We start from the raw sequence: 230,686 nt of genomic DNA on the forward strand, positions 1-230,686 counted from the left end.
CGCTTGAAAATATTGATCATCAGAGCTACTATATAAATACCAAAAGCTCTAGTAGCACAGCGGATAGTGCAGCAGTTTCCTAAACTGCAGGTCGGGAGTTCGAATCTCTCCTAGAGCGTTATATTCACAAAAAGACAACAGGCGAAAAGTGCCTGTTGTCTTTCTTTATGCAAACCAAATAAAAAACGCCCGCTTATGGGACTGACCCCCGTTTTTGAGACAGGGATCAAAACACCTTTTAAACAGCCAATTGCCGATAATTTATCGGTGATTGGTTGTTTAGTTTCGTTTGAATACGAATATTGTTATAATAATGAATGTATTCTATGACAGTGCGTTCTACGATGGCGGTCGTGGTTCGATCAATGCTGTTAAGATAGAACGTTTCAGACTTTAGTGAGGAATGAAACGATTCGATGGAGGCATTATCAGCGGGTGTCCCTTTGCGGGACATGCTCATGGTAATGCCTTTTGTTTTAACAGCTTTCTGATACTCGTAAGATGTATACACAGATCCTTGGTCACTATGTAACACGCAGTTCTCAGGCAGTGTTGGCAGTTGATCAAGTGTGTGTAAGACAAAGTCTGTGTCCTGCTTATCTCCAATCGTAAAAGCAATCACTTCTCCATTATATACATCCAATATACTGGAAAGGTACAATTGTTTCTGTCCATAAGGCAAATACGTGATGTCTGTTACTAGTTTTTCAAGAGGATGATCAGACTGAAAGTTCCTATCTAATATATTGTCGACCACGGCATATGGCTGCCCATTCTTCTTGCGCTTTTTCACCTTAACCCGGCACTGCCACTGATTTTTCTGCATAATACGCTGAACCGTTTTATGGTTAATACACATTCTCTTTTTTAATATAGCTGTGATTTTTCGATATCCATATCGATACTGGTGCTCTCGGCACAACGTGCCGATTTGTTTTTCTAAATGGCGCTTGGGATGATCTTTCTTCAGATTCTTCTTCCAACGATAATAAGACGAGCGAGAGATACCTAAATGAATACAGATATCCTGCACGGTCATTGTGCTGTGCAATTCTTCTACAAGTTCGACTGACGTTTGGCTATCAACTTCCTTTCCAATTCGTTGTACTTTTTTAACACTTCATTCTGTTGTCTCAGATATCGATTCTCTGCCTGCAGTTTCTCTAATTCGGAAGAATACTCCGGACCTTTTCCATAAGTGTATTGCTTACCAACAGGCTGTTCAAATCGATGTGTATCACCAGCCTTATACCATCTGACCCATGTCTTAATCTGCGTATTATTTTTGATATTCAACTCCTGCATGATCTCTTTCATAGGTACGCCTGCCAATCTCATTTCTACAGCCTTCTGTTTCACTTCAACCGGATAACTCACTCTTGTCCCCATAGAAAAAACACCTCCAAGTCTAATTTCGGATAACAATCATCCGTATTCAAACTTGAAGGTGTTTTTATTTGTCTCATCTTATGGGGTCAGTCCCTATACCGGGCGTTTTTCTTATATAACTGCGTCAAATTGATTGACTTTCCATTTTTTATTTTCTTTCACGAATGTCACTTTCCGTTTTGCAGAAGGGGATCCGTCTAATGTAGGGACGGTAAATTCGTATGTGATTGTGCCGCCTTTTTTAGAGACCAGTTTAGCAGTTGATTTTTTCCAATTCAAAAGATTGTCTCCGTCACCGATTGGAACAGCAAGCTTTCCTTTTGAAACAGTGAAATGATAATCTTTAAAGCCTTTTTCGATTGCTGTTTTTGTAAAAATAGGAGTTAAATAATTCACCGCTTTTGCTTTAGTGCCTAGATCACTGCACATGTATACATATTGAAGATTTTGATACTCGAATGTGCCTGATGGGCAAACTGCTTTTTTCACCTTCGGATTGTGGCCGCTCATGGTGTTCCAAAAATGTTCTCTAGCGGATAATGCCAACTGTAATGCTTGTTTTTGTGATAAATCGCCTGATGTATTTTTCGCAAATGCATTTGTGCTTAATGACAGAATAAGTGCAATGGTTGTTAGAAATAGAAGACATTTTTTCATTATCGCTCTCTCCTTCAAAATCTCTTTCTCTTATGTTACAAATGTTACAATAATTACGTATAGATTACAATACTTTTGCATAAATTATTTTTTTATTCTTTTACTCACAAAAAATACGCCATTACTTGCTAGTTTATTCTTCATAAGCTAAAAAGATGTGTAAAATTAGAAGAATCGGGAAGGGTTTCATATGTGCAGTGATGAATAATAACATGTTGCATATCCTGTTTTTGTCAAAAAATGAGGGCATGTTTAAAAACGATTTCAAATAAAGGAGTCCTTTAATATGGAAACATCACAAGAACCTCTTGTAACTCAAAAGAAAAGCAAACCATCAGTTTGGCGGTCGATGTCACTCTTTTTAGTGCCGCTTCTGCTGAGCAATGTGCTGCAATCAGTCGGCCAGCTAGTCGGGATGATGGCTGTAGGCAGATGGCTTGGTGTTGATGCAGTGGCAGCTGTATCATCCTTTTTCCCGTTATTTTTTCTTTTAATCTCATTTACGATTGGGATCGGTTCAGGTAGTTCGATTCTGATCGGACAAGCTTACGGAGCGAAAAATGAGGAACGGCTAAAGGCTGTTGTCGGGACGACACTCACGTTTACATTTTTATTAGGCGTTGTGTTAGCCGTTATCGGCAGTATTTTCACCTTGGATATCCTTCGTTTAATGGGAACACCTGAAAATGTCATTCATGTCAGCGCTAACTATGCACGTATTTTATTTTATGCTATGCCGTTTATGTTTTTATATTTTGCATATACTACCTTTTTGCGCGGAACAGGAGATTCCAAGACACCGTTTTATACGCTGATTGTGAGCACGGTCATCAACATCGCGCTTTTGCCTGTTTTAATCCTTGGCATGTTTGGTTTTCCGAAACTGGGCATATACGGCTCGGCATATGCAACTGTCATTTCCACGATTGCGACTTTTCTCGTGTTAATGGTGTATTTACGAAAGCGAAAACACCCGCTGCAATTTGATAAAACAGTGCGTCGTTATTTGAAAATGGATAAGGAACTGCTGGTTCTCCTGCTGCGTCTTGGGGTCCCAGCAAGCATCAATATGATTCTTGTCTCATTATCAGAGATAGCGGTTATTTCATTCGTCAATCATTACGGCTCTAATGCAACAGCTGCATACGGAGTGGTCAACCAGGTGGCCAGCTATGTACAGATGCCGGCCGTCAGCCTTGGTATTGCGGTTTCTATTTTCGCTGCGCAATCGATCGGGGCAAACGAGTTTGACCGCTTAAAGCAGGTCATTCGCGTGGGGATTTGGCTGAATTATATCATTGGCGGCGTACTGATCATACTGATCTATGTTTTTTCACATCAGATTTTGTCGTTATTTTTAACCGAGCAAGAGACGCTTTACATTGCACACCGTCTTTTGATGATTACATTGTGGAGTTATTTGCTGTTTGGAAATGCCCAAATTATTTCTGCAACGATGCGGGCAAGCGGAACAGTTTTATGGCCGACCGTCATCAGTATTTTTGCAATCTGGGGAGTAGAGGTGCCTGTCGCTTTCGTCCTTTCTCACTATACAAAGCTTGAAATACTCGGCGTCTGGGTTGGTTATCCAGCTGCGTTTGCCGTCAGCTTGCTGTTGATTTATGGGTATTATCAATTCGTCTGGAAAAAGAAACAAATCACACGTCTCATCCAATAGCCTCCGAATCACACCGTTCATAAGTTTGAACGGTGTTTTTTTATTTGATAGGGGAAAATATAAAATGGAGGAAATATGGTACAGTACATTGAATTTTTATACTAGCAATGAATCAAGGAGAGGTTGAGTAAACATGGCAAACTTTATTGAAAAAATGACTTATTTGGGAACACCGGCCATCAAAGCGGGCAACGAACATCTAGAAATGATTGTTGTCCCTGAGTGGGGGAGCAACGTCATTTCTCTCGTGGACAAAACAACAAATGTCCAGCTTTTGCGTGAACCGGAAACAGCAGAAAGTTTTCACGACACACCAACATTGTATGGCATTCCAATCCTGTTCCCGCCTAACCGCATAAGTGACGGTACATTCAGTTTCCGGGGCAGAACGTATCATTTTGATATCAACGAGAAGGATAAACACAACCATCTTCACGGGTTTCTTTACCATGAAAAGTGGAATGTCGTGACCACGAAGCAAACTGATGAAGAAGTGATTGTTGAAACAGAAATTGATCTTTCTGAGCTTCCCCATGTGCAGAAGCAATTTCCTCATCATGCCGTCGTTCGGATGACATACACAATCAAGGAGAATACCCTATTTAAACATGCGACGGTCATGAACAAAGGAAAGGAAGCGTTTCCTTGGGGAATTGGTTATCATACTACATTTATATTTCCGGCAGAAAGCTCGTTATTCTCCCTGACAGCAGATCAGCAATGGGAGTTGGATGAACGCCTGCTGCCGACCGGGAAACTGATGGGTGTACCGAATAAAGAAGCTTTGCATGAAGGAATGGATTTGCGCCACAAGCAGCTGGATGATGTCTTTTTATCTTCTTATCAGAAGAGGGGCGGAGAAAACCAGGCAGTCATTTATCATCAGCATGCACATATCAGCATTATTTATAAGGCAGATGAACAGTTTAAACATTGGGTTGTATACAATGCGGACGGAAAACAAGGGTATTTATGCCCTGAACCTTACACATGGGTGACAAACGCAGTGAATCTTGATTTACCTTCGTCACTCACTGGTTTTCAAGTGCTGGAGCCGGGAGAAGAAACGACAGCTAAAAGCAGTATCACCATTGAACTGAATCATCAATAGCCAATGATGAAGCGCAGAGAGGCGGGGAAATTAATGAAAAAAAGCATAAAGCTTTATGTTGCTGTTTTACTGCTTTTCGTCATTGCTTCGGTGCCTTATATGCATCAGGCTGCGCTTGCCGCTGAAAAACAAGATGCACTTTCCGGGCAGATCGATAAGATTTTAGCTGATCATCCTGCCCTCGAAGGCGCAATGGCCGGCATCACCGTTCGCTCTGCGGAAACAGGTGCTGTTCTATATGAACATTCAGGAGACACCCGAATGAGGCCTGCCTCTTCTCTAAAGCTTTTGACAGCGGCCGCGGCACTTTCTGTCCTTGGCGAGAACTATTCTTTTACAACCGAGGTCCGGACGGATGGAACACTGAAAGGGAAAAAGCTGAATGGTAACCTTTATTTGAAAGGGAAAGGCGATCCGACACTTTTACCATCTGATTTTGACAAAATGGCTGAGAAATTGAAAAATTCCGGCGTAAAAGTAATTAAAGGCAATCTGATCGGTGATGATACGTGGCATGATGACATGCGATTATCACCTGATATGCCTTGGAGCGATGAATACACATATTATGGCGCGCCAATCTCCGCTCTAACAGCGTCTCCGAATGAAGACTATGATGCAGGCACTGTGATTGTTGAGGTCACCCCAAATCAAAAAGAAGGGGAAGAGCCTGCCGTGTCTGTCTCTCCGAAAACCGATTATATAACGATAAAGAACGATGCTGAAACGACTGCTGCCGGTTCAGAGAAAGACCTCACAATCGAAAGAGAGCATGGAACAAACACGATTACAATTGAAGGGAGCGTACCGGTTGACTCAAACAAGACAAAGGAATGGATTTCTGTCTGGGAGCCTGCCGGATATGCCTTAGATTTATTTAAGCAGTCACTAAAAAAACAAGGTATTACTGTGAAAGGGGACATCAAGACGGGTGAAGCACCTAGTTCTTCAGATGTGCTGCTCTCTCATCGCTCAATGCCTTTATCGAAACTTTTTGTGCCGTTCATGAAATTAAGTAATAACGGACATGCCGAAGTGCTCGTAAAAGAGATGGGGAAAGTGAAAAAAGGAGAAGGGAGCTGGGAAAAGGGGCTCGAAGTGTTAAACAGTACACTTCCAAAATTTGGTGTTGATTCTAAATCACTCGTCTTAAGGGACGGATCAGGAATCTCACATATTGATGCTGTATCCTCAGATCAACTTTCACAGCTGTTATATGACATTCAGGATCAGAGTTGGTTCTCGGCTTATCTAAATTCATTACCTGTTGCGGGCAACCCTGACAGAATGGTGGGCGGAACGCTGAGAAACCGCATGAAAGACACTCCTGCACAAGGAAAAGTAAGAGCAAAAACCGGATCGCTCAGTACGGTAAGCTCTCTATCGGGGTACGCAGAAACAAAGAGCGGAAAAAAACTTGTTTTCTCTATTCTTCTAAATGGATTGATTGATGAAGAGGATGGAAAAGATATTGAGGATCAAATCGCTGTCATTTTGGCAAATCAATAATAGCGGCAGACCTGTTTTCCAAGAGAAAACAGGTTTTTTTATGTCTGTCTTTGTCGAACCTTCCAATAATTAGAATAATGATGCACAAAAGCAAATTAGTTCGATTAAAAAGTAGTGTATAAGACCTTATGTAAAACAATACTTTTATCACTTTATATCCGGAAATTTGATAAAAAAAGAAACGAAAAATAAAGAAATAATACTATATTCAAAAAAATGTTATAAAAATTTAATGTTTTTTATTGTACTTTAAAAAATATCCGTTAATATAGTGCATATATGGATTATATAGTCATATAATTTCTTTTATTGTCATTTTTCTGCTTTTTTCTACTTTTTCTTATCCTCTTATTATGAGAACTGGAGGGAATCCGTTGAGCGAACATACTTATTCTTTAACCCATGCCCAAAGGAGAGTGTGGTTTACCGAACTGCTGGAGCCAGATACCAGCATTTGCAATCTCACAGCCTGTGTGAAATTCAAAGGCAATATTGAGCTTGATACTCTGGAGGGAGCGCTGAATCATTCCATCTCCCGCAACGACGCCATTAGATTTCAGCTGTTAGAAGGAGAAGAGCTTGAGCCGCGATTGCACCTTACTGAATATAAATATTATCCACTTAGAATAATTGATTTTTCAAATGTTGAAATGATAGAAATAGAGCAATGGATTCAGGATCAAGCGAGCATTCCATTTAAACTGTTCAACTCGCCTCTTTATCAATTTTACCTCCTTAGAATTGACTCTCATGAAGTTTGGCTATTTGCGAAATTCCATCATATCATAATGGATGGAATCTCTTTAAATGTGATGGGAAATCAAATTATAGATCTTTATCAAAAAATGAAAAAGAAAGATCCTTTACCTGATCAGCCGGAACCTTCTTACTTGAGCTACATCGAAAAAGAGAGTCAATATCTACAATCTCCGCGGTTTGCAAAGGACCGTTTATTTTGGACGCAAACCTTTGAGCACCCGTTGGAATACCACTCGTTAGCCGACCAGACGTCCTTACAAAAACAGAGCACATCTGCATCCAGAGACACCATCATTCTTTCACCTGATCTAGAGCAAACGATTCGAATCTTTTGCGAAGCACACAAGATCAATATCATTTCCTTATTTATGGCTTCATTTTACATATGCATCAGCCGAATCACTTCTAAAAAAGATCTTGCCATTGGCACCTACTATGGCAACAGAGGGTCAAAGGCTGAAAAAGAAATGCTCGGCATGTTCGTTAGTTCTCTTCCAATCAGAATAACGGTTGATCCTGTCACAGATTTTCTTTCCTTTGTCCGCACAATAGGCAGGGAACAGCTTTCTGTTATGCGTCATCAACGGTTTCCTTATAATTTGCTTGTAAATGAATTAAGAAATGAACAGAAGGATTTACACAACCTTATCGGTATATCTATGCAGTATCAGCCACTTCAGTGGCACAATGCAGATGATTTTGACTATGAAACAGCGCTTTATTTCAGCGGATACACCGCGAACGAGCTTTCAGTTCAAATACAAGAACGGATAGACAATGGAACCATTCAATTAAATTTCGACTATCAAAATACCTTGTTTTCTCTTGAGGATATTAAACGAATACAATCTCATCTGCTTACCATACTGGAAAACGCCCTTAAACATCCGCACAGCTTTATAAGAGAATTAGATATGACGAATACAAGAGAAAAGCAAAAATTGTTGTATGAGTTTAACAAGACGGAAGCTGTTTCGCCTAAAGCTTTCACCCTGCATGGGCTGTTTGAGCGACAGGCAGCTTTCACACCGGAGCGGCTGGCCGTTCGCTTTTCAGGCGGTTCGCTGACATACGCTGAGCTTGATATGTACGCCAGCCGGCTGGCTGCGCACCTTGCGGCACGCGGTGTCACAAACGAAAGTATCGTCGGAATCCTGTCTGAACGCTCACCTGACATGCTGATCGCTGTCCTTGCTGTCTTGAAGGCCGGAGGGGCGTATTTGCCGCTTGATCCTGCGTATCCAAAGGAGCGGCTGAGCTACATGCTGAAAGACAGCGGGGCATCGCTCTTGCTGACACAGCCGGGATGCTCCGCACCAAACTTTTCTGGCGAAATGCTTGAAGTGGACATGACATCTCTTGCGAGCGAAAAAGCAGAAAACCATGAGTTTACTCCAGCTGACGGCGGTTCACTCGCCTATGTCATCTATACATCGGGCTCTACCGGGCAGCCGAAAGGAGTGGCCGTTGAGCACCGTCAGGCTGTTTCCTTTCTGACCGGCATGCAGCACCAGTTTCCGCTTTTGGAAGATGACATTGTCATGGTGAAAACCTCTTTTTCCTTTGATGCGTCTGTGTGGCAGCTGTTTTGGTGGGCTCTTTCCGGTGCTTCGGCGTATCTGCTTCCGCCCGGCTGGGAAAAAGACCCCGGATTGATTGTACAAGCCATTCATCAGGAACGTATTACAACGGCTCATTTTATTCCGGCTATGCTGAACAGCTTTCTGGATCAAGCGGAAATGTTAGCGCTCGGTGACGGGACAAACCTAAAGCGTGTATTCGCCGGAGGTGAACCGCTTGCGCCGCGTACGGCAGCCCGTTTTGCTTCTATCTTGCCGCAAGTATCATTAATCCATGGTTACGGGCCGACAGAAGCAACGGTAGACGCGGCATTTTACGTGTTGGATCCAGAAAGGGACAGGGACCGTTTGCGGATTCCGATCGGGAAGCCCGTACCCGGTGCGCGTTTGTATGTTTTAGATCCGCATTTAGCCGTACAGCCTTCTGGTGTCGCCGGCGAACTGTACATTGCCGGAGCGGGTGTTGCCAGAGGTTATTTGAATCGGCCGGCATTAACGGAGGAGCGTTTTCTTAAGGACCCGTTTTACCCGGGTGAACGCATGTACAAAACCGGGGATGTGGCGCGCTGGCTCCCTGACGGGAATGTTGAATTCCTCGGGCGCACGGATGATCAGGTAAAAATCCGCGGCTACCGGATTGAGCCGGGAGAAATTGAAGCGGCACTAAGAAGTATAGAAGGTGTAAGGGAGGCGGCCGTTACCGTACGTACAGACAGCGGGGAGCCGGAATTATGCGCTTATATAGAAGGGCTCGAAAGAAACGAAGTGCGGGCACAGCTTGAGAGACTGTTGCCAGGCTACATGGTCCCAGCCTATATGATAGAGATGGAACAGTGGCCGGTTACGCCAAGCGGAAAGCTCGACCGAAAAGCCCTGCCAGCTCCTGGCGGAGCGGCAGATGCGAAGACCTACACGGCGCCGGGAAACGTGACTGAGATGAAACTTTCTCAGCTATGGGAGGACGTGCTGAAAAATGGCCCTGTCGGGATTCACGACAACTTTTTTGACCGCGGGGGACATTCCTTAAAAGCAACGGCGCTTGTCTCACGGATCGCCAAAGAATTCGATGTACAGGTGCCGCTAAAAGATGTGTTTGCCCATCCTACGGTAGAAGGACTGGCTACGGTTATCCGTGAAGGAACGGACAGTCCATATGAAGCAATTAAGCTCGCTGAAAAACAGGAAACCTATCCGGTTTCCTCTGCCCAAAAGCGGATTTATGTCCTTCAGCAGCTGGAGGACGGAGGGACAGGCTACAATATGCCGGCTGTGTTAGAGCTCGAAGGAAAGCTCAACCCTGAAAGGATGGACAGGGCTTTCAAAGAGCTGATCAAGCGCCACGAGTCGCTTCGGACCTCCTTCGAACAGGACGAAAGCGGCGATCCGGTGCAGCGCATCCATGACGAGGTGCCGTTTACATTACAGACTACAGTTCTCGGCGCACGAACCGAACAGGAGGCCGCAGCCTCATTTATCAAACCGTTTGATCTCAGCCAAGCGCCGCTGTTCCGTGCCCAAATCGTAAAGGGGTCAGATGAGCGGCACCTGTTGCTGGTTGATATGCATCACATCATTTCAGACGGTGTTTCCGTCAACATTCTGATTCGGGAATTCGGCGAGCTGTACAATAATCGGAAGCTTCCGGCACTGCGCATTCAATATAAAGACTATGCCGTATGGCAAGAAGGATTCAAAACAGGAGACGCGTACAAAACGCAGGAGGCGTACTGGCTGAAGCAGCTCGAGGGCGAGCTGCCTGTGCTGGATCTTCCGGCTGATCATGTCCGCCCGCCGGTGCGAAGCTTCGCGGGTGACAAGGTCTCATTTACGCTGGAACAAGAGGTTGCATCAGGCCTTCACAAGCTGGCACGAGAAAACGGAAGCACACTGTACATGGTGCTTCTTGCGGCTTACACCGCGTTCTTGTCACGCTTAAGCGGACAGGAAGATATCATCGTCGGCTCGCCAATTGCCGGCCGGCCGCACAAGGATCTTGAGCCGATACTCGGCATGTTTGTGAACACGCTGGCGCTTCGGACACGCCCGGAGGGCGGGAAGCCATTCGCACAGTATTTGCAGGAAGTGCGTGAGACAGCATTGGAAGCCTTTGAGCACCAGGATTATCCGTTCGAAGAACTTGTCGATAAGCTTGAATTGACACGGGATATGAGCCGGAATCCAGTGTTTGATGCGATGTTAGTTGTTCAAAATAATGATTACGAGCCATTGTATCTTCATGATTTGCAAATGAAGCCGGCACAAGTTTCTCATCTCGTTTCTAAATTCGATTTGACACTACAGGCATCTGAGGGCGACGGAAACATTCATTTCCTTTTTGAATATTCAACCGCATTGTTCGAGAAAACCACCATTGAACGCTGGGCATCGCATTTAACAAATGTATTTAGCATCATCGGCAAAAACCCGGAGGTGACACTCAACCATATCGACATCCTGACCCAAGAAGAGCGGCACCAGCTGCTTAATGAGTTTAACACCGGGCAAGCGAATCAATACGGAGTTCAAACAATCAGTCAATTGTTTGAGCAGCAAGCTGCTCGAACACCAAAAGCTTCTGCACTTGTCAGCGGAGACAAAACACTGACGTATCAAGAGTTGGACGAGTGGTCCAATGGAATCGCACGTGCATTGCGCAGCTTAGGTGTTAAGCCGGACACACCAGTAGGCATCATGATGCATCGTTCGTTCAGTATGATAGCATCCATACTTGGTGTGTGGAAAGCAGGCGGCTGTTACGTTCCCATTGATCCTGAATACCCGACAGAACGCAAACGCTATATCCTTAGCGACAGCGGAACGAAACTGCTGATGACAATAAATGAAGCGGATCGGGGAGTACTTGCTGACTTTGAAGGAGAGATCTTAACGATAGAAAGTGTAGAGGCAGACGACAAATCGCCGCTGCCGCAAATGTCGTCTGCCCATCATTTGGCTTATATCATTTATACCTCTGGAACGACGGGCCGTCCAAAAGGGGTAATGGTCGAGCATAAAGGTATTGCCAACACTCTTCAGTGGCGGCGAAACGCTTATGCATTCAACGAGACAGATACCATTCTGCAGCTCTTTTCTTTCTCATTTGACGGCTTTATAACTAGTATGTTTACACCGCTTTTGTCAGGTGCAAAAGCCGTTTTGCTTCATGAAGAGGAAGCGAAGGATATTCTGGCCATTAAGCATCAGCTGTCTCGTCAGCGGATTACACATATGATTATTGTGCCTGTTTTATATCGAGCGCTTTTGGACGTAGTGCAGCCGGAAGATGTAAAGACGCTTAGAGTCGTCACACTGGCGGGAGAAGCGGCTGACCGCGAATTGATCGACCGCAGCTTAGCTATATGTCCGCATACCGAACTCGCCAACGAATATGGACCGACAGAAAACAGCGTGGCGACTACCGTCATGAGACATATGGAAAAGCAGGCATACGTAAGCATCGGCCAGCCGATTGACGGGACTCAAGTGCTGATTTTAAATAGCAATCATCAGCTTCAGCCAATCGGTGTTGCGGGAGAGCTTTGTATAGCAGGAACAGGGCTTGCAAGAGGGTACGTCAATCTTCCAGAACTGACAGAGAGAGCATTCACGCAGAATCCATTTAAACCCGAAACACGAATGTACCGAACAGGAGACGCCGCCAGATGGATGGCCGACGGTACACTCGAATATCTCGGAAGAATCGATGATCAAGTCAAAATCAGAGGATACCGTGTAGAAACGAAAGAAATTGAATCGGTCATCCGGTGTATAAATGGTGTAAAAGACGCCGCAGTAGTTGCTCATGTAACAGCGTCAGGACAAACCGAATTAAGTGCTTATGTGGTGACAAAACCAGAGTTGAGCACAAATGCTGTACGCTCAGAATTACAAAACAAGCTGCCGGTGTTTATGCACCCTGCGTTTATTGAAAAACTGGACTCACTTCCATTGTCACCAAACGGCAAGCTGGATCGCGGAGCACTTCCAAAACCTGTATACAACCACGAAGGTGAACGTCCATTCCTCCCGCCAGCCAGCAAAATGGAACAAATACTGGCAGATATTTGGAAAGAAGTACTGGGGGCAGAAAAGATCGGAACAGCTGATTCGTTCTTTGAGCTTGGCGGAGATTCGATCAAAGCGTTACAGGTATCTGCGCGGCTTCACCGGATAGGCAAGCAAATGGCAGTGAAAGATTTGTTTAGCCATCCGACCATTCAAGAATTGGCAGCTTATATCCGTGATTCAGATACAAGTTCCAGCCAAGCTGCGGTTGAGGGAGACGTACAGTGGTCGCCTGTTCAAAAATGGTTCCTTTCTCAAGATATAAAAGAAAAACACCATTTTAATCAGTCCGTAATGCTGCATCGAAGCACCTCTGTACAAGAAGACGCACTGCGCAAAACGTTAAAAGCAATAACGTGTCATCATGATGCGCTGCGAATGGTGTTTACACAGAATGAACAAGGAAAGTGGGATCAATATAATCGGCCTCTCAGTCATTCGGACGACGCGTTGTACGGCCTTCAGATGATTGATTTATCAGCTCCGGACGGCACTGATGGAAATAGAGCGTATGAGCCTATTATCAAACGTCATGTACTTGATATTCAGCAGAAAATGGATTTGAAGAATGGTCCGCTGCTGCAAGCCGGTCTTTTCCACACAATTGACGGTGATTTCTTATTTTTATCTGCTCATCACCTCGTCGTTGACGGCATTTCATGGCGGGTTCTGCTTGAAGATTTGGCTTTAGGGTATCGCCAAGCTGCAGGCGGGGAGGATATCAAACTGCCGCCTAAAACAAGCTCGTTTAAAGCGTATGCGAAAAAGCTCTCTGACTACGCTGAAAGCCAGCAGCTAATGAAACAGCTCAAGTATTGGCGCGAAGCCGAAGAGTATCAAACAGAGGCATTGCCTTTTGATCAAATCGATGGAACTAGAGCACACGAGGGACAACGGTCCACGATTTCATTTACCTTAAACGAGAAAGAGACAGCAGCACTCTTAAAAGACGCCAACAGCGCATATAACACTGATACGCAGGACATGCTGCTCGCTTCTGTCATTCTTGCGCTGCGCCATTGGACCAATCAATCCGCCTTCAAACTATCATTAGAGGGCCACGGGCGAGAGGATGTATTAGAAGGAATAGATGTGAGCCGGACGATTGGATGGTTTACCGCCATTTATCCGTTATTGATTAAACTGAACGCAGACTTGCCAGATTCGGAAGAAGGCATGGTTCATGTGCTAAAAACAACAAAAGATACACTGAGACGTGTACCTGACAAAGGATTCGGCTACGGTGTCATCAAATATTTGACTCCGCCTGGCAAAAAAGACATCGATTTCACAGGTGCACCAGAAATCAGCTTTAATTATCTTGGTCAATTTGAAAGCGGCCGCACAGCTGAAGTACCTGAGGAGGACGCCTTCTCATTCTCTCCGCTGGGTGCCGGAGGTGATATCAGCACAACATGGAACCGTGAACAGTCGCTGGATATCAGCGCAATCGCTGCAGAAGGAAAATTGACTGTCAATATGACTTATGACAATGCCCGCTTTCAGCGCAAAACCATCGAACAGCTTAGCGAAACATGCCGTCAATTTTTATTACAGCTGATCGAACACTGCCAGAACAAAAGCGAAACAGAAAAGACGATCAGCGATTATGATGATCAAGAACTGACCGAGGACGCGCTGCAAGAGATTGCTGATATGCTCAGTTTTCACTAATGAAACCGTGAAGAAAGGTGCAGACACTATGGATAACATCAAAAAAATCAAGAACATTTATCCTCTGAGTCATATGCAGGAGGGAATGCTGTTTCATTCCTTCCTCCGTAAAGAGGAGGGGGCATACGTTGAGCAGTCGCTCTTCGCCATTAAAGGAAGCCTCAGCTATGAATGGTTTCAGCGCAGCATTCAAGCCATTATCGACCGCCATGATATTTTCAGAACCGTGTTTTTGCCGAGGTCCCGCATTTGTCGGGACCTCGGCAAGTCGTGATGACAGAACGTGAATTCCATTTGTACAGCGAAGACATTTCTCATCTGCCAACAAACGACCAGAATGAGTATATTGAACGCTTTAAAGAGAAGGACAAGCAAAAAGGCTTTGATCTGCAAAAAGACATGCTGATGCGGATTTCTCTATTCAAAACAGTTAAAGATGAACATGTCTGTATCTGGAGTCACCATCATATTTTAATGGACGGATGGTGCCTAGGTATTGTTATGCAGGAATTTATGCAAATTTATCAATCGATTCATGCAGGAAAACCGCTTTCATTAGACCCTGTCCGTCCGTACAGCACCTATATTTCCTGGCTGACAAACCGAGACAAAGAAAAAGCAGCAGCCTACTGGGATACCTATTTAAAAAACTACAGCACTCCATCACCTCTGCCTCGTGTGTCTGATAAAGAAACAAAAGAAGGTTATCACCGTGAAGATTTGATATTTTCATTAAATAAACCACTGACAGACAAGCTGAAAGAGACTGCCAAACAACACGGCGTCACGCTCGCTATCCTAATTCAGGCGGTCTGGGGTGTGATGCTGCAGCAATATAATCGCACAGACGACGTTGTGTTTGGCGCAGTTGTATCAGGAAGACCGTCAGAAATCCCGGGCGTGGAGCAAATGATAGGGTTGTTTATCAATACCATACCGATTCGAATTAAAACACATCAAGACGAAACGTTTCAAGAACTGCTCATACGATGCCAGAAAAAAATGCTGGAAGCTGAGCCGTTTACCTGCCAGCCTTTATTTGATATTCAGGCAAACACCGCATTAAAACAGGAACTGATTGATCACATTATCGTCTTTGAAAACTATCCGTTACAGCAGAAAATCGCCGATTCCGCTGATCAAACCGATTCACCGCTGCAAATCGATCAAGTTCAAGTATCCGAGCAATCAGGATATAACTTTAATCTTGTCGTTGCTCCCGGCGAAGAGCTTGTCGTCAAGTTCAGCTATAATGCATTCGTTTACGATGCTGCCTGGATCAGCTGTATCAAGAGGCAATTTACGCAAGCGCTTAGCACAGCTGCACAGCACCCTCATATGCCAATTGCTGATTTTTCTTTTCTTGATGCAACAGAAAAAGAGCAGATTGTCACACAGTTCAACAATACAAAAACGGAGTATCCAAAGAATCATACAATTATCGATTTATTTCGCGAACAAGCAGAAAAGACGCCAGACCATACCGCACTTGTGTATGGCAATATGTCTATTTCGTATAAAGAGCTTGATAAACGCTCTAATGCGCTCGCCAGAGAGTTAATTCAAAAGGGATTTCGGAAAAACGAGACAGCCGGAATATTGGCTGCACATTCTCCCGAATTCATGATCAGTGTGCTTGCCGTATTAAAAGCAGGGGGAGCATACCTCCCGCTTGATGAGGAGCTTCCGCCTGAACGAGTCAGCTTTATGCTTGAGGAAACGCAGGCAAAAATGCTGATTGTTCAAAAGGGGCTGGAGCAAAATGCTGCGTTCTCAGGAACATGTATGATTGCAGATGCGCAGGCATTGATGGGAGAGAACCATTTTCCTATCAACACCATCTCCAGTCCAGACGATCTTGCATATATCATGTATACCTCAGGATCAACAGGCCGGCCGAAAGGGGTCATGATCACGAATCGCAATGTCGTGTCCCTTGTCAGAAACAGCAATTACACGTCTGCGTCCGGTGATGACCGGTTTATTCTGACTGGATCTATCAGCTTTGACGCCGTCACCTTTGAAATGTTCGGGTCACTTTTACATGGCGCAAGCCTTCATATCATTGATAAATCGACAATGCTGACACCTGATCGGTTTGGAGCGTATTTGCTTGAAAATGACATCACAGTGCTATTTTTAACGACAGCTCTTTTTAATCAGCTGGCACAGGTACGATCTGATATGTTTCGCGGACTCCATACGTTATATGTCGGAGGAGAAGCACTTTCGCCTGCTCTGATGAATGCTGTCAGGCACGCCTGCCCAGATCTCGCGCTTCATAATATTTACGGGCCTACGGAAAACACGACTTTTTCAACCTTTTTTGAAATAAAGAGAGACTATGCGGGGCCGATTCCGATTGGAAAACCAATCAGCAATAGCACCGCTTACATCTTAGATACAAAAGGACGTCTTTTGCCAATAGGCGTTCCCGGCGAGCTTTGTGTTGGCGGTGATGGGGTCGCTAAAGGCTATTTGAACAGAGATGACCTGACAAATACTGTTTTTTCTCCTCATATTGCCAAGAAACTTGGTTGAAGAAGAATTGGCGAACATTTGGAAGCAAGTCCTCGGTGTTAACACAATCAGTATTGATGATGACTTCTTTGCTATTGGCGGACATTCACTAAAAGCACTGCAAGTCATACATACACTCAAACATCAGCAGAACATTGACATACCGATTGATTTCTTGTTCGAACATCCGACAATCGCTCAGCTTGCCGAAAAACTTTATTCTAAACAGCTGACAGCGGCAGATGAACAGCATGTGATCAAACTGAACCAGCACGGCGCGCAAAATCTTTTCTGCTTCCCGCCGATATCGGGATTTGGCATTTATTTCAAAGACCTTGCTTTATTACTGAATGAGAAGGCAGCCGTATACGGGTTTCACTTTATTGAACAAGACACCCGCATTGAACAATATGTTAATTGCATGACGGACATACAGCCTGAGGGCCCATACGTTTTATTAGGCTACTCTGCAGGCGGAAACCTGGCTTTTGAAGTGGCACAGGCTATGGAGCGCAAAGGATTAGAAGTCAGCGACTTCATTATCGTGGACGCTTATCTAAAAGAACAGCCTTTGCCTATTGATACCGGGAATGACGAATCTGCAGCATATCTGCCTGAAGCAGTCAGAGAAAAAGTGATGAAGAAAAAAAGAAACTATCAAGAATATTGGGCACAATTGCTGAATGAAGGGCACATCAAAGCAAGCATTCATTTCATCGAAGCTGGAATTCAAATCGAAACCAGCGAGAATACAGGCTTAACGAAATGGGAAGGCGCCTGCGGAAACTACAGCGAGTACACGGGTTTTGGCGCTCATAAAGACATGCTGGAAGGAACATATGCTGAAAAGAATGCTGACATCATCCTCGACATTTTAGAAAAGATCACTTCAAATAAAGCAATCCCGCACAAACAATAGAGCGGATTCGCGGACAGAGGCATTCTCTGTCCGCTTCTTTTTTGTATCAAAGAATGGATCGATGACACTAGGGAATGATAACATCATCCTTTTTCTTGGAGGCTTGTCATGGATCATTTATCTTTTCTTACGTTTATCATGCTGATTCTAGCCAGTTACAGGCTGACACATTTGATTGTATTCGACAAAATCACAGAATTTATCCGAAAACCTTTTATGAAAAAGAAAAGGATTGTTGATCAAAACGGGCATGTAGATGAAAAAAGCGTGCCGGCTTCTAACTTTGGATACATGCTCAATTGCTACTGGTGTGCCGGTGTTTGGTGTGCCATTTTGATCGGACTTGGCTATCTTTTTTTGCCTCGTATTGCAATACCGCTGATCTTTATTTTAGCTATTGCCGGAGCACAAGCGATCCTTGAAACGGCTGTCGGTGTCGGCGTAAAACTTATTGACGTGTTAAAAAGTCTGCAAACCATGATTAATGATAAAAAGTCCTAAAAGCGGTTCACAACATGCTTTAGGACTTTTTTCGTTTATTTAGTGAGATAGACATTCTGTTAATCACCCTTTTATAGCCCGGGAATACCGTAATAGCGAATAGTGAAAGTGATGTAATGGGGGAGAAGAAACAGAATGAAGGTTTGCCAAAAGTCGATTGTCCGTTTCCTTGTCAGCTTGATCATCGGAACGTTTGTCATTTCCGTTCCGTTTATGGCCAATGCGCAGTCTGACAGGGAGCTGAGAGCCGTATGGATTGCTTCCGTATTAAATATTGATTGGCCGTCGAAAAAAGGGTTATCTGTGAAAGAGCAAAAACAGGAGTATATCAAACTGCTGGACGATGTGCAAAAAATGGGAATGAATGCCGTTATCGTTCAGATTAAACCGACGGCTGATGCCTTTTATCCGTCAGCTTACGGGCCTTGGTCGGAATACTTAACCGGTGTCCAAGGGAAGGACCCGGGCTATGATCCTCTTGCATTTATGATTGAAGAAACCCATAAACGAAATTTGGAATTTCATGCGTGGTTTAACCCTTACCGTATTACAATGAATCATACAGATCTTAATAAATTGTCTGAGAGTCACCCGGCAAGAAAACATCCAGATTGGGTTGCCGCCTATGGAAACCAGCTGTATTATCATCCAGGCATTCCAGAAACGAGAGATTTTATCGTCAAAGGCATTGAAGAAGTCGTAAAACATTATGATATCGATGCTGTTCATATGGATGATTATTTTTACCCTTATAAAATAGCAGGACAGGAATTTCCTGATCAAGCACAGTATGAACAATACGGAAAAGGCGCTTTTTCTAATATCGATGACTGGCGGCGGGACAATGTGAACCAGCTTGTCAAACAAATCAACCAAACAATTAAAGCTGAAAAACCGTATGTCAAATTCGGCATCAGTCCCTTTGGAGTATGGAGAAACGCCGCAGATGACCCGACCGGATCGAATACAAAAGCAGGCGTCAGAAATTATGATGATCTATATGCAGACACAAGACATTGGATCCAAGAAGGCGACATCGATTATATTGCTCCGCAAATTTATTGGAGTATCGGCTTTAACGCAGCGGCTTACGACGTGCTGGCTGATTGGTGGAGCAATGAAGTCAAAAATAGGCCTGTTCACTTATATATTGGCCAGGCAGCATATAAAATCAATAACAATTTTGATCCGCCTTGGTCCGACCCTGAGGAATATGTGCGGCAAATCACTTTGAACCGCCAGCTTGAACTGGTGAAAGGAAGCATGCATTTCAGCCTCAAGGACCTCAACAAAAATCCGCTTGGCATCAAAGACAGGCTTATCGCCGATCTTTACAGCAAGCCGGCACTGGTTCCGCAAATGCCTTGGCTTGACAATACCGCCCCAAAAAAACCGAAGCTTACGAAAGTCACCGAAGACAAAAACGGCAATCTTCTGCAGATTAAAGATCACCCATCAAATCAAAAAACGAAAGAAACAGCCTATTATGCGATATACAGAGCCGAAGGGAAAAAGCAGAACACATTGCTGGCAACGCAAAGAAAAACACATGAGCAGCAAACCTTCTTAGATAACACGGCAGATCCTAACAAGAAATATACGTATTATGTCACTTCAGCAGACCGGCTTCATAACGAAAGCAAGGCTTCCAAACGAACAACAAAATAAGAAATGAGAAGGACGACTTTCTAAGTCGTCTTTTTTTAAAAGTGATTTTGGAGACAGGAAACGATGGTGAACCGCTGTAGGCGGTGTTTGGACATTTTCCATTATTGGAATCTGAGAAGCTAGTACTAAGTAAATTCGAAGAGAAACACGTACAGGACGTGTTTTACGTTTTCATTGTTGACTGATCCGGCTGAAGAAGCCTTTTTGCCGAACTTTCTTCTCTTGGGAGCGGACACCGCTCTTGTTTTATGCCTTGTGTTCTTTCTCTATCAAAAACTCGATCAATCACAGTTCGCGGTGATAAAGCTAGGTATATGGGGATCAGCGGTCGGTTTATTGATTGATACGATTTCCCTTTGGAATCATCCCCTCATCCTCCCGGCTTTATCAAAGGGCCAAGTTATTGCGTTTGCGATATGGATGGTATGCGCCTACTGCATGTATTTGCTCATTCCGCTGAAATTATCACATAAAAAATGATTCAGTTTTAATTTTCAGACTTTTCTTGTCAGGGAATGATTATAGAACTCGCCTAATAGGATGTTACAAAGATGTGAAGGAGGAAACGATGTGAATTTTGAGCTGACAAAAGAACAACAAATGGTGCGTGAAATGGTAAAAGATTTTGCGAAAAAAGAAATTGCTCCTCACGCTGAACATGTAGATCAAACAGGCGAGTTCCCGATGCAAACATTTGAAAAAATGGGTGAACTCGGTCTGATGGGTATTCCATTTCCAGAAGAATATGGCGGATCTGGCGGTGATACGATTTCATATGCCTTAGCGGTTGAAGAAGTCGGCAAAGCCTGCGGCAGTACTGGATTAAGCTATGCTGCAGCGGTCTCGCTAGGCGCAAGCCCTCTTTACTACTTCGGAACAGAAGAGCAAAAACAGACGCATTTGACGCCGCTGGCTTCAGGCACAGCACTCGGATCATTCGGCCTGACGGAGCCAAATGCCGGCTCAGATGCAGGAGGCACTCAAACAAAAGCGATTTCAAATGGTGACGAGTATGTAATCAACGGCGAAAAGTGCTGGATCACTAATGCAAGCTACGCACGCACAGTTATTGTAACCGCCGTAACAGGCAAAAACAAAGACGGAAAAAACATCATCTCCGCATTAATCGTGCCAACTGACACACCAGGACTTACGATTACGAGCCCGTACGATAAAATGGGCGTCCGCGGTTCGAATACAGCGGAAATTTTGCTTGAGGATGTAAGAGTGCCTGCGGCCAACTTACTTGGCGATCCAACAAAAGGGTTTAAACAGTTTCTATATACGCTGGACGGAGGGCGAATCTCCATCGCTGCTCTTGCAGTCGGCATTGCCCAAGCGGCCCTTGACGCATCATTGGCATATGCGAAAGAACGAAAGCAGTTTGGACAGCCGATTTCTTCCTTTCAAGCGATTCAATTTAAGCTTGCTGACATGGCGATGGAAATTGATCTGGCACGGCAAATGGTGTTAAAAGCCGCCTGGCTGAAAGACCATAACCACCCGTTCACCAAAGAAGCGGCGTACGCCAAGCTATTCGCATCTGAAATGGCGACAAGAGCTTGCAATCAAGCCATTCAAATCCATGGAGGTTCAGGCTATATGAAAGAGTATGGGGTGGAACGGATGCTGCGGGATGCAAAATTAATGGAAATCGGTGAAGGCACATCTGAAATTCAGCGTCTCGTGATCGCCAGACAGCTTTTAAAATAAAAATGTAAACGCTTTCCTATCATTAAGAAAGGAGGAACAATGAATGGCTGAACTCATCCATTCCACAATCGGCAGGCTGCTGGAACAAACAGCTGATGCGTATCCCGATCGAGATGCTGTTGTGTATCCAGACCGAAATATCCGCTATACGTACGCTCAATTTGACAGCCTGTGCCGTCAAACCGCTAAAGGTCTTATGCGGATGGGGATTGGAAAAGGAGACCACGTCGCCATATGGGCTTCTAATATCCCTGAATGGCTTGCCGTCCAGTTCGCAACTGCGAAGATCGGAGCCGTGCTCGTAACCGTCAATACCAATTATCAAGCACACGAGCTGGACTACTTGTTAAAGCAATCGGATGCCGCCGCGCTTATTATCATGGATTCATACAGGGGCACTTCTTATCCAGACATCGTAAACAGTTTAATTCCAGAACTGCAAGAAGCAAAGCCCGGCCAACTGAAATCTGAACGCTATCCCTTTTTAAAAACGCTGATCTATATTGGCAATAAACGGTTGGCTGGCATGTATCATTGGGACGAGACAGAGATATTGGCGAAAACAGTGACAGATGCTGAGCTTGAAGAGAGAATGAACAGCCTGGATAAAGACAATGTGATTAATATGCAATACACATCAGGAACGACAGGGTTTCCAAAAGGCGTGATGCTGACCCATTTCAATGTCATCAATAACGCTGCTAATATCGCTGAATGTATGGCTTTAACCTCTCAAGACCGCATGTGCATCCCGGTTCCGTTTTTTCACTGCTTTGGATGCGTCCTTGGGGTTTTGGCATGTGTATCCGTCGGGGCAGCCATGATACCCGTGCAAGAATTTGATCCCGTTACCGTCCTTAAAACGGTAGAAAAAGAGAAATGCACAGCGCTCCATGGTGTGCCTACCATGTTTATCGCTGAGCTGCATCATCCGGATTTTGATGCATATGATCTATCGACGCTCCGAACAGGAATCATGGCCGGCTCTCCCTGTCCAAGTGAAGTGATGAAAGCTGTGATTGAAAGGATGGGCATGAAAGACATTACGATCGCCTATGGACAAACCGAAGCCTCGCCAGTCATTACGCAAACGAGAGCAAATGATTCCTTCATAAGAAGAGTCGAAACAACCGGCCGCGCCCTGCCACATACTGAGGTGAAAATTGTAGAACCTGGGACATGTCAAGAAGTTCAAAGAGGCATGCAGGGAGAGCTGTGCACCCGTGGCTATCACGTCATGAAAGGCTATTATAAAGACAAAGAAGCGACCAGAAAAGCAATCAATCATGACGGATGGCTGTTTACCGGAGATCTTGCTGTCATGGATGAAGACGGATACTGCCGCATCACCGGAAGATTAAAAGATATGCTCATCAGAGGCGGCGAGAACATTTATCCGCGGGAAATTGAAGAATTTTTATACCGGCATCCCGCTGTTTTAGATGTACAGGTCGTTGGTGTGCCTGACGCCAAATTCGGGGAGGAAGCTGCAGCCTGGATTAAACTGAAAGACGGTAAAAGCGTTTCACCTGATGAGCTTAAAGCCTATTGCAAAGGGAAAATCGCCCGCCACAAAATTCCGCGTTATGTTATTTTTACGGATGACTATCCGATGACGGCCTCAGGCAAAATTCAAAAATATAAACTGCGAGAAAAAACGATTGAAATGTTCAACCTATCATCAAGTCAATGAGGTGAAATCATGTTTACAAAAGTACTGATCGCCAACCGCGGAGAAATTGCAATGAGAATTATCCGAACATGCAGCCGTCTCGGCATTAAAACGGTTGCGGTTTATTCAGAAGCCGACAAGGACGCGCTCCATACAAAAGCCGCTACAGAGGCTTATTTGATCGGAGAATCGAGAGTCAGTGAAAGTTATTTAAATATAGAGAGAATCATAAAGACGGCGAAAAAAGCAAATGCCGACGCGATCCACCCGGGATATGGATTGTTATCAGAAAACAGTCGGTTCGCTGAACGCTGCAAGCAAGAAAACATCGTGTTTATCGGACCTTCCCCTGATATCATCGCAAAGATGGGCAGCAAAATTGAAGCGCGAAAAGCAATGGAGGCTGCAGGTGTCCCTGTGGTACCGGGCGTTTCTGAATCCCTCGGAGATATAGAGGCAGCCTGCCGCACCGCATGTCAAATCGGCTATCCTGTCATGCTGAAAGCTTCAGCGGGCGGAGGGGGCATCGGAATGCAGCGTGTTGAAAATGAAGAAGCATTAAAAAAAGCGTACGAGGGAAACAAAAAGCGCGCAGCAGATTTTTTCGGTGACGGGTCGATGTATATAGAAAAAGTTATTGAACATGCGCGTCACATCGAGGTTCAGCTTTTGGCTGATCAACACGGCCATACAGTACATCTGTTTGAACGTGATTGCTCTGTTCAGAGGCGCCACCAAAAAGTCATTGAAGAAGCACCGTCTCCATTTGTAGACGATGAACTAAGAATGAAGATTGGGCAAACAGCGGTAAAAGCAGCAAAGGCAATCGGCTATACGAACGCAGGCACCATCGAATTCATAGTTGACCAGAAGCAAAATTTTTATTTCCTCGAAATGAATACGAGACTGCAAGTTGAACACCCCGTGACTGAAGAAATAACAGGCCTGGACTTAGTTGAGCAGCAGCTGCGGATTGCTGCGGGCCATACACTCACATTCTCCCAAAAAGACATCCAACGGAACGGGCATGCGATAGAGGTTCGAATATACGCGGAAGATCCCAAGACCTTCTTCCCGTCACCAGGTACGATCACTGCGTTTTCACTTCCTGACCAAAAAGGAGTCAGACACGAATGTGCGGTAGCAAAAGACAGCACCGTTACCCCTTTTTATGACCCGATGATCGCTAAGATGATTGTCAAAGGCCAAACCAGAACAGAAGCAATTGAAAAACTAGAGACATCGCTTCGCGACTATCGTGTAGAGGGAATCAAAACAAATCTTCCGCTTCTCATACAGGCTGCGGCAACAAAGGCATTTAAAGAAGGGGATGTCACGACTGACTTTTTGAAACAACACCTATAAAGGAGGCAGTTGTCATGACGGTTAGCATACAAATGGCAGGAAACCTGTGGAAAGTCCACGTCAAAGCCGGCGACCAAATCGAAAAGGGCCAGGAGGTAGCCATTTTGGAATCGATGAAAATGGAAATCCCGATCGTTGCAGATAGAAGCGGAATCGTAAAAGAAGTCAAAAAAAATGAAGGAGACTTTGTAAATGAAGGAGACGTACTGCTCGAACTGAGCAATTCCACTCAATAATTTGGAGGAAGACCATGTCATATCCTAAAAAAGTGAAAATCAAAGAAGTCGGCCCGCGTGACGGCTTACAAAACGAGCCCGTATGGATCGCAACAGAGGATAAAATAACCTGGATCAACCAGCTTTCCCGGACAGGGCTTTCGTATATTGAAATCACATCCTTCGTTCACCCGAAATGGATTCCGGCGCTTCGAGATGCTATCGACGTAGCAAAAGGCATCGACCGTTTAAAAGGGGTAACGTACGCGGCACTTGTCCCGAATCAAAGAGGATTGGAGAATGCGCTTGAAGGAGGCATTAACGAGGCTTGCGTTTTTATGTCCGCCAGCGAGACGCACAACAGAAAAAACATCAATAAATCCACTTCTGAATCCCTTCATATACTCAAACAAGTAAACAACGACGCACAAAAAGCAAACCTCACAACAAGAGCCTACCTCTCGACTGTTTTCGGCTGTCCGTACGAAAAAGATGTCCCCATTGAACAAGTCATTCGCCTTTCAGAAGCTCTATTTGAATTTGGGATTTCTGAACTTTCGCTTGGAGATACGATTGGAGCGGCTAATCCCGCCCAAGTGGAAACTGTACTTGAAGCTCTTTTGGCACGATTCCCGGCTAATCAAATTGCCTTGCATTTTCATGATACGAGAGGAACCGCTCTGGCCAACATGGTCACAGCACTCCAAATGGGCATCACGGTGTTTGACGGCTCGGCAGGCGGGCTTGGGGGATGCCCATATGCGCCAGGTTCATCAGGAAACGCCGCAACTGAGGATATCGTGTACATGCTTGAACAGATGGATATCAAAACAAATGTAAAGCTAGAAAAACTGCTATCTGCGGCCAAATGGATAGAAGAAAAAATGGGCAAACCGCTGCCGAGCAGAAATTTACAGGTGTTTAAATCATCTTGATAAAAGGGAGGACGCATACAATGGGAGACTCTATTCTTTTTACTGTTAAAAATGAACATATGGCGTTGATCACCTTTAACAGGCCTCAGGCAGCAAATGCTCTTTCAGCGGAAATGCTTAGAAACCTGCAAATGATTCTTCAGGAAATTGAATTCAACTCAAACATCCGCTGCGTCATCCTCACAGGCACCGGTGAAAAAGCGTTTTGTGCAGGGGCAGACCTAAAGGAACGGATAAAACTGAAAGAAGATCAGGTTCTGGAAAGTGTATCTCTCATTCAAAGAACGGCGGCTTTACTTGATGCCTTGCCGCAGCCGGTCATAGCTGCGATAAATGGAAGCGCATTAGGCGGCGGACTAGAATTGGCATTGGCATGCGACCTTCGAATCGCAGCTGAATCAGCTGTGCTGGGACTTCCGGAAACAGGGTTAGCTATTATCCCGGGCGCTGGAGGGACCCAAAGGCTGCCCCGGCTGATTGGCAGAGGAAAAGCAAAAGAATTCATTTATACAGGCAGACGCGTGACCGCACACGAAGCAAAAGAAATCGGCCTTGTAGAGCATGTCACGGCTCCTTGTGACCTTATGCCAAAAGCAGAGGAACTGGCCGCAGCCATTTCTGCCAACGGGCCGATCGCTGTCCGTCAGGCTAAATTTGCAATCAATAAAGGATTGGAGACAGATCTCGCTACAGGCCTTGCGATTGAACAAAAAGCGTATGAACAAACCATCCCGACAAAAGACAGGAGAGAAGGGCTTCAGGCCTTTCAAGAAAAAAGACGGGCCGTATACAAGGGAATATAAAAGGGAGGCAATGCTCATGGATTATGAAAAGGAACGAACAGAACGGGCTGAACGGATTCGAAAAGGCGGAGCGGAAAAGTATCATCAAGGCAATCGGGAAAAAGGCAAGCTCTTTGTCAGAGAGCGGCTTTCCCTTCTCTTTGACGATGACATTGAGCTAGAAGACGCTTTTTTTGCGGAATGTATGTCAGACGGGCTTCCCGCTGACGGAGTTGTAACCGGTATCGGCAAAATCGGCGGCCAAACTGTTTGCGTCATGGCGAATGATTCAACAGTGAAAGCGGGGTCATGGGGAGCTAAAACAGTTGAAAAAATCATCAGAATTCAAGAAACCGCGGAAAAATTAAACTGTCCGCTCATTTATTTAGTCGATTCGGCAGGCGCCCGAATTACCGACCAAATCAATGTCTTTCCAGGGAGACGCGGTGCAGGAAGAATTTTTTACAATCAAGTCAAATTATCGGGACGCATTCCGCAAATCTGTCTGCTTTTCGGACCATCTGCGGCAGGTGGCGCTTATATTCCGGCCTTCTGTGATATCGTCGTTATGGTAGACGGTAACGCCTCCATGTATTTAGGCTCGCCAAGGATGGCGGAAATGGTTATTGGAGAAAAAGTGTCTCTTGAAGAAATGGGTGGCGCCCGTATGCATTGCTCAATCTCCGGCTGCGGAGATATTCTTGCAGAAACTGAAGAAGAAGCCATACAGCTGGCGCGGGCTTATTTGTCTTACTTTCCGGCAAATTTTCAAGAAAAAGCGCCCATTCATGAGAAACGCCCGCCAAAACACTTCAAAACTCCGCTTGCCGACGTCATTCCGCAAAATCAAAACGCACCTTTTGATATGCATGAGCTGATTGAGCGGGTCATAGATGAAGACTCATTTTTTGAGATCAAAGCCTTATTTGCACCGGAATTATTGACGGGCCTCGCACGAATCCACGGACAGCCTGTCGGCATTGTTGCAAACCAGCCGAAGGTAAAAGGAGGCGTCTTATTCCACGATTCAGCAGACAAAGCGGCTAAGTTTATTACCTTATGTGACGCTTTTCATATCCCATTGCTGTTCTTAGCCGATATCCCCGGTTTTATGATTGGCACAAAAGTAGAACAGGCTGGGATTATCAGACACGGAGCGAAAATGATTTCTGCGATGTCAGAGGCAACTGTTCCAAAACTCTCTGTCATTGTCCGAAAAGCTTACGGGGCGGGGTTGTATGCAATGGCAGGGCCGGCATTTGAACCGGATTGCTGTCTAGCGCTCCCAACCGCCCAAATCGCCGTCATGGGCCCTGAGGCAGCTGTAAACGCTGTCTACGCTAAAAAAATCGCCGAGCTGCCAGAAGAAGAGAGAGCCGCATTTATCAGCAGCAAACGGGAGGAATACAAAGAGGACATCAATATCTACCGTCTGGCTTCAGAAATGATCATTGATGCTGTTATCCCAGCCAATTCGCTGCGTGATGAGCTGGCCAAACGGCTCAAGGCATACATGACAAAGGAAATGACATTTACCAATCGAAAGCATCCGGTTTATCCGGTGTAAAAGCAAGAACTTAGGAGCGCAAAAAAAGCGCTCCTTTATATATTTACAATAACAACATTATGTCAACTAATTACCATTGCATAAAACGCTTGGTTTTTTAGAATAGTAAATAAAGGCTGCCGCACCTCTAGCGGCAATTGTCAGTTTATCATAAAAAGGGGCCTACATTATGTATCATTTATATTCACATAACGACTTGGACGGAGTAGGATGCGGAATCGTAGCAAAATTGGCGTTCGGAAAAGACGTAGAGATCCGGTATAACTCTGTCAACGGCTTAAACGCACAGGTGCAGTACTTTTTAGAAAAAGCGAAGGAGAGCAACAGACAGGACGCGTTATTCATCACCGATCTCGCCGTCAATGAAGAAAACGAAGAGAGATTGAATGAGTATGTTCATGCAGGGGGCAAAGTGAAGCTCATTGACCATCATAAAACAGCCCTTCATTTGAATGAGCATGAATGGGGATTTGTCCAGGTGGAATACGATGATGGAAGGCTCACATCCGCGACATCGCTTTTATATGGCTATCTCGTTGAAAATGGCTTCATGAAACCGACAAACGCCTTAGATCAATTCACAGAGCTCGTCCGCCAATACGATACATGGGAGTGGGAGCGGTACGATCAAAAACAGGCAAAGCGGCTTAATGATCTTTTCTTTTTGCTGTCAATCGATGAATTTGAAGCAAAAATGATCCAGCGCCTTTCCGCGCATGACGAATTTTTCTTCGATGATTTTGAAGAAAAACTGCTTGATTTAGAAGACGAAAAAATCGAGCGCTACCTCCGCAGAAAGAAAAGGGAAATGGTACAAACCTTTGTTCACGAACACTGTGTAGGCATCGTTCACGCTGAATCGTACCATTCAGAGCTGGGGAACAGGCTAGGTAAAGATAACCCGCACCTCGATTACATTGCGATTTTGAGTATGGGGTCAAAACGAGTCAGTCTCCGCACCATTCATGATCACATCGATGTGTCAGAAATCGCCGGCCGATATGGCGGCGGAGGGCATGCAAAAGCGTCCGGCTGTTCAATAACCGATGAAGTATTCGAGTTGTTTGTAGCTGAAGCTTTCCGCATTGATCCTGTACGGCCGGATGCTTTCCGTAACATCTATAATCTAAAGGGATCTGCGAATGGATCATTATATGAAAATCGAGCACAAATGAGATTTTTTCTTTTCCCTTTAGACAACGAATGGAATATTCAAATTAACGGAGAAACCCAAGACGAAACATTCGCAGCGTTTGAAGAGGCAGAATGGTTTATTAAGAGAAATTATGCCGCATCGCTCGTGCGGGATGAAGTGTTTGTCGCATTTTTAGCGGAGAATCTGAAGCTGGCAAATCAACATCGGAAGTAAAAAAATATGCATAGGGGAGCGTCAGTCACCCCTATGCATATCTGCTAGCTATCGTTTAAATATGGCTGTACGTTTCTTAATCACAAAATAAAGGGCTATCACGACAACAGCCAATATCATAATCGGTGTTGTATAAGTGCCTGCTATATTCTCAACATCATCCCACTGGCTTCCTAGCTGTATGCCTAAATAAACAAACAGAATAGACCATGGAATGATAGCAAGCACAGTCAGTACCACAAATTTGAGAAAAGGCATTCTGGCAATACCTGCCGGAATGGATATGGCATGTCTGACAACCGGTATAAAACGAGCCGAGAAGACAACTCCGGCGCCGTATTTCTGAAACCAGTTTTCCGACATGTCGATATGATGCTTTTTAATCAATAAATACTTCCCGTATTTGTCCAGAAATGGCCTGCCGCCATAGCGGCCGATCCAGTAAATAAAGATCTGGGCAATGGTGCCCCCGATAACACCCGCAATAATTGCGCCAATAAAACCAATCGTGCCTTCCGATACCATATAGCCTCCATAAGCTAATACAATCTCACTCGGAATAATTTCAATCATTAACCCAATCGCAATACCCGCATATCCCATGTTCGTCAGCCATGTTAAAATTTCGCTTATCAAACTGCCCACATTCTTCACAACCTGTCCTAATCTTTTTCACTATTATATGACTGATTGACGAGCAAGATGTTACAATTTTTTTACCGCAGCATTTCTTTCGTTTCCCGTTTGATCACATCTTCTAAATAGGCCAAAAGCTGAGATCTCATTTCGGAACGCATTAAGCCGATTTCGGTGCTCGCTTTAAAACAGCCTAGTTTATCGCCAATGTCATATCGATTTCCTTCCAGCAGCCGGGCGTGGATCGGCTCCTTACGGCAAACCTCACGAAGCGCATCTGTCAGCTGAATTTCGTTGCCCGCGCCTCTGCCAATTGTCTTCAAAACGGAGAAGATCGAAGAATTCAGCACATAACGTCCCATTACTGCGATTTCCGAAGGTGCTTCTTCAGGAGAAGGCTTTTCCACTAAATCGTTCACTTCGTATACATGCCCTTGAGACCCTGATGTATTTATAATACCATATTTGCTGACATCCTCAGGGAGAACTGACTGTACACCGACAACCTCTGTGCCATAAACGTCATATACATCCATTAATTGCCGAAGAGCCGGTGTTTCAGACACCATAATATCATCACCTAAGAGAACAGCAAAAGGCTCATCTCCGATAAAATGCTCCGCACACAGCACCGCATGGCCTAATCCGAGCGGTTCTTTCTGGCGGATGTAATGAATGTTGGCCAAATCGGCAATCTGCTGCATTTCCTTAAGTGTCTCCGTCTTGCCTTTTTCCCGGAGATTGAATTCCAATTCCGCCGACCGATCAAAATGATCTTCAATCGAGCGTTTGTTTCTCCCTGTAATAATCAGTATATCTTCAATTCCTGACTCTGCGGCCTCTTCTACAATATATTGGATTGCTGGTTTGTCGACGATTGGGAGCATTTCTTTAGGCTGCGCCTTTGTCGCCGGCAGAAATCTCGTTCCTAAACCCGCTGCGGGAATAACTGCTTTTCTCACTTTTTTTCTCATTCATCCTCACTCCTGATCCTGTATGTTTTTCAGTGAATCCCCAAATACCCAGATTCGGTTTCCGATAAAATTCATCATCATTCCGCCGATAGTGGCGGCGAGCTTACTCACCAAAAGCGAGCAGCCGCAATTTTGAAACAAATAAAGCAGCAAAAAGGTGATCCCCGACGCGGCAATATTAATCATGAGAAAACGCACGATCTCTTTCCCGTCAGCCTTACGTTTCACACAAAACGTCCAATTCCGGTTCCACACATAGCTGTTGACGATACCTGCAGTATAGGAGCAGATCTGCGCCGGCAGATAAGAGACATGACAAGCGGTAAGAAGAAAGAAGACACCAAAATCTATCAGCGTATTGCCGACGCCTACGGTGCAAAAACGGCCTAAGGTCTTTATTTTTTCTTTCAGCGTAACGGACCTCCCTTCATAAAAGATGCGAGTGGCAGTCATATTTGTTGATATGGATTACTATAGCGGACAGTGTTGAATAAACAATTAATAAAATATGAACAAAACATGAAAAAAGCGGGTATACCGCTCAATAGTTTTTATACTCTTTAAAAAGCAGCGGCATGAACGGCTGATTTTTCGAAAACGCTCATTACAAAAAGATGAAAAAATATGACATATTTCGCAGGGGAAGAGGGCGAAATGATAACGAAAGGTCTTGCAAAGAAGAGAACAATACTTCAATAGATTGAGTGGTCTTAAGCCTTGATTCCCTATCAGCAGAGATGATGTCTATTATGTCAATAATCGAGGGAACAGTCTAAGCGAAGAAGAGTCGGTAACAGCCGTATATGTAGCCCCATCTTATCAATGAATAAATGTATCCAGTTCCTTTGTAGAATCGAACACGAATTCCTCCAAAAGTATTCTATACACTATTTTTTTAATAATGCATGATGTTAGATAAAGGGATTTTTTGAATAAATATACATACCTGCTCAAGCGTTATAGGGGACTTGAACAATTCGCCATTTTATTTTCTGGACAATGACCGCTAGGAATGGGGGAACTTTTCTAGATTGATCTTGAAGAAACAAGTGGTGCAGTCTTCATGACCTGTTGTTAACAAATTTCAAAAGAACCCTTCATTTTAAGGAAAAAGGAGGCTGTGAAGTGATGAGGAAAAAGTGTAGCGTATGTTTATTTGTTTTTGCTTTACTATTGAGCTGTTTATCTGGGAAGTCTGCGTATGCTGCCACCAGTAGTACAATTGCAAAACATGTAGGGAATTCAAACCCGCTTATCGACCATCATTTGGGCGCAGATCCGGTTGCGCTGACCTATAACGGAAGAGTCTACATCTATATGTCAAGTGATGACTAAGAATATAATAGCAACGGAACAATTAAAGATAATTCATTTGCCAATTTGAATAGAGTATTCGTCATATCTACAGCGGATATGGTGAACTGGACAGACCACGGAGCCATTCCAGTAGCAGGTGCCAATGGAGCTAATGGAGGCCGTGGAATTGCAAAATGGGCAGGTGCGTCATGGGCACCGTCAATCGCAGTTAAAAAAATTAATGGCAAGGATAAATTCTTCCTTTATTTCGCAAACAGCGGCGGAGGTATCGGGGTTCTCACCGCAGACAGCCCGATTGGTCCATGGACCGACCCAATCGGAAAACCGCTCGTAACGCCAAGTACGCCAGGAATGTCTGGTGTTGTATGGCTTTTTGATCCGGCAGTATTTGTAAATGACGACGGCACCGGTTACCTGTATGCTGGCGGAGGCGTTCCTGGCGGTTCAAATCCAACGCAGGGACAATGGGCCAATCCTAAAACGGCTAGAGTCATAAAATTGGGGCCTGATATGACGAGTGTTGTTGGAAGTGCATCTACAATTGATGCGCCTTTCATGTTTGAAGATTCGGGATTGCACAAGTATAACGGAACATATTATTACTCCTATTGCATTAATTTCGGCGGCACGCACCCGGCCGATAAACCCCCGGGTGAGATCGGCTACATGACCAGTTCAAATCCCATGGGTCCCTTTACATATAGAGGGCATTTCCTGAAAAATCCGGGTGCATTTTTCGGAGGTGGCGGAAACAATCATCATGCTGTTTTCAATTTTAAAAACGAGTGGTATGTGGTGTACCACGCGCAAACTGTCAGTTCCGCTCTGTTCGGGGCCGGCAAAGGATACCGTTCTCCCCATATTAATAAGCTGGTGCATAACCCAGATGGATCCATCCAAGAGGTAGCAGCAAATTATGCAGGTGTAACACAGCTTTCCAATTTGAATCCTTATAACCGGGTAGAAGCTGAAACGTTTGCTTGGAATGGACGCATTTTGACAGAGAAGTCCACAGCACCCGGCGGGCCAGTAAATAATCAGCATGTAACAAGCATTCAAAATGGAGACTGGATTGCTGTAGGAAATGCAGACTTCGGAGCGGGCGGTGCCAGGTCATTTAAAGCAAATGTAGCATCCACTTCAGGTTCAGGCGGGAAAATAGAAGTGCGCCTCGACAGTGCTGATGGTAAGCTTGTTGGAACTCTGAATGTGCCTTCAACAGGCGGAGCGCAAACGTGGAGAGAAATAGAAACTGCAGTAAGCGGGGCAACAGGTGTGCACAAAGTATTCTTTGTATTTACCGGAACAGGTACAGGAAACTTGTTTCATTTTGATTACTGGCAGTTTACGCAAAGATAGGACTCGTAATGGGACCGCTTAAAAACGAGGCGGGTGAAGTACGAGCCATCACCGGAACAGCCCGCCATTATGGATATGCCATACAGATTTTTTAATACCGTAAAAGACACATGACGAAGGAGAGGAATAAATGATTCCACGCATAAAAAAAACAATTTGTGTACTATTAGTATGTTTCACTATGCTGTCAGTCATGTTAGGGCCAGGCGCTACTGAAGTTTTGGCAGCCAGTGATGTAACAGTTAATGTATCTGCAGAGAAACAAGTGATTCGCGGTTTTGGAGGGATGAACCATCCGGCTTGGGCTGGGGATCTTACAGCAGCTCAAAGAGAAACTGCTTTTGGCAATGAACAGAACCAGTTAGGATTTTCAATCTTAAGAATTCATGTAGATGAAAATCGAAATAATTGGTATAAAGAGGTGGAGACTGCCAAGAGTGCGGTCAAACATGGGGCAATCGTTTTTGCATCTCCCTGGAATCCTCCAAGTGATATGGTTGAGACCTTCAATCGGAATGGTGACACATCAGCTAAGCGGCTGAAATACGATAAGTACGCCGCATACGCGCAGCATCTTAACGATTTTGTTACCTTCATGAAAAATAATGGTGTGAATCTTTATGCGATTTCGGTCCAAAACGAGCCTGATTACGCTCACGAGTGGACGTGGTGGACGCCGCAAGAAATACTTCGCTTTATGAGAGAAAACGCCGGCTCGATCAATGCCCGCGTCATTGCACCTGAGTCTTTTCAATACTTAAAGAATTTGTCGGACCCGATCTTGAACGATCCGCAGGCTCTTGCCAATATGGATATTCTCGGAACTCACCTGTACGGCACCCAGGTCAGCCAATTCCCTTATCCTCTTTTCAAACAAAAAGGAGCGGGGAAGGACCTTTGGATGACGGAAGTATACTATCCAAACAGTGATAACAACTCGGCGGATCGATGGCCTGAGGCATTGGATGTTTCACAGCATATTCACAATGCGATGGTAGAGGGGGACTTTCAAGCTTATGTATGGTGGTACATCCGAAGATCATATGGACCTATGAAAGAAGATGGTACGATCAGCAAACGCGGCTACAATATGGCTCATTTCTCAAAGTTTGTGCGTCCCGGCTATGTAAGGATTGATGCAACGAAAAACCCTAATGCGAACGTTTACGTGTCAGCCTATAAAGGTGACAACAAGGTCGTTATTGTTGCCATCAATAAAAGCAACACAGGAGTCAACCAAAACTTTGTTTTGCAGAATGGATCTGCTTCAAACGTATCTAGATGGATCACGAGCAGCAGCAGCAATCTACAACCTGGAACGAATCTCACTGTATCAGGCAATCATTTTTGGGCCCATCTTCCAGCTCAAAGCGTAACAACATTTGTTGTAAATCGTTAAGAGCACAAAGACACACATAAATAATAGAGTGTCTGAATTGGCGATTTTCCGATTGGGAAATCGCTTTTTTATTTTGTTGCTGAATTACAGGAAGAAGAAAGGATGTACATAAAAACAGCAAAGCTTTAATCTTCATCTTTTCTAGTTTACATAATATATATTCTAGGAAGTAAAGAAAATAAATAAATTCCTGTCTCAATATAAAAGTATACTTAAGTTAGTGAGACAGGAATTAAAATTTTTCTGCTGAATGACAAATCAAAAAAATGGCGTTGTCAATCCATAATAAACGGCTTCTAAATCCTCCAGCGTCATATCGCCATATGCGCATTTGATAACAGAATCAGCAAACACATCATAGTCATAATCTGTAGAAAATCCTTGCTGCAACTGTTTTTCGTAAACTTCGATCTGATCTTTTTGATGCTGGATGTCTTTTTCCTTACCTGGATAGTCCGGACCATTTATCATATTACTCATTTTTTTGTACAGCACCATATACTGTTTCAGTATTTCATCCACAACGCAAACCTCCTATTAGATGATAAAAACGGACATCGTTACTGATGTCCGCCAAAAAAAGCTTAACTAATTTGGTTCTGTTCCCCAAATCAGTTTTCCTTGATCATATAATGTGATTTTTTTCGTTGTTTTAAACGTATTTGATTTGAAAAAGGAATAATCGCCGCTTTGTGCATAATTGCTCCAGTCATCATTGTGAAGACGAAGCTGAATATTCCCTGTGCTTGCTCCCGGTCCCAGCGTTCCGTTTTTAAACCCAAGTTCCAGATAGGTATCTGCACCTTGCTTTGGTTTATGCAACGTCACAAACTTGTGTGTCACATTGCCGCATCCAATCTGCGCGTAGTCACAGTCAACGTTTTGGCCTTTGTTTTTCGCTTTATACCAGTAACGGGCAGTGACATCTTTTAAATCAACCGTGGTATTGCCGTTATTTTTTATTTGAAGCTGCGGACGGATTTGGTTGCTGTTCATACTCCCATCCCCTGCTCTGTATTGTACAGAAATACCGTTTTCCTGTGTGGGTTTATCTTTTGCTGGCGTTTCAGGAATGTCCTTCGTCGCATCTTTGGTGCCGAGAATGTTTTCTCTAACGAATGTTCCTGAAGCAGATAAATCTGACAACCGCCAGCCGCCTGTTTTAGATGCCCCCGGCTTTAAAGCTGAGGATGATTCCTGCTTATCAGAAAGATTCCAGTTCACCCAGCTGATGGTCTTGCTGTCGAGATATTTCAGCCATTCCCTCGATTGATCAAGGAATACACCGCCATTGCCAGACGCGTCGCTTGTTCCCCACTCTGTCACAAAAATAGGTGCTCCTTTGCTGAGTGCATAGTTTGCTTTATCCCGTAAAAATTGGCCGTGTGTGCCGGCATAAAAATGAAGTGCGTACATAACGTTTGCATCTTTTAGCTGGTCATCGGCAGCATCATTCACATCCTGGCTCCATGTACCGGTTCCGACAATGATGATGTTGTCTGGATCATTTTTGCGGATAACTGAAATCACTTCTTCCGCATATGGTTTAATATCACGCTTCCAGTTCACATCACCGTTTGGTTCGTTTGCAATTTCATAAATGACGTTTGGCGTGTTTCCGTAAAGGCTTGACATTTCCTTGAAGAATTCTTTTGCCTTCTCTTTATTTTGGTTTGGATTACCGTCATTTAAGATATGCCAGTCAATGATGACATATATCCCAAGCTCTTTTGCCGCTTCAACCGCTTCTTTTACTTTATTTTTCACGGACGGGTTGTCAATATAACCGCCATCTGCCGTATACATCGCTGCACGGAAAACGGTGATACCCCAATCATCTCTCAGCCATTTTAAGCTGTCTTTATTGACATATTCTCCATACCATTGCAATCCGTGTGAACTGATCCCCTTCAGCTGTACCGCTTTACCGTCTCGGTTAACGAGCTGTGTACCTTTTATGCTAAGCTGGCCATTCTTGGCTACTGGCGTTTTTGTCCCTGCTGCTGATGCCGGCGAAGCTATCATGCCGCCCATTGTCAATAACGTAATCAATAAACACGTAATAAAAATAGAGATTGACCGTTTCATATCTGATCTTTTCCTCCTTCGCATCATTTTGGCTCTACACTTCTTATGAGCACGAACTCATTGTAAAAATCTTTCTCATGATTGTCTATCAACCTAATTTCTTGTTTTTTGGAGGTTTAAAAGCCTGTCAATTTGCTCTACCTCCAATGAATAAGACACACATGACACATATAGAACAAAGAAAACTGGACTGAATTGGGACTTTACACGTCATTTTTCATTCGAGTCGAAAAATTAAATTTATTTCAAATAATGAAAAAGCTGCATTCAACTATTGAATGCAGCTTTGTTTTATATTTATATTATACTTCTTGTTTCTCATCTTCCCATGTTTCAGCGTTTTTCAGCCCTGGGATGTTTTTCGCTTTGAATACAGGATCAAGTCCTTGTTTACGCTGTTTCGCGTAATCTTTATACACTTTGTAGGCAACGTTTGACAGCAGCGTAATCACAATTAAGTTGATCAGCGCCATGATACCCATAAAGAGGTCCGCCATATCCCAAACGATTTGGAAGCCTGATAAAGATCCATACACAACCATAGCAATTACAGCGATACGGTAAATGTTCAGCCATGTTTTGCTTGTTTTAATAAATTCAATGTTTGTCTCGCCATAATAATAGTTGCCGACAACTGAACTGAATGCAAACAAGAACATTGCGACTGCGATGAAAGTCGGCGCCCAGCCTCCAATATGATGGTTAAGAGCAGCCTGTGTGACTTGGATGCCGTCGCCTTTTGGCGTTACACTGTACAGCAAAATAATAAATGCTGTGGACGTACATATGATAAATGTATCGAAAAATACGCCTAATGTTTGAATAAAGCCTTGCTTTGCCGGATGGGATACATGAGCCGTCGCAGCCGCGTTTGGTGCGCTCCCCATTCCTGCTTCGTTTGAAAAAAGTCCGCGTTGCGCACCGATAACGATGATGCCGCCTATTCCGCCGCCGACGACTTGTTCAAAACCTAAAGCATTTTTAACAATTGTAGCGATAACGCCAGGGAAAGCCGTAATATTCGTGATGACAACAAATAAAGCGATAAGAATATAAATGCCTGCCATAACCGGCACAATTAACTGTGAAACAGCGACAACACGTTTTAAACCGCCGAAAATGATAAACGCAGTTAAAACCGCCAGAACTATGGCTACAACTATTTTATTCACATGGAATGCGCCATCCAATGCTCCAGCAATTGTATTTGTTTGAACAGCGTTAAAAATCAAGCCGAATGAGACAGTAATTAAGATTGCAAAAACGATGCCAAGCCATCTGGCACCAAGACCCTTTTGAATATAGTAAGCCGGGCCTCCGCGGAAATCCTCCCCGTCTCTCACCTTATAAAGCTGCGCTAACGTACTCTCAACAAAGCTTGAAGCCATGCCTACTGCAGCTACTACCCACATCCAAAATACAGCGCCTGGTCCGCCTGTCGCAATTGCTAAGGCTACACCAGTCAAATTCCCTGTGCCGACTCGGGATGCGGCCGAAATAAAGAATGCCTGCATAGATGAAACACCTTTATTTCCTTCCGGCTTCTCCCCTACTATTCTGAACATTTCAATAAAATAACGGAATTGGATAAAACCAAAACGTATGGTAAAAAATAATCCAAGCCCTATTAAAATATAAAATAGGTATTTCCAGATGAAATCACTTGGAATATTAATCAAACTATTGAAAAAAGACTCCATATTTACCTCCCGTTTTCATCAATTCAATACGAATTCGATTTTGATGTTAGATTTTTTAACATAACGAGTTTTATTATATCACAATATGACGAATTAGGAAGTTTTTTCGAGAAGAATATTGTCGTAGCCAGATGTTACTCTGTCGACCCCTTCTCTATTATTTTCCTACGAATAAAAACATTCCTTGCAAACTGGCTTTAAAAAAAGAGTACCCTATTAACAATGTAATCATTTCTTCCCATTCTCTTGCCTTTCTCTTTGATTTACACATAAATAAAGTAATAAATCCTAAACAACAAACATATCATTTAAAATATGTTTTTATTCACACCATAAACCGGGTATACATACGCTAATAAAAGAAGTTTTCTCTTTCAAAAATAAGCAAAAAGATATATACTTAACAAAGTTAAATTTATTTTTAAATTTAATAAATCAGGTTTACTTTTAGGATGGATTGGGGTATTATTATAAAAATATTCAGTAATATTAAAGGAGGGGGAGATCATTTGAAAAAAGTAACGATATTGAAAGCATCCATCTTATTCTTGGCGATTGCCAGTTTTCATTTGCTCTCAATTCCCCACGCCTTTGATATCGGTCATCATTATAAAGCCGTAGCCGACCAGCAGGAAATGCATGAAATGAAAGCCGGCCAAAATGCTGATGATGAGAAGAAATCCATCACAGGGGCATTTACACTGACCGCTTTATGGGCAATGGCTGTTCTGCTGCTGACCGCTGAAAGCAAAAGTACGGGATACTCCCGCAGACGTCAGCGGAAAAAAAGCTTTATACTGGCCAAATTTTATCAATCGTCTTATTTCGGCAAACTTCATGTTCAACATCACCCGATTATGTAACGAAAATATGAGGAGGCTGTTTAACATGTTGTTTATCTTAAGAATGGTGATTTTAGGCTTATTCTCTTTCACAGCGCTAAATTTATTTGTATGGCAGGGAATTGAAGTCATTCATGCGGTAACAGATCTATTCACCAACCATGAAAGCTGATAAAAAACAAACGAAACCCGCTCATATAGTATGAGCGGGTTTTTTATTATTGTTCTGTATGAAGGCGCCAAACAGCTGTAACCTTGCCTGATTCCTCTTCATCAAAAAAGAAAGAGCCATTGCTGTATCTGTCGTTTGTCCGCAACTCTTTTGCCTGCAGTTCTTTTCTGTCGCCTTTTTCTGTTTCTGCCATTAGTCGCTGTTCAAGACCGCAAGCGAACAGTGCTACAACTCGGTGAGGATTCTTTTTCAGTTCCCTTAGCATTACGACACCGCGTTTTGCGCGGGATGTCTTCTCGAACTCAGAAAGACTCATGCGTTTTACCGCTCCCCGCTGTGTGAACAAGACAATTGAATCAGATTGCTGAAGGATCTCACCGGAGACAACAAAGTCATCCTCTTTTAAGTTAATCCCTTTGACACCTGCCGCACGTGCGCCAACTACATTCACTTCGTCTTCTCCAAACCATAGACCGTACCCTAAGTGAGTGGCCATAAAGATCTGGCTTTCCCCATTTGTTACATGTACATCAATCAGTTCATCTTCACCCTTCAGATTTAAGGCCACAAGCGCCTTAGAATAACGCTGTGCTTTATAATGGGTGAGCTCTGTCTTTTTCACCATCCCGTTTTTCGTAAAGAATAGAAGATATGCCGACGGATCAAATTCTTTTATCGGTATGGCCTTTACAATCGTTTCATCACGGTCAATAGTGATCAGATTTGAAAAATGCTGGCCCATGTCCTTCCATCTGATATCAGGCAGCTGGTGAACAGGACAATAGATGTAGCTTCCTTTGTTCGTAAAGAGCAGCAGCACGTCTGTCGTATTCATTTCAAACTGATGCAGCATCCTGTCCGTATCTTTCATTCCGAAGTCCTGTCCGTTGGAAGCGGCAAATGAGCGCTGGCTCGTCCGTTTTAGGTAACCATCCTTCGTAACGGTTACATATACATCCTCAGATGCAACCATGACTTCGAGATTGATTTTAATTTCTTCAATTTTTTCTTCAATCACGGAGCGTCTCGTATCTGCATATTTCTTTTTCAGTGCTTTTAAGCTGTTTGTAATCACTTTTAGCAGTTTTTTATCATTGCTCAGAATAGATTCGAGCTCTTCAATTTTTTTACCGAGCTCTTCTGCCTCTTCCTTAAGCGCTGTAATATCTGTATTGGTTAAACGATATAGCTGCAATGACACGATGGCTTCAGCCTGAGGCTCCGTAAATTCATATTTCGCGATCAAATTGTTTTTAGCGTCACGTTTATCGCTAGAAGAACGGATTGTTGCAATCACTTCATCTAAAATAGACAAAGCTTTCATGAGCCCTTCTACGATATGATGTCTGTCTTTTGCTTTTTGAAGCTCATAAACGGACCGATTTGTGACAACTTCCTTTTGGTGTCCGATATATGCATCCAAAATAGACGGCAAGCTCATCAGCATCGGACGGCGGTTATGGATAGCTACCATATTGAAGTTATATGTGATCTGCAAATCAGTATTTTTGTATAAGAAATTCAAAATACCTTTGGCATCAGCTTCTTTTTTCAGTTCAATGACCACTCTCAGCCCTGTTCGATCCGTTTCATCACGAACCTCTGAGATGCCTTCAACCTTTTTATCAATACGGAACTCGTCCATTTTTTTTACAAGGTTTGCTTTATTTACTTCAAATGGAATTTCAGTAATGACAATTTGTTCTCGTCCGCCTCTGATTGTTTCAATTTCAGCCTTTCCGCGGATAATGATTTTTCCTTTTCCGGTTTCGTAAGCTTTTCTTATCCCGTCAACGCCCTGAATAATACCGCCTGTCGGAAAATCAGGCCCTTTAATAACTTCCATGAGTTCGTCAACAGAGCAAGAAGGCATTTGAATACGCTTAATGACAGCATCAATGACTTCTCCCAGATGATGAGGGGGAATGTCGGTCGCGTATCCTGCTGAAATCCCGGTAGATCCGTTGACCAATAGGTTAGGAAACATCGCCGGGAGTACGACAGGCTCCTTGCTTGTATCATCGAAGTTCGGCACAAATTCAACCGTGTTTTTGTCAATATCCCGAAGAAGCTCAGATGCAATCGGAGATAATCGTGCCTCTGTATAACGCATGGCTGCCGGGGGATCTCCGTCGATGCTTCCATTGTTTCCATGCATTTCGATTAACACATTACGAACTTTCCAATCCTGGCTCATCCGCACCATTGCTTCATAAACCGAGCTGTCACCGTGCGGATGATAGTTACCGATGACGTTACCGACCGTTTTGGCCGCTTTTCTGAAGTTTTTATCAAACGTGTTTCCATCTGTATGCATCGCATACAGAATTCTGCGCTGTACCGGCTTTAATCCGTCTCTTGCATCGGGCAGCGCCCTGTCTTGAATAATATATTTACTGTAGCGTCCAAAACGGTCGCCGATCACCTCTTCTAATGGTAAATCATGAAATAATTCTGGCTGTGACAATCATTAAACCTCCTCAGCGACCGATAAGTTTTCATTTTCTAAGATATTGCTTTCTTCATCTAAGCCAAAAGCGACGTTTTTCTCAATCCACTTTCTGCGCGGCTCTACTTTGTCTCCCATTAACGTCGTCACACGTCTTTCTACACGTGCCGCATCGTCAATTTTGACCCTAACAAGTGTGCGGGACTCCGGATTCATCGTCGTTTCCCACAACTGGTCTGCGTTCATCTCTCCAAGACCCTTATATCGTTGAATGGTATAGCCTTTGCCGACTTTTTTCAGGACATCACCCATCTCTTCATCAGACCATGCATATTCAATGATTTCCTTCTTCCCGCTTCCTTTACTGACCTTATATAAAGGTGGCAGCGCAATGAACACCTTGCCATGCTCAATGAGCGGTTTCATATAGCGATAGAAAAAGGTAAGAAGCAGCACTTGAATATGGGCGCCGTCAGTATCGGCATCGGTCATAATGATGATTTTGTCGTAGTTGATGTCATCGATTGAGAAATCTGCCCCGACTCCCCCGCCGATCGCATGAATGATCGTATTGATCTCTTCATTTTTAAAGATATCAGCAAGCTTAGCTTTTTCTGTATTAATGACTTTACCGCGTAAAGGCAGAACCGCCTGGAATCTGCGGTCTCGTCCCTGCTTGGCTGACCCGCCTGCTGAATCTCCCTCAACGAGATACAATTCATTTTTTGCCGGGTTTCTTGAACCCGCAGGCGTCAGCTTTCCGCTTAAAGTCGCTTCTGATTTTTTTCGTTTTTTGCCGCTTCTTGCTTCTTCACGGGCTTTGCGTGCCGCTTCGCGCGCCTGGCTCGCCTTGATTGCTTTTTTGACAAGAAGCGTTGCGGTGTCCCGATTTTCCTCTAAAAAGTAAGCAAGCTGCTCTGAAACAATCGCATCCACCGCTGATCTTGCTTCACTGGTACCGAGCTTTCCTTTTGTTTGTCCCTCAAATTGAAGAAGCTCCTCAGGTATGCGGACAGAAATAATGGCTGAAAGCCCTTCCCTTATATCGGTGCCTTCAAGGTTCTTATCCTTTTCTTTCAGCAAAGCCACTTTTCGCGCATATTCATTAAAAGCACGCGTCATCGCAGTTTTTGCACCTGACTCATGTGTCCCGCCGTCTTTTGTTCTGACATTGTTGACAAACGACAAAATATTTTCAGAATAACCATCGTTAAACTGGAACGCAAAGTCCACTTCTATAGAATGATGCTCACCCTCAAACGAGACCACTTCAGACAAGACGTCTTTTTCTTCATTTAAATAAGCAACAAACGCTTCTATGCCGTTTTCATAATAAAAGACCTCATGCTGGTCATTGCGTTCATCAATCAGCTCAATTTTCAATCCTTTTAACAAAAACGCAGACTCTCTTAAGCGCTCAGAGAGCGTTTCAAAATTATAAGTGGTTGTGCTGAACATCGTTGGATCTGGCTTAAAGTGTGTAAGAGTTCCCGTCTTTTTTGTTTTGCCAATCTTTTCGAGAGATGTAACCGGTTTTCCTCCATTTTCAAATCGCTGCTGATAGACAAAACCGTCCCGCTCAATGGTAACCGTCAGCCATTCAGATAAAGCATTCACGACTGATGCACCAACTCCGTGGAGCCCGCCGCTTGTCTTATAGCCGCCTTGGCCGAATTTTCCTCCGGCATGAAGCACCGTTAAAATCACTTCAGGGGTTGGTTTGCCGAGCTTATGCATTCCGGTCGGCATGCCGCGGCCTCTATCCTGTACAGAAATACTATTGTCTTTATGTATTTTGACGATTATGTGATCTCCATGGCCGGCAAGCACCTCGTCGACAGAGTTATCTACAATTTCATAAACCAAGTGGTGCAAACCCCGCGCGTCAGTAGAGCCAATATACATACCCGGCCTTTTCCTGACAGCCTCAAGGCCTTCGAGCACCTGTATGGCATCTTCGTTGTAATCAAATTGCTGTTTTCTAGCCAAACGTACAAACCCCTTTCAAAAACTAACATTGTCTTTCTCTTTTCAGTGTTACACATCATTTGTATATAAGATATTTTTTATAAACCTCGCCTCGAGCCAGTACTGCCTTGGACTCCTCATTATAACCAATATGTTTGCAATCGCAACATAGAGCTAACGAATCAGTTCTTCTCAAAACATCGGCTAGTGCTGTTTTTACACTATGAGAACGTATGTTTGTTTATTATATATAAAGCAGCAGACCTTCGCAAATCGAACGGCCGAAACCCAGCTGGACAAGGTATTCAAAAAAAGCTGTTCAAGCTTTATTGTATCTGTTTCACCGTAATACGCAAACAATATCTTAAAATTAAAAAGCAAAAATCCTTGAATTTACAAGGATTTTTGCAGTTCTGCACCTATTTTGTTACAGCGTGTGCCACTTTTATGCACAGATCCATGATAACCGTTCTGCCTTTTTCTTTTAGCATCTGGTATGCTTCCTCATTAACTAGCCCTTGCTGTGCCCAAAATACTGGCGCATCTGTCTCTAAAAACTCTTCCGCCACTCCAGGAAGCTGTTCTGATCGCCGGAATACATTTACGATGTCAATCGGACCGTCTATCTCTTTTAAAGATGAAACGGCTTTGATACCTAGCGCCTCATCAATTGTAGGGTTCACAGGGATAATTTCATAACCCGCGTCCTGCATTGCTTTTGAAACCATATGTGACGTTCTATCCGGACGGTCTGAAAGCCCTACTACCGCTATACGTTTGCTTCTTTGAAGAATCTCTTTAATTTCCGCTTTAGAAGGATTTTGCATCGTGTGTCACTCCTTTTCCACTTATTTTACACGATCAAAACAGGAGAAATCAAAATATGATGCATGTTTGATTGGATTTGTAAGCAAACTTTACAAAAAAACTTATCATCAGATCATGACATCTCATGTTAAAATAAAAAGAAGGGAATTTGAAAAAGGAGAAATGTAGATGTTAATTGCTTTATTGATTATTTTGGCCTACTTGATAGGCAGCATTCCGTCTGGCTTAATTGTGGGCAAGCTTGCCAAGGGAATTGATATTCGGGAGCACGGAAGCGGCAACTTAGGCGCTACCAATGCATTCCGTACATTGGGTGTAAAAGCTGGTTCGGTCGTCATAGCCGGAGATATTTTGAAAGGGACACTGGCAACTGCATTGCCTTTTCTCATGCATGTTGATATTCACCCGCTTCTTGCAGGAGTCTTTGCGGTTTTAGGCCACGTGTTTCCCATCTTCGCCAAATTTAAAGGCGGTAAAGCCGTGGCGACATCAGGAGGCGTTTTGCTATTTTACGCACCCCTGTTATTTATCACGATGGTTGCGGTATTCTTCATCTTTTTATACTTGACTAAATTTGTTTCTCTCTCATCGATGTTAACAGGGATCTATACTGTTATATATAGTTTCTTTGTCCATGATACGTATTTATTGATTGTCGTTACCCTGCTCACTATTTTTGTGATATACAGACACCGAGCGAACATTAAACGAATTATCAATAAAACAGAACCTAAAGTAAAATGGTTATAAGCTTAAAAAACTTCTCTTTTGACACAGAATAGCCTAATACGTTTATAATAGAGAAAATTCAAATGAAGAACAAAGGGGTGTTCTGTTATGAATATGACAATTAACGAAGACGCATTGAACTGGTATAAAGAAGAACTCGATTTGGAAAGCGGAGACCAGGTTCGCTTTTTCGTCCGCTATGGAGGCTGCAGCAACGTTCAAAAGGGTTTTTCTCTCGGTGTAGCGAAAGATGCCCCACAAGAGGCTGGAGTCACTGCAGAAGCTGACGGCATTACCTTCTTTATTGAAGAAAGTGATTTATGGTACTTCGATAACCACGACCTTCTCGTCAGCTATTCAGAAGACGCTGATGAACCGGTTTTTGAATACCAATAAAAAAGAACGCACTTCATGTGCGTTCTTTTTTTACAAATGAAATCGTATAAGATGATCGGTTAGGTTTTCTTGTTCCAAAACATATTTTTGTGTTTCACCCAGCAGATCAAAGTGAGGAAATTCACTTTTCTTATGGATCCATTCTTTTTTTAACCCGTACGCCGCTCCCCACTGAACCAGCTTATCAATGTCTGCACATCCGGCTTTTGTCACAGTCTTTGCTTCTGGAAATCGGTCATCCAGCCAGTAATGTGTTAAAAATGCGATTTCTCCTCTTTTCACTGCTTGTTTCCACCGGTTAAGTTCCTCCCGTTTCACACCAAACGCCATATCCCATTCACTTCCCTATTTTTTGGCCTTTTCATATGATGTGTGCCAATCAGGAAAAGCTTTGCGGAATTGAATTGGCTTAAAGCTTTCTTTATCCACACAAATATGAGATGAGGTGGCTTTGATGGAAAGCTCACCGGCCGGATTATAAATGTGATAACCATAGACGGTTTTAAAGCCGTTATATTCCTCTATCCATGTATGTACAACCGCGGTTTCTCCGTAATGAAGCGGCTTTTTATAGGAAATATTGATATCAACGACTGGGGACAGAATGCCTTTTTTTTCCATATCACTATATAAAAAGCCTAAGTCCTTAATCAAGGCCGTTCTGCCGACCTCCATCCACACAAGATAATTTGCGTGATAGACAATCCCCATTTGATCTGTTTCTGCATAACGCACTTCTATTTCTTTTTTTGATACATGCAAGATTACTCTGCTCCCTTAACGTCAATTTAGCCCCATTTTACCATAATCAAATCAGAAAGAAAAAAACCAGGTTTCCCTGGTTTTTTAAGAACGGTATCCGTTTTGTCTCGCTGCAGATTCGTCCTGTATTTCATTACGAAACGCTTCAATGCTCTGTTCGCGCCTTGCATTTTTTTCTTTGATACGCTGTTTATCTTCTCCTGAAGCAAACTCCATTGATGCTTCTGCTTCTTCTATATTTTCAATTGTATTTTGAACCATATCCTGCAATTTTTCCACATTGTCAGAACGATCATCAGGATTAGGCTGCTGATATTGATTTTGGTTCTTTGTCATTCGGATGTACCTCCTAGAAATAAACTCGAATTTTCGCTACTCGCCTTTTGTCTGCATGATAATCGGCCGCTGTCCTGAAGTATCATGCATTTTTTCCCCTTTATTGGCTTTATATTTTACAGGCTTTGTACCCAAGTGGCTTGGAGCATATTGAGGCTGACCGTTTTTCTTGTTGTTTCCCATGTTTATCCCTCCTCAACAGATAGGTTTCTCAAAAGGAGGGGTAAACATGAATACAAATTAAAGGTTATTTTTGCTTAAATCGCTGTTCAAGCTTTTCCTCAAGCTGATTTAAATACTCTGTATTGGTCATCAGCTCTTTTTTGTTTTCCATGACGAGCTCATGAAAAGAACGTTTTCTCATCTTCTTCACGCTTCTCACCTCCGCATATTCTTTTATTTTTTCCAATTCTGAAAACTTGTAAGCATATCTGAGCATAAAAAAAAACTGAATCTAATCAAGATCCAGTTTTTGTTCCATTTCTTTTTTTGTCATGGTGCCAACATGTATGTCTTGGATAACACCTTTTTCATCTAAGATATATGTCGTTGGATATGACATCACGTTATAGTCAGCATTGATCCCTTTTTTATCAATCAGAATGGGGAACGTTAAATCATACGTATCAGCAAACGCACGGACCTGTTTCTCACTTTTCTCAGCTGAAGTGAAATTTACCGCAACAACCGCAAGTTTGTCGGCGTACTCTTTTTGCAGCTTTTCCATCGCAGGCATTTCCTGACGGCACGGCTTACACCAAGTTGCCCAAAAATTGAGCAGCACTTTTTTGCCTTTTGCATCCTGTAAAGAGCTTTTCTCTCCTGACAGCGTTTTCAAAGAAAAATCAGGTGCTTGTTTCCCCTCTTGAATTCCGACTTCTTTTTTGCTGTATGTTTGATATAAATTCCATCCCGTATAACCAGCAAGCATGATAAGCAGGATCCCTGCGAGCCATTTTTTCAGCATATGCCACCTCCGCAGCACATTGTGTCATAAAAAGAAGAGAAAGCGAAATGCCTTCTCTTCCTATTGATTCATCAGGACTGCTTCATTTTTTCACGAAGCACCATTTGAAGGATGCCGCCATGGCGGTAGTAATCAATTTCAACTTCACTATCAAAGCGGACGACTGCTTCAAAAGTTGTTACATTGCCGTCTTCATTGATTGCTCTTACAGTCACAAGGTCACGAGGACGAACTGTTTCATCAACATCTACCTCAATGACTTCTTTACCCGTTAAGCCGAGTGTATCCGCATTTTCACCTTGTTTAAACTGAAGCGGCAGCACACCCATGAATACAAGATTGCTTCTGTGAATTCTTTCGAAGCTCTCTGCAATGACCGTTCTGATGCCGAGAAGGTTTGTTCCTTTTGCAGCCCAGTCACGTGAAGATCCCATACCATAGTCTTTTCCTGCTAATACGACAAGACCAGTTTTATCTTCTTTGTATTTCATGCACGCATCATAGATGGATGTTACTTCACCAGTCGGCCAGTACGTTGTAAATCCGCCTTCTGTACCCGGTGCAATTTGGTTTTTGATGCGAATGTTTGCAAATGTTCCTCTCATCATGACTTCATGGTTTCCGCGGCGGGAACCGTAGGAGTTAAAGTCACGAGGAGAAACACCTTTTTCTTGCAAATACTTTCCGGCAGGCGTATCTTTTCCGATTGCCCCCGCAGGAGAAATATGGTCAGTTGTGACTGAATCGCCGAATTTACCGACAACACGCAAACCTTTTAATGGTTCAACCTTGCCTGGCTCAACAGACATTTCTTCGAAGAATGGCGGATTTTGAATGTAAGTTGACTCGCTATCCCATTTATATAATGCTTCATCTGTTGTTTCAATTTCGTTCCAGCGCTTGTTGTCATCAAATACTGTTTCATACTCTTTGCGGAATAGCTCTGGCGTAACAGTTTGCTTAACAAGTGCATTGATTTCGTCCATTGACGGCCAAATATCATTAAAGTATACGTTTTGACCATCCTTGCCCACACCGATTGGATCGGTTTTCAAGTTAATGTTTACCGTTCCAGCCAGCGCATATGCCACAACAAGCGGCGGTGAAGCAAGATAGTTGCCTTTAACAAGCGGGTGAATACGTCCTTCAAAGTTACGGTTTCCGGAAAGGACAGACGTAATCAGAAGATCATTTTTCGCAACCGCTTCTTCGATTTCCGGTGAAAGCGGACCTGAGTTCCCGATACATGTTGTACAACCGTAGCCAACGAGGTTAAAGCCAAGCTCTTTCATGTATGGAAGAAGGCCTGAATTCACAAGATATCCTGTAACAACTTTAGAACCCGGTGCAAGTGACGTTTTCACGTAATTAGGCACCTTAAGCCCTAACTCAACCGCTTTTTTCGCTACCAGTCCGGCGCCGATCAGAACGTATGGGTTTGATGTATTTGTACAGCTTGTAATCGCAGCAATGGCGATCGCACCCGTTTTCATAACTGTTTCTTCGCCGTTAAGGAGTTTAAACTTAATTTCTTTATTTTCTTCCTCAGCATTTAAACCGAATCCTTGGTTACCTGCAGGGCTGACTAATTGCTTTTTAAACGTTTCCTGCATAGCAGATAGCGGGATCAAATCCTGAGGACGCTTTGGACCCGATAAGTTTGCTTCAATTTGAGACAGGTCAATTTCAACCACATCAGTAAATTGAGGGTCTTCCGCATCTGGAGTGTAGAACAAGCCATTGCTTCTGCAGTATGCTTCAACAACATCAATATGTTCAGGATCACGGCCAGTCAGGCGCAGGTAGTTAAGCGCTTCTTCATCTACTGGGAAGAATCCGCATGTAGCACCGTATTCCGGAGCCATATTCGCAATTGTTGCGCGATCTGCAAGCGGCAGTTCAGCAATTCCCGGTCCGAAGAATTCAACAAATTTACCGACAACGCCTTTTTCACGCAGCACTTGTGTTACTTTTAACGCCAAGTCAGTAGCTGTTGTTCCGTTTGGAAGCTTGCCGACAAGTTTCGCGCCGATTACCTCTGGAACTGGGAAGTAAGAAGGCTGTCCAAGCATTCCCGCTTCAGCTTCAATTCCACCGACACCCCAGCCGAGAACACCGATACCGTTAATCATTGTTGTGTGTGAGTCTGTTCCGACAAGCGTATCAGGATACGTTACAAGCTCGCCGTCTTCTTCAATGGCATGGACAACACTTGCCAAGAACTCAAGGTTGACCTGGTGCACAATACCTGTTGCAGGCGGCACTGCCTGATAATTATTAAACGCTTTCTTTGCCCAGCTTAAAAATTTGTAGCGCTCTGCATTTCTTTCGAATTCCAAGTCCATATTTACTGCTAATGCATCTTCTGTACCCGCTTTATCTACCTGTACAGAGTGGTCGATAACGAGATCAACAGGAATTTCAGGGTTGATTTTATCAGGATCTCCGCCGACAGCTGCCATTGCTTTACGCAGTGAAGCCAGATCTACTACTGCCGGAACCCCTGTGAAGTCTTGTAAAATAACTCGAGACGGTTTGAACGGAACGTCGATATCCTTTAATTCGGCAGTTCCCCATTTTGCCAAATTTTCCACGTGTTCTTTTTTGATAACGAAGCCGTCAACTTGACGCAATACTGATTCTAAAAGAACTTTGATGGAATAAGGAAGCTTCGAAACCTTTCCTATACCTGAATCTTCTAACGCTTTTAAAGAGTAGTAATGATATGTTTTCCCATTTGTAGTAAACGTTTTTCTCGCTTGGAAAACGTCTTTTGCTGCAGTTTTTTGCTCGTTTGCCATTCTCCAAAATCCCCCTTCAGATCAGATCATTCTCAGATGAACATTACATTCCATCACAATTTTCTCACAATTTCATATTAAAACAAAATCATACATAAGTAAATATCAATGTTTTTATTAAATACAATAAGTTCGACTTATAAGAAAAATGTACCGGTAATTTTTACTGTTTACGCTCTCTCATATAACACAATAAAAGAAGCCATATTATGATTGAGGTGATAATGATGGTCAAAAGAAAAGCGAATCACGTCATTAACGGAATGAATGACGCAAAAAGCCAAGGCAAAGGCGCCGGCTATATTGAAAACGACCAGCTTGTACTGACTGAAGCAGAACGCCAAAATAACAAAAAAAGAAAAACCAATCAATAACACCGAACTCTTTTAAGGAGGTTCTCATTTTATGACCAATAAGAATACAAGTAAAGATATGCATAAAAACGCCCCTAAAGGACACAATCCCGGCCAACCTGAGCCTCTAAGCGGAAGCAAAAAAGTAAAGAACCGAAACCATACAAGACAAAAGCACAACTCAAGCCATGATATGTAAGAAAAGCAGACCTTAGTGTCTGTTTTTTTATGCGTTCACCCATTTATAATCCACCGCATATGATGTAAAGCAAGGTTGATATGTGGAGGAATGCTTCCATGAACCATTCAAAACGCAACGATGCGAATGATTTCGATAGTATGGATGAATGGCTTCGGCAATTTTTTGAAGACCCCTTCGCCTGGTACGACGAAACATTGCCTATTGATTTATATGAAACAAGTCAGCAGTATATTATAGAAGCGGATCTGACTTTTTTACAGCCTACACAAGTAACAGTTACCCTTTCTGGATGCGAGTTCATCTTAACTGTCAAATCGTCAGGACAGACTTTTGAAAAACAAATGATGCTTCCTTTTTATTTTAATGACAAAAACATTCAAGCCGAATGCGAAAATCAAATACTCACAGTCGCCGTCAATAAAGAAACAGAAGATGGCTCTTCTTTTTCTCTTCAATTTCCTCTCAGCTAAACATAAAAAGTCACTTTCATCCCCTATTATGAAAGTGACTTTTTTTCCGTCCATTTATCGTCAAATACCCTCTAGTGACTCTCCCATGGCCAAATAGCAGATTCACTATACAATAGAATATGATCTACTATCTCTTTTGACTAGACGTCTATCACTTTTTTCTATTCTTTTTTTACTGTGTTCTTCTAATCTCTCTTCGTATACAATATGGTTAGAATAAGGGGGAATGATTGATGCTGGAAGGATGGTTTTTATGGTTTATTCTGTTTTGGGTGATCATGATGGTAGTCTTATTATCAATCGGCGGTTTTTTCATGTTTCGAAAGTTTTTAAAGCGTTTACCAAAAGAGGACGGCAGATCAGAGCTTGATTGGCAGGATTACTATATTGAAAACAGCAGACATTTATGGAACGATGAAAACAAACAGTTTCTAGATGAATTGACTGCGCCCGTGCCAGAGCTGTTCAGAGATGCAGCAAAAGCTAAAATCGCAGGCAAAATCGGTGAGCTTGCATTAAAAGAAAAGGTAGCAAAGATTGATCAGCAACTTATGATCAAAGGCTATATTCTCGCAACTCCTAAAAGAGACCATACCTTCTTAAAAAGGCATCTGCGGGACAAAAAAATCGATTTGGAACCTTATCAGACCCTTCTCAAATAAAAAACCTTTCCTGACAAGAGGAAAGGTTTTTTAATTCATTTGAATATTAGATGACTGCAGCTCGTTATGAAGTTTTCGATATGATAAATACATGGCGATTCTCCAAGGCACAATCATACCGAAAGCCAGAATCCAAAACATTCCGCTCAGTGCACCATAATCAATTGATGTGCTCAAGATCGATTTCATCACGATTCTGATCACCAAAAGACCGACTAATATAAAAACAAATGCTTTAGAGCGTTTCATGTAAATTTCATTATTTTTAATTTCGAACTTAGAAGTTTTGATTAGAAAAATAGAGAAAATCACACCTAAAGTGAATGCTTCCAAAAACTCTGCTCCAGTTACCCAAAATACCGGAAATAAAAACATTAACGCTCCCGTACTCATAAAAATCGGCGGAAGAATGATTTTTTTTGGTGAAACAGGCTTGTCAGAGGACTTTATTCTGACCACCATCACAGCTACAGCCATTAACACAGCAATAATCGATGAAACTATAATCATCATACTTATCATTCCTTTGTTTCTCGGAGTGTTGATACTATATACTATACTCCAAAACAATAAAAAAAACCATTTTGAAAAGAAATGACTTTAATGTCCCATAACGCGGCTTACAGCTTCCAGCACTTTTGTTTCCTCAAACGGCTTAACAATAAAATCCTTTGCCCCCAGCTCAATTGCTTCCGTTACAATTCTTTGCTGGCGCATGGCGGTGCACATGATGACCTTCGCTTTAGGATCAAAGGTTAAGATATCACGAAGCGCTTTTATGCCGTTTTTCACCGGCATTGTAATATCCATTGTCACAAGGTCCGGGCGCAGTTTTTTATACAGGTCAGCTGCTTGTTCACCGTCCGCCGCTTCGCCTGCGATTATGTAATTTGCCTCTTCCAAGATCTCTCTGATTTTCACTCTCATGAACTTGGCGTCGTCTACAACTAAAACTCTTGTCATATTCCCCTCCAACAATCGATTTCCACAGATAATAGTCTTATTGTACCAAAAACAAAAGGATTAGTAGTAGTACGAAAGTAATTTACCGTCAAAAACCAGTAAAGCCTCCAAAAAGATCTGACAGCAAAATAATGATCAGGCTCATCCAATTAAAGAATAACAGCACACCAATCACAATCATCAAAACGCCACCAGCTTTCATAATGAAAAGCTGGTTCTTCCTTATCCACTTCAGCTTTGTGATAAAAAAAGACAATAAAAGAAACGGTACCGCAAAACCGAGTACATATAACATCATGTATGGCACCGCTGAGCCCGGATTGGTGCCTGCAAGTGTGATAACAGCAGCTAATATCGGACCGGTACATGGTGTCCATCCAGCTGCAAATGCCATTCCGATTAAGACCGACCCTAAAAACCCGCTTGGTTTATGCTTAAAATGGATTCTCCGCTCTTTCATCATAGCCTCAGGCCGGAACACACCGAGTGTAATGAAACCGAACAAAATAATAAGCAACGCGCCAATTTGCCGAATCGCATCGTGATAATCCCTAAACAGGCTGCCAATAAAAGATGTTCCATAGCCTAAAGCAATAAAAATGACTGAAAAGCCAAGCAAAAAACACAAAGTATGAAACAAGCTTCTTTTCTGCAGCAGCAGCTTTTCAGTTTTTACATCGTCCATGCTGACCCCTGTAATATATGACAAAAAAGCTGGGTAAAGCGGCAGGCAGCAAGGCGAAATAAAGGATAAAAACCCCGCTCCGAATGTCAAAAAATAATTCACGTCTCCCATGTCATCATCCCTTCATGATTTGACATTCCTTCAAGTTATGACAAAATCATTTCATTTTTTTAACACTTTCACTTGAAGGATTTCTATTTTCAGAAAAAACTTATATAATTTAATTTGACATTGAGACATTATACTCCTTCTCATTTGAAAATTAGTATAAATATGGATATAATATAAACATTCACTTTGAAGATCTAATGTATGAAAGGATACATCCCTGTGATTAGAGAGCATCTATTAAAAGAAATTGAAAAAAAAAGAGCAGAGCTGCTGCAAATTGTCATGGCGAACGGAATGACATCTCATATTACGATAGAGCTCAGTCAGGAGCTTGACCATCTTCTCATACAATATCAAAAGCAGCGCCTTCGAGCAGTAGCGGGTGATGAATGATTGCAAAATAAAAAACCCGTATAAGGGTTTTTTATTTTATAACCATGTTTCTCTATATCATAATCTTTACGTATTATTTCGTTTGATTATTCATGGCTTTCATCATTTGATTGATTTTCTTTTGAGAAGGTTTCATTCCCATTTGCATCATCATCATGCGTAACATTTGTTCATTAATAGGCGGATTCTTTTTCAGGTAGCTCATCATATATTTACGAGCAATAAAAAACCCGAGTGCAACACCTATGAGCAATGCAACAACGCCCACTAGGATGCCAACCCATAAAGTCATTTTATTTCCTCCTTCATGTTGTCTAGTTTAAAGTGTACTAAACCAAAAGCTATTATACAACATTTACATCTCTTTTTCTTCGGTTTTAGACAAAATTTCTTTCTTTCACCGGATTTAGCCATCCGTAACGCTTCGAATTGAAATCCATTGCTAAAAAGCAAGGGCTTACTTTTCTTAACACTTCAAAGAATATCGTTTCTGCCTCGTAATCTCCCGAAGCCACAATTTCTATCATGTGCTCCTTCATCATAAACGTCGCGTGGCCTTTTGCTTTCGGCAAAGCTATTCTATAAATATAATCCAGCTGCCTGTAATCCGTCTTGTTTAAATTCATTTTTAACCGCTGATGCATATGTAAAATCGGGATTGGTTGTGTAATATATTGAATCTGTTTCTCTGTCATTTCATACTGCTGCTTTTCAAGGCTTGTCCAATGATAGTCTTGAAACAGCTCAAACATAACCGATTCCCGGCCGAAATAGTGATTGGCAAATTCCTCTTTGATCAGGTACGTATAGTAGTGACGTTCCATCTTTTCATCCCCTTTTCCAGCAGCATTTCATTTGCTCTCTATTATACAAAAGAAGAAAAGAAAGAATTGTCTATTACTGTTAAACAGCCAATACTATTTTTGTCGGATAAACAAGAAAAAGAGGATGATTTGACTCATCCTCTTTCAAAAGCTTACTTATTGATTAATGCCTTAACTCGATTCACTACGTTCGGAACTGAGAAGCCGTATTCGTTAATGATGGTTTCACCTGGAGCAGATGCACCGAATCGGTCTATGCCGAGAACGTCACCTTCAAGCCCCGTGTATTTGCCCCATCCAAATGATGAGCCCATTTCAATTGCAAGACGTTTTTTCACATCTGCAGGAAGGACTTCGTTTTTGTATTCATCAGATTGTTTCTCAAAACGGTCCATTGAAGGCATGCTGACAACAGAAACATCGATATTTTCTTTTGCCAATTCAGCCTGCGCTTCAATTGCAAGACCTACCTCTGATCCGGAAGCGATGAGAAGAGCGTCAGGTGTTTCGTTTTTAGATTTAGAAACGACATATGCACCTTTTTCTACTCCTGCCAATGCTTCTTCAGCTGTTTGATCGATGGTAGGAAGGTTTTGACGTGTAAGCACTAGCGCTGTTGGGTGGTCAGTGCTTTGCACTGCAAGCTTCCATGCTGCTGCTGTCTCATTGCCGTCTGCTGGACGGATCAAAGAAAGGTTAGGCATCGCACGGAGTGAAGCAAGCTGTTCAACAGGCTCGTGCGTCGGACCGTCTTCACCAACCGCAATACTGTCATGTGTGAAGACATATGTCACAGGAAGGCCCATTAACGCTGCAAGGCGAATCGCAGGACGCAGGTAATCAGAGAAGACAAAGAAAGTTCCGCCGAATACACGAAGACCGCCATGAAGCGCCATACCGTTTAAGGCTGCACCCATCGCAAATTCACGTACACCAAACCAGAAGTTTTTGCCTGAGTAATCAACCGCTGTAAAATCACCGGCATTTTTAATAGTCGTTTTGTTCGATCCCGCTAGGTCAGCAGAACCTCCGACAAAGAAAGGAATTTTTTTCGCAAGTCCGTTGAGAACTTCACCGGAAGATGCACGGGATGCCAGGCTGCTTCCTTTTTCATACACAGGAACCTCTTGATCCCAGTCCTTCGGAAGCTCTCCTTTGATTGCCAGTTCAAGCTGTTCAGCAAGTTCAGGATAAACTTCTTTATATTTAGCGAATTGAGCATTCCATTCTTGTTCTTTTTTCTCACCTGATTCTTTAACAGCTGCAGCGAAATGCTCATAAACTTCTGACGGAACGTAGAAGTCTTCTTCATATGTCCACGCGTAAGCTTCTTTTGTTAATTTGCTTTCCTCTTTACCAAGCGGCGCACCGTGAACACCGGATGTACCGGCACGGTTAGGTGAACCGAATCCGATTGTCGTTTTCACTTCAATTAATGTAGGTTTCTTTTCATTTTGGCGTGCTTTTTCGATAGCCGCTGTTAATTCTTCAATATTGTTTCCATCCTCAACATAAAGAACTTCCCAATTCATTGCTTCAAAACGCTGTTTCACGTTTTCAGAGAATGAACGGTCGAGGTCTCCATCAAGAGAGATGTCATTAGAATCGTATAGTACGATCAGACGGCCAAGCTGAAGATGGCCTGCGAGTGAAGCGGCTTCAGAAGAAATACCTTCCATTAAATCACCATCACCGCAAATACTGTATGTATAATGATCGACTACGTTAAATGAATCGCGGTTGTATGTTTCCGCTAAATGGCGTTCAGCAATTGCCATACCGACTGCCATGGCAATTCCTTGGCCAAGCGGACCTGTTGTAGCATCAACACCGGCAGTATGTCCGAATTCCGGATGTCCTGGTGTTTTGCTGCCCCACTGGCGGAATCCCTTAAGATCTTCAATACTAAGATCAAACCCGCTTAAATGAAGCATGCTGTATAATAGTGCTGACCCGTGTCCAGCAGATAAAACAAAACGGTCACGGTTAAACCAGCCAGGGTTTGCCGGACTTACGTTCATAAATTTTGTCCACAGCGTGTATGCCATTGGAGCGGCTCCCATCGGCATCCCTGGGTGACCAGAATTTGCTTTTTCAATAGCGTCTATTGACAGTGTGCGAATGGTAGCAACTGATTTCTTTTCAATTGTATCCATAAAAATCCCCTTCCTTATGTGTTGTACCCTTACATCATAAATGTCTGACGACTTTTTCTCAACTGTTTCAGCTTAAATTTGAGAGAAACTTGTTGAATTTTGTCACATAAGAGTTTTGATTATAGTATATGCAAAAGAGGAATACGATATTGCCGTATTCCTCTTATATTAGTGAAGTTTGTTATTTCTTTGTTCTCTTTTTAGCTTTTCTGGTGTAACATCATTGCCTTCTGGGTCAATGATTTTCACACTTTTTAACGTGTTCTTCATAGAAGAACGAAAACCTTTCAAGTACTCTTGACGGAGCTTTTGCTGTTCGGCTTTTTCTTCTTCTGTAATAACGCCAGCTTTAGCTTTGGCAGCAAGTTCATTAATTCTGGCAATTTTCGCGTTTGAAATCATGTTAAACTCCTTTATTGCATTTTGTCTATATAGTACTAGATCAAAAAAAGTTTTACAACTGATTCACTCTGCTGTCTCTTCATTCTCTATGTATTCCTGAAAACGCCGGTGAACGGTTGCTTTAGAGACATCATAGCCAAACCCTCTTAGGGTAGCCGCGATTTCAGCAAACGTCAGTTTATTCGCTCTTAGGCGGACGATCTCAGAGATTGGCACCTCTATTTTTTCTTTTCCACTGTTCCCATGTTGGTTTTTTAAGTTTTTTTGCGGTTTAAAACCGTTTTTTACTGCACGTTTCATTCCCCGTCTGATTTTCATGTTGTGAATCTTTCGCTGATACTCTTCCACAATGCTGACGATTTCCAAGACCATTGAGTCAGCCTCCGATAACTCCAGTTCACCTCTATGAGCCGTTGTATAGACTTTCACACCTTCTCTATAAATGCAATGAAGCAGTGCGATTTTTGCGTTTCCCCGTCCGAGCCTTGTCTCATCCTGAACCAAAATGACATCAATTCCAGCGTTCTTAATCTCATCAAGCAGCTCAAATACACCATCCCGATCCATTTCATATCCGCTGGCTTTTTCTGAAATCACTTTGACCACTTCCATGTCGTTCTCCGCTGCAATGGCCGTAAGCTCCTCCTCCTGCCGCTTTAATGACGTTTCCTGCTGTTCTTTATTTGTGCTTACACGGGCATAAATGAGTGCTTTCATTTTATCTCTCTTTCCTCTCTATCTTACAGTTGCCAATTCATATGCATCCTGATGCTTCTTTTTCAATGGGATCACTAACTCATCACCCGGCTGGATATCAGAGGTTTGAAGTTGATTTTTATCAGCTACCCATTCAATAAAATCATTTTTGTTTATCTTTTTTGTATCTGCTACCTGATCAGCAATTGACCAAAGTGTGTCGCCTTGCTGGACTTCTATTTTAACATACTGATTAAGCTCTTGGCCGCTGCTTGTATATGACAGCATAAGGATAACCGCGCTCAAAATCACTGTGAACAGACCGACAAAAATAATAGATTCTTTACTCATGATCATAACCTCCAACAGGAATGTTTGTTCGCATTTTTATAATTTCAGTATATACGAACAAACGTTTCTGTCAATTGTTTTTTCGAACCTATGTTTGTACTGTAAGGAAAATCATGCTATAATCTTCTTAAAATCGACGTTTTGAGGTGCGAAAAATGACGAAGCTATCAAAAAGGCAACTTGATATCCTCCGTTTTATTAAAGCAGAGGTTAAATCAAAAGGATATCCGCCTTCCGTGAGAGAGATCGGAGAGGCTGTCGGGCTTGCGTCCAGCTCTACTGTCCACGGCCATTTGGCCCGCTTGGAAACAAAAGGGCTGATCAGACGAGATCCGACAAAACCAAGAGCAATAGAAATTCTTGATGAAGAAGTAGACATTCCGCAAAGCCAGGTCGTTAATGTACCGGTCATCGGGAAAGTCACGGCGGGATCTCCTATTACAGCAGTAGAAAATATTGAAGAATATTTTCCGCTCCCAGACCGCATGGTTCCTCCAGACGAGCATGTATTTATGCTGGAGATTATGGGAGACAGTATGATAGATGCTGGTATTCTCGATAAGGACTATGTCATCGTTAAACAGCAAAACACAGCGAACAATGGGGAAATTGTAGTTGCAATGACAGAAGATGATGAAGCAACTGTAAAACGATTCTATAAAGAGGATACCCACATTCGCTTGCAGCCTGAGAACCCAACGATGGAACCTATCATTTTGCAGAATGTCAGCATTCTAGGGAAAGTGATTGGCGTGTTCAGAACCGTCCATTAATCTATTGATCTATCAGATGCATAAAATAACCCCCTCTTCCTTTACGGAGAGGGGGTTTGTTGTTCAAAAAAAGCAGGCTCGCCCTGACTTTTGGGTGCGAGCCTGAATAGGAGGAAAAAGAACATCATGTTTACACCATAATTATCCACCAAAAGATTGTTGAAGTCAAGAAATTTTCTTTCCTTTAGGAAACTTTTATCAAAATATGAACATTTAAAATATTAGACGCCATCTTCTTAAAAACGTTTCATTTTTTAGGTCGTGGAAGGATACGGTTTCATATTTATTAAGGGGCGAAGCAATTGAAATATACTGAAAATTTAGTACATAGTTTAATTAGTTCAACATTCTGATAAAACAGCTCGCTTTCTTCATATAAAATGTAATATGTATTTCAATTTCACCTTCACCCAATCACTTGTCCAGTTCAAAAGATATGGCATCGTTGAACAAGTCGGGTAGAAACCTTCCCCAAACATAAAGTCTCCACCAACACCCTTCTTTAAATTTAACCTTATATGAAATATGGTTGTGATATCAAAAGTTTCATCATAAAAAGTGCATATGCGTTTTTTCTTGTTTGTAATATCGAAGCCTGTCTTGAAGGGTTCCGGTATGAAATTCAAATTTGTGGCCGTCAGGGTCGGTAAAATAAATTGATTTTCGATCGCGTTCATCTCGTTCTCTGCCAGGCAGAATATTGACATGAAGTCTTTTTAATTTAGCTGATACCTCCTCAAATTCATGATCTTCAATTGTAAAAGCAATATGGGTATAAGAAAGCTTAATGTCATTTCTCGGGATGTCTGGTTCTTCATTAAGCGCTAGCCAGATGCCGTTCATGTCAAAATATGCAGTTGTTCTTCCCTTTACCAAAAGCTTTGCATCAAACACTTTTTGATAAAAATCAATCGATGTATCCAAATGCGAAACTGAAAATAGCAAGTGATTGATTCCTTTTATCTCCACAAATCATTCCCCCCTTGAAAGCTGATCATCCACATATACGTCTTTTTTCATAAGAAAGTTTCATACTGCTGAAAAAAAATACCAGTGTAAACAAAAACGGACTGTTTAAAATAGTAACATGACCATTATGAATGGTTTTGAATTGCATTATTTATCATTTGTTTACGCCCAAGAATTTTCTTCAAAAAATAACAATTTAGGTGGTCAAATGAAACATATCATTGCGCTTGCTTCAAAGATTGCTTTCACTCTCGCCCTTTTATATGTGATTTTGGACAGAGTCTATCACGCATCCTTCTTAAGTGTGATGTTTATTGCACTTTTCTTAGGTTTTGTTTCCTATCTTTCTGGTGACATGCTCGTCTTACCCAGAACAAACAATATTACAGCTTCATTGGCTGACTTTGGCCTTTCATTCGTTATTCTTTGGGTATTTGTTTTAACCCAAACAAGAAACGATTTCTCACCATTTGGAGCAGCTCTCCTTTCCGCTGCCTGTCTTACTGTTTTTGAATTCTTTTTTCATCGGTATTTATTGAAAAATGTACTTGATGAAAATTTCCGAAATGAACTGTCAGCGAGAGATAACACGTTGCAGTATCAAACGGAAGCCGCGGACGAGCTGTTTCCCGAAACGAATGAGAAGCATAAAGAATAGGAGGCTGTCTTATCGCCTCCTATTTTTCAGTAGCTATATTTGAGAAAACGGAACATCACTTCTGTAAACTTATAAAACCTCTCATTTTGAGTAACAGCTCTGCTTTTTAAAGAAAAGATGCCGAACAAAGACTTTCGAAAGCCTGTGCTCATTTCTATCTGGATACTTAAACCTGTTTTTGATTTATTTGCAATGTTATTCGGACTAACGCCCGCATGTGGATGGTCCGTATTGAGCAATACAGCAGGAAAACCGGCATGCTGCAATTTCTCAACTAAATCTGCCGCTCTTACGCGATCTGTACCGCCGACTTCGATCTGCTGATCTTCTTCTGCGTACCCGTGTAATGAAATGACATATTCATGATTTCCCGTCATTTTAAGGGCCCGAGGTTCATCAAAGTGCGTGCTCGTAATGTGCAGGACTGAGTTTCCTGCAGATTTTAAGCCTTCAAATAAATACATCGAGTACTCTTTGCTGAGCTCTCTGGCTACTTCACTTGTCCCACCTTCAATACCTCCTCCGTGAATAGCTAAAACAAGAACAGGGCTTCCGGTTTCTTTCGTAACAACACCGTAATCAGAAGGATCTTCATTGTTTTTTAATTCCTCAAAATTCTGATATATATCTTCAGCATAAATTGAAGAAATCGGAGTAAATACCATAAAAATAAACAATAATTTTACAATTTTAATAGTTGATGGAAAACGTTTGGCTATGTTACAATCAACATGCTTCAAGGAATGGAGCAAACGGCGGAGCAGGGATACTTTGGCCGGTTTCATCTACTCCGCCTCTAAGTCCAAATCAACAGGATGTAGGTCTCTTTGAGGCTTTAGCACGAATTCTCTCGTCCTCCTTGTTAAATTTTTGTTAAATTCACAATATTATATACCATTAGCCCGGGCGCTGTTCTTCTCATTTTTGAATTTATGAAAAGTAAGCTGGCACCACCTCCCCCATTTCCATACAAAACAAAAATGCACCTGCCCTTTGGCCTGTGCATTTTTTATTTTCTCTTCATTCTTCGTTTTTTTGCTTGATTTAATTTCATGATGTTTTTTTCAATTTTTCTTATGTTTCGCCTTTGCGGGATTGTTTTCATTTCATAATAAACAGAAATAAACCCGCTTAATGTCACTGCTGCAATATAAAGGACGCGCTGTTTGATCATTCGGTCAGCGTGTCCATGATCATTCGCTTCTTTTTACAGCCTTTCGATCACAGCTTTATCAAACAGCTGATCGACATACACTTGTTTCATTCCCACTGCAAACCCCGCAGCCAGCCAAAGAATCAGAAATAAACTGATATAAAACACCATAAACCCTTCCTTTCCTGTCTTGATGCGGAGCAGAATTTTTTAAAAACAGTTCATCTATTACAACTGGCAGACGAAGCTTCTTCTTTGTGTTAGGTTCTTTCAATAGGCTGGTTAATATGTGTAATGCTGTAATGAACAGTTAGAAATTTTATTCCAAACAGCCACATATGATGAACAGCCGTTAATTTGTTGTCATGTGCAGCTTCTATCAGAAAGGTTTCAGATAAAGGAAGCGGACAAGTTCCCGCTCTTGTTTGCAGATAAATCCCCTCATCACCCGCTCTGCTTTTTCTCCGCCTGCTTGTTAAAACCAGCTTCTCCTGATGATGATATGGTTTTAAAATACCTGTCATGCTGCTGAATGGAAGCGGTAAAGAAATATTCATATACCCCTCTCCATTTGAACGATACACTGAATAAAGAGCGGTAAAAATGGTTTCGTTTTTTTCATTTGTTCTAATCCAGGCACGTACTCTTTCCCTTCCGTCTTTTTTCGAATGAACACCTTTTATCTTGCTGTACATCCTATACCAGTCAGGGTTCGTCGAAAGATGTATTTGGCCGATTCTTCTGCTGAACCATTCGTAAATAATTGCAAGCGGCCGAAACCACATGCTCCATGTTACTTTTGCTTTAATATTGTATTCGATGGTTTGTTCATAAAACGAAAGAATGAGCGGCGCCAGTTTTTCTGGTGAAAAATCTTTTGAACGCAGGCTGCCCATATCATCCACAAGCCCGCTGTACCGAGCGTTATTTTCAGCTTGAATGTTAGCTAAAAATTCTTCTCCAATCTTTCTTTTTCCGTAGATACGGCTGAATGTCTTTACACTGTCTGCATCAAAAGGCTTCGCATCCTCTATTCTCCACCCTATGAGAGCGGGCAAGATAACACCAAACGCATTGACAAAACCGTGAATCCAAATCATCTGATTGATGGTCAATGTAACTTCTTGCCGAAATACACCAAATGAATAAATCATCGAGAAAGCAATCGTTATCATTAAAACAGCGGAAGAAAGCCGAATAAGAAATGTCCCCGTCTTGGTGCGAAAAGCTGCCGTGAACACCAAAAATGCATGAAGATAAATCGCCGCCATATAAATGCTAACCGCAATGACATCAAGTGTTTTTGAATATGTGATGCCCAGTGCGATAAGAAGGGGCGAAAGCAAAATCACCCATGTTATCCAACTGTACAACATCCGATGTTTTCTAATGGTTCTGCCGAGTAATCCGTTGAAGATCGGGATCAGAAAAGCAGAATAGTGAAAGTGGACAGCAGTAAGCAAAATGATGAGAGGGCCAAATTGCATGATCTGCAAATGGGCAGCATAAGCAAAAAACCAAAATCCTCCTCCCGCCAAATAAATAAGGCCGAACAAAACTGATGTCTCTTCGATTCTATGTATCTTTGTTTCCCAAAGGCGGAGGATCGCATACAATGCAATAAAAACTGTGTACATCCACCAGATAAGTGCGAAAACTCCAACCTCTGTCACAAGAGCCAACACCGCAAAGAATGCGGCTGCCGGATAGCACTGGATTAGCCCATATTCCATAAACTGAGCAGCACGAACCGGCGATTGACGAAAAACAAAAGGGAAAATTCCCGGCACGAAAAATAGAATGGATAACAAAACGAGTGCCTCTGCCACTGAAATATCCGGTGCTTCCGCTGCAAGAAATCCTATAAAACAAAGCGCACTGACTATGCCATTTCGTTGCATGATTCTCTCTCTTCCTCCTGAAACGTTCCTTTATAAAAGAAAAGAGTGCCAAGAATTGTATTTTGCACATGCACTTCAATGGTGAAACAATTCTTTTTTTCATCAAACGTTTCGCAAACTACGGATGTACCGGTCAGCCATTTCGGCAACGGGATTCTTTTTCCGCATATCAATAGCCATTGCTTTCCCGATGTGATCGTAAGAGAGCCGTCATGAGATGCCTCGAACGTCAAAACAGACAGCAGCAGATGAGGTTTGCCGAAGAAATCAAGTATTCTATTTTCTTTCTCGTCATATATCATTATCGCGTCAAAGAAACGTTTTTTGCCTTTAAAGATAAATGTACGATTCCATTCTATTCCTGTATGTTGTGATTTCAAAAGACAAGTTCTATTTTGTATTGTAAATGGAATGTCTTTGCCTCTTTCTGAAAAGAAGCATCTGAAAAAAACACCCAGCTTTAACAGCATTCTAACCAGAAAAGAGCCTCCGCTTATTTCTGACATCGTTCCCGTCCCGCTGAATGTTTGAGACCCGTCTAATTGGTACCGTTTCCGCAGCTTGGGATGCAGCAAATGATAGTTAATAATTGATTTTTCATAAATCGAACTCACAATGTCACTTCTTTCTCTTTCGTTTTGTGCGCCTGGCACTGGGGAGCTGCAGGCTAAGAGCGCCGCTTGCAGCGGAAAACACACTCAACAGAATCCACATGAATATTTCGGAACCTAGACAAGCAAACCCAGCAAAAATACAAGCCTGGACACCATGAATGATCCATTTTCTTTTTAAAGGAAGCAGCCACAAAATAGCTAAGCCTATCTCCGCTGTTCCTGCCAAAATGCTTGTTTCAACACCTGCAAAGCCTTGATAGAACCAAAACAGGCTGAAAAACAGACACATGAACACATAGATGATAGCAGATCGAATGAAGCGCTTCGGATGTTTATTTTGCTCTACCCAAAGCCTTAATGCATCAAAGCTCCAGGCAGTCGCCCAGCCAAGCAGCGGCCGAAATAATAAACGATCAATCCATCTTCCCAGCAGTCCGTAGGCTGTTTTGTATTGGTACTGTGTTAAAAACGTCATTTTCCCATTTTCTCTCTGTATATACTTCCAGTAGCCGCTTCCATGCCGAATCAGAGATAATGGATGATCAGAGCCAAAAGCCAGTGAAGAAGACCTTTCAGATGAACATTTGTTGAAAACACGGACGGTTTCTCCTGTACCTGACACCTTTAATCCAAAGCCTACCCTTGTTTCGTAAAGAAACTTCTGTTTTTCGCATGGCTGACTATTCAAATACGTAATATTTGAAAACCGGAGATCCCATTCCTTATGCAGTGATGGGTTTTGTGTATATTCCCAGAGTGTATCCAGATCAGATTTCATTTCGATTTCTACATAAATCGGTTTCTGCCTCACAGCCCCTTCTCCCTTCTATTTCAAGCAATTCCTATATTAGCATATTGGTCGATTTGAAAAGTGTATATCTCTCCAAAAAAAGTATCTTTATCCTAATAAATGCATAAAAAAGAGAAGAGAGGTTTCCTTCTCTTCCTTGGGATTCATTACTGAGTTTTAACCGTGCCGAAATGAGTAATTGTGACGTTCACACTGTATGTGATGTCGGCTTTACTGAAGGTGTCATCCCAGTTATTTTTCACCCTTTTCCATAAGTGAGGATATGTAAGTCTAAAAGATTCATCAAAACCCGCAACATCTGCTTTATAATCATGCTGAATTTTTTTTAATACCTGACCAACTATTTTCTTTACCTCGTTTTCAATAGTCGTTTCGAGACGATCTATAAACTGGGTGTCCAACGCCTCTTTTGTGTTCCAGTTTTCAACCAAATCGCCTTCTGATTCAATATCGACATGGAATGAAATATCTTTCCCTTTTACGATTGGCTGAATTCTGCTTTTGATTTTATTGATATCGTACGCTAACGTCTGTTGGCTCTTTTTATCATGACTTTTGACAACTCCGCCTTTCCCTTCTCCTCTAATCCATGTAATCCCCTCAGTTTCATATTCATTTAAGGTGCCTATCATTTTTTTCGATTTTCCGTTGATTACAGCTGCTCCGGAATACTTGACCGCTCCATTCGCCGCAACCACATTTTGCAGTAAAAAGCTGCTGCCAGAATAATGATGATAATCGTTGCCTGAGCGGTTGTGATTTTACTGGTTGGGCTGAACATGAGACTTTATCACCATCCTGTCGAGTTCATCACTTCACCCGTTTTGTATTATCTGTATTCATCATTTTAGGCCGGCGCTTCATGACTAAAAGAGGCATTCTGATAACAAAGTCTTTCCAATCTTTTAAGTGATAGGGCACTGCCGGACTTGCGTATGGCACACCAAAGCTCTTTAACTTTACGACATGGCTGCTTAGCAGCAGATAATACATAATGACTCCAAACAATCCAAACACCGCCGCACAAAACATCGCGCCAAACCGAAGCATCCGAAGTGCTATACCTGTGCTATAATGCGGGATGGCAAATGAAGAAATTGCTGTGAGCGCAACAACAATGACCATGATTGGACTGACAATCCCCGCCTGCACAGCTGCTTCCCGATGATTAATCCGCCAACTATGCCAATTGCGGGTCCAATCGGTTTTGGCAGACGAAGCCCCGCTTCTCTTAAAATTTCGATCGCGACTTCCATAAATAAGGCTTCAATGAGGGATGGGAACGGAACACCTTGGCGCGTCCCGGAAATTGAAATTGCCAGCTTGGTCGGAATTAACCCCGGATGAAAAGAAATAAATGATATATATAAAGCGGGTGCGAATAATGTTATCATTGCTGCGATGAACCTCAGCAATCTGATGAGCGAGCTCGGGAACCACCGTTCATAATAATCTTCAGGCGATTGAAGCATCATGCTGAAAGTGACTGGAACAATCAAAGCAAACGGAGTGCCGTCTAGCAGAATAGCTACTCTTCCTTCCATTAATTCGCTTATGACGCGATCAGGACGTTCTGTACTCTGTACTTGCGGGAACGGGCTCAAATAATTATCCTCAATTAACTGTTCAACGTAGCCTGACTCCGGCAAATGATCGATCTCAATCCCTCTCACTCTTTTTCTTACTTCCTCGACTACTTTTGGGTCTGCAATGTCATTCATATAAGCGATAATTAAATCCTTTTTTAATCGTGTTCCTACTTCAAATCTCTGCAATGTTAATTGATCATTTTTTCCTTGCTGTCTCAAAAGAGCTGTATTCGTACTCAACTCTTCTGTAAAGCCTGTGCGCGGTCCTCTGACAAGCGCTTCTGAAAGCGGCTCCTTGATACTTCGATTTTGTTTTTTTACAGTTCCCAGAAGAAACGCCTGCGGTATTCCATCGATGAGAAGCGCTGTCGAACCCATGAACACATTCAACACGATATCACTGATTTTCTCTGATTCTATGACATCACCGATTGATTTGATTTTTTATCTGTTTCGAAGTTAAAGTACCTTTGCCGGATTGAGAAATTTCATCGCTTACCTGATTAGGTTGATTCATAACTAACACTGATAGACCTTTATTAATCAATTCCTGATCAGACAGTCCTTCAACAAAGATCAATGCCGCTTTTACATGTAAATGAGTGATTTCAAACTCACTGAAGTGAACGTCCCCGTTATGTCCTATTTTTCTTTTTACATTTTCTAAATCGTATCCGATGTTACCGGTTAACACATCCTGATCCTGCTTTTCAGCTGTCAAATAATCTGATTTATGCTGCTTCTGTGTTTTGTATTGATTGTTCCGCCACCTCATCATTGCACCTTCTTATACATGAATCCAAGTAAACACTTTATAGATTACATATGGAACGAGAAATACTACTAACGCTTGAAACCACACATTCCAGTCAGTAAGTGTTGATATCATGTTATCCATCTGTCATTTCCCCTCTCTCTAATAGGATTATTTTTCCCGTATACCTATTTTTTATGTTCGTCTTTTTTCTCAATAAAAAAAGCATGATGAACATTTCATCATGCTTTTAAAGAAATCAACCTGACCATTTTGCATAATTAACACAAAATGAGCCTTTTAGCAGTCTGGGAAAACTAAAATTCCAGCTTGAAGCTTTCTGCCTGATCTGAAACTTCCACAGGAATCCCCATTATCGTTTTCGGTTTGGAAACGTAAACAAAGCGCATTTCCTCCTCTAATTGCTGAAACGCTTTTTCACTAACTAAAATTCTGGCCGGCTTCCCTGGACTGTTATCAATGGCTGCTTTGATTTTTCCAAGCATAAAAAACCTCCTGTTTTAGAAAATGGATCATTTACTATTAAAACAAAAATCGCAAAATAAATTGCCTGAACAGGAATTCCGGTTCAAACATAGCAGTTGCGGCTGCAAACAAGAATGAACGAAATGACAACATACACCTCTCTCTCTTTTTCGCGCATGCAGAATTCTCCCATTCACAGATCAGACTGGCGACTGACACGCTGTTCAACAGCAGCTCTAGCATAAATAATGCACGCTATGGACATGATCTTATTAGTTATTATATGATTGAATTGAAAAAACATCATATGTCAAGAGGTAAACGAAATGGCTCAAAACAACGAAAATGCATTACCGGATATTACAAAAAGCATTACTCTGGAGGCTCCCATTCAGAAAGTCTGGGAGACAGTCTCTACTTCAGAAGGCATTGCCAAGTGGTTTATGCCCAATGACTTTCAGCTCAAAGAAGGACAAGAATTTCACTTACAATCGCCGTTTGGGCCGTCCCCTTGTAAAGTTTTGGCTGTTCAAGCTCCAACTGAACTTTCTTTTGAATGGGATACAGAAGGATGGGTCGTTACCTTTCAATTAGAAGACTTGGGGGAAAAGACAGGGTTTACCCTTATTCACAGCGGCTGGAAAGAGCCGAATGAAGTGATCGGCAAAGCAAACGAGAAAAGCTCCGTCGTTCGCGGTAAGATGGATGGCGGCTGGACTGGCATTGTAAATGAACGGCTTCGTAAGGCTGTCGAAGAATAAAAAAAGAGAGAGGTATCTCTCTCAGCTTGTAGAGAAAACGACGTTTTTTCTACAAGCTTTTTTGTTTTATACAGTTTCTTTAGATATTCATCAGGTTTCAGATGCAGAAAAAGCGCTCCCACATGCCTAGCCCTGCTTGGCTAGGTATGTGGCAATCTTCTTCATGTTCTGGCATGCGGCTGTGAGGAGAACTTGTTCACTCACATTTCGTTTTCCCCTCAACCTGCAATAGCGAAGCCCATGCAGCTGTTTTGAATCTGCAAAGCTTCGCTCTATTTTTTCTTTTCTTTTTTTGTAGAGGTTTTTTCCTGAAACAGACAAGCGATTTTGTCTGACCTTTTCTTTATGATCTTCCCATACATGTCGAGTAATCACTTTCTGCCGATTCTTTGATTTTGTACAGTTTTCAAGCAGTGGGCATGAGGAACATATTTCAGGATTTGATTTATATGACCGGTAGCCTTTTCGGTCAGTTGTTGAGTATGTAAGTGTTTGGTGATTTGGACAAATGTATCTGTCTTGTTCACTGTCATAATGAAATTTCCATTTTGGAAACAAGCCTCGGATAGGGTGATAACGTCTATGTGCGATGACACCAAAGATTTGGCGGTCAGATAATCCTTTACAGATCGGAGTCGTTAAATATCCGGAATCAAGGGCGACGGCTTCTACTTGAAAACCAAATCGTGCGATTTGGTGGTCTAATCGGTCAAGATAAGGCACAGAATCATGGACATTTCCAGGTGTGACGTAGGCATCGGTGATAATGTTGTATTTCATATCTGTTGTGCGGTGATCTAAATAGAAAAAACCTTCTGGTTTGTTTTCACGATACAGATAGCCACTTTCCGGATCGGTTGTACTGTGGCGGATCTCTTTTTCAGCTTTCACCTCCTCTTTGGCTGTTAATGGTTTTTTTCCGTGTTCCTCCCGATCCTCTTGAATGGCTTCATTTAAATCCTTGATATAGTTTTGGGTATCCTGCGCAATTGTTTTTCTTGTGTATTTATGCTTGTTGGCATTGGCTTTAAGGTGTGTGGAGTCGGTGAATAGGACTCGTCCGCCCACCATGTCATGATTGATGGCCTGAAGAACGATCTCATCAAAAATGTCTTGGAAGATGGTTGTATCTTTAAAGCGTGTGCGTCTGTTCCAGCTGATGGTGGAGTGGTGTGGAACCGGGTCGTTTATGTTCAATCCGAGAAACCATCTGTACGCCATATTGTAGTAAATTTCTTTTTCAAGCTGTCTTTCTGAACGGATACCATAGAGGTATCCGATAAACATCATTTTAAATAAAATAAGCGGATCAAGTGAGGGGCGGCCTTTGTTTTCACTGTAGTAAGGTTTCACCTTTTCAATGATGAAAGAGAAGTCTATGTGTTTATCAATTTTCCGAAGCAGGTGATCCTCTTCAACGAGTTGGTCAAGCAGAACAAATTCGGCTGTGTTTTGAGAAGAGTTTCTTGTGTGGAACATGAGAAAGACACCGTCCTTTTAAGTCTTTCTTTTATTTTATTACAGAAGAATGGATATTTTAAAGAAAAATAAAGGCTGTCGAGATTTTCTCGACAGCCTGAGAGAGAGGTATCTCTCTTTTTTGTTCTTTCCCAAGGGTTATACTTCACAATTTGAGTCCATCAATCATAAAACGTAACAGTTTTAGATTTACCAGAGTAATCGGTAACAAAGAACTCGGCCTTGTTATTGCTCCCATCTACAAATTTTCCAATACTGCCAAATGTGTGGCATTCTCCGGGTGAAAAATAGTTTGCCCCTACATAATCATCAGGATTGTCACCGGGATCATCCTCATATAAGTGCAGTGAAACAGAAAAAGGAGTGCTTCCTGAAAGGCAAACTCTAAAATCTCCTCCGGTCGAGTATACCGTCGGACTTGAGTAAGTATATGTGTAAGTCCCCAACTTATCCCACTCTCCAGCCCCCGCAGTTCCGGCTTTTTCTGCTTGTGCCGTTAATGGAAAAACCGCAGCCAACCCTAAAACAGACAAAAATCCAACTACCTTAGTGAATCTCATCAACTACACCACTCCTCTATTTCAATGATAGCCGCAGATACGTTTGTATCATTTCCGGCAGAGCTACATAATTGATCCAGCCTGCCTCCCTGCTTCTTAGGCAGGTGGCATTGGACATTATATTCAGCAGCAGCCGTTTTATGAATCCGTCTTTGTCTGGTTTTAAAATGTTCAAAATAAATGCATTCCCATTTGTACTGCTATCTCTTATAATTTGTTTAAAAGGTTGTACTTCAATCAGGGGGAAAAGGATATGGAATTAAGCTTCACAAAAATACTCGTTATTTTGTTTGTAGGTTTTTTAGTATTTGGGCCTGATAAACTGCCGGCGCTTGGCCGTGCAGCAGGAAAAGCCTTATCAGAATTTAAACAAGCAACAAGCGGACTGACTCAGGATATCAGAAAAAATGACTCAGAAAACAAAGAAGACAAACAAATGTAGGATAAATCGTTTGGGCCGATGAAAAATCGGCTCTTTATTTTGATTTGTTTTTGTGTCATCTGTCTTTTTCTATCATTTGGACAGCCCTTTTTTCCTTCTATGATTTTAACTGTCCAAGCCGCAAAATCTACTCGCCGTATAATAAAGCGTAGTAAAAATAAAGGAGGAGTATATATGGGTTATTACAAAAAATACAAAGAAGAGTATTATACGGTCAAAAAAACGTATTATAAGAAGTATTACGAATATGATAAAAAATATGATGACTGTGATTACGACAAAAAATACGATGACTATGATAAAAAATATTATGATCACGATAAAAAAGACTATGATTATGTTGTAGAGTATAAAAAGCATAAAAAACACTACTAAACGCCATTAACATCTCCTCGTTTTTACTTTCCCCCGGCTATTGCCGGGTCTTTTTTGTTTGTGCACTATATGTATATTTCTGAAGCTTCCCTTTATATGAAAACCTTGGTGACTGAATCTGAAAAAGAATAGTGAATATTTAGTACATAGTTTAGTTAGTTCATAAGTGAGCGCATTCAGTTTATTGCAGTTACAAAGAAACTTTTATAAACTCTTTGAGGATCATACATAAAAGGAGAGGTTTTTTGTATAGAAACATCGTATTTTATCTCATTTTACTTTGTCTATTTATATCAGTTGTCATGAAAAGCTTTGAGGTGATAAGCACAATAGCCAATGTTATCTGCTTTGTTTTCGTATTGCTGTATTTTAAAGATGAAATGAAAACATACTCACGTAAAGCGTTAGCAATCCTAAGTATTTGTTTTCTTTTCTTAGTCGGTATCTGTGCTTTTATCATTTTACAAGGACAGACATTGATGAAACGTCACCTCTTTTTTACAGGCAGGGAAACGATAGCGGGCATTCTTTTAATAATCGTTTCTTTAAGCATTTGTACTTTTATTTTGAGGAGAATTTCAAATCGGTTAAAACGATTGTGATCTCATTCTTTCCTCTGATAAAGGTATATAGCTTTCAGATTGGCGAAGCGTTTCGTCCCTTACTTCACTCAAAATGAAATATTTTGTCGATTATATACATCAATACAGTTCCAAAATAAGGTATAATAAATGGCCAAACCACTATCAAAAGGGGGAATTTTGGTGAAAAAAGTATTGATTGCAGGTGCAGTAGGAACAGCGGTTCTTTTCGGAACCCTTTCATCAGGTATACCAGGCTTACCCGCGGCAGATGCTCAAGTCGCAAAAGCAGCATCACAGCTGCCTAAGGGAATCGGCGGCCGCGCCTATCTGAATAGTACAGGCGCCGTTTTTACAGCTAAAATCAATCTTCCTGACACTGTAAAATATGATACGGTCTCTACTCCTTATATTTATTCAGGATTTAGGGCAACAAGCGGAACTGAGGCCGATATCGGGCTTCAGTACAGCAAACAATACAACGTCTGGAAGCCCCTCATGAAGGTTGGGTCCAAAAATGAAGAAACGTACATCGAAGGAAAAGACAAATTCACATACAATAAAGGCTTCCGCCCTGGAAGCACAGTCCAAATGACAATCCATAAAAATTTAAGCGGCAATACGCGCATGACCCTTTGGGGAACGAACAATGACGGCTACACCGGACGGATTATCACAGAAATTCAAGGAACCAACATCGGCACGATTTCAAAATGGAAAACCCTTGCTACCGCGGCTGTTTCGTATGAAAGCCAGCGTGATGCGATCAAAGCAACCTTTTCGACATCTTTTAACAACATCACAATCGACAATAAAGCCGTCACTCCTGTGGTAGATACACAGGATTTCGCAAAGGTTTCTGTTGCAGGAAATAACGTTACGATCTCTGTTAATAAATAAACGAAGCAGCAAAAATCCGCCAGCATTGTCTGGCGGTTTTCATTGGAGCATACTGGTCATAGTTCGTTTCTTCAGCTCTTTTGTTTAAACCTAACTTTAATAAGGGTGGAAATTGGTATGAAATATGAAAAAACAAGTCTTTTTGGAATGATTTTAGTTATTGTAGCACTTCTAATATCTATATATTTTATGTGTAATACAAATGCGTTAGTACCTGCTGGATATGATCTAGCTATTCATGGAATTGTAATATCTAGAACTATAATGATTGCTTTTACTTTGTATTTAGTTTCAAAGTTAGGATATTTTCTTCTGAATAAAAAAGATTAACTGTAGAGTTAATCTTTTTTATGTATTATACGTGTTTGTCCTTCGATTTTTATTCATCTTCCAGATTGCTTAATGAAATTAGGATACCTGCTATCCATTCACTGCACAATAAAAAGGCAGCATTAAACCGCTACCTCAAATAAAAGCTTGTCCCCATGTTTATAGTTGATTAACTTGAAATCATCAATGGTAAAGTTATAAAAATCTTTCACTTCAGGATTGATCCATAGTTCAGGTGCTTCAAACTGTTCTCTTTCCATTTGAATTTTCAAATTGTCTATATGACGTGTGTACACATGGCAATCCCCAATGTTAAAGATATATTCACCAAGCTCATAACCAGTCACTTGAGCAATCATGCGCTGCAACACATTGTACTGGAATACATTGAAGGGATTTCCTAATGCCATATCATTGCTCCGTGCTCTTACCTCAAGGTGGAGTTTCCCATGTTTAACGTACCATTGTGTCTCGTATACACATGGCGTTAAGGACATTGCGTCTAAATCATCAGGATTCCACAGCATTGTAATATGTCTGCGTGAAGACGGGTTGTTCTTCAATTGATGAAGAAGATAGTCTACCTGATCCACTTTTTCTCCGTTTAGACTTCTGTTTTTCTTCCCCAGCTGAAATCCATATGCATGTCCGATGGTGCCGTCTTCTTGTTTCCACTGATCCCAAATATGTACGCCCATCTTGTTTAAATCATTAACATCATTAGATTTCAGCTGCCAAATCCAGAGCAACTCTTTAATGGCTGTTTTCCAGGCAACCTTTTTTGTCGTTAAAATCGGAACCTCTGAGTTGTCGAATCTCATTTGCTTACTCATTACACTTAGAGTATGTGCCGGTGTTCCATCTGAGTCCCACTTGGTTCTTACATCAAACTCTTCGTCTGAGATTCCATTATTGATAATATCCTTTATAATTGAATTGTATTGTTTATCGAATTGCGTCATGACTATTCATATCCTTCTTTCATTTTCAGTTGCTAAGCATAATTTATTACGAATGCAATATTATCGCAAATACTAAGCACTTGCAGATAAAGTGAGGATCTTATTCCACTCACTGTGTGTTTAAAGAGGAGTTAATCCCCCCTCTTTTACACCTGTATTTCTCCATAACATAGTCTGTCACATAGCTCATAGTTACCGCCAGTTTGGTACATACACCGTTGATAACATTGTTGAGGATTATAAGAAATGGTTTGATATTGCGGCACATAAAAATTCAAATAGTTAGGTGTTTGTGTATACCAAATTGGAAATTGTCTAAACACATTAAATCCTCCAATAGCTTTTTCTGATTTAATGCATTGTATTTTACCTCAATATCAATTGTCATTTGTCCATGTGCAATTGGGCTTTCTTTAAAATAAATTCTCTCTAATTTCATTCATTTGATCATTAACAACTTTTTTATGATATTTGGCAGCGGTTCATTCCTTATATGATCTGTTTCTGACCGGTTTTGCTGTTTGTTTTTGATGTCTAACTTTAAATCCTTCAAAAGCAGTGTTAAAAAATCACATCATAGAGCTCTGAATCTTAACCATAACGTTCAAATATTCTTCAATTAGAGAAAGTCCCTCTTTACGTATATTAATCTTCTCTATACACTTTACTATTATTTTACAGTGGTTGAGTGCTTTCTCTCGCTTTTGTTTTAATAAACAGCTATCCGTTTTGTTTTTCAGAAAGTGTTTTAAACAGCCTCTTTTTACTATTCTTATTTCATTTGACCATACCATATCATTTAAACTTCATAAATTAAATTCGAATAACATAAAGGAGGAATTTAATTGGGTTATTATAAAAAATATAAAGAAGAGTATTACACTTGGAAAAAAACATATTACAAAAAGTATTACGACAATGATAAGAAGCATTATGATTGCGACAAGTATTATGATCATGATAAAAAACATTATGATTACGACAAAAAGTATGATGACCATGATAAAAAGTATTACGATGATCACGATTATCATTACGAAAAAAAGTATTATGATGACGATGATCATTATTATTATGATTTTGTCGAATCATATAAAAAACATCACTAAATCTCTTAAACGTCTATTTATTCCCCGGCGACATACCGGGGGCTTTTTTATGATATTTATCGACGATACTCAGATTTTTTTGTGCTCATGGCTGCTGTAAATTCAATTATTAATGAACACAAGTCATTTAACTTGGCTTATTATTAGTGGCATTACTAGTTTTTAGTTGCCTTCCCCTACTTATAAAAATTTAGATAAAAGTATTTCTTTATAGAGATGCTTGTTTCATCGACAACTCAATCCTAAAGTGGTAAAATCAATAAAATGTAAAAACTGTAAATATAATAAAAGGAGCATCTATATGTATATAAGTATTATAATTTTAGCATCCATGCTTTTATGGGGCGCAGTTATCCACGAGCTAAGTAAACCTTCAAAAAAGCAAAGCACCAGAAAAATTGTTTCTTTGACATCTTTAGGTTCTTTATCGACTTTAGTTATTACTATTTCACTTTTTCAAAACTTCCCTTTTTAAAATTTGTTTTTAATTAAATCCTTCGTATTAAAATATTCATTTTATACATAATATTTATATGTACCTTGGCTGAAACCTCCATTGATCAATCACACAGCATGAAGACAGCCAAGGATTTATTTTGTTTACTTCGTACCTGTTGAACCGAGTCCTCCTCTATCCTCGTTTCCCAAATGCTCGACTTCAACCAATTCAACCGCCGGCATTTTCTTCATGATTCTAAACTGGCAGATACGATCACCCTTCTTAATTTCAGTATCACGCAATGCATAAGCAGGAAAGAACCAGAAATCGTTGTCTCCCTTATATGACTCATCGATAACACCCATTGAATTTGTTTGAATAACGCCAAAGTTCTTATATGTACTTGAACGAGGGACGACATGTGCTTCGTAACCTTCAGGCAGTTCCATTGCAACACCTAATGGGACAAGCTTAAATTCATCTTTTTTGATTGTTACATCTTCAGCTGCCCGAAGATCAATCCAGTCTCCCTGCTCAATTTTGCTGATTCTTGTTTGTGTTTCATCTAGATACTTGATTTTAATTTTCATTGTCATGTACTAGCTCCTTTAATTTTTATTGACTATCATACAGTAAGGCTTGTTCTTGTGTCATTTTCATCAGTGATAAATTGAACGTCTTCAAAATCATTCTGTAAAGCATTGAAGTAAAGTTTTTCAATGAATTTTTTGTTTTTACAGTAAATCGAAACGTAGCTATTATCTGCTATCAACAGGACAAGTTCGCAATCACTGTCAGCAAACTCTTCATATGTATTGACTTGATTAACCATTTTTCCATATGGAAATGCTTTCAGTTCAACGAAAATGGTATAGTACTGATTCGTTTTTAATTGTTGCTCAAAAACTGCCCCTTCAACAATTGCGTAGTCATGAAAAAGCTCCTCATCATCGAGCTCTCCTTCTACAACAAAATAAGATTCCCCACTCGTTTGCCACCTATAATTAGCTATTTCTACCGGCCGCAGTATTCTCCATAGAAAATTTCCATATTCATTCGGTATTTAAAACTAACTCCCCTATTCATGTATACCCCTTACTTAAACGATTTTTGTGAATACGAGTTTAATTATATACTCTGATGTTAGGTTTATGGAACAAGGAATCGACTGCCTTTTCAACCGATTATCTTTTACAGAATTTCCTCAGCCCTCCTCATTTAAAAGGTTCTTCAATGTTCATAACAATAGACGCCCTCTTGTTCTCTTGTCTTTGTCGAGAAAAGTTAGCCAGTCAGTGCCTTCATATGTAGTGTCCTGCTTGTCTCAGACCGTACTTGATTACGCTTTAATCATCCTGATGTTATGACATGTTTACTCCGTCATAAATATTCACCAGAAATAAACATACCCTTTTTGTATTTCTTGTGAATTATAGGATTTCCCAAAGGTCTTTCCAACTCTTTACCGAATGTATAAATTTGTAATTTATTTCTTATATAGGAGATGAAGAAAAGTGTTTAAGAAAATTGTGGTAGGTTCGATTTTAGTTAGTTCAATTACAGGATTAAGCTCTACTTATGCTTCAGCTGCATCAATTGACCACACACCTAAAAAAGTCACTGCGTTTGCCGCACAATCCGATATTATACTAGAAGAGGAAGAAACGTTTAGAGGTGACGGAAAATTTTATTTTGATTATTATGGAAGTGAAGATGGCGAAATCAGAGTTTTTGTTGAGAATACAGGAAGCAATCCATTTGAATTCAAAATTGTAAAACCAGGTGGTGGAACAATCGCTTCCGGCTATACAGTTAAACCTGGCAAAAGTGTAACTCTAACTCTTGACGTATCACACTATAAAACCGGAACATATTATATTCGCTGTCAAAATGATGATGGAGCTAAGATAAAAGCTTTTGCAAAAGTGCGTGCTCTCTAATAGGAATACAATGGAGCAAGGAAGCTTGTTGTTACTTCCTTGATTTTTTCTGTGCTTCTATACTGCAAACATCACTAATTCTAACCTGTATCCTTTGTATTGATGAACGGTAAGTTTTTCCTGATTAGATTTCTCGTTATCATCTACCCTTAGAAAAAAATGTCCCGAAACAAATAATCATTTTTGTAATCCTCGGTCGCCGTACCCATTAACACCCCACTTACAAGCCTCATGTATCCCGTACTTGCTTTTATTCGAACATTGATAGGCACCTTCTCGTATCACATGGATTTGCTGTTGAATGATTTCAAATAAAGTTGAATAAAATAAGATCGAATCATCCAACAATTAACATTTATTCTTGCGGCAATAGGTGGTATTTATAATCCATAAGAAGGAAGGAAGCGTTGATGATAAAGCTTTGCCGAGAAGTTTGGATCGAAGTCAATCTTGATGCCGTTAAAAAGAATTTGCGAGCGATCCGCCGTCATATTCCACATAAGAGCAAAATTATGGCTGTCGTAAAAGCGAACGGTTATGGTCACGGGTCTATAGAAGTGGCACGCCATGCACTGGAACACGGGGCGAGTGAGCTTGCTGTTGCCAGTGTGGAGGAAGGAATCGTTTTACGTAAAGCTGGGATTACAGCACCTATCCTTGTGCTTGGTTTTACATCCCTTAGTTGTGTAAAGAAGTCAGCAGCTTGGAATATAACATTATCAGCATTCCAGGTTGATTGGATGAAAGAAGCAAACGAGATATTGGAAAAAGAAGCGAGTGCTAACCGGCTGGCCATTCATATTAACGTGGATACCGGCATGGGACGATTAGGTGTACGCACAAAGGAAGAACTTTTAGAAGTAGTGAAAGCCTTAAAGGCAAGTAAATTCCTCAGATGGACAGGGATTTTCACACATTTTTCGACAGCTGATGAACCGGACACAACACTCACAAAGCTGCAGCACGAAAAATTCATCAGTTTTCTCAGCTTTTTAAAAAAACAGGGGATTGAGCTGCCCACCGTGCATATGTGCAACACGGCTGCAGCTATCGCTTTTCCGGAATTTAGCGCTGATATGATCCGTTTAGGTATCGGCTTATATGGTTTATATCCTTCAGCCTATATTAAACAACTAAATCTCGTTAAGCTTGAACCTGCGTTAAGTTTAAAGGCGCGCATCGCTTATGTGAAAACCATGCGGACAGAACCCCGAACCGTTAGCTATGGTGCTACATACGTCGCAGAGCCTAATGAAGTAATTGCTACACTCCCGATTGGCTATGCTGACGGCTATTCTCGTGCCCTTTCCAATCGCGGGTTTGTTCTTCATCGCGGAAAACGAGTGCCAGTGGCAGGAAGAGTAACAATGGATATGATCATGGTCAGTTTAGGAGAAAACGGTGAAGGTAAACAAGGAGATGAAGTCGTGATTTACGGTAAGCAAAAAGGAGCCGAGATTTCCGTTGATGAAGTGGCTGAAATGCTCAATACGATTAACTATGAAGTCGTGTCTACATTAAGCCGCCGCATCCCTCGTTTTTATATAAGAGATGGCGAGATTTTTAAAGTATCAACTCCAGTATTATACGTATAGAACATCTTAAAATGCTGAATCAAGATCCCTCTACCAGGGGGATTTTGTTTTTTCTGAAACTAAAAAAATCCCTCCTATAAGAAGAGAGATTTTCAACATATTTATACCTCAATAACTGATTGTTCAGGAGTATTATGATCGTGTCGAGAACGAAAATGCTCTTCTAATTCTTCAAGTGTACGCCCTTTTGTTTCCGGCATGAATTTGTATACAAAACCGATTGCCAATACACCTAAAGCCACAAATATAAAGAATGTAAAAGACAAACCTACAGAGCTAAGCAAGATCGGGAAAGCAAAACCGATCACAAAGTTTAATATCCAAAGGAAAAAAACACTTATCCCAGAACCAAGTCCTCTTAACCTTTGAGGGAATATTTCCGCTATGACAAGCCAAGTCACAGGTCCTACACACCCTTGCATAAAGGCAAGAAATAAAACGGTCAAAGAAAGCACTACATAAGGAAGTGCCATAGATCCATCAAGCACAATTGAGAAAATCGCAATCAATAGGAGAGCTGTAGTCGTCCCCGCCAAACCAATCAATAATATTGGACGCCGTCTCACTTTTCCGACCAGCCAAATCCCAAATATAACTGCAATAACTGATATCAGCCCATTTCCAATATTAGCGATTAAAGCCGCTTTTGTACCAAAACCAGATTCTTTAAGGATTTGTGTGCCATAATACATAATCGAGTTCACACCTGTAATTTGATTCACTATGGCAACACCGATTCCAATCCATAAAAGACGGCGCAGCCATGGTGTAGAAAAGTCCTTGAGTGATGCCTTTTCTAGTGCTGTATCTTTTTCTACCGCTTCTTGAATTTCTCTACATTCAGCTTCTGCACGTTTATCTTCTCGAATTTGTTTAAGAACTCGCAGCGCCTCACTGTTTTTGCCTTTGGAGATTAGCCATCGGGGGCTTTCTGGTACCTTAAGCATACTGGCAAATAACATGATAGCCGGTACAGCACAAATGACAAGCATGTATCTCCAAACATGTCCCGTATTTGCCATTGTTACACCGAGGATCGCATTAAAAACATATGCTAAAAATTGCCCGCCAACAATCATTAGTTCATTTTGGCTTACCATACGCCCTCTCTTCTCATGCGGTGCCATTTCTGCTAAAAAGGCCGGCACCATCGCCGAGGCTCCTCCAACAGCCAGCCCCAGTAAAAAACGAAAGGCCACCATGATGAAAACATTAGGTGCTAACGCTGTTCCCAGTGATGCCAGGAAAAATAAAAAGGAAAGATTAAGGATCATTTTACGGCGGCCATAACGATCAGCCAATCTTCCGCATAACAACGCTCCAAACGCGGCTCCTAATAAAAGAATACTCGTAACAAGCCCTTCTGTAACCGGTGTTAAATCAAGCTGATCTGGCCTTGCCATAAAAGGTAAAGCTCCATTTATAACTCCGGTGTCATATCCAAAGAGAAGCCCTCCAAAAGTTGCTGAAATCATTATTAATTTCAACCTTCGATTTCGATGTTCATTCATATCCATTTCCCCTGCCTTTATTAAGAATACTTAATAAGCTCTTTCAGTGTGGATATTGAGTCAAAACTAAAGTCATCTCTATCTTAGATTTTCGCCTCTGGATTTGTAACCGTTTACATTTTAGCCAATAGAATAAACCTAAGCTATTAGTTGTTATGTTGTAGTAATGTTTTTGTCACATTATTGTCATTTCTCATATTATCATAATTCTAAAAGCATTTTCAGTCAATATTATTTTCAGGATTATTTATTTCCGCTATGTGATGGTGATGTTTTGATCATCTCGTTGTGAAGTTAACTATTGGCAATTTGGAGTGTTATAAGTTCCCTTGAAGTTTTCCATTCACAAAAAATGTCCATATCGTTATAATGATAATGTTTAATCGCAAAAAGAGAAAATGATAAAGAGGGAATCAATATGAAGAAGATTTTGATCAGTATGATCGCAATCGTTTTAAGTATTACTTTGGCAGCTTGCGGATCAAATCACGCAGCCAAAAACCATTCAGATTCTAATGGGACGGAGCAAGTCTCTCAAGATACTCAATCTAATGAATATAGTCAGACAGAACAAAAGGCTGGCACGCCTCATTCAAAAAATCATAAGAAATTGATCGATGTTACATTAGATAGAGCAATAGATGGAGATACGATTAAGGTTATTTACAACGGAAAGAAAGACACAGTTCGCTACTTGCTCGTTGATACACCTGAGACGAAGAAACCAAATTCTTGTGTTCAACCATACGGTGAGGATGCGTCGAAACGAAATAAAGAATTGGTCAACAGCGGTAAGCTACAGCTGGAATTTGATAAAGGCGATCGCAGAGATAAGTATGGAAGACTGTTAGCATACGTTTATGTTGACGGCAAATCTGTTCAAGAGACATTATTGAAAGAGGGATTGGCCAGAGTAGCATATGTATATGAGCCTAACACAAAATACATAGACCAATTCAGACTAGATGAGCAAGAAGCAAAGTCAGATAAACTGTCAATTTGGAGTAAGAGCGGTTATGTGACGAACAGAGGATTTAATGGCTGTGTGAAATAGAAAAACACTGTTTGTTAAAAAAAGCAGCAAACCTAGCAGAATGCAGTTTCCAAAGAATTAGAAAGAGATGATGGCGTGTCTAGTTTCCATTCTGCTTATCAAGCGGGCTTGTCAAGAAAAGTGTGTAAGTTATTCTAGATATTTCTTCACACGTTCCTTTAGGTGGTCATGAACTAATAGTTGATTCATGACCATAGCCCATTGCTGGATGCGTCCACCATCCCATTTCTTTTCTAATTCTTTTGTTCGTAAAAACAATATTTTTAATAGGGCATTCTCATGGGGGAATGCTCCTTTTTTCGTGACTTTTCGAAAGCTAGAGTGGATACTTTCAACGGCATTTGTAGTGTACATGATTTTACGAATATTACCACCATAATCGAAAAGTTGTTCCACATGAGAAAAGTTTCGTTTCCATACGTCTACAGCTCCAGGGTACGTAGACCACTGCTTTTCAAAAGATTCAAATGCACTGTGACAAGCCTTAAGGCTTGGAGCTCCATACACTTTCTTTAAGGCAGCAGTAAAAGGCTTGTAGTCTTTACTTGGTATATACTTAATCGAATTTCGAATTAAATGAACAATACATCTCTGTACGGTCACATCAGGAAAAATCGCACGTGCTCCTTCTTCCAGACCACTAACGCCATCCATTGAGAGAAAGAAGATATCTTCTACACCACGAGATTTGATTTCATCAAAAATTTGCATCCATTTATGTTTACTTTCCGTTTCATTCAACCACAAACCTAGAATGTCCTTTTTACCTTCTATGGTATATCCTAGTATTGTGTAAACGGCATACTTCTTCGTTTCATAGTCATTACGAATGGTTGTGTAAAGACAATCGACAAACACAAAAGGGTAACAGTTACTTAAGGGACGATTTTGCCACTCTTCTAAATTAGGAAGTACAGTATCCGTAATGTCGGATACCATTTCATGAGATACAGAAAAGCCATAGATGTCTTCTATCGTGGAAGAAATGTCTCGTTGTGACATTCCTCTGGCATACATCGAAATGACCTTATCCTCTATAGAGGATACATCTCTTTTACGCTTTGGAATCAACTGCGGTTCAAATGAACCATCACGATCACGGGGGACTGCAATTTCAACTTCTCCTGCCGTTGTTTTCACGATCTTTTTGCCATATCCATTTCTTCTATTTCTTGTTTCTTTTTCTCCCTTGTCATTGGATTCATAGCCCAAATGGTGATTCATTTCACCTTTTAGCATTGACTCAAACATGGGACCAAATATGTCTTTTAATGCTTCTTGCATATCTTCTACTGATTTAGGCTGATACTGTTCGATAATCTTGTTAGCTAATTCTACGGAGTTCGGATCTCTTTTCAATTTCCCCACTGAAACCACTCCTTTAGCTTTATACTTATTATTCTATCAAATAAAAAACTGTGTGAGTAAGGAACCGTACGCATTCCTTACTTACACAGTTAATATTACACTCCCTATCAAGCTAAAATCATGCAACTAGCCTGTAAAATTTCCACTGTATAGTAACAATAAAAAACACCCCTTCACGTCAATGTGAGGGGGTTATTTGTGTGTAAACATCCTTCCTATTTCATCATAAATCAAGAGATCCCTCTACCGTCGTTAGCACAGTTTCATATATCTTACCCATTGGCATTCCTAAGCTTTCTCACTTCTTGAAGTGTTCGCTGACAGAATACGGTTCCGCTCGTTCGTTTTGTCTGCTGGACACTCCAATACTGTTTAAAGGTTGCGATACCTTATTCTCACCATCTTTTCAAAAGAAGGCAGCCATGTCATCAAAGGCCTTTGATGATGATTGATCATTAATTGTTCTTCGGTTGATCTCCAGACAATAACATCATTAGTTTTTTCGAAAGCTCTTCAAAGCTTGATTGAGATCCTTTGTGTGAGTATAAATGTTCTTATACAAATCAAATAGTGTTTTATATTTTTGAACATTTTGCGCCTTTGGATAAAATGCAGCAGCCTCACGAATGAACTGCTCTGCACATTCTTCAAGGGATTCAAACCATCCGCTTCCAAAGGCAGCCAGCATTGCAGCCCCCATAGCTGGCCCTTGTTCATTTTCTAACTTAATTACCCTCGTATTGAAAATATCAGCTTGCATTTGCAGCCACGTATCATTTTTAGCTCCCCCACCAATAGAAACAACAGTATGAACTGATTTTCCCGCTTCGCGGAATAGCTCAATTGATTCATGTAAAGAGAATGTGATACCTTCCATTATTGCCCTCAAAAAGTGCTTTCTATTGTGGGCTCCATCCATTCCGATCAAGCTTCCCCGAATAGAAGAATCAGCATGCGGCGTTCTTTCACCAACCAAATAAGGAGTGTATAGCAGTCCATTGGCTCCTATCGGAATAGCTTCCACCCCCTGCAATAATTGCTCAAACGATTCGTTTGGTGCAAACGTTCTTTTAAACCAGTCCAAGCTGTATCCTGCAGCGAGCGTGACGCCCATCGTATAAAAAGAATCCTTTTTTCCATGATTAAAAAAGTGGACTTTGCCTTTAAAGTCTCTTTCTTTTTCTTCTTCGTAGGAAAGTATGACCCCTGAGGTCCCAATACTGCATAAAGTTTTTCCGGAAGAAAGGATACCTGCTCCAATAGCGCCGCAAGCATTATCTGCTCCCCCAGCGTACACTTTTGTTTTTTCTAATAGTCCGGTCTTGGCGGCAACGTGCGGAAGCAGCGACCCTACACAATCATGAGATTCAACAAGCGGAGGACAAATATCTGCAGAAATACCAATTTGATTGCAAATATCATTGCTCCACTCCTTGCGAGTAATATGTAAAAGTAAAGTTCCTGCTGCATCGGAGTATTCCGTGTGAATGGCACCGGTCATACGGAATCTCACATAGTCTTTCGGAAGCAAAAACACAGCAGTTTTTTTAAAAAGTTCAGGTTCATGTTCCTTCACCCATAACATTTTAGGTAATGTAAACCCTTCTAAAACACGGTTTTTTGTGATGTCAAGAAGATGATCGCCAAATTTCTCGGTCATCCTTATACATTGAGGCGTTGTTCTGGTATCATTCCAAAGAATTGCATTACGTAACACCTGACAATCTTTATCAAGCAGTACTAATCCATGCATTTGTCCCGAATAGCTTATCCCGTCAATATCCTTGGCTTGAACATTGGATATAGAAACCAATTCAGCCAATGCTTCAATTGTTTGCTGCACCCAGTCTTCAGGATTTTGCTCACTATATCCCGCCTTCTCTTGGATAAGCGGATACCTTTTGGACGTTTCTGCACAAACCTTGCCGTTTTGGTTAACTAAAATGGTTTTAACAGCACTCGTTCCAAGATCTATTCCAATGACATACTTCATTTTTTCACTCCTTGCCCTTTTAAAAAACCATTCACTCTAAATAAATCCTAATTATAGAAGTTACCCGTCATAACAACAAGCAATAGGAAAGGAATCATGACGGGTAATTCAGTGACTTGGTATTGATAGCAGGATCTGGAGCTTATCCTGTTATACTTCTAAAATGTATTGGTTCAATATCGCTTTTAATTTCTCCTGTCTTCCAGATTCGTTTTTAATTAATTTATGATTTAGCGCATATTGCTCAAGTGTGTGAAAATTAGCTCTTCCTTCTATAATTTCAAGACCAATCCCTTCAGTAAAGCTGCGGTAACGATGTTGAATCACATCTTCAAACACACGATCTTCGATTAATTTGTGGGCAACTTTCAATCCTCTTGCAAATGCATCCATCCCTGCAATATGGGCATATATTAGATCATCAGGCTCAAAAGAAGATCTTCTGACCTTCGCATCAAAGTTTAATCCGCCGCTTCCTAGGCCGCCATTTTGCAGGATTTCGTACATTGCTAATGTCGTAGAATATAAATCCGTCGGAAATTCATCCGTGTCCCAGCCTAAAAGAGGATGACCCTGGTTTGCGTCAACAGAGCCAAGCAGACCATGTACTCTTGCCATGCGTAATTCATGTTCGAATGTATGCCCGGCTAATGTGGCATGATTGGCTTCAAGATTTAATTTAAAATGATTGTCTAAGCCATATTGCTTCAAAAAGGCAATGGTTGTTGCTGCATCTGTATCGTATTGATGGGTGGTCGGCTCTTTTGGTTTTGGCTCAATCAAAAACTGCCCTGTGTACCCGATTTCCTTCGCATAATCCACTGCCATATGCATAAATCTAGCCAAATTATCAAGCTCAAATTTTAAATCGGTATTTAACAATGTTTCATATCCTTCACGGCCGCCCCAAAATACATAGTTCTCAGCGCCAAGCTCTTTTGCTGTTTCTAACCCTTTTTTCACTTGTGCTGCAGCATACGCAAACACATCTGCATTGCAAGAAGTCGCGGCACCATGGACGAAACGGGGATTCGTAAACATGTTTGCGGTATTCCATAATAGCTTAACGCCGCTATTTCTCATGTAATCTTTAATCATGCCCACGATCATATCTAAATTTTGGTTTGTCTCTTTTAGCGTACTGCCTTCTGGTGCAATATCCCGGTCATGAAAAGCAAAGAATGGTGCATCTAGTATTTCAAACATCTCAAATGCTGCTTCTACTCTCATCTTCGCTAGATCCATGCCTTTATAGTGATCCCATGGTCTTTGCATCGTAGCTGATCCAAAAACGTCCGTACCATCAGCAGTAAATGTATGCCAATAGGCAATAGAAAATCGCAAATGCTCTTTCATCGTTTTTCCGCCGATTACTTCTTGAGGATTATAATATTTAAATGCTAAAGGATTAGTCGAATCTTTCCCTTCGTAAACCACTTTGTTTGCGCTTCCAAAATAGTTAATTGAACTGGAATGAGATTGAGCCATGTGATTTCCCCCTTAAAAATAAATTCATTCAAATACAAATTCATTTTATTTCATCTTGTAAGTTACCTATTAGTTTGTTGTTTAAACAAACTAACTTATTTTCATCTTATATAACCTCATCAGTATTTTCAATATTTTTTTTAGTTTTTTATGAACACATTAGATATAATAAAGGGAAGATTCGCTATGTACTATGTTCATACTTAATTTAAAGATTAAACAAATGGAGTGGATGAAGTGGATATCGCTGATCAAACCTTTGTCAAAAAAGTAAATCAAAAGTTATTATTAAAAGAAATCCTTAAAAATTCACCTATTTCAAGAGCAAAATTATCTGAAATGACTGGATTAAATAAATCAACTGTTTCATCACAGGTAAACACGTTAATGAAAGAAAATCTGGTATTTGAAATAGGTCAAGGAAAATCAAGTGGCGGAAGAAGACCTGTCATGCTTGTTTTTAATAAAAAGGCAGGATACTCCGTAGGAATAGATGTTGGTGTGGATTATATCAATGGCATTTTAACAGACCTTGAAGGAACGATCGTTCTTGATCAATACTGCCATTTGGAATCCAATTCTCCAGAAATAACGAAAGACATTTTGATTGATATGATTCATCACTTTATTACGCATATGCCCCAATCTCCGTACGGGCTTATTGGTATAGGTATTTGCGTGCCTGGACTCATTGATAAAGATCAAAAAATTGTTTTCACTCCGAACTCCAACTGGAGAGATATTGACTTAAAATCTTCGATACAAGAGAAGTACAATGTGCCTGTTTTTATTGAAAATGAGGCAAATGCTGGCGCATATGGAGAGAAAGTATTTGGAGCTGCAAAAAATCACGATAACATTATTTACGTAAGTATCAGCACAGGGATAGGGATCGGTGTTATTATCAACAATCATTTATATAGAGGAGTAAGCGGCTTCTCTGGAGAAATGGGACATATGACAATAGACTTTAATGGTCCTAAATGCAGTTGCGGAAACCGAGGCTGCTGGGAATTGTATGCTTCAGAGAAGGCTTTATTAACATCTCTTCAGACTAAAGCGAAAAAACTGTCCTATCAAGATATCATAGACCTCGCCCATCTGAATGATATCGGAACCTTAAACGCATTACAGAATTTTGGATTCTATTTAGGAATAGGCCTTACCAATATTTTGAATACTTTCAACCCACAGGCCGTAATTTTAAGAAATAGCATAATTGAATCGCATCCTATGGTTTTAAATTCAATGAGAAGTGAAGTGTCGTCAAGGGTTTATTCCCAATTAGGCAATAGCTATGAATTATTGCCATCTTCCTTAGGACAGAATGCACCGGCATTAGGAATGTCCTCCATTGTGATTGATCATTTTCTGGACATGATTACAATGTAATTTTTTATGGAATGTACAGCTCATCTTTAAAGATGAGCTTTTTTATTCTAGGGGTATTTCTGAAGCAATAGTGACATAGGCACCTTCTCATATGAAAAAAGAGTTCTAAAATAGAAATCTCCTTTTTCATGTGCAAATTATTTTTCTTTATAACGAAAATATCTAAAGTCGGCCGGAATATGATTACCACTGGTATCTTGGCATTGCATCCCTACAAAGGCCCCTGTGAAGAATCCTCCCCCACGGATGTAATCATCTGATAATTTTTTCGATTCCAGTGCTATGTCAATTTTGTGCCAATCTTCTTTGTTAAAAGAATAAAAATAATAATATTTGTCTTTTTCAATATTTACTCTTAAATATACATACTTTACTTCACGAGGAATAACAATTTTATTATTTAATGGCTGTGAAAAAGAAAAGTTGTCACATATTGTTAATTCAAGAATGCGGCCAAGTTCTTCATCATGCGTGACTTGAAGAGCCGTCCAGTTCTCTGTATTGTAGTAATTCACCAATCCAGCGGCTTGTTGAAAATTTTCCGGATAAAACTCAACAGCAGTTTCGGCTTCAAAATGGAGACTTTGCCAGCGTCTGGCTACAAATGCCTGAGTAAATGTCGAGGTCAATGATTCATGACCGAATAATCGTAAATGATTTGGCGCTTGAGTCAATGAACCTAATTCATTCGTGAATGGAATCCTTAAAGTTTGAAAATTTATATTTAATGTTGAATCCTCAAATTCATCAACTTCCGGGTACGTTGCTTCAAATATTGTTTCGGGTATAGAAGGTGCATCTACCTCCAAGCTTCCTTCTTTTCCACCTACTACATAGGGCCATTCATCTTTCCAGTAAAGTTTTTGAATAGCTGTTTCTCTGCCCAAAGGACAGTATCCTCTCTGCTGAAAAATTGAATCATCGTCAGGATGAATAGGACGTCCCGTTAAATGAGCTAAATACCACTCATCTGTATGTGTTTGAACAATGGATGCATGACCACATTTTTGCAATGGATTTCCTGGGTCATGCCATGACGTTAAGATTGGATTATCGGGATGAACTTCATATGGCCCCTCAATATTTGCAGAACGGGCAATTGTAGCAGCATGTTCGTACCGTGTTCCTCCTTCTGCAGTTAATAAATAATAATAGTTCCCGATATGATAAAGATGCGGAGCTTCTGTCAGTTTTCTATCCGTTCCTTCAAATATAACTTTTGGTTTACCGATTAATTTTTGCTCTTTATCAGAATATTCCTGTATAACAATTCCTCCAAATGAGTGCCGATCAATACGGTGATCCCATAACATATTTAATAAATACTTTTTTCCATCCTTATCATGGAACAAAGAAGCATCAAATCCCGAGCTATTTAATGTAATCGGCTCACTCCAATCACCATTAATCGTTTCACAAGTAACTAAATAATTGTGACAATCTTTCCATGCGCCATCTACTACCTTAACATCCGTATAGATAAGCCAAAACTTCCCATCACTATAGCTTAAACATGGTGCCCAAACCCCACCTGAATTTGGATTTCCTTTCATGTCTAATTGTGAAACTCTCTGTAATGGATGTGCAACTAAGTGCCAATTTACTAAATCTTTTGAGTGGTGTATCTGGACTCCCGGAAACCACTCAAATGTAGATACAGCGATATAATAATCCTCTCCTGCCCTACAAATACTTGGATCGGGATTGAATCCTTTAAGTACGGGATTGGTAATCTTCATTTGGGACTCCTCCTCAGTTAATTTTCTTTTTTAAGCTTTGAACGGGTTAACCCCCTAATTTTGGACACATACTACTCTTAGCTCATTATTTCATAGAATTGCTCTTTATTTTAGGTGAGGCAAGAAAATCATCCTGCCTCATACTCTCACTTCTTTAATCGTTAGCTCTTCTGTTTGGTTTCGTTGATAAAATTCATTTGGTGCTAAATCTAAAATACTCGAATGGATTCTTCGATTATTGTAGAAATCCATGTATTCAGCCACCTCATGATACGCATCTGCGTAGGAATGAAAAGCGAACCGCCTCAAACATTCATACTCTAGTAATCGGTGAAACGACTCGATATGGGCATTCATATTCGGTGTTCTCGGCGGAATGCGTTCATGTTCGATGTGGAACGTTTCACATGCTTTCTGAAACGCTAGAGAAATAAATTGTGGACCATTATCCGTTCGAATGACTGGCTTTGTTTCTCTTTCAAATTGCTGACGCTTAAACAAGGCACGCTGCACGAGTTGGCCAGCGTCGTGTCCGGTACAATGTAAACCAATATGATAATCAATGATGGAACGGTCATATACATCAATGAGCGATAGAATAAAGAAGAAACGCTCTTCACCTTCGATGTAGCCGTATTTAATATCTGCTTCCCACAGCTGATTCGATTCAGTGATGATCCGGTTCCTCGCTAATTTTCTTGGATAGTGGAACTTCACTTCTCGCTGTGGCTGTAGGATATCGAGTTCCTTACATAATCGGTACACTTTCTTTTTGTTAATCTGTAGCGCATACTCGCTTCGAAGGCGGAGGCACAACTTTCGATAGCCATAGACACCGGCTTCACCTGAGATGAGTTCCATCAGCCATTCCTGTATTTGTTCATCCGGTATTTTTTTGCCGTTCTTAGTGAGTGAATAGCCCGGAATGGGTCTGCCCTCACTTACTGACTTTTCTTCTTTCTTGTATTGATAATAGTACGTAGAAGGAGAAATCTCTAAAATCTTCAGGACTTTACGGACGGCATAACCTTTCGCAATCCACTCATTCGCTATTTCAAGCGTTTCAGTAAGTGAGGGTTCTTCTTTTTTAGTACGTCACGGAGAATGGAAATTTCTAAATCTTTTTCGCCTAACAGCTTTTTAAGCTGGTCATTCTCCTCCTCCAACTGTTTGATCCCTGAGGGAGAAACAATATCTTGAATGCCGGAATGATCTAGATTGCCTTTTTCCTGAAAAGCTTTTACCCATTTGCTTACGAGATTTGGACTGAGCTCGTGACGTCTCGCCACCAAAGCTTTATTGCCTGTTTCAATTGCTTCTTGTACCACCTGTTGTTTAAATTCAGCAGAATGTTTTCGTCTTTGCATCACAAAAGCCCCCTTATTTGGCAACCTTAAGTATAAAACCACTCTTAGTAGGTGTCCAAATTCATTAGGGGGCTAAATAGTGAAATCATCAATATGATCCAAATAAACTTTGTCTCTATTCTCTAATTCTCGAACCATGTTTTTATATTTTTTCTCATCTAAGTTATAGAAATTAATATCAATTAAAGCTAGAACAAGCAAGAACACGGGAATAATCGTTGTTGTAATTAAAATCCCCATTAATGCCGCCGGGGTTTGTGCCTGATTTGCTACATATCCAAACTTATCAAGAACCAGACCCGGAACAACTCCTCCTAAGGCCATACCAAACTTAAAGAAAAATCCGATGATAGCGTAAATGAGCCCACCCATTCTTTTCCCAGTCCTGTACTCTCCATATTCAATTGTTTCAGGAATAAGCGCCCACATATATCCCCCGGCAGTGAGACTTCCAGCAGCAGCGATTAATCGACAGACAAGTATGAGGTATACATTACTTGGCGGAGCAAACAGTAAAGCTAAGAGGCCGATAATATTCAGTAATAATGCATAGTTTAGTAATTTCTTCTTCCCCAAAAATTGATGAAGCCTTGGAATAAACGGTAAAATGACCAAAGCGGGCAAACTTCCTATCAAACCGTACCACTTCACCAAATCCTCTCTTTCTAAGTTATATGTTACGTAATAAATGCCAACCGAATTACTGATGGAATTCACTCCAAAAATAATAATAAAGAAAATACTTAATACAACAAGTGGACGATTAACACGAAACTGCTCAAATATATCCGTAAATTTAATTTTTTCTTCGGATTTTTGAAGAGTGACCCGCTCTTTTGTGCTTTTAAAACAAAAGATTAAAAGGCACCCGCCTATCATTCCCAAAATACCCATGGTTAGTTGCCAGCCAAGAGACTCGTTGCCGGAAGTATCGCTTAAATAAGCAGCCAGTAAGGGAACAAAAAATGCAACGACAAGTCCCCCAAGATTCGCAAATAACATGCGAACAGAAGTTATACTAACAACTTCTTGATTATTTCTAGTCATTGCAGAAGTTAACGCGCCATATGGAACGTTTATCGTTGTGTATGTAAGCGACAAGCCAACATAGGTTATATAGGCATATACTAATTTCCCCATATCCGAAAAGTCTGGTGTTGTAAAACAGAGTATTGCCAGTATGACAAATGGAAAAGCTCCGAATAAAAGATACGGTCTAAAGCGTCCAAATCTGCTGTTCGTTCTGTCAACTATTGTTCCGATAAAAGGATCAGCGAGAGCGTCGATTATTCTAACCACTAAAAACATAGTACCGGCTGCTGCTGCCGATAAACCAAAAACATCTGTATAGAAGAACAAAAGATACGTAGACACTGTTGCATAAATTAAATTACAAGCAAAATCTCCAGACGCATATCCAACTTTTTCAACCATGCTAATCTTCTTTACATTTTCACTGAGCATGATTTCTCCCCTTTTCGATCCTTTAATATGGAACAGTGTGAAACGGTATAACAATTTCTCCAATTTACGGTCAGTAAACTTTTATAAAAGCGCTTTCAAAACAGTGCAAAAAAATATGGTGATCAGCAAGCAAAAAATTCATCTTTTTTCGTCATACCTTATATACCTGGAAAAGGATAAAAGCCTCATTCTTTCGTTTCTTATATTGTTTAGCTCCATTAAATCGATCCTCTTATCCCCCTTCCATCCATATTCAGTAAGACCTTATCTTTGTGGACAATGAAAGTTCATCTTGTTAGTTTGTTGACCGAACAAACTAACTTGTTTTAATATTATAAAATCCTTTCAACTTTTTCAACATCTTTTTCAGAAAGTTTAAGCATTGTCTCGAATAATATTTAAGAATGCACGTATCAATTAATGACACCCAGTCTTTTTGTTACAGTTTGTTACTTACTCATAATCATTCCAAAGACTAAGGAAACAGGATTCTTATGTTCAATCATATGGCAACAATGTGAACTATGCGAAACAAGGAAGTGGTTAGCAGCGGTAAGCTGCAATTAGAGTTTGATAAAGTTGATCACAGATAATTATAGAAGACTGTTAGCCGGGCGTTTTGGTTAATGACAAGTCTGGTCTTGAAACATAATTGAAAGAAGGATTGGCCAGAGTGGCTTATGTTATGAGCCAAACACTATTTATCTAAATATTAAATTAAGAATCCAAGCAAATTCCATGTTGTCTTTTGATGCGACTTTGTTATTGAAATTGGAACAAAAGAGGAATACAGAAATCAGTTCTGTATTAGTTTATTCAATATATTGATTTTCCTTTGGTCTTTATAGTTCTTCTTTGTTCTTCTATAGCCATCTAATAAAGACTTTTTATAAACCTTGAGGTAATCATCAATCGTTAGCAAATGATATTTCGCTCCACCATCCTCAAATACCTCTAAGTTATTATAGTCTACATCTGCAAATGGTTTTAAATCCTCGATGTAAGCAATGCCTATTTTAGTATTAGTTTTCTTAAATTCATGCTCATGTAAATCAACCATTTTGTATCCATGCAGTTCCATCACTTTTTTTAGTTTTTCCCACTTTTCCTCTAAAAAAATTAAAGGAATAAGGAGATCAATATCTTCTGGAGAAAAGTCTAACCCAGTTACCTTTTCAAGACCTAAAGATCCATATAATAATGGAATTATGTCTAACTCTTTATTAAACGTTTTAGCTATATTGATAAATTCATTATACAATTTCATTTTTCATCCCCATTATTTGGTGATTAATTATTAAGATTCAACTGGCTCTTGAATTTTCATAAGTCCTTCAATACTTTCATGTGGTATATATCTCAAAGGGTAATTTTTTCAAACATCCTGAAAGTCATCTGTACAATATCTAAAAAGCCTTGAAAACTGAATTAAAGAAAAACATCAAAATGATAATGGCTAGCACAACAACAATTTCAAAAGTATGTGAACTGCCATCTTCTTTTTCTCGTTCTTTCTTCTCCCTCATTTGTTCCCTATATTTTCTTTGTATTTCATTCTTTTTCCTATCCACCTTACTCGACCCCTTTCAACATAAAGTAAAGGCAAGCAATTCTGAAATTTTTTTATTCCTTCTTTTGACAAGTTCGAAAATACCAATGTATAAGCGTAATGCCTAATGGATTAAACTCCAAATAACAAAGCCCCTCCGATAAACCAAAAAAAGGAAATGGAAACATAATTGCATTTAAGACAATCCCATATAAAGCACACCGTTTATTTGTCTTTATTGAAACGAACGCTAAAATGATTCCTATAGGAGAAAGTAATAATGGAAAAAACACCGGCATTCCTTGCCATGGAATTGACATAACTCCCGTAAAAAAATTAATAATTAGGATAGCTGAGATAATTGGAATCGTGATTGAAAAAACAGCTGCAGTTTTTTAACATTCATATTGAAAGCAAGTCTCCGTTCTCTTTAAAATCGTAGTTTTATTTAATCTTGAGAAAGTTTGTCAAAATCTCTTTCTTTCATTTCAGGCAGAGTTATATCAATCCCTAACATTTTTATTAATTCTTGTACATAGCTTTTTATTGCAAGCATATTAAATGGGAAATCGAAATCAAATTCCTCTTTAGCGCTTAGAATATCCATTGCATACGAACAGTTATGCTTCATACCCAAAAGAATACGATTGATCAGATAACTCAAAGTGAGTAACTAAATAAACACTAATATGGTTACCACCTTGAGAATCAAAATCCTCTAATCTTTCCTCAAGTACTAATAAAAATGCAGATCTCTCATCATCACTTAAGACCAACTGAAAAAATTCTAAGTTTCTTAGTTTCAATAACCGTTTAAATCTTGTATGTAGTGCCCTCATAATCTAATTCTGCCTTTCCTGGTATAAATCGTTTTAGAAAGAGTATTATATGTATTTATATGTATTTATATTCTTCTACCCAGTTGTGATATTTTTCATTAAGTGGACGTATTCGTTTGAAATCAAGAGCTATGACTTCACATCCTCGGTCATCATAGATAAAGAAAATAATGTCTTTTGTAATGTTCACAAAGAAAACATCAGGGTAATCAATAGAGTAACCCCCGAATCTCGGTTTCAATGGAAAATCTTCATTACTGGCTGCTTTAAGTAGTTCAGCTACATGTAAGTCTCGAGGTTTGCATAACAAGGAAAATTGTTGCATCTCGTATTCTTCAGCTTCATCTATCTCAAACGGGTAGGAATATGTCTTTACTTGAATTTGATTTAAATAATTTTTACACTTTAGAAACGGTTGGTACACCTTCAATTTTTTTATAAATTTGTCATTGGTTTTGTGCTTATACATATTCGTCACAAGGAATATGTCATCGTTTTGTTCAAATAATTGATTGAAAATGGTTGAGATTTGCTCATATACAAACCGAAATCTCTTAAGATTCAATTCTTCATTCTCTTTGAGTTGGTAAATATTCCCCCCCGAGATAGAAATGGATTCCTATGCTCCATTGATTATAGATGCTAGGAATGAATTCGAGGTTTTGAAACCTTTCCTCCATATACTCCATTATCTTCATTTAGACATTCTCACTTTAGAAATATGATCTTTTTGGAATATCAACAACTCATGCAGTTCGATGTTTTGATAGGGACAGACTTTATCAAACAGCTCTCTCGGATACCGCTCCATTTCGTCATTATATAGCTTTCTGACAGTTGGATACTCATGATCAATATCTCTGGAAAGTTTCCGGATACTGATCTTTCTTTGGTCTATAATCGTTTTTAACTTTGATTTAATCATATTCTCACCTTTTAGTTATTTTTGATCACTTAAAATGATCATTAAGTTTATAATGGATCCTTGACCTCGCTGAATTTAATAATCCCGCTCTTCATGTTCAAATCCATAAGTACCTTTTATCCACACATCGCCGCAGTCTGGACTTTTTGTTATTTCCAACTGATCACCTTCTACTCGGTCTGCTGCACTGTAGTCCAAATAACTTCCTGTGAATTCTTTCTCGCTCCTTGATAATATCCATCAGTTAGAGCTATTCTGCTAAGTTTCATATTTAGAGTACAGTCTTTATTATTGTGTATTGTGAATTTAACCAAGTGAGGTCAAAATTCCGGTCGATCAAAACAAAGTCTACATTTGTTTAATCCACCGTTAGCTTTGCTTCAGCATTCGGAAGAGTAAAACTTGAGACTAAGCCTAAGCAAACCAAAGTTAAACGATTAACCCTTTTCATCCCTCTCTCCCTTACCCATTTATGGCATAATTCGGTAAATAAAAGGGGCTTTTTGACCGTGCATAAGGAAAAGGATTGTGATGATTTAAGCTACGCTGCTACCCTCCCAATGTTTTGCAGAAAAACCGAGTCCCAGATCCAAAATATTACGGCAAATGAGACGCTAAACAAGTAAATTTCATATCCCATCAGAAAGTTTAAGGTGTTTTTTGGATCAGTAATGAAAGCGAAGAATAACCATACTAAGAAGGAAAAGAATATGTATATGAGTAAATATTTCGCGTTAAACCTTTTTGGATTGCGATTTAAGAAATATTGAACAGGTGCAGCAAAGATTAAATAAAAGATAAAGAGAAGAACACTTATTAGGAAGTATGGTATGTAGCCGTCATAACCAATGCCAAAAACATAAACAACAGCAGCTGATAACGCGGACAAGACATGAACAAATATGATCCTTAAAACTTGCATGTTTATAACCTCTTTCTTAATGAATGCTTCTTAAACATTGTCTAGATCCTCCTTAAAACTACTGTTCTACTTAGAAATTAAACATCTTGGTCGCATTTCTCATTCTTCCGCCATTGAATAGTATTTCGGCGAGTTATTGCAACAGTTATTAATAGTAGAGTACCGACAATAAGCAACATAAAAAAGATCACAAACAGCGAACCTGTTCCCGGAACAATTTCTTCATAGGTAATAAAGCGCTCCTCCCCCTGCAGGACGAAGAACCGAGAATTTTCAAGAAAGGCTAGATGAAAAGCGATAGACGTCCATAAGCTTCCTGTTACAATACGGAGGAGTTGAAGGATGAATCCAAAACCCAACAATAAAACAATGTAATCTAATGTGATAGCAGATGATTCAACTCCAGCTATATATTGTAAACCACTTACAATTATTGGTGCAAGCACAAACAGGATTGGCTGTAGGAGTAAGGCCATAAAACAGTTCCAACGCTTATTTAGAGCATAGTACACCGTCCCCCGAAAAGTTAATTCCTCTGGAAAAGCTTCATAAAAGAAAGCGATAATCATATTTAAGAGCAATACTGTCACTAAATGGACAGAGAAGTGAAATTGTGTAATTTTGATCCAGCCTAATAAATGGGCGATAGCGAAACCAGACCCGGATAATACAATCACATATATTGCTCCTATTATGGCATTCGGAATGGCTTGCCGCCACCCAGACAGTCCTATAGAATAAAAGGGTCTACTAGACATCCGTTTAAGAAGAATGTAGAGCAACGGGACAGTTATTAATGTGACTAAACCTGCTTGGATGCCTTGCTTCAAAAGCTTGGAAGCTCCTGCTTGGCTAGCCATTGAACCGACTAAAGTAGCAAAAAACAAAGCAAATACGAATGTTCCCCAACTGAGCAAGACAGTTCCTAACCATTTATGATGATTGTCTGGGCTTGTCAAGAAAAGTGTGTAAGTTATTCTAGATATTTCTTCACACGTTCCTTTAGGTGGTCATGAACTAATAGTTGATTCATGACCATAGCCCATTGCTGGATGCGTCCACCATCCCATTTCTTTTCTAATTCTTTTGTTCGTAAAAACAATATTTTTAATAGGGCATTCTCATGGGGGAATGCTCCTTTTTTCGTGACTTTTCGAAAGCTAGAGTGGATACTTTCAACGGCATTTGTAGTGTACATGATTTTACGAATATTACCACCATAATCGAAAAGTTGTTCCACATGAGAAAAGTTTCGTTTCCATACGTCTACAGCTCCAGGGTACGTAGACCACTGCTTTTCAAAAGATTCAAATGCACTGTGACAAGCCTTAAGGCTTGGAGCTCCATACACTTTCTTTAAGGCAGCAGTAAAAGGCTTGTAGTCTTTACTTGGTATATACTTAATCGAATTTCGAATTAAATGAACAATACATCTCTGTACGGTCACATCAGGAAAAATCGCACGTGCTCCTTCTTCCAGACCACTAACGCCATCCATTGAGAGAAAGAAGATATCTTCTACACCACGAGATTTGATTTCATCAAAAATTTGCATCCATTTATGTTTACTTTCCGTTTCATTCAACCACAAACCTAGAATGTCCTTTTTACCTTCTATGGTATATCCTAGTATTGTGTAAACGGCATACTTCTTCGTTTCATAGTCATTACGAATGGTTGTGTAAAGACAATCGACAAACACAAAAGGGTAACAGTTACTTAAGGGACGATTTTGCCACTCTTCTAAATTAGGAAGTACAGTATCCGTAATGTCGGATACCATTTCATGAGATACAGAAAAGCCATAGATGTCTTCTATCGTGGAAGAAATGTCTCGTTGTGACATTCCTCTGGCATACATCGAAATGACCTTATCCTCTATAGAGGATACATCTCTTTTACGCTTTGGAATCAACTGCGGTTCAAATGAACCATCACGATCACGGGGGACTGCAATTTCAACTTCTCCTGCCGTTGTTTTCACGATCTTTTTGCCATATCCATTTCTTCTATTTCTTGTTTCTTTTTCTCCCTTGTCATTGGATTCATAGCCCAAATGGTGATTCATTTCACCTTTTAGCATTGACTCAAACATGGGACCAAATATGTCTTTTAATGCTTCTTGCATATCTTCTACTGATTTAGGCTGATACTGTTGTAAACGCTAGAATATAATTGACAGTTTTTGCTCAACGTAATTTTACATTTTTGCTTCAATAAGCTAGAACTCTAGTAAAATAATAGAAGGTGTTATTTTACTAGGGGGGACAGCGTCTTGGAGGAGAAGTTAATGCTTTATTTAAATATTCAACAGTTACATCAACGGAAGTTTAAAGTATCTCAAATTGCACAGGAGCTCAAAGTATCGAGACCAACCGTTTATAAATATTTAAAAATGACATTTGAAGAGACAAAAGCATACATGGAACAGCTACAAGGCAAAGGTAAGAAATTGGATCCCTACAGGGATTGGATTATCGCTTGGCTTGAAGAATACCCTCATCTCAGTGCAGCACAAATCCACGATTGGCTCTTAGAGCGTTATCCAGATTTAGTTGTTGGCGAGAGTACAGTAAGAGCCTATGTGAAAGAGATACGGGAGATTTATCAGATTGAGAAAAAAGTAATCATTCGGCAGTATGAAGCAATCCCTGAACAACCTATGGGTAAGCAAATCCAGGTGGATTGGGGAGAAACGAAACAGAAGACCACTGAAAAGAATGAAATCAAACTATATTTCATCGCTTTTGTCTTAGCTCACTCTCGATACAAATACATGGAGTGGCAGGACCGGCCTTTTACGACAAATGATGCCATACGATGTCATGAAAATGCATTTCAATTTTACGGAGGACGTACAGAAGAAATTGTGTATGATCAGGATCGTTTAATTACAGTAAGCGAAAATTCAGGTCAGCTACTTTTAACTTCTGAATTTCAAAGCTATGTAAATGATCGTAAGTTTAAAGTTCATTTATGTCGTAAGGCAGACCCAGAATCAAAAGGAATGATTGAGAACGTTGTAAAGTACATAAAGGGAAATTTCGCAGACAGCCGAGTATTTAGCAATATTGAAGATTGGAATAACCGTGCGTTACAGTGGCTACATCGCACTGGAAATCAACATGTTCATCAGACAACGAAAAAAAGACCAGCTGAAGTGTTCCCCGTCGAAAAGCAACACTTACAGCCCGTCTCTTCACCACTCTCATACGAAAGCGTCATTACCCCAAGTATAACAAGGAATATTAGTAAGGACAATACAATACGGTTCAAATCAAACCGTTATTCCGTTCCTCTCGGAACGTATAGTGCAGTCTCTGATAATGAGGTTTTTATTGAAGTCACTTCGAGCCAACCACCAACGCTGATTATCCGTAAACAGTTGGATGGAGAAGTAATTGCTGAACATAGCATTAGTAATGAAAAGGGAAAGCTTATTCAACATCTACATCATATCCGGGATCGCTCAAAAGGTATTGAAGAATTTAAGCAACAACTTGTTTCACATTTTGAAGATCAGGAACGTGCAACTTCTTATTTAAATGAAATTTGTTTAAGATACCCACGGTATCGGCGTGATCAGCTCATAATTATTCAAAACGTCATTGAGAAATACCCAATGTGGATTGAAGCCACTTTGACTAAATGCCTGATAGATAAACTTTACAGCGCCAATGACTTTCGGGATATCGCAAACCATCAAAATGCATTACAAACTGAATGTACCCAAAAGGTGAAGATTCCCTTTATAAAACATTCAAGTCAAGACAACATCATAGTGACAACTCGCTCTCTTACTGCTTACACAAGTATTTTAGGGGGTGAACCACAGTGAATAAAACTGTAAATGACTTGCAGGAGCACTTTCGCCAATTAAGGTTATCCGAAACAGCTGAGGAGCTACCAAAGCTCCTACGTGAGGCTGAAAAATCTTCTTGGACGTATTTAGAATTTCTTGAATCTATCACACGTTATGAACTAAGAAAACGTGAAGTAAAAAGTTTAGAAAAAAGAATGAAGTGGGCGCACTTCCCTTACGTGAAGTCACTAAGTGAATTTAATTTAGAAGAGCAAACAGCTTTAACGGGGCGCCAATTGACCCAGCTCGCAGAGCTAAACTGGCTTGAGCAGCAGTATAATTTAATTTTATTGGGACCGCCAGGTGTTGGTAAAACATTTTTAGCAATCGGTTTGGGAATTGAGTCTATTCACAGAGGTTTCAACGTCTATTTCGTAACTATGGGTGAGCTTATTCATCTTTTAAAAACGGAAGAATTTCTAAATAAATCAAAAGTGCAGCTAAAGCGATTAAGAGGCGCCGATCTGGTCATTATTGATGATTTAATGTACATGGCAATGGATCAACGAGAAGCGAATTTGTTTTTTCATTTAATTAATCATTTGTATGAACGAAGTTCCATCATTCTCACATCTAATAAAAGCCCTGAACAGTGGGGTGAATTAATGGGAGATCAAGGAATTACCACTGCAATTTTAGATCGTGTACTTCATCGTGTAGAAGTCATTCATATGGATGGAGATAGCTATCGAATGAAACATCGAAAAAGTGTATTTTCAGCAGAAGTGTAAAAAGCAAATAAGCAAAAAATGTAAATTTTGACTTGACGTCTACAACTGTTCGATAATCTTGTTAGCTAATTCTACGGAGTTCGGATCTCTTTTCAATTTCCCCACTGAAACCACTCCTTTAGCTTTATACTTATTATTCTATCAAATAAAAAACTGTGTGAGTAAGGAACCGTACGCATTCCTTACTTACACAGTTAATATTACACTCCCTTTTAAGAAGTGAAATTTCAACTTCGTATTGGCTTCCATAAACTCTGCTAATTTTTTGCACTTCTTCCTTTGAGCTGAAGAAAATAACTTTAAAATCATCATTTACGTATTGAACTACAAAAAAACATCAAAATCATCAAATGTATTTTTATTTATCGAAATAAAACCACTTGATTGAGCTGTTGTTTTTACACTAATCCGTCTGCCATCACTCACAACATCAAATCCATGCTGATTAGTTTGACGTGCCAGAGTGCCGTTGGTTTGGATTGCACAAATGAATTCACCGATTCTGCCAATTAAATGCCTCAATTCTGTAGGCTTACAGTTCAATACATTCATTTCATATCTCAGGATTTGTTTATATTCATTATAAAGGTTTACAAGTTGTTCTTTACTAATGATTTCGGCTTGATCATGTTTTTGGTTATTAGTAATAGGTACTTCTCGGAGTGATTTAACACCGTTTACCCATTCGCCTACGATAACTTCCTTATCTTCCCCTTTTGATTTTTCTGAAAATAAGTCCTGTATAAAGAGAGTTTTCACCTAAGTATTTGTAAGAACTTCTATTCACATATTCAAAGAGGTGCTTATTAAAAGAAATCCCCTTATTATACCGGTTATAACAATAATCTGATAAAATAATGCTATCCGGATTAGTTCCGTATTTTTCTTGAAGGGTTTTCTTTACTTCTTGAGGTCTAACCAACTCATTGATCTTATTTTTCAAAGCATCTTTAATTTGCTCGTAAATTGTCATTATACTTCCCTCAAATTGCAGTTTCTTTGGTTGTTGAAATTAGTCATAATTTTTTCTTTTGCCGAAGTGTTATTCTGAAACCAGTTTATAATACTCTTGGAGATTCGGATTTACTTCCCAATATTTCGTTCCATTAGAAGACACTAGCATATCAAACCATATCTCAAAATTAGAATTTAAGTTAATTGCATCTTCAATATCGTCAATTGAGTCTAGATATAACATATAACCTAATCCTTTTTTTGATTTGTTTGTGTCTATGACATACCTTCCATCAAAATGATATCCTATTAATAAGTATCCCTCTGGGAAATCTTGAACCTCATTATATTCAACGATTCCCTCTAAGCTAAGTATTTCAATGCCATCAAACATTTCCATCCCATTGTGTTGTAACAAAAACTCTTTAAAGTCATTAGGAAAAGTAACACCTAATTTCTTTTCTAAGCAGCTAATTTCTTGAGGAGTTGCTGGATTTTTGAAATGAAAAGTAGCATCTTCCAAGACATAACCCCCATGATGGAACACAGGAAATGTACCATATTTAGTAACTGCTTTCTTAATACCATCTAATGTCATGTGAACTAACTTTCCTTCTTCCATAAATGCTCCTCCTCCTTAAATCATCTCACTAAATTTTACCATACAGAACATTAAGATAAATTTAAAAGGGACATAAACTGTTTATTAAGAAACAATTTTACTCATAATTAAAGCAGGATTAGTGGTGAACAAAATGTAAGTGTTATATGCTGTTTTAATTACTACCCTATCTGTTGAGCCATAAGGAAACCCAATCCTTACTGCGCTTTTCTCCTCTCCCCCATAGTTTGGATCAAGAAATACATCATTGATTTCTTTGATTGGAATTTCAATTTTGGATAGCTGCCAATTGATAATTAAGTTTTCATTTGATTTTTCAACGTTGATTCCAAGCATAAAAACATTCCCCTTTTGACTATGAATTCAGTGAAACAAACACGCTTTAAAATTTAATAAATCCAAAAAGTTATACTTACAGGAAATATGACTATAAGCAAAAGAGCCCTTTCAGGCCCTTATTTTTCTTTTACCCTTGGTATGAATTTGTTACAAACTCTTTTGCTTTATTAGCAACAGTTTCCCAAGTGGCGGCAGCATGATCAAGATCCGCAGAAAGCTTATTGATATCCTCATTCTCAAACCCTTGGGCGAGTGAATAAAATTGATTTTCTATAGAATGCCAGATGCCTTCGATTTATCCTATAAACTCCTTAGACTTTTCTGCTTGAGCTATTAAATTAACCAAGTCTATATTGATACTGTGAAGCATCCCCAAAACTTTTACTTCTAATGAAAGTTGTGCATCTATATTGTTTAACTTATTCAGAAAATGATCAATTTGTTGTTTAACTGATTGTATATCGGAACACTCTAATATTTCAGATACAATAAAACCAAATAAAGGCCCTAGATCAAAGCTGAATTTTACTTTCTCATTAATATCTTGCCCTTCAACAAATATACCCAATAATTTTTTTAATCCTAAGAACATATTTATTGAATCATGCATCTCACTCTCATCATTATACTGTGAATCTAAATATGCGACTTCTTTTTCTAAAGAATTATTCAATTGTCTAACACCTATACAGTCGTTACTACCTTGAAGAAGGGAATTTAATTGGTTTTGAACCTCTTTCATAGACTGTTGTTGTTGATTGAGTATTCCAGCAAGCTTTGAACAGGAAGACTGAAATTGCTTCGCAACCTCTTGTCTTCCTTGTTCATTGCTATCGTTAGACATTATTTGTAATAATTTTATATCACTATTTATCGTTCTAGTTGCCAAAGATCCAATATTATTAATATCGTTAACCATATTAAGAACACTGCTGAATAAATTCTTCATCCACCAGTTACACAACTGTTTATATTCGTTATAAACATCATATATTTTTTGAAAATCTTGAGGGATTTCAACGTCATCGGGTATAGCCAGATAAGTTTTCATCTCTTCATCGCTCACAGGTAAACCCGTTCCAGTAAGAATATCCGCTTGAGTATTTGCCCAGAATCTAGTAGATATTAAAAGCCCCTCTTTTTCCAAAAGACCTTGAGGCCCATATCCTAGATATAAGTGAAGAAACGTTTAAAAATTGACTGAGTTAATAAAGAAATATCTGAATGGAATGCCTAGTTCCCCACCCTGCTTACCAACATAAAATGGACAAGGATCAAGACAACTAAGCAAATGAACGTTGATTGAAAGCGCTCTGCGGCTTTCTTTTTATTTCTCGAATTGTTTGTCATTGAGTAAAAATATTAGCGCCTCTTCAATTTCTTTTTCTAAGTCATTATTATTTAAATCGAATAAAGTTCCACAACCCGTCCCTTTATATCCACCGTAGTAATACCACAAATCCATTGTGAAACAGTCTAATTCTTCATCATCACAGACTATTGCAGGTTGATAGTAATTAATTGCTATTTGTGAACGGTATTCTTTTTCAAAACATCTCTCAGCTGTAAAATCATTTAGCACATCTCCATCTATGTCTCTACAAACTTTGATGCTGAGATTTGGTTTATCCTGAGCTTCAAAAACACCTGCATACTTATTCTGCAGCTTTTTCGATACTACTTCCCCCAGGCTCTCCAACTCAAATATCACTTGCTTTAATTCTTGATTTATATCCTTTTCTGGAATCTGTATATAACCCTCATCGAGTGGACTTTGATTTTTCTGTTTCTTGAGTAATTGACTTAAAGCTTTCCACACAGTATTGTCCTCCTATGATAGCTTCTTTAGACGTGCCTCTATGAAAATGGTCATTTGGTGATCAGCTTCACGAAATGTCTCAGCAAATGTTTCAATTCCGGTATCCTAGAAACATGGCGTTCGATAATCATGCCACGATTGCCCCAACTGCGTGGACCAGTTGCAACATTCTGCGATTCATTACCGGCCTTGTCAAAGGGATGCTAAATAAAAAAAGAACCTTTATTTTACCATTGGCTTACTGGCTTACTTTTGAAAATTTATAAATTATTATTATATTGAACAGTGTTGGTATGATGTATACAAGACCAGTTCCAAGTAGACCTATTACTGAACTAGAAATTAATAAAATGCTGAAGATTGGTTTATTATTTGTCTGGATTGAAGCAAGCATGGTTATAATTCCCGCCAAAGCACCTAAAAACCATAAATTCCCCAAAGTGTAAGAGTCATCTATAACCGCAAACAGTTGAGCCAGTACAGAAAAAACCGCTCCTAATCCCCCGGAGAAGATAGTCAATTTTTCCATAGAAATCTCCTTTTTGAAAAAATTGATTTATATTTTAACACAATTATGTATTTATTTGGTTATAGTGTCAATGTTAAGCATCTACTTCACTCATCTATTGCTGGTAGAAGTATTGAACAAAGAAACTACCAAAGAATTTGTCGAATTATTTATGCGTATTGCTTTCCTTAAGCATAAAATTATTTTCCTACTTAAAAATTTAGTACATTGTCTTATTAGTGACATAAATAAAAGCGACCTGCTTTTAGCAGTGCCGCTCTATAATTTATTACCTATTAACATAAAAATCCCTTGACACCAATAGTGCCAAGGGATTGAGAGATTAATACTGAGACATATACTGTTCGTGTTCCCAAGGGTGAACTTGCGTGCGGAACATAACTTCCAATTTAAATACAAAATATACGGCACTGAAAACCCTTGAAAACAAAGGATTTTTCAGTGCTTTATTATTTTAAATTTGAAATAGAGTCTCTATAATTCTCAATATTTTTTGGTCAATTTTTGGTCATGATTTTGGTCAAAAATTTTCAAACTCAACTAAACGCATGATGGTATAATATAGTAACTTATTCGAAAAGGAGATTATATTAGATATGAATCTCAACAAAATTAGATCCATGCTTTCTAAATCAGCTAAAATTTTAGGAGATGTAAACGCCGCTAAAAATGATACACTGGGCAAGCGTATAGCTAGGCGATCTGCGGGTAAAGCAACTAACAAATTACTACGGAGTCTATTTAAATCAAGAGAAAATATACTCAGGTTAAGCCCTAAAAAGCTTTACTTGAATTGAAATATTAATAAATAATAATTTGAGGATGGTATATTAATGAAAAGTTTCACAGATCTCGTATTTGAGCACCCCGAAATCCTAGATAATTTTTTGTTCGGCAATGGCTTTTCTCAATCATTTCATAGCGCTTTTAAATATAAAAGTCTCTATGATAATGTAAAAAATGACTTGGAGCCTGCAGATAAGAATTTATTTGAAGATGTATTAGACACAACAAATTTTGAAATGGTGCTAAACCTTCTCCTTAATACTCAAGACGTTAACAGAGTATACGAGCACCCTACCCTTCATCTAGATCATAGTTACACCAACATAAAGAAACATTTAATTTGTGCTGTTAATAATTCTCATCCTAGTTATGATGAGATAGCAACATTAATAAATAAATTAGCCTGGTCCCTGAATATATTTAAACGTAATATATTTACAACTAATTATGACTTGTTAACATATTGGGCTTTAATTGAACTTTGGAAAAATAATAGAAAAGTAAATGACGGATTTTCAACAAAAAATAACAGTTTAGTTTTTGATCATGAAAATTTCGATTCCCACGCATTAAATTTTTATTATCTACACGGTGCATTACATTTCTACGAAGAAAATGGTAAGGTCAAGAAAACAACAGCACAAAAAAATAATTTATTAGAGAGTGTTACAGAACAGTTTGAAAATAAAAATTTCCCTTTGTACGTTTCTGAGGGTTCTACCGAAAAAAAAGAAGCGCAAATAAATTCAAACCTTTATTTTTTAACATGTTTATTTAGACTTTATGGAATCAAAAAAGGTCTTACAATTTTTGGACAAGACCTTAATGAACAATATGATGGTCACTTATTAGGAGCACTTAATCAATCGGAAAAACTTGAATACATTGCATATGGAGTTTATCCCACTGATAGCGATACTGCTGATGATATAAAACATCGCATAAAAAAACTTTTTAGAAAGTCAAATAAAACTATCGTATTCTTTGACTCTAGAACTTTTTTTGATTCTGTAAAAGAAATTGCAAACGAAGGACTTCACTGGATGAAAAATCCAGGCGATTTCCCTCGTAATGAGACCCTTGGTTCTTTTGATCACAGCCTGTTATATAAAAAAGCAAGCCCTTCTCAATGAAGGGCCTGTTTGATTTTATTTAACCAACTCTTCAAGTTTCACTTTCGTTTTCGGGTCATAAATTCCATCTGCAGAAAGCCCGTGCATCAGCTGGAATCGTCTGACGGCGTCAGCAATTCCCGAACAAATAAGTCAAATAGGAAAATTGATATAGATCAAATGATTCATTTCGCACTTTTGAATCACACAGCTGTCTATTTCTTCATTTTCCCATGGTAAAATCTCGTTGGAGCTATTCAAACGAAAGGATATGATCATGAAAGTATTTGAAGCCAAATCACTGCTTTCAGAAGCAGATAGACGCGCAAAGGAATACAAGGAATTAAGAAGTCAGATGGTCAATCTAAAAAAGGCTTTTAAAGCTGTAGCAGATTTAGATGACAGTGAGTTTTCCGGCAAAGGCGCCGACAACATTAAAGCATTTTACCAAGATCACGCAGGTGTAGCTGACAATTGGATTGACTTACTTGATATGAAAATTGCTTTCTTGACAAGCATTTCAAGCACTTTAGAGGACGCCAGCTTATCTGATGCATATATAGAAGAATCCTTCTTAGAACACGAGCTTGCTAATGCTTACACAAAATCAAAATCGATTATGTCTGAACAAAAGAAAGCGATGAAAGATATCTTACATGATATCGACGATATTCTTCCGCTTGATTTGTTCTCGACAGAAACCTTTAAAGACGAACTCGCCGACGCGGAGAATAAACGCAAAAAAACAGTCGATAAATTAGGCAGCGTTGACGAAGCACTTGTTTCTGAATATGCTCAGTCAGAGCCAAACGAACAATTCATCAAGAAGGACTTCCAAAAGCTTGAGGAATCCACTGGCAAGGGCAAGAATGCTACGCCCATTCACTACAACGCCAAGGCGTACCGTGACAGTGACATACATAAGAAAAAAGGCGATATTGAAAAACATACTGAAGCTTATTTGACGATTAAGAAGAAGGAAGAAAAAGAACGAGAGATTGAAAAACTGAAAGAAAGACTGAAGAATTATGATTATGCGGATGCCGATGAATTCTATTCAATGGCCAAAACAATTGGGTATGAAAATCTAACAGCAGATCAACAAAGATATTTCACACAGATTGAAAACACACGGGAACTAATGGCTGGAGCCAAAGGTACTGTTACCGCCCTTTATGATATGACAGCTGAAACACTAGACTATATGGCACACAATCACCCTGTCGACATGTTTATTAATTCTGCAGTTGCAGTTTATTACTATGATTCCACATTCAACTCAATTAAAGATGCAATTGTTACTTCCTATATTAGAGACGTAAAGAACGGAGACGCAGAATCAACAGCTCATTGGATTACATGTGCAGCAGTAAACATCTTTGCTTTAAAAGGTGCTGGTTCAGTTGCTAAAATAGGAGTGAAAACAGCCGGAAAAGCTGCAGTCAAAAAAGTTTCTAAAAAACTGGATGAAACTCCTGATCCACTAACAGTAATTAAACCGTTTGCCATGCGAGAAGATGTAGTTGTAGCTGGTGGTGTGCCGTATAATGTCATCAACGATGTGAGCGCAAAAGACAAGCTGCTCCAGCTTGCTAAAAAATTAGATGAGAGCAGAAAGCCGTTTACAGGGCAAAAGATAGACCCCCCTTGGTTAAATAAAGAAAAGTATGAAGCATATGAAATAAAGGGAAATGTAAAGGCGAAAGGGAAAATTAAAGATGTAAGTCGTAGAGTATATACGATGAAAGATATAGACCTTAATCAAAAAAATCGAAAAGGCCTTACGAATCTTCAACTTATGAAAAATGGTAACGCTCCGTTTGCAAAAGATGGCACACAGATTAATTTACATCACTTGATTCAAGAAGAACCTGGCCCAATGCTTGAAATTCCAAATAGCTTACATACTAAATATAGCGGCATTATCCATAGGCTTAAATCTGACGGCGAAAGCTTTAGAAACGATCCAGTTTTGAAAGCCCAATATGATAATTTCCGAGATAGGTATTGGAAGTGGAGAGCAAAACAATATGAAAAATAAAAGGAATGAGAGATATCGATGGACCTATATGAAAAAACTATAGAATTTATAACTGAAAATAAAGCAGACAGTTATTTTACTGGAGGAATAGGTGAAGAAGAGATTATTAATATAGAGAAGGAGTTGCAATTACAACTTCCTGATAGTTATAAATGGTTTCTGAAAAACTTTGGCTCCGGTGGCTTATACGGAATTGATACTTTGGGGTATGACTATGGTGGAGCTTCTGTAGTTGAAACCACAGAAGAATATCGTAAACATTTTAATTTATCTGAAGGACTTGTTGTAATAGAGGATATAGATTTTTTTGCATATGCCTTAGATACAAACAAAATGAACAGTAATAATGAATGTCCGGTTTTTATTTGGGATAGAGTGCTTGGATACCAAAACAAGTTATCCGATAGCTTTATTGAATTTTTCTATAAAAGATTGCTTGAAAAAAAAGAAAACTGGGAAGAAGATGAAAACTGGGATGATTAAGTCAAAAGAATTTTAGAGCCCCTCAATATATGAGAGGCTCTTTTATTACTTCAATTTTTCTTCAATTTTCGCTTTAGTCTTAGGTCCATAAATGCCGTCAGCAGTCAGGCTACTTACTGACTGGAACCGTTTGACCGCGTTTGCTGTTTTCGGGCCGTACACGCCGTCAATGCCGTTATTCTTTGCCCCTTTATCCGGGTAGAAATAAAGAGCAGCCAGAGCATTTTGAATACGCCTTACGTCATCCCCTTTTCGCATAGGGCTTGTTACTCTAATGACACCAGAGGGCAGCGCATATGACGTTTTTTTACTGCTTGGTTTCGTGCTGGGAGTGCTTGATCCTGTGAGCTTTAATACTTGGCCGACCTTGATCAAGTCCGGGTTTTTGATACCGTTCAAGCTTTGCAGGGTTGCCACACTCACCCCGTGCTCTTTTGCAATTACGGAAAGAGTATCGCCTTTTTTGACTGTGTAAGTGCCCCCAGAAGCTTTAGGCGCAGACGATGACGGTTTAGAAGATGTTTTCCCGCCCAGCGCCTTCAATTCTTTTTCAATGGCAGCCTTAACCTCATCCCATCTTCCCTCTGACAAAATACGGTGCGGGCAATACTTGCCGTTCCAATCTTGATGCTTGCACACACGATCAATACCCCAGCCGCGCTCTTTGAGCAGCTGCGCCACAAATTTAATAGCCAATTTTTCAGCAGCGTAGTATTTAGCGCCACCCGATTTGCTATAACAAATTTCGACACCAATCGATTTACGGTTCCCGGTGCCGTTGGTGCCGTCTCCTGTGTGCCATGCGTTACGATTTGTAGGGATGCCCTGCCGCACCTCTTTGTCATCGACTGCAAAGTGAAAGCTTGTCGAGCTTTTATTCCCGATCATATAGCTGATCTCGTTAGCAGCTGACGCGTCGTTTGCTGTATTGTGGATAGTAATATATTCCGCTGTCATAGCGTTTGGGCATTTCAAAGCGTATTTTGCTTCTGATACAAGATTCTTTTTCACTGAGATTGTCATGAGTGTTCTCTCCTTTATTTTTAATATAAAAAAGCCACCGGGTTATCCAGCAGCTTCATTTTGTTAGATTATTTTGTTTGAGAACTGCTTTTTGCTGGTGACCTCTTATAGTCACATAGTTATTTTTGAACCATGCTACAGCTGTAGTCCCGATAGTAAAGATTAGAGAACCAGCAGTGTAAAGAGCATCCGCAAGCTGATTAACCTGATCTTCTGAAATATCCAACGGTGACTTACCAAGCATCAGCATTGTTTGGTTAATAAGTGCAATCAAAAGAAGCACCGTCCGAATGACCGTGCCTTTGTCATAGTTTTTCATATCGTTTATTCCTCCTATTGTACTTTGCTTTCAATTTTGTCTAGCTTTTCAATTACAACATCATATTTTTCACTGAACTTCCCCAAAACTTCATTTTGGGAATCAATTTGATTATAGAGCTTTGCTTCCCTTTCTTTACTCGTTTTCATGACATAGAATAGGAGCCAGCAAAACAACACAGCAAAAGGCCCCTGAGTGATTAAATACTGTGTAATATCCATTTCCATAAAGCCCTCACCTCCCTCATGGCAAAATAAAAACACCTCAATGGGTGTTGGTTAACTTCCTAAATCTATGACAACCGGCTCCGTGGCTGGATAAATAAAACCTGTTATTTCTTGATATTCTTCTGGCGTTAAAATCTTTATCGGTATCATATCCCTGACCATTTCAGGAGTCCAGAGTTTGTCATCATAATAATCTTTTATTGTTTCGTACCAATCACTCATTTAATCACACCACCTGTTAACAGCTTGAATGTGAGGTCAGATACTTGCTTTTTAAGCTTGTCTAGCTCTGATGGTTCGGGAGGCGGAGGCTGTAAGCTGTCGATGTATTCTTGTGTAGCTGTTTCGCGCCATTCCGATTTGCCTTTATCGAACACCGGTTTATACATGCCGGCGCCGTCGGGATTAACAGGAGGGATATCTGTGTACCCTTCCGGAATCTCCTCGCCGTCATTGATAATCATATTTTCTGATGGCACATAATTCATTTTGTTGTCGTATTTGTATATTTGTTTCATTTGATAACGCCTCCTCTACAGCGCTTTAAACGCGAAATCAAATTTAATATAGTTCGTGTTACTGGATACGCTTTCTACGATGACTTCCCCAGTAAATTTGTATGCAATCCGAGCAACCTGTGCCGATCCTGATGCTATTTGTATACAACCCATAGATCGTGGCGGCCGCATGTTTTCAGGGAGTGTAAAAACAGTCGTTCCAACAACGCCTCCTTTTGCTTCCCCTCGCACCCATACTGTTTTCGACGCGTCAATTCCAAAAACTACATCTTCGCCGCCGTTGTAGTGAGACCAGCCGTTCTGCAAAGTCGCAACAACCCACGAAAAGTTAGATACGTAAGTCTTGGCGTCAGCAAGCGCCTTATCCGCTTTTTCTTGCGCGCCATTCGTTGTTTCTTTAGCGTTCCAAGCTGTTCGCTCATCAGCCGTGATATGCCGTGTAGTATCATCGTCATGCGCCTTAAATTCTATCTTACTCGCCTGCTGCACGTCATCTACATTCGATAAGCCAATCTGCGCTTTTGTTACCTTGTGAGGATTATCCGTCTTAGCTGCGTGTTCGGACGTATAAGCCTTCGCATTAACTTCCGCTTCATCTGCCTTTTCTTGCGCTCCCTCTTTCGTTTCAATTCGGTCGAGATCAGAGAACTTCGCTTTTAATTCGTCGAGCATTGCTGTTTCTTCGTCATACATCGCTATGATTAACGCCTTTAATGATTCGAAATCATCGACGTAATATTCTGCGAGAGGTGCGATGTTTTGATCCGCAAGACTTTGCGATATTTCAAACCCGAATTTGTGAGCAGAGAGTGATTGCCCGTTCGTATATTTCAGAATGAGTTGACAGTTGAATTTGCCGTACATTTTGATTTCATCCTCATCTAAAACATACTCTGCGATACCTTTCAACGGATCAACTATCGTGACATCTCGTATTCTCTGCTTACCGCTGGACGGAACGAGGATTACTTTTCCGGTCACGGCTGATAGTGGCAATGGGATGCCGTCCTTGCGTAAATAAAATATCAACTTTGCCGTATTAATATCTTGCGTTGAAAATATAAAAGATGATTGGTAATTCCCTTCTGTTATTGCGTTTATATCGAACGCGTAAGAGCCGTTTTTATAAATAGCCAATATCCGTTACCTCCCTTTAAATAGTCGCCGCGTACATTAATTCAAATACCATTCAAAAACAATTGGGTACCAAGAATTCACATCAGGAGTAGGGTGTCTTGTGGATAATATTTTCACTTTCCCATTTGGTTGGATTTGACAAACAGCATTGTACCCTCCTGATGTTGGAATCGTAAAGGGCAACACTCTATCGGGCGACCACTCAGGATAGTAGCTTATATACTCTGTGTCCATAGTCGTTACGCCTTTTAGTTCGGCTTCTAGTCGTATTTTATTTCCTATTCTCCGTATTCTTGGTATGCGTTCTGGAACGTAGGCAGTCGCACCATTTAATAATTCTGTATCCATCCATCCCGTGTCTTTGCGAGATTGGTTTACGTTTACATCCAAGGAATATCCCAACATTCGATTATGCCGTACAAGAACAACGTCGGCGTTATTCACGACCTGAACTGCAACTAAATCTCCTTTGTACACACAGCACGATTCATTTTCAAAGTTATAGTTGTAAATATTCGGAATGAAGTCAGAAAACTTTTTATTGATCGCACTAGCGAGTGAGTCTTTTGTGTAAATATAGTAATTTAAAAGTTCTCCAGCTAGGTTGTACACAGATATAGCCGGCCTCCCATTACTTTTACCGTGTGACATGAATAGGAATCCATCATTTAGGGTTATACCTTGTACCTTCTCTAAGTTAGGAATATAGTCTACAGTAAAATCGGTGTATAGAACGGGATTCCCCATCTTTATCGATTCCCAAGTGTACACATAAGCATGAATGCTGGCTTGATTTACGGTTATCGAAGCAAAATAGTATTTGTTAGCCGCATATTTACTACTTACATTAGCTCTAATTAAATCCGAGAGTTCTCCTGTATCATAATTAAAAATATTATATCCAGACATTTTTGAAGCTTTAACGATAAAGCATAAGTTACCTTGGTCATTATAAAAAAATGACAGCCCCTCAGTATATGCGCCAGATTCTATAGGGATTGATTTTCTTTCTTTGAAACTACCTGTATCAAGATCGCGAATTTCAATTCTCAGTTCTGTTCCTTCATTTTCTTGTGAAGCAACATAGATTTCATTTGTCAGCTCGTTTATATTTGCAGATTGTGGCCAGAATAAAGCTTCTTCCCGCGCCTTAAATGTAGTCATCGCTTCAACATTATTCAAATAGCTTAAAGCATCCTGCGAATTGGTTATTAATTCAACCGTCCTGTACATTTCTGCTAGTTGGTTCTTATTTGCTTCCAGTTGAGTCTTAATTTCTCCCTTATCTGCATCTAATCTTTCTTTCAATACAGGATACACAAAACCATCATCGTCTACGCGCGCATCCACAACCTCTTTTATGTTGGTTCCGTCAGCTTGTAAAACAAGGTTTCGGATACGTGCTTTCGCTATTTCAATTTCTTCATAGACAGTTAGTCCGCCGCGATGAGCGATCTGTGAAGATGTATGAGCATTCTTAGCTTTTTCATGATATTTTAATTTACCTTCTAAAAGATTGACCTCATGTTCTGTGGCCTTTGCATTTTCATCTAGCTGGCTAAATAATTTTGTGTTTGGGGCATCACCGTGCCTTTTGTTTAAATAAAGCGTCATAAAGTCACCTCTATTTTTGTCCTACTATGAGGATTTTTACTTTCGACCCGTCTGGAACTTCAAGAGGATCACTGAGTTTACCATCTTTATATAGGGTTATATTAATCTTGTTTACGTCAACATCATCAACATAAAGTGAGTAGCCCGCCTCTTTCATTATAAAATTAGCATCACCGGTCACATACTGGATGGTGTAATCATCGTCTGTATTCAAAGAAAGGATGCTCGCTGCCAAGGAAACAAAACCATCGCCAGAAGATACAGACCATTCACCATCTAAGAATTGCAAAGAGAAAATATATGTGGTCTGCTGTGATGCCTGCGTATTTGCCAAACTTTGTTTTATTTGATTGATTTCAGAAAGCCCGGAAGCCAATAGATTTTGATAATTTTTGATGGCCTGCTCCTGATTCTTCGCGCGCTTTTTCTCTTCAATTTCCATGTCTACACGGCTTTTTCGTTTCCCACCAATTGTCAGTTCAGAGGGCTGTTCTAGTCTTAATGGGTTGTATGAGGCCCCTGTTGCTCTCAGCTTCCCATCAAAAGTGATCCCGTTTAGAGGCGTGTCAGCATATACACGAATGGTGTCCCCTGCCATAACCGGCTCTTCTATATCAGCCAAGGCCTGATCTAACAATTCCACATAGTCGGCATCATAGGACACCTCTGCGTAAGGATTGACTTTGGTTTTAAGTAGCTTAATCATGTCATCCTTTGTCTTGATTGAATCATCCATGACCGGTTCCGCCCAGGATGGCTGCCCGTTAATCAGAAACTTTTTTTCTTCTGGATGAACATAGGTGACCGGAGGAAAGACATACTTTTCATCTTCATTCTTGAAAGTCCTGTACACCCCGATAATGTTGCCGCGCAGAAGATACATGACCGGATCGACTTTCTTTGTGCCTTTTGTATTAGGGTTATTGCTGTCCCTGCCTTTAAAGGTAGCCACTACCTTATAAGTTTTACTGTCCAGGCCGCGAATGATATCAAACTCTTTTTCTGTCGGGTCTGAATCTTTATAGACAGATATGGTTTTCGTCTGATCGCCTATCTTAAATTCCCATTTACCACCCAGCTTCGACACAAGAGTTTTGAATTTAAAGCCTGTCCCTGTGAAAGAAAAAGAAAACGTGGCTCCTATTTTCTTCGTGTAATCTGCTTTTAATGAACTATCATACGCCCAGGTGCCCGTTTTAGAATCGTAGGGAATGGACTGATCGCCCAGGATGTCTTTATCTTCCTTGAGCTTCCCGTATCCTTTCACCCGTGTTGTCGTGTTATCTTCGCTTGTTGTGATCTGTAAAGACGTTAGATTTGAAAGGTTATCCAGCCTTTTTACAATCTCTTTGCCTGCTTTTTTGTAGATGTATAAATGCGTGTTATCCGGGATGATTTCAACCCCAAAGGTAGAAATGATTTCGTCCATCAGCTCAGAGGTCTTTTTATTGCCGAACCCCTCCAGCTTTTTAGCCCCGATCCCCTTCGCATCCGGCATAATTGTAAATGTGATTTCACTGCCTTTCACTGCGTGCTTAAGTGCTTCGTTGAGAGTTTTTGTGCCCTCTATCGTCTCGTGAACAACATGCTTGATCGCCCTAAAGGAATAGATATGCGTGGCTGTTATGTCTTTAGTAAGCAGAGCGCCTTCCTGTTTGATCGTAGGCGTGTTAATGAAATACTGCTGCTTTTTATACCGAACCTCGTCGATAATAATAAAATTCCTTCCGACTAAAGCATTGAAAGGAATCTGATTATATTCAGTCAAGGTAATTGAAAAAGACAAATCCTTTTTCCCAGTGACGTCATCATTCACTTTAGGTTCAACGTGAATAAGCTCATGTTTTTGGCCCGTTTTGATGTCATGGACAAACATCTGATTCAAAGAGCATCACCCCCTATTTATAATAAAAGTGTGTAATGAATCGGATATTGCTGTAGGTAGCACCCGCAATCCTAAATTGATTCTGGCCAGCTGCAAGAGTCGGAAACCGCCCACTTCTATCGGATATAGGCGCAGAGTTCTTCAAAATGTGATGCTTCAAAAGCGTTATCTTATCCGTTTTTGAATATTTCCCGTTCAACGTCAAGGTTTCGTTTGTTGTGATATTAGTGATTGAAATATTAGTACCCTGTAGGTACATTTCGACGTTGTAATTGTAGTTAATCGGGTCAAGTTTTACGTCCCCTATGTTATCCACAACGAAAGAATTTTTATTTTGAAAGTGAAACACAGGGGTTGAGTCCCGCCGGATATTCATGCCTAAGTGAAACTTTTCGTCCTTCAATTCCATAGATGCAGTGCTGTCATTTAAAGACTCAGCAAGCCCCTGAATGGCCGTTAGAGTAATATCCACTTCCTGATACTTCTTACCGTTTTCTTGATAAATTGAAAATGCGTCATCACATGTAACAAGCCATCGTTTATAAGGCTGCTGTGTATTGATTACATAGTAAGGGTCCTCTTTTACAAAAAGGTTGTAGACGGCATCCCTTTTGATCTGGAACTGATAAGAACTGTTTGCCTCCACAAGCACTTTTATATTGATTTTTCTTTCTGTGTAACGCCCGGTGTTCCCCCGCTTAAGCATCATCGTCCCATTAATGAGAGCGTTTGTTCCTGCCGTCTGCCTTTCGAACACTGGCGCCTCCGGCCTAAATGAAGAAAGCGAGACACCTGGAAGCGTCTCGCTTAAATACTTGCCATCAATTATTAAATCATAGTTTATCAACCTACCACTCTCCTAAGAGAAGCTTACATTGTTCAGCAATCCCTTTTGGTTTCTTTCCTTGTTGTATGCTTCGTCTTGAATTTTATTTAATTCTTGGACGCTTAGTATTACATTCGGGTCTTTCGCAACAAGCTGCGTTAATAGTCTTACCGTTTGGCTTAACAGATTAATTTCGGCTTGCTGATTGCTGTTTTGTTGCTGCAGTAAAGTCACCATGGTTTTCAATGCGTTTGCATCGCTTGAGTTCGACCGGCTTTCCGGCTCATACCCAACCATTTTACCTGCCTGGCTGAGAACTTTATGAGCTTGGCTGCGCCTAAATTGACGTAACGGCAGCAGCATTTCCCCTTTATGGACCTCGGCCATGTGATCTCGCGTAATCAATCCGCCTGTATCGTAACCGATGTAACGGCCACCGCGTGCCATGGACTTCAAGCCTGGATGATTCAGAATGCCCCCATATCGACTATTGAGATAGTTGATTGACGCTAAAATTTGGTGTACCGGGTTTTTGATATTCCCGTAACCAGGTTCCTTATTGGCGTTGAAGGTGCTTGGAATGAACTGCATAAGCCCCTGGGAAGGGTGCCCTGCTTTCCAGTTTGAATCCCATCTATTTACAACATTCGGATTGCCACCTGATTCCTTCATTGCTATTGTCTCAAGCGCTGAGGCATATTCTGACCCTAGTCCTTTTATATTTAAGGCTTGAGCGACCCACTTTTTAACCGCTGCAGTGCCGCCTGCACCCTCGAAAGAACCATAGTCAGCTATCTTATCTTTAATGAACTTGATGGCTTTATCCTTGATAAACTTAAAGCCATTGACTGCAATTTGCCCAAAACCGCCGGACATTTTCGGAGCACTCACCCCGATCTTTTCCAGAACCTTATTCAGTAGTTTACTTGGGTTGGACACATAATCATACACATCCAAAGCAATATCTTTCGCTTTTCCCCACATCTTTGTGAACCAGTTCCCACCGGTTCCGTCTTTATAAAATGGGATACTGCCACCGAACATTTTTTCTGCATCGTCGCCGCCCATAACCTGGGTACCGCGTGGCAGATTCATAAGAGTTGGGACATTCGGGCTTATCCCAATTTTTCCGTCAGGCGTCATAAACGGTTCGTGTTTATACCCGTCCCCCAAGATAGCTGGGCCGCCTGGGTGTCCGCTTGTTCCTTTTGCATATTGTGGCACATCCCACTTAGGAATCTGACTCTTTTCGTCCACACCAATTTTCCCTAGAACCCAGTTTACCCCGCCAATCACGCCGTTTACGACGCCACCGAGTTTCTTGGTCATTTTATTGGCTAAATACTTGATTCCATCTAAGGCTTTTCCAGCCATATCCTTAATGCCCTGGCCCATTTTCTTAGGGAGTGCCTTAGCCCCCTCAATAATTTCCCAGAATTTCTTGGAAATGCTACTTTTCATGTCAGTGACAATTTTCATGGCTTTGTCTTTCAAGAAGCTAAACATTTTCCCGGCATTTGTGGCGCCATCTTTAAACAAACTTTTGATCCAGCCCCACATTTTTGGAAATATACCCTTTAAGCCAGCGCCGAGAGCCTTGGCACCGCCAAGAATCTTGCCGAAAAATGAAAGTTGGATAGCATTCCAGACTATTTTAATAGCGCCGGAAAATATTTTCTTAATTCCTTCCCACATTTTCGAAAAATCCCCGGTCAATAACCCAGAAAAAACGAGGATAACGCCCTGGATAATTGAAATCGCTCCAGTAATGACGCCCTTTATATTCCCCCAAACTGAACTTATGATAGCAAGTATGGCCGGCATGACAAATTGGACAATCGACCACACATTCTGAAGGGCTTGGGTAATAACGGAACCGTTTTGCTGCCAGAAAGACTTCCACTGCCCCGTGAGTTGACCAATGAAAGACATCACGCCGCCCAGTGCCTGTTTGACCAGAGGACCAAGAGTTCCAAAAACTTGGGATGCAATAGTGCCGAGAGTCGAAAAGGTCGGCTTCATGGCGTCAAAGCTTGCTTTCATGTTAGATATGATGGGCTGTGCCTGCTGCTTAAAGCCGGAAAAAGCAGTCTTGATATTGTTTATCCCGTCGATAATGGTTTGGACCGTTAACACCGGGAAAAAGTCCATCAGTTTATCGGCACCTTTAGACGTATCACCATTGAAAACGTCCATAACGCCCGAGAAAATAGTCTTTAGATTCTTTCCAGCATTCGCGATATTGTTGAAAGTCGGTTCAAGGCTTTTCATGCCAGACTCTAAGCCAGCCATGACCGGCTCCAATACGTCTAAAAGGCCGTTGCCGATCGGAAGGAGAGCCGACAAGGCGGAACGACCTATCTTTTTCAGCCGTGCCCCGAAGTTATCCTGTAGAGCTTTTCCGGCCTCTTTCGTTTTCCCGTTCACATCGCCAATCTTTCCATTAATGCCGCCAAGGGCATACATCGCGTCAGCCTCAAGGTCTTCCCATTTGGTGCCGTACAAAGCTACCCCGATATTATTCGCCTTGACTTGGTCTTTCATCCCTTTCAGCTCACCCAGAACTGCGTTAGAAACGTCTTTAACCGTCCCTTTTCCTTTTAGAAATTGGCTCCATACTTTCTGAGTGCTTCCGGAAAGCTGCGCCATCGCTCCGGACGTCGAATCGGAGCCGTCTTTCACTCTGATCTGAAATTCTTTCATGACGTCATTAATGTAGTCGAGATTATAAACCCCTGCCTGGCTGCCCTTCGTTAAGAGCTGGAAATATTCTTCCGCAGAAAAACCCATTTTGCCGAATAAAGGCGCGTACTCGCTCAAGTTATCAAACATTTCGTTTGAAAAGTTTAGCCCCTTTTGGGCACCGTACGTCATCAAATCAAAAGCCTTTTGGCTCTCAACACCGAAACCTTTCATAATATTGTTGCCAGCTCGGGTGACTTCATTTACATCTGCGTCAAAGGTTTCTGAAAGAGTAATAGCCCCTTTGGTTACATCCTTTAAATCCTTGTCGCTGAGCCCCCTGATATTCTGACGGACCTGTTTCAGGGCGTCTTTGACTACATCCATATTTTCGCCAAAACCGTCTTTCCAAACGCTTGTCGCTACTTTCGTCAAATCTTTCGCTTCATCTTTGGTAAGGCCCAATTGAGCCCTGAATTCACCCTGTGATTTTTGAGTATCAAGCGCCATTTTAGCGCCCATTGCTCCGACTGCGGCAGTTAACCCGGTTACTCCCGCAATCCCGGCAGTCAACGCGCCCACTAGCCCCACTTTGATAAAAGAACTGAATTTGGATACTTTCCCGCCAGCGTCTCCACTTGCATTGCCAATCTCTCTTTGGCTGTCCGTCAACTCATCAGCGCTCTCGCTTGCTTGGCTTTGGGCTTGTTCCAGCCGTTGGTATTGCATCTGCGCGCGCCGCAGAGACCCTTCCAGAGAATGATATGATTGAATCTGAGTATTGAGCCGCTGGGCGTATTTCTGGGCCTGCTGTGAGCCTTCGCCGTATAGCTCAACCTGTTTCTCGTAAGACTTCCGGTATTCTTCCACAATCCTCTCTTGAATGGAAAGCTCATTTGATAAACCTTCAACCTGCTTTTTGCTGGCTGTGAGTTCATCGCCCATTGCTTTAAACTCTTGAACAGTTGCTTTTGTAGCTGTCCGCGCTGTTTTGAGGTTATTTCTAAGACCGGTTATCCCTCTGTTTACGCCGGCATCGTTTAGCGTGGTATTAATGACTAAATTCCCTATTGGTCTGCCTTCTGTCGCCAAATAGTTACCTCCCTTCTATGGTTTTTTAGAAACACAAAAAGAGCGCCTTTACAGACACCCTTTTACAAAGTAGCACCAAATATTTGATAAGCCGGGACCAATTTGTTCTCTTCCTCATGCTTGTAAGCTGCAAGATCAAAGAAGCGTTGTATATCCATTTCATCTATTTCATGAAGCTTGTAACCATTTTCCATCAAATCAAGATACATCTGCTTCATTCTGTTAAGATAATCCCTGTAGGTCATTGGTTTCCCTGTTATTTTTGAGACTCCACTGCCTTCTTCTTCAATTGAGCCTTTTTTTTACTCTTTGTCATCGCTTGGTCAATAATATCTCTGAGCCAGTCACCTAAATCCTCAGAAGCAACACCGTCCAAAATATCGTCGACGTCAAATTGACCTTTAAAAATATCCACGACAAGACCCATCATATCCGTCATAACCTCATATTCGGTCATTTTTGAATCCTCATCCGTTGCTAGCGCATGAATTTCTAATGCTCTATAAGTAAACCGCGATGTAACAATCGGCTGAATGAATGTTTTTTCAGGAACAGAGACAATTTCCCCGTTCTCGCCAATTTCAGCATTTGCATAATCTTTCAATACCGCTTTAATCATGTAAAAAACCACCTTATTATTTTTTAAAAGACAAAAGCAGCCGCTGTCCGGCTGCCAGTTTATTTTCCTAAGTCTGCACTTACTTCTTCTGTTGTCATGCCGTCTGGCAACATGCCATATGCACGCTGATAGAATTTCTCAAGTGTGAACCCTTCATTTTGATCATAACCAATCAGAAATACATTCCCGTCAAATTTCCGAGGCATGAACTGCCCTTCTATGGAATCTGTTTGAAAATCGACCTTATCCTCTTTTGATTTCCCCTCTGAAGACGGGGGACCGAACTTCCCTTTTAACAAGGCGTAATACACATAACCTTTGTCATGGTGACGTTGCCGCCACGTGATACAAACGTAAGGAGGCTCCATATCTTTATGGTACTCTTCAATACCATCCACAACCTTCACACCTAAAAGTGTCTTTTTCATTTCTGTGGTAAGGTCAGCGAGGTTCAGTTCTAATTTTGCCTCCCCAACCCCGGAACTTTTCACCGCAAAAATACCGTCATCAGCATAAAGAGTTGCTAGTTCGGATGGTACATCTAGTTTCGATTCGATTGCACCTGGCATACTCTTAATCTGAATTGCTTTTTCATCTTCACCAACCTCAGCATATTTAATGCCATCTAATCCCGTACGGGCCATTCATATCATTCCTTTTCTATGTTTATTTTTTGAATATCAATTAATTTGGTCGCTCTGTATCTCCGGGCGTATCGGTATAGAGCAATATCTGGGTCACGGTCAAAAGCTGACGCATATTGCTTGTAGTCGTTCTCTGCCATGATCTGATCAATCACAGGCTGTATAGCCTGGGCGTCCTTTATGGTTTTAGTCCATAAATCTATTTGAATATCAACTTCAAATGTTAGGGCCCTATCGTCCGCATAGTCTTTTCTGTGGCTCTCAAGCTCGTTAATGCGAATCATCGGGGCCTTTTCTATGTCCTGATCTTCTTCTGGAACAAAGACCAGGAATATCCGGTCACTGTCCACAAAAGAAGTAAGGGTTTCGTTTTCACTTAAAAGCTTTTCAACTTCCTGAATGGGAAGCATCATAGTCCCAGCTCCCTCATGTAAACTTGCTGCACGATCTGCAAAACCGTCTGCTCCATCTCGTTGGATGTCCTCTCAATGAAATGCTGCGGGGGCTGCTTGATCGTTCCAAAGTTAGAGAAGTGCAGGCGGGAGGCTGTTTCTTTCCCATAACCCACACTTGCATATATCTCCCCGTCTTCCTTGGCCTTTGAGTACACCACATTATCTTTCATGTGTACTTTGTGGGGATCGTGGTCGCTTTCTCTGCCTCGGGGTGTATTACGTTCCAGAGCCTCAGCAAAAACCTGAGCGCCTGCCTGAACGGCTGCTTTGGCCGCCCTGGTATTTTTTCTTGCGAGCTTATCAAGCTCTTTTTCTATACCGCCGATACCGTCATCTTGCCGCGCCATCAGCTCACCTTTTCCGCAAAAACATTGATTAAGTTTTTATCTTGTGAGTTTGGAAGAATGTCTTTTATTTCGTAAAGCTCATCGTCATGAAGAACGTGCATGTTATTTGTCGCCTTCTTAACTTGCTGATAGCGAATAATGAACGTGATGCTGTTCTCTAAGAAGGTGCCAGCTGTCGTGAGCTTTTCCCTTAACTTCTGTTCTCTTATCTCAGCCCAGCAAGAAAATAAGGGCTCATTTACCTCAATATTCTCCCTGGTTTCCGGGTCCTTCCCGTTCTTTCGTGTAACAAAAGTGATGCGTGTATTGAGCCGGCTAAATTCCATCTGTATACGCCCCTCTGAATTGCTGAATAAAGTTTGTTACGCCGAAAGGTATTTCTTGCAACGCTTTGTCCATTGAGGATACGCGCTGTTCATACCAGGCACCGACCAGGAACATGACAGCTGTATCAAATTTAGGGTTGTTTTGAAAGAAAGCGTCCCTGTTTGGCGAAAGCGTTACGGCATCCTTGATATAATCTTCCGCAGTATCTTTCAGCCGCTGGATAAACCCATCATCGAAATTGTGATCTATACGCATCGCAAGCTTTAATTCTTCAAGCGTCATTCCAACACTCCTTTACAAACAAAAAGGGACGCCTGTATGCGTCCCATTACGTCATTATTTTGCTTGTGCTGCTTGTTCCAAGGCTTCAATACGTTTAACAAGTTCATTGTATTGCTCTTCCGTCCCAAAGCCGTCTTTACCAGGGTCGCCCTTCTCTCCTTTAGGACCTTGTGGGCCAGCTTCACCCTGCGGACCCTGGGCGCCGGTCTTTCCTTGAGGACCTTGTGGGCCCGTGTCTCCTTTCGGTCCCTGTTCCCCAGGATCGCCTTTAGGGCCCTGCGGACCTGCTGGACCTTGTTCCCCCTGCATCCCCTTGATAAACAGAGGATTTTCTTCACTGTTTCCGCCAAGGTAAACCCGTGTTATTGGTTTTCCGTCCGTGTCCATTTCCGATGCTGTCCAAACGTTTCCACTTTTATTTAGAAATTCTTTCTCCATTTTTAATCATCCTTCCCAATTATTTTTTTATTGTCCCACGTCTACCGATGACTGATCTTCTGTGCTAGTTGTCGGTTGATTGATTGTTACAAAATAGCCGGCTTTGTCATCAGCTTTCTTAACGTCGAAACGAATCGCCAGGGAAAGGACCTGTCCATAAAGATCATTTTCCACCCATTTCGCTGTAGCTTTTAATCGATTCGCAAAAAGAACCGCCCTTTTTAAATCCCCGATAAACATAACCGCGTCGCCATCTTTTTCACCCAAAACAAGATCATCTACAACTGTGTTCGGTATCCCAAACAATACTTTTCCGGATGGGGATGAAATATTTTGCTGTAAAATGTACTGTCCGTTTTTATCTTTCAACGTATCTAAGAATTGGAACGCTGAAGAAGTTGCGACAATATCACGCTTATAAGCCTGTTTTAAATACACATTTAGAATTTTCTTAAGTTCGTCAGTTCCTGAGACTGTCATCGTTGTAAATGTGCGCAGAACTGCAGCAATTCGTGAATTACGTGTATTGCGTTCAATCTGTTGCAAATAATTTGCTACAAGAGCCGTTAAGTCAACACCTGAATCGTCAATAGCCTCCTGAGAAATTGGCAATTGACCGCGGTATGTTACAACCTTCCACTCCACCTTCTTAAACTTTGGTTTCGCTAACTCTGGATTTTTCTCTAGTTCTTCTACAGAGTTGAGTTGTGTGCTAGCGTTCTCCAGAACTGGATAAGTGCCAGATGAAGTTGTAACAGAAACGTTATTTACCATTGTGCCAAGGTCCACAACGTCTTCCAGTTCCTGTTGTGGCTTAGTGATTACATCAATAGGAATCAGCACTTCAGCTCCATCAGATTTCAACCCGTCGCGCTTTTCCCCTTTTGATCGCAGAAACTCTTCAAAAGCTCTTACCTCTTCTGTCTTCCCAGGTTTGATAATTGTACGGAAGCCTCCGCCATGCATTGATCTTTTCTCCTCGTCTTCTTCTTCTTCTTTACTCCCAGCTGGTGCAGGGTTCTCCGGCTTAAGCCCGGCTAACTCTTCATACTCCGCAAGCTTTTTCTGCAGGCCGTCAAGCTCTTCTTTCATGGAAGTGATTTCACCTTTCAGAGCTGTAGCTTCGTCCAGCTTGTCTTCTTCTGCTCGTTTATGGGCTTCTGTGATTTTTGTATTAATGGCTGTTTGTTTTTGAGTAATCTGTGATCTTAGTTCCTTAATTTTTTCAGATAACATGTGTTTGCTCCTTTTCAAATAAAATAAGCACCCGGTTTTCGAGTGCTTTACAATCCCATTTTTAATAAATCCAGCTGCAGCAGCAGCTTTTCTTTTTCCGGATTCCGGTTTCTTTCCTCGTACTGCTGCAAATTCCGTTTTGCAATTGTCACGTCAGTGTCTTCATAAGCCGGATAAGTAACGACTGACACATCTGTAAGCTTTGAAATGTTTCTCAAGCTCCGCAACGGCAGGCCGGTTTCCTGGTCACGAGTAAAACTATCTCCATCCTTCCCCAGCATGAAGCCGAAAGAACAATTCGAGATATTGCCAACCCGCAGATTTTCGTATAAATCCGATGCGTACTGTGTATTCGGCAAAGTAACATCAAACCTTAAGCCAATGTCATCAACTTCAAGCTTAAGCGTGCCGGCAGACGTACGCCCGAGAATCTTGGACGGGTCATGGTCAATTAAAGCCCGCACATCGCTCATGTCTGTCTGATCCAGAGCCCTTTTATCAATCATTTCAATAAAACCACCCAAATTGTGGCTGCGGGTGCCGAACTTTAAAGCATAACCGCTAATTACTTTTGGGCCGTCATCGTCTGAATGAGCTTTTAAGGTCCCTTCCTGCGATGTTCTAATCTCTACTTCCTTAGACATTCCCCTCACCTCCTTCACCTGCTGACGAGATCGGCAGGCTCTTTGCTTTTGCTTTCTGAATCTCGTCCATCAAATCAATGTTCACATAGTTTAAACTCATGTAACGGTTGTCCCCGTTTGGTATTGGCTCGTAACCATACTCAGCCAGGGCATTATTGAGAGAGAAAATACCGTTTTGCAGCAAGGCAATAACGTTCTCACGCTTTGTTTTCGCGTCTGTTTCTCTAAATCGCCGTGTGTCGAATTGAAATTTCAGCTGTAGGTTTAAAGGATACGGCAGCATTTTGAAATTCAGTTCTGAGGCAATGGCCGTAAAATAGTTTGATAATGTATTTGTCAGATAGTCCAGGTTAGCTTGTTCCAGCGATGTATTGACTTGCTCAATGCCCAGCTTGTGCGCCGGCAACCCGAACACTTTGGCTATCTGTTTCGTTGAATGCGTGTAGTTGTTCACGACCTCAAGCACTTTCGTATTGATTTCTAACTGGCTAAACTCCATGTTTTCATCGAGCACAACAACCCGCTGTTGATTCTTTATGCCAGAGTTTGCTTTTTCAAATTCATTACGGATTTTGTCCTTTGCCTCAGGAGACAAATGGCCTTTTTTCATGTTTACAATACCGCTTAAGTTGACGCCCCTTCTGAAAAAGTCTGTGACAAGGCGCTTCCCCGCCTCCTGGCTTTCAATCTCGTGCTTAAGACTAGAAAGGGGACTCATACCCGTTATTCCGTCCATGCTGAAAAATTTAATGTGCAGTACATTTTCAGGCTTCAAAACTCTTTCTTTGCCGCCTGACGGATAATACCGGTACAGTATTTCGTTTCGGTCCTGCAGCTGCTCAGCATAGACTTCACTGTTCAATAAATGAATGAGCTCTAAGGGCGTGCCCTCTTTATCCCGGACTATTTCCGCGTAAGACTGGCCATTCATTAGTGCGTTAGCCACAAGAATGAATTTGAAAAAGTACCCCGAATAATAATCATTGGGTTTCTCATTCAGCAGCCTGAATAGATCAGAGTTCTTTTCTTCTACACCATTATGAGAAACCATAATTGGAGACGCCGCAATATCAGAAGATAGTGTAAGAATCGCAGTGAACACATCGCTGTTTTTTATTGCACTTACAGACGTGTAAGACAGGCCGTCCAAACCGAGAATGATTTCATTGAACTCTCGTGCTCCTGGGCTCTGCTTATCTAACGATCGAAAGAATGCCACTTAATCACCTCCCTTCCTCTTCTTTTGGATTCAGTAAGAAGGCAATAAGAACGAGAAAAAGACCTGCCACAATAAAGCCGGCTACTGGATGGAGAAAGAAAACCCCATAGTCGATAACAAACAAGCCTGCCAAAAATAAAAGAGTATGCAAGTTCAACTTAATAAACTGACATACTCCCAACAAAAAGGTATTTATTTTTCCGATTTTCATGGCGCCCCCTCCTTCCCTAAAGAGTAAATTCTTCGCTTTCGTAATAAGAGTTCCAATCAAATTCCTCTTGTTTGTAATGGTACATAGCGCCCGTGTGTGCGTTCATCATTGCCGCTGCAGGGTCAATCTTTTCCCTGTATAGCGCTTTGTCAATTTGAATCGTATCATTCACTTTTTTCAGCATTGCATTGTGCATCGCCGTATCAAGTAATGGGTTCTTGCTGTGTATGATTTTTCCGTCGAATACATTCAAACGAAAATCTTTTGTTGGTTCAGATAATGTGCGAGGACCTTGACGAACTTCAATCAGCACATCTTCATAGCCATATTTCTCAATTTCATTTAAGAATAAAGAGATATTGTAAGGGTCAAAGAAGATTCCCTTTACTTGTAAATCAAATTCTTTAATATGATTGATCATATAATCCACAACCTGCTGCAGATTAATGATTCCGGATTTTTTGTCCGTAATTGTGCAGTATCCGGCTTTCGCGAGAGTACGATAGTCCAGTTTGTCACGCTCAATTTTATTATCCAGTCCACCTTTTGTTCCAACAAACGAGTGACTGTCCACATAAAATGTCTCATTTTCATCCTCTAACGGATAAATGAAGCCAAGGGCTGATAAATCATCTGTTCGTGATAAGTCAATCCCTATGTAAACCGGCTTCCCTGTAATGTCAGGCGCAACATCCACACCGCGCTTTTTCCAATCGTTCCCGTTGATAAAGCTTTCAGAGGAAGCAGACTGCCATATATTAAAGTTTTTTACGAGTGTACCGTTTAGATCATCTTTATCAAGAGCCTCCTTCAGTTTCTTGCGGAGGTTTTTCAAGATTTTCTTTTGTAGCCCCTCCACCTCAAGTAGTGGATTGCTTTTTATCCAAGTGCTTTCGTCGTAAATTTCCTCTTCGTCATCCTGTTCATAGACAATCGCAAAATAGTTTTCGTTTTCCTTACGACCACTTAGAATATCATCAACATAAGGATACTCCTGCGAATACATGGGGCCATTCAGCTTAAAGCCGGCTGTACTAATGATTAAGATAAGGCCCTGGTCCTGCTGACCTTGGGAAGACTCTAGAACTTCCATCATTTTTGTGTTGGAAGCTGTGTGATACTCGTCAAGAATTCCGATAAGAACGTTCAAACTGTCCAGGTTATCAGTATCCCTTGATAAAGGCATAATGACGCAGTCATCTTTCAGGTACCGGATTTCATTTTGTATAATCTTTGTCCATTTCCTCATGAATTTCGATTTACTTCGTATCTTCTTAAGCTGCATCGAAATCATTTTAAAGACGGTTTTCGCCTGGCCTCTTGAATTAGCTGTCGCATAAATTTGCCTGTCAAACTTAGGTGCTTCGCCGTAAATCAGCTCATACAATGATAGCCCCGCTACAAGTACAGATTTACCGCCCTTTCTCGCCATGCTTATATACGCTTTGGTGAATCGCCGAAAGCCGGTTTCTTTATTCCTCCAAGCATAGAGCATGTACACAATGAACTTTTGAAACAAAGCCAGCTTTGTGGGCTTTCCAGTTGATATATCTGGCAGCATCTCAAGAAACTTAATGACCTTTTTTGCCTTTTCTGGTCTGTATTCATATTCATAAGAAGGGTCAGCTGCTCTTTCCAAATCTCTCAGGTGACGCTGACAGGCTTTTATGACTTTCTTGCATGCCGTTATTTCTCCGCTGACAACCTTTTTCGCGTAAAGCGTGCCGGGGTCAAGATGTTCAATCGTCATCTATCGCCATTGCTCCAAACTCATCATCTTCCTCGCTGTCGCTGTCGAGGCCGACGATTCGTAGACGTGAATCCAGAGACAGACCAAGCTGGCCGGCAATGCCCCGGATCTCTTTAGACATGCTGTTCATTATATCCACAGATGGATTTTTCTTTTTAACCGTCTCACCCCGGCTGTTTTTTTCAAACATAACTTGGCCGTCTTTGGCTATATCAGCCATCGCTTCCCGATACTGTGCATAGCTGTTGCAATAGATCGCAAGCAATGTCGAATCTAATTCAGAAATTGGCAAATTGATAATGTGCGGGTAGATACGCCGCCATTCATTCTTCGCCATAGTGGACAACCAGTATGGTGGCTTTTCTTGCAAGGGCGAAAAATCTTTGAGTTTTTCTTCCTGCTGCAGACGCTCTTCCCGCTCTTCGTTGGTAATTTGTCCTTTTAACGTTTCCGTTAATTGTTTTCGTCTCGCCAATCAAAACCACCACCTTTCGTCCAAAATACATCACATAAATTTCGGTAAAATCAGCGAACGACAAAAACGCCGATCAACTCATACGAGATAAGGGATCGCGCGTAATATTTCAGTATTCAAAATCCGGCTAAAATAGCAAATCTCAAAATTTCATTTCAACATTTTTTACAAAGTTGAGGGGGCGCCGATGCCCAGGAAAAATTTTTAGGTACCCGGTTAAAGTTAGGGGGGACTTAATTCATTTTCCGTTAAAAATTTTAGAATCTCCACCAACAATTGGGGAAAGACCATGATACTCTCTAACTTCGTTTACTGTAAGTACGCCACACCGCATAAAACCTGCAAATTTTTTTGGACTCATAGGCTCTTTTTTAGGAACCTTCGGAGCTTTACCTGTTGGTCTAATATGAACCTTTGGGGCTTTAACTATCGGCCTAAATGGCATAATCATTCTCCTTTCCCAAACGTGACTTGGTTATGATGATACTGACACAGCACCTCAAGATTATTTAAATCAGTACGTGCCTGATCATCGTTTAAAACGTCTCTAAGCTCTTTAAACTTGTGATGGACTACTAACCTATGAGACTTATTTAAACGTCCCTGTGAGGCGCAGACGGCACAATGATAGTTACTTTCTCTAAGCTTCTGTTCACGAAGAAGCTTCCACTCTCTCGAATGGTAATAGGAATAGCGTCTATTGTTCTCCCTGTTGTATCTAACATCTTTGTTGTATTGTTTGTCAGCATAGCCCTTGTGCTTCTCACAATAGCGTCGTGCCCAGTCCACATAGTTGCGGCAGGCTGGCGCGTTACATCTTTTTAATGGCAGAACTATCACCTCCAATATATTCTTTCTAAACTGCCACCGCACTCAAGCCGTTAGCCGCCAATAGTTTTCCCTGAGATTTACCGGAAGCAGTTTACAAAAAATATCTCCCGATACCAAAGTCGCAAGACCAGCGCGATCCAGCTCAGAATGATCACTCATTCCTCAACGCTTTAATTTGAGTATCCGAATTCGCCTTGATAAGGGATAGGCGCTTTTCCCGTGCTATGAAGTTGTTCTTGATATTTTTTAAAATCCACACTCCCTTGAAGTTGATAAGAAAAGTTTATCGAGATTTCAAACATAAATAGTCCCCCTTTTTGTCCCCTAAAATGTCCCCTGTTTTATCGGAAATTTGTCGACAAAAAAAGCACTCAGATAATTCCGAGTGCTGTAGCAATGCGCAAAATGGCACGATGTTTTATTTCATAATAGGTGTCCTTTTTCATGCCAAGTTCCATATAGATATGAATGTCTTTTGTTTGGCTGGCTGTTAAGTATTTTTTCTCAATGATCATCCGTTCTTCATCGTCCAGGCTGTTTTCTAACGCCCTTTCCATCTGTTTGACCTTCAGTTCATTTAATATGAAAGAATCTCTGATAGAAGGAAACGGGCTGATGCCAGCGTCAACCGATTCCTTTTTATTCTCAAGCTGTACTTTCAAAGCTCGATAATCTTTGAGTTCTTTGATCACAATTTTTCGGACTGCCTTCAAATCCACAGGATGAAGGAATGAAAGTTGTTCTGTCACACCCGTCCTCCTTTCCTCTATTTTTCGCGTTCCCATTTTTGTATTCGTCGTTCTGTTAAGCAAATCCATAAGGCAAGAGCCACTGAATTAATAACGAATAGTGAGCCAATAAATATAATCATTTCGCTGTCCTTTCACTTTTTAAGCCACATTCCAATGCATATAACATGGCTTTAAACTTGCTGTTCTCATAAGGACCATATATTTTATTTTTCATAACCAAAACGAACTCACGTTCGGTCCCAATGCATGCAAAATCCCCTAATATAAAGTTTCTGACTACCCCCATTTATTTCACTCTCGATAGACGCTGCACATCTGAAATGGTCATTTGGTGATCAGCCTCACGTACTGCCTCGGCAAATGTTTCAATACCGGTATCCCATAAACCATGGCGCTCAATAATTTCTGAAAACTCTTCAACGTCATGCTCGCGAATTCCCCAGCTGTCAGGATCATGTGCGGCTCCATACACAGTAATCCATTTCCTTGGATCATTCGGATCCGGTTCCTCCCATTTCGTGCGGGTAAAATGACAAAGCTCATGATCTACCAGGGCGGCGCGCTGTTCTTCCGTCGTCGTCTTCCATGCTTCCTTATTGATAAATACAAATAGCATGTAATCGGTCATGTGACGTTCGAATGCTGTGCATTTTTTCGCCTTTCCTGCCCATTTGCTGTTACCCTCACGGAGATAAAAACCTATTTGCTGTTTAGCGTCTTTTAAATGTGGGTGATGCTCGTCAATTATGCTTTCAGCGAGCTGCCGTACTTCCTTCGATTCCTCAAAACCTACAAATGCCATGTTACTGCCTCCCTTTGATTGTTATGATAAAGATTTACACAAGCCCGCCTTTCAGCAGTTCCCGGGCCATATAATGAAAGTGATGGTAAATGTAATTTCCGGTAGCGTTAGGGCTAAGAAAAACAGTTGAAAAGCCGTAGCGAACCTCAAATGTTTTCAAGCTGCCCAGCAGCGCTTTCGGTTCATACTTTGAACGATATTTTCCGTTCAGTATTTTTTGATACCCTTCCAGGTCTTCCACAAGAAGAGTGAACGGATGCCTGGACGCCCGGATCAATTCATTTTCAAAACGAGAACGGTCTTTAATCGACTGCACCAACTCGTCCACTCCATTTTTCCGTTCAATTGCTGCATTCAAATACATATCACGGCTGATTCCAAATTCATCATTTTTAGGAATCATTGCAGAGTAATCGCCGGTTTTCATTCCTTTGAATTTGATTCCCACTTTCTTTTTACGGAGATAATCAAGAACATGCTGATTCTTTTGCTCTCTCGTATCCACAATAATGATCATGCTGTCCAGAATTTCTTTTAATTCCGTTTCCGAATAGTTATAGTGAATAATTGTCATGCTTTCTTCCCCTTAAAATACGACATGGCCCGATCATAGATTTCTATGGAAAGCCGGTCCGTTTCCTCACTTTCAAAGTTTGAAACGGATTCCTTTAGCTCCCTCCAGCCGTTCTCCCAAAAGAGAACAAGCAATTCCATCACCTTCATAACTGATTCATAATCATGATTGAACCAGTCATCTATTTTTCTATTTATTTCTTGATCAATGCCCATGAAATAGTTAATGATTTTATCTATAGTTTGTTTCACATTATGTTCATGATCCGAGTATTCGCCTTTCAAATACCGAATAATTCGCTTTTTGTAAGATTGGACAAACGCCTCAAGTTCCGGATAGACTTTCTCTGGTTTCTCAATATATAGATCGTTTCCATCAAGAACCAAACGAGAGCCCAATACCTCTAAATCGGAACAAATTTGTTTTGGGTGCAATTTTCTCACCTCTTTTTATCAAAACGGGTTAATGAGTTAACGAAGGTTAATGCATTTTGTATTAAAGCCCTATATATATATTTATTTTTTTATTAATTAATTTTCATGTGAGGGGAACAAACAAAATCATTAACCCTTATTAACCCTAAAAATAATTAAAATCTATAGATAGAGCCTTAACCCCTTGATACTAAAGGATTTATAGCTTTTTTCTATTTATAGAAGTAACCTTTTTGGAGTCACTGTTTGCATTTGATTCATTAACCCCTTCGTTAACCCTTTCCGAAAAATTCAAGTGGCTCTGATATTTGTTTAGCCCTATACCATAAAAGAAGACTTTATTTTTCGCTCCGTTTTCCTTCTTAAACCCTCGAATTTCAATTTGTCTATAAAAAGCACGATTTTTGAGTTCAATCTCATCATTTTCATAGCACCAGTTTTTGTAATCCTTATAGAGCTCTTTTGCTTCAATTTTTGCTGAGGGATGAACAACACATCTTTCTGACATATACGGCCCTAATATATCCATATCCTCGCGGTAACCTTCCGTTGCTTTTCGGATCACTTCTGGTTCTTTAAGCCCTTCCTTCTGCCACTTCAAGCAGCCTTCGACTGCCCACCTGAGAATACCAGGCATTTCTGCAGCAAGTTTCTGCGGAAGCTTTTTGTCCACTTTCTCTTTCGGAATGGTGACAGTAAACGGGACAAGACGGATACGCCGCCAGATACCCTCGTCGCTTCCCTTTACGATTGGTTTATGGTTTGTCGTAAAGAACACTTTAAATTCTGGGGTAAACTCAAAATACTCCTGGCGTAAGAATCGCGCGGACATCTTTTCGCCCCCGGTGATCTGCTTCACCAACGATTCGGAAAGCTGCTGACCTTCTTCACTCTCAACGGCCGACACAAAGCGCGCCCCGTCGAGGCGGGCTATGTCATTGTTGATGCTGCTATCATTTTTCTTTTTTATGAATGTGTCACTGTTCGTCTGCCGGCCATAGTCGCCCAGCAGCTGCTGAACTGTATTGATAAACGTTGATTTACCGTTACGGCCATTACCAAACAGAAAGAACATGACTTGTTCCGTAGTATCCCCGGTTAATGAATAGCCAATAGCTTTCTGCATAAAATTAATAATTTCATAGTTTGGCTGACCTTGTTCATCTATAAAAATACTTTCTAAGAATGCCTTCCAGTTTGGGCAGTCGGCATCCTTTTGATAAGCTACTGATGAAATTTTAGTGAATAGAAAATCACGGTCATGTGGCAGCAGTTCACCAGTCTTTAAGTCAATCACTCCATTCTCACAATTAAACAGATATTTATGAGAGTCGAGATCTTGCTTTCTTACAGCAACCATCGGCCTGGTATCCAGGATGGTGTTCATTCGAATATTTCGACGCTCACATTTTTTAGCCCAATCGTTAAGCTGCTTTTTTCTGTAGCCGTCTTCCGTGGCTTTCGCTTCCCCGTAAATGGCCCGAAGGGTTTGGGCAGTTAATGCCTCGATCTGCCTCTTGCTGTCTTCCTCCCACATCTTCCCGTTCCAGATTAACCAGTCGAGCTCGTTACAGTATCTGATATTCTTGCCATGATAATATACAAGCCTTTCAGCGTTCCCTAGCTCAGTCAGATGAAAAACCGGTGGCGTGTCTATGATTTCCTCTGTGTCAGCAACATGTGAGGCCTGCGGCTGCGAGAAATACACTTCATACGGCTGCTCTTGCTGTTCCATCAAGTCTGATATTGTGGGACCAGTCGAGTAGATAGCTGCAGCAATAGTCATTTCTCCATATGTAGCCCCATCAGCTGAATGCTGCTGATCCCACTTTTCGCGGAACAAACCTGATTCGCGAAACATGGAATCCATTTTTGATGCGTCCTTGTCCGTCCAGAATGCCAAGTGATTACATAAAGCCATATCTGTGGAAGAGTGATCGCCATTAATCAGCTGGCCGTTAAACAGCTCCTGAATGCTTTTTCCGTTTTTACTATTGAACATTCTTTCCCAAATTTCTTTATTTGAAAGATTGCTTATATCGCTTGCTGATTGTGTTCGGGTGCTGACCGGTTTTGCTTCTTCCTTCTCTGTCAGGTACTTATCAAAGATAGTTTTGATTTCTTCTGATCGTTCCTGAACAGGTCCAACATCAAGACTGTTCCCGGTGAATGTGAAATACCGGCCATGCCTGTATACTTCCAGGCCTTTATCTATATTTTTTCTCCCTGTGCCCGGTCCGCGTAATGGGAGCTTGCCTTTCGCGATAATATGAACACCTTCGCCACTTGGAGAGTATTCAGTATAGCTGCTGATCGTCTGGATGATTTCCTGGGCGAAAGGAGATAGAACACCGTCATTTACACAGTGATCTATATCTATTCCGATGAACGGATCATCTTTAGAAAACATGAAACCGATGCCGTCATACTCCTGTTCATTGAAAAACTTCATGATAGTGGCAAAGGTGGACCATGTTCGCTTATTGCTTGATTGAGCCATGCTGCCGTCAATCTGATATGGCACTTTCGTTTTTTTGCCGTTACGCTCTTCCGAACGCCATAAAATCCACTGAGGGGCGTTTTTTAGCTCTTGCGGTATATTTTTAAAGTCGTACATGTATTAACTCCCCTTTAAAAACGAGGGAGCTATACACTCCCTCAAATGTATTTCTTGTGATCAAAATGGTACATCTTCATCGCTCACTGTTATTGAGCCGGTATCCGGGGCCGGCGCTTCTGACGGCTTAAACGCTTTGACTTCTGGATATTTTTTGCCGTTATGCTCTCTTTCTCCGACAACTAGGCGGATCGGTTTATTGAGGAAAGCATTCGCCCATTCAATATGATCCTTAAATTTCATTCCGTTCGGGAAGCCCGCGGCCTTTGATGCTTGATGAAATCTCCACATTGCATTATCTGTAACAGTGAAATTGTCATATAGAATTTTCTGCCCTTGACATGGCTGCTCAACGTCGGAACGGATCTCATAATCAACGACAAGACGCTGGTTGCCGGATGCAGCCGTTTTTCCTTCAAAGTTGATAACTGTCGCTTCATATTCGCCTGGTTTAATTGGTTCAAATGCTTCGCCTTTGCTGTGGTCTACTGTGAACATATTTAATTCCTCCAAATTTTTTATTTGCCGTTCAGTACTGCTACAAGATTTTCAGTAATTTGCTCCACTATATGTGGATTGGTGATGTCTTCATTTCTCAGATCATAAAGCACGCTGTCTATGCCACTGTTTAATCTATCAATCTCTGAAATTAACCAGGGTATGTCTTGACGGGCGTGTGCGATGTATTTTGCGTCATCTTCATTCGTTGTTTGTGCGGTCAATAATCCGCCAATTGTTCCGATATTATTTAATCCGTTGGGTGATTGCTTCCCGATTCGCCACGGCCCTTCCGTTGCCGCATCGGCACGCTGCCGGATTTCCTCAAGCTTCATTTTGATCACCTCCCGCAGCCTTTAATCTCTTAAGGGCAGCTGTCGCCAGTTTGATATTCCATTGTTCAAGCTTCTGATTTGCTTTAATCTGGAACTCCTCAATCATTTGAGCAGCCTTTTCGTTGCCCTCAATCATCATTTTGATGTGAGTAATCAAGCCGACGCGTTCTGTTTCTTCCTCCGCCTTTACGTCAATACCGAGCTCAAGCCACTGATAAAGTTTCCGGCCGACTTCTGGGTTTAGCTTGATTGAAGAGCCTTCAAACATCCGCGTATTGTCTTTTGACGTCTCAGCCATATGATCAATGCCGATAGTGAAATTGAGCATAAACTCATATTCCATTTCATCTTTTTGGACGGGCTTTGTCCCAACCTTACGCGGAGCCATTTTGCCTTTATCATCGGGCTCCACTACATACTCCGTTTTTGTTCTCAATGTCGCCAAGATGTGAACATCATTTTGCGTTAACGTCTTAATTAGCTTGGTTGTTTCCGGCGCAAGCTTGCCCCAGTTTTGAAACGAGTTACCGGACATGCTGCCATGTGTTTCAACTATTCCGCCTTCACCCTGCCAGTTGTGTGAGAGTGAATCAATTACGACAACTTCGGCTCCGGCGTTCTTAATTGTTTCGACTGCCATTTGATATCGTTCTGTCGTATATGGCGGTGTAAAATCAATATGCTTAAAGCTGCCGATGCGAATTTCATCAAACTGCAAATTAGCGTACAGTTTTGCGCGTCGATGCTCGGTATCAACGACGCCGATCTTCGACCAGATTACATCGTCGCTTGCTTCTGGGTATGCCTCACGCATCATTCCGTAAGCTACCAGCAGGGCACCGGCTGTTTTACCGGAACCACTCGGACCGATAAAGCCGACAATTGCCTTTTCTTTTTCACGCTGAGCGTTTGTGACTTGAAACATCTATCACACCTCCACTTTGAAACTGATTGTTTCTGGCTGTACTTCTACGCCGGGGACAGCTTGTCCATTTGAATCAATTACGATCGGTTTACCTTCAAGCTCAGTGACAGTCAATGTCTTCTTAAGATCGCCCCATGCCACAGACTCTTTTATAAACTCCTCCATACCGGCATCCTTCACATGCTGCAGAAGTTTTTCCTTGTCCACTTCTTTAGGCGCTGCTTTTGTGGTCCGGCTTTTAGATTTCCCATAAGGTGTGGAAAGAGTTTTTGCCTTCGGGTCTTCCTGCAGCTGCTTTGTATGATAGACACTAACCAGGTTTTCAAAGAATGAAAGACTGTCAGCTAAAGGCTTAAGCTCCTGCCTTTCCCATTCTTCAATACGTTGCTTTTCTGTGGCTGCCAGTGCTTTGATTTCCTTTTCCTGCGACTTAAGTGCAGCTATTTTCCGGAAAGCCCAATTCAGGCTGTTCATATCAGTAATTTCAAATTGTGGACGGTCTCCCGGCAGTTCGCCGTTATTAATTTCATTTAGTTCAAAATCCTGTAATGGATTCATATGAGACACCTTCCTCTATTTGATTTTGTTGAGAGATCCATTTAAAATGGAATTGTTTTTGTTTATATTAGTCCACATTGCCGTGTGGGCTTTTTTTATTGATCTTCTTCATCGACATCCTCTTCCCGATCCCGGTCATACTGGAGATACTCTTTTGGATAGCCATAATGGTTAATTTCCGTTATGATTGGATGCTCAAGATTCATATGCTGGCCTCCTTACAATTGAGACATCAAGACCTTTACTTAGAAATTGAGTTGCAATTTCATGTAGCTGAACGACTTGTTCAGGATGATGCATCCGTTTGATGTCTTTGAACATTTCAGCAGCCGATAAACAAAGATCAATACATTCATCAAAATTGTTGTTCTCTATTTCATCTGGAAGCAGTTCGTTTAATAGGAACTGTGCGGATGCCAATTTACGTTTAGCTTTGCCCTTATCTGATGCAAGAAATTGATTTAGTTTCATTCTTCAAATCCTTTCAGTTCTAAGTAGACATGACATTGTCTCACCATTTGTCTATTAGAGAAATTAGCAACCTTTAATCGGTTCTTTTTAATCATTTTTTGCTCAAATTCTGCAAAGAAAGCAGCAAGCTTAAGAGCATTTTTCATCTTAGCCTCCTTTTTAAGAATCCGTGGTACAGAGTACTTCATGAAAAATTCGTAAAGTCTTTCTTCAACATGTGCGGGTAGTTCTTTCATTTTGGTCCTCCTTTAATCTCTCGTCTTTATAGACTCAACAACTTCCATATTTTTTCGAATCCATTCTAAAACCATGTCTCGAGGAAATAATATTCTTTCCCCTACTTTAAATTTAGGAAAGTCCTCCCTGTAAATCACATGTGCGTCAAGCGTTTGAGAACTGACGTTAAAAATGTATTTCGCTAGTTGAGCTTTACTGATCATATAAGGAAGTTCATGCTCTTTTCGATTGTCCTCGATTATTGAAGCTGCCACTTCTTGAAGCAAATCATATAAATTGTTTTTAAATAAATCAGAATCAGCTTTCATTGTTAATTCAATCACCCCTACTCACCTCCTTTACGATGCACGTTCTTCTCGTTCAATTATCGGAAGTATACCTTTTTTATTTTTTAGGGTTTCATAGATAAACAACCGGCCTTTCTGAGTCCAATAAGTGTGAAGCTTGCTTTTATCAGAGTCGATTGCGTGAGTCTTACTTTGTGTGTAACCTTTATCAGCGTATTTCTGATATAGCAACCAACAGTCCCCCTGCTTAAATTGAATTCCTAACTCATGGAGAAGTTTGTTCATCTTAGTTCCACTCATTCCATAGTCTTTAGCTATCTTGCTGATTGAAAGTAAGGATTTATTTTGTAAAACCAAATCATAGTAAGATGCCTTAGGTTGTAGCTCATTTATCATTTGATTTTTCTGTGCATTTTCCAGAAGAAGATGTTCATTCTTTTCTGCAAGATCAGCAGCAAGCCGTAAAGCTTCTGGTAATGACTGAGGAATGTTGGGCTTAAGTTTGTTTTCCATTTCTTCAAATTTTGTTACATAAGCAGCTGTGAACAAAACACCTTTTTCACCTGTCATTTTGTTTGCAACCATGTCACAACCTTTTCGAGTAAGCAAATAACACTTACGACATTCTCCTTTTGCATCCATATAGGAAGATGGAATGAAAAAATTTCTCGAATCCAAATTTGGATTGGTTGATATTACTCGTATATAACCTTCAATATCTCTTGTTAAGTGGAAATGTTTCTTACCCATCATCTCCGCAACTTCACGACTATTAATAAATAGTTGATTATTGTCTTTTAAAACATTTGGCATCATTTAACACCACTCCTTTTACATTAAATTGAATAAAATATAAAATATTGAAGTTATAAGCGTCAGTTTTCCTTGCGTTATTTTAAATGACGGTTTATAATAATGACATAAGTGAGACTAAAATTGTTCTTCTGCTAAATCCGGAAAAAGGTCTTCGACACTTGTTCCAAAATAATTAGCTATTCGGAATAAAAGTTTCACATCTGGGTTGCCACGACCACTCTCAATGTTTCTGATATGGCTTTCACTAACATTCAGGGCCAAAGAAAGCTGACGTTGAGAGATTTTAAACTGACTGCGATATTTTCGAAATCGTTCTCTTCGACGTGTATCCATTAAATGATCTCCTTTCTATTTTTGTGCTTTAAACTGACAAGATCATCTTAACACGTCATTTAAAAACACGTCAACCCTAAAAACGTCATTTAAAATGAATTTTATTTATTTGGGGGTTTCTTAAATGAATCCAGAAGAAAAAAAGCGCATGGGAATGCGCATAAAACAGTGTAGAAAAGCCATTAACATTTCACAGGAAGCACTTGCTGAAAGATTAGAAATGAAAAGAACTAATATAGCCAACTATGAAGCAGGACGTGTTATTCCTCCAGGAAACGTAATATTAGAGCTATCTAAGATATTTGGAGTTACTACCGATTTTTTATTAGGAAGTTCAGATAATCCAATTGGAAAATTAGATCCGTTAGACGAAGATTTAAGACAAATACAAAGGGCAAAAACAAAATTAAAGAATAGTGCTGACCGCGATAGAATGGAACGCATGGTTGAAATGATAAAATTGTCTTTCGTGGACGCTTTCGAGGAAGATGACGATGAAGATGATATTTAGACCGAATTACGATAAAGCTGAGAGAGAAGCATATAAACTGCTTCAACTAGCTGACGTCAGAGATTTCCCTGTTAAATTTAAAAAACTAACAAAGCAATTCTCTAATTTAAAACTTAGAAAGTACTCTTGGTTTGCTAAAAAGTGGGGATATACAATTGAGGAAGTGTGTGAGCTAACTAATAGTAATGAAGGTTGTTGTTGGTATTTAAAAAATCGACAGCAATACCTCATCTTATATAACGATACCATTGAAAATTTAGGGAGAGTTCGTTGGACTATCGCTCATGAGTTAGGCCACTTCATGCTAAAACACAATGAAATAACCAACAAAGCAATATATACAAGAAATTCACTCACAGAAGAGGAATATGATGTTTTTGAAAAAGAAGCTAATTGCTTTGCAAGAAATCTATTAGCACCTCAGAGCCTAATTTATCAATTAAAACCAACCGATCCAAATACAATTTCAGATATTTTTAATGTTTCATTCGAAGCAGCAAACAACATTTTAAATTTTTTCATAAATGGAATCAATAGAGGGATAAGTTATTCTAAAGACCATTTTACGCATAACTTATTTAGAGATTTTATACATAAACACAAATACGGAAAAACTTGTTTGAATTGTTCGTGTTTTTTTATAAGTAAACAAGCTTCATACTGTAAAGTATGTGGGAGCGTTAATTTAATACAGGGGGAGAAAGAACATATGGAATACACTAAATTTATATTAGACAATAATAGTAGAGCCGTTGATTGTCCAACATGTGCAAATGAACAAGTATATGGGGATTACTGTCATGTATGCGGTACTTATTTGATTAACAAATGTACGGGTCTTTCAGTAGATGAATTTACACATCATAATTCACAAAATCGAATAATGTGGCATGAGGAAGAAGGCTGCCAAAATCTTTTGGAAGGAAATGCACGTTTTTGTGAACGCTGTGGTTCTGCCTCCACATTCTACTTAAACAAACTTTTAATAGATTGGGAACATGAATATGAAAGTAGAAAAAAAGAAGAGCTACCTTTTTAATAATGGAGATGATAAATAATGGCTACATACCGAAAGCGAGGAGACAAGTGGGAATATCGTGTGTCCTATAAGGACCCTTTTACTCTCAAATACAAAATAAAATCAAAAAGTGGTTTTAAAACAAAGAAAGAAGCTCAAAAAGCTGCTGCAGAACAAGAAAAGCAAATAGCTGCTGGATTTGAATTTGATACAGAAACCATGTCGCTTGAGCAATTTTTATTTAGTTGGCTACATGAATACAAAAAAGACACCGTTAGAAAGAATACATATGAACTCCACGAACGAAACATCAAGAATCATATTCTTCCTTACTTCAAAAACATCAAGATTACAGATATTAAACCTATTATGTATCAAAAATTCCTTAACTTTTTAACTGATCAGGGGTACAGCAAACGCACTGTGGAAATTATACACGGTACAATGTTTAACGCTTTTAGTAAAGCTGTCATCATAGGAAAATTAGCAAAAAACCCTTGTTACGGGGCCACAATATCAAATAAGAATGAAAAGAAAAAAGGTACACTCGAATACATGCTTTCTGAGGATATTCCGAAATTTCTTCAGGAAGCATATAAGTATAACTATATATATTACATTTTTTTCAGAACGCTCATAGAGACCGGTATGCGTAAAGGTGAAGCTGCTGCTCTTCAATGGACAGATATCAACTTAAGAGAGAATTACATAGACATTAAAAACACCCTAGATTTTTCTGCAAAAACAGCTGCTGAACTCTTCGGCGAAACTAAAACTTATGAATCCAAAAGAAGAATATCAATTGGCGCTTCCCTTTCTGCTGCTTTACAAAAACATAAGAAGTGGCAATTTGAGAATAAACAAATGTTACAGGATGATTATAAACATGATCTCAATTTAGTATTTTGCAGAGTTGACGGGAATTTTTTACCTAAGTCCACCCTTTTTAATGCGTTTAATCGTATTTTAAAGCGAGCTGACATAAATAAAATGCCTATCCACGCATTACGGCATACACATGCTGTTTTACTTTTAGAGTCAGGCGCTGATATGAAATACATTCAAGAACGTTTAGGTCATAAAAGCATGATGGTAACTGCCGATGTTTATTCACATATTAGTAAGAAACTTGACCAAAATCGAATAAAGGATTACGAGAAATACGTGTCCTCAATTGTGGAGTTAGATTCATAACTTCAAATTTTTTTGGTCATATTTTGGTCAAGGACCAAAAATATTGTTCTCTTAATCTTTTGACCAAAATTTAAAAATCCCCTGACACCACTAGTGCCAAGGGATTGAGAGATTAATACTGAGACATATACTGTTCGCGTTCCCAAGGGTGAACTTGCGTGCGGAACATATCCCATTCGATTTCTTTTGCTTCGATGAAGTGTTCGAATAGGTGCTCGCCCAGCGCTTTGACCATGACTTCGTTTGATTTGAATTCTTCTAGTGCTTCCGCAAGTGTTGCTGGAAGGTCAACGATTCCGTTTTCCATGCGCTCTTCTTTGCTCATCACATAGATGTTGCGGTCGATTGGAGCCGGCGCTTCCAGTTTGTTTTTGATACCGTCTAAACCTGCAGCAAGCAATACGCTAAGTGCAAGGTATGGGTTTGCAGCTGGGTCTACGCTGCGTACTTCAACACGTGTGCTGATGCCGCGAGAAGCCGGGATACGGATAAGCGGGCTTCTGTTTTGCGCGCTCCATGCTACATAGCAAGGTGCTTCATAGCCAGGAACAAGACGTTTGTAAGAGTTTACTGTCGGGTTTGTTACTGCTGTAAAGCTTGTTGCGTGCTTCACGATACCTGCAATGAAGTGTTTCGCTGTTTCACTTAACTGAAGATCTGCGTTTTCGTCAAAGAATGCGTTAACACCATTTTTGAAGAGTGATAGATTGCAGTGCATACCTGAACCGTTCACACCGAACAATGGTTTTGGCATAAATGTCGCATGCAGGCCGTGTTTGCGGGCAATTGTTTTGACAACTAGTTTAAAAGTTTGGATGTCATCACAAGAGCGGACTGCTCCAGCATATTTAAAGTCGATTTCGTGTTGACCAGGTGCTACTTCGTGGTGAGACGCTTCGATTTCAAAGCCCATCTCTTCAAGCTCAAGCACGATATCGCGGCGGCAGTTTTCTCCTAAATCAGTTGGCGCTAAGTCGAAATATCCGCCTTTGTCGTTTAGTTCAAGCGTTGGCTCGCCTTTTTCGTCCAATTTGAATAAGAAGAATTCAGGCTCAGGTCCAAGGTTAAAATCACTGAAGCCGAGGTCTTCCATTTCTTTCAGAATCCGTTTTAAGTTGTTTCGCGGGTCACCTTCGAAAGGTGTGCCATCCGGATTATAAATATCACAGATGAAACGTGCTACTTTACCTTTTTCAGCTGTCCATGGGAAGATAACAAATGTATTTAGATCTGGATACAGGTACATGTCTGACTCTTCGATACGAACGAATCCCTCAATAGAAGAACCGTCAAACATGACTTTATTATCAAGCGCTTTTCCAAGCTGGCTTACAGGAATCTCAACATTCTTGATTGTTCCAAGAATGTCAGTAAATTGAAGGCGGATATACTTCACGTTTTCTTCTTTTACTAATGTTTCGATATCTTCTCTAGTGTAATTTGCCATTTGGTAAAATTCCTCCTCTTAAAAGGTAAATGTATATAGCAAAACAGTTGCTAACGGATTAATGAAAGAAGCGGGACATGTCGCCTTGACGGAATGTATTCCCTCTTTGAAAACGGCCGGCTTGCATGAGCTCGTTTTTCAGGAGCTGTCTCAGTTCGTCATCGGACAGATCATGTTTCATTGGTTTTTTCGTCTTCTCGTTTTGTTTTTGTTCTGGCTCGGCTTCGGCTTTCGCCAGAATCTGTTTAATTCCTGCCATGTTTACACCTTGTTCTATCAGGTGCTTGATTTCTAACAGTTTATCTACATCATGAAATGAAAATAATCGTCTATTCCCTTCACTTCTGGCTGGAAATATCAGTCCATTCTCCTCATAATATCGAATTTGTCTTGCTGATAACTCAGTTAACTGCATGACAATTCCTATTGGAAATAAAGGCATTGAGCGGCGAATATTATCACTCATCTCAATTTCCTCCTTTTCTTAACTTAGTTTCATTATAGGTGATGTTATATTATGTGTCAATACGATGTAAGGATTCTTAACATCAAATTCAGAGAAGTTTTTAAAAAATTTAAATTAATTGCTTTTCCATCAATGAATCCACTGCACTGCATATGGCATTCTTCACATGCGAATAGGTCAATCCTCCCTGAACATACGCTACATACGGCGGGCGGATAGGGCCATCAGCTGATAATTCGATGCTTGCTCCTTGAATAAACGTGCCTGCTGCCATAATGACATCATCCTCGTATCCCGGCATGTAGGCTGGATAAGGCGTCACATGAGCATTGATTGGCGATGCAAATTGAATAGCCTGGCAAAAAGCAATCATCTTTTCTCTGTCTGAAAACTCAACGGATTGTATTAAGTCCGTTCTTTTCGCATCCCATTTCGGGTTTGAAGTGAAGCCGAGTTTTTCAAGGAATCTCGCTGTAAACACCGCTCCCTTTAAACTTTGAGACACAACGTGAGGCGCCAAAAAGAAGCCTTGGTACATTTCTTGGAGCGAGTAAAGAGATGCCCCCGCTTCTCTGCCGATGCCAGGTGACGTCATACGGTATGAGCAAGCTTCAATCCATTTCGCTTTTCCGACGAGGTAGCCGCCTGTTTTCGCAAGGCCGCCGCCGGGATTTTTAATGAGAGATCCCGCCATCAGATCGGCTCCAACATGGCATGGCTCAAGCTCTTCCACAAATTCTCCGTAACAGTTGTCCACAAAGACGATCAGGTTTTCATTGACTTCTTTTACAAAACGGATCATTTCTTTTATTTCACTAATTAAGAAAGAAGGGCGATTCGCATATCCTTTTGAGCGCTGAATGCCGATTACTTTTGTCTTCGGATTGATCGCAGCGGCGACTGCATCATAGTCTATCTTTCCGTCTTTCGTCAGATCAACCGCATTATAGCCGATTTGAAAATCCTTTAACGATCCAGCGTTTTCTCCACCCCTGACGCCCACAATTTCCTCTAGCGTATCATACGGCTTGCCCGTGATATAAAGGAGCTCGTCCCCCGGTCTGAGGACACCGAACAAAGCAATTGAGATCGCATGTGTGCCTGAAATGATTTGCGGCCTTACAAGCCCCGCTTCTCCGCCAAACACATCCGCATATATGCTTTCAAGCGTGTCTCTTCCGATATCATCATAGCCGTATCCAGTAGACGGCATGAAATGAGTGTCGCTTACTTTGTGTTTTCTATAGCTTTGAAGCACTCTCCACTCATTTCGCTCGCTGATTTCTTCTATTTGTTTATGAATGCCGGCAATGTCCGCTTCCACTTCCATTGCCGTTTTCTTCAATAATTCTCCGTGTGTTAATGTGTCAAACATGTCTTTATATTTCCTTCCTACATATACTTCTTTAATTCACCGATGATACTTTGCTCTTCTTGGACATAGCCGGATATGTCATACTGTTCATTTTCTTCATTAAAATAGAAGCGGTCTACCATCGTTTCCGATTTGATTCTGGAAAGGAGCTTCCCTTCACTTGCCGGCACATGTGCTTCAAAAGACGTTAACAGTTCTTGGCGCAAATAGCGCTGAATCGCTTCTTTAAAGGCTGCAGCGTCGTCCTCAAATTTCGCACTGACCATAATGTGATCCCTTCCGGCGGACGGTATAAAATCAGGCAGTTTTTGATCACGTTTATTGTAAGCCGTCAGCATCGGGATATCATCTGCTTCAAGCTCCTCAAGCAGCCGAAGCACTGTTTTTTCATGTCCCGCATAATCCTCATTTGAAGAATCAATTAAATGCAGGATCAAATCCGCTTCTTTTACTTCCTCAAGCGTTGAGCGGAATGCAGCAATCAATGTCGTCGGAAGATCCTGAATAAATCCTACTGTATCTGAAAGAAGAACACTGTAGCCGCTTGGCAGGACCATTTTTCTGGTCATCGGGTCCAGCGTGGCAAACAGGAGATCTTCTTCATAGCTGTCAGCACTCGTCAGGCGGTTGAACCATGTTGATTTCCCTGCGTTTGTATAGCCGACAAGCGCAATTTGAAGCACACCGTTTTTCTTTCTTCTTTCACGGTATCGGCTTCTATGGCGAATGACAGTGGAAAGCTGTGTGTTGATTTCATGAATGCGATTTCTGATATGGCGGCGGTCGGTTTCCAGTTTCGTTTCCCCGGGACCTCTTGCCCCAATTCCTCCGCCTTGCCGGGAGAGATTGATCCCTTGTCCCGTCAGACGCGGCAGTGCATATTGCAGCTGAGCCAGCTCAATTTGAAGTTTGCCTTCTCTCGTTCTCGCCCGCTTTGCAAAAATATCTAATATCAATTGCGTGCGGTCAATCATCTTCACTTCAATTGCTGTTGCCAATGACTTCAGCTGACTTGGCGACAGTTCATCATTAAAGATGAGGAGATCAGCTTCAAGCTCTTCCACCAGTGCCTTCAGCTCTTCTACCTTCCCTTTTCCTATATATGTAGCGGCGTCAGCCCTGTTCCGTTTTTGTGTGACGCTGGTCAGTACTTTTCCGTCTGCTGTTTTCGTCAGAGATGCTAGCTCTTCCATAGAATTTTCAAAATGCTCATCCGTGATATGCGGCAGCTGACATCCGACTAAAATGGCTTTCTCCTGAATCGTTTCTTGTTCGTTCAAATGGATGTTCCTTTCTTTTGCATATTGGGCAGTAGTATTATCATACCAAACCCTGCATGTGTATACCACAAATCGATTGCTTTGAAAAGCGGAAATACGAGCAAAAAACAGACCTCTCAAAAACTGAGAGGTCTATGCAGATCCAGATGCTTCTTCTTTAATGGAAAGATCTTGGCTTTTGATGGTCATCAAGTCGCTTTTTAAGTATTGGTCTCCCATTAAAAGCCTCATGGCTTGTGCTCTGATCGATTTTTCGATCACATTTCTGACAAAACGTCCATTGCTGAATTTAATGGGACTTGTCGTGCTTTTCACTGTCATTAAGTAATCTTTCAATTTCCATTCAGCTTCTTGACTGAGCTGGTATTCCCTTTCATCGATCATTCGTTTCGCAATCTCCATGAGCTGGGTCACAGAGTAATCCGGAAAATCAATGGAGATGGGAAATCTTGATTGGAGTCCGGGATTTAACGAGAGAAAATGATCCATTTCCCGTGAATATCCGGCGAGTATCAAAATAAACTCATGCTGTTTGTCTTCCATATGCTTTACAAGTGTGTCGATCGCTTCTTTCCCAAAGTCCTTTTCGCCGCCTCTTGCCAGCGAGTAGGCTTCGTCTATAAACAAAATGCCACCTAATGACTTTTTGATTAAATCTCTCGTCTTTTGGGCGGTATGTCCGATATACTCCCCGACCAGGTCAGCCCGCTCCGCTTCTATTAAGTGGCCTTTTGACAGGACATTCATTTCAAAGAACAGCTTGCCGATGAGCCGTGCAACCGTCGTTTTTCCCGTTCCCGGATTTCCTTTAAACATCATGTGCAGCGCTTGCTTTCCAACCTTCAAGCCTTGCTCCGCGCGTTTTTGGTTCACAAAAATCCAAGCGTATATTTCCTTGATGTTGCGTTTCATTTCCTCCATCCCAACTAATGCGCTCATTTCTTTTTCGATTTCCTTCAAAATGCCGTGCTTTGCTTCGTTTTTTTGCAATGCAGCCTGATATTCCGCTTCTGCCTCAGCATTCGTCAGCACCTGCTTTTGCCCGTTCAGAATAATGTTGATCTGTCCGTTGTTTTTATAAGTCACAGCGCGCTCCAACATCTTCACCTCTCTGTTCTCTCTATATGATATTCAAGCGGATGCCGATTGTGACAAACGCCTATCATGTGTCGAAACAATTGCTTTTTTCGGGAACAATAAGGAACCCTGCGCTTTCCCGAGAAATACTTTATTTCTTATTGTATTCACGGACATGGGGTGGACAAACCATGAGATTTTGTTTTTAATCATTTTGTCAGAGTATTATGGTGAACTTCTTTTTCATTATTTTCTCCATTCGCCAATCCTTTTTTCATCCAACGGGCTGTTTTTTGTACGAAGCGTATTATCCGCCCTAAGATACCTGAAGTGTTTTTCTTTTTTTCGATTTATAAAGTGGTGTCTTTAATGAAAGGAGCTTTTCTCATCAATTTACGTTTCAAATGCTTGATTTAATATGAACGCAAAGCTTAAAACCAGCAGGAATCAGTGCAGGTTAACCGAACTCAAAGTACATACAAACATATGGTATATGTACATATTTCATTTCAGACCGTATCTGTTGTCGCTTCATGTTGAATTGTGCGCTTTCCCGAGAAATAATTTCTGGATGTGAAAGGATTATTTCCTCATTTTTCAGTTGAATGATAATCGTACAAGCAGAAGCCGTGTTTTTTCATATCCTGTAATGAGGTGATGAAAAATGGTTAAAATTTTTATTGATCCTGGCCATGGCGGGTCTGATCCAGGCGCAACAGGTAATGGCCTTCAGGAAAAAACGTTAACCCTGCAAATCGCTTTAGCCTTACGTACGATATTAACTAATGAATATGAAGGCGTTTCTCTGCTGCTGAGCCGGACAAGCGACCAATATGTCAGCTTAAACGACCGGACAAATGCCGCAAATAACTGGGGAGCAGATTTCTTTTTGTCCATTCACGTTAATTCCGGGGGAGGCACAGGTTTTGAAAGCTATATTTATCCAGATGTAGGAGCCCCGACGACGACTTATCAATCGACAATTCACTCTGAAGTGATACAAGCTGTCGACTTTGCCGATCGCGGCAAAAAAACAGCGAACTTCCACGTCCTAAGGGAGTCGGCAATGCCTGCCCTCTTGACCGAGAACGGCTTCATTGATACCGTTTCCGATGCAAATAAGCTGAAAACGAGCAGTTTTATTCAAAGCTTAGCGAGAGGACATGCAAACGGGCTGGAGCAAGCCTTTAACCTTAAAAAGACTTCCAGCTTAGGGTTATATAAGGTTCAAATCGGCGCATTTAAAGTCAAAGCGAATGCCGACTCGCTCGCAAGTAAAGCCGAAGCCAAAGGTTTTGACTCGATTGTCCTTTTAAAGGACGGATTATACAAAGTGCAGATTGGCGCATTTTCATCCAAAGACAATGCAGACACCCTGGCTGTCAGAGCGAAAAATGCCGGCTTTGACGCTATTGTGATCCTAGAATCATAGCCGAGACTGGGACGAGCGTCTCATAAAAAAACCCGGCTCCTCATCGCGAGAAACCGGGTTTTTTTATTCAAGAATATCAACAACAAACTGTGACCATGTTTCCAGACGGTTGTAGATGTCATCCTGTTTTAATTCAGAAACTTTCATCCATTTACCCGCAATTTGTTCTTTCTCCTTCACTTCCACTTGTGCGCCAGGCTTTAATTGAAGCGCAGAAAGAATACCGATATGCACTTTGCCAACACTATTTTCATCATCATTGATCAATCCCAGTGTGACAATCGCCTGTTTATCTTCTTCATTTATTTGCAGTTCTTCCTCAAGCTCACGGTCTGTGTTCAGCTTTAAGACTTCAGCAAATGAAGCTGCCCCTTCGATGGCGTTCATATGACCGCCAAAGCCGAGAGAAAGCTTGTTGTGCAGTCGTGATTCACCGCCGCCAGCCAGCCGCTCGTAAAGAAAAACTTCATCTTCACGCTTAATGACGACATAAGGTATCGGCTGCTTGAAACGCGGATCTTCTTCTGCGTCCCCTCTTCTCATTTCACGATAGGCCGCTTCAATCTGAGCCATGATTTCGGCTACTCTGCTATCTTCACTGTACACGCCCTGGAAGGTTAAGCTTTCTTTCTTAAACACATCATCGCGCGGGGCAACTAAAATCATTTCGTCCATTTTTCCCATGGGTACTGCGTCCTCCTCATTTGAACCTTCAAGCCGAAAAGAGCAGATATTATATCTGCTCTTTTTCATCTTCAAAATAAAAGTCATCATCTTTGAGCGGCTCAACTGTCGCTTTTTTATAACCATTCCCCTTCATAGAGAAGAAGTCATGCGATTTTGTTTTTGTGTTTAATCCGTTTAATACGATCGGATTAATATCTTCCTCTTCGAAGTATGGATCAAATCCAAGATTCATCAGCGCTTTATTCGCATTATAGCGGATGAATTTCTTTACATCGTGTGAGAGTCCGACTTGATCGTACAAGTCCTCTGTATACTCAAGCTCATTTTCATATAACTGATTCAGAAGGTCAATCGCAAATTCACGAAGCTCTGCTTTTTTCTCTTCTGTCTGTTTATTATAAATTTCCTGAGCAAGGAGACCGACATACACGCCGTGAATCGCTTCGTCACGAAGGATCAGGTTAATGATCTCACCGCTTTGCATCAGTTTTCCTTGTCCGTAGAAATATAACGGATAATAGAAACCGCTGTAGAAAAGGAAGCTTTCCAGATAGACGGAAGCAACCATGGCTTTGAACAGTGAAATTTCATCATCTTTTTGAATGGCTTTGTAAAGCCCGACAATCATTTGCGCTTTTTTCTGCAAATATTTATTTTGTTTAACCCATTCAAATACTTCATTGATCGTTTCAGTCGGTGCAAGGGTCATGAAAATATTAGAGTACGACTTCGCATGGACAGCGTTCTCCATCATCGCCATAAAGTTCAGCACCGCTTTCCGCTGGTGGCCGTCTACGTGTTCAGCCACGATCGGCATCCCCGTATTCCCCTGCTCTGTATCAAGAAGCGTAAGTCCGGCCAGTACCTTCATATAAGTGTCCTGCTCATTTTTTCCGAGGTACTTCCATGTGAGGAGATCGCCGTTTAAAGCAATCTCTTCCGGAAGCCAGAACTGTTTCACGTTTTGGTTATAGAACATTTGGGTAAAATCGTCTTCATGCTTTGACCAGTTTGCTGCGTCATAAATTTTTGTCACTATAAACTCTCCTTTAATCAAACAACACAAGAAAGGCAGCTATCTTGCCCAGTATCTTTCGTTCTTGCATAGTAAATGGTTTTAATACCTCTATGATGTGCATACAGATCGATTCGGTTTAAATCACGGGTCGTCATTGTGTCTTTTAAGAACAATGTAAAGCTGATTCCCTGATCAATGTGCTGCTGGATAGTGGCGATCATATCCACAACCTTGAACATGTCCATATCGTAGGCTTCTTTATAGAAGAACCAGTTATTAGATGCAAGCCCAGGCATTGGGTAGTACGTTTTTGAGTTGCCGTATGTTCGTTCTTCAATGCGTTCCATAATCGGCATAACAGACGCCGTACTTGATTGAACGTATGAGATAGAGCCTGTCGGCGCAATGCATAATCTGTAGCTGTGATACATACCGTGTTCAGCCACAAATGCTTTTAGCTTTTTCCAGTCCTCTGTCGTCGGGATATGCATACCTTCAAACAGATTAGCTATTTTTTCATATTTCGGTGAGAAATCAGTAGAAACGTATTTGTCAAAGTATTCACCTGTCGCATAGGTTGAGCCTTCATATTGATCAAACGTTTCACCCTTCTCTTTTGCGATTTCCGCAGAACGCTGGATGGAGTAGAAGTTCACCATCATAAAGAACGTGTTTGCAAAGTCACGCGCTTCCGGACTTTCATACGCAATGCCGTTTTGCGCAAGGTAGCCGTGAAGGTTCATAGCACCGAGGCCGATTGATTTCATCGCTTTGTTTGCCCGTCTTACAGCAGGCGCATTACGGATGTCAGTTGTTTCAGACACGTGTGTTAAAGAGTCTGTCGCAAGCTTGACTGTCTTTTCGATTGATTTATGCTCCATGACATTTAGAATGTTAAGCGAACCCAGGTTGCAGGAAATATCCAGACCGATTTCATCTTCTTCATCATAGTCTGTGTATGAAGAAACTTGAGATGCCTGCAGCACTTCAGAGCAAAGGTTAGAAAATTTGACCTTGGAAATATGGTTATTCGCATGCACTTTATTGACGTTATCTTGGAACATGATGTATGGATAGCCTGATTCAGAACGAAGCATCGCCAGTTTTTCAAGCAGTTTCCGCGGGTTGATTTTTTCCTTTTTCACCCGAGGGTTGTCGACAAATTTGTCGTACATTTCGTTCATGTCCATCTCATCCATGTGCTGGCCGTACTCTTTATAAATCGTGTGCGGGTAGAATACATAAGCCGCTTTGTCCTCGCGTGCAAGCTCAACGAACTTATCCGGAATGACAACACCGATCGAAAGCGTTTTGACACGCACATCTTCATCCGCAGAAATCTTTTTCGTATCGAGAAAATCATTGATATCGCGGTGGAAAATGTTTAAATACGCCGCGCCGGATCCTTGTCTTTGTCCCATTTGGTCAGCGTAACGGAACGCGTTATCAAGAAGCTTCATGACGCCTACAACGCCTTTTGTCGCATTCTCAACATCTTTAATGGCTTCACCTTTCGCGCGAAGCTTGGACAGGTTAAGAGAAACCCCTCCGCCCAGTTTAGAAAGCTGCATGGAGATATCGATCGCTCTTGAAATGTCGTTTAAGGAATCATTGACTTCCAGCAAGAAGCAGCTCACAAGTTCACCGCGGCGTTTTCTGCCGGCGTTCAGAAATGTCGGTGTGCTCGGCTGATATTCTTGATTGATCATCAGGTTTACATATTCTTTTGCTTTCTCAGTGTCGCCGTTAGCGAAGAACAGCGCAACAATTGAGATCCGGTCCTCATAACGCTCGAGGATTTTTTTCTTGTCATTCGTTTTCAAAGCATAGTCATTATAGAATTTAAACGCACTCATGAAGGAAGGAAAACGAAACTTCTTAGCGTAAGCTGTCTTAAACACTTCTTTAATGTCTTCAAAAGAATAAAGGCTTAAGAATTCCTCTTCGTAGTATTGATTTTCAACCAAATAATCCAGCTTCTCTTTTAAATCGTGAAAGAAGACTGTGTTTTGATTGATATAATCTACAAAATAGCTATGTACAGCCTCTTTATCCTTATCAAACTGGAATTTTCCATCTTTTTGGATCATGATTTCGTTATTTAACTGGATCCATTTTGGCACTTGATTTTGTGACAACTCTTTCTACCTCCTGAGTAAACAATTCAACGTCTTTAGATGTGCCGCTGAGTTCAAATTTGTGCAAGATCGGCACCTGATATTGTCTTGAAATGGTATCGGCGCTTTTTGCAAAGTTATCGCCCCATACTTTGTTGCCGCTCGCAGCGACTCCTAATAAGAGATGGGCGTATTTTTCGAGAAATGATTGTGTTGATGCCGGTACCTGGCCGAAGTTTGTCGTGTAGGTGACCAAAACAAACGGAGTGTCCACGTGGTCCATTTCGTCCACCTTGCGTATCTGCTGAAAGCCTGTTTTATTCACAAACCGCTGAACATTCCCTGTTTTCGAATCAAATATGATTTGTACCACGTTTTATCACGACCTATCAAAAAATATGAATCTCTCACCACTAACACTATATATAGTATACTACCCTCTAGCAAAAACACAATATATAGATTCGTTTTTATGAAAAATTCATATTTTGATCAAATCAGGCAAACGGGCAGACTCATTAGGGCCCAAAAAAGAGAGCAGAACGAGAATCATCTCTCGTCCTACTCGGGGTGTCGTTTTTAGCCGATGTATATCATAACATGAAAAAAAACTGCTTAGTAGTCTAGATTTTTTTTTCTTAAGCTATCACAGCATTTTTCGCTCTCTACTGTTTCTTCTATTTCAACATCCGCGCCGATCTCTTCTAAAACCGCCTTCAAAGCAGTGATAATTGACGCTTCTCTGATTAATTCTTTTCCGTTCACAATGATACTTGTTCCGTATTCATAGCAAGAATCATCTTCGCAAATTTCTTCCCAATGATTCACGATCACTTTATGCTTCATGTTTTCACCCTCTGTTTGATCTGTGTCAGTATTTAGTTTAGCGGCTGGAATCCGCTTTGTAAATTCGAATGCTTGTGAATTTTATTCAAGCTCATCATCCGCGTATTCTTTCTTCAGCTTTACCTCATTGCGGGACTCATTATACTCATAAATTTTGATATAGCCGTCCTCCATCACGCCAAAATGGTTATGTTCAAGTGGAAACGAGGTGGGCTGAGGCGTTTCATAGTCTGAATTGCCGCTGTCTGTTTCAATAATGGTATCTTGATTCCCGCACGCCCCGAACAGTAAAAAGACAGCTATCCATACAAGTGCAATCCTGATTCGTCTCAGTTCTGCTTCACTTTCAAACAAGGTCGATCACCCCCAAATTCATTTTATACATAATATACCATTTTTACTTCCGTATGTTGTTCTCATAAAAAAAGACCGTGCCTTGGCATGGTCAGCTTACACAAAAAGCTTGGGGCAAAAGTGGATTCATGTTAAAAATGGCCGCCGGGAACCCCCGGCAGCCTTTCCTCATGTCTTGACATGGCATTTTTGATCTATTCGAGTTCAAGCTGGACGTTTTTTTGCGGCGCAAACGTTGAGATCGCATGTTTATATATAAGCTGCTGCTTACCTTCCGATTCCAACAATACGGTAAAGTTATCAAAGCCTTTCACCTGGCCCCGCAACTGAAAGCCGTTCAGCAAAAAAACAGTGACATACGTATTTTCTTTCCGGATTTGATTCAAAAACTGATCCTGAATATTAATCGGTTTCATGTTTCGTCCTCCTTGATTCTCTATATCATACAGTTTCGATTAAAGTTCGAGTTTTCCTGCTATATGTGTGAAAATTTCCTTTTTTTTCAGCTCCATATCAACAGGCGGTGTCATATCGAACCATGTGACCTGCATTTTGTTGCGAAACCACGTCAGCTGGCGTTTCGCATACCGCCTCGAGTTCTGCTTTAGCTGTTCGACAGCATCGGAAAGTGTCACAAAACCGTCAAAATATGCATACAGCTCTTTATAGCCTATCGCCTGTATTGATTGACAGTCTCTCACGTTCTTGTCGTATAAGCGTTTCACTTCCGGAAGAAGGCCTGACTCCATCATCAAATCGACCCGCTGATTAATTCTTTCGTAAAGCGTGTCTCTATCCATTGTCAGGCCAATTAACACTGCATTGTACAGAAGTTCTCGTTTTTGTTCCTTCAAATGCTGGGACATCGTTTTTCCAGACGTATGTAAAATTTCCAGTGCGCGAATGACTCTTCTTGTATTATTCGGATGAATCGCAGCTGCTGCCTCGGGATCTGCTGCAGCAAGTTTGGCATGAAGAAAGTCAGCGCCTTCCCGCTCAGCGGCCACTTGCATGCTCTCTCGAAACACGGGATCATTTGCCTCTTCCGTAAATGTATAATCGTAAAGCACAGATTGTATATAAAGCCCTGTACCACCGACAATCATCGGAAGCTTTCCTCTATTTGCAATCTCGCTGATTTTATTTCTTACTAAGCTTTGATAATCGGCAGTAGAGAAAGAGTCTTGGGGATCTAAAATGTCAATCAGATGATGGGGCACTCCCTCCATCTCCTGTTCGGTAATTTTAGCTGTTCCAATATCCATCCCTTTATAAATCTGCATCGAATCTCCGCTGATAATTTCTGCGTTTAAGGATTTGGCTAGCTGAATACTTAAATTGGTTTTCCCCACTGCCGTCGGTCCGACTAAAATGACAACGGGCTGCTTCGTATTATTCAATATGTATCACTCTCTTTTATAAATCTCCCCCCATTATAGCATTCAACATGGACAACCACCTATCCATTTTGCCCTTTTTTTGCTTCGGTAAACATCCTTCTACCAGCCGAGCGGCTCATTGCCGACAATTTCCCTTGTCTTTCCTTTTAGGTTATGACGATGCGTTTTTCTTCTGTCATCTCCGGGATCGTACACAACCCCTCCGTACTGGATCTCAATCGGCTCGTTATAAGCCAGATATGTCGTTTCTTCGATTTCATGATAATGTGTGCCATCTGCTAAGGGAATCGCCGGCCCTGAGATTCCGTAATACCGATGAAAATGGCCGTTTTCAAATGAAGTGATCCCTGTATAGTAATGTGTATGCTGATCGGTATTTGATCCGTTTGCCGGCTGAGTAAACCCTTCAATGAGATGATAATGGCCCTGTTCTCTCGTTGTTTTGACATGATAGGCATGTGCGTGGGGCGGTGCTTTTGACCAGTCAGACTGATACAGGCCCAATGTGTTCACATCCTCCTTTTCCTCGATTCCCCCAATCAAATCCGGGCAGGGTGAATACACTGCATCATCTACACTTTATTACAGGAGGAAAGAAAACATGAACGAGTTAGAGCATTTCAGCCCTGAAGATACAAGAATATTTGGAAGACCGTTCGGATTCGGGAGACCATTTGGGTTTGGAAGACCGTTCGGGTTCGGTTATGGATTTGGAAGACCCGGATTTGGTTATGGGTTTGGCCGGCCATTCGGATTTTTTGGAAGACCGTTTATCGGCGGCCTTGCAGGCGGGCTTATAGGAAGCGCTTTATTTAATCCTTATTTTTATGGCGGATACCCCTATTATCCGTATGCCCCGTTCCCTTATTATTATTATTAAACGCAAAAGGCCCCTTAAAAAGGGGTCTTTTTAAGTGTGTGAAAATGAATCTCTTGACTCATACATAGGCATACACTAATATTTTTCTAGCTGAAGTTTTTTCTAATCTAAAAATATAGTGAGGAGAATTCATGATGTTGATAGGATATATATTCCTCACGATTGCCATATGTTCGGAATCGATAGGAGCAGCCATGCTGAAAGTATCTGATGGCTTCAAAAAGTGGAAGCCAAGTGCTTTGGTCGTCATTGGCTATTCCCTCGCCTTTTATATGCTGTCCCTGACTTTAAACCATATTCCCCTCAGCCTCTCCTATGCGACTTGGAGCGGGGCGGGCACAGTGCTGACGACAGTGATCGGAGTAAAATGGTTCAAGGAAGATCTGAATGCCAAAGGGCTTATCGGGATTCTTTTATTACTATCAGGGGTCGTGTTACTTAATTGGCCGTAAAGGAGTGATGAAGATGAGAGGATTGCTTTATTTGGCTCTCGCCATTGTATCTGAAGTGTTTGGGAGCACGATGTTGAAGCTTTCAGAAGGATTTACACAAGCCTGGCCCATTGCCGGAGTCATAGTCGGATTTCTTTCTGCTTTTACGTTTCTAAGCTTTTCTTTAAAAACAATTGACTTATCAAGCGCGTATGCAACATGGTCGGGCGTTGGTACCGCGCTTACAGCAATTGTCGGGTTTTTGCTTTTTGGCGAAACCATCAGTTTAAAAGGTGTATTCGGTCTCACGCTTGTCATTGCAGGCGTGATCGTGCTAAATCAATCGAAAGCCCACGCTGAAGATAAAAAACAGACGGCCTGTGAGTGACCGTCTGTTTTCTTTATTCTCCACCCAGTTTCACAGAGGCTTCAAGCTGCAGCACGACATTTCCTTGAATTGCACGCGAAATCATGCATGACGACTCCGCTTTTTTACAAAGCTTGTGCGCCAATGCGACGTCGTCTTGTGAAGCATCATGTTTAAGCACGACAGAGGGACGGTGAATGATCTTTTTGTATGTAAAGACTCCTTTTGTGACGTCGACAATGCCTTCTGACTCCATCTGTAAGTCTTCTTTTTCCAGCCCGCTTCTCTCCATCATCGCTGCAAGTGTAATAATGTAACAGGTCGCTGCCGCCCCGAGAAGCATTTCATCTGGGTTGGTCCCTTCTCCCGGGCCATCCATTTCTTTAGGAATGGAAATCGATGTGATCAGGTTTCCGCTTTCAATCGTACCGACATCATTGCGGTTACCCGGCCAATTCGCTTTTAAATAAAAATGATGATCTGCCATTGTTTCGCCTCCTTTTTTATCCTATTTCAGTCTACTGATCTTCTCTTATTTTGTCTTCTGATCTGCTTGTTACAAATACTCTTTTTCCAGGACACCTTTGATCGCACTGACATAAGCATAAAATTCACTGTTCTTTGTGTATTTTCTATTTTTATAATAAAAATCATCAAAAAATGCTTCTCTCTGCTCACGGCTGATTTCCAGCTGGATACTTAGCCCCGTTTCCCCTTGGTTATTAATGTTTTCGGCATTCAATCCAGCAAGACCGCTTTTAGACGACGCTAACTCAGCGGAAAACCCTCTCCGCTCAAGGGCTCTCACAATCATTTTCGCCCGCTTTCGGTCTGTTCCCCCGACAAGCGTATTCTTGTTCTCCCCTTTATATCCGTGAAAAGCCACCACATATTGATGCTCCTTGATTTTCTTTTTTGCCAATGGCTCATCAAAGTTGGTGCTTGTAATGTGCAGCGTTTGGTTATCGTGGGACTTCAACCCTTCAAACAGGTATGTAGAGTATTCATTATTGAAATAACGAACAAGCTCACTTACTCCGCCTTCAATTCTTCCGCCATGCGGAGACATAATTAAGACTTTGCTTCCTTTTTTCTCATTATATGAAATATCGTAATCGGCTGGGCTCTCATTCTCTGCTAAGCTGCTGAAATTTGAATATGTATCTGGCTGATTTGATGGTTCAGGTTCCAATGAGTAATGAACATATCTTAAGAACAAGACAATGGCTAAGACTAATATGACATTTAGTAAAAATCTTCTCATGTTTAACTCCTTTCATAAGAATGGCGCGGTTCATTATATGAGGTTTAGCCAATAGGTTTTATCTTACCATTGTATACACAATATCATCAGTGAAAAAGTTCCCGGTTTCAAAAAATCAATTGATTGTCACGGTTATTAGCGGTTCATTTCAAATAAGAGTGAAAAAAGGTTGAGAGGAAAGACAAAAAATGTAGGAACAACCTCACTTGGCAAATAAATGTATATAGGTTTAAGGAGGGTTTTAGTAACAGGCTGCCCGGTTGCTGAGACGGACAGCTGTTACCGGCCTGCAGAATAGAGATTTTGCTTATTTGTTCTCACAAAATCACAGGAGAGGATAGAGTCCAATAAAAATGTTCTGATCTGTTGTTTCGAAAAACAAAATGCTTTGATTTTCGTTTTGCTTTTCTGTCTCACAATAATCGTTCTTTTACTAATCGTTCCGTCTTTCTTCATATATATAATGCTGATTGGCATTTGGCTTTCCAAAGAACGGTGCAAGTAGAAATTCATACGGTTGCTCTCCCCTTCCCAGTTTGATATGACCACATTATAATACGAACAAACGTTCTTTTTCAATCCCCAATGATTTCCTCAACTTCTGAATCTATCGTATCTAATGCGAAAGATTCAGAAAAACAAACTCTTGTCTGTCTCTTACAGAGGACAAACAAACTTACCAAACCTATCATCTGTTCATAGAGTATACAGAGAACCTTATAATAGGAGGAAAATACATGTTTGGGTACTCTATGGTACAAATGGTGAGAGCAAATGCTCACAAGCTAGATTGGCCGTTACGGGAAACCGTATTGCAGCTTTACAAGCCCTTCAAATGGACTCCTTGCTTCTTGCATAAATTTTTCGAAACCAAATTGCAAAACAGAAAAAAAATGTCAGTCATTATCGAATTTGAGGAAGGCTGTCACGAGACCGGCTTTCAAATGGCTGGAGAGGTGCTGCAAAAAGAAAAACGCAGCAAGCTAAAAAGCCGCTTCAACAAAATCAACTGCTGCAGCGCCGAGGTTACTCCTTCAGCATTACATTCCCTTCTCTCTGAATGCAGCAATATCCGTAAAGTGTATTTAAACCGCGAAGTCAAAGCGCTTTTAGACACTGCAACCGAAGCAAGCCATGCGAAGGAAGTCGTCAGAAACGGGCAAACCCTGACAGGAAAAGGTGTTACTGTCGCTGTTGTCGATACAGGAATCTACCCGCATCCTGATCTAGAAGGCAGAATTATCGGATTCGCGGACATGGTCAATCAAAAAACAGAGCCGTACGATGATAATGGTCATGGCACACACTGTGCAGGTGATGTCGCAAGCAGCGGCGCATCCTCTTCCGGTCAATACCGCGGCCCTGCACCGGAAGCCAATCTCATCGGCGTAAAGGTATTAAACAAGCAGGGTTCAGGAACGTTAGCAGATATTATAGAGGGTGTTGAGTGGTGTATTCAATACAATGAGGACAACCCCGATGAACCGATTGATATTATTAGCATGTCGCTCGGGGGCGATGCCCTTAGATATGATCATGAACAGGAAGATCCGTTAGTCAGAGCGGTTGAGGAAGCGTGGAGCGCAGGGATTGTCGTCTGTGTCGCTGCCGGAAACTCAGGCCCTGATTCGCAGACCATTGCAAGCCCGGGCGTGAGCGAAAAGGTGATTACAGTAGGTGCGCTTGACGATAACAATACTGCAAGCAGCGATGATGATACTGTCGCTTCCTTCTCAAGCCGCGGCCCGACAGTATATGGGAAAGAAAAGCCCGATATTTTAGCGCCGGGTGTTAATATTATTTCCCTTCGCTCTCCGAATTCTTATATTGATAAGCTCCAAAAGTCAAGCCGTGTAGGGTCTCAGTACTTTACAATGTCAGGAACCTCGATGGCAACACCGATTTGCGCAGGAATCGCAGCTTTAATTCTTCAGCACAACCCGGATCTTACCCCTGATGAAGTAAAAGAGCTTTTGAAAAACGGCACGGACAAATGGAAAGATGAAGATCCGAATATCTACGGAGCGGGCGCTGTCAACGCAGAAAATTCCGTTCCCGGCCAATAAAAAGCACCAAAAAGCCGGCAATTCTCTCTCAGCAGAACTGCCGGTTTTTTGTTTGAATATTCATAATCATAAGGTAAAATAATGGAAAATAGATGAGGGAAGTGAAGAAAGTGCCATATTATATCTGCAACACATGCGGTGTGCAACATGCACAGACTGTAGATCCGCCCAACTCGTGTCTGATTTGCGAGGATGAAAGACAGTATATTCATCCCGATGGACAAAGTTGGACAACCCTTGAAGACATTCGTGAGAAAGGAAACCTTCAAAACATCATCAAAAAGGAAGAAGAGCATCTTTACAGCATCAAAACTGAACCAGAGTTTGCGATCGGACAAACAGCCCATCTTATCCAGCATAATGGCTTCAATGTGCTGTGGGATTGTATGACATATCTTGACCAAAAGACAATTGACCAAATCAACGGATTAGGCGGTATTCAAGCCATCGCCTTGTCTCATCCGCATTATTACTCTACTCAGGTTGAGTGGGCTGAAGCGTTTCAGGCGCCGATCTATATCCATGAGGATGATAAAGAATGGGTGACAAGGCCAAGCAATCACATTCACTTCTGGTCAGGGGAAACGCTCAACGTGAAGCCGGGACTGGACCTTTACCGACTGGGCGGACATTTTAAAGGCGGTGCTGTTTTGCATTGGAGCAAGGGCAATGAAGGGAAAGGCTGTCTATTGACCGGAGATATCATTACGGTTGCGGCGGACCGAAACTGGGTCAGCTTTATGTACAGCTACCCAAATCTCATTCCCCTTCCCGCCTCCAAAGTTGAAGAAATAGCAGCCAAAGTAAAACCGCTTCAATTCAACCGGCTTTACAATGCTTTTTCTAAAGTTGTCAAAGAAAATGCCGGCGAAGCGGTCCAGCGTTCTGCCGTACGCTATATCAAGGCACTCAACAGCGAACTGTTTCATACATAAAGAGTGGGGCGGCTCTTTCCCGTGTAAAAGATGCAGCAATTGGGAATAGTATCGTGTAGATCAAAAGGAGGAATATTGATGGCACACACGAATACACAGCTTTCTCAATGGCTGGAATCAAAAGTCGGCCAGACGCTTGATATTAGAAAAGGTGAATTGACCCATGATGAAGAGATATCAGACTTGGATCAGATTGTTCTCCACCTTCAAAAAGTGGCTATACGCAGTACGAATCATCCTGATGATTATGTTGCGAAAGAAGAGCTTGTTTTAGAAGGCGAAGGAACAACATTCACTGAGGACGGAAACGTACCGCTTCCGCAAAATGCCTATGAGATTCCTTTATTAGGTGACATTCATATTCACCAAGAAAACGAAGGATTGAAGGTCGTAACAGATCGTGCAGTATATACAATTGATATCCAGCACAGCTGACAGCCACTTTCATCAAAATAATACAGCGTAGCGCCTTTGAGCTTTCGTTCAAAGGCGCTGCTTTATATCGAGCTATCCAGTAACACTTATTAAATAGATCAAGGCACTTTATTGAACCGTTTTTATACAGATTTATCATTATTCCTTCTCTTCTGTCTCACGTTTACCTTCCACGCAAATTGACTCTACATGCTGCATAATGACCCGCTTAATTCGGTCTTTATTCACGCGCACAGGGTCAAGCATGGCATGTAAAGCCAAGCCGTCAACAAGCGCGTAAAGTCTCTCAGCTTCAATGTCTTTATCAGCATTCTGCTTCAGTAAATCGGATTCATCTAAATAGGCAATCAGATTCCGCATGCCGCTGAAAATCCCGTCATGATTCGCATCAAACATATCCTTTTTATGTCTGGCGTAAGCAGTAAAAGCAAACCAAACCTCCATCTCTCTAATCGTTTCTTCATTCGTTGGGACCATTTCAAGCAAAATTTGCAACACTTTTTCCTTAGGGAGCAAATCCCTCACTGCAATGTCCTTAATTCGGTCAGTCACCTTTTCTTGGACAAGTTTCATTGCAAAAGCAAGCAATTCATCCTGTGTAGAGAAATAATGGCGCAGTGCACCTAATGACAATCCTGCTTCCTTTGCAATGTTCCTGGCTGATGCTCCCTCCATCCCTCGTTCTAAAATGACGCGCCACGTTGCTTCTGCAATTTGTTTTCTTCTTTTCTCATGGTCAATTTGTTTTGGCATAGCTTTATTGTAACAAGAAAAAAATGAGAGGGCAATTTTTATAATACAGTTGTGTTGCAAAAACAAAGATGGTAACATATTATTTAAATAATACAACTGTATTGAAAAGAGGGGAATGGATTGAACGGTATCGCATGGATGATTGTTTTCTGTGAAATTGCGTTTTGGGTTGTCATTGTATTGGGGCTTGCTGTACGTTACGTATTCAAACGACATACATTAGGACTGCTATTCCTTGGCTTAACTCCAGTTATCGATTTGATTTTGTTAGCGGCAACTGGTGTGGACCTTTACCGCGGAGCCTCAGCGACCGCAGCCCATGGGATTGCAGCTGTTTACATCGGTATATCGATCGCTTATGGAAAACAAATGATTCAATGGGCAGATGAAAAGTTCCAATATTATGTGACAAAAAAAGGCGCAAAACCGCTGAAACGTTTTGGAATGGACCATGCCAAGCACGGTGCGAAAGGCTGGCTAAGACATGTGCTGGCCTACTTAATTGGTGCGGGACTATTGGCAGGGATGATCTATTTTATCAATGACTCTGCCCGAACCGAGGCGTTGAGCGGCATTCTTAAACTGTGGACTGTCATTATAGGCATTGACTTTCTCATTACAGCCAGCTATTTTATTTGGCCAAAAAAAGAGAAAGCTTCGGCGAATCTCAGGAGTTAACATGAAGAAAAAGGCCCTTCCCCAGTGAAAAGGACCTTTTTTGGTTTTGTTAAAATATGCTATACTATTTTCGTCAGAAAATAGACTTATAGATATTTTGGGCTGATTCAAGGGTGCTGTTTGTATGAGTAAGCAGGGGAAGGGAGTGTCATACTTGAACCAAAAAGAACAGAACGAGCACTCTAAAGATTTTAACCTGAGATCAAAATTAATCGGAATTGTATCTATCACTTTTATCGCGGCCATTGCGCTTGCAGTCATCTTCGGCGGCTTTTTCTTCGGGATGAAAGGCTTATTCTCCATACTTGGCATCACATACGCTTCCAATCAAACATTAGCTTTATTTATTTTAGCCTGCTTTGCTGTAGGTTTAATCATAGACCCACTCACAAAGATTCTCTCTATCATTTTGGCAAAATCACTTTCATTGAAAAAGACTGCACTTTTTGCTTTTATACTGTATTTTATCAGCAATCTTATAACGATCTGTTTTGCAGATTACTTTATGGAGTCTATTTATATTCCAGATATCTTGCTTGTTGTGATATCAGCTTTCATGGCTTTCATTGAACTTACTTTTGATAACCAGCCTAATAGAGAAGCAGCTTAAAATGCCGAAGGCAGATATGGAGAATTCATAACACCTTATATTTGGACATCACCAGTTATATAAACGAAAAAAACTCCCTGTTCACACGAACAGGGAGCAAAACACAATGTTGTAATTTAAATTCTGCATTCTAAAATGATTCTTACATTCGGATCATCAAGTTCATCCAAAAAGATAATGATCTTCGGACCACATGCCATATGTTTCCACCTCCTCACTCAAAATATACATTAATCCAAATTGCCTGTAAATGGAAATTTTACAGAGGGACCATGAAGTATAATGCGTTAACACTGCTCACACGTTTACAACCGTGTCTTATAATCTGACACTCCAATGCCTACCACCCCCGCTACGATAGGAAATATCGTTGGTCCAAAAGGTGCAGGTGCCGCAGTGCAAACCACTACCAAGCTTTCTAAAGTAGTAAAGTGGTTAAAGGTGGAACAGTAGCAACTCATATCAATAAAGGGATAAACAAAGGAAAAGCCTATATCAATTCTTTCATTAAAAGTAAGAATGATCTTGCACTTGTCGGGATTGCTCAAGACATCGACAATACGTATAGCGCAAAAAACACTCCTCTGCTAAAAAGTATTATTGGAGATAAATCGGTAAGACTGATGAAGAGTTATTACAGAGGTACAGATAAACAAGAAGATACGTGCTTCTTCTAGTTTCACTGATAGGCCAACTGCAGAAAGAGTCGCTAATGAAACATTAACTAAACTATAAATAGGAAATTAAACAGTGGTTAAATAGTGATATTGACGATACATTACCGTTGCCTTACAGAGGAAACCGAAGTTATAGGATGAGAAGTTCGTAAATGTTCAAATGAAGTTAAAAATATGACTAACGCTAGAATAGTATTAAAGAAAAATAAAGATTGATGATATAACTCCATTAGAATGGCTTGAGCAAGTCATTGAACAAATTAAAGAACACCTGGGAGTGTAATATTAACTGTGTAAGTAAGGAATGCGTACGGTTCCTTACTCACACAGTTTTTTATTTGATAGAATAATAAGTATAAAGCTAAAGGAGTGGTTTCAGTGGGGAAATTGAAAAGAGATCCGAACTCCGTAGAATTAGCTAACAAGATTATCGAACAGTATCAGCCTAAATCAGTAGAAGATATGCAAGAAGCATTAAAAGACATATTTGGTCCCATGTTTGAGTCAATGCTAAAAGGTGAAATGAATCACCATTTGGGCTATGAATCCAATGACAAGGGAGAAAAAGAAACAAGAAATAGAAGAAATGGATATGGCAAAAAGATCGTGAAAACAACGGCAGGAGAAGTTGAAATTGCAGTCCCCCGTGATCGTGATGGTTCATTTGAACCGCAGTTGATTCCAAAGCGTAAAAGAGATGTATCCTCTATAGAGGATAAGGTCATTTCGATGTATGCCAGAGGAATGTCACAACGAGACATTTCTTCCACGATAGAAGACATCTATGGCTTTTCTGTATCTCATGAAATGGTATCCGACATTACGGATACTGTACTTCCTAATTTAGAAGAGTGGCAAAATCGTCCCTTAAGTAACTGTTACCCTTTTGTGTTTGTCGATTGTCTTTACACAACCATTCGTAATGACTATGAAACGAAGAAGTATGCCGTTTACACAATACTAGGATATACCATAGAAGGTAAAAAGGACATTCTAGGTTTGTGGTTGAATGAAACGGAAAGTAAACATAAATGGATGCAAATTTTTGATGAAATCAAATCTCGTGGTGTAGAAGATATCTTCTTTCTCTCAATGGATGGCGTTAGTGGTCTGGAAGAAGGAGCACGTGCGATTTTTCCTGATGTGACCGTACAGAGATGTATTGTTCATTTAATTCGAAATTCGATTAAGTATATACCAAGTAAAGACTACAAGCCTTTTACTGCTGCCTTAAAGAAAGTGTATGGAGCTCCAAGCCTTAAGGCTTGTCACAGTGCATTTGAATCTTTTGAAAAGCAGTGGTCTACGTACCCTGGAGCTGTAGACGTATGGAAACGAAACTTTTCTCATGTGGAACAACTTTTCGATTATGGTGGTAATATTCGTAAAATCATGTACACTACAAATGCCGTTGAAAGTATCCACTCTAGCTTTCGAAAAGTCACGAAAAAAGGAGCATTCCCCCATGAGAATGCCCTATTAAAAAATATTGTTTTTACGAACAAAAGAATTAGAAAAGAAATGGGATGGTGGACGCATCCAGCAATGGGCTATGGTCATGAATCAACTATTAGTTCATGACCACCTAAAGGAACGTGTGAAGAAATATCTAGAATAACTTACACACTTTTCTTGACAAGCCCGAACACCTTAAAACATTATAGATATAAAAGGAGCCCCTCTTATTGAAGAGGGCTTCTTTTATTGTTTCAATATACCTTCAGTCATCATCTGCATAGCGGTCAACATCTTGAAAAAAAGATCAACAGCCCATCTGTGCTTTTTGCTTGCCTTGATTTCACCGGAACGGATTTTCTCAGCGTATGACCACACCCGTTCTATGAGAATTTCGGCAGTAATTTCTTGCATTACATGCGGCCTCCGAACCGTTCTTCCTCTTTTGACTTCGGTTTCCCATCATCTTTTTTCGGGATAACGAGTTTACAGCGAGAGGAAATGGTCAGTCCTAAGTCGCTTGAAGCTTGCCGGCATTGTTTAAACAACTTGTCTTGGTTTATCAATAGTTCAGAATAGTCATCATTCGGAACAACCTTTTCTTCTTCTCCTATTACATTCCCGTCATCGTCAAATTTTCTAACGATCACTGTTTTCATCGGACCCCGTTCAAGCAATTGCTCTGTTACTTGCAAATATAATTTCCGGGCAAACAAAAAACGGGCAAGCGCATCAACATCTAAATTGGTCATGATCCCGATGTTTTTCAGCTCATCCGCTATCTTTTTAAACTCTCTTTTTAAGTCTTTTGGCAAATATGATGGAGCTTTTACTTTGTCGTTTGGTGCCTTTATTTCCTGTGCTCGACGTTCCTCAATCTCTTGCTGTGTCAGGTGTTTCTTCCCTTTTACCAGTAGCAAGTCAACAGGTTGCCGTGGTCTAGCCATTCCCTCACCTCCTTCCGAATTTTCATTTAGGGAATTTTTCAAAATGGGGAGGGGAGCGCGGTCTCCGGCGTTCATCCCTCAGAGATTTTAGGGTGGGGGGTGCTCATTTTCTCTTTCAACTGCAGCATGGCGGCTTCTAATTTCTTTTGTTCTTCTGTTAATTTCTTTGTATACAGATCGAATGCTGTTTCCTTTTTCATCGTTGCACGAAGAGCAAACAGTTTCTTTACCTTCTGTTGCATACGTCTTATGTCAGCATTGGTGTAATAGGATGTATACTCAGTCCGACACCGAGGACACTTGATATTGCTCACGGATGCCGTCGTCATGCTTCCTGACCTTTGAGCACCCTCTGACCAAGAGCATTGTTCCACATTCATCACACATGCACGTTTGATGTTCTGTTCCCAAATCCTCCATCCTCCTTCGCTGTCTTTCTGCTGTGGCACGGCGCACATAAGGGTTGCCAGTTGCCTGAGTCCCAAAAGAGTTTCTTGTCTCCTTTATGCGGCTTGATATGATCGACTACTGTTGCCGGCACCCGTCTACCTTCCATCATGCACGATACACAGAACGGATGCTTTGACAAGTAGCCAAGACGCGCCTGCCTCCACTTGCTGTTATATCCACGCTTAGCAGCGGACTCCCGGTATTGATCATAGGCTGGCTTGGTTCGCTTATGCAGTTCGCAGTAGCCCTCTCGTGTTAAGTTAGGACATCCGGGTTCGTTGCAAGGTTTTAAAGCTTTCTTCATGATTGAATGCCCTCATGAGGAAAATGTATAGTTGTAAACTTTTGATCATCACAAAAAAGTGGTTCGGTTGTTGCATTGTCATCCAACTCAACAACTTGCACATGTAATCCTTTATCATAAACTAAGAATCCTTGTCTGAATGCGTTTGTGACATCCTTCTTTATCTTCTCCTTAGTTTCATTCGTCAAATAAGAATCAGCTTGAACTAATAAAAGTTTCATTGTATATGCCTCCTACCTATAAGCCCTTTCACCAAATGCAATTTCCTTTGTATCAACAGCCAACATGCCGTCTATTTCCGTGCCATGCTTGAGACGAATATACGTCGAGCCGATCTTATCTGATTCTCCCGTCCTCCATTCGAAATCAACCGCAATACGATTAGTAATCTTTTCGCCCTTATAGAAAACCTGCGGCACAGAATCTATTTCATCAAGCTCAATCTGTAACAAAGGAGAGGCCTTAGATTGAAATAACGATTTCGTTAGATAGACAGGCACCATTTCGTCCTCGATGGCAAAACCCGTTAATAGTTGGCCGAGTCCATGCAATCTCTCAATGACCTTTAAAGGGACACCTTCATCACAAACAACGTTTGTTAGTCCATCCAAAGCTATCTCGTCTTTATAGTCAATGAATGTTAAGTCTGGATGTTCCTTTTGATAAGTATGTGCCACATCCGGAATCATAAGAATAGGAGAATTATTTTCTCTCGCAAACCGGATTAATGCTGTTGTTTTACCAAGACGTCTTTGATTTCGTCTGGTATAAATGATTTCATTCTTTTCTGCTGCCTTTTCCAACAATTCCGAAATACTCATATGTGCAAGATTCAAATCAAAGCTCATCTGTTTGGTCCTCCTTTAACAACTCCAACCTTTCTTCACGATTAGAGGTTTCTGCCCAATTATTAAACTCCTGAATCCCTATATTCACTCTTTGTAAGTGCAATTGCTTTTGTTTCTCGTTCAATTCAATCTTTCTTTGACTAACTTCAATATCATAATTGATCTGTTTTAAAAGCAGCTCTTGCTCTGTGCGCCATGCTTTAAATTGTTCAACATACAAATCTTTCTCTGACAAGGTTAATCCCTCCAAATAAAAACTCCCTCCCGATTGGGAAAGCGTTTGGATATATTCTTTCTAAACTGCCACCGTACTCAAGCCGTTAACCGCCAATAGTCCTCCCTGAGATTTACCGGAAGCAGTTTACAGAGAATATAAAAAGCACTTTCACAAAAGGAAAGTGCTTGTACAATTAATTTAATTCATCTACTAGTTTACGCAATTCTTCAGCTGCTTCTTGTACACCTGACGAGTAATCTTCTTTAGGTGTGTCTGTATCACCTAAATACAAATACTTCTCTAAAAAGCTATCAATTTTCGCTTTATCCTCTACTGAACCATTTTTGTAATATGGTGAAACAGCAGCTACAAGAACGGTAAAAGCACGACCGACTCTATCAATATAATCTGCATCAATTACACCATATAATCCGCCACGACCGTTAAGGCGAAGTGCTTTTCTAGCTGCCGTCTCTAATCGCATGGATATTTGATGATTTATTAAAGCCATAGTATCACCTCCCACCTTATTATCGGTGAAAGAAAAGGACAAAGGAACAATTTGCAGAATTTGTCGAATTATTTACGAACAAGCTTACATCTTGTTTCAACGAGCAATTTAGTTAATTCAGGAACAGACATATCATACAAAGCCGCTCCCTTTGCTCCTTCATAACATCCAAGAGACACAAGGGCTTCTATAAATGGCAGCTTACTTTCCTTAATCACGGCACTACCTCCATAATAGAATATTTAGTACATAGTTTTTTTAGTGATAAATCCAAATGAAAAAACGCCCTCCCAATTGGGAAAGCGCCTGTCGATTTATTGCCTATTACCATAATAACTCACTTTACACAAAATGGTGTGCCGTTATCGTGCCATCTTTCTGCCAAAATTTTAGTACATGCCTTTTTCATCTAAAAGTGTTGCACCTCTGCTCATAATATTCACCACCCTTATATGTAGTTTCACAGACACATCAAACCATACCTTTCTGTTCTTTCTTTGATCCAGAACCTCTACTCATCCCACTCACCTCCTTTAAAATTAAGACTAATAAATATCTGGTTCATCAAAATAATGAAAATCATCCTCTATTTTTTTATTACAGTCATTACAAACAAACCAATAACCCCACTCATCTTCTATTTGAGGGTTTGATGCAGAGCTATTTTCACACTTACAAAAATCAAATTCTCTGTTCAAGAAACTTCCTCCTTTTGTCATTTTATACTAATCATATCAGCTACCTTTCTCACAATCACGAATTAATTAACGGTAACTTTTATACATATCCACACAATCCACGAATTACCCATATGTTTTATACTGTGCAACTCGTCGAACTGAGCCAACCCCTTGTCCTCTCTGTTTTGAACCAATATCCCTAAAATGAATTACACATCTGTTATTTTTGAGGAATTGACGAAAAATCAAAGAAAAAGGCCCATCCTCGTTGTTTTGGATGAGCCGGGTTATATTTTAAATTTCTTCATAGCGTTGTTCATGGCGTCTTGATTGATTCCGATATACCGCAGGGTTGTCCGTTGGTCCGAGTGATTAAATATCTCTGCAGCATGGCAACGTCCTTTGTTTGTTTGTAAAAGTGATAGCCGAATGTTTTCCTCAATGTATGCGTGCCAATGTCATCTAAACCCACGTACTCAGCAGCAGCCCTGAGAATTTTGTATGCCATCGACCGGGATATTGGCTTGTTAATCCCTTCACGGCTTTTAAAGAGAAACTCATGATCCTCTTTCCCTTCGACATAGGCCTTAAATTCTCTTTGAAGAGCTGGCGTCATATCGATTCTCTTTTTCTTTTCTATGAGATTGAAGTATGGCCGTTTAGCGTCTCTTACTCTCAGCTGCAGAATATCCGATATGCGGAGCCCTGAATTGATACCGGTCACAAATAGCATGTAATTCCTCATGTTTTGCTCTTTTAAAAACCTCTTGATGTAGAAAATACATTCCGGATCACGTATAGGCTGAACAAAATTCATTAAGAAGCTGTCCCTTTCTTGTAGACTTCTTCTCTCAGAGCAAATGCCAGCCGGTAGAGAGCTTTTACTTTCACACGATAATAGCTTCGCTGGCTCAGACCCATTTCTGCATACACTTCATAATTGTACATTTCTTCCTGCTTCATATAGAGCATGACAATGGCCTGCCGTTCTCTTTGAGAAGGCCGGTTAACAGCCCTTTGAATCCTTTTTAAGTATTTATCACGTCGATGAATGAAATTCATTCGTAATGCTCGGCGGAACAATGCTGTAAGTAGGTGTAACTTTTGGCAAAAAATCATCTGGTACCTGTAAGAGATATAACCGGTATTGTGATCCAGCAGCTTCTCTGCTTTTAATTTAGTCGCTTCTTCGTCAATCTGAGGAATGTTTAATGTTAATTGATTCATATTTTTACCCTCCCATTTATTTACGTCTTAAAGCCACGCCTTTGCCTCTTTTCAATGTTTGCCTATCTTTGCCCATCATTTGCCGCCAAAACCGTTCAGAACGCTCCTGCGCGATTTTATGGGATTTTTTTCCTATTCTCCATGCCATCCCTCCGTTCAAATAAAAAACGGACACCAACCAAAGCACAGATTTCTCTGTACAGTGATTAGTGTCCGCAGGCATCTCCATCTTGGACTTAATTATCAGGTTTAACCATCTCGATAGGTGTGTTATATAGTTCTTCTTTCCTCTTGATCATAGTTTTAGTGCATAATCTATGGTCATTTTTATTTCCTAACAAGACAGTCTCTTTATTTATTGAATATAAAATATACCATTTTTCTTGTTTTTCATCTTCTATATAAACAATTTGTTCGCTTGACCATTTAATAATTTTGGAAATAGGTTTTAAAATAAAAGGAATTGGAAGCGTAAATAAGATTAAAACAAGCATACTCCACCCAAAAACTTTCAGGTTAAACTTATCCTTTTCCGAAAATGGTATATCTATAATGAAGCTATAAAGCTCCATATAAAAAAGTATTAAACAAATCATAAAAACTAAAACAAATAAACCTTTACATAGTCTACTAGACTTGATTTTTGAAAAAGCTCCTTCATTTGTTATTTTCACTACACCCCATATAATTCCACCAAAAAATACAATGACATAGGAATAAAAATCATTAGGTCCAGGTATAACATCCCTAAGATAAAATGTTGTTGGATATAAAACAATCACCCAAAATAACGTATTCAAAATATGTTTAATTACTTTCAAACTAAACACTTGTTCTTTTGAAAACAACCTCTGTTCAACAACATTCGAAGAAAAAAGAGTAATAGGGTTTAAAATTCTAATCAGATACAAAGCGAGACCAACTAGCAAAATAACGTAGCTAGGCACTTCAAAATAACTTAATAATTCACTTAAATTTTTTTCCATTTCAATCTTCCCACTTTCCACAATTCAATATTTTCCTATTCATCCTATTTTATCAACTTATAATCTCCTCCTCAACGCCCATGCTGCGGCCGCATTTCGGGCAGCGTGCACCTGGGCGAATTTTTATATCTAATTCGTTGTGACCACATTCAGGGAAGTTGCATTCGATCATAAAACAAGTTCATAAATAATTAACATTTATTTACAAGGAAAATAATTACTTTCGTTGAATCCTTATGGTGTAACACAAAAATTCAAAAGGAGTGTTTAAAATGAATTTCAAGAAAACAGCTGTTTCTGCTTTATCGATTTCTGCTTTAGCTTTGTCAGTTAGTGGTGTAGCATCTGCTAAGGAAGTAAATAACTCTCCGACACAAATTCAAGAAGCTAAGCATGTTTCTGTCTCAGATAAAATTTCTATTCAGAGCTATTCTGTTACCCTCTATCTTCAGGGAGGGCCAAATCAACATGAAATTAGAGAACCGCTAGCCACAAGCTTTGCAAGTGATAATTCGTATGTTGCATCTGTATCTTCTAGAGGGATAATAACCGCTAACCACAAGGGCAATGCTACGATTACTCTCTTTAAAAGTAATGGTTCTGTATTAGGTGCTGTTTACGTTACTGTTGAGTAAAAATTACGAGGGGACCTTCCCCTCTCTCATCTTTTCGAACCCGTCATCCCCTATTCCCAGCCGACAGCGATTGCAAAGAATAAAACCATTACCATCGCCCCAATGAGCCAGCCATTCGTCTTGTCTCTTTTTGCAATAATTGCGTCATTGCCTATTATTTTCAGATCATCAGCCTGAGCAACGATCATAGGCACTTCCTCGACATTAACCTTTAAATGTTCCGCCGCCTGCCCAACTGTCATCGCTTCGTCTTTCGTGGCTTTGACTGCCCGCTGAAGCTCTACTTGTAAAGGAATCATTCCTCAGCACAATCCTTTTGCCAGTCAGCAATGATCTTTTTAGATTCTCAGATATTGAATACAGAATGGGCATTTGTATAAAACGTTCTTTTGCTTCAAAGAAAGCACGGTCAAATCCGAATCTTGAGAAGTGTACCGGTATGTCCTGACCCTCGGAATGCTTTTGTATAAAGTCCCGCACGCTGTAGAATCGCTGTGTATCCGCTACTGTTGATTCCCCAAAACAAATGAACACTGGCGCCGAATGTCATGTCTCTATGTCTAGTGGTTAAAATCAGATATTCTTTTATTTCGCGTTTCTCATGAGCTTGCTTCAATTCCCCATTTAGCCGCTGAATCTCTTCTTGTGCCTGCCGGAATTGATGTACCGTAACTTCCTGCTGGCGCTTGTTTTCCTCGATGATTTCCTGCTGCTTAACAGACAGTTCAGTCCGATCAATCAGAAAATCAATATGCTCTTTAGCCATCCAGTATTGATCAGTTGGCTTAGCATTTTCATAGCCTTTCAGTTTTGAAATACGCGCTTTAATTACCTGTAATTTATCCATGTCTGTTCCTCCCTTATCGCAGAGAGGACCGGCCCCTCTGCGTCACATTTTATAGCCGATCTCAAAATCAATTCTGGAGAGATTACCTTTTGACGTTTGTACGATTGTTTTACCGTGCTCCGGCATTTCCGTTAATTTGAATGATCTATTGTTTCCGTCAATCACAATGACGTAATTTTTGATTTTCAATTTGATTAAGTACCGGTTCCAGATTTTCTATATGTTTTGGACAGTTCTACGGGTGACGTCTACTAGATGACTGTTATCACATCCAATCGTTCATTGGGAAAACTTGCAGCTTAGTCTATGGTTCTTCTGTTGGGATGGTTGGATGTTTTTTTATATAGTCCAAACGCTCCTCTTTCGTCGTAATCCATGTAATGACTTCCCTATGCTGACGTAAGTCTTTATTTTCTACAGTCAAGATGACTTCAAATGTTTAAATTCTTATCACTGAAAGAACACAATAAAAAAGCATTAAGTTATTCCGAAGAATATCTCAATGCTTGAAATGTGTAGACAAAATATAGAAAAGGTTATATTGCCCTTCACCAAACCCCGCTACATCACGCGTTTGAACATCTTTTCCATCTCATATGTCGAGTGGTGAATGATGATCGGGCGGCCGTGCGGGCATGTAAATGGGTCTGATGTGCTTCGGAGGTCGTCCAGAAGCGCTTTGATTTCATCGTTTCTGAGGTGGCGATTTGCTTTGATGGAGCCTTTGCAGCTCATCATAATCGCCGCTTCCTCGCGGAGTTTTTTAATATCTATATTTTTGGAGTCGAGCACCTGCTGAATGATTTCTTCTATAAGCTCTGCTTCTTCTCCCTTTGGAAACCAGGCCGGGTGGCAGCGGACGATGTAACTGTTAGAGCCGAATGACTCTAAAAAGACACCGACGCTTTCGAGCTCTTGTTTGTGCTGTTCAATAATCAAAGCCTCATTTGTGGAGTAGTGGAACGTCAGCGGTACAATCATATCCTGCACTTCAGGCTCAACCTCCCCCACCTTTTCACGAAAGTACTCATATTTAATACGTTCTTGGGCGGCGTGCTGGTCGATAATATACAGGCCGTTTTCGTTTTGTGCCAATATATAAGTCCCGTGCATCTGGCCGATCGGGTACATAATCGGAACCCGCTCAGACGCTGGCTGCTGCTGTTCCTCATGGCATTCCTGCTCAAATGTTTCAGGCAGTTCTTCTGAAACATCGGACACCTCAAGGGTTTGTTCCTGATCAACGATAGATGGAGCATCAAATTGGAGAGGAGGCAATTCTTCCTCCGCATCAATCGGCTCTTTCACGACTGAGCTGAGCTTCATTGGTGAATAAGATGGCGCATGCGCTTTTTCCGGTACTTTTCTTTCCGGAGGCTTTTCATCAAAGGTTATGAACTGTTGCTCATTTTTGATAACAGGTGCCGATTTTTTCGGAAGCTGGGCACTCGGAATCAGCTGCTGCTGTTTAAATACATCTTTAATTCCGTCACGAATTAAGTCATGAAGCTCTGTTTCCTTGCTGAGCCGGACCTCAAGCTTCGATGGATGCACATTGACATCGACTAAAATCGGGTCCATCGTAATTTCTATAAAAGTAATCGGATGGCGTCCGATCGGCAGAAGCGTATGATAGCCTTCATGAACCGCTTTGACGAGCGGGAAATTTTTAATGTAACGGCCATTGACCACAGACGACATATAGTTTCTCGACGCCCGTGTAATCTCTGGGAGGGCGATATATCCCTTTACTTCAAAATCCAAGGAGCTCGCATGCAGCGGAAGCATTTTTTTGGCGACAGCCGTGCCGTAAATCGCTGCCAGTACATGGCGCACATCTCCGTTTCCGTTCGTTTGAAGCAGGTTTTTCCCATGATGTCGCAGGCGGATCGATACCTCTGGATGCGCCAGAGCAATACGGTTAACCACGTCTGTAATGTTTCCAAGCTCTGTATGAACGGTTTTCATATATTTCAAACGGGCCGGTGTGTTAAAAAACAGGTTGGAAACGACAATTTCAGTTCCCTTCCTGCTTGAGGAACGCGATTCGGAAATGATGTTTCCTCCTTGGAGGACGAGCTTCGTCCCAGCTCCTTCACCAGTGCTTGTTGTAATCTCCAGATGAGAGACTGACGCGATACTCGGCAGGGCTTCTCCCCTGAAACCGAGCGTTCTCACCCTGAATAAATCATTTTCATCTTTTATTTTACTCGTTGCGTGGCGGCGGAAAGCTCGCTTGCAATCTTCATTCTCCATTCCTTCGCCGTTATCCAAGACCCGAATGGATGCAAGGCCTGCTTCCTCAATATCGATTTCAATGACTGTGCTGTCAGCGTCGATCGCATTTTCCACCAATTCTTTGACGACTGAGGCGGGCCGTTCCACAACCTCGCCCGCCGCTATTTTATTTGAAAGCTCATCTGACAGCTGGATGACTTTTGCCACATTCATCACCCCGTTTTAATGTAATTTCTTTTGCAGCTTGTACATTTCATTCATCGCTTCAAGCGGTGTCATATCCAGTATATTAAGTGATTTGAAAGCATCGATCACTTGCTTTTCTTTTTTTGAAAGCTTTGGTGTTTCAGCCGGCTTTTCCGCTTCGTCAAAAAAGGACAGCTGTGCCGGCTCTTCTTTCACCTGAGGTTTCTGCACCGGCACTTCCGGTTTGTTTCCTGAATGCTCAAGCTCTTTTAAAATATCTTGAGCGCGCGCAATCAGATCTCCCGGCAGTTCGGCAAGCTGAGCTACATGGATACCATAGCTTTTATCAGCGGCACCTTCTTTAATTTGATGAAGAAAGACAACCGTTCCGTTATATTCTTCAGCGCGAACATGAACGTTTTTCAGCTGGGGTAGCTTGTCCTCAAGAACGGTCAGCTCGTGATAGTGTGTGCTGAACAGCGTCTTGGCGCCGATGTGATCGTGAACATATTCAATAATCGCCTGTGCCAGCGCCATGCCGTCATAAGTGGACGTTCCCCGCCCGATTTCATCAAACAGAATGAGGCTGTTTTTCGTCGCGTTGACAATCGCATTTTTCGCTTCAAGCATTTCTACCATAAATGTACTTTGTCCGGAAATCAAATCATCTGCAGCGCCGATTCGCGTAAAAATTTGATCGAAAATCGGAAGCACCGCTTTTTTCGCGGGTACAAAGCAGCCGATTTGCGCCATAATGGAAATGAGCGCGATTTGTCTCATATACGTGCTTTTCCCTGACATGTTTGGACCTGTAATGAGAAGCATTTGTCTGTTATCGCCCATCATACAGTTATTCGGGACATATTCCTGGCTGTCCATGACTTTTTCAACAACCGGGTGTCTGCCTTCAATCACTTCGACTTCATCTTTAGAGAACTCTGGTTTCGTGTAGTGACGATTTTCACTGATTGTCGCAAAGCATTGCAGTGCGTCCAGCTCGCTCATCTGTTTTGCAAGCTGCTGCAGCCGCGGAATATACTGCTTCACTTTCTCGCGTAGCTCGGTAAACAGCTCGTACTCCAGCTCACAGATGTTATTTTCCGCCTCTAAAATGAGCGCTTCTTTTTCTTTTAATTCAGGTGTAATGTAGCGCTCGGCATTGGTTAACGTCTGCTTCCGCTCATAACGCCCTTCCTCAAGCAAATGCAAGTTTGCTTTAGTCACTTCAATGTAATAACCGAAAACTTTATTAAAGCCGACCTTTAAAGAGCGAATGCCTGTGTATTCCCGCTCCTGCTGTTCCAGGCGGGCAATCCAGTCTTTTCCGTTTCTGCTTGCATCACGATATTCATCAAGCTTTTGATTATAACCATCTTTAATCAGGTTCCCTTCTTTTACCGATAAAGGAGGGTTTTCGTACAGCGCTTCTTCCAGCAGTTCAAGTACATCCCCGCAAGGGTCAATGCGCTTTGCACGTTCCTTGGCCTTGTCATGAGCCAATGAAGCAACCAGCTGTTTGATGCCAGGAACTTGCTTTAACGATTCCTTCAGCTGAATCAAATCCCGGGCATTGACATTTCCGAATGCAACGCGGCCGGCAAGGCGTTCTAAGTCATACACTTCTTTTAAACGTTCACGCAGATCTTCCCGTTCAAAGAAATGGGACATCAATGTTTCCACCATTTCTTGGCGCTCTTCGATTTGATTGACTCTGATAAGCGGCCGGTCAATCCACTGTTTAAGCAGCCGGCCTCCCATTGCCGTTTTTGTTTCATCCAGCAGCCACAAAAGGGAGCCTTTTTTATTTTTCGAACGAATCGTTTCGGTCAGCTCCAGATTACGCTTTGAGTACAAGTCAATTTTCATCGCTTCCTCAAGCTCATACACCTGCACGGGCTGAAGATGATCAAGGCTGCGCTTTTGGGTTCTTTTCAAATACGTATATAAGCGCAGAAATGTTTTTGTTATATCTTCATTATTTAAGTGCTCAATGATCGTTACGTGTTCGTCTGTTTCTCCGTCTTCAATTGAAATTGTTGCACCGCACCGCTCTCTCAGCTGTGCCACTGTATCGGCATCCAAGCCTCCTGAAACCACGATTTCCCGTGCGCCGACTGAATAAATTTCTGATATGACGTCTTCAAGCCGTTCAATCAAAACAGCCAAATTTTCTCCCGTTGTTAAATCAGACAGCGCAAGTCCGTATCTGTTCGAGCAGGCTGAAACAGATGCGATAAAGTTATTTTCCGATTCATGGATGCCTTTGCCGTCCATTACAGTTCCGGGCGTAATCAGCTGAACCACTTCTCTTTTCACAACGCCCTTTGCGGCTTTCGGATCTTCCGTCTGTTCACAGATCGCCACTTTGTATCCTTTTTTAATAAGCTGTTCGATATACGCGGAAGCAGAATGATACGGCACACCGCACATCGGTATTTTTTCAGCCGCACCGCCATCTCTGCTCGTTAACGTAATTTCCAGCTCTTGTGACGCTTTTTTGGCGTCCTCAAAAAACATTTCGTAAAAATCACCCAGGCGAAAAAATAAAAAGGCATCCTGGTGCTCTGCCTTTATTTTTAAATATTGCTGTATCATAGGCGTATAACCGGCCATTGTTTAATCCCTCACTATGTATCAACGTTTCTATTTTCCAACCTTCATTATAACATAAACAAAAAGTGATAAAAGAATGATATATCAATATAAAAAAGAGACTTGGGGGTACTGTCTCCCCTAGTCCCTTTTTTATTCTTCAGGATCTCCCACTAAAAACTCCGGGTTGATGTCTTCAAGCTCTTCATCAAGCTCATCTTCCCAATCTTCCTCGTCATCCTCTTCCCAGTCAGGATTGACCTCAACAACTACCTTTGTTTCCCCTACCACTTCCGCCAAAAATTCTCTTTCTGCCTGCACAACGATTTTATTTCCATTCGGCGAAATGGTCACTTCAAGGCAGTTTGGCTGCTGAAGCACTTTGGCAATCACTTCATGCTCATCATCTAAGTAATTATTGTCTCTGTATCTGAGTTTAATGACATCTACATATTTTACCCGTTCTGTGACAACCTCTGTCTTTGTGTTGTCCGCGTAAGAGTACCATACGTTTATATCATAATACCCTTCAATTTCTACCGTTTTTCCAATTTTTTCAGCGTCATACTTGTGGTTAATAATCCAACCACCCAAAATGCTGCTCGGTTTTTTCTCAGGCGAGATGGTGTTGGTGCATTGGGTGAATTTTCGGCCTTTCGCTACTACTGCCTTCGTAATAATTTCCCTGTATTCAGACATTCCGGCATGCCTCCTTGTTCTTCTTCGTGTTATCTTATGCTGGGCATTTGTCTAGTGTGCATTTTTATAAATAAAATATAAAAATACAAAGTTTCTGTTCCATTGTATGCAGGTGTGCCTAGAAACTTTACTTATAAGTGCGATAAAGTTTACACGCGGCTGAGCACAGAAAAACCAATTGAATATTTAGTACATAGATTATTTAGTTCATTTATAACCGCACAAATGATGAAAAAACACGGGCCTGTTAAGGCACCGTGTTTAGAGAGAACAGCTGTTATTTGAATGCTTCACCTTTGAACCGGTTTCCCCTTTCAGCAGGTCGCCTCCGGTTGATGTGATGATTTCATTTGTGACTTGGTTGGAAATGGTGTGTGCAACGAGCTGCAGTAGGTCATTTACTTCCATCTGCGAGTCTCTGAATTCCTGGATAACAGGAATCTCTTCAAGCTCTTCTTGCAGCGCGTCAATTTTTGCTTCTACTTGTTTGAGCGCTTCATGCTTTTCATAATGCTTCAGATTGACAGCCTGCTTTTGCAGGGCTTTAATCTGATTAACGATTGTGGACACTTTGTCATTCTCATTGATTTGCGCTTCAGCCCGTTTGAAAAAATCAACCTCTTCTGTTTCAGAAATCATTTTTGCAAGGTTTCGTGCCTGCTGCACAATGTCTTTTTTTGAGTAGAGCGTCATCTTATTTCACCTCGATTGCTTCTCCTACCATTTCTCCGTCAAGCGACCATGTTTTCGCTTGCTGGATTTTCACGCGGACGATTTTGCCGATGGCTTCCTTCGGCCCTTTGAAATTGACAAGCTTGCTTTTTTCCGTATAGCCGGCAAGAATATCAGGGTTATTTTTGCTTTCACCCTCAACTAATACTTCGACAACCTTGCCTTCGTATTCCTTCATTTTTTTAGCAGAAATTTCATTCACCAGTGCGTTTAGACGCTGCAGGCGTTCTTTTTTCACACGCATCGGTACATTATCTTTCATCTTAGCAGCCGGAGTGCCCTCACGCGGAGAGTAAATGAACGTATAGGCGCTGTCAAACTCCACTTCACGGTATAGAGAAAGCGTTTCTTCAAACTGTTCGTCCGTTTCATTTGGAAATCCGACGATAATGTCCGTTGTCAAAGAAGCGTTTGGCATCGCTGTCTTTATTTTTCGCACCAGCTCCATGTAACGCTCTCTGTCATATTTGCGGGCCATCAGCTTCAGAACTTCTGAGCTTCCTGATTGAACCGGAAGATGAATGTGATCAAGCAGATTTCCGCCTTTTGCAAGCACTTCAATGAGGCGGTCGTCAAAGTCGCGCGGATGACTCGTTGTAAAACGGATTCTCGGGATATCGATTTTTCTCAGTTCATCCATCAAATCACCAAGTCCGTAAGTCATATCTTCAAAGTCTTTTCCATACGCGTTTACATTTTGGCCTAACAGTGTAATTTCCTTATAGCCTTCACTTGCAAGCCTTCTCACTTCCTGAATGATATCCTCAGGGCGGCGGCTTCTTTCTTTTCCGCGTGTGTAAGGCACAATGCAATACGTACAGAATTTGTCACAGCCGTACATGATATTGACCCAGCCCTTAATTTTTCCATTTCGGACTTTCGGAAGGTTTTCAATAACGTCCCCTTCCTTAGACCAAACTTCTACAACCATTTCTTTTGAAAGGTATGCTTCTGACAAAAGCTCCGGCAGGCGATGAATGTTATGCGTTCCGAAAATCATATCGACAAACGGATGTTTTTTCAAAATACGGTTCACGACTGATTCCTCTTGGGACATACAGCCGCACACGCCTAAAATTAGATCGGGATTGTTTTTTTTCAGTGCTTTTAAGTGCCCGAGCTCACCAAACACCTTGTTTTCAGCATTTTCACGGATTGCACATGTATTTAACAAAATGACATTGGCATCGTCAACAGAGTTTGTCGCTTCGTAACCGAGCGCCATAAAGATCCCTGCCATAACCTCTGTATCGTGTTCATTCATTTGGCAGCCGTACGTACGGATATAGAACTTTCTTCCGTCTCCCAATCCTTTAAATTGTTCAGAAATTTTAAAGTCATTATGATAAGTAACGGCTTCCTTGCCTCGTTTTTTCGCGTCTTTTAAAGAAGGCGGAATGTAAACAGCTTCAAAGTACTTGCTGTAATCCTTCTCGGATTTTTTGTCCGATGGATTAACTTGTCCGCTCTCTAATTTTTGTTTTTCATTCATGTCATATTTTCTCCTTTCAAACCAAACTTCCACCCTTCAGTATAAAGGTTATTGAAGCTCTGCACAACTGGCAACCTATCATTGTACACTCATTGAGAATAATAATCAATAAGGAATCAAAAGAGGAAGAGTAAACTCTTCCTCTTGTTACAATAGCTGGAGCTCCTTTGCCGTCTTTTCGATGACATCAAGCGCCTGATCCAGTTCATCTTTGGTGTGCTCTGCTGTTATAATCGTGCGAATTCTGGCTTTTCCCTTTGCTACAGTCGGGAAAATGATACTTTGGGCAAAAACACCGTGAGAAAGGAGCTGATCTGAAAATTGCTTTGCCACACCTTCATCACCTATTAAAATAGGAAGAATCGGCGTTTGACTCTCTGTGAGAGTCAAACCCATTTTCACAAGCATTGCTTTAAAATAGGCAGTATTCTCCCACAAGCGCTCCATATGCTCCGGCTCTTCAAGCAAGACATCAATCGCTTCCATACAAGCTGCAGTGACAGCCGGCGGATGAGATGTGCTGAATAAAAATGGACGGCCTTTATGGCGCAAATAATCGATCAGCACCTTTGAACCTGCAGCGTAGCCGCCGAGCACTCCGATTGCCTTGCTTAATGTTCCGACCTGAATATGAACTCTGCCGTCAAGACCGAAGTGATTCACCGTTCCCCTGCCGTTTTCGCCAAGTACTCCGGATGCATGGGCGTCATCCACCATCACAAATGCGTCATATTTCTCAGCGAGCTCTACAATATCAGGCAGAGGAGCTATGTTGCCATCCATGGAAAATACGCCGTCTGTCACAATCAGACGCATCCGATAATTCATTGACTTTCTCAGCACCCGCTCTAAATCACTCATATTGACGTGCTGATACACCTTTTTATCCGCCTTTGTCAGTCGAATTCCGTCAATAATAGAGGCATGGTTCAATTCATCTGAGATGACAATATCCTCTTTTGATAGAATACTTGAAAGTACGCCTTGGTTTGTTGTGAAGCCTGATTGGAATACAAGTGCCGCCTCCGTTTTTTTAAAGGCTGCCAGCTTTTTCTCAAGCTCTTGATGCATTGTAAATGTACCGGCAATCGTTCTCACTGATCCGGTGCCGGCTCCATACTGCTGAACGGCCTCCTGTGCGGCGTTGATGAGTCTAGGATGTGAAGTGAATCCGAGGTAATTATTAGAAGATAGCTGAATGACTTTTTGGTGATTCACTGTGACAAATGGGCCCTGCATAGATTCAAGCTGTTTTATGTCTTGCCATGTATGGTTTTCTTTCATACTATCAAGCTCTGCTTTTAAAAACTCAAATTCCTTTGTCATGTTTATCCCCCTTTATGGAATTAAAATTACTTTTCCGCACTGCCCGCTTCTCATCAGTTCGAAACCTTTTTCAAACTCCTCTAACGGAAACTGATGGGTAATAACAGGTGCAAGATCGATCACGTTTGAACTGATCAACTGAGACACCTGGCGCCATGTTGAAAACATTTTTCTTCCTGTGATTCCTTGGATGGTAAGCCCTTTAAATACCACTTTATTCGTCAAATCAATTGTCACCGGATGTTCCGGCAAGCTGAGAATATGAAATCTTCCGCCATTCGCAGCCATCGCAAGACCTTGGGCAATCGCTGAGGGATGACCCGACATCTCACAAACAAGATCTGCTCCTTCCCCACTCGTTAAAGCGCTTACAATTTTGAGCGGGTTTTCTTTTTCAATAGAAACAGTACAAGTCGCTCCCATTTGTTTTGCAAGCCTCAGCCTGTATTCATTCTTATCAATCGCTATCACCTGAGAAGCTCCTGCTGCTTTTGCAACCGCAACAGCCATAAGACCAATCGGTCCGCATCCAATCACTGCAGTCGTTCCTCCTGCAGGCTGGCTCTCGAGTACGGTATGAACTGCATTTCCTAAAGGCTCTTGAATGGAAGCAATCGACGGGTCCATATCAGCGGGATTTCTCCAAATATTATCAGCTGGAACTTTTACATACTCCGCAAAACAGCCTGCCGTGTCCACTCCGATTATAGCAGTATTGGTACACACATGAGATTTTCCTGTTAGGCAAGGGACACATTCACCACAGACAATGTGTGTTTCCGCAGACACATACTCTCCCACTTTTACACTAATGACATTCTCTCCCACGTCCTCTACGATGCCGCTGAACTCATGGCCGAAAACATAGGGTGTTTTGATTCTCTGACGTGCCCATTGATCCCAATTATAAATGTGGACATCCGTGCCGCATATGGAAGCGGCTTTCACTTTTATGAGGACTTCATGTTTATCAATCTCAGGAATGGGAACTTCAGTCAGCACAGCACCGAACGCCCCGTCCTTTTTCATTAGAGCTTTCATCTTTCCACTCTGCATGTACAATCCTCCTTGAAAAATTCTTGTTATATTCGGATTGTACCATGATATGGAATAAGCGTAAACAGCACTGTCTTCTCCAGAAGGACAAAAGTATCTATCTTGAAAAATGGGCGGAATTTTTTTTGAAACGTTTTAGCTCATTTTTGATTTTGTATATTCGCTCATTTATGTGCTAAAAATACTATCGGGAGAAAATATCACAATAAATGAAAAACAACCTGTTTGCATTACGCAAACAGGTTGAGAATGCTTTATTTGTTTTTAGCGAGGCTCCACGATTAATTTAATCGCTGTTCTTTCTTCCCCATCGATTTGAATATCTGTAAAAGCCGGAATACAAATCAAATCAACGCCGCTAGGCGCCACAAATCCCCTGGCAATCGCCACAGCTTTTACAGCCTGGTTTAATGCACCCGCTCCGATCGCTTGAATCTCGGCGGCTCCTCGCTCTCTCAACACGCCTGCAAGCGCACCTGCCACTGAATTTGGACTCGATTTTGCTGAAACTTTTAAGATTTCCATTTCTGCTCCCCCTTAGTTTTACAATGGATAAGTGAGTGTTCATTAGAACAATCATTATTAGATGTTGCTATCCAAAAAGCCATCCCCACAATGCTTTTCAAAAATAGCGGGCTACCTTCCATTTTTACTATATTCACTAAGGAGTTGCTATATTCCTGCTTTTCTTTTTAATATTTTTATAAAATAACCATATGTTCAACTATTCAAAGAACATGTGATCATCGTTGATTAAAATACGCTCAATTTTCACGGCTTTTTTCGTTTGATCGTCAATGTCAATCACAACTCCGCTGAGCGTTGTTTTTCCTTCAGCGACAGTAAACCGGACTGGAAGGTTCGTTTTGAATCGCTTAATAATCGTCTCTCTGTCCATCCCCAGTATACCGTCATATGGGCCAGTCATTCCCACATCAGTAATATATGCCGTTCCCTTCGGCAAAATGCGGTTATCCGCCGTTTGCACGTGTGTATGAGTTCCTACTACAGCCGACGCCCTCCCATCCGTGTACCAGCCAAGTGCGAGCTTTTCACTTGTCGCTTCGGCATGAAAGTCGATAAAAATGTACGGTGTTCTTTTCGCAGCTTCTGCGATCAATTCATCCGCTTTTAAAAACGGGTCATCAAGCGGCGGCAAAAACGTACGTCCCTGCAAATTAATGACTGCTAGTTCTTTGCCGTTTGCTTTCACATATGTGATCCCTTTCCCCGGTGTTCCTTCAGGAAAGTTTGCCGGGCGAACCAAGTTCGGAACGTCATCTATAAAATCAAATATTTCTTTTTTGTCCCATGTATGGTTCCCCATTGTGATTGCATCTGCGCCGGACTGGATTAATCTGTGATAAATTTTTTCCGTCAGGCCTTTTCCATGTGCGGCGTTTTCACCATTAATAATGGTAAAGTGAGGCTTATATTTTGTTTTTAGCTTTGGTACATATTCTTTGACCATGTCACGGCCCGGTGAACCGACAACATCTCCGATAAATAAAATTCTCATTTTGTAAATCCTTTCTTCTTGAAAATTCCTTGCTGTCAAAAAAATAAAGTGATGCTTAGCGCATCACTTTATTTTGCATACTCTACGGCTCGAGTCTCTCTGATTACTGTCACCTTAATATGACCTGGATAATCGAGCTCGTCCTCAATTCGCTTGCGGATATCTCGCGCCAGTCGATGAGCCTCAAGATCATTAATTGAATCCGGCTTCACCATAATACGCACTTCGCGTCCAGCCTGAATGGCAAATGATTTTTCAACACCTTCGTAGGACTCAGAAATTTCTTCGAGTTTTTCAAGTCTTCGAATATAATTCTCGAGCGTCTCACTTCTTGCGCCAGGTCTTGCAGCGGAAAGCGCATCTGCTGCAGCTACCAGCACAGCAATAATGGAAGTCGGCTCCTCGTCCCCGTGGTGTGATGCAATACTGTTAATCACGACTGGGTGCTCTTTATATTTGGTCGCAAGCTCTACCCCGATCTCAACGTGGCTTCCTTCTACTTCATGGTCAATTGCTTTCCCGATGTCGTGAAGAAGACCCGCACGTTTAGCAAGCTTTGCGTCTTCACCAAGCTCCGATGCCATTAGACCGGCCAAGAATGCGACTTCCATGGAATGCTTAAGCACATTTTGACCGTAGCTTGTACGGAACTTTAAGCGGCCGAGGATCTTGATGAGATCTGGGTGGAGGCCATGAACGCCAACCTCAAATGTCGTTTGCTCACCCATCTCACGAATATAGTCATCGACCTCGCGGCGAGATTTTTCAACCATTTCTTCAATCCGTGCCGGATGAATACGGCCATCCTGAACGAGTTTATCAAGAGCAATTCTGGCTGTCTCACGTCTGATCGGATCAAATCCGGAAAGAATGACAGCTTCAGGCGTATCATCAATAATCAGGTCAATTCCTGTCAGCGTTTCAAGCGTACGAATGTTACGCCCTTCCCGTCCGATGATACGTCCTTTCATCTCATCATTTGGAAGATTGACAACTGATACCGTTGTTTCGGCAACGTGGTCCGCTGCGCAGCGCTGTAAGGCGAGTGAAAGAATGTTTTTCGCTTTCTTATCCGCCTCTTCTTTCGCACGGTTTTCAGTTTCTTTTGTCATGATGGCGATGTCATGTGAAAGCTCGTTTTCAACCCGCTCAAGAATGATTTGTTTCGCTTCGTCACGAGTTAGACTCGAAATTCGTTCCAACTCAGACTGCTGCATACGAATCATCTCATCCACTTTGCTTTCCATCTCTTCAATATGTTGTTGTCGTTCATTCAGAGAATGATCTTTCTTCTCCAACATCGCTTCCCGTTTATCAATTCCCTCATGTTTGCGATCAAGGTTTTCCTCCTTTTGGAGTAAACGGTTTTCTTGTTTTTGAAGCTCATTTCGTCTTTCACGAACTTCCTGTTCAGCATCTATTCGAAGTTTGTGGATTTCATCCTTTGCTTCAAGCAGAGCTTCTTTTTTCAGTGCTTCAGCATCACGCTTCGCATCTTCAAGAATTTGCTCGGCTGCACCGCGTGCGCCCGCAATTTTCGCTTCGGCAATGGTTTTACGAACAAAGTAGCCAACAACTAAACCGAGTAGAATCAGCAAAATGGAGATGAGAACCATCATAATTGGGGTCATACTTTCACCTCCTCTTGCTATGAACTTGGTTGTTGCTTAAAAAGTGTCGGCATGTACATTGTCTAGTTTTCTCAACATACAGAACCTTCACAGGGAATGAGTGTGTTCATCGCCCTTGTCAAGTTTAAATGGTTTAACAATCATGTTAAAAAAACAAATGTTACAACTTCATTGTAAATGTGTCGGAAATACTTGTCAAGCTTGCCATCTTAACGTTTGCAGGCCAGTCGTCTTTTCACGTGCCGAATGCAATTCATCCAAAAGAAGATCGCCAATCATTCTTGATTTAGAAGCTGGTATATTTTATTGTTCACTTGGCCCAATTTAGCATTATTTTGAATGTTTGAGAACAAAATAACAATGGTTTGCCCAGATTTGCTAAAGCTGTTCAAGATATTGAAGCCCGGCATAACACCATGGTTTGAATAGCTTCCGGGATCAACATAAAATCCCATGCCGTATGTGGAGCTGCTCCCTGGCGTAAACATCTTTTCATAGCTTTTTTGCGAATACAGTTTTCCGTCTATCAGCGCTTGGTCAAATTTGTACATATCTATAGCGCTCATATAAATATCACCCGCTCCATACAGCTGGGATAGATCAGGTATATACGGTGTAACTGTTTTGCCGCCCTTCATCTTATACCCGACAGCAGGATAAGGTTCTTTTTCATATGTTTTGTAAAAGCCTGCATGCGTCATTCCCGCAGGCTTAAAAATATGATTCTTTATGTACTGTTCATAGGGCTCACCGCTTACTTCAGCAATAATATAAGCGAGAACAGAATAGTTGGAATCCTGGTAGTCCCATACGCCCGGCTGACGTTTGATTCCCTGCAGTTCTATGTCTTTTATTAAATCGTCCGGCGTAATGGCGCCGTCTCCTTCAATATGTCCGTTTATCCCCGATGTATGTGTAAGCAGATTCTTCAAAGTAATCGTTTGTCCGTTAGGAAAATGAGGTAAATACGTACTTACCGGATCACTTGTCTGAAGTTTCCCCTTTTCCTCTAGCTGCAAAATAGCAGTTGCAATCAGCGCTTTTTGTGATGAACCGACATAAAAAGATGTCAATGGATTATTTTGAATGTAGTGTTTACGGTCAGCATAGCCAAAACCTTTATTTGTTACGATTTCTCCATTTCTGACAATCATGGCTGTTCCGCTGAAACCGATTTCTTCTAAATAATTGCTGATTTTTTGATTTCGATCCACTGTTTTGATTTGTTCCTCTGATTTTTTGGCAGTTTTCTTTTTGACCTCTTTTTTCTGATCGGTATTTGAAACCGCTGCAGTTTCTTGAGATGGTTCGTTTTCTTCACTATTCCGATGAAGAGCATTCCAAATCGTAATGCAAACCATCACTGCTAAAAGACCAAGCAACAGTTTTCCTCTTTTATTTAGTTTTCTCCGTCTGTGTTTCGCAGTTCTTCTGCGGGTTGGGCTTGTCATTCATTTTTCCTCCCAAAATAAATTCCATTTTGCACACGTTTTGTTAGACGAATAAAGCCCTAAAAAAGTTGTCAAAAAAAGCAATATTTTTATCATTTTTTTGCAAAATACAAAAAAGCTGAGTTTTTCACTCAGCCTTTTGTATCATTTGAAACTTATTTTATTTTTATTCTTCAAATTCGAGTTCTTCTTGTGTCTCTTCAGCTTGCTGCTGCACTACTCCGTTATTATCCAAGCCGTAATGTTCGCGAATTTGCTCCTGGATCATCAGCATGATATCTTTATTTTCTTTCAGGAATTGTTTTGCATTTTCACGGCCTTGGCCAAGACGCTCTTCTTCATAAGAGTACCATGAACCGCTTTTTTGCACGATATCAAGTTCAGTTCCTAGATCAATGATTTCGCCTTCTTTTGAAATGCCTTCTCCGTACATAATGTCAACCTCGGCTGTACGGAACGGCGGAGCCACCTTGTTTTTCACGACTTTGATTTTCGTTTTGTTCCCCATTACGTCGTTGCCTTGTTTCAGCTGTTCAGCACGGCGCACTTCAAGACGCACGGAAGAGTAGAATTTCAACGCACGGCCGCCAGGAGTTGTTTCCGGGTTCCCGAACATAACGCCGACTTTTTCACGAATTTGGTTAATGAAAATCGCGATTGTCTTCGATTTGTTAATGGCCCCTGAAAGCTTACGAAGCGCTTGAGACATTAAGCGTGCTTGTAAACCGACATGAGAATCTCCCATGTCGCCTTCAATTTCCGCTTTCGGAACGAGAGCGGCTACAGAGTCGACAACGACAATGTCAACTGCCCCGCTTCGAACCAATGCTTCCGCAATTTCAAGCGCCTGCTCGCCTGTGTCAGGCTGAGACAGTAAAAGCTCCTCGATGTTAACACCGAGCTTTTGCGCGTATACCGGATCTAACGCATGCTCCGCATCGATAAACGCGGCTTGTCCGCCCTGCTGCTGAACTTCAGCAATCGCATGAAGCGCCACAGTTGTTTTACCTGAGCTTTCAGGACCGTATACTTCAATAATCCGTCCGCGAGGATATCCGCCAATTCCCAGTGCTGTATCAAGAGCGAGGGAGCCGCTTGGGACAGTAGAAATTCTTGTATCTGTCTTTTCTCCCAGTTTCATAATGGAACCTTTGCCGAACTGTTTTTCTATTTGTTTAAGAGCCATATCTAAGGCTGCCTGACGATCACTCATTCTATTTTTTCCTCCTTTATGTTACCACTACATATACTATACCCTGTTTGAAGGGATTTGCCAAGAAAAAAGCGAACGCATATTCGGATTTTTTCTTGGCGTGATTCCTATCAAAATATCATAATGTATCAGAGAAATCATGTTTTCTTAGGAGGATAATGTGCTGAAAATATTATTTTTGCTCTAAAAGCTTTAAGATTAAATGGCAGCCGTATTTAGCGCCGCGTTTTCTGATCCCCGTTCTGGAGCCCGCAAAGTGAAACTCGTGAACCTCTTCTTTACCATTTGCGGAAATGCCGATAAACACATGCCCAGGCTCATGCCCTTCTTGAGCATCAGGTCCTGCTACACCAGTAAAGCTGATGCCGATATCGCTGCCAGTGAGTTTTTGAACACCCTTAGCCAGTTCGGATGCGCACTCCTTGCTGACCGCCCCAAAACGATCTAATGTTTCCTTCTTGACACCAAGCACATTCTGCTTCACGTCGTTTGTATAGCAAACAACGCCCCCGGCAAATAATTTTGAGGCACCGCTATGATCCGTCAGCCATTCAGAAAACAGCCCTCCGGTAAAGCTTTCTGCCGCAGAAATTGTAATGCCTTTTTCCTTGCACGCTATAGATAGCTCTTTTACAAGAGAAGTATCATCGTAACCATAGAAAAATTCACCGACACGCTCTAAGATAACGGCCTCTGTTTCTTTTAACAGACGCTCTGTTTCCTTTTCATCGGCGTGTTTGGCTGTCAGACGCAGCGTCACCTCTCCATCAGCCGCCAAAGGCGCAATTGTCGGATTGGTTTGCGCATCAATAATATCTTCCAAATCGGCTTCAAGCTGAGATTCACCGATACCGAAAAAGCGAAGAACGGTTGACACAATTTTTTCATTTGAACCCATCTTTTTCAGCAGAAGAGGCTTTGCCTCGTTTTCAAACATTGGACGCAATTCGCTCGGCGGTCCAGGAAGAAGCATATAATAGCGCGATTCATGCTCTGTGAGCATTCCCGGGGCCATTCCAAAGTGATTCGCCAGCACGTCAGAGCCTTCGATCACAAGCGCCTGTTTTCGGTTATTAGGTGACATCGTGCGTTTTGTTCGTTTGAAATAGTCCTCAATGGATTGGAATGCCTCATCATTTAACACAAGCGGACGTCCCAGCGTATTTGCAATCGTTTCTTTCGTCAGATCATCTTTTGTGGGTCCAAGCCCTCCTGAAAAAATAATGAAGTCAGAGCGTTCTTCAGCAATGCGGATGACCTGCTTCAGCCGCTCCGGGTTATCTCCGACCGCTGTATGATAAAATACGTTGACCCCGATTTCAGCGAGCTGTTTGCTGATAAATTGAGCATTTGTATTGGCGATTTGGCCAAGCAGCAGCTCTGAACCGACTGCAATTATTTCTGCTTTTTTTGGAAATTCCATGACGAAGTCCTTCTTTCTTAGTTAGATGTTTTTAACGCTTCCCAGTTTTTAGAGAAATATTCCCAGCCTGAGACGACAGTAAAGAAGACGGCTACCCACAGTGCCAAGTCTGCAAACGGGAATGACACAAGTTCAAATGGAAGATTATGAAGAAGCAATGCGGATACCGCAATAATCTGTGCCCAGGTTTTGATTTTACCAAGCATGTTAGCAGCTACGACTTCTCCTGTTCCGGCTAAGACAAGCCTTAAACCTGTCACGGCAAACTCCCTGCTGATAATCACAATGACCATCCAAGCTGGAGTGAGATCAAATTGAACAAGGATAATTAACGCTGCGGATACCAGCAGTTTGTCCGCAAGCGGATCAAGAAATTTCCCGAAGTTTGTTACGAGATTCAATTTTCGGGCATAATACCCGTCCACCCAGTCTGTTGTAGATGCAATAATAAATAGAATGGCCCCCGCCAAATGTGCGACCGGGATCGATTCGTCTCCAACTTCGAGCCTGCCCCAGTCAAACGGCGCCAGCATGATAATCATGAAGATTGGGATTAATGCGATTCTAGCTAGTGTGATTTTATTTGGTAAGTTAAACATAAAGCCCCTCCAATTTCATACTCGGACGTGAAGAAAAGTCATCTGGTAATTAAGATGACTTTTCTTCCTTTTTATTTACAATCTTTATAGTTTGTGCCATCACTTTTTTCGGATCAAGTTCATATGAAAGAACCTTACCGTTGATTTTTATTTTCAGATTAGGTGCATATCCGGTGCGGATATCAACTTGTTTCTGATCAGTTATGTCTTTTTTATAGGTCTCGTCTTTTTTCAGCGTTCCTTCTTTTAAAGAGCTGCTGTTTTCATCGCGCACTCGAATCCAGGAGCTGTCTGATGCCTTCAGTTCCAGCTCGATTTTATCAGCGCCGGACACTTCATAAGTCGTTAACGATCCTTCAGTGCCAGCAACTTTAATCTCCAGCTTATCACTGTCATTTTCTTTTTTCTTATCTTCGTTTTCTTTCGTTTCTTTTTTAGTGTCTGTCTCTTTTTCAGAGCTGTTATTTTGATTCTCTTTCAGCGTTGAATCTTTAGGGATTTCGTACTTGCTCTCACTTTGCGTAATTGCTTTTTCTGATGCCGCATTGTGATCATCACTGTTTTTGTGATTGGCAAACTGAATGATCGCGTACACAATGGCAATCACGACAATCACGCCGAGAATAACAAGTATCGTTGGCAGCAGCTCCAGCGCCTTAGATGCTGGCTTCGGCATTTCCTTTTGAAGATTCATGCCGGAGATCTTTTCAGACACATCGTCATGATACGTATTAGGGATATCTTTTTTATGCTCCTCAAACAGCTGATCCGCATCAAGCCCAACGGCTTCTGCATATTGCTTGATGAATGCCCGAACATAAAACTTCCCCGGAATAATGTCATAGTTTCCTTCCTCCAAGGCGGTTAAATACCTTTTTTGAATCTTTGTTGCCGCTTGGAGATCATCCAATGACATTGCTTTTTCCTCTCTGGCTTCTTTGAGCCGGATTCCTAGTTCAGTCACAACAAACACCTTCCAATTTTAAAAATCAAAGCTTGAAAACCCGGATTGATCAAACATTTGGGGTTCCTCGGCATGTTCATATGTAATAACCTCATCAGGGTCATTTCTCAGTTCAATAATATAATCAAAGTCATCTAGTGTATACTCTGTATTTTGAACGAATATGTCCGGATGCTCCACCACTTTTGTTGCAGGCAGCCGCATGATTTCTCGGACCAGCTGGAGATGGCGTTCCGATCCTCTTCGTGTTGACACAATTCCGTCAACGATAAAGACATTTTCAGTGCTGTATTCATCGGCAATCAGCTGGCTTCTTATCGTCTGCTTCAGCAAGGTTGATGACACAAACAGCCACCTTTTGCTTGCACACACACTAGAGGCTACAATCGATTCCGTTTTCCCGACACGCGGCATACCTCTGATTCCGATTAATTTATGGCCTTCTTTTTTGAACAATTCGGCCATAAAATCGACTAATAAGCCAAGCTCGTCCCGTTCAAAGCGGAACGTTTTCTTGTCATCGGCATCCCGTTGAATATAACGGCCGTGGCGTACGGCAAGTCGGTCGCGAAGCCTCGGTTCTCTAAGCTTCGTTACTTTAATTGTTTCCATCGTTTTTAAGATTGATTCTAATCGTTTAATTTGATCTATATGGCGGCACCTGAGGAGCATTCCCCTTCTGGAAAGATCGACGCCGTTTATCGTTACGATGTTGATAGAAAGCATCCCAAGAAGAGATGAAATATCCCCGAGCAGTCCGGGGCGGTTCACTTGAATTTCATATTCAAAATACCATTCGAGCTTTGCCAAATGATATACCCCCTTCATTGTGGCAAAATTTTACCTTCCTTTATCATAAAGCATTTTTCTCTAATTAGAAAGAAGAATGTTGCTGTGATGAGGAAAACATAAAAAAGAGAGGAAAAATCCCCTCTCTTCCTAGTGAGTGCTGTTATTTTCAACAAGCTTAACCATCATATTGGCAATGGCGTGCTGTTCATCTTTTGATGCTACACTCCAAAGATCTGCCAGCACTTTTTCCTGCTCGTTCTTAGATTCCACTTCATTAGCCAAGTAGCTGCCGATTTCTGTCGCAAGATCTGTAATCGTATCCTGGCTCATACCTTTATCTTGCGCATAGTTCAGACGGTCGCCAAGGAAGTTTTTCCAGCTATCCCAGTTTTCTAATACTGACATGCTTGTTTCCTCCATTTCATGTGAAGTTACAAGATTATTGTGTCCTTCACAAAAGAAACTATACACCGAATATTTTCGTGTCAACAGTGCCAGCCGCCATTCACCGACAGAATTTGGCCGGTGATATATGACGCTTTTTCAGACAGGAGAAAAGCTGTTGCATCAGCAATTTCTTGCGGCCGGGCCAGCCGGCCGATCGGAATCTCATCAGCGATCTCTTCTTTTTCAGCCGGGGTAAATTGATTCATCATATTTGTATCAACTGCGCCCGGCGCTACGGCGTTTACTCTGATTCCGCTTGGCGCCAGCTCCTTAGCCAATCCTTTTACAAACGAATGCTGAGCTCCTTTTGCCATGCTGTACAGCACTTCACAGGATGCTCCAGTCTCTCCCCAAATCGAGCTGACAGCCACAATCGCTCCCGATTTATTCCGAATCATGCCTGGCAGAAGGTTTCTCGTCAGCATATACGGACTCGCCACATGAAGCTGAACCATTTCCTGGACTGTTGCGTTATCTACATCCGTAATCAGCCCAAAATGGCTTCTTCCACTGTTTAAAACAATCGCATCAATAGGCTGAACAATTGAACTTGTCAGCTTATCTGCTCCATCTTGCGCGGACAGATCAGCTTGTAATATCTCCGCATTTACGCCAAACATCTGACTTAGTTTTTCAGCAAGCTCCGCTGCCGCATTTTGATTTGTATTGTAATGCAGCAGCAGATTGTATCCTCTAGCTGCAAGGGTTTCGCTGATGCTTTTGCCAATGCCGCCGCTTGCTCCGGTGATTAGTGCTGTTTTGTTCATCCTCTTTCCTTCTTTCCGCAGAAAAACACCCCTCACACTGGAGGGATGTTTTGTTTATGATTTAGGAACAACCTTGCAGACAGTCAGTCTGTCTGCAGCAATTTCCTCTTGTATTACGTTCTGGACATCCTCGAGGGTAATCTGCTCGAGTACCGTTACAACGTCAAACAGACTCATATCCAAGAACGCATAACGGGTAAATTGATTGGCAATGTATTCAGGGGAATTCAGCGCTTTTAAGAATGTGCCAATCTTTTTCTTTCTGGCAAGTTCAATCTTTTCAGCAGTAATCAGTTCACCGGCGCGCAAAAGCATGCTTGAAATGTCTTCAGCCAATTGATCAGGCTCAGGCGTATCTCCGCCGATCGCCGCAAAACCGAACCCATATTCAGCAGTAAAATCAAAGCTAAACGTTTCGTCAATATATCCTTTTTCATAAAGTGATTCATACTGGGCAGAGCTTTTGCCAAAAAGAGCTTCAAGCAATAAGTTCATTGAAAGTTCATGCTTTAAGAGCTCTTTGCCTAATTTAAACGGATTTTTGGATTTCAGCCCAACAAGGCATTTCGGTCCCTGCACGTTCATTTTGATCTCTTTTTCTTTTCGGAAAACCGCTTCTTGCTCTTTCACTTCTTCCCGTTTGATCTCCGGCTGATCAGTATACGGCTTTTTCCCCTGGTTTTCTCTTACCTGAGAAATAATCGCTTCAGGATCTACAGGTCCGACAATGAAAAGGAGCATGTTACTCGGGTGATAAAACGTTTCATAGCATTCATAAAGAAGGTCTTTTGTAATATGTGAAATGCTTTCCACTGTTCCCGCTATGTCAATTCTGACAGGATGCTCTTTGTACATGTTTTCAATGACCCCGAAGTAAAGCCTCCAATCAGGGTTATCGTCGTACATATTAATCTCCTGCCCGATAATCCCTTTTTCCTTTTCAACCGTTTTTTCAGTAAAATATGGGTCCTGTACGAAATCGATAAGCGTCTCTAAATTGCGTTCAACATTTGATGTGCTTGAGAAAAGGTAAGCCGTTCTTGTAAATGACGTAAACGCATTGGCAGAAGCCCCCTGTTTGCTGAAATCTTGAAAAACGTCTCCGTCCGCTTTCTCAAACAGCTTGTGCTCAAGAAAGTGAGCAATCCCGTCCGGCACGTGAACCATCTCGTTTTTACCTAAAGGGACAAACCGGTTATCTATCGAGCCGTACTTTGTTGTAAAGACCGCATATGTCTTGTTGAAGCCTTTTTTCGGCAAAACGTAAACATCAAGGCCGTTGGACATTTTTTCATGATACAGCGTCTCCTGAAGCTGTTCATATTCGATTGGTTTGATCAAGATGCACCCTCCGTCCCTTTTAAGAAATAAGTCGTATCAAGCTGAATCTTTTCGCCGGCTTTAATGATATCCTCTTTTGTGACATTCTCAATATTTGCAAGAAAGTCTTCGATAGGAATCTCGACTTGAGCAGCGGCCTGCTGATATAAAAACTCAGATAAACCGTATGCTGTATCAATCGTTTCCAGCACTTGATTTCGAATAACGGCCTTTGTCTGTGCTATATCCTGCTCATTGAAATCGCCATTTTTCATTGCCTGGAATTGCTCAGCAATAATCGAAACCGCCTGTTCAAAATTTTTCACTTCAATGCCTGACATCACCATTAACAAGCCTTTAAAACTTTCTATACGCGAAGCCGCGTAGTAAGCAAGACTGGCTTTTTCCCGAACATTAATGAAAAGTTTAGAATGAGAGAATCCGCCGAACAATCCGTTAAACACTTGTAAAGCAGGATAATCCTGATCTGTATAAGTGATGCTGGTGCGGTAGCCGATATTCAGTTTTCCTTGCTTGACATCCTCTTCATCAATTACTTCTTTTGGCTGAACTTTTTCATCAGCGTGATTGTTTTCAATCGTGCCAAGAGTGCGCTCTTCTGTTTTGAAATACTTATCAATTGCCGATTGTACCTGGTTACTGTCCACGTCGCCAACAACATATAGATCAAGCTGGTCTTTTTGGATAGCGCTTTGGTATGTTTCGTATAATTGCTCTGCCGTAATGTCATCAACATCGTCGATTTCACCATTGACATGAAGCGCGTAAGGCTCATTTTTGCACATTTCCTGTATCAGCCTTAAATTCGAATAGCGCATTTTATCATCATAGACGGCTTGGATTCTTTGCTTAAGCGTCCGTTTTTCTTGAGCCACATATTGTGACTGAAAAGCGTCTCCCTCTAAAGCAGGTGAAAAGACGATTTCTGCGAGAAGCTGGAGCCCTTTCTCAAGTAGCGGCGTTTGGTCTTTTAAATATTTTTCATTCGGAATTTCAAGCCTGAACGTAATGACGTGCCGCTCTCCTTTTTTCGTAAGATCAGCCGATACTGACGTGCCGTACAGCTCATCCAAGTATGAACGCAATTCTGCGGTTTTCGGATGGCTTTTCGTTCCGCGAAGAAGCACATGCGGGAGAAGCGCTCTTTTGGTGACTTGATCCTTTGTCAGCGGCGCAAGCATCTTAAAAATAAGCGAGACGGTTTTGAATTTTTCTGTTTTTACAATATGTGCGGTTAAACCGCCGTGCTTTGATTTGAGTTCATTAACATATGACATATGGAACCTCCTTCGTTCATTTCTTAATTAGTATGTATTATGACCAATTTTCAGCATCCGCAGAAACACTCTTTCATGTAATTATAGCAACTGTAGGATTTATAAGGAAACAATAACCTCCGCATGCTGTATAGGTACAGTTGTAAACTGTGCAAGGAAGCGCAAAAAAAGACGGCTGGCTAGACCGTCCCTAAGTTTTTTTCTTCTTCTTCACTTTTTTTAGCATCTACAGTAAAGAGCACTAAAAATAAAGAAACGATGCTGCAAAACGCCGAGAGTATGAAAATAATCCAGTTTGCATTAGACATTAATGCAGCAAAAACAGGTGGACCGAGAGCTACTCCTATAAAGCGCATGCTATTGTAGAAGGAGGAAATGGTTCCGCATTGTTCACTTTCAATCCCTTCGGTTATCAGTGCATCTAAAGCAGGAAGAGCCATTCCAATCCCAATCCCGCCAAAGCTTAAAAAGACAAATAAAAAATAAAAACTGTGGTTCCACCACAAGGCAATAAACGAAAGGGTTAACAGAATCATTCCTGTAACAACGCAAAATTTCATTCGGCCTTTATCTTTACCGATCTTTTTGCCAGCTATAAAAGAACTGGTTGACAAAAACAAAAGTGGGATTGCCAGTAATCCGCCTTTAGCTACTCCGTCAATAGCATACTTGTTCTCCAGCGTATCTGATAAATAAAATAATACGCCAAATAACAAAAACATAATGACACACCCGATAATGAAGACCGTATAAAGCCAGCGACCATCCTGTTTAAAAATTTTCTTCACACTCTTAATAAACTCAGAAACAGCAGGCGCATCTTCATCTTCTTCAGGCTTGGCCACCAAAAACAATACGAGCAAAAAGCTGATCAAACAGAAAAACGGAATAAACCAAAATGGTACAAACCAATACCAAGAAGCCAGTAAGGCTCCAAGTATGGGACTCAGTACCTTCCCTGACGTGTTGGCGGTTTCAATATCGCCAAGACCCGCGCTGACCTTTTCATCGTCTCCTTTAAACAGGTCGCCGATAAACGGCATGACAATCGGAGCGGCACCTGCAGAACCAATGCCTTGAAGAACCCGCCCCGCCAAGATCATAGCATAAGGATTTTTCATATAGGTCGAGGCAAAAGCAGCTACGGCTCCCCCCAATCCTGCAATGAGGAGGCATGGAAGCAATATTTTTTTTCTCCCGAAACGATCCGACAAATATCCGGCAATCGGAATGCAAATAATTGCTACTACTGAATATACAGTAATGATTAAAGATACTTGAAATGAAGTCACAGACAGCTTTTTCTCCATCATCGGAAGAACAGGAATCAGCATGGAGTTCCCGAGTGTCATCACAAGCGGTACGGAAGACAATGCAATAATATTTTTCATTCCACTTTTCTCTCTCAACATTTTCACCCATTCACTTTCTTGTCATCCCTTATATATTGCGTTAACCGGAATGAAAGTATGTACAAAGAAACATGAATCAGTGCAAATAAAAAAACAGACACATACAGGCGTCCGTTTTTAGAATCGTTTACGCAAAACATGAAATCTGAATTTATCCGCTCTAAAATAATTTAAAGAATAAAGCACCGGTTTATCGTGCTGATCGTAATGGGTTTGTTTTAACAGCAAAAGGGCTGTTTCCGGATCGCATTCAAGTACTGGAGAAATGGTATCGTGATAGCCGATCGGTTCTATATCAGTTACTGCATAGCTGATTACGGAGCCTGAATTTTTCTCAAGAAGGTCAAACATAGATTCTTGCTGATGAGAAAAAGAATTCGGCAAAATATTCATCGGAATTTTGTCTATACAATACACAATCGGCTGTCCGTCAGCTGTCCTGACTCGTTCAAGGTAAAAAAGTTCTTGCCCTTCTGCCAAATGAAATCTCTTCGTATCATCTTCAGACGGCATAAGCACTTGTGATGATAGAAAAATCGTGCCAGGGGTCATATTCGCCTGTTCTATCATCTTGGTTACACTGTTCAGCTGTTCAATGCCCGAAAGAAATAACGGCTTAGAATGGACAAAAGTGCCTACACCATGCCTTCTGATAATCACATGCTCTTCTTCCAGTATCCGCAAGGCTTCTCTTAGCGTCGCTCTGCTGACACCAAGCTTTTTGGAAAGCTCAAATTCAGAAGGCAGCTTTTCCTTCTCAGTGTAGATCCCATTTTTTATATCCTCTTTAATTCGTTCAATTACTTTCAAATACAAGTGCCGATTATCAGCTTTTGTAGACATGTTTCCCCTCCGTAAACCACTTTCGATAAAAATTATTGAACAATTGGGACAACTATATCATGTTTTGTCGAAAAAATAAATAGAAAGGTGATCAGTTTACATAATGTTATTATTGACGACTACAGAAAGCGGAACTCCCTTCATTAAGAAGAGAGCTCATCATATTTCTCTTTTGATAATAATACTTCCCTAGGTTTGCTGCCTTCATACGGTCCGACAACACCGCGTTCCTCCATTGCGTCAATCAGGCGCGCCGCTCTCGTATAGCCAATTCTGAATCTTCTTTGCAGCATTGAAACAGATGCCGTCTGCATGCCGACGATTAATTCAACAGCTTCATCATAAAGTTCATCAGTAACCTCGGAATGAGTTTCCGTCGTCTCCTCAGGAATCATTTCTTCTTGATATTGCGCTTTCTGCTGTGTAATCACATGGTCGACGACCTTCTCCACTTCGTCATCCGACAAAAATGCTCCCTGCACACGGACAGGTTTGTTAGCCCCTACAGGTAAAAACAGCATATCGCCGCGGCCAAGAAGCTTCTCAGCGCCACCCATGTCAAGAATGGTCCTTGAATCCGTCTGTGAAGATACGCTGAACGCGATTCGTGACGGAATGTTCGCTTTGATCACCCCTGTGATAACATCCACCGATGGCCGCTGTGTCGCAATAATAAGATGGATGCCGGCAGCCCGCGCCATTTGGGACAATCTCGTAATCGAATCTTCCACATCAGATGAAGCGACCATCATGAGATCGGCAAGCTCGTCCACAATGACAACAATATAAGGCAGCTCTGGCTGTTTCGCTCCTTCTTCATTGTTGGCGCGATTTATATAATCATTGTATCCTTCAATATTTCTTGTACCCGTATGAGAAAATAATTCGTACCGCCGCTCCATTTCATTGACAACCTTTTTCAAAGCCTGCGACGCTTTTTTCGGATCGGTTACAACAGGAGCAAGCAAATGCGGAATCCCGTTGTAGACATTTAGCTCTACCATTTTAGGATCGATCATCATCATTTTCACTTCATGCGGTTTCGCCCGCATTAAAATACTTGTAATAATGCCGTTGACACAGACACTTTTCCCGCTACCGGTTGCGCCTGCGACCAAAAGGTGGGGCATCTTGTTTAACTCAGCCAATACAGCTTCACCTGAAATATTGCGGCCGAGTCCAATTAACAGCTTCGCATCCGGTCTGTCATTCAATTTAGACTCCAGCACTTCTTTCAGCGAAACCATTGCCACTTCTGCGTTTGGAACTTCAATTCCGATTGCTGATTTGCCTGGTATAGGCGCTTCGATCCTGATATCCTTCGCAGCAAGCGCAAGCGCTAAATCATCGCTTAAATTGACAATTTTGCTAACCTTCACTCCGACATCAGGATATACTTCATATTTTGTTACGGCCGGTCCGAGATGAACCTGTGTGACTTTCGCCTTTACGCCAAAGCTTTGGAATGTGCGTTCAAGCTTTCTCGCATTTTCATAAATATTCTTTTTATCAGCCTGCTGGCCGGTATGCTTCGGATCTGCCAGCAAATCCAGTGACGGCATCTCGTAATCCTTATTTTCGAGCTCTGTAAAGGTCATAGGAGGAGCAGAAACAGTTTCCTGATCACCTGTCTCCGGTTGGATGTCCTGAAGCGGCTTCGACACAGGTTCGGCGCGCTTTTCTATAACTGGAGACTCTTCCTCTTCATTACGATCAGAAAAGCTTGAGATAATCGGCTCTGAATGAATAAGAGGCGATACTGTTTCATAATCCCCCTCTTCATCAGGAGGCTCCGGTTCCATTTGCTGTTTTTTGCGGGCCGGTTTTTGTTTTTTGCTCGGCGCTTTCGTTTTTTTCGATGACTGTATATTTGATTTGAAGGATTTCATATCATCAATAAATGCTAACCATTGTTCTTTTATAAAACGTCCAATCGGGCTCATCCACTTTTTTAGCGTTTCTTGTAGCGAGCGCCCAGTTACTAAAATCATTCCGATCAAAATCATGACAATTGCCATGATCTGAGAACCAGTCGACGCAAACAAAAAGTGTGAAGTCGCAAACAGCAGCGCACCGATCATCCCTCCGCCTAAATCAGGTGAAGCAGAGCTGCCATTCATGTCCATTAAAAACAATTCCCACGTATTGCGCACCACGCTTGCAGACTCAATAGACCCTTTGTGCGTCAAATTTTTAAATAGCTGCACGTGAGAAAGCAGCAATATGCTTGCGATGATACAGTACAACCCGGCCTTTCGTCTCGTTAAAAGGCTTGGGGTTTTTTTCTTCCAAAACAGTGAGACTCCTAACACCAATAAACCTAACAAGCATAAAATAAACCACTCTCCAGCAAAAAAGCGGAACAAATAGATAAACGTTTGCCCGACTACCCCCAGCTGCAAGATTGCGATAATTGAAATGGCTATACACAGCAATCCGTTGAGCTCGTATTTTATATTTAGCTGTTTCGCCTGTTTTTTTCTTGATTTTCGTTTTTTCTTTGCCACACTCATCACCTTACTGCGTTAAAAAATGTAAGTTCATACATAATGAAGAAAGCAGCCGTTTACAGGCTGCGTTTTTTCTGTAGGATTCCCCTATTATAGCATATTTTGCCCTTAAAAAAGGGTTGGATTCTTATACGTTTAATTTCAGCTTTTGTCCGGGTGAAATGTCCGGATGCAGAAAATGCATTGGATTGGTGCTCATGATTTGAATGACTTCCGCTTCATTCCCTTTCATTTCGACTAGAAGCGGTACACCTTTATATTCAATTTGCTCATGTGCGCTTGTCTCTTGGTTCTGTTCTGCAAACACAATTTCCTGCGGCATCACGGTATAAAGAATCATTGAATCATCCGTCCTTCTTCTTTCCTTGCTTCGTCGATGAGCTCATTCAGTTTATTGATTGCCTGTCCGACACCGCCTGCGTGATCGATCAATCCGTATTTAACTGCATCCTTACCGACTACATTTGTTCCGATATCGCGTGTTAAGTTTCCTTTTGAAAACATTAGCTCTTTAAATTTCTCTTCGGTTATATTGGAATGGCTTGTCACAAATTTAACAACTCTTTCTTGCATCTTATCCAAGTATTCAAACGTTTGCGGCACCCCGATGACCAGCCCGGTGAGCCTAACTGGATGAATCGTCATCGTTGCTGTTTCGGCGATATAGCTGTAATCACAGGATACAGCAATCGGAACGCCGATGGAATGCCCCCCGCCAAGCACGATAGAAACGGTCGGTTTCGATAAAGATGCAAGCATTTCCGCTATTGCAAGACCAGCTTCAACATCTCCTCCGACAGTATTTAATATGATCAGCAAGCCTTCAATTTTGGGATTTTGTTCAATTGCCACAATCTGCGGGATGACATGTTCATATTTTGTTGTTTTGTTTTGCGGAGGAAGCTGAACATGGCCTTCAATTTGTCCGATAATGGTCAGACAATGAATATTTGTATCTTGGGGCAGCTGCGGAAGCGTCGTTTCACCAAGCTGCTGTATTTTATTCATAATGCTGTCCTTCGCATCATTTTTTTCAGGACGCTCTTCTTCTGTGTTTTCCATACGATGATCCATCTCGCTTTCATCCTTTCCGAGTTTCTCTTTGTATTATGAACAAAGATACTTCATTCAATCCCGGCTTGAAGGACAAAAAATAAAGACCGGAGCAACTCCGGTCTTTAGTCAGTCATTATACTTCCATAATAATTGGGATGATCATCGGTTTACGTTTCGTTTTTTCATAAAGGAATTGGTTCAAAGCATCCCGCATTGCCTGCTTCAGCGTTGACCATTCGACATTTGATGTTTCAGTCGCTTCTGTCACGATGGACCGGACGAGCTCAGTAGCCTGTACGATTAGACCTTCAGACTCTCTTACATAAACAAAGCCGCGAGTGATAATTTCTGGTCCTGACACAAGATGTTTCTTTTGTTTATCAAGTGTAATGACAACGATTAAAATTCCGTCCTGTGAAAGCAAGCGGCGGTCTCTCAATACGATATTGCCGATATCACCGACACCTAAACCATCAATTAAAATATTGCCGTAAGGAACTTTATCCCCAATTTTTACGTTTTGGCCGCGGAATTCAACGACGTCGCCTTTTTCAATTAAGAAGATGTCACTGCGCTTCATGCCGGTTTCTTCAGCGATTTTTGAATGAGCTTTTTGCATTCTGTATTCGCCGTTTACAGGAATCAAATATTTTGGTTTAAGCAGGTTGATCATCAGCTTTAACTCTTCTTGTGAGCCGTGTCCTGATACATGAACACGCTTTTGGGCAAAGATGACTTGTGCACCGGCTCTCGCAAGAAGATCTACTGTTTTAGAGTAAATGAGTTCCTGCCCGGGAATCGGAGTTGACGCAATGACCACCGTATCCCCTTCTTCAATGTTCAGCTGTTTGTGAGCTTTGTTTGCCATTCTTGTCAAAGCAGCTAATGGTTCACCTTGGCTTCCGGCTGTAATAATGGCCACTTCGCGCTTCGGATATTTTTTGACATCCTGTACAGAAATAAACAATTCATCATCTGCTTCAATGTATCCTAACTTTCTCGCCAGCTGCAGGACAGATTGAAGATTTTTTCCGGCTACGGCAATCTTTCTGCCATTTTGAGCCGCTGCATGAATGACTTGCTGAATCCGGTTAATATTGGATGCGAAAACAGCAATAATCACCCGGTTCTGTGAATTATACAGCGCATCCGAAATTTCTCCGCTGACAGCCGCTTCCGAAGGGGTGTAACCCGGCCGTTCCGCATTTGCACTGTCAGAAAGCAGAGCGAGCACGCCGCTATTGCCGATCTTGGCGATCTCGCCAATGTCGCACGTCTGATTAAGTGCAGGTGTTTGGTCAAATTTGAAGTCTCCCGTGCATACAATAGATCCAAGTGATGTTTTAAAGCTCACACCTACAGAATCAGGAATGCTGTGAATCGTTCTAAAGAACGATACTTTTGTTGATTCAAATGTAATGACAGATTTTGAGTGAATTTCTCTTAAATCAGTTTTTCGGTTATGTCCGTATTGTTTTAATTTCTCTCTTAACAGTGCAAGCGTCAGTTTTGTTCCGTACACTGGAACGGACAGCTTGTTTAATAAGTAAAAAACGCCGCCGATATTTTCATCGTGCCCGTGCGTTAAAAAGATTGCCTTGACGCGGTCAGCCCGTTCAATCAAATATGATATGTCAGGAATCACTACATCAATACCGAGCATTTCGTTTTCTGGATGCATAAGGCCGGCATCAACGACAAATATGTCTGAGTCAATTTCAATGACATAAAGGTTCTTCCCAATCTCTCCGACACCGCCAAGGGCGATAATTCTAACGTTTTCTGTATTTTTCTTTTTCAAAATCTATATCCTCCTAGTCTCATACCCGTCCATCATCACTTGTTCCTATTATAACTGAAAGTAAATTTAGAAAACAAGATAAAGCAGAAGGTTTAGGGAAAACCAATATGTAAAAGAAACGGTCAAACTCAGCTGAATGTGAGAATGACCGCGTTTGTTTCACTGTATGAAATTTTCTTACAGTTCGCTGATCGTGCTGCTTAAGCTCAGACGTTCATCCTCAGTTAACGGGACTAGAGGCAGACGCACAGAACCGACATCAAGACCTCTCAGCTGAAGCGCTGTTTTGACTGGAGCAGGATTAGGCGCTTTAAACAGTTCCTTCATAATCGGCAGCAGTTTCTGATGAATCAGTGCCGCATTAGCTGTTTGCCCATTCGTATAATTTTTGATCATTTGCTGCATATCAGTGCCTGCAATATGGCTCGCCACTGACACAACTCCTCTTCCTCCAACTGAAAGAATTGGAAGCGTCAGAGCATCATCCCCTGAATAGACATAGAAGTCTTCAGGTGTTTCAGCAATAATTTTTGTAATCGCTTCGAGGTCTCCGCTCGCTTCTTTAATCGCAACCACATTCGGAATGTCTGCCGCCAAACGGATCGTCGTTTCAGGAGCAAGAGAAGCAACCGTACGGCCAGGAACATTATAGAGAATAACCGGAAGAGATGTCTCTGCCGCAATTGCTTTAAAATGCTGGTACATTCCTTCTTGAGAAGGTTTATTGTAATACGGGGTAACAAGCATAACAGCGTCCACGCCCGCTTCCTCAGCTTTTTTTGTCAGCTTAATGGAATCTTTCGTGTTGTTGCTTCCAGTACCAGCGATAACGGGCACCCGTCCGTTTACTTCTTTTACTGTATATTCAAAAAGCGCAATTTTTTCTTCAGTTGAAAGGGTCGGAGATTCTCCAGTTGTTCCCGCTACTACTAAAGAATCCGTTCCGTTTTTCAACAAGTAATCAATCAGTGTAGACAGTTTTTGAAAGTCTACGTTCCCTTTATTGTCAAAGGGTGTAATCATCGCTGTAGACACATTTCCGAAATTCATTTTATTCACCTCATCATGATTCAATCACATTTACTTCGAAAGTTCAAACACTTCATGCAAAGCGTTTACAGCAGGAACCATATCCGCTTCATGGACGAGCACCCATATCGTCGTATGGCTGTCAGCCGACTGAAGGATCGGAATTTCTTTTTCTGAAAGAGCCGATACAATTTTGGACGTAACACCGGGAACACCCATAATGCCCGCGCCGACCGCCGATACCTTCGCGCAGTTTCTCGTCACCATTGGATCATAGCCCATATCCATTAAAATACGCTGAGCTGTTTCTGTTTTATTTCCGGCTACCGTATAGACGATTTCACTAGGTGTAATGTTAAAGAAATCGACACTGATTCCAGCGTTTGCCATAGCCTTGAACACTTCAGTCTGAACGTTATACTGGCCGATTTTCGCAGGCACTTTGAACTGCGTGACATCTTTGACATGGGCGATTCCCGTAATCAGCCTTTCAAAAACATCACTGCCGACCTTGGAAGAGTGATGTGATGTCACCAATGTACCTTTATCATTCGAATAAGTCGAACGGACGCGGATCGGAACCTTGGCCTGCATTGCGATTTCCACAGCACGCGGATGAATGACCTTGGCCCCCTGATACGCCAGGTTGCAGATTTCCGTATACGTCACAACAGGAAGCGGTTTTGCATTTTCCACCACTCTTGGGTCAGCAGTCATCACGCCTTCTACATCGGTGAAAATATCGATGTATTCCGCATCAACAGCTGCTCCGAGTGCGGCTGCAGACGTATCGCTGCCCCCTCTGCCGATTGTTGTTGTATCACCCTTTTCAGTTGCGCCCTGGAAGCCTGCGACGACTACCGCATCATGATTGGCGAGCACACTGAATAAACGCTCCGGTTTCATTTCAATGATTTTTGCATTGGTATGCTGATCATTCGTTAAAAAGCCAGCCTGAGCCCCTGTCAGCGCAGCTGCTTTCACACCGTTATCAAGCAGCATACTTGTAAAGACGACAGAGGAAATAGTCTCTCCGCAAGATAAAAGCAAATCCTGCTCCCTAGGAGAAATCGCTGACTGATTGCCGTAAAGCAGCCCAAGCAAAGAATCTGTTGCATACGGGTCTCCTTTTCGGCCCATCGCTGAAACGACAACGACAACCTTATATCCTTCACTGATTGCTTCTTTAATATGCCCTAAAGCCAGTTTGCGGCCTTTATCATCTTTTACTGATGTTCCGCCGAACTTTTGAACAATTATCTTCACTGTTTTCACTCCAAATTATTCGGACGTAACAGAAGAGAGCAGGCTGATAGCGCCTTACTCTCTTCTATTCGTCTTTAGAAAATTCTCTCTTTTATACGAGGTTTAGTTTTTTCAGGCTTTCTGCAATTTGAACAGAGTTCCATGCCGCGCCTTTTAATAGGTTATCAGAAACAACCCATAAATGAAAACCGTTTGCTCTGTCCAAGTCTTTGCGGATGCGGCCCACAAACACATCGTTTTTGCCGACAGCATCAGCAGGCATCGGATAAAGCTGCTGGCTTGGATCATCCTGAAGTGTCACGCCCGGAGCTTCTTTCAATAGATTTTTAATATCTTCAACTGTAGCGTCATCACGGTCTACCTCAATGTAGACGGACTCTGAGTGCCCAGTTTGGATTGGCAGTCTCACACATGTAGCCGCAACTTGAAGGTCAGGCATGTGCATGATTTTTTTCGTTTCATTTATCATTTTCATTTCCTCAAACGTATAGCCGTTATCTTGGAATTTATCGATTTGCGGAATCGCGTTGAAGGCGATTTGATAGTGTTTTTTGTCACCTTTTACAGGCATGATCTCAGGCTCTATTTCTTCTTTATTTAAAATCGCCTGTGTTTGGCTGTAAAGCTCTTTTACAGCTTCATTACCCGCTCCTGATACTGCCTGGTAAGTTGATACGATGACCTTGTTTAAGCCATATGCTTTGCGGATCGGTTCAAGTGCCGCAACCATTTGGATTGTAGAGCAGTTTGGATTGGCAATAATGCCGTTGTGTTCATGCAAGTCTGCCTCATTCACTTCTGGCACAACAAGCGGTGTATTTTCATCCATGCGGAACGCGCTCGTATTATCTATAACAATAGCGCCGCGTTTTACAGCTTCTGGTGCCAATGCTTGTGATACGCTTCCGCCGGCGCTGAACAAAGCAATATTTACCCCTTCAAAGCTCTCAGGAGAAGCTTCCTGAACAGTCAGTTCTTGGCCTTTAAACGTGACTTTTGTCCCCGCAGAGCGTTTTGAAGATAGCAATGTAAGTGTGTCCATTTCAAAGTTTCTGTCTTCAAGTGTTTTAAGCATTTGTTGTCCCACAGCCCCTGTCGCTCCGACAACAGCTACGTGTAAACCTCTTCCCATCTGTAAAACTCCTTCCGCCAATCAGCTTCATTGAATTGATTTGACTATGATTTTACGTTTTATTTTACCATAGAATATGCGGGTGATGACCGAATTTTTTAGTTTGGGAAAGATTTTCTGTAAATTTAGTCATTTCCCTGATAATTCTCAACTAGAATCGGCTGAAGCTGCTGGTGCATGAGTGCCTTTTCAATCGTTTGCGGTAGCAGATCCATTTTGGCTACCATTGAATTCGGTTTTTTAAATGGATCATCTTGCCCGAATGGAATAAAAAAGATATTTTTTGTTGACATGAGCCTCATTAAATTTGTTCCGTTTAAACCAAGAGCATCATTTGTCGAGATACCCAGAACGACAGGCCGATTGTTCCGGATTGTCGCTTTTGCCGCCATCAGCACCGGGCTGTCCGTCATGGCATTTGCCAGCTTGCTCATTGAATTGCCTGTTAAAGGCGCAATGACCATGCAGTCAAGGGGCAGCTTCGGTCCAAGAGGTTCTGCCTTTACAATCGAATCAATGGCCTCATATCCAGTCAGGTCTTCAATTTTTTTAACCCATTCTGCGCCCTCTCCAAATCGGGTATTTGTGGATTTTACATTAAATGTGACAACCGGACGGACTTCAGCTCCTTCATTGACCAACGCCTCAATTTGCGGGAAAACCGCTTCATATGTGCAATGCGACCCGGTCAGCCCAAACCCGATTCTTTTTCCTTTTAATGACGACATCCTTATTTCCCCTCCTCAGCTTGTATTTCAGCCAAAAGCTTGCTCAAGACGTTTGCAAGGATTTGCCCAGCTGTTTTAGGAGCGACAATCCCTGGAAGCCCGGGAGCAAGAAGTGCTTTAATCCCTTGTTTCTCGGCATATTTAAAATCCGTTCCCCCGGGACGTGAGGCCAGATCCAATATTAAGGTTTTTGGTGTCATGCTAGAAAGTACCGTTTGATTTAAAATCATACTCGGTATGGTATTAATGCAAATATCTATATCTTTTACATGCTCTTTCAGCTCATCGGTATGAAAAGGAACGAGCCCCATTTCAGTGATACGTGCCAGATGCGCTGAACTTCTTGCCCCCACTTTTACATTCGCCCCGAGCGCGGCAAATGTACGGGCAATCGTCATCCCGGTGCGCCCCAGACCGAGAACGGCCACCTGTGATCCGTGTATCGTATAATCCGTGTGCTGAATAGCCAGCATGATCGTTCCTTCTACAGTCGGAATAGAGTTGTATATCGCAATGTCATCCCGCTCAAACAGTTTAACAAGTTTTCTTTTTGCCTGAGCTGCAATGTTTTCTAAATAGACGTTAGAAATGCCTGAGAAAATGACACAATGTGCAGGCGTTCTGTCGAGATGGTCCTGTTTTAACACAACTTCTTCATTAGAAAATACAGTTGATACGACACCTTCTCCTGTTGTCGCGGATACTGGAAGAATGATGCTGTCTATTTGCTGAAAAGGAATTTCATCAATATTGCATTTTACTGCCCCGGTAAAACCGTGATCCAATTGGTCAAAACCGACAAGATAGATGTCAGCCTGCTGTTCAGTGAGCTTTCTTATAATTTCGAGCTGTCTTGCGTCACCGCCGATAACTGCAATTTTCAATCCGGTTAACATTCTAAACGTTCACCTTCTTTGTATATACTGGATCTCTAGTTGTTAAGCTCCCCTTCATCTTATGATCAAAAGAAAATACTGGTGAATATAAAAGATGCGCTTTTTCCATATAAAAAAACATCGGCTCCGGCAGCCGATGTTTCAGATGTTTTCTTTAGAGCCCGCTTCACAGTCAATTGGGCTATTTACTCTTGTCGAGGAGGCATTTCCTCAGGTACATCTAATATAATCATATCTGAACCGATCTTTTGAATATGGTGCCATGGGACACGAATGTCATGACCTTGCTTTCTCAAACCAAACCACTTAACTGTGGGAATGAGGAGTGCTGTAATCTGTCCATCCTGTTCATTGATTTCCAAATCGGTCTGGCCGAGCACTCCGAGCCGTTCAGCTCTTTTGATGTCTACAATTTCCTTTCCTGATAATTCACTGAGCCGCATGTCTGTCACCCCCTTGTACTATGTATGATGAAAGGGATTAAAAAATGCCTGCTCCATTATGGAGCAGGCTTTCCTTTTTAAGACGGCATATTGCCGGAAGGGCTGATAAGTGCTAATGCATAGTCTTCGGTAAACAATTGTCTGGCAAGGCCGTTAACACGCTCTAAGTTCACGGCGTTTAATTCATTGATGATTTCATCTAATGTTTTATGTTTGCCGAGCAGCAGTTCATTTTTTCCGTTTCGGCTCATTTTGCTGTTTGTGCTTTCTAAGCTCAGCATTAAGCTTCCCTTCATTTGCTCTTTGCTGTTTTCCAGTTCTTTTGAGGTAATGCCGTCACGTTTTAATGTGGCAAGGGTTTCTTGAATTGTTTCCGACAGCTGCTGAAGCTGATTTGCACCCGTTCCACCGTAAATAGTGAGCATTCCGCTGTCCTCATATGAGCTGTGATAGCTGTAAACAGAATAAGCAAGTCCTTTATCTTCACGCACATCTTGGAACAGCCGGCTGCTCATGCTGCCTCCGAGCACATTGTTGAGGACGATTAAATCATAAATACGTTCATGGCCAACCTCTAAGCCTTTAAATCCAAGGCACAAATGAGCCTGCTCTGTTTCTTTTTTTCTCGTCAGTTTTTCCGTGTGGAACTCAGGCTTCTCAAGGCCTGTCGCTTTGCCTTTCGCCTCGTATGACCCGAACCATTTTTCTACATCTTTGATAAAACTGTCAGATATATTGCCCGCTACCGAAATCACCACTCGGTCCGGCGTATAATAATCATGCATGTATTGTCTGAGAGAGTCACCGTTAAAGGAAGCAAGCGTTTCTTCCGTGCCTAGAATTGGGTAGCCTAAAGAATGATTGCCGTAAGTGGCTTTGCTCAATAAATCATGTACAATGTCGTCCGGCGCATCTTCATACATTTTAATTTCTTCATATACTACATTTTTCTCTTTTTTCAGCTCGTTTTCATCAAACGTTGAATGAAAGAACATATCTGCTAATACGTCCAGCGCGTAATTCGCATGCTCGTCAAGCACCTTTGCATAGTAGCAGGTATATTCCTTTGAAGTAAACGCATTGACCTGGCCGCCAATACGATCAAAAGATTCTGCTATCTCGCGTGCAGATTTTGTGCTCGTCCCTTTAAAGAACATGTGCTCTAAAAAGTGAGAAATTCCGTTTATCTCCGGCGTTTCATGTCTCGAACCTGTGCCGATCCATACGCCGATCGCAACAGAACGGACTGTCGGGTTATTTTCCAGCACAATTCTTACACCATTTTGACACGTATATCGTTTAATCAAATTTGTTCCTCCTATTCAAAGACAAGCTGCCTTCATCTGTTACTTCAATAGTCTTGTTTCATCCATTAGTTCAGTGACTGTTCCAAGCGCATATCCTTTGTCTTTTATCTGTGTAATCAGCGCTTCAAGACTTTCCGCCGTAGGGTCAGTCGGATGCATTAAAATCATGGCACCATTATGTATCTTGCTTAACACTCTCGTCTGAAGTACAGACGGAGCCGGCTTTTGCCAATCGATTGTATCAACTGTCCACATGACTGTTCCCATCTGTTTCTCTGCTGCAATGTCGATAACCGCTTTTCTGAAACTTCCGCTTGGCGGAGCGAACCACTTTGGCTTAACGCCGATCGTTTGTTCTATTTGTTCATTAGTCTTGTCGAGCTGCTCGGAAATTCTTCCTGTAGTCAGTTTGCTCATATCCGGATGATTGTATGAATGATTTCCGATTTCATGTCCGTCTTTTGCAATCTTCTTAGCGAGCTTTTCATTGTTTCTCACCCAATTGCCTTCTAAAAAGAACGTAGCTTTAACCTGGTGCTTTTGCAGAATAGGGAGCATTTTTTCCAAATACTCATTTCCCCATGCCACATTGATTAAAAAAGCCACCATCGGTTTGTCAGGATTTCCTTTATAAATAGGCTCAGGCTGAAGTGACTCAAGATGAACACTTGGTTTTACTTGACTGTACACCAAATCTTTTTCCCGAAACTCACCATGCTTTTTCATTTTTTTATATGATTGTTCAATATTGACCTTTAATCCATTGTAGCCTGGAATGCTTTTCCACACTTTATCAATTCTTGCATTCTGGGGCTTAACTTCGTACTCCGGCGCTTTTTGAAGCAATTCTTCATATAATTGGTCTTTTGACGCCGTGACAGTCACCGTATCTTTTTTCATTGCCCCTATATAATCAAGTGCATGCGGATTTTCCATCATCTCAAATGAGACAAAAAAAAGAAATAAAAAAACGGCAAACGGTACAAATTTTTTGTACATGTTCTGTCCCCCCTCACCTCAAATTATGAAGGAGAAGGACAAGGTAGAACCCGCCTGCTTTTGAAAAGCTTCAAAATAAAGAAGCCGGGTCTCCCAGGCTCCTTTTATGTTTTCATTTAAGATTGTTGTTCTTCTTTTTCTTTCTCTTCACGGAGCACCGCTTTGCGGGATAAATTCACTCGTCCTTGTTTATCAATTTCAGTGACTTTGACAAGAATCTCGTCTCCGATTTTTACAACATCTTCAACTTTCCCTACGCGTTCAAGCGCAAGCTCTGAAATGTGCACCAAACCGTCTTTTCCGCTGAAAATTTCAACGAAAGCCCCGAATTTTTCAATCCGTTTCACTTTACCTAGGTAAAGTTGGCCGACTTCAACCTCTCTAACAAGGTCTTCGATGATTTTTTTCGCTTTTTGGTTGCCGCTTTCATCTGTAGAGGAAATAAAGATTGTGCCGTCCTGCTCAATATCAATTTTAACACCGGTTTCTTCGATGATCTTATTGATTTGTTTTCCGCTTGGTCCGATGACATCGCGGATTTTATCAGGATTAATGGTCATTGTTAAGATCTTAGGCGCATATCGAGAAAGCTCTTTTCTTGATTCGCTTAATGTTGCAAGCATGCTGTTGAGGATTTCCATTCTGCCCTTTTTCGCCTGCTGAAGCGCTTCTTCAAGAATCTCTCTGGAAAGGCCTTCAATTTTAATGTCCATTTGCAGGGCCGTTACGCCTTTTTCAGTTCCCGCTACTTTAAAGTCCATATCTCCGAGCGCATCTTCCATGCCTTGGATGTCAGTCAAGACAGTGTAATGTTCGCCTGATTTGACAAGACCCATCGCAATACCAGCAACTGGCGCTTTAATCGGTACACCAGCATCCATCATTGCAAGTGTGCTTGCGCAAATGCTTGCTTGAGATGTAGAACCGTTTGATTCAAGCACTTCTGAAACAAGACGGACAGTATAAGGGAAGTCTTTTTCAGACGGAATAACTGGCTCAAGCGCACGCTCACCCAGTGCTCCGTGTCCGATTTCACGACGTCCCGGTCCGCGCATCGGTCCTGTTTCCCCAACGCTGAATTGCGGGAAGTTGTAATGATGCATAAACCGTTTCGACTCTTCGACACCTAAGCCGTCAAGGATCTGCACATCTCCCAGAGCACCTAGCGTACATACGCTGAGGGCCTGAGTTTGTCCCCTTGTAAATAGACCTGAACCGTGCGTTCTTGGCAAGAGGCCAACCTCTGAAGAGAGCGGGCGGATTTGATCGACACCGCGGCCATCCGGTCTTACTTTCTCTTCAGTAATCAGGCGGCGAACTTCATTTTTCACCAGCTTGGATAAAATCTGCTTCACTTGCTTGATTGTGTCTTCATCATGTTCTTCATCCTCGAATTTTGCCACAACTGCGTTCTTCACTTCGTTAATGGCATCTTCACGGGCATGCTTTTCATGAACTTGGATGGCTTTCAGCAGATCCTCTTCTGCCAAAGCTTTTACTTTTTCATTAAGCTCTTCATCAATTTCAAAGAGCTTAATTTCAGATTTCTCTTTGCCGACTGCTGCAACAATTTCTTCTTGGAATGCAATCAGGCGTTTAATCTCTTCATGGCCGAACATAATGGCCTCAAGCATGATTTCCTCAGGAACTTCGTCCGCTCCCGCTTCTACCATGTTAATCGCATCTTTCGTGCCGGCAACGACAAGATTGATGTCGCTTTTTTCAAGCTGATCGACTGTCGGGTTAATGATAAATTGATCATCAATGCGTCCGACAGTAACCCCTGCAATCGGTCCTTCAAACGGAATATCCGATACAGAAAGTGCAAGAGATGAACCGAACATGGCAGCCATTTCTGAAGAGCAGTTTTGGTCAACACTCATGACAATGCTGATGACTTGAACTTCATTACGGAATCCATCGGCAAACAAAGGACGGATCGGACGGTCAATTAAACGGCTGGCAAGAACCGCTTTTTCACTTGGACGTCCTTCTCTTTTAATAAATCCGCCCGGAATTTTCCCTACCGCATATAATCTTTCTTCATAGTTTACAGTAAGAGGGAAGAAATCAAGCGGTTTAGGTTCTTTTGAAGCGGTTGCTGTACTAAGTACTGCTGTATCACCGTAGCGGATCATCACAGCACCATTTGCCTGTTTGGCAAGCTGGCCGGTTTCAACAGTAAGCGTTCTTCCGGCCCAATCTATGGTAAAGACATGTTTTTCTTGTCCCATACAATTACGAACTCCTCTCTTCGTTGTGTGAAATAATCAATTACTCCTATTATGAACGAAATGAATTGAACATATCAATGTCAAAGTAGTATGTAAAAGGATTTCAATGATTTGTTATAAGAAATTTCGCTTTAATACGATAAAAAAGCGGGAATCCTCCCGCTTTTTACGATTATCGACGTAAGCCTAGTTTGTTAATTAACTCACGGTAACGAGTTACGTCTTTATTACGCAGATACGTAAGAAGATTACGACGCTTACCTACCATTTTAAGAAGACCGCGACGTGAGTGGTGGTCTTTCTTGTGAGTACGTAAATGCTCGTTCAAGTTGTTAATTGAGTCAGTTAGGATAGCGATCTGAACTTCTGGAGATCCAGTATCAGATTCGTGTGTTTTGAACTCATTGATGAGTTGGTTTTTACGCTCTTGAGTAATTGCCATCCTGTTTCACCTCCAAATCATATTTAGCCCCAGTTACCTAGCAACCGTCGGTGACTTCGGATTGCCAAGCAATGGTTTTAAGACTACGAAAACTATCATACTAAAAATCGTGCCTATATGCAAATATTTTAGAATAAAATTTGCGTGCGTTGCAAGTTATTTCCGCAAATTGCTGAAATAACGGATGGCTTCCTGCTTATCTTTCTCAATTTGCTCTGTTAATTCTTTGATACCATTGAATTTCCGCTCGCTCCGAATCCGTTTGTACCATTCGATTTTTATAGCGGCTCCATATACCTCTTGATCGAAATCAAACAGATTGACCTCGATGGAAGGCTGCTCAGGGCGCTTTTCATAAAACGTCGGCTTATAGCCAATATTGCAAACGCCATTGTAAACTTCGCCGTTCACTTCCGCTTTTACGGCATATACACCTGTGGGCGGAACGATATAGCTGTTATTTAAACCGACATTCGCTGTCGGAAACCCGATGGTCCGCCCTCTTTTATCACCATGAATGACAATTCCTTTAATAAAATAAGGTTGTCCAAGCAAGACATTCGCCAATTCAACATCTCCGTTTTGAAGCGCAGTACGGATATACGAAGAACTGATTTTTTTATCCTGCTCCGTTAATTTTTCTACCATTGTGCACCCAGCTTTTCCGTCTAAATCATCCGGCATGGTCTTCATTGTTCCCTTGCCGTATTTGCCGTACGTAAAGTCAAAGCCTGCCACTGCGTGCTGCACATTAAGGCCGATAATATACTGGTCTATAAACTGCTTAGGAGAAAGAGAAGCAAACACTTCATTAAATTTAACGACATACAGAACTTCTGTACCTAATTGTTCAATTTGATTTATTTTGTCTTCAAGAGGCGTAATCAGATCCTTAGGTTCCTTATCTCTGCCCAACACGTGAGAAGGATGGGGATGAAAGGTCATCACAGCCAATGTCAGACCTTTTTCTTCGGCTATTTGCTTCGCTGTGCAGATTACCTTTTGATGCCCGAGATGAACGCCGTCAAAATATCCTAACGCCATCACTGATTTTGCCTGCTCCTCTTTTATTAAATGATGAGGATGTGTAATATGTATCGTCTTCACAGAACGGTCACCTTTTTTCTATTGTTCGCTTTTTTGCATCAATACTTTTGCCGGCTTTAACAGCCCTTTTTTTGCAGGATGAGGGAAATAGATCGCCAAACAGGTTCCAGATTCAGTAAAGACGGCGATACGGTCTTCACTTGTCATTTCAGAAAACTGCTCGGGCGTCTCAAGCAAAGCCCCATTTTCTACTTTCTTAGCTAATGTATCACTTATGATCCATTTCGGCAAATGATTGAGCGCACGTTCAATAGGAACTGTATGCTCTTCCACGGTTCCGGATTGGGCCTGTGCTTCGAGCTCATCAAAAGTAAAGCATTCGTCGAGAGAAAAATCTCCGGATGCCGTACGGATTAAATGAGACATATGAGCCGGATATCCGAGCTTTTCTCCGATCATGACCGCCAGCGTCCTTACATAGGTCCCTTTGGAGCAAGTCACTGTAAACCGGAAGCTTGCGGTTTCTCCATGATGTTTAATCTCTGTCGTCAGGGCAATGTCTTCAATGGTTATCATACGTTTCGGACGTTCTACTTCAATCCCTGCTCTTGCGTATTCGTATAATTTTTTGCCGTTTACTTTTACAGCGGAATACATGGGCGGAATTTGTTCTTGTTTCCCCTTTAAACTGTTTAAAACCTTTTCTACATCCGCTTTATCAATGTCGTGATTGACAGGCTTTATTTCCACCGTTTCTCCGGTTTGATCCTCTGTAGTGGTTGAAAAGCCAAGCGTTATTTCTGCATCATACGTTTTAGATTTTTCAGTTAAGTATTCGACTATTTTTGTCGCTCTTCCTACACAAATCGGAAGCACGCCTGACACTTCCGGATCGAGCGTTCCTGTATGTCCTACTTTTTTTGTTTTTAACAGCTTTCGGATCTTCATGACACAGTCGTGCGATGTCATGCCAACAGGTTTATGTAAAAGGAGAACTCCGTTAACCATTTGCCTTTCACTCCTTCTTTTGAGCTTTTTTCTTTTAAACGAAGAAAGAGGACAGACGATATACGCCTATCCTCTCATTTTTTATTCAGATGGTTTCTCTGAATGTAATTCGTGAATCAGTGTTTCGATCCGATTCCCGTAATCGATTGATTCATCGAACTCAAATTCAATTTCAGGCGTTTTTCGAAGTCTGATGCGGCTGCCGATTTCGGATCGGATAAATCCTTTCGCTTTTGCCAGCCCTTTCAGCGCTTCTTCCCGTTTTTTCTCGTCACCGAGAACCGAGATATACACCTTTGCAATTTGCAAATCACCTGATACACGTACATCCGTTACTGTCAGAAAACCAATTCTCGGGTCTTTCAGCTTGCGGCTGATAATATCACCGAGTTCTTTTTTCATTTGCTCGCCGACACGGTTTGCTCTCATACTCAATTCAATCACCTCTAAGTTAAAACCACTCTGTCCTAGTGATCGTCCGTTCAATTTCAGGAAAAGAATCGATAAACGCTAGGACGCGTTGCAGTTCTTTTTCTGTTTGAACGCGAGAGGAAGAAACAGCGGCGATTCCGAAGCTGGTTCTTTGCCAGGTGTCCTGATAGCCAATCTCCGAAATCGAAACATTGAACTTGTTTTGAACCCTGGTTAAAACCCGCTTCAGAACGGCACGCTTTTCTTTTAGCGATCCTGCATCATAAATGATGCATTCACACTCCGCAAATCCGATCACGTTCTTTCAATTTCTTGCATGACAAACGCTTCAAGGATGTCACCTTCACGAATGTCATTGTATTTCTTAATTGTAATACCACATTCATAGCCTTGTGAAACTTCTTTCACATCGTCTTTAAAGCGTTTCAGAACATCTACTTCGCCTTCAAAGATGACGACGCCGTCACGAATTAAACGGAGGCCGCTGTCGCGCGTAATGGTTCCTTCAGTAACATATCCGCCGGCAATTGTACCGATTTTAGATACTTTGAATGTTTGGCGTACTTCTACTTGACCAATTACTTTTTCTTCATATTCAGGATCAAGCATACCTTTCATGGCAGCTTCAATCTCGTCGATTACTTTGTAAATGATACGGTGAAGTCGAATATCTACATTTTCAGCTTCAGCCGTACTCTTAGCATTTCCGTCCGGTCTCACATTAAACCCGATAACAATTGCATTGGAAGCAGATGCCAAGATAATGTCTGATTCAGTAATCGCACCAACGCCTGTATGGATGATTTTCACTTTAACGCCTTCTACTTCAATTTTTTGAAGTGCAGCCGTTAAAGCTTCAGCAGATCCTTGAACGTCAGCTTTTACGATGAGGTTGATGTCTTTTACATCACCTTGCTTAATTTGCTCGAATAAATCATCAAGACTGAGCTTCGCTTTATCGCTGCGCTGCTCTTCAAGCTGTTTCGAAGCACGGGCTTCACCGACAGAACGAGCTGTTTTTTCATCCTTAAAGACAAGGAATTGGTCTCCCGCTTGAGGGACATCATTCAAACCGGTAATTTCAACCGGAGTTGACGGGCCGGCAGTTTTCACACGGCGGCCAATGTCGTTAACCATTGCACGGACACGGCCAAATGTATTGCCGACTACGATCGGATCACCGACATGCAGTGTTCCAGTCTGTACGAGCAATGTCGCGACTGACCCTCTGCCTTTATCGAGTTCAGCTTCAATAACCGTTCCTTTTGCCTGACGGTTCGGATTCGCTTTCAGTTCCTCTACCTCACTGACAAGCAAAATCATTTCAACGAGCTCATCAATGCCTTTTCCAGTTAAAGCGGAAAGCGGCACAAAAATGGTTTCTCCGCCCCAAGCTTCAGGGACAAGTCCGTATTCCGTCAGTTCTTGCATCACACGGTCAGGGTTTGCGGATTCTTTATCTATTTTATTCACAGCAACGATGATTGGAACCTCTGCTGCTTTTGCATGGTTAATCGCTTCAACTGTTTGCGGCATGACACCGTCATCGGCAGCTACGACAAGAATCGTAATATCAGTTACTTCTGCACCGCGTGCACGCATTGTTGTAAATGCGGCGTGGCCCGGTGTATCCAAAAACGTGATTTTCTTGCCGTTCTCTTCAATTTGATAAGCGCCGATATGCTGAGTGATTCCGCCTGCTTCTCCTTCAACAACCTTTGTTTTACGGATGCTGTCAAGAAGCGTTGTTTTCCCATGGTCAACGTGGCCCATGATTGTCACGACAGGAGGACGAATTTCAAGATCCTCTTCATTATCAGGCTCTTCGTATTTTTCCAGCTCTGTTTCTTCAAGCACAATGACCTCTTCTGTTTCAACACCATATTCTGATGCAATGAGTTCGATTGTGTCTTTATCAAGCTCTTGGTTAATAGTTGCCATTACGCCAAGAAGCATCAGCTTTTTAATGATTTCTGAAGGCTCTTTGCCAAGCTCTTCAGCAAGTGCGCCAACTGTTAAAGTGCCAGAGAATGTAATTTTCTCAGGAAGCTCTTTTTTCGGCTTTACAGGCTTTTGCTGATGTTGGTTTTTATTATTGTTGTTGTTGCGTTTATTTTTTTTGTTGTTGTTATTCTTCTTGTTTTTGTTAAATTGATTATTCTGCACGTCATTCTTCTTTCCGTCTCGAATTTTATTTGGTTGATTTCCAGCTGATTGCTGATTAACCCCTTGTGGCTGTTTGTTTTTGTTCGTTTCTGCTGGCTTTTGAGATTTAGCAGCTGCGCCGCCTTTTTTATATTTGGCATCTAGCTTTTTAATGGCCTTTTCTTCAAGCATGGCCATGTGATTATTCACTTCTAAATCCATGTTCTTCAGTGCGGTCAAAATTTCCTTACTTGAAACATTTAACGCTTTTGCATATTCGTATACTCTCATTTTAGCCATTCGTTCACCCCCAAAAATATTAATCGAGCAAGCTGATCAGCTTATTCGCAAAACCTTGGTCAGTGACGGCGACAACGACACGGGCTTCTTTACCGATAGAGCGTCCAAGAACCGCGCGACTCTCGACTTTTTTATAAGGGACTTTATAATAATTGCACTTGTCAGTTACTTTTTTTGCTGTGTTAGATGATGCATCCTCTGTAAGCAGGACAAGCTTTGCACGCGCATTCCTGATTTCTTTTATTACCAAGTCTTCGCCTGACACGACCTTACGAGCTCGATTGGCCAGACCCAGCAAGGGAAACCATTCCATTCCAGACATTTTATTTTTTCACCTTTTCCGCCAGTTCCAGCAATTCATCGAAAATCTGGTCATCGATTTGTGATTGAAATTGATTTTGCAAAGTGTTTTTCTTTTTTGCTGCTAAGATGCACTCTTTATCCAGCGTTAAATAAGCACCCCGCCCATTCTTTTTTCCGGTCGGGTCTACTGAGATTTCGCCTTCTTTCGACCGTACAACTCGGATCAGTTCCTTTTTAGGCTTCATTTCACCAGTCACTACACATTTGCGTAATGGGATCTTTTTGTGTTTATTCACCTAAAGTCACCTCTTATTCATCCGATTCAGCAGTTTCAGGCTCCGTAAAGAGCGGCTCATCATCTTCTTCAAGTTCTCTCGGATAGATTCCAAGTTCTCTTGCGTCCGTTTCGCTCTTAATATCAATCTTCCAGCCTGTCAGTTTAGCAGCTAAGCGTGCGTTTTGTCCTCTTTTGCCAATTGCCAGAGACAGCTGGTAATCAGGAACAATAACAGTTGTCGCTTTTTCTTCTTCATTAACAATGACATCAAGCACTTTGGAAGGGCTGAGCGCATTCGCGACAAATTCTACAGGATCACTGGACCAGTTGACAATGTCAATTTTTTCACCTTTTAATTCATTGACGATTGCTTGCACACGCTGGCCTTTAGGCCCTACGCATGAACCGACAGGATCCACGTCAGGATCATCTGTGCGAACAGAAATTTTTGAACGGTCGCCGGCTTCTCTGGCAACAGATTTTAGCTCGACAGTTCCATCATAAATTTCAGGCACTTCAATTTCAAACAAACGCTTTAACAGGCCTGGATGTGTTCTTGACACATAAATCTGCGGGCCCTTCGTTGTTTTTTCTACTTTTGTGATATATACCTTAATGCGGTCATGAGGTTTGTAGCTTTCATTCGGCATTTGCTCATTAACCGGCAGCAAGGCTTCGATTTTGCCTAAAGACACGTAGATAAATTTATTGTCCAGACGCTGGACGATCCCTGTCATGATGTCTTCTTCACGGTCGATAAATTCAGAATAAATCACACCGCGCTCAGCTTCGCGCACACGCTGTGTAACGACCTGCTTCGCTGTTTGAGCAGCTATGCGCCCGAAATCCTTAGGTGTAACTTCGATTTCGACGACATCGCCGACCATATATTCCGGATGGATGCCCTGCGCCTCTTCAATTGAGATCTCTAATCTCTGGTCGTATACTTCGTCAACGACATCTTTTCTTGCAAATACACGGATGGAGCCAGTTTCACGGTTTAGATCCACCCGTACATTTTGCGCTTGATTAAAATTCCGCTTATAAGCAGAAATTAACGCAGCTTCGATTGCTTCGATGATAATTTCTTTACTGATGCCTTTTTCTTTTTCAAGAATCGTGAGAGCATCTAATAATTCACTGCTCATTTAACGGTCTCCCCCCTTAAAACATTTGTATTCATTAGAATGTAACAGCTAATCTTGCATTAGCTATCTTTTCATACGGAATATTGATCCGTTTCTTTCTTGTTTTGATCGTGATCTCAACTGTCACTGTTTGTCCATCAAATTCAGCCAGTTCACCTTCAAACACTTTTACGCCGTCAATAGGCTCATACGTCTTAATGTATACGTTTTTTCCTAGTGATTTTTCGAAATCGGCTTTTTTCTTTAGCGGACGCTCAGCTCCTGGAGATGAGACTTCAAGAAAGTAATTTTGGCTGATTGGGTCTGCCTCATCAAGCTTTTCGCTTAAAGCTTCGCTTACTTTGGCACATTCCTCAATATCCACACCGTCATCGGAATCAATAAACACGCGAAGGAACCAGCTTTGGCCCTCTTTGACAAATTCAATGTCAACGAGTTCCAGCTGAAGGCTGTCTACGATTGGCTGAGCCATTTCTTGAACGGTGTCAGTCACTTTTTTGCTCATGTTCTTCCTCCTTGTGCTGTCGATCTCATATTCGTCTCGTCACTCTGCATAAAAACCCTGCTTCAAAAGAGCAGGGGCTAAAAAGTAAACGATGAACATGTCGAGACAAAATTCTCCTGTTCAATACAAAAGAGCGGGTTTCCCCACTCTTTGCCTCGGTAATCGTTAGCATTTCCAATAAAACTATACCATAACCATATTTTTATTGCAAATGGATATACGCTTACCTTCATACCTAAGCAAGTGACAGAAACTCTAATATTACGATGGCACTTTTTGCGCTTATGTATGCATAGAAGCAGAATTTCTGAGAAATTCTGCTTTCCATATTAGAACAGTGACAATTGGTTTTGATCAGGCAGTGACTCCAGACAGCCATGGCGATCTAAGTACTCTAAAATCGTTTTTGATACTTTCCCTCTCTTTTGCAAATCTTCTTTTGAGAGGAACTCGCCTTCTTCGCGAGCTTTTACAATGTTCAAAGCAGCGTTCGTCCCTAATCCTGGAATAGAGTTAAACGGTGGAATAAGACTGTTGCCGTCAATAATAAACTCTGTAGCGCTGGAGCGATATAAATCGACTTTTTGAAATGAATAGCCTCTCTCACACATCTCAAGCGCTAATTCTAAAACAGTCAGAAGGTTCTTTTCCTTCGGTGAAGCATCAAGGCCTTTAGCGTTTATATCCTCCATTACCGCTCTGATTGCTGTAGAGCCCTTGATCATTGTATCGATATCAAAGTCATCTGCACGAACGGTAAAATAAGCCGCATAATACAAAAGAGCATGATGCACTTTAAAGTAAGCAATGCGGACTGCCATTAAGACATATGCCGCGGCGTGGGCTTTCGGGAACATGTATTTAATCTTTTTACAGGAATCAATATACCAGTCTGGGACATTGTTATTTTTCATTTCTTCTTCCCATTCAGGCGTTAATCCTTTTCCTTTACGCACGAATTCCATGATTTTAAAGGCAAGGGACGGCTCAAGGCCTTGATAGATTAAATAAACCATAATGTCATCACGGCAGCCGATAACCTCACTCAGCTCACAAATATTATTGTGGATGAGCTCCTGTGCATTGCCAAGCCATACATCAGTTCCGTGAGACAAGCCTGAAATTTGAACGAGCTCAGAAAAAGTGGTCGGCTTTGTATCTTCAAGCATCTGCCGGACAAATCGGGTTCCGAATTCAGGAATTCCAAGAGTGCCCGTTTTACAGCCAATCTGTTCTTCAGTCACACCGAGTGATTCGGTTCCCTGGAAGATCTTCATCACTTCAGGATCATCCGTCGGAATTGTTTTCGGATCTATTCCGCTTAAGTCTTGAAGCATCCGAATAACAGTCGGGTCATCGTGTCCGAGAATATCAAGTTTTAACAGGTTGTCATGGATGGAGTGGAAATCAAAATGAGTCGTTTTCCACTCTGAACCTGTGGCATCTGCCGGAAACTGGATCGGTGAAAAATCATAAATATCCATATAATCCGGAACTACGATAATACCGCCAGGGTGTTGTCCAGTTGTACGTTTTACACCTGTGCATCCCTGTACGAGCCGATCTATTTCGGCACCGCGCATATGAAGATTGTTGTCTCCGGCATAGCCTTTTACATAACCGTAGGCTGTTTTTTCTGCCACCGTGCCTATTGTTCCCGCACGATATACATTGTCTTCCCCGAACAATACTTTTGTGTAATTGTGTGCTTGCGGCTGATATTCCCCTGAGAAGTTCAAATCGATATCAGGTACTTTGTCCCCTTTAAATCCTAAGAACGTTTCAAATGGAATATCATGGCCCTCTTTTTTCAAAGGCGTTCCGCAATGAGGACATGTCTTGTCAGGCAGGTCAAAACCAGAACCGACAGAACCGTCATTAAAGAACTCAGAATGCTGACACTCAGGACAAACATAGTGCGGCGGCAGCGGGTTTACCTCAGTAATCTCAGTAAGTGTCGCAACTAATGAAGATCCTACGGAACCACGGGAACCAACGAGATACCCGTCATCTAGTGAACGTTTTACAAGTTTGTGAGAGATCAAGTAAATAACAGCAAATCCGTGGCCAATAATACTCTTTAACTCTTTTTCAATACGCGCTTCGACAATTTCAGGCAGCTCTTCCCCGTAAATACTTCTTGCACGCTGATAGCTCATTTCTCTGATCTCTTCATCGGCGCCTTCGATTTTCGGCGTATATAAATCATCTTTAATCGGCTTGATGTCATCAACTAAAGAAGCAACCTTTTGGGTATTGGTGACTACGATCTCCTTCGCTTTTTCTTCACCTAAGAAAGAAAAAGCTTCAAGCATTTCGTCTGTCGTTCTGAAATGCACTTTCGGCAGTTCATGCCTATTCAGCGGATTTGCCCCGCCTTGTGAGGATATTAAAATCTTTCTGTAGATTTTATCCTCATCATTCAAGTAATGAACATTTCCCGTAGCAACAACCGGTTTATTAAGCTTTTCCCCCAGCTTCGTGATATTCGCAATAATTTCTTTCAGCGCTTTTTCATCACGGACCAGTTCAAGCTCCAGCAAGTGACGATACACTTCAGGCGGCTGAACCTCAAGGTAATCATAGAATGACGCGATATCTTCCACCTCTTCAGGCGATTTTTGCATCATTCCCTCAAAAACCTCTCCCCTGTCACAGGCAGAACCGATCAGCAGCCCTTCCCTGTATTTCTCAAGCTGAGATCTCGGAATACGCGGCACTCTGTAAAAATAATGAATATGAGAAAGTGACACAAGCTTAAATAAATTTTTAAGTCCCGTGCTGTTCACGGCAAGTAATGTTGCATGATACGGTCTTGATCTTTGATAAGCATTGGACTGACCCATATTTTCATTCAACTCATCATGGTACTGAATACCTTTTTCAGCTGCGTCTTTCAGCATTTTCAGAAGCAAATAAGCGGTTGCCTCAGTATCATAGATCGCACGGTGATGCTGTGTGAGTTCGATATCAAACTTTTTACAAAGTGTGTTCAACCGGTGGTTCTTAAATTCAGGATAGAGAAAACGTCCTAGTTCTAGCGTGTCAATGACTGGGTTTTTAGCTTTATCGACTTCAAGAAGCTTTTTATAGGCTACATTTAAGAATCCCATATCAAAGCTTGCATTATGAGCGACAAGGATATCATCGCCAATCCATTCTCTGAAATCTCTTATTACATCTACGACATCCGGAGCGTCTTGTAGCATATCATCAGTGATCCCTGTCAGCTCTATGATTGTGGCTGAAAGTGGACGATGCGGGTTCGCAAACGCCTCAAATTTATCAATAATTTCTCCGCCTTTTACTTTTACTGCAGCCAGCTCAATAATGGTATCGTATACAGCAGACAATCCTGTCGTCTCAACGTCAAAAACAACATATGTTTCTTCTTCGAGCAGACGATGTGCGGCATTATAAGCAATTGGCACGCCATCATCCACGAGATTCGCTTCCATCCCGTAAATCATTTTAATTCCATGCTTTTTGGCCGCAGAATACGCATCAGGGAAGGATTGAACGACAGCATGGTCGGTTAAAGCGATGGCCTCATGCCCCCATTTTTTCGCCTGTTCGACAAGCTTTCCGATACCCGTAACAGCATCCATTTGGCTCATTGGGGAATGAAGATGCAATTCCACTCTTTTTTCTCCTTCAGGTGCTGAATCTTCACGGGTTTTTGCTTTTATTTCGTTTACGTCATTTGCGATCATGACAAGGTCTCTGACAAATGTATCATTTTGAATGCTTCCGCGTGCTTTTACCCACATTCCTTTTTTCAGAGACTTCATCAGTGCCGCATCTTCTTTTTCACGTGCAAACATTTTGATCAAAATACTATTTGTATAGTCTGTAATTTTGAAGATACACAGCGTGCGCCCGCTCTTCAGCTCGCGCGTCTCCACATCAAACACATAACCTTGGACCGTAATTCTCCGTTCTTCGTCCATGATGCTGTCAAGTGTCCGGATTTCCTCGTTATCTTTAATTTGATAACCGATAACAAGAGGACCAGATGGTGCTTGGTCTTCATCACTTTCTTTATCTTTCTTCTCCATTTCAATCAAGGCCTGCATAGCCCGCTCTTGGTCTTCCGCAAGCTTTTGCTCCCGAAACTTTTGAACTTCCTGCTCGGATACAAATATTTCAGCATCAAGCTGAAGATCCGGAAAGCCAAATTGACGGTAGCCTGCTTGAATCATGGAACTGTATTTGTTTTTTAGCGCAGCCGCTTCTGTATCCGTTTTGGTTTTGACAATCAGTTTATTGCCCTTCAGCTTCGGTTTTTGCTGGTTTAAAAGACTGATAATCGGCGGCGAAATGCCCTGCAGTTCTTCAATGCAGCGTGACCAGTAGTCTTGAACGATACTTTCACTGACCTCGGCATCCTGAACTTCAATTGAAGATGTCACTTTTGCTATGTGGGCAAACGATTGCGTCAGCCTCGTTGTTAATGTGTCATATATTTGAAAAGGCAGCAAAGATTTAAATTGAAAATGAAAATGCCAAGACTTAGAAGCTTTGTGAATTGTCAGCTTTTTAATCTCGCCATGTTCAAAGTATGTCATGAAGGTATCATCTGTCATATTAATCTGCTGCAGAAGAATTTGAAACTGCCTTCTGTTTACTGATAACTGTTCCATTAAGACAGTATCCCTCCCTAAAAACATCATAAGTGAAGGTACCTCAGGCAATGAGGTACCTTCTATTATTTCTATTTTAACATGTTTTTTGATAAATCGTTATGGTGATTACTGCTTGCTGATAAACGCAGATAATTCGTCTACTGAAATCTCAGTTGACTCACCAGTTTGACGAATTTTCACTTCGACGATTCCTTCGTCAGCTCGTTTTCCGACAGTGATGCGGATTGGAAGGCCGATTAAATCTGAATCAGCGAATTTTACGCCGGCACGCTCAGCACGGTCATCATAGAGCACTTCATAGCCTTCCGCTTTTAAATCGGCATACAGCTTTTCAGCAAGCTCTCTTTGCCCATCGTTTTTCATGTTCAAAGCAAGAATATGAAGATCGTACGGCGCAACGCTTTTTGGCCATATTAAGCCTTTTTCGTCGTGATGCTGTTCAGCAATAGCAGAAAGCG

General features: G+C 41.3%; 230 protein-coding genes, 1 tRNA gene and 23 pseudogenes (1 of these 254 cut by a window edge). 63 read left to right on the forward strand and 191 right to left on the reverse strand.

The genetic code is table 11. The features are described 5' to 3' along the window. Positions 1-45: 45 nt before the first annotated feature. A tRNA-Arg gene (locus PUN35_RS04470) sits at positions 46-118 on the forward strand. Positions 119-238: 120 nt separating this feature from the next. Here PUN35_RS04470 and PUN35_RS04475 read toward each other — a convergent pair. Together PUN35_RS04475 and iseA are read right to left on the reverse strand one after the other, a co-directional pair. Beyond that, a protein-coding gene (locus PUN35_RS04475) for an IS3 family transposase (protein ID WP_087614160.1) occupies positions 239-1,389 on the reverse strand; the annotation gives its coding sequence in 2 pieces (ribosomal slippage) (positions 239-1,116 and positions 1,116-1,389; 1,152 coding nt in all). Positions 1,390-1,500: 111 nt separating this feature from the next. Beyond that, complete coding sequence (gene iseA / locus PUN35_RS04480; RefSeq protein WP_014479968.1) at positions 1,501-2,046, reverse strand: DL-endopeptidase inhibitor IseA; 546 nt, start codon at positions 2,044-2,046, stop codon at positions 1,501-1,503. Positions 2,047-2,332: 286 nt separating this feature from the next. Here iseA and PUN35_RS04485 point away from each other — a divergent pair, with 286 nt between their 5' ends. The 17 genes and pseudogenes from PUN35_RS04485 (at position 2,333) to nrnB (ending at position 29,648) form a co-directional block, all read left to right on the forward strand. Next, positions 2,333-3,724 (forward strand): MATE family efflux transporter, encoded by a 1,392-nt coding sequence (locus tag PUN35_RS04485; protein WP_004399508.1) that lies wholly within the window; start codon positions 2,333-2,335, stop codon positions 3,722-3,724. Positions 3,725-3,857: 133 nt separating this feature from the next. Further along, the gene (gene galM / locus PUN35_RS04490) at positions 3,858-4,835 is read left to right on the forward strand and encodes an aldose 1-epimerase (RefSeq protein ID WP_014479967.1); all 978 of its coding nucleotides are present in this window, start codon (positions 3,858-3,860) and stop codon (positions 4,833-4,835) included. 33 nt (positions 4,836-4,868) lie between these two features. Further along, positions 4,869-6,344 carry a D-alanyl-D-alanine carboxypeptidase/D-alanyl-D-alanine endopeptidase gene (dacB, locus tag PUN35_RS04495; RefSeq protein WP_033881989.1) on the forward strand — a complete coding sequence of 492 codons (1,476 nt, stop codon included), beginning with the start codon at positions 4,869-4,871 and terminating at the stop codon, positions 6,342-6,344. A 353-nt stretch (positions 6,345-6,697) separates the two neighbouring features. Beyond that, positions 6,698-14,422 carry a non-ribosomal peptide synthetase gene (locus tag PUN35_RS04500; RefSeq protein WP_031600579.1) on the forward strand — a complete coding sequence of 2,575 codons (7,725 nt, stop codon included), beginning with the start codon at positions 6,698-6,700 and terminating at the stop codon, positions 14,420-14,422. 7 nt (positions 14,423-14,429) lie between these two features. Beyond that, positions 14,430-17,861: pseudogene (locus PUN35_RS04505) on the forward strand (amino acid adenylation domain-containing protein). Positions 17,862-17,969: 108 nt separating this feature from the next. Next, on the forward strand, positions 17,970-18,362 hold the full coding sequence (locus tag PUN35_RS04510; RefSeq protein ID WP_014479963.1) for a DUF1360 domain-containing protein: 393 nt from the start codon (positions 17,970-17,972) through the stop codon (positions 18,360-18,362). A 135-nt stretch (positions 18,363-18,497) separates the two neighbouring features. Further along, positions 18,498-20,030: a glycoside hydrolase family 10-like protein gene (locus tag PUN35_RS04515; RefSeq protein ID WP_014479962.1), complete on the forward strand. Its 1,533-nt coding sequence runs from the start codon at positions 18,498-18,500 to the stop codon at positions 20,028-20,030. An 83-nt stretch (positions 20,031-20,113) separates the two neighbouring features. Beyond that, a pseudogene (locus tag PUN35_RS04520) lies at positions 20,114-20,206 on the forward strand (hypothetical protein); the annotation flags it as partial. After that, a complete protein-coding gene (locus PUN35_RS04525) occupies positions 20,205-20,510 on the forward strand; it encodes a DUF5367 family protein (RefSeq protein ID WP_014479961.1) in 306 nt (101 codons plus the stop codon). The pseudogene PUN35_RS04520 and the gene PUN35_RS04525, both read left to right, overlap by 2 nt. 90 nt (positions 20,511-20,600) lie before the next feature. Then, the gene (locus PUN35_RS04530; protein ID WP_014479960.1) at positions 20,601-21,743 is read left to right on the forward strand and encodes an acyl-CoA dehydrogenase; all 1,143 of its coding nucleotides are present in this window, start codon (positions 20,601-20,603) and stop codon (positions 21,741-21,743) included. A 43-nt stretch (positions 21,744-21,786) separates the two neighbouring features. Then, positions 21,787-23,436 (forward strand): AMP-binding protein, encoded by a 1,650-nt coding sequence (locus PUN35_RS04535; protein ID WP_014479959.1) that lies wholly within the window; start codon positions 21,787-21,789, stop codon positions 23,434-23,436. Between the two features lie 9 nt (positions 23,437-23,445). Further along, the gene (locus tag PUN35_RS04540; protein ID WP_014479958.1) at positions 23,446-24,780 is read left to right on the forward strand and encodes an acetyl-CoA carboxylase biotin carboxylase subunit; all 1,335 of its coding nucleotides are present in this window, start codon (positions 23,446-23,448) and stop codon (positions 24,778-24,780) included. 14 nt (positions 24,781-24,794) lie between these two features. Continuing rightward, positions 24,795-25,016 (forward strand): acetyl-CoA carboxylase biotin carboxyl carrier protein subunit, encoded by a 222-nt coding sequence (locus PUN35_RS04545; protein ID WP_014479957.1) that lies wholly within the window; start codon positions 24,795-24,797, stop codon positions 25,014-25,016. Positions 25,017-25,030: 14 nt separating this feature from the next. Then, complete coding sequence (ldeG, locus tag PUN35_RS04550; protein ID WP_014479956.1) at positions 25,031-25,930, forward strand: hydroxymethylglutaryl-CoA lyase; 900 nt, start codon at positions 25,031-25,033, stop codon at positions 25,928-25,930. A gap of 20 nt (positions 25,931-25,950) precedes the next feature. Next, positions 25,951-26,733 (forward strand): enoyl-CoA hydratase, encoded by a 783-nt coding sequence (locus PUN35_RS04555; RefSeq protein ID WP_014479955.1) that lies wholly within the window; start codon positions 25,951-25,953, stop codon positions 26,731-26,733. A 10-nt stretch (positions 26,734-26,743) separates the two neighbouring features. After that, positions 26,744-28,279 carry an acyl-CoA carboxylase subunit beta gene (locus tag PUN35_RS04560; RefSeq protein ID WP_072592539.1) on the forward strand — a complete coding sequence of 512 codons (1,536 nt, stop codon included), beginning with the start codon at positions 26,744-26,746 and terminating at the stop codon, positions 28,277-28,279. 169 nt (positions 28,280-28,448) lie between these two features. Further along, on the forward strand, positions 28,449-29,648 hold the full coding sequence (nrnB, locus tag PUN35_RS04565) for an oligoribonuclease NrnB (protein ID WP_014479953.1): 1,200 nt from the start codon (positions 28,449-28,451) through the stop codon (positions 29,646-29,648). 48 nt (positions 29,649-29,696) lie between these two features. Here the strand turns inward: nrnB and PUN35_RS04570 are convergent, their stop codons facing one another. The 3 genes from PUN35_RS04570 to PUN35_RS04580 all read right to left on the reverse strand — a co-directional run bounded on the left by PUN35_RS04570 (position 29,697) and on the right by PUN35_RS04580 (position 31,711). Further along, positions 29,697-30,293 carry an undecaprenyl phosphate transporter UptA gene (locus PUN35_RS04570; RefSeq protein WP_003231529.1) on the reverse strand — a complete coding sequence of 199 codons (597 nt, stop codon included), beginning with the start codon at positions 30,291-30,293 and terminating at the stop codon, positions 29,697-29,699. Positions 30,294-30,364: 71 nt separating this feature from the next. Next, positions 30,365-31,258 (reverse strand): UTP--glucose-1-phosphate uridylyltransferase GalU, encoded by an 894-nt coding sequence (gene galU, locus PUN35_RS04575; protein ID WP_014479952.1) that lies wholly within the window; start codon positions 31,256-31,258, stop codon positions 30,365-30,367. 6 nt (positions 31,259-31,264) lie between these two features. Then, positions 31,265-31,711: a GtrA family protein gene (locus PUN35_RS04580; RefSeq protein ID WP_014479951.1), complete on the reverse strand. Its 447-nt coding sequence runs from the start codon at positions 31,709-31,711 to the stop codon at positions 31,265-31,267. Between the two features lie 675 nt (positions 31,712-32,386). Between PUN35_RS04580 and xynD the strand changes: the two are divergent. Beyond that, positions 32,387-33,934, forward strand: a pseudogene (xynD, locus tag PUN35_RS04585) (alpha-L-arabinofuranosidase). A 130-nt stretch (positions 33,935-34,064) separates the two neighbouring features. Next, entirely contained in the window at positions 34,065-35,333 is a 1,269-nt protein-coding gene (xynC, locus tag PUN35_RS04590; RefSeq protein ID WP_014479948.1) for a glucuronoarabinoxylan endo-1,4-beta-xylanase XynC, read from the forward strand. 258 nt (positions 35,334-35,591) lie between these two features. Here xynC and PUN35_RS04595 read toward each other — a convergent pair whose 3' ends face one another. The 3 genes from PUN35_RS04595 to PUN35_RS04605 form a co-directional block, all read right to left on the reverse strand. Further along, positions 35,592-35,855 (reverse strand): YnfE family protein, encoded by a 264-nt coding sequence (locus PUN35_RS04595; protein ID WP_003231535.1) that lies wholly within the window; start codon positions 35,853-35,855, stop codon positions 35,592-35,594. Positions 35,856-35,921: 66 nt separating this feature from the next. Then, the gene (gene eglS, locus PUN35_RS04600) at positions 35,922-37,421 is read right to left on the reverse strand and encodes an endo-1,4-beta-glucanase EglS (RefSeq protein ID WP_014479947.1); all 1,500 of its coding nucleotides are present in this window, start codon (positions 37,419-37,421) and stop codon (positions 35,922-35,924) included. 302 nt (positions 37,422-37,723) lie between these two features. After that, positions 37,724-39,121, reverse strand: a complete 1,398-nt coding sequence (locus tag PUN35_RS04605) for an alanine/glycine:cation symporter family protein (RefSeq protein ID WP_014479946.1) — start codon at positions 39,119-39,121, stop codon at positions 37,724-37,726. A 509-nt stretch (positions 39,122-39,630) separates the two neighbouring features. On the opposite strand from PUN35_RS04605, the gene PUN35_RS04610 reads away from it, so the two are divergent. Both PUN35_RS04610 and PUN35_RS04615 read left to right on the forward strand, forming a co-directional pair. Beyond that, positions 39,631-39,984: a hypothetical protein gene (locus tag PUN35_RS04610; protein WP_014476950.1), complete on the forward strand. Its 354-nt coding sequence runs from the start codon at positions 39,631-39,633 to the stop codon at positions 39,982-39,984. 25 nt (positions 39,985-40,009) lie between these two features. Further along, positions 40,010-40,135, forward strand: a complete 126-nt coding sequence (locus PUN35_RS04615; protein ID WP_003231548.1) for a hypothetical protein — start codon at positions 40,010-40,012, stop codon at positions 40,133-40,135. 46 nt (positions 40,136-40,181) lie between these two features. On the opposite strand, the gene parC is transcribed toward PUN35_RS04615, so the two are convergent. The 3 genes from parC to PUN35_RS04630 form a co-directional block, all read right to left on the reverse strand. Continuing rightward, positions 40,182-42,602 carry a DNA topoisomerase IV subunit A gene (gene parC, locus PUN35_RS04620; RefSeq protein WP_014479945.1) on the reverse strand — a complete coding sequence of 807 codons (2,421 nt, stop codon included), beginning with the start codon at positions 42,600-42,602 and terminating at the stop codon, positions 40,182-40,184. Between the two features lie 3 nt (positions 42,603-42,605). Then, entirely contained in the window at positions 42,606-44,573 is a 1,968-nt protein-coding gene (parE, locus tag PUN35_RS04625) for a DNA topoisomerase IV subunit B (protein WP_014479944.1), read from the reverse strand. A gap of 398 nt (positions 44,574-44,971) precedes the next feature. After that, complete coding sequence (locus PUN35_RS04630; protein ID WP_014479943.1) at positions 44,972-45,379, reverse strand: CoA-binding protein; 408 nt, start codon at positions 45,377-45,379, stop codon at positions 44,972-44,974. A gap of 169 nt (positions 45,380-45,548) precedes the next feature. Here PUN35_RS04630 and plsY point away from each other — a divergent pair, with 169 nt between their 5' ends. Then, on the forward strand, positions 45,549-46,130 hold the full coding sequence (gene plsY, locus PUN35_RS04635) for a glycerol-3-phosphate 1-O-acyltransferase PlsY (protein WP_003231560.1): 582 nt from the start codon (positions 45,549-45,551) through the stop codon (positions 46,128-46,130). Positions 46,131-46,217: 87 nt separating this feature from the next. Beyond that, positions 46,218-46,505, forward strand: a complete 288-nt coding sequence (locus PUN35_RS04640; RefSeq protein WP_003231562.1) for a HesB/YadR/YfhF family protein — start codon at positions 46,218-46,220, stop codon at positions 46,503-46,505. A 30-nt stretch (positions 46,506-46,535) separates the two neighbouring features. On the opposite strand, the gene PUN35_RS04645 is transcribed toward PUN35_RS04640, so the two are convergent. The 7 genes from PUN35_RS04645 to acnA form a co-directional block, all read right to left on the reverse strand. Further along, positions 46,536-46,835 (reverse strand): hypothetical protein, encoded by a 300-nt coding sequence (locus PUN35_RS04645; RefSeq protein ID WP_014479941.1) that lies wholly within the window; start codon positions 46,833-46,835, stop codon positions 46,536-46,538. 15 nt (positions 46,836-46,850) lie between these two features. Beyond that, on the reverse strand, positions 46,851-47,267 hold the full coding sequence (locus tag PUN35_RS04650; protein ID WP_014479940.1) for a YbgC/FadM family acyl-CoA thioesterase: 417 nt from the start codon (positions 47,265-47,267) through the stop codon (positions 46,851-46,853). Between the two features lie 84 nt (positions 47,268-47,351). After that, positions 47,352-47,603 carry a small acid-soluble spore protein Tlp gene (tlp, locus tag PUN35_RS04655; protein WP_003231568.1) on the reverse strand — a complete coding sequence of 84 codons (252 nt, stop codon included), beginning with the start codon at positions 47,601-47,603 and terminating at the stop codon, positions 47,352-47,354. Positions 47,604-47,639: 36 nt separating this feature from the next. Further along, positions 47,640-47,786, reverse strand: a complete 147-nt coding sequence (gene sspN / locus PUN35_RS04660) for an acid-soluble spore protein SspN (RefSeq protein WP_003231569.1) — start codon at positions 47,784-47,786, stop codon at positions 47,640-47,642. 64 nt (positions 47,787-47,850) lie between these two features. Next, entirely contained in the window at positions 47,851-47,976 is a 126-nt protein-coding gene (locus tag PUN35_RS04665) for an FbpB family small basic protein (protein ID WP_003244964.1), read from the reverse strand. An 81-nt stretch (positions 47,977-48,057) separates the two neighbouring features. Continuing rightward, the gene (locus tag PUN35_RS04670; RefSeq protein WP_003231571.1) at positions 48,058-48,570 is read right to left on the reverse strand and encodes a redoxin domain-containing protein; all 513 of its coding nucleotides are present in this window, start codon (positions 48,568-48,570) and stop codon (positions 48,058-48,060) included. Positions 48,571-48,641: 71 nt separating this feature from the next. Continuing rightward, entirely contained in the window at positions 48,642-51,371 is a 2,730-nt protein-coding gene (gene acnA / locus PUN35_RS04675) for an aconitate hydratase AcnA (RefSeq protein WP_003231573.1), read from the reverse strand. 227 nt (positions 51,372-51,598) lie between these two features. On the opposite strand from acnA, the gene sspO reads away from it, so the two are divergent. The 4 genes from sspO to yneK all read left to right on the forward strand — a co-directional run bounded on the left by sspO (position 51,599) and on the right by yneK (position 53,058). After that, positions 51,599-51,745, forward strand: a complete 147-nt coding sequence (gene sspO / locus PUN35_RS04680) for a small acid-soluble spore protein SspO (protein WP_003244839.1) — start codon at positions 51,599-51,601, stop codon at positions 51,743-51,745. Between the two features lie 31 nt (positions 51,746-51,776). Beyond that, positions 51,777-51,923 carry a small acid-soluble spore protein P gene (locus tag PUN35_RS04685; RefSeq protein ID WP_003221237.1) on the forward strand — a complete coding sequence of 49 codons (147 nt, stop codon included), beginning with the start codon at positions 51,777-51,779 and terminating at the stop codon, positions 51,921-51,923. 80 nt (positions 51,924-52,003) lie between these two features. Next, positions 52,004-52,396: an outer spore coat protein CotM gene (gene cotM / locus PUN35_RS04690; protein WP_072592538.1), complete on the forward strand. Its 393-nt coding sequence runs from the start codon at positions 52,004-52,006 to the stop codon at positions 52,394-52,396. A gap of 233 nt (positions 52,397-52,629) precedes the next feature. Continuing rightward, the gene (gene yneK / locus PUN35_RS04695) at positions 52,630-53,058 is read left to right on the forward strand and encodes a DynA interaction protein YneK (protein ID WP_003231580.1); all 429 of its coding nucleotides are present in this window, start codon (positions 52,630-52,632) and stop codon (positions 53,056-53,058) included. A 30-nt stretch (positions 53,059-53,088) separates the two neighbouring features. Here yneK and PUN35_RS04700 read toward each other — a convergent pair whose 3' ends face one another. From PUN35_RS04700 to ccdA, 3 genes are all read right to left on the reverse strand, one after another. Continuing rightward, a complete protein-coding gene (locus tag PUN35_RS04700; RefSeq protein ID WP_010886519.1) occupies positions 53,089-53,580 on the reverse strand; it encodes a CcdC family protein in 492 nt (163 codons plus the stop codon). Positions 53,581-53,658: 78 nt separating this feature from the next. Continuing rightward, the gene (locus PUN35_RS04705; RefSeq protein ID WP_003245707.1) at positions 53,659-54,021 is read right to left on the reverse strand and encodes a response regulator; all 363 of its coding nucleotides are present in this window, start codon (positions 54,019-54,021) and stop codon (positions 53,659-53,661) included. A gap of 88 nt (positions 54,022-54,109) precedes the next feature. After that, positions 54,110-54,817, reverse strand: a complete 708-nt coding sequence (ccdA, locus tag PUN35_RS04710) for a cytochrome c-type biogenesis protein CcdA (protein WP_003231585.1) — start codon at positions 54,815-54,817, stop codon at positions 54,110-54,112. Positions 54,818-55,036: 219 nt separating this feature from the next. Between ccdA and ynzD the strand changes: the two genes are divergently transcribed. Then, complete coding sequence (gene ynzD, locus PUN35_RS04715) at positions 55,037-55,210, forward strand: aspartyl-phosphate phosphatase YnzD (RefSeq protein WP_010886518.1); 174 nt, start codon at positions 55,037-55,039, stop codon at positions 55,208-55,210. 73 nt (positions 55,211-55,283) lie between these two features. Here the strand turns inward: ynzD and PUN35_RS04720 are convergent, their stop codons facing one another. The 6 genes from PUN35_RS04720 to yneA all read right to left on the reverse strand — a co-directional run bounded on the left by PUN35_RS04720 (position 55,284) and on the right by yneA (position 59,645). Further along, positions 55,284-55,502, reverse strand: a complete 219-nt coding sequence (locus tag PUN35_RS04720; protein ID WP_003221221.1) for a YneF family protein — start codon at positions 55,500-55,502, stop codon at positions 55,284-55,286. Positions 55,503-55,587: 85 nt separating this feature from the next. Then, a complete protein-coding gene (gene sirA / locus PUN35_RS04725; protein ID WP_003231591.1) occupies positions 55,588-56,034 on the reverse strand; it encodes a sporulation inhibitor of replication protein SirA in 447 nt (148 codons plus the stop codon). Positions 56,035-56,186: 152 nt separating this feature from the next. Then, a complete protein-coding gene (gene tkt, locus PUN35_RS04730; protein ID WP_014476936.1) occupies positions 56,187-58,190 on the reverse strand; it encodes a transketolase in 2,004 nt (667 codons plus the stop codon). Between the two features lie 168 nt (positions 58,191-58,358). After that, a complete protein-coding gene (locus tag PUN35_RS04735) occupies positions 58,359-58,592 on the reverse strand; it encodes a DUF896 domain-containing protein (RefSeq protein WP_003231595.1) in 234 nt (77 codons plus the stop codon). A 63-nt stretch (positions 58,593-58,655) separates the two neighbouring features. Next, positions 58,656-59,309: a YneB family resolvase-like protein gene (locus PUN35_RS04740; RefSeq protein ID WP_014479938.1), complete on the reverse strand. Its 654-nt coding sequence runs from the start codon at positions 59,307-59,309 to the stop codon at positions 58,656-58,658. Positions 59,310-59,327: 18 nt separating this feature from the next. Then, positions 59,328-59,645: a cell division suppressor protein YneA gene (yneA, locus tag PUN35_RS04745; protein ID WP_003231598.1), complete on the reverse strand. Its 318-nt coding sequence runs from the start codon at positions 59,643-59,645 to the stop codon at positions 59,328-59,330. Between the two features lie 149 nt (positions 59,646-59,794). Between yneA and lexA the strand changes: the two genes are divergently transcribed. After that, complete coding sequence (gene lexA, locus PUN35_RS04750; RefSeq protein WP_003238209.1) at positions 59,795-60,412, forward strand: transcriptional repressor LexA; 618 nt, start codon at positions 59,795-59,797, stop codon at positions 60,410-60,412. Between the two features lie 286 nt (positions 60,413-60,698). Here lexA and PUN35_RS04755 read toward each other — a convergent pair. Together PUN35_RS04755 and fosM are read right to left on the reverse strand one after the other, a co-directional pair. After that, positions 60,699-61,038 (reverse strand): annotated as a pseudogene (locus PUN35_RS04755) (hypothetical protein). Then, entirely contained in the window at positions 60,962-61,381 is a 420-nt protein-coding gene (gene fosM, locus PUN35_RS04760) for a FosM family fosfomycin resistance protein (protein ID WP_014479937.1), read from the reverse strand. The pseudogene PUN35_RS04755 and the gene fosM overlap by 77 nt, the downstream one beginning before the upstream one ends. A gap of 208 nt (positions 61,382-61,589) precedes the next feature. On the opposite strand from fosM, the gene PUN35_RS04765 reads away from it, so the two are divergent. Continuing rightward, the gene (locus tag PUN35_RS04765; protein WP_014479935.1) at positions 61,590-62,039 is read left to right on the forward strand and encodes a YndM family protein; all 450 of its coding nucleotides are present in this window, start codon (positions 61,590-61,592) and stop codon (positions 62,037-62,039) included. Between the two features lie 26 nt (positions 62,040-62,065). On the opposite strand, the gene pghL is transcribed toward PUN35_RS04765, so the two are convergent. The 8 genes and pseudogenes from pghL to PUN35_RS04805 form a co-directional block, all read right to left on the reverse strand. Beyond that, entirely contained in the window at positions 62,066-62,824 is a 759-nt protein-coding gene (gene pghL / locus PUN35_RS04770; protein ID WP_014479934.1) for a gamma-polyglutamate hydrolase PghL, read from the reverse strand. Between the two features lie 224 nt (positions 62,825-63,048). Then, positions 63,049-63,363 (reverse strand): annotated as a pseudogene (locus tag PUN35_RS04775) (hypothetical protein). An 89-nt stretch (positions 63,364-63,452) separates the two neighbouring features. Further along, positions 63,453-65,093 (reverse strand): YndJ family protein, encoded by a 1,641-nt coding sequence (locus PUN35_RS04780; RefSeq protein ID WP_014479931.1) that lies wholly within the window; start codon positions 65,091-65,093, stop codon positions 63,453-63,455. Then, a complete protein-coding gene (locus tag PUN35_RS04785) occupies positions 65,075-65,707 on the reverse strand; it encodes a DUF4166 domain-containing protein (protein ID WP_014479930.1) in 633 nt (210 codons plus the stop codon). The genes PUN35_RS04780 and PUN35_RS04785 overlap by 19 nt, the downstream gene beginning before the upstream one ends. A 4-nt stretch (positions 65,708-65,711) precedes the next feature. Beyond that, positions 65,712-66,518 carry a hypothetical protein gene (locus tag PUN35_RS04790; protein ID WP_014479929.1) on the reverse strand — a complete coding sequence of 269 codons (807 nt, stop codon included), beginning with the start codon at positions 66,516-66,518 and terminating at the stop codon, positions 65,712-65,714. 146 nt (positions 66,519-66,664) lie between these two features. After that, positions 66,665-67,246: pseudogene (locus PUN35_RS04795) on the reverse strand (Ger(x)C family spore germination C-terminal domain-containing protein); the annotation flags it as partial. An 82-nt stretch (positions 67,247-67,328) separates the two neighbouring features. Beyond that, positions 67,329-68,885 (reverse strand): annotated as a pseudogene (locus PUN35_RS04800) (spore germination protein). 293 nt (positions 68,886-69,178) lie between these two features. Beyond that, positions 69,179-69,367, reverse strand: a complete 189-nt coding sequence (locus tag PUN35_RS04805; RefSeq protein WP_003231626.1) for a hypothetical protein — start codon at positions 69,365-69,367, stop codon at positions 69,179-69,181. A 306-nt stretch (positions 69,368-69,673) separates the two neighbouring features. On the opposite strand from PUN35_RS04805, the gene PUN35_RS04810 reads away from it, so the two are divergent. After that, positions 69,674-70,108, forward strand: coding sequence for an SRPBCC family protein (locus PUN35_RS04810; RefSeq protein WP_003231627.1), 435 nt, complete (start codon positions 69,674-69,676; stop codon positions 70,106-70,108). A gap of 126 nt (positions 70,109-70,234) precedes the next feature. On the opposite strand, the gene PUN35_RS04815 is transcribed toward PUN35_RS04810, so the two are convergent. The 3 genes and pseudogenes from PUN35_RS04815 to PUN35_RS04825 form a co-directional block, all read right to left on the reverse strand. After that, positions 70,235-71,587, reverse strand: a complete 1,353-nt coding sequence (locus tag PUN35_RS04815) for an IS1182 family transposase (RefSeq protein WP_014478984.1) — start codon at positions 71,585-71,587, stop codon at positions 70,235-70,237. Between the two features lie 161 nt (positions 71,588-71,748). Further along, on the reverse strand, positions 71,749-72,147 hold the full coding sequence (locus PUN35_RS04820; RefSeq protein ID WP_009967329.1) for a hypothetical protein: 399 nt from the start codon (positions 72,145-72,147) through the stop codon (positions 71,749-71,751). Between the two features lie 16 nt (positions 72,148-72,163). Next, positions 72,164-72,322: pseudogene (locus tag PUN35_RS04825) on the reverse strand (hypothetical protein). A gap of 78 nt (positions 72,323-72,400) precedes the next feature. On the opposite strand from PUN35_RS04825, the gene tatAC reads away from it, so the two are divergent. From tatAC to PUN35_RS04850, 5 genes are all read left to right on the forward strand, one after another. Further along, positions 72,401-72,589, forward strand: a complete 189-nt coding sequence (tatAC, locus tag PUN35_RS04830) for a twin-arginine translocase TatAC (RefSeq protein ID WP_003231634.1) — start codon at positions 72,401-72,403, stop codon at positions 72,587-72,589. 174 nt (positions 72,590-72,763) lie between these two features. After that, positions 72,764-72,964 (forward strand): spore coat protein CotC, encoded by a 201-nt coding sequence (locus tag PUN35_RS04835; RefSeq protein WP_014479921.1) that lies wholly within the window; start codon positions 72,764-72,766, stop codon positions 72,962-72,964. Between the two features lie 245 nt (positions 72,965-73,209). Beyond that, complete coding sequence (locus PUN35_RS04840) at positions 73,210-73,566, forward strand: YoqO family protein (protein WP_014479920.1); 357 nt, start codon at positions 73,210-73,212, stop codon at positions 73,564-73,566. Between the two features lie 159 nt (positions 73,567-73,725). Next, a complete protein-coding gene (locus PUN35_RS04845) occupies positions 73,726-74,445 on the forward strand; it encodes a YrpD family protein (RefSeq protein WP_014479919.1) in 720 nt (239 codons plus the stop codon). Positions 74,446-74,487: 42 nt separating this feature from the next. Then, complete coding sequence (locus tag PUN35_RS04850) at positions 74,488-74,775, forward strand: hypothetical protein (RefSeq protein ID WP_121509411.1); 288 nt, start codon at positions 74,488-74,490, stop codon at positions 74,773-74,775. A gap of 122 nt (positions 74,776-74,897) precedes the next feature. On the opposite strand, the gene PUN35_RS04855 is transcribed toward PUN35_RS04850, so the two are convergent. Both PUN35_RS04855 and PUN35_RS04860 read right to left on the reverse strand, forming a co-directional pair. Continuing rightward, entirely contained in the window at positions 74,898-75,737 is an 840-nt protein-coding gene (locus tag PUN35_RS04855) for a thymidylate synthase (RefSeq protein WP_014479918.1), read from the reverse strand. A 274-nt stretch (positions 75,738-76,011) separates the two neighbouring features. Beyond that, the gene (locus PUN35_RS04860; RefSeq protein ID WP_003231643.1) at positions 76,012-76,176 is read right to left on the reverse strand and encodes a hypothetical protein; all 165 of its coding nucleotides are present in this window, start codon (positions 76,174-76,176) and stop codon (positions 76,012-76,014) included. A gap of 406 nt (positions 76,177-76,582) precedes the next feature. Here PUN35_RS04860 and cotU point away from each other — a divergent pair, with 406 nt between their 5' ends. After that, the gene (gene cotU / locus PUN35_RS04865; RefSeq protein ID WP_033881937.1) at positions 76,583-76,846 is read left to right on the forward strand and encodes a spore coat protein CotU; all 264 of its coding nucleotides are present in this window, start codon (positions 76,583-76,585) and stop codon (positions 76,844-76,846) included. Positions 76,847-77,446: 600 nt separating this feature from the next. Here cotU and dutA read toward each other — a convergent pair. Then, a complete protein-coding gene (dutA, locus tag PUN35_RS04870; RefSeq protein WP_014479915.1) occupies positions 77,447-77,881 on the reverse strand; it encodes a dUTP diphosphatase DutA in 435 nt (144 codons plus the stop codon). Positions 77,882-77,910: 29 nt separating this feature from the next. Beyond that, a pseudogene (locus PUN35_RS04875) lies at positions 77,911-78,371 on the reverse strand (DUF2691 family protein). A gap of 428 nt (positions 78,372-78,799) precedes the next feature. Between PUN35_RS04875 and PUN35_RS04880 the strand changes: the two are divergent. Both PUN35_RS04880 and alr read left to right on the forward strand, forming a co-directional pair. Continuing rightward, positions 78,800-79,225, forward strand: a complete 426-nt coding sequence (locus tag PUN35_RS04880) for a hypothetical protein (protein ID WP_014479913.1) — start codon at positions 78,800-78,802, stop codon at positions 79,223-79,225. A 410-nt stretch (positions 79,226-79,635) separates the two neighbouring features. Beyond that, the gene (gene alr, locus PUN35_RS04885; protein WP_031600564.1) at positions 79,636-80,820 is read left to right on the forward strand and encodes an alanine racemase; all 1,185 of its coding nucleotides are present in this window, start codon (positions 79,636-79,638) and stop codon (positions 80,818-80,820) included. A gap of 101 nt (positions 80,821-80,921) precedes the next feature. On the opposite strand, the gene PUN35_RS04890 is transcribed toward alr, so the two are convergent. Beyond that, positions 80,922-82,337: a sugar porter family MFS transporter gene (locus PUN35_RS04890; RefSeq protein WP_033881939.1), complete on the reverse strand. Its 1,416-nt coding sequence runs from the start codon at positions 82,335-82,337 to the stop codon at positions 80,922-80,924. A gap of 412 nt (positions 82,338-82,749) precedes the next feature. On the opposite strand from PUN35_RS04890, the gene yncB reads away from it, so the two are divergent. Next, positions 82,750-83,385 (forward strand): endonuclease YncB, encoded by a 636-nt coding sequence (gene yncB / locus PUN35_RS04895; RefSeq protein ID WP_014479910.1) that lies wholly within the window; start codon positions 82,750-82,752, stop codon positions 83,383-83,385. Between the two features lie 129 nt (positions 83,386-83,514). Here the strand turns inward: yncB and PUN35_RS04900 are convergent, their stop codons facing one another. The 4 genes and pseudogenes from PUN35_RS04900 to xylA form a co-directional block, all read right to left on the reverse strand. Further along, a complete protein-coding gene (locus PUN35_RS04900) occupies positions 83,515-84,762 on the reverse strand; it encodes an IS256-like element ISBsu2 family transposase (protein ID WP_031600262.1) in 1,248 nt (415 codons plus the stop codon). Between the two features lie 214 nt (positions 84,763-84,976). After that, positions 84,977-85,142, reverse strand: a pseudogene (locus PUN35_RS04905) (glycoside hydrolase family 11 protein); the annotation flags it as partial. 104 nt (positions 85,143-85,246) lie between these two features. Beyond that, entirely contained in the window at positions 85,247-86,746 is a 1,500-nt protein-coding gene (gene xylB / locus PUN35_RS04910; RefSeq protein WP_014479909.1) for a xylulokinase, read from the reverse strand. Between the two features lie 150 nt (positions 86,747-86,896). Further along, positions 86,897-88,234: a xylose isomerase gene (xylA, locus tag PUN35_RS04915; protein ID WP_014479908.1), complete on the reverse strand. Its 1,338-nt coding sequence runs from the start codon at positions 88,232-88,234 to the stop codon at positions 86,897-86,899. A gap of 237 nt (positions 88,235-88,471) precedes the next feature. Between xylA and PUN35_RS04920 the strand changes: the two genes are divergently transcribed. Then, entirely contained in the window at positions 88,472-89,626 is a 1,155-nt protein-coding gene (locus PUN35_RS04920) for a transcriptional repressor XylR (protein ID WP_014479907.1), read from the forward strand. Positions 89,627-89,763: 137 nt separating this feature from the next. On the opposite strand, the gene xynB is transcribed toward PUN35_RS04920, so the two are convergent. The 4 genes from xynB to PUN35_RS04940 form a co-directional block, all read right to left on the reverse strand. Next, positions 89,764-91,365: a xylan 1,4-beta-xylosidase gene (gene xynB, locus PUN35_RS04925; protein ID WP_014479906.1), complete on the reverse strand. Its 1,602-nt coding sequence runs from the start codon at positions 91,363-91,365 to the stop codon at positions 89,764-89,766. A 138-nt stretch (positions 91,366-91,503) separates the two neighbouring features. Then, the gene (locus PUN35_RS04930) at positions 91,504-92,418 is read right to left on the reverse strand and encodes an IS3 family transposase (RefSeq protein WP_033880480.1); all 915 of its coding nucleotides are present in this window, start codon (positions 92,416-92,418) and stop codon (positions 91,504-91,506) included. Continuing rightward, positions 92,415-92,732, reverse strand: coding sequence for a transposase (locus tag PUN35_RS04935; RefSeq protein WP_014479904.1), 318 nt, complete (start codon positions 92,730-92,732; stop codon positions 92,415-92,417). The genes PUN35_RS04930 and PUN35_RS04935 overlap by 4 nt, the downstream gene beginning before the upstream one ends. 72 nt (positions 92,733-92,804) lie before the next feature. Continuing rightward, on the reverse strand, positions 92,805-94,196 hold the full coding sequence (locus tag PUN35_RS04940) for an MFS transporter (protein WP_014479903.1): 1,392 nt from the start codon (positions 94,194-94,196) through the stop codon (positions 92,805-92,807). A gap of 441 nt (positions 94,197-94,637) precedes the next feature. Here PUN35_RS04940 and PUN35_RS04945 point away from each other — a divergent pair. Next, positions 94,638-94,907: pseudogene (locus PUN35_RS04945) on the forward strand (thermonuclease family protein); the annotation flags it as partial. Positions 94,908-94,992: 85 nt separating this feature from the next. On the opposite strand, the gene PUN35_RS04950 reads toward PUN35_RS04945, so the two are convergent. From PUN35_RS04950 to PUN35_RS04990, 9 genes and pseudogenes are all read right to left on the reverse strand, one after another. Continuing rightward, a complete protein-coding gene (locus tag PUN35_RS04950; RefSeq protein WP_014479902.1) occupies positions 94,993-95,463 on the reverse strand; it encodes a hypothetical protein in 471 nt (156 codons plus the stop codon). A 139-nt stretch (positions 95,464-95,602) separates the two neighbouring features. Further along, positions 95,603-95,767 (reverse strand): hypothetical protein, encoded by a 165-nt coding sequence (locus PUN35_RS04955; protein ID WP_014479901.1) that lies wholly within the window; start codon positions 95,765-95,767, stop codon positions 95,603-95,605. Positions 95,768-95,877: 110 nt separating this feature from the next. Continuing rightward, a pseudogene (locus PUN35_RS04960) lies at positions 95,878-96,151 on the reverse strand (hypothetical protein). Between the two features lie 42 nt (positions 96,152-96,193). Next, a pseudogene (locus PUN35_RS04965) lies at positions 96,194-96,521 on the reverse strand (hypothetical protein). Between the two features lie 118 nt (positions 96,522-96,639). After that, a pseudogene (locus tag PUN35_RS04970) lies at positions 96,640-97,282 on the reverse strand (DUF3885 domain-containing protein). Beyond that, positions 97,279-97,509, reverse strand: coding sequence for a helix-turn-helix domain-containing protein (locus PUN35_RS04975; RefSeq protein WP_014479898.1), 231 nt, complete (start codon positions 97,507-97,509; stop codon positions 97,279-97,281). The pseudogene PUN35_RS04970 and the gene PUN35_RS04975 overlap by 4 nt, the downstream one beginning before the upstream one ends. A gap of 541 nt (positions 97,510-98,050) precedes the next feature. After that, positions 98,051-98,431, reverse strand: a complete 381-nt coding sequence (locus tag PUN35_RS04980; protein ID WP_029726895.1) for a UPF0715 family protein — start codon at positions 98,429-98,431, stop codon at positions 98,051-98,053. Between the two features lie 77 nt (positions 98,432-98,508). Continuing rightward, entirely contained in the window at positions 98,509-99,261 is a 753-nt protein-coding gene (locus tag PUN35_RS04985; RefSeq protein WP_014479894.1) for a CPBP family intramembrane glutamic endopeptidase, read from the reverse strand. Between the two features lie 143 nt (positions 99,262-99,404). Further along, positions 99,405-100,592 (reverse strand): annotated as a pseudogene (locus PUN35_RS04990) (IS256-like element ISBsu2 family transposase); the annotation flags it as partial. Between the two features lie 129 nt (positions 100,593-100,721). On the opposite strand from PUN35_RS04990, the gene istA reads away from it, so the two are divergent. Both istA and istB read left to right on the forward strand, forming a co-directional pair. Continuing rightward, positions 100,722-102,269: an IS21 family transposase gene (istA, locus tag PUN35_RS04995; protein WP_014480339.1), complete on the forward strand. Its 1,548-nt coding sequence runs from the start codon at positions 100,722-100,724 to the stop codon at positions 102,267-102,269. After that, entirely contained in the window at positions 102,266-103,024 is a 759-nt protein-coding gene (istB, locus tag PUN35_RS05000) for an IS21-like element helper ATPase IstB (protein WP_014479891.1), read from the forward strand. Before istA ends, istB begins: the two co-directional genes overlap by 4 nt. 133 nt (positions 103,025-103,157) lie before the next feature. Here istB and PUN35_RS05005 read toward each other — a convergent pair. From PUN35_RS05005 to PUN35_RS05020, 4 genes and pseudogenes are all read right to left on the reverse strand, one after another. Then, positions 103,158-103,997 (reverse strand): annotated as a pseudogene (locus PUN35_RS05005) (DUF6998 domain-containing protein). A gap of 69 nt (positions 103,998-104,066) precedes the next feature. Continuing rightward, positions 104,067-104,501 (reverse strand): SMI1/KNR4 family protein, encoded by a 435-nt coding sequence (locus PUN35_RS05010; protein WP_072592598.1) that lies wholly within the window; start codon positions 104,499-104,501, stop codon positions 104,067-104,069. Between the two features lie 183 nt (positions 104,502-104,684). Further along, on the reverse strand, positions 104,685-104,936 hold the full coding sequence (locus PUN35_RS05015; protein ID WP_014479887.1) for a SunI/YnzG family protein: 252 nt from the start codon (positions 104,934-104,936) through the stop codon (positions 104,685-104,687). A 130-nt stretch (positions 104,937-105,066) separates the two neighbouring features. Beyond that, positions 105,067-105,330 (reverse strand): annotated as a pseudogene (locus tag PUN35_RS05020) (hypothetical protein); the annotation flags it as partial. A 791-nt stretch (positions 105,331-106,121) separates the two neighbouring features. Here PUN35_RS05020 and PUN35_RS22465 point away from each other — a divergent pair. Beyond that, positions 106,122-106,226 (forward strand): annotated as a pseudogene (locus tag PUN35_RS22465) (excalibur calcium-binding domain-containing protein); the annotation flags it as partial. A 40-nt stretch (positions 106,227-106,266) separates the two neighbouring features. Here the strand turns inward: PUN35_RS22465 and PUN35_RS22470 are convergent. Together PUN35_RS22470 and PUN35_RS05030 are read right to left on the reverse strand one after the other, a co-directional pair. Further along, the gene (locus PUN35_RS22470; RefSeq protein WP_014479885.1) at positions 106,267-106,758 is read right to left on the reverse strand and encodes a hypothetical protein; all 492 of its coding nucleotides are present in this window, start codon (positions 106,756-106,758) and stop codon (positions 106,267-106,269) included. Between the two features lie 238 nt (positions 106,759-106,996). After that, the gene (locus PUN35_RS05030) at positions 106,997-107,287 is read right to left on the reverse strand and encodes a hypothetical protein (protein WP_033881290.1); all 291 of its coding nucleotides are present in this window, start codon (positions 107,285-107,287) and stop codon (positions 106,997-106,999) included. 833 nt (positions 107,288-108,120) lie between these two features. Here PUN35_RS05030 and PUN35_RS05035 point away from each other — a divergent pair. Continuing rightward, on the forward strand, positions 108,121-109,206 hold the full coding sequence (locus PUN35_RS05035) for a DUF4917 family protein (RefSeq protein WP_014479884.1): 1,086 nt from the start codon (positions 108,121-108,123) through the stop codon (positions 109,204-109,206). Between the two features lie 15 nt (positions 109,207-109,221). Here the strand turns inward: PUN35_RS05035 and PUN35_RS05040 are convergent. Further along, positions 109,222-109,320: pseudogene (locus PUN35_RS05040) on the reverse strand (peptidoglycan-binding domain-containing protein); the annotation flags it as partial. Between the two features lie 142 nt (positions 109,321-109,462). Here PUN35_RS05040 and PUN35_RS05045 point away from each other — a divergent pair. Beyond that, positions 109,463-111,226: a T7SS effector LXG polymorphic toxin gene (locus PUN35_RS05045; RefSeq protein WP_033881288.1), complete on the forward strand. Its 1,764-nt coding sequence runs from the start codon at positions 109,463-109,465 to the stop codon at positions 111,224-111,226. 18 nt (positions 111,227-111,244) lie between these two features. Beyond that, a complete protein-coding gene (locus PUN35_RS05050; protein ID WP_031600558.1) occupies positions 111,245-111,709 on the forward strand; it encodes an SMI1/KNR4 family protein in 465 nt (154 codons plus the stop codon). 45 nt (positions 111,710-111,754) lie between these two features. On the opposite strand, the gene PUN35_RS05055 is transcribed toward PUN35_RS05050, so the two are convergent. The 41 genes from PUN35_RS05055 to PUN35_RS05255 all read right to left on the reverse strand — a co-directional run bounded on the left by PUN35_RS05055 (position 111,755) and on the right by PUN35_RS05255 (position 142,149). Then, complete coding sequence (locus tag PUN35_RS05055) at positions 111,755-112,732, reverse strand: N-acetylmuramoyl-L-alanine amidase (RefSeq protein ID WP_031600557.1); 978 nt, start codon at positions 112,730-112,732, stop codon at positions 111,755-111,757. 55 nt (positions 112,733-112,787) lie between these two features. Further along, a complete protein-coding gene (locus tag PUN35_RS05060; protein WP_031600556.1) occupies positions 112,788-113,051 on the reverse strand; it encodes a phage holin in 264 nt (87 codons plus the stop codon). Between the two features lie 14 nt (positions 113,052-113,065). Beyond that, on the reverse strand, positions 113,066-113,278 hold the full coding sequence (locus PUN35_RS05065) for a BhlA/UviB family holin-like peptide (RefSeq protein WP_031600555.1): 213 nt from the start codon (positions 113,276-113,278) through the stop codon (positions 113,066-113,068). Between the two features lie 51 nt (positions 113,279-113,329). Then, entirely contained in the window at positions 113,330-113,500 is a 171-nt protein-coding gene (locus tag PUN35_RS05070) for an XkdX family protein (protein ID WP_031600554.1), read from the reverse strand. After that, on the reverse strand, positions 113,497-113,796 hold the full coding sequence (locus tag PUN35_RS05075) for a hypothetical protein (protein ID WP_031600553.1): 300 nt from the start codon (positions 113,794-113,796) through the stop codon (positions 113,497-113,499). Before PUN35_RS05075 ends, PUN35_RS05070 begins: the two co-directional genes overlap by 4 nt. Positions 113,797-113,811: 15 nt before the next feature. After that, entirely contained in the window at positions 113,812-114,933 is a 1,122-nt protein-coding gene (locus tag PUN35_RS05080; protein ID WP_031600552.1) for a BppU family phage baseplate upper protein, read from the reverse strand. A 36-nt stretch (positions 114,934-114,969) separates the two neighbouring features. Beyond that, the gene (locus PUN35_RS05085; protein ID WP_031600551.1) at positions 114,970-116,547 is read right to left on the reverse strand and encodes a hypothetical protein; all 1,578 of its coding nucleotides are present in this window, start codon (positions 116,545-116,547) and stop codon (positions 114,970-114,972) included. A gap of 10 nt (positions 116,548-116,557) precedes the next feature. Continuing rightward, on the reverse strand, positions 116,558-118,423 hold the full coding sequence (locus tag PUN35_RS05090) for a phage tail protein (protein WP_031600550.1): 1,866 nt from the start codon (positions 118,421-118,423) through the stop codon (positions 116,558-116,560). Between the two features lie 22 nt (positions 118,424-118,445). Beyond that, entirely contained in the window at positions 118,446-119,279 is an 834-nt protein-coding gene (locus PUN35_RS05095; protein ID WP_014479880.1) for a phage tail domain-containing protein, read from the reverse strand. Between the two features lie 12 nt (positions 119,280-119,291). Then, a complete protein-coding gene (locus PUN35_RS05100) occupies positions 119,292-123,032 on the reverse strand; it encodes a phage tail tape measure protein (RefSeq protein WP_014479879.1) in 3,741 nt (1,246 codons plus the stop codon). 62 nt (positions 123,033-123,094) lie between these two features. Next, positions 123,095-123,250, reverse strand: a complete 156-nt coding sequence (locus tag PUN35_RS05105) for a hypothetical protein (RefSeq protein WP_225910714.1) — start codon at positions 123,248-123,250, stop codon at positions 123,095-123,097. A gap of 38 nt (positions 123,251-123,288) precedes the next feature. After that, the gene (gene gpG, locus PUN35_RS05110) at positions 123,289-123,651 is read right to left on the reverse strand and encodes a phage tail assembly chaperone G (protein WP_014479877.1); all 363 of its coding nucleotides are present in this window, start codon (positions 123,649-123,651) and stop codon (positions 123,289-123,291) included. A gap of 59 nt (positions 123,652-123,710) precedes the next feature. Then, on the reverse strand, positions 123,711-124,295 hold the full coding sequence (locus PUN35_RS05115) for a major tail protein (RefSeq protein ID WP_014479876.1): 585 nt from the start codon (positions 124,293-124,295) through the stop codon (positions 123,711-123,713). 5 nt (positions 124,296-124,300) lie between these two features. Further along, the gene (locus PUN35_RS05120; protein ID WP_014479875.1) at positions 124,301-124,708 is read right to left on the reverse strand and encodes a hypothetical protein; all 408 of its coding nucleotides are present in this window, start codon (positions 124,706-124,708) and stop codon (positions 124,301-124,303) included. Next, positions 124,705-125,097, reverse strand: coding sequence for an HK97-gp10 family putative phage morphogenesis protein (locus tag PUN35_RS05125; RefSeq protein ID WP_031600548.1), 393 nt, complete (start codon positions 125,095-125,097; stop codon positions 124,705-124,707). The genes PUN35_RS05120 and PUN35_RS05125 overlap by 4 nt, the downstream gene beginning before the upstream one ends. Next, positions 125,097-125,423: a phage head closure protein gene (locus PUN35_RS05130; RefSeq protein ID WP_014479873.1), complete on the reverse strand. Its 327-nt coding sequence runs from the start codon at positions 125,421-125,423 to the stop codon at positions 125,097-125,099. The genes PUN35_RS05125 and PUN35_RS05130 overlap by 1 nt, the downstream gene beginning before the upstream one ends. Next, entirely contained in the window at positions 125,413-125,706 is a 294-nt protein-coding gene (locus PUN35_RS05135; RefSeq protein ID WP_014479872.1) for a head-tail connector protein, read from the reverse strand. Before PUN35_RS05135 ends, PUN35_RS05130 begins: the two co-directional genes overlap by 11 nt. A 54-nt stretch (positions 125,707-125,760) precedes the next feature. Continuing rightward, a complete protein-coding gene (locus tag PUN35_RS05140; protein ID WP_014479871.1) occupies positions 125,761-126,144 on the reverse strand; it encodes a collagen-like protein in 384 nt (127 codons plus the stop codon). Positions 126,145-126,171: 27 nt separating this feature from the next. Next, complete coding sequence (locus PUN35_RS05145; RefSeq protein WP_014479870.1) at positions 126,172-127,380, reverse strand: phage major capsid protein; 1,209 nt, start codon at positions 127,378-127,380, stop codon at positions 126,172-126,174. A gap of 47 nt (positions 127,381-127,427) precedes the next feature. Next, on the reverse strand, positions 127,428-128,024 hold the full coding sequence (locus PUN35_RS05150) for an HK97 family phage prohead protease (RefSeq protein ID WP_014479869.1): 597 nt from the start codon (positions 128,022-128,024) through the stop codon (positions 127,428-127,430). Further along, positions 128,017-129,243 (reverse strand): phage portal protein, encoded by a 1,227-nt coding sequence (locus PUN35_RS05155; RefSeq protein WP_014479868.1) that lies wholly within the window; start codon positions 129,241-129,243, stop codon positions 128,017-128,019. The genes PUN35_RS05150 and PUN35_RS05155 overlap by 8 nt, the downstream gene beginning before the upstream one ends. 4 nt (positions 129,244-129,247) lie before the next feature. Further along, on the reverse strand, positions 129,248-129,454 hold the full coding sequence (locus PUN35_RS05160; RefSeq protein ID WP_014479867.1) for a hypothetical protein: 207 nt from the start codon (positions 129,452-129,454) through the stop codon (positions 129,248-129,250). Between the two features lie 16 nt (positions 129,455-129,470). Then, positions 129,471-131,204 (reverse strand): terminase large subunit, encoded by a 1,734-nt coding sequence (locus tag PUN35_RS05165; protein ID WP_014479866.1) that lies wholly within the window; start codon positions 131,202-131,204, stop codon positions 129,471-129,473. Continuing rightward, positions 131,194-131,679, reverse strand: coding sequence for a phage terminase small subunit P27 family (locus PUN35_RS05170; RefSeq protein WP_014479865.1), 486 nt, complete (start codon positions 131,677-131,679; stop codon positions 131,194-131,196). Before PUN35_RS05170 ends, PUN35_RS05165 begins: the two co-directional genes overlap by 11 nt. 238 nt (positions 131,680-131,917) lie before the next feature. Then, positions 131,918-132,130 carry a hypothetical protein gene (locus tag PUN35_RS05175; protein ID WP_235091742.1) on the reverse strand — a complete coding sequence of 71 codons (213 nt, stop codon included), beginning with the start codon at positions 132,128-132,130 and terminating at the stop codon, positions 131,918-131,920. Further along, positions 132,127-132,519 carry an HNH endonuclease gene (locus PUN35_RS05180; RefSeq protein WP_228224859.1) on the reverse strand — a complete coding sequence of 131 codons (393 nt, stop codon included), beginning with the start codon at positions 132,517-132,519 and terminating at the stop codon, positions 132,127-132,129. Before PUN35_RS05180 ends, PUN35_RS05175 begins: the two co-directional genes overlap by 4 nt. Positions 132,520-132,680: 161 nt before the next feature. After that, positions 132,681-132,812 carry a hypothetical protein gene (locus PUN35_RS05185; protein ID WP_014479864.1) on the reverse strand — a complete coding sequence of 44 codons (132 nt, stop codon included), beginning with the start codon at positions 132,810-132,812 and terminating at the stop codon, positions 132,681-132,683. A gap of 69 nt (positions 132,813-132,881) precedes the next feature. Next, positions 132,882-133,259 carry an ArpU family phage packaging/lysis transcriptional regulator gene (locus PUN35_RS05190; RefSeq protein ID WP_014479863.1) on the reverse strand — a complete coding sequence of 126 codons (378 nt, stop codon included), beginning with the start codon at positions 133,257-133,259 and terminating at the stop codon, positions 132,882-132,884. 289 nt (positions 133,260-133,548) lie between these two features. Further along, positions 133,549-134,064, reverse strand: coding sequence for a putative metallopeptidase (locus PUN35_RS05195; protein ID WP_014479862.1), 516 nt, complete (start codon positions 134,062-134,064; stop codon positions 133,549-133,551). A 34-nt stretch (positions 134,065-134,098) separates the two neighbouring features. Beyond that, a complete protein-coding gene (locus PUN35_RS05200; protein ID WP_014479861.1) occupies positions 134,099-134,638 on the reverse strand; it encodes an ERCC4 domain-containing protein in 540 nt (179 codons plus the stop codon). Then, positions 134,635-135,072, reverse strand: coding sequence for a hypothetical protein (locus PUN35_RS05205; RefSeq protein WP_014479860.1), 438 nt, complete (start codon positions 135,070-135,072; stop codon positions 134,635-134,637). The genes PUN35_RS05200 and PUN35_RS05205 overlap by 4 nt, the downstream gene beginning before the upstream one ends. A gap of 199 nt (positions 135,073-135,271) precedes the next feature. After that, positions 135,272-137,689, reverse strand: coding sequence for a phage/plasmid primase, P4 family (locus tag PUN35_RS05210; protein WP_014479859.1), 2,418 nt, complete (start codon positions 137,687-137,689; stop codon positions 135,272-135,274). Positions 137,690-137,749: 60 nt separating this feature from the next. Then, positions 137,750-138,187, reverse strand: coding sequence for a DUF669 domain-containing protein (locus tag PUN35_RS05215; RefSeq protein ID WP_014479858.1), 438 nt, complete (start codon positions 138,185-138,187; stop codon positions 137,750-137,752). A 20-nt stretch (positions 138,188-138,207) separates the two neighbouring features. Then, on the reverse strand, positions 138,208-138,522 hold the full coding sequence (locus PUN35_RS05220; protein ID WP_014479857.1) for a hypothetical protein: 315 nt from the start codon (positions 138,520-138,522) through the stop codon (positions 138,208-138,210). Then, positions 138,512-139,447 (reverse strand): AAA family ATPase, encoded by a 936-nt coding sequence (locus PUN35_RS05225; RefSeq protein WP_014479856.1) that lies wholly within the window; start codon positions 139,445-139,447, stop codon positions 138,512-138,514. The genes PUN35_RS05220 and PUN35_RS05225 overlap by 11 nt, the downstream gene beginning before the upstream one ends. 3 nt (positions 139,448-139,450) lie before the next feature. After that, positions 139,451-140,005 (reverse strand): host-nuclease inhibitor Gam family protein, encoded by a 555-nt coding sequence (locus PUN35_RS05230; protein WP_014479855.1) that lies wholly within the window; start codon positions 140,003-140,005, stop codon positions 139,451-139,453. Positions 140,006-140,200: 195 nt separating this feature from the next. After that, positions 140,201-140,476, reverse strand: a complete 276-nt coding sequence (locus tag PUN35_RS05235) for a YqaH family protein (protein WP_014479853.1) — start codon at positions 140,474-140,476, stop codon at positions 140,201-140,203. Further along, positions 140,473-140,712, reverse strand: a complete 240-nt coding sequence (locus tag PUN35_RS05240) for a hypothetical protein (RefSeq protein ID WP_033881116.1) — start codon at positions 140,710-140,712, stop codon at positions 140,473-140,475. The genes PUN35_RS05235 and PUN35_RS05240 overlap by 4 nt, the downstream gene beginning before the upstream one ends. A gap of 12 nt (positions 140,713-140,724) precedes the next feature. Then, on the reverse strand, positions 140,725-141,036 hold the full coding sequence (locus PUN35_RS05245) for a MerR family transcriptional regulator (RefSeq protein ID WP_014479851.1): 312 nt from the start codon (positions 141,034-141,036) through the stop codon (positions 140,725-140,727). Between the two features lie 15 nt (positions 141,037-141,051). Next, on the reverse strand, positions 141,052-141,816 hold the full coding sequence (locus PUN35_RS05250; RefSeq protein ID WP_014479850.1) for a phage regulatory protein/antirepressor Ant: 765 nt from the start codon (positions 141,814-141,816) through the stop codon (positions 141,052-141,054). A 114-nt stretch (positions 141,817-141,930) separates the two neighbouring features. Continuing rightward, complete coding sequence (locus tag PUN35_RS05255; protein WP_033881118.1) at positions 141,931-142,149, reverse strand: helix-turn-helix transcriptional regulator; 219 nt, start codon at positions 142,147-142,149, stop codon at positions 141,931-141,933. Positions 142,150-142,273: 124 nt separating this feature from the next. Between PUN35_RS05255 and PUN35_RS05260 the strand changes: the two genes are divergently transcribed. The 3 genes from PUN35_RS05260 to PUN35_RS05270 are packed head-to-tail and all read left to right on the forward strand — an operon-like array spanning position 142,274 to position 144,872. After that, positions 142,274-142,660, forward strand: coding sequence for a helix-turn-helix domain-containing protein (locus PUN35_RS05260; RefSeq protein WP_014479849.1), 387 nt, complete (start codon positions 142,274-142,276; stop codon positions 142,658-142,660). After that, positions 142,644-143,699 (forward strand): ImmA/IrrE family metallo-endopeptidase, encoded by a 1,056-nt coding sequence (locus PUN35_RS05265; protein WP_105778744.1) that lies wholly within the window; start codon positions 142,644-142,646, stop codon positions 143,697-143,699. Before PUN35_RS05260 ends, PUN35_RS05265 begins: the two co-directional genes overlap by 17 nt. An 18-nt stretch (positions 143,700-143,717) precedes the next feature. Then, positions 143,718-144,872, forward strand: a complete 1,155-nt coding sequence (locus PUN35_RS05270) for a site-specific integrase (RefSeq protein WP_033881119.1) — start codon at positions 143,718-143,720, stop codon at positions 144,870-144,872. 112 nt (positions 144,873-144,984) lie between these two features. On the opposite strand, the gene glnA is transcribed toward PUN35_RS05270, so the two are convergent. The 5 genes from glnA to spoVK form a co-directional block, all read right to left on the reverse strand. Further along, positions 144,985-146,319, reverse strand: a complete 1,335-nt coding sequence (gene glnA, locus PUN35_RS05275; RefSeq protein WP_031600540.1) for a type I glutamate--ammonia ligase — start codon at positions 146,317-146,319, stop codon at positions 144,985-144,987. Positions 146,320-146,377: 58 nt separating this feature from the next. Next, positions 146,378-146,785, reverse strand: a complete 408-nt coding sequence (glnR, locus tag PUN35_RS05280) for a transcriptional repressor GlnR (protein WP_003238341.1) — start codon at positions 146,783-146,785, stop codon at positions 146,378-146,380. A 109-nt stretch (positions 146,786-146,894) separates the two neighbouring features. Then, positions 146,895-148,160 (reverse strand): methionine gamma-lyase family protein, encoded by a 1,266-nt coding sequence (locus PUN35_RS05285; protein WP_014479845.1) that lies wholly within the window; start codon positions 148,158-148,160, stop codon positions 146,895-146,897. 17 nt (positions 148,161-148,177) lie between these two features. Further along, positions 148,178-149,440: a GTPase HflX gene (gene hflX / locus PUN35_RS05290; protein WP_015483254.1), complete on the reverse strand. Its 1,263-nt coding sequence runs from the start codon at positions 149,438-149,440 to the stop codon at positions 148,178-148,180. A 132-nt stretch (positions 149,441-149,572) separates the two neighbouring features. Further along, complete coding sequence (spoVK, locus tag PUN35_RS05295; protein WP_003231746.1) at positions 149,573-150,541, reverse strand: stage V sporulation protein K; 969 nt, start codon at positions 150,539-150,541, stop codon at positions 149,573-149,575. A gap of 640 nt (positions 150,542-151,181) precedes the next feature. Between spoVK and cwlC the strand changes: the two genes are divergently transcribed. Further along, on the forward strand, positions 151,182-151,949 hold the full coding sequence (gene cwlC, locus PUN35_RS05300; RefSeq protein WP_014479843.1) for a sporulation-specific N-acetylmuramoyl-L-alanine amidase: 768 nt from the start codon (positions 151,182-151,184) through the stop codon (positions 151,947-151,949). A 63-nt stretch (positions 151,950-152,012) separates the two neighbouring features. Here the strand turns inward: cwlC and PUN35_RS05305 are convergent, their stop codons facing one another. The 9 genes from PUN35_RS05305 to PUN35_RS05345 all read right to left on the reverse strand — a co-directional run bounded on the left by PUN35_RS05305 (position 152,013) and on the right by PUN35_RS05345 (position 158,884). Beyond that, positions 152,013-152,633, reverse strand: coding sequence for a hypothetical protein (locus tag PUN35_RS05305; RefSeq protein ID WP_003245105.1), 621 nt, complete (start codon positions 152,631-152,633; stop codon positions 152,013-152,015). A gap of 49 nt (positions 152,634-152,682) precedes the next feature. Next, positions 152,683-153,672: a class 1b ribonucleoside-diphosphate reductase subunit beta gene (gene nrdF / locus PUN35_RS05310; protein WP_003231754.1), complete on the reverse strand. Its 990-nt coding sequence runs from the start codon at positions 153,670-153,672 to the stop codon at positions 152,683-152,685. Positions 153,673-153,689: 17 nt separating this feature from the next. Beyond that, entirely contained in the window at positions 153,690-155,792 is a 2,103-nt protein-coding gene (gene nrdE / locus PUN35_RS05315) for a class 1b ribonucleoside-diphosphate reductase subunit alpha (RefSeq protein ID WP_014479842.1), read from the reverse strand. Beyond that, positions 155,752-156,144, reverse strand: a complete 393-nt coding sequence (nrdI, locus tag PUN35_RS05320; protein WP_003231758.1) for a class Ib ribonucleoside-diphosphate reductase assembly flavoprotein NrdI — start codon at positions 156,142-156,144, stop codon at positions 155,752-155,754. The genes nrdE and nrdI overlap by 41 nt, the downstream gene beginning before the upstream one ends. Before the next feature lie 242 nt (positions 156,145-156,386). After that, a complete protein-coding gene (locus tag PUN35_RS05325) occupies positions 156,387-156,617 on the reverse strand; it encodes a hypothetical protein (protein WP_003245262.1) in 231 nt (76 codons plus the stop codon). 81 nt (positions 156,618-156,698) lie between these two features. Continuing rightward, positions 156,699-156,971, reverse strand: a complete 273-nt coding sequence (locus PUN35_RS05330; protein ID WP_014479841.1) for a YmzC family protein — start codon at positions 156,969-156,971, stop codon at positions 156,699-156,701. Positions 156,972-157,165: 194 nt separating this feature from the next. Continuing rightward, the gene (gene hfq / locus PUN35_RS05335) at positions 157,166-157,387 is read right to left on the reverse strand and encodes an RNA chaperone Hfq (protein ID WP_003221097.1); all 222 of its coding nucleotides are present in this window, start codon (positions 157,385-157,387) and stop codon (positions 157,166-157,168) included. A 39-nt stretch (positions 157,388-157,426) separates the two neighbouring features. Then, positions 157,427-158,371, reverse strand: a complete 945-nt coding sequence (miaA, locus tag PUN35_RS05340; protein ID WP_014479840.1) for a tRNA (adenosine(37)-N6)-dimethylallyltransferase MiaA — start codon at positions 158,369-158,371, stop codon at positions 157,427-157,429. Positions 158,372-158,470: 99 nt separating this feature from the next. Then, entirely contained in the window at positions 158,471-158,884 is a 414-nt protein-coding gene (locus PUN35_RS05345; RefSeq protein WP_072592536.1) for a YmaF family protein, read from the reverse strand. 88 nt (positions 158,885-158,972) lie between these two features. Between PUN35_RS05345 and PUN35_RS05350 the strand changes: the two genes are divergently transcribed. The 3 genes from PUN35_RS05350 to ebrB all read left to right on the forward strand — a co-directional run bounded on the left by PUN35_RS05350 (position 158,973) and on the right by ebrB (position 160,070). Further along, positions 158,973-159,251, forward strand: a complete 279-nt coding sequence (locus PUN35_RS05350) for a hypothetical protein (protein WP_014479838.1) — start codon at positions 158,973-158,975, stop codon at positions 159,249-159,251. 134 nt (positions 159,252-159,385) lie between these two features. Then, a complete protein-coding gene (ebrA, locus tag PUN35_RS05355) occupies positions 159,386-159,703 on the forward strand; it encodes a multidrug efflux SMR transporter subunit EbrA (protein WP_009967307.1) in 318 nt (105 codons plus the stop codon). Between the two features lie 13 nt (positions 159,704-159,716). Continuing rightward, on the forward strand, positions 159,717-160,070 hold the full coding sequence (ebrB, locus tag PUN35_RS05360) for a multidrug efflux SMR transporter subunit EbrB (protein WP_014479837.1): 354 nt from the start codon (positions 159,717-159,719) through the stop codon (positions 160,068-160,070). A 13-nt stretch (positions 160,071-160,083) separates the two neighbouring features. On the opposite strand, the gene PUN35_RS05365 is transcribed toward ebrB, so the two are convergent. The 3 genes from PUN35_RS05365 to PUN35_RS05375 form a co-directional block, all read right to left on the reverse strand. Beyond that, on the reverse strand, positions 160,084-160,536 hold the full coding sequence (locus PUN35_RS05365; RefSeq protein ID WP_014479836.1) for an OsmC family protein: 453 nt from the start codon (positions 160,534-160,536) through the stop codon (positions 160,084-160,086). A gap of 69 nt (positions 160,537-160,605) precedes the next feature. Continuing rightward, positions 160,606-161,313, reverse strand: a complete 708-nt coding sequence (locus PUN35_RS05370) for a poly-gamma-glutamate hydrolase family protein (RefSeq protein WP_014479835.1) — start codon at positions 161,311-161,313, stop codon at positions 160,606-160,608. Positions 161,314-161,592: 279 nt separating this feature from the next. Next, positions 161,593-161,826, reverse strand: coding sequence for a hypothetical protein (locus tag PUN35_RS05375; protein ID WP_014476869.1), 234 nt, complete (start codon positions 161,824-161,826; stop codon positions 161,593-161,595). Between the two features lie 224 nt (positions 161,827-162,050). On the opposite strand from PUN35_RS05375, the gene aprX reads away from it, so the two are divergent. The 3 genes from aprX (at position 162,051) to PUN35_RS05390 (ending at position 164,749) form a co-directional block, all read left to right on the forward strand. Further along, a complete protein-coding gene (gene aprX / locus PUN35_RS05380) occupies positions 162,051-163,379 on the forward strand; it encodes a serine protease AprX (RefSeq protein ID WP_033881122.1) in 1,329 nt (442 codons plus the stop codon). Positions 163,380-163,489: 110 nt separating this feature from the next. Beyond that, the gene (locus PUN35_RS05385; protein ID WP_072592535.1) at positions 163,490-164,314 is read left to right on the forward strand and encodes an MBL fold metallo-hydrolase; all 825 of its coding nucleotides are present in this window, start codon (positions 163,490-163,492) and stop codon (positions 164,312-164,314) included. Positions 164,315-164,392: 78 nt separating this feature from the next. Then, positions 164,393-164,749 carry a protein YmzB gene (locus tag PUN35_RS05390; RefSeq protein WP_003231786.1) on the forward strand — a complete coding sequence of 119 codons (357 nt, stop codon included), beginning with the start codon at positions 164,393-164,395 and terminating at the stop codon, positions 164,747-164,749. Between the two features lie 138 nt (positions 164,750-164,887). Here the strand turns inward: PUN35_RS05390 and PUN35_RS05395 are convergent, their stop codons facing one another. Next, on the reverse strand, positions 164,888-165,502 hold the full coding sequence (locus PUN35_RS05395; RefSeq protein WP_014479831.1) for a TetR/AcrR family transcriptional regulator: 615 nt from the start codon (positions 165,500-165,502) through the stop codon (positions 164,888-164,890). A gap of 120 nt (positions 165,503-165,622) precedes the next feature. On the opposite strand from PUN35_RS05395, the gene PUN35_RS05400 reads away from it, so the two are divergent. The 3 genes and pseudogenes from PUN35_RS05400 to PUN35_RS05410 all read left to right on the forward strand — a co-directional run bounded on the left by PUN35_RS05400 (position 165,623) and on the right by PUN35_RS05410 (position 169,085). Continuing rightward, entirely contained in the window at positions 165,623-166,180 is a 558-nt protein-coding gene (locus tag PUN35_RS05400) for a hypothetical protein (protein WP_014479830.1), read from the forward strand. Between the two features lie 154 nt (positions 166,181-166,334). Continuing rightward, positions 166,335-166,790: a regulatory YrvL family protein gene (locus tag PUN35_RS05405; RefSeq protein WP_072592534.1), complete on the forward strand. Its 456-nt coding sequence runs from the start codon at positions 166,335-166,337 to the stop codon at positions 166,788-166,790. A gap of 1,046 nt (positions 166,791-167,836) precedes the next feature. Next, positions 167,837-169,085, forward strand: a pseudogene (locus PUN35_RS05410) (IS256-like element ISBsu2 family transposase). Positions 169,086-169,168: 83 nt separating this feature from the next. On the opposite strand, the gene PUN35_RS05415 reads toward PUN35_RS05410, so the two are convergent. From PUN35_RS05415 to PUN35_RS05475, 13 genes and pseudogenes are all read right to left on the reverse strand, one after another. Then, positions 169,169-169,336: a hypothetical protein gene (locus PUN35_RS05415; protein ID WP_031600532.1), complete on the reverse strand. Its 168-nt coding sequence runs from the start codon at positions 169,334-169,336 to the stop codon at positions 169,169-169,171. Continuing rightward, positions 169,336-169,869: a phage terminase small subunit P27 family gene (locus PUN35_RS05420; protein ID WP_017697674.1), complete on the reverse strand. Its 534-nt coding sequence runs from the start codon at positions 169,867-169,869 to the stop codon at positions 169,336-169,338. Before PUN35_RS05420 ends, PUN35_RS05415 begins: the two co-directional genes overlap by 1 nt. A 71-nt stretch (positions 169,870-169,940) precedes the next feature. After that, complete coding sequence (locus PUN35_RS05425) at positions 169,941-170,354, reverse strand: hypothetical protein (protein WP_224588978.1); 414 nt, start codon at positions 170,352-170,354, stop codon at positions 169,941-169,943. Then, positions 170,249-170,623, reverse strand: a complete 375-nt coding sequence (locus PUN35_RS05430) for an HNH endonuclease signature motif containing protein (protein WP_041516434.1) — start codon at positions 170,621-170,623, stop codon at positions 170,249-170,251. Before PUN35_RS05430 ends, PUN35_RS05425 begins: the two co-directional genes overlap by 106 nt. Further along, on the reverse strand, positions 170,620-170,844 hold the full coding sequence (locus PUN35_RS05435; RefSeq protein WP_033881690.1) for a hypothetical protein: 225 nt from the start codon (positions 170,842-170,844) through the stop codon (positions 170,620-170,622). The genes PUN35_RS05430 and PUN35_RS05435 overlap by 4 nt, the downstream gene beginning before the upstream one ends. Before the next feature lie 12 nt (positions 170,845-170,856). Next, positions 170,857-171,471 carry a hypothetical protein gene (locus tag PUN35_RS05440; protein WP_033881688.1) on the reverse strand — a complete coding sequence of 205 codons (615 nt, stop codon included), beginning with the start codon at positions 171,469-171,471 and terminating at the stop codon, positions 170,857-170,859. Next, on the reverse strand, positions 171,461-171,706 hold the full coding sequence (locus PUN35_RS05445) for a hypothetical protein (RefSeq protein ID WP_031600528.1): 246 nt from the start codon (positions 171,704-171,706) through the stop codon (positions 171,461-171,463). Before PUN35_RS05445 ends, PUN35_RS05440 begins: the two co-directional genes overlap by 11 nt. Positions 171,707-171,881: 175 nt before the next feature. After that, positions 171,882-172,199 (reverse strand): hypothetical protein, encoded by a 318-nt coding sequence (locus tag PUN35_RS05450; RefSeq protein WP_033881687.1) that lies wholly within the window; start codon positions 172,197-172,199, stop codon positions 171,882-171,884. Positions 172,200-172,267: 68 nt separating this feature from the next. Continuing rightward, entirely contained in the window at positions 172,268-172,417 is a 150-nt protein-coding gene (locus PUN35_RS05455; RefSeq protein WP_031600526.1) for a hypothetical protein, read from the reverse strand. A 327-nt stretch (positions 172,418-172,744) separates the two neighbouring features. Next, entirely contained in the window at positions 172,745-172,897 is a 153-nt protein-coding gene (locus PUN35_RS05460; protein ID WP_162175547.1) for a hypothetical protein, read from the reverse strand. A 269-nt stretch (positions 172,898-173,166) separates the two neighbouring features. After that, positions 173,167-173,696: pseudogene (locus tag PUN35_RS05465) on the reverse strand (tyrosine-type recombinase/integrase). Next, positions 173,696-174,106: pseudogene (locus tag PUN35_RS05470) on the reverse strand (ArpU family phage packaging/lysis transcriptional regulator). The pseudogenes PUN35_RS05465 and PUN35_RS05470 overlap by 1 nt, the downstream one beginning before the upstream one ends. Before the next feature lie 236 nt (positions 174,107-174,342). Then, complete coding sequence (locus tag PUN35_RS05475) at positions 174,343-175,092, reverse strand: hypothetical protein (protein WP_014479826.1); 750 nt, start codon at positions 175,090-175,092, stop codon at positions 174,343-174,345. Between the two features lie 272 nt (positions 175,093-175,364). Here PUN35_RS05475 and PUN35_RS05480 point away from each other — a divergent pair, with 272 nt between their 5' ends. Then, a complete protein-coding gene (locus PUN35_RS05480) occupies positions 175,365-175,727 on the forward strand; it encodes an Ig-like domain-containing protein (protein ID WP_033881685.1) in 363 nt (120 codons plus the stop codon). A gap of 50 nt (positions 175,728-175,777) precedes the next feature. Here PUN35_RS05480 and PUN35_RS05485 read toward each other — a convergent pair whose 3' ends face one another. The 50 genes and pseudogenes from PUN35_RS05485 to proS form a co-directional block, all read right to left on the reverse strand. Continuing rightward, positions 175,778-176,026 carry a hypothetical protein gene (locus PUN35_RS05485; protein WP_031600520.1) on the reverse strand — a complete coding sequence of 83 codons (249 nt, stop codon included), beginning with the start codon at positions 176,024-176,026 and terminating at the stop codon, positions 175,778-175,780. A 296-nt stretch (positions 176,027-176,322) separates the two neighbouring features. Further along, positions 176,323-176,574 (reverse strand): annotated as a pseudogene (locus tag PUN35_RS05490) (VWA domain-containing protein); the annotation flags it as partial. Positions 176,575-176,616: 42 nt separating this feature from the next. Next, on the reverse strand, positions 176,617-176,700 hold the full coding sequence (locus tag PUN35_RS05495; RefSeq protein ID WP_235091748.1) for an XtrA/YqaO family protein: 84 nt from the start codon (positions 176,698-176,700) through the stop codon (positions 176,617-176,619). A 435-nt stretch (positions 176,701-177,135) separates the two neighbouring features. Further along, positions 177,136-179,019, reverse strand: a complete 1,884-nt coding sequence (gene mutL / locus PUN35_RS05500; RefSeq protein WP_041516431.1) for a DNA mismatch repair endonuclease MutL — start codon at positions 179,017-179,019, stop codon at positions 177,136-177,138. 15 nt (positions 179,020-179,034) lie between these two features. Next, complete coding sequence (mutS, locus tag PUN35_RS05505) at positions 179,035-181,611, reverse strand: DNA mismatch repair protein MutS (protein ID WP_014479821.1); 2,577 nt, start codon at positions 181,609-181,611, stop codon at positions 179,035-179,037. A 132-nt stretch (positions 181,612-181,743) separates the two neighbouring features. Next, positions 181,744-182,289: an outer spore coat protein CotE gene (gene cotE, locus PUN35_RS05510; RefSeq protein ID WP_003231833.1), complete on the reverse strand. Its 546-nt coding sequence runs from the start codon at positions 182,287-182,289 to the stop codon at positions 181,744-181,746. Positions 182,290-182,550: 261 nt separating this feature from the next. Then, positions 182,551-182,982 carry a regulatory iron-sulfur-containing complex subunit RicA gene (ricA, locus tag PUN35_RS05515; RefSeq protein WP_003231834.1) on the reverse strand — a complete coding sequence of 144 codons (432 nt, stop codon included), beginning with the start codon at positions 182,980-182,982 and terminating at the stop codon, positions 182,551-182,553. 1 nt (position 182,983) lies between these two features. Further along, positions 182,984-184,513 (reverse strand): tRNA (N6-isopentenyl adenosine(37)-C2)-methylthiotransferase MiaB, encoded by a 1,530-nt coding sequence (gene miaB, locus PUN35_RS05520; protein ID WP_014479820.1) that lies wholly within the window; start codon positions 184,511-184,513, stop codon positions 182,984-182,986. 147 nt (positions 184,514-184,660) lie between these two features. Continuing rightward, positions 184,661-185,839, reverse strand: coding sequence for a glycine C-acetyltransferase (locus tag PUN35_RS05525; protein ID WP_014479819.1), 1,179 nt, complete (start codon positions 185,837-185,839; stop codon positions 184,661-184,663). A 12-nt stretch (positions 185,840-185,851) separates the two neighbouring features. Continuing rightward, on the reverse strand, positions 185,852-186,895 hold the full coding sequence (gene tdh, locus PUN35_RS05530; RefSeq protein WP_014479818.1) for an L-threonine 3-dehydrogenase: 1,044 nt from the start codon (positions 186,893-186,895) through the stop codon (positions 185,852-185,854). 264 nt (positions 186,896-187,159) lie between these two features. Beyond that, positions 187,160-187,420, reverse strand: a complete 261-nt coding sequence (spoVS, locus tag PUN35_RS05535) for a stage V sporulation protein SpoVS (RefSeq protein ID WP_003154135.1) — start codon at positions 187,418-187,420, stop codon at positions 187,160-187,162. Positions 187,421-187,619: 199 nt separating this feature from the next. Beyond that, positions 187,620-188,414 carry a 2',3'-cyclic-nucleotide 2'-phosphodiesterase gene (ymdB, locus tag PUN35_RS05540; protein ID WP_014479816.1) on the reverse strand — a complete coding sequence of 265 codons (795 nt, stop codon included), beginning with the start codon at positions 188,412-188,414 and terminating at the stop codon, positions 187,620-187,622. A gap of 68 nt (positions 188,415-188,482) precedes the next feature. Continuing rightward, the gene (gene rny, locus PUN35_RS05545) at positions 188,483-190,045 is read right to left on the reverse strand and encodes a ribonuclease Y (RefSeq protein ID WP_003221010.1); all 1,563 of its coding nucleotides are present in this window, start codon (positions 190,043-190,045) and stop codon (positions 188,483-188,485) included. 275 nt (positions 190,046-190,320) lie between these two features. Then, a complete protein-coding gene (locus PUN35_RS05550) occupies positions 190,321-191,496 on the reverse strand; it encodes a serine hydrolase domain-containing protein (RefSeq protein WP_014479815.1) in 1,176 nt (391 codons plus the stop codon). Positions 191,497-191,662: 166 nt separating this feature from the next. Then, positions 191,663-192,709, reverse strand: a complete 1,047-nt coding sequence (recA, locus tag PUN35_RS05555; RefSeq protein WP_003245789.1) for a recombinase RecA — start codon at positions 192,707-192,709, stop codon at positions 191,663-191,665. 172 nt (positions 192,710-192,881) lie between these two features. After that, positions 192,882-194,132, reverse strand: a complete 1,251-nt coding sequence (locus PUN35_RS05560; protein WP_003231847.1) for a competence/damage-inducible protein A — start codon at positions 194,130-194,132, stop codon at positions 192,882-192,884. Between the two features lie 17 nt (positions 194,133-194,149). Then, positions 194,150-194,731: a CDP-diacylglycerol--glycerol-3-phosphate 3-phosphatidyltransferase gene (pgsA, locus tag PUN35_RS05565; RefSeq protein ID WP_014479814.1), complete on the reverse strand. Its 582-nt coding sequence runs from the start codon at positions 194,729-194,731 to the stop codon at positions 194,150-194,152. A 49-nt stretch (positions 194,732-194,780) separates the two neighbouring features. Beyond that, positions 194,781-195,695: a cell shape determination protein RodZ gene (rodZ, locus tag PUN35_RS05570; protein WP_014479813.1), complete on the reverse strand. Its 915-nt coding sequence runs from the start codon at positions 195,693-195,695 to the stop codon at positions 194,781-194,783. An 18-nt stretch (positions 195,696-195,713) separates the two neighbouring features. Further along, a complete protein-coding gene (locus PUN35_RS05575) occupies positions 195,714-196,505 on the reverse strand; it encodes a DUF3388 domain-containing protein (RefSeq protein WP_003220998.1) in 792 nt (263 codons plus the stop codon). A 129-nt stretch (positions 196,506-196,634) separates the two neighbouring features. Beyond that, positions 196,635-196,892 carry a DUF3243 domain-containing protein gene (locus PUN35_RS05580; protein WP_003245199.1) on the reverse strand — a complete coding sequence of 86 codons (258 nt, stop codon included), beginning with the start codon at positions 196,890-196,892 and terminating at the stop codon, positions 196,635-196,637. 80 nt (positions 196,893-196,972) lie between these two features. Continuing rightward, positions 196,973-197,701, reverse strand: coding sequence for an elongation factor P 5-aminopentanone reductase (gene ymfI, locus PUN35_RS05585; RefSeq protein ID WP_003244676.1), 729 nt, complete (start codon positions 197,699-197,701; stop codon positions 196,973-196,975). A gap of 54 nt (positions 197,702-197,755) precedes the next feature. Continuing rightward, complete coding sequence (gene yfmH / locus PUN35_RS05590) at positions 197,756-199,042, reverse strand: EF-P 5-aminopentanol modification-associated protein YfmH (protein WP_003244823.1); 1,287 nt, start codon at positions 199,040-199,042, stop codon at positions 197,756-197,758. After that, entirely contained in the window at positions 199,039-200,319 is a 1,281-nt protein-coding gene (gene yfmF, locus PUN35_RS05595; RefSeq protein ID WP_014479812.1) for an EF-P 5-aminopentanol modification-associated protein YfmF, read from the reverse strand. The genes yfmH and yfmF overlap by 4 nt, the downstream gene beginning before the upstream one ends. A gap of 179 nt (positions 200,320-200,498) precedes the next feature. Next, complete coding sequence (gene bcbE, locus PUN35_RS05600; protein ID WP_031600514.1) at positions 200,499-201,710, reverse strand: bacillibactin exporter BcbE; 1,212 nt, start codon at positions 201,708-201,710, stop codon at positions 200,499-200,501. A gap of 138 nt (positions 201,711-201,848) precedes the next feature. Then, positions 201,849-202,574: a GntR family transcriptional regulator gene (locus PUN35_RS05605; protein WP_003245732.1), complete on the reverse strand. Its 726-nt coding sequence runs from the start codon at positions 202,572-202,574 to the stop codon at positions 201,849-201,851. 143 nt (positions 202,575-202,717) lie between these two features. Then, positions 202,718-205,081, reverse strand: a complete 2,364-nt coding sequence (spoIIIE, locus tag PUN35_RS05610; protein ID WP_014479810.1) for a DNA translocase SpoIIIE — start codon at positions 205,079-205,081, stop codon at positions 202,718-202,720. A gap of 130 nt (positions 205,082-205,211) precedes the next feature. Further along, on the reverse strand, positions 205,212-205,424 hold the full coding sequence (tepJ, locus tag PUN35_RS05615; protein WP_003231871.1) for a YlzJ-like family protein: 213 nt from the start codon (positions 205,422-205,424) through the stop codon (positions 205,212-205,214). Then, positions 205,421-206,158 carry a translocation-enhancing protein TepA gene (tepA, locus tag PUN35_RS05620; protein ID WP_003245712.1) on the reverse strand — a complete coding sequence of 246 codons (738 nt, stop codon included), beginning with the start codon at positions 206,156-206,158 and terminating at the stop codon, positions 205,421-205,423. Before tepA ends, tepJ begins: the two co-directional genes overlap by 4 nt. Positions 206,159-206,273: 115 nt before the next feature. Beyond that, a complete protein-coding gene (gene rnjB / locus PUN35_RS05625) occupies positions 206,274-207,941 on the reverse strand; it encodes a ribonuclease J2 (RefSeq protein WP_003231875.1) in 1,668 nt (555 codons plus the stop codon). 177 nt (positions 207,942-208,118) lie between these two features. Further along, on the reverse strand, positions 208,119-208,991 hold the full coding sequence (gene dapA, locus PUN35_RS05630; RefSeq protein WP_014479809.1) for a 4-hydroxy-tetrahydrodipicolinate synthase: 873 nt from the start codon (positions 208,989-208,991) through the stop codon (positions 208,119-208,121). Positions 208,992-209,021: 30 nt separating this feature from the next. Continuing rightward, a complete protein-coding gene (gene dapG / locus PUN35_RS05635) occupies positions 209,022-210,236 on the reverse strand; it encodes an aspartate kinase (protein WP_014479808.1) in 1,215 nt (404 codons plus the stop codon). 91 nt (positions 210,237-210,327) lie between these two features. Further along, positions 210,328-211,368, reverse strand: coding sequence for an aspartate-semialdehyde dehydrogenase (gene asd / locus PUN35_RS05640; protein WP_014479807.1), 1,041 nt, complete (start codon positions 211,366-211,368; stop codon positions 210,328-210,330). Positions 211,369-211,493: 125 nt separating this feature from the next. Further along, complete coding sequence (gene dpaB, locus PUN35_RS05645) at positions 211,494-212,096, reverse strand: dipicolinate synthase subunit B (RefSeq protein WP_003231884.1); 603 nt, start codon at positions 212,094-212,096, stop codon at positions 211,494-211,496. A gap of 2 nt (positions 212,097-212,098) precedes the next feature. After that, on the reverse strand, positions 212,099-212,992 hold the full coding sequence (gene dpaA / locus PUN35_RS05650) for a dipicolinic acid synthetase subunit A (protein WP_014479806.1): 894 nt from the start codon (positions 212,990-212,992) through the stop codon (positions 212,099-212,101). A gap of 185 nt (positions 212,993-213,177) precedes the next feature. Continuing rightward, positions 213,178-213,435, reverse strand: a complete 258-nt coding sequence (locus PUN35_RS05655) for a YlmC/YmxH family sporulation protein (RefSeq protein WP_003231890.1) — start codon at positions 213,433-213,435, stop codon at positions 213,178-213,180. Between the two features lie 77 nt (positions 213,436-213,512). Then, positions 213,513-214,742, reverse strand: coding sequence for a M16 family metallopeptidase (locus PUN35_RS05660; RefSeq protein WP_003245717.1), 1,230 nt, complete (start codon positions 214,740-214,742; stop codon positions 213,513-213,515). Positions 214,743-214,781: 39 nt separating this feature from the next. Beyond that, complete coding sequence (locus PUN35_RS05665) at positions 214,782-215,741, reverse strand: polysaccharide deacetylase family protein (protein WP_014479804.1); 960 nt, start codon at positions 215,739-215,741, stop codon at positions 214,782-214,784. A 116-nt stretch (positions 215,742-215,857) separates the two neighbouring features. Further along, positions 215,858-217,975 (reverse strand): polyribonucleotide nucleotidyltransferase, encoded by a 2,118-nt coding sequence (pnp, locus tag PUN35_RS05670; RefSeq protein WP_003231897.1) that lies wholly within the window; start codon positions 217,973-217,975, stop codon positions 215,858-215,860. A gap of 172 nt (positions 217,976-218,147) precedes the next feature. Continuing rightward, the gene (rpsO, locus tag PUN35_RS05675) at positions 218,148-218,417 is read right to left on the reverse strand and encodes a 30S ribosomal protein S15 (protein ID WP_003220957.1); all 270 of its coding nucleotides are present in this window, start codon (positions 218,415-218,417) and stop codon (positions 218,148-218,150) included. Positions 218,418-218,573: 156 nt separating this feature from the next. After that, complete coding sequence (gene ribF, locus PUN35_RS05680) at positions 218,574-219,524, reverse strand: bifunctional riboflavin kinase/FAD synthetase (protein WP_014479803.1); 951 nt, start codon at positions 219,522-219,524, stop codon at positions 218,574-218,576. Positions 219,525-219,542: 18 nt separating this feature from the next. Continuing rightward, complete coding sequence (truB, locus tag PUN35_RS05685; RefSeq protein ID WP_014479802.1) at positions 219,543-220,472, reverse strand: tRNA pseudouridine(55) synthase TruB; 930 nt, start codon at positions 220,470-220,472, stop codon at positions 219,543-219,545. Positions 220,473-220,553: 81 nt separating this feature from the next. Continuing rightward, positions 220,554-220,907 carry a 30S ribosome-binding factor RbfA gene (gene rbfA / locus PUN35_RS05690; protein WP_009967251.1) on the reverse strand — a complete coding sequence of 118 codons (354 nt, stop codon included), beginning with the start codon at positions 220,905-220,907 and terminating at the stop codon, positions 220,554-220,556. 16 nt (positions 220,908-220,923) lie between these two features. Continuing rightward, entirely contained in the window at positions 220,924-221,202 is a 279-nt protein-coding gene (locus tag PUN35_RS05695; RefSeq protein WP_003231905.1) for a DUF503 domain-containing protein, read from the reverse strand. Next, entirely contained in the window at positions 221,199-223,349 is a 2,151-nt protein-coding gene (gene infB, locus PUN35_RS05700; protein ID WP_014479801.1) for a translation initiation factor IF-2, read from the reverse strand. The genes PUN35_RS05695 and infB overlap by 4 nt, the downstream gene beginning before the upstream one ends. A 19-nt stretch (positions 223,350-223,368) precedes the next feature. Further along, positions 223,369-223,671 (reverse strand): YlxQ family RNA-binding protein, encoded by a 303-nt coding sequence (locus tag PUN35_RS05705; RefSeq protein ID WP_003220946.1) that lies wholly within the window; start codon positions 223,669-223,671, stop codon positions 223,369-223,371. 1 nt (position 223,672) lies between these two features. Next, positions 223,673-223,948: a glucose-induced regulator RulR gene (gene rulR, locus PUN35_RS05710; RefSeq protein ID WP_009967250.1), complete on the reverse strand. Its 276-nt coding sequence runs from the start codon at positions 223,946-223,948 to the stop codon at positions 223,673-223,675. Positions 223,949-223,961: 13 nt separating this feature from the next. Then, on the reverse strand, positions 223,962-225,077 hold the full coding sequence (nusA, locus tag PUN35_RS05715; RefSeq protein WP_003231912.1) for a transcription termination factor NusA: 1,116 nt from the start codon (positions 225,075-225,077) through the stop codon (positions 223,962-223,964). 34 nt (positions 225,078-225,111) lie between these two features. After that, the gene (gene rimP, locus PUN35_RS05720; RefSeq protein WP_003231915.1) at positions 225,112-225,582 is read right to left on the reverse strand and encodes a ribosome maturation factor RimP; all 471 of its coding nucleotides are present in this window, start codon (positions 225,580-225,582) and stop codon (positions 225,112-225,114) included. Between the two features lie 329 nt (positions 225,583-225,911). Then, on the reverse strand, positions 225,912-230,225 hold the full coding sequence (locus tag PUN35_RS05725; RefSeq protein ID WP_014479800.1) for a PolC-type DNA polymerase III: 4,314 nt from the start codon (positions 230,223-230,225) through the stop codon (positions 225,912-225,914). A 108-nt stretch (positions 230,226-230,333) separates the two neighbouring features. Continuing rightward, a protein-coding gene (gene proS / locus PUN35_RS05730) for a proline--tRNA ligase (RefSeq protein WP_003231918.1) crosses the window boundary here: on the reverse strand, positions 230,334-230,686 show its end. 1,342 nt of this gene lie beyond the right edge of the window; only the last 353 of its 1,695 coding nucleotides appear in the window; its start codon lies beyond the right edge, outside the window; its stop codon occupies positions 230,334-230,336.

Origin of the sequence: Bacillus sp. N3378-2at (assembly GCF_033412715.1) — a bacterium.
In the GTDB taxonomy this organism is placed as follows: domain Bacteria; phylum Bacillota; class Bacilli; order Bacillales; family Bacillaceae; genus Bacillus; species Bacillus subtilis.

Coding starts and splice junctions, on each gene's coding strand:
- iseA (WP_014479968.1), bottom strand. CDS start 2,046: ATGAAAAAATGTCTTCTATTTCTAACAACCATTGCACTTATTCTGTCA.
- PUN35_RS04485 (WP_004399508.1), top strand. CDS start 2,333: ATGGAAACATCACAAGAACCTCTTGTAACTCAAAAGAAAAGCAAACCA.
- galM (WP_014479967.1), top strand. CDS start 3,858: ATGGCAAACTTTATTGAAAAAATGACTTATTTGGGAACACCGGCCATC.
- dacB (WP_033881989.1), top strand. CDS start 4,869: ATGAAAAAAAGCATAAAGCTTTATGTTGCTGTTTTACTGCTTTTCGTC.
- PUN35_RS04500 (WP_031600579.1), top strand. CDS start 6,698: ATGAGAACTGGAGGGAATCCGTTGAGCGAACATACTTATTCTTTAACC.
- PUN35_RS04510 (WP_014479963.1), top strand. CDS start 17,970: ATGGATCATTTATCTTTTCTTACGTTTATCATGCTGATTCTAGCCAGT.
- PUN35_RS04515 (WP_014479962.1), top strand. CDS start 18,498: ATGAAGGTTTGCCAAAAGTCGATTGTCCGTTTCCTTGTCAGCTTGATC.
- PUN35_RS04535 (WP_014479959.1), top strand. CDS start 21,787: ATGGCTGAACTCATCCATTCCACAATCGGCAGGCTGCTGGAACAAACA.
- PUN35_RS04540 (WP_014479958.1), top strand. CDS start 23,446: ATGTTTACAAAAGTACTGATCGCCAACCGCGGAGAAATTGCAATGAGA.
- PUN35_RS04545 (WP_014479957.1), top strand. CDS start 24,795: ATGACGGTTAGCATACAAATGGCAGGAAACCTGTGGAAAGTCCACGTC.
- ldeG (WP_014479956.1), top strand. CDS start 25,031: ATGTCATATCCTAAAAAAGTGAAAATCAAAGAAGTCGGCCCGCGTGAC.
- PUN35_RS04555 (WP_014479955.1), top strand. CDS start 25,951: ATGGGAGACTCTATTCTTTTTACTGTTAAAAATGAACATATGGCGTTG.
- PUN35_RS04560 (WP_072592539.1), top strand. CDS start 26,744: ATGCTCATGGATTATGAAAAGGAACGAACAGAACGGGCTGAACGGATT.
- nrnB (WP_014479953.1), top strand. CDS start 28,449: ATGTATCATTTATATTCACATAACGACTTGGACGGAGTAGGATGCGGA.
- galU (WP_014479952.1), bottom strand. CDS start 31,258: ATGAGAAAAAAAGTGAGAAAAGCAGTTATTCCCGCAGCGGGTTTAGGA.
- PUN35_RS04580 (WP_014479951.1), bottom strand. CDS start 31,711: ATGACTGCCACTCGCATCTTTTATGAAGGGAGGTCCGTTACGCTGAAA.
- xynC (WP_014479948.1), top strand. CDS start 34,065: ATGATTCCACGCATAAAAAAAACAATTTGTGTACTATTAGTATGTTTC.
- eglS (WP_014479947.1), bottom strand. CDS start 37,421: ATGAAACGGTCAATCTCTATTTTTATTACGTGTTTATTGATTACGTTA.
- PUN35_RS04605 (WP_014479946.1), bottom strand. CDS start 39,121: ATGGAGTCTTTTTTCAATAGTTTGATTAATATTCCAAGTGATTTCATC.
- PUN35_RS04615 (WP_003231548.1), top strand. CDS start 40,010: ATGTTGTTTATCTTAAGAATGGTGATTTTAGGCTTATTCTCTTTCACA.
- PUN35_RS04630 (WP_014479943.1), bottom strand. CDS start 45,379: ATGCAAAATCCTTCTAAAGCGGAAATTAAAGAGATTCTTCAAAGAAGC.
- plsY (WP_003231560.1), top strand. CDS start 45,549: ATGTTAATTGCTTTATTGATTATTTTGGCCTACTTGATAGGCAGCATT.
- PUN35_RS04640 (WP_003231562.1), top strand. CDS start 46,218: ATGAATATGACAATTAACGAAGACGCATTGAACTGGTATAAAGAAGAA.
- PUN35_RS04645 (WP_014479941.1), bottom strand. CDS start 46,835: ATGGCGTTTGGTGTGAAACGGGAGGAACTTAACCGGTGGAAACAAGCA.
- tlp (WP_003231568.1), bottom strand. CDS start 47,603: ATGACAAAGAACCAAAATCAATATCAGCAGCCTAATCCTGATGATCGT.
- sspN (WP_003231569.1), bottom strand. CDS start 47,786: ATGGGAAACAACAAGAAAAACGGTCAGCCTCAATATGCTCCAAGCCAC.
- PUN35_RS04670 (WP_003231571.1), bottom strand. CDS start 48,570: ATGCTGAAAAAATGGCTCGCAGGGATCCTGCTTATCATGCTTGCTGGT.
- acnA (WP_003231573.1), bottom strand. CDS start 51,371: ATGGCAAACGAGCAAAAAACTGCAGCAAAAGACGTTTTCCAAGCGAGA.
- sspO (WP_003244839.1), top strand. CDS start 51,599: ATGGTCAAAAGAAAAGCGAATCACGTCATTAACGGAATGAATGACGCA.
- PUN35_RS04685 (WP_003221237.1), top strand. CDS start 51,777: ATGACCAATAAGAATACAAGTAAAGATATGCATAAAAACGCCCCTAAA.
- cotM (WP_072592538.1), top strand. CDS start 52,004: ATGTGGAGGAATGCTTCCATGAACCATTCAAAACGCAACGATGCGAAT.
- yneK (WP_003231580.1), top strand. CDS start 52,630: ATGCTGGAAGGATGGTTTTTATGGTTTATTCTGTTTTGGGTGATCATG.
- PUN35_RS04700 (WP_010886519.1), bottom strand. CDS start 53,580: ATGATAAGTATGATGATTATAGTTTCATCGATTATTGCTGTGTTAATG.
- PUN35_RS04705 (WP_003245707.1), bottom strand. CDS start 54,021: ATGACAAGAGTTTTAGTTGTAGACGACGCCAAGTTCATGAGAGTGAAA.
- ccdA (WP_003231585.1), bottom strand. CDS start 54,817: ATGGGAGACGTGAATTATTTTTTGACATTCGGAGCGGGGTTTTTATCC.
- PUN35_RS04720 (WP_003221221.1), bottom strand. CDS start 55,502: ATGACTTTATGGGTTGGCATCCTAGTGGGCGTTGTTGCATTGCTCATA.
- sirA (WP_003231591.1), bottom strand. CDS start 56,034: ATGGAACGTCACTACTATACGTACCTGATCAAAGAGGAATTTGCCAAT.
- tkt (WP_014476936.1), bottom strand. CDS start 58,190: ATGGATACAATTGAAAAGAAATCAGTTGCTACCATTCGCACACTGTCA.
- PUN35_RS04735 (WP_003231595.1), bottom strand. CDS start 58,592: ATGATTTCAAACGCGAAAATTGCCAGAATTAATGAACTTGCTGCCAAA.
- PUN35_RS04740 (WP_014479938.1), bottom strand. CDS start 59,309: ATGAAAGCACTCATTTATGCCCGTGTAAGCACAAATAAAGAACAGCAG.
- yneA (WP_003231598.1), bottom strand. CDS start 59,645: ATGATCATGAGTAAAGAATCTATTATTTTTGTCGGTCTGTTCACAGTG.
- lexA (WP_003238209.1), top strand. CDS start 59,795: ATGACGAAGCTATCAAAAAGGCAACTTGATATCCTCCGTTTTATTAAA.
- PUN35_RS04765 (WP_014479935.1), top strand. CDS start 61,590: ATGAAACATATCATTGCGCTTGCTTCAAAGATTGCTTTCACTCTCGCC.
- pghL (WP_014479934.1), bottom strand. CDS start 62,824: ATGAAACCGGCCAAAGTATCCCTGCTCCGCCGTTTGCTCCATTCCTTG.
- PUN35_RS04780 (WP_014479931.1), bottom strand. CDS start 65,093: ATGCAACGAAATGGCATAGTCAGTGCGCTTTGTTTTATAGGATTTCTT.
- PUN35_RS04805 (WP_003231626.1), bottom strand. CDS start 69,367: ATGCTTGGAAAAATCAAAGCAGCCATTGATAACAGTCCAGGGAAGCCG.
- PUN35_RS04810 (WP_003231627.1), top strand. CDS start 69,674: ATGGCTCAAAACAACGAAAATGCATTACCGGATATTACAAAAAGCATT.
- PUN35_RS04815 (WP_014478984.1), bottom strand. CDS start 71,587: ATGTTCCACACAAGAAACTCTTCTCAAAACACAGCCGAATTTGTTCTG.
- PUN35_RS04820 (WP_009967329.1), bottom strand. CDS start 72,147: ATGAGATTCACTAAGGTAGTTGGATTTTTGTCTGTTTTAGGGTTGGCT.
- tatAC (WP_003231634.1), top strand. CDS start 72,401: ATGGAATTAAGCTTCACAAAAATACTCGTTATTTTGTTTGTAGGTTTT.
- PUN35_RS04835 (WP_014479921.1), top strand. CDS start 72,764: ATGGGTTATTACAAAAAATACAAAGAAGAGTATTATACGGTCAAAAAA.
- PUN35_RS04855 (WP_014479918.1), bottom strand. CDS start 75,737: ATGACGCAATTCGATAAACAATACAATTCAATTATAAAGGATATTATC.
- PUN35_RS04860 (WP_003231643.1), bottom strand. CDS start 76,176: ATGAAATTAGAGAGAATTTATTTTAAAGAAAGCCCAATTGCACATGGA.
- dutA (WP_014479915.1), bottom strand. CDS start 77,881: ATGACAATGAAAATTAAAATCAAGTATCTAGATGAAACACAAACAAGA.
- alr (WP_031600564.1), top strand. CDS start 79,636: ATGATAAAGCTTTGCCGAGAAGTTTGGATCGAAGTCAATCTTGATGCC.
- PUN35_RS04890 (WP_033881939.1), bottom strand. CDS start 82,337: ATGGATATGAATGAACATCGAAATCGAAGGTTGAAATTAATAATGATT.
- yncB (WP_014479910.1), top strand. CDS start 82,750: ATGAAGAAGATTTTGATCAGTATGATCGCAATCGTTTTAAGTATTACT.
- xylB (WP_014479909.1), bottom strand. CDS start 86,746: ATGAAGTATGTCATTGGAATAGATCTTGGAACGAGTGCTGTTAAAACC.
- xylA (WP_014479908.1), bottom strand. CDS start 88,234: ATGGCTCAATCTCATTCCAGTTCAATTAACTATTTTGGAAGCGCAAAC.
- xynB (WP_014479906.1), bottom strand. CDS start 91,365: ATGAAGATTACCAATCCCGTACTTAAAGGATTCAATCCCGATCCAAGT.
- PUN35_RS04935 (WP_014479904.1), bottom strand. CDS start 92,732: ATGCAAAGACGAAAACATTCTGCTGAATTTAAACAACAGGTGGTACAA.
- PUN35_RS04940 (WP_014479903.1), bottom strand. CDS start 94,196: ATGCTCAGTGAAAATGTAAAGAAGATTAGCATGGTTGAAAAAGTTGGA.
- PUN35_RS04950 (WP_014479902.1), bottom strand. CDS start 95,463: ATGAAATTGTATAATGAATTTATCAATATAGCTAAAACGTTTAATAAA.
- PUN35_RS04975 (WP_014479898.1), bottom strand. CDS start 97,509: ATGATTAAATCAAAGTTAAAAACGATTATAGACCAAAGAAAGATCAGT.
- PUN35_RS04980 (WP_029726895.1), bottom strand. CDS start 98,431: ATGCAAGTTTTAAGGATCATATTTGTTCATGTCTTGTCCGCGTTATCA.
- istA (WP_014480339.1), top strand. CDS start 100,722: ATGCTTTATTTAAATATTCAACAGTTACATCAACGGAAGTTTAAAGTA.
- PUN35_RS05015 (WP_014479887.1), bottom strand. CDS start 104,936: ATGCTTGGAATCAACGTTGAAAAATCAAATGAAAACTTAATTATCAAT.
- PUN35_RS05030 (WP_033881290.1), bottom strand. CDS start 107,287: ATGGAAAAATTGACTATCTTCTCCGGGGGATTAGGAGCGGTTTTTTCT.
- PUN35_RS05035 (WP_014479884.1), top strand. CDS start 108,121: ATGAAAAGTTTCACAGATCTCGTATTTGAGCACCCCGAAATCCTAGAT.
- PUN35_RS05045 (WP_033881288.1), top strand. CDS start 109,463: ATGAAAGTATTTGAAGCCAAATCACTGCTTTCAGAAGCAGATAGACGC.
- PUN35_RS05050 (WP_031600558.1), top strand. CDS start 111,245: ATGGACCTATATGAAAAAACTATAGAATTTATAACTGAAAATAAAGCA.
- PUN35_RS05055 (WP_031600557.1), bottom strand. CDS start 112,732: ATGACAATCTCAGTGAAAAAGAATCTTGTATCAGAAGCAAAATACGCT.
- PUN35_RS05060 (WP_031600556.1), bottom strand. CDS start 113,051: ATGAAAAACTATGACAAAGGCACGGTCATTCGGACGGTGCTTCTTTTG.
- PUN35_RS05065 (WP_031600555.1), bottom strand. CDS start 113,278: ATGGAAATGGATATTACACAGTATTTAATCACTCAGGGGCCTTTTGCT.
- PUN35_RS05070 (WP_031600554.1), bottom strand. CDS start 113,500: ATGAGTGATTGGTACGAAACAATAAAAGATTATTATGATGACAAACTC.
- PUN35_RS05075 (WP_031600553.1), bottom strand. CDS start 113,796: ATGAAACAAATATACAAATACGACAACAAAATGAATTATGTGCCATCA.
- PUN35_RS05085 (WP_031600551.1), bottom strand. CDS start 116,547: ATGACGCTTTATTTAAACAAAAGGCACGGTGATGCCCCAAACACAAAA.
- PUN35_RS05090 (WP_031600550.1), bottom strand. CDS start 118,423: ATGTTTGTCCATGACATCAAAACGGGCCAAAAACATGAGCTTATTCAC.
- PUN35_RS05105 (WP_225910714.1), bottom strand. CDS start 123,250: ATGAAGCAGATGTATCTTGATTTGATGGAAAATGGTTACAAGCTTCAT.
- gpG (WP_014479877.1), bottom strand. CDS start 123,651: ATGATTAAAGCGGTATTGAAAGATTATGCAAATGCTGAAATTGGCGAG.
- PUN35_RS05115 (WP_014479876.1), bottom strand. CDS start 124,295: ATGGCCCGTACGGGATTAGATGGCATTAAATATGCTGAGGTTGGTGAA.
- PUN35_RS05120 (WP_014479875.1), bottom strand. CDS start 124,708: ATGATGCTTCCCATTCAGGAAGTTGAAAAGCTTTTAAGTGAAAACGAA.
- PUN35_RS05125 (WP_031600548.1), bottom strand. CDS start 125,097: ATGGCGCGGCAAGATGACGGTATCGGCGGTATAGAAAAAGAGCTTGAT.
- PUN35_RS05130 (WP_014479873.1), bottom strand. CDS start 125,423: ATGGAATTTAGCCGGCTCAATACACGCATCACTTTTGTTACACGAAAG.
- PUN35_RS05135 (WP_014479872.1), bottom strand. CDS start 125,706: ATGACGCTTGAAGAATTAAAGCTTGCGATGCGTATAGATCACAATTTC.
- PUN35_RS05140 (WP_014479871.1), bottom strand. CDS start 126,144: ATGGAGAAAGAATTTCTAAATAAAAGTGGAAACGTTTGGACAGCATCG.
- PUN35_RS05145 (WP_014479870.1), bottom strand. CDS start 127,380: ATGTTATCTGAAAAAATTAAGGAACTAAGATCACAGATTACTCAAAAA.
- PUN35_RS05150 (WP_014479869.1), bottom strand. CDS start 128,024: ATGTCTAAGGAAGTAGAGATTAGAACATCGCAGGAAGGGACCTTAAAA.
- PUN35_RS05160 (WP_014479867.1), bottom strand. CDS start 129,454: ATGAAAATCGGAAAAATAAATACCTTTTTGTTGGGAGTATGTCAGTTT.
- PUN35_RS05165 (WP_014479866.1), bottom strand. CDS start 131,204: ATGACGATTGAACATCTTGACCCCGGCACGCTTTACGCGAAAAAGGTT.
- PUN35_RS05175 (WP_235091742.1), bottom strand. CDS start 132,130: ATGATTATGCCATTTAGGCCGATAGTTAAAGCCCCAAAGGTTCATATT.
- PUN35_RS05185 (WP_014479864.1), bottom strand. CDS start 132,812: ATGTTTGAAATCTCGATAAACTTTTCTTATCAACTTCAAGGGAGTGTG.
- PUN35_RS05195 (WP_014479862.1), bottom strand. CDS start 134,064: ATGGCATTTGTAGGTTTTGAGGAATCGAAGGAAGTACGGCAGCTCGCT.
- PUN35_RS05200 (WP_014479861.1), bottom strand. CDS start 134,638: ATGACAATTATTCACTATAACTATTCGGAAACGGAATTAAAAGAAATT.
- PUN35_RS05210 (WP_014479859.1), bottom strand. CDS start 137,689: ATGTACGACTTTAAAAATATACCGCAAGAGCTAAAAAACGCCCCTCAG.
- PUN35_RS05215 (WP_014479858.1), bottom strand. CDS start 138,187: ATGTTCACAGTAGACCACAGCAAAGGCGAAGCATTTGAACCAATTAAA.
- PUN35_RS05220 (WP_014479857.1), bottom strand. CDS start 138,522: ATGAAGCTTGAGGAAATCCGGCAGCGTGCCGATGCGGCAACGGAAGGG.
- PUN35_RS05225 (WP_014479856.1), bottom strand. CDS start 139,447: ATGTTTCAAGTCACAAACGCTCAGCGTGAAAAAGAAAAGGCAATTGTC.
- PUN35_RS05230 (WP_014479855.1), bottom strand. CDS start 140,005: ATGAATCCATTACAGGATTTTGAACTAAATGAAATTAATAACGGCGAA.
- PUN35_RS05235 (WP_014479853.1), bottom strand. CDS start 140,476: ATGAAACTAAATCAATTTCTTGCATCAGATAAGGGCAAAGCTAAACGT.
- PUN35_RS05240 (WP_033881116.1), bottom strand. CDS start 140,712: ATGAAAGAACTACCCGCACATGTTGAAGAAAGACTTTACGAATTTTTC.
- PUN35_RS05250 (WP_014479850.1), bottom strand. CDS start 141,816: ATGATGCCAAATGTTTTAAAAGACAATAATCAACTATTTATTAATAGT.
- PUN35_RS05255 (WP_033881118.1), bottom strand. CDS start 142,149: ATGGATACACGTCGAAGAGAACGATTTCGAAAATATCGCAGTCAGTTT.
- PUN35_RS05260 (WP_014479849.1), top strand. CDS start 142,274: ATGAATCCAGAAGAAAAAAAGCGCATGGGAATGCGCATAAAACAGTGT.
- PUN35_RS05265 (WP_105778744.1), top strand. CDS start 142,644: ATGAAGATGATATTTAGACCGAATTACGATAAAGCTGAGAGAGAAGCA.
- PUN35_RS05270 (WP_033881119.1), top strand. CDS start 143,718: ATGGCTACATACCGAAAGCGAGGAGACAAGTGGGAATATCGTGTGTCC.
- glnA (WP_031600540.1), bottom strand. CDS start 146,319: ATGGCAAATTACACTAGAGAAGATATCGAAACATTAGTAAAAGAAGAA.
- glnR (WP_003238341.1), bottom strand. CDS start 146,785: ATGAGTGATAATATTCGCCGCTCAATGCCTTTATTTCCAATAGGAATT.
- PUN35_RS05285 (WP_014479845.1), bottom strand. CDS start 148,160: ATGTTTGACACATTAACACACGGAGAATTATTGAAGAAAACGGCAATG.
- spoVK (WP_003231746.1), bottom strand. CDS start 150,541: ATGTTGGAGCGCGCTGTGACTTATAAAAACAACGGACAGATCAACATT.
- cwlC (WP_014479843.1), top strand. CDS start 151,182: ATGGTTAAAATTTTTATTGATCCTGGCCATGGCGGGTCTGATCCAGGC.
- PUN35_RS05305 (WP_003245105.1), bottom strand. CDS start 152,633: ATGGGAAAAATGGACGAAATGATTTTAGTTGCCCCGCGCGATGATGTG.
- PUN35_RS05325 (WP_003245262.1), bottom strand. CDS start 156,617: ATGAAGCATAAAGTGATCGTGAATCATTGGGAAGAAATTTGCGAAGAT.
- hfq (WP_003221097.1), bottom strand. CDS start 157,387: ATGAAACCGATTAATATTCAGGATCAGTTTTTGAATCAAATCCGGAAA.
- PUN35_RS05350 (WP_014479838.1), top strand. CDS start 158,973: ATGAACGAGTTAGAGCATTTCAGCCCTGAAGATACAAGAATATTTGGA.
- ebrA (WP_009967307.1), top strand. CDS start 159,386: ATGTTGATAGGATATATATTCCTCACGATTGCCATATGTTCGGAATCG.
- ebrB (WP_014479837.1), top strand. CDS start 159,717: ATGAGAGGATTGCTTTATTTGGCTCTCGCCATTGTATCTGAAGTGTTT.
- PUN35_RS05365 (WP_014479836.1), bottom strand. CDS start 160,536: ATGGCAGATCATCATTTTTATTTAAAAGCGAATTGGCCGGGTAACCGC.
- PUN35_RS05370 (WP_014479835.1), bottom strand. CDS start 161,313: ATGAGAAGATTTTTACTAAATGTCATATTAGTCTTAGCCATTGTCTTG.
- PUN35_RS05375 (WP_014476869.1), bottom strand. CDS start 161,826: ATGAATTTCTACTTGCACCGTTCTTTGGAAAGCCAAATGCCAATCAGC.
- aprX (WP_033881122.1), top strand. CDS start 162,051: ATGTTTGGGTACTCTATGGTACAAATGGTGAGAGCAAATGCTCACAAG.
- PUN35_RS05390 (WP_003231786.1), top strand. CDS start 164,393: ATGGCACACACGAATACACAGCTTTCTCAATGGCTGGAATCAAAAGTC.
- PUN35_RS05395 (WP_014479831.1), bottom strand. CDS start 165,502: ATGCCAAAACAAATTGACCATGAGAAAAGAAGAAAACAAATTGCAGAA.
- PUN35_RS05415 (WP_031600532.1), bottom strand. CDS start 169,336: ATGCAAGAAATTACTGCCGAAATTCTCATAGAACGGGTGTGGTCATAC.
- PUN35_RS05420 (WP_017697674.1), bottom strand. CDS start 169,869: ATGGCTAGACCACGGCAACCTGTTGACTTGCTACTGGTAAAAGGGAAG.
- PUN35_RS05430 (WP_041516434.1), bottom strand. CDS start 170,623: ATGAAGAAAGCTTTAAAACCTTGCAACGAACCCGGATGTCCTAACTTA.
- PUN35_RS05435 (WP_033881690.1), bottom strand. CDS start 170,844: ATGAAACTTTTATTAGTTCAAGCTGATTCTTATTTGACGAATGAAACT.
- PUN35_RS05440 (WP_033881688.1), bottom strand. CDS start 171,471: ATGAGCTTTGATTTGAATCTTGCACATATGAGTATTTCGGAATTGTTG.
- PUN35_RS05450 (WP_033881687.1), bottom strand. CDS start 172,199: ATGGCTTTAATAAATCATCAAATATCCATGCGATTAGAGACGGCAGCT.
- PUN35_RS05475 (WP_014479826.1), bottom strand. CDS start 175,092: ATGGAAAAAAATTTAAGTGAATTATTAAGTTATTTTGAAGTGCCTAGC.
- PUN35_RS05480 (WP_033881685.1), top strand. CDS start 175,365: ATGAATTTCAAGAAAACAGCTGTTTCTGCTTTATCGATTTCTGCTTTA.
- PUN35_RS05485 (WP_031600520.1), bottom strand. CDS start 176,026: ATGATTCCTTTACAAGTAGAGCTTCAGCGGGCAGTCAAAGCCACGAAA.
- PUN35_RS05495 (WP_235091748.1), bottom strand. CDS start 176,700: ATGCCGGAGCACGGTAAAACAATCGTACAAACGTCAAAAGGTAATCTC.
- mutS (WP_014479821.1), bottom strand. CDS start 181,611: ATGGCCGGTTATACGCCTATGATACAGCAATATTTAAAAATAAAGGCA.
- cotE (WP_003231833.1), bottom strand. CDS start 182,289: ATGTCTGAATACAGGGAAATTATTACGAAGGCAGTAGTAGCGAAAGGC.
- ricA (WP_003231834.1), bottom strand. CDS start 182,982: ATGACGCTCTACTCAAAAAAAGACATTGTGCAGCAGGCACGAAACCTT.
- miaB (WP_014479820.1), bottom strand. CDS start 184,513: ATGAATGAAAAACAAAAATTAGAGAGCGGACAAGTTAATCCATCGGAC.
- PUN35_RS05525 (WP_014479819.1), bottom strand. CDS start 185,839: ATGACAAAGGAATTTGAGTTTTTAAAAGCAGAGCTTGATAGTATGAAA.
- tdh (WP_014479818.1), bottom strand. CDS start 186,895: ATGCAGAGTGGAAAGATGAAAGCTCTAATGAAAAAGGACGGGGCGTTC.
- spoVS (WP_003154135.1), bottom strand. CDS start 187,420: ATGGAAATCTTAAAAGTTTCAGCAAAATCGAGTCCAAATTCAGTGGCA.
- ymdB (WP_014479816.1), bottom strand. CDS start 188,414: ATGAGAATTTTATTTATCGGAGATGTTGTCGGTTCACCGGGCCGTGAC.
- rny (WP_003221010.1), bottom strand. CDS start 190,045: ATGACCCCAATTATGATGGTTCTCATCTCCATTTTGCTGATTCTACTC.
- PUN35_RS05550 (WP_014479815.1), bottom strand. CDS start 191,496: ATGACAAGCCCAACCCGCAGAAGAACTGCGAAACACAGACGGAGAAAA.
- recA (WP_003245789.1), bottom strand. CDS start 192,709: ATGAGTGATCGTCAGGCAGCCTTAGATATGGCTCTTAAACAAATAGAA.
- PUN35_RS05560 (WP_003231847.1), bottom strand. CDS start 194,132: ATGGAATTTCCAAAAAAAGCAGAAATAATTGCAGTCGGTTCAGAGCTG.
- pgsA (WP_014479814.1), bottom strand. CDS start 194,731: ATGTTTAACTTACCAAATAAAATCACACTAGCTAGAATCGCATTAATC.
- PUN35_RS05580 (WP_003245199.1), bottom strand. CDS start 196,892: ATGTCAGTATTAGAAAACTGGGATAGCTGGAAAAACTTCCTTGGCGAC.
- ymfI (WP_003244676.1), bottom strand. CDS start 197,701: ATGAACAAAACAGCACTAATCACCGGAGCAAGCGGCGGCATTGGCAAA.
- yfmF (WP_014479812.1), bottom strand. CDS start 200,319: ATGTCATATGTTAATGAACTCAAATCAAAGCACGGCGGTTTAACCGCA.
- bcbE (WP_031600514.1), bottom strand. CDS start 201,710: ATGAAAAATATTATTGCATTGTCTTCCGTACCGCTTGTGATGACACTC.
- PUN35_RS05605 (WP_003245732.1), bottom strand. CDS start 202,574: ATGTCTACAAAAGCTGATAATCGGCACTTGTATTTGAAAGTAATTGAA.
- tepJ (WP_003231871.1), bottom strand. CDS start 205,424: ATGATTCTTTATACCGTGATGCCGCAGGAAATTGTGTTTGCAGAACAG.
- tepA (WP_003245712.1), bottom strand. CDS start 206,158: ATGGATCATCGTATGGAAAACACAGAAGAAGAGCGTCCTGAAAAAAAT.
- dapA (WP_014479809.1), bottom strand. CDS start 208,991: ATGAATTTCGGAAATGTGTCTACAGCGATGATTACACCCTTTGACAAT.
- asd (WP_014479807.1), bottom strand. CDS start 211,368: ATGGGAAGAGGTTTACACGTAGCTGTTGTCGGAGCGACAGGGGCTGTG.
- dpaB (WP_003231884.1), bottom strand. CDS start 212,096: ATGTCGTCATTAAAAGGAAAAAGAATCGGGTTTGGGCTGACCGGGTCG.
- dpaA (WP_014479806.1), bottom strand. CDS start 212,992: ATGTTAACCGGATTGAAAATTGCAGTTATCGGCGGTGACGCAAGACAG.
- PUN35_RS05655 (WP_003231890.1), bottom strand. CDS start 213,435: ATGCGGCTCAGTGAATTATCAGGAAAGGAAATTGTAGACATCAAAAGA.
- PUN35_RS05665 (WP_014479804.1), bottom strand. CDS start 215,741: ATGTACAAAAAATTTGTACCGTTTGCCGTTTTTTTATTTCTTTTTTTT.
- pnp (WP_003231897.1), bottom strand. CDS start 217,975: ATGGGACAAGAAAAACATGTCTTTACCATAGATTGGGCCGGAAGAACG.
- rpsO (WP_003220957.1), bottom strand. CDS start 218,417: ATGGCAATTACTCAAGAGCGTAAAAACCAACTCATCAATGAGTTCAAA.
- truB (WP_014479802.1), bottom strand. CDS start 220,472: ATGGTTAACGGAGTTCTCCTTTTACATAAACCTGTTGGCATGACATCG.
- infB (WP_014479801.1), bottom strand. CDS start 223,349: ATGGCTAAAATGAGAGTATACGAATATGCAAAAGCGTTAAATGTTTCA.
- PUN35_RS05705 (WP_003220946.1), bottom strand. CDS start 223,671: ATGTCTGGAATGGAATGGTTTCCCTTGCTGGGTCTGGCCAATCGAGCT.
- nusA (WP_003231912.1), bottom strand. CDS start 225,077: ATGAGCAGTGAATTATTAGATGCTCTCACGATTCTTGAAAAAGAAAAA.
- rimP (WP_003231915.1), bottom strand. CDS start 225,582: ATGAGCAAAAAAGTGACTGACACCGTTCAAGAAATGGCTCAGCCAATC.
- PUN35_RS05725 (WP_014479800.1), bottom strand. CDS start 230,225: ATGGAACAGTTATCAGTAAACAGAAGGCAGTTTCAAATTCTTCTGCAG.